This is a genomic window from Oerskovia sp. Root918, from assembly GCF_001428945.1.
In the GTDB taxonomy this organism is placed as follows: domain Bacteria; phylum Actinomycetota; class Actinomycetes; order Actinomycetales; family Cellulomonadaceae; genus Oerskovia; species Oerskovia enterophila.
In genome coordinates this window covers 746,742-977,427 of record NZ_LMJG01000001.1, presented here as the reverse complement: position 1 = coordinate 977,427, position 230,686 = coordinate 746,742, and the positions used below count along the sequence as shown (strand labels likewise).

Here is a 230,686-nt window from a genome sequence, read left to right as displayed (position 1 = left end):
GGTCGCCTCGCCGTGCAGGGCGCGGCGAGCGCGGCGCGAGCCGTCGCCCGAGACCACGGTCTGGCCCGAGCCGTCGTCCGACGGCGCCGAGTACTGCAGCGGGATCTGCTCGCCCGGGCCGTCGAGGCCCTTCGCGATGAGCGTGGGCTCGGCCTGCGGCGCAGGAGCCTCGGCGGCCGCAGGAGCGCCCTCGACGGGCGCGTCCACGACCTCGTCGGCGACCGGCTCGTCCTGCACGGCCTGGGCCTCAGCGGCGGCCTTCGCGGCGGCGGCCGCCGCCACGGCAGCACCTGCGGCCGCAGCCCCGGCCGTCCCGCCGAACGCCTGACCCGCGGCCGACTGCGCGGCCGCAGCGGCAGACAACGGGTTGACCGCGGGTGTGGTGGGCTCGGCGACCTTGACCTCGAGGTTGAACAGGAAGCCGACCGACTCCTCCTTGATGGCCTCGGTCATGGCCTGGAAGAGCTGGAAGCCCTCGCGCTGGTACTCGACGAGCGGGTCGCGCTGCGCCATGGCGCGCAGGCCGATGCCCTCCTTGAGGTAGTCCATCTCGTAGAGGTGCTCACGCCACTTGCGGTCCAGCACCGAGAGCACCACGCGGCGCTCGAGCTGACGCATGTTGGAGCTCCCGAGCGACGCCTCACGGTCCTGGTAGGCCACGCGTGCGTCGGACAGGATCTCCTCGAGGATCAGCTCACGCGTCAGGCGCGTGGCTCCCCCGGCCTGCTCGACGACCTCGTCCACCTCGATCGAGACCGGGTAGACCGCGCGCAGCGCCGTCCACAGGCCCTCGAGGTCCCAGTGCTCCGGGTTCCCCTCGGACGTGGCGCCGTCGACGTACGCCGTGACGACGTCGGTGATGAAGTGCTGGATCTGCTCCTGCATGTCCTCGCCCTCGAGGACGCGGCGACGCTCGTCGTAGATGACGGTGCGCTGACGCGAGAGGACGTCGTCGTACTTGAGGACGTTCTTGCGGATCTCGAAGTTGCGCGCCTCGACCTGGCCCTGCGCGCTCGCGATGCCGCGCGTGACGATCTTGGACTCGAGCGGCACGTCGTCCGGGAAGCCCGCACGGTTCATCATGGACTCGGCGAGGCTCGAGTTGAACAGACGCATCAGGTCGTCCTGCATCGACAGGTAGAACCGGGACTCGCCCGGGTCACCCTGACGGCCGGAACGACCACGCAGCTGGTTGTCGATACGGCGCGACTCGTGACGCTCGGTGCCGAGCACGTACAGCCCGCCGAGCTCCTTGACCTCGTCGTGCTCCGCGGCCACCGCGGCCTTGGCACGCTCGACGGCCTCGGGCCAGGCGGCCTCGTACTCGTCCGGGTTCTCCGTGGCGTCGAGCCCACGGGCCGCGAGGTCAGCGACGGCCATGAACTCGGCGTTGCCGCCGAGCATGATGTCCGTCCCACGACCGGCCATGTTGGTCGCGACCGTGACCGAGCCCTTGCGGCCGGCCTGCGCGACGATCGCGGCCTCACGCTCGTGCTGCTTGGCGTTGAGGACCTCGTGCGGGACGCCCTGCTTCTTGAGCTTGGACGACAGCAGCTCGGACTTCTCGACGCTCGTGGTGCCCACCAGGACCGGCTGCCCCTCGGCGTGGCGCTCGACGATGTCCGCGACGACCGCGTCGAACTTGCCCTCCTCGTTCTTGTAGACGAGGTCCGGCTGGTCCACGCGCTGCATCTTGCGGTTCGTGGGGATGGGGACGACACCCAGCTTGTACGTGCCCTGGAACTCGGCGGCCTCGGTGTCGGCCGTACCGGTCATTCCCGAGATCTTGTCGTACAGGCGGAAGTAGTTCTGGAGCGTGATCGTGGCGAGCGTCTGGTTCTCCGCCTTGATCTGCACGCCCTCCTTGGCCTCGATCGCCTGGTGCATGCCCTCGTTGTAGCGGCGGCCCGCGAGGATACGACCGGTGTGCTCGTCGACGATCATGACCTCGCCGTTGAGGACGACGTAGTCCTTGTCGCGCTTGAAGAGCTCCTTGGCCTTGATCGCGTTGTTGAGGAACCCGATGAGCGGCGTGTTGAGCGACTCGTACAGGTTGTCGATGCCGAGGTAGTCCTCGACCTTCGCGATACCGGGCTCGAGCACACCGATGGTGCGCTTCTTCTCGTCGACCTCGTAGTCGGTCTCCGGGTTCAGGCGGCGGACCACCTTGGAGAACTCGCCGTACCAGCGGTTCGCGTCGCCCGACGCAGGACCCGAGATGATGAGCGGCGTGCGCGCCTCGTCGATGAGGATCGAGTCGACCTCGTCGACGATCGCGTAGTTGTGGCCGCGCTGCACCAGGTCGTCGGTGCTCCACGCCATGTTGTCGCGCAGGTAGTCGAAGCCGAACTCGTTGTTCGTCCCGTACGTGATGTCCGCGGCGTACTGCTCGCGGCGGACCGCCGGGGTCTGCCCCGAGATGATGCAGCCGGTCGTGAGGCCGAGGGCGCGGAACACGCGGCCCATCAGGTCGCTCTGGTACTTGGCGAGGTAGTCGTTGACCGTGACGACGTGGACGCCCTTGCCGGACAGCGCGTTGAGGTACGCCGGGAACGTCCCGACGAGGGTCTTGCCCTCACCGGTCTTCATCTCCGCGATGTTGCCCATGTGCAGGGCGGCGCCACCCATGAGCTGCACGTCGTAGGCGCGCTGACCCAGGGTGCGGCGAGCCGCCTCGCGGACGGCGGCGAAGGCCTCGGGGAGCAGTTCGTCGAGCGTCGCCCCGTTCGCGATCCGCTCCTTGAAGCGGTCCGTCTCCTCGCGCAGCTCCTCGTCACTGAGGTCCTCGAAGCTGGGCTCCAGCTTGTTGACCTGCTCAGCCAGGCCGGACAACTTCTTCAGGATCCGGCCCTCGCCGAAGCGCAGGACCTTCTCGAGGATCGCAGGCACGCAGTACTCCCGTATCGATCGCGCCCCCGGGCCGGACGGTCCGGGGCGAATGCGAGGCGACCACCGTTCGGCAGTCGGCTGGATCACACCACAGACCATCGTAGGCGAGTCCCGAGCGTGGTAGGGCTTCTGTCCGGCGATGGGGGTTTCGCTCTGCGGCGAAACCCCCCATCGCCGGCCGCCCGGGACGCCTACCCCGCGGCGCCCTGGACCGGGACCTGGGCGAGCTCAGCGGCGAGCGCGGGAGCGAGGTCCCCCGCTGGCCCGACGGCGACGCTCGCCATCCCCAGCCAGCCCGCCATGAGGCGCAGCTCGGCCGCGAGCGCCGGGGCGGTCTCCGTGTCCGCGTACTCCTCGCGGTGGGCCGCGAGGACCCGCAGGACGCCCGCACGGCGGTCCGCCTTGAGGTCCACCTTGGCCGTGATGCGGTCCCCCTGGAGGAACGGCAGGACGTAGTAGCCGTGGACCCGCTTGGCCGCGGGCACGTAGATCTCGATGCGGTAGCGAGTGCCGAACAGCTGCTCGAGCCGCGTGCGCTCGAACACGAGCGGGTCGAACGGGCTGAGCAGCGCGCGCCCCTGGGCCCGGCGCGGGAGCACGGCGTCACGGTGGAGATACGTGGTCTCGTCCCAACCCCGCACCTCGACGGGCCGGAGCACGCCGTCCTCGACGAGCTCGTCGAGCGCACGACGTGGGGCCGGCCCCTTGAGCCGGAAGTAGTCGCGGAAGCAGCGCAGCGTCCCGACCCCGTGCGCCCTGGCCCCGATCTCCAGGAGCCGGCGGACCGCGTCCTGGTCGCTCACGGGTGGGGCCGCGACGACCGCGGGGGGAAGGACGCGTTCGGTCAGGTCGTAGCACCGCTCGAACGCCGCGTTGCGGCGCGCGGCCGTGATCTCACCCGTGAAGAAGAGGAACTCGAGGGCCCGCTTGGCGAGCGACCAGTTCCAGCCCCACTCTGTCGTGGTGCGCGCCTCGCCCATGCCCTGCGCCTCGAGCAGCTCGTGGACCTCGCCGGCCGTGATCGGTCCACGCTCCGCGACGATCCCCCGGACGTGCTCGACCACCGCGGAGTGCGACAGCTCGACCCCGCTGATGGCCCCCCACGCCTCGGTCCGGTAGGCACGCTGGCGCCACTCGAGGAGCCGGTAGGTCTCGGGCGGTACGTACGAGGCCACGTGCCCCCAGTACTCCACGAGCCGGCGCGGCGCCCGGCCCGCCGCGCGGTCGAGCAGGGTCACGTCGTAGGGACCGAGCCGTGAGTAGAGCGGGACCAGGTGCGCCCGGGCCAGGACGTTGACCGAGTCGATCTGGAGCAGCCCCAGGCGGTCCACGGTGCGCTGGACGTGCCGCAGCGTGACCTGCCGGGGCGCCGCGCCGTCGTCGGGCCGGGGGGCGTGCAGACCCTGCGCGGCGAGCGCGACGCGGCGAGCCTGGGCGAGCGACATGGTCTCGGTCTTCACCCGACCCATCCTGCCCGTCCCCCCTGACACGCGCCGCGTCACACCGCACGGGCCACGCGGTGCAGGGCGCACGCCGACGGGGTGGCGCCGCCTGGTCGGCGACGCCACCCCGTCGGGTCGGTCCTAGGTCACGTGGACCTCACGGTGCTCACCCCTGGTCGGGGGATCCCTTCATGCCACCCGCGCAGGCCGTGTCGAGCGCGATGACCCCGTAGCTCCAGCCCCTGCGCCGGTAGGCGACCGAGGGGCGGGCGGTCTCGACGTCGACGAAGAGGTAGAAGTCGTGGCCCACCATCTCCATCTCGTAGAGGGCGTCGTCGATCGTCATGGGCTCGGCGGAGTGGAGCTTCTGACGGATCACGACGGGCGAGTCGCCGAGCTGGGTCTCGACCGCTTCGCCGGGCACGCCGGGGTGCGCGACCACCGGCTCCGGCTGCTTGTCCTCCGGGATGAACGGGCGGACGTCGACGGGCGGCTGCGGGTTGTTGTTGCGGTGGTCCTTGCGGCGGTCGCTGACACGCCGCAGCCTCTCCTGGAGCTTGTTCATGGCCAGGTCGAGTGCCCCGAACCGGTCGTCTGCTGCCGCCTCGGCGCGGACGACGGGTCCCTTGGCGCGGACGGTCAGCTCGACCCTCTCGCGCACCTCGGACAGTCGGGGGTTGTTCTCGTGGGTGACCTCGACGTCGATCCGCTGGGCGGTCGGTGCGAGCTGCTCGAACTTCGCGAGCTTTTCTTCCACGTGTCGGCGGAAGCGGTCAGCCACTTCCGTGTGCCTGCCGACGACAACGATCTCCATGTGAGCCTCCGCAAAGGGTCTCGGACGCTCCCGTTACTCCAGAGCGTCCCGTGTGGTCCTGGGTCTGGCTCCCCCGAGGGGGATCCGGAGTACCTATCACCTCCCTGCCCGAAGACCTAGCCTCGGGCCTGTCGCTCTGTGGCCGCACGGGTCCCGTTACCAACCGTTCCCCGTGACGACTGGACCCCAGGTTAACCCCCCTGCGAGGTAAAGGCAGCATCTACGTGAGATGAACTTCGTGGGCCGCGGAACCCTGCCGCGGAGGGGGTGTCGCGGCGACCACGAAGGCCCCCAGGACGTGCGCTCCGAGCCCTTCCAGGGCCCGCTCGCAGGCCGCGAGCGTGGCGCCCGTGGTGAGTACGTCGTCGACCAGGAGGCATGCGGCTCCCGCGAGCGACGGGCCCGGCGAGGCGCCTCGCCGGGGCGCACGGACGGTCGTCAACCGTTCTCCGCGGCCTCGTGACCCCCGCCCCACCTGGTCGTGCCCGCGTTGCGTCAGCAGCCGTACGGGCGTCGCCTCGACGCCTGCCGCACAGAGCCCCTGCGCGAGCGCGCGGGCCAGCGACAGGACGGGTTCTCGTCCCCGTGCGCGCCGTGCTGCGGCGGTCGAGGGCGCGGGCACCACGAGCACGGGGTCCCGGCCGCTCCCGGCACAGGCCCTGGCCTCTCCGCGCCCGACGGCGGCCCGCACGCCGGGCGCCAGGATCACCCCAGCGTGGTGCGCCGCGGCGTCGAGCACCCCCGTGAGGTCGACCCGGCCCTTGTCCTTCCACGCCACGACCACGTCCCTCAGCGGGCCCGCGTACGGCGCACAGGCCCACACGGGCAACGGGGCCCGGCCGTCGAGCCTGTCGAGCCGAGGGGCGTCGCGCTCACGGCGGATCGGGGCGCCGTCGAGCAGCCCGGCGCACGCCGGGCACAGGGCGATGTCCCGCACACCGCAGCCCGGACACTCGATCGGGACGACGAGCCGGGTCAGCGAGGCCGCAGCGCCCGCGAGCGCGGCGACGAGAGGGCGTGTGCCCCCGGCAGCCGTGACGGGCGTGACAGGCGTGACCGACGCGCGCCGGTCGCGTCCCGTGCCCGGCCGGGGCGACGGGTCGTCCGGGGACCGGGAGGGCTGCACGGAGGAGGGCACGGCCGGAGCCTGTCACGTCCCGCCGCACACCGGGCGAGCGCGAGCCCGTCCTGTGGACACGTGGCCCGTCCCCGTGCCTGTGCACGGGCAGGACCACCGCCAGGTCAACCCGGGAACGCCGGCAGGGCGACCCCCTCGATCCGCTTCTCCCACACGGCGCCGGACCGGCTGCGCCCGAACAGCGTGCCGTCCTCGGTCAGGACCTGGACCGTCCGTTCCCCGTCGCCCGCGCTGATCGCCGTCGCTCCCGCGACCGGGGAGAGTCGGGTCGTGTCTCCCCCGACCGCGACGAGGTGGACCGCCGGAGACGTCTCCGCCTCGTCGGTCCCCAGGACCGCGAGCAGCGTCTCGTCGGCCCACACGACCTGCGCGGCCGACCTGATCGGTGCCCCGACACGGAAAGGTTCCGACAGCGCGGTCGGCACGTCCTTCTCGTCGCGCACGATCCCTGCGACGTCGACGCGCGTGGCTCCCAGGGCGTCCGAGCTGACCACCGCGATCCTCGCCCCGTCGTGAGCCACCCGGATCGACTGGACGGAGCGACCAGCGAGCCACGGGACCGCCACGTCGACCGGGGTCCCGGGTTCGGTCAGGTCCGACCGCACGACCTGCAGCGCTCCCGCCTGCGCCCGCGGCCCCGACCAGACGCCACCCAGCCGGTCCACGCTCGGAGCGAGCAGACCGGTGCCGGTCAGGAGGGTCGCGCCCGGAAGGTTCTTGGACGGCAGACGCAGCAGGCTGCCCGCTCCGTCCCTGACGACGAGCAGCCGGGCGTTGGCGCCCTGCGCGAGCGCGGTCGCGTCGATGCCCTCGAGCGGGACGGCAGGCGCCAGCGGCACCAGGTCGTCGGCTCCCGTCTCGAGCGTCATGACCTGCCCCTCGGCCGCGACGATCTCGTTGCCCACGGCGTCGGCCTTGGCCAGCACCGGGCCGCCCGCGGGCGTGCTGAGCAGGTCCTCGCCCCGGTAGAGGTTGACCGTCAGCGGCACCGCGTCGAAGAGCGTCGCCTCGAGCTGCGCCTTGAGCAGCGCACGGTCCTCGGGGGAGGCGAGCGAGATCGCATCCGTCAGGCGGACGTCGACGACGCCACCTTCGTTCGTGACCGCGTCGATGCTCAGGCGTGTCCCCTCGGGGACGACGACGTCCGTCGACCCCCGGAGCCACTCGACGGGGCCGATCAGAGTCTCGTCCACCGCGTTGGTCTGCCAGGTCCGGTTGGGGAACCACCGCTCGTCGGGGACCAGGACCTCACGGTCGGCCGAGGGGAAGTAGAGGCGGGTCGACCTGAAGGCTGCCAGGAAGCTGGCCTGAGACAGCAGCAACCCGTCCTCGGCCGTCTCGATCCTCCACTGCCCGTCCCCCTGACGCACGAGCCCGAACGAGACGACCGTGGTGACCGGCACGTCCTCGGTGTACACGCCGCGCTTGTCGAGCGCCCCGACGACCGACGCGCTGCCCGTGACCGTGACAGCGCCGGTCTGCATCGCCTCCTCGTCGTACGTCAGGTCGAGGTCCCCGTCGAAGACCAGCACCTGCGTCTTCCAGTCCCAGTCGTCCGACGTGAGGAACTCCTGCGCGACGTCGAAGTCGCCGGCCGGCCCGGCTGCCTGCGCGGTCAGGAAGCCCGACACGATGCCCTTCGGGTCGTCTCCGGCCGCGGGACCCCGCGCCCGCAGGCCCGGAGCGTTGAAGCCCTGCACCACGGTGTCCCCCTGGATCACGGGACCGGAGGTGGGGATCGCCGCGCAGCCCGAGAGCGCGACAGCCGCCACGACGAGGCTCGCGGCCCGCGCGATCCAGCGACGTCGTCGTTCCACGGTGCTCGTCACGGTCGCTCCTCGTCGGCGGTGTGCTCGGACGCCGCTCGGAGCGCCCCCTGGCGTCCGGCGACCAGAGGCTCGTCCGGAAGGACGGGCAGCGCCGACGGGCTCGTGGTCCCCTCGGCCGGGTCCTCGACCTGACCGACCGGACCCGTCACCGGGCCGAGCCCACGCATGCGGGTCGGTTCCTCCGGGACGAGCGGCAGCGGGGAGGACGCGAGGTGGATCCCGGCCCGGAGCGGGAGCGTGAGCCGGAACGCAGCGCCCCGACCCGGGCGGCCCCACACCTCGAGCCACCCGCCGTGCAGGTGGGCGTCCTCGAGCGAGATCGCCAGGCCGAGCCCGGTCCCGCCGGTCGTGCGAGCCCGCGCCGGGTCGGCCCGCCAGAAGCGGTCGAACACGTGCATCGCCTCGTCCTCGGTCATCCCCACGCCGTGGTCACGGACGACGATCGCGACCGCGTGACGGTCCTGCGCGACAGTGATCTCGACGGGTCGCTCCTCGGCGTGCTCGATCGCGTTGACCACGAGGTTGCGCACGATCCGCTCGACCCGTCGCGGGTCGACGTCCGCGATCGCGGGCTCGTCCGGGAAGTGCACCGACATCCACACGCCCTTGCGCTCGGCGAGCGGAGCCGCGAGGTCGACCGCCGCGTTGACGACGTCACGCACGTCGCGCCGCTCGGCGTCCAGCTGCGCGGCCCCCGCGTCGAACCGGCTGATCTCGAGGAGGTCCGCCAGAAGGTCCTCGAACCTGTCGAGCTGGGTCTGGAGGAGCTCGGCCGACCGCTTGGACGCGGGGTCGAACTCGTCGCGCGAGGCGTGCAGGACCTCGCCTGCCATGCGGATCGTCGTGAGCGGCGTGCGCAGCTCGTGCGACACGTCCGACACGAAGCGCCGCTGGAGCAGCGACAGCTCCTCCATCCGACCGATCTGGAGCTGGAGGCTCTCGGCCATCTCGTTGAACGAGCGCGCGAGCGTCGCGAGCTCGTCGTGGCCCTTCACCGGCAGACGCTCGTTCAGGTGACCGTCGGCGAGGCGTTCGGCGACGCTCGCGGCGTTGCGGACCGGCTGGACCGCCTGGCGGGTCACGACCCAGGTGATGAGCACCAGGATGCCCACCATGAAGGCCGCACCGAGGGCGAGCGTCCCCTGGAGGAAGGACAGCGTCTCCTGCTCGGGCGCGAGCGAGTAGAGGAAGTAGAGCTCGTAGGTCCCGACCGTGGGGACCTGGACCTTGGAGCCCACGAGCACTCCGGGGTCCACGGGCGAGCTCGGGTCGGACGGGTCCCGCGGGATCGCGACCGACTGGAGCTCGCGACCGTCGCTCTCGAGGACCGCGTCGCGCAGCTCGTCCGAGACCAGGCTCGTCAGCTGGTTGTCGGTGCTGACGTCGTTGAGGCGCGAGGTGGCCCCCTCGGGCCGCATGAGGAAGATCTTGCGGTCGGGGCTGCCGCTCGTGCGCAGGGTGTTGTGGACGTCGAGCAGGAGCGTCTGGAGCTCGGAGTCCTTGGTCTTGGACAGCGACGCCGTGAACAGGCTCTGCGCCTGCTGGAACGAGTTCGCGCTCTCGACGTTGATCTGCTCGAGCCGCTGCTCGAACAGGCCGTCACGCATGGTGCTCGACAGGTAGGCCCCGAGGGCCGCGACCGTGACCGCACCCACGACGAGCGCGGTCCCGACCACGCGCAGCTGCATCGACGACCGGGCGCGCCAGGTGAGCCGACCGACCGTGGCGCGCACACGACGTCGGGTACGGCGGAACCTCAGCCCCACCCGACCTCGCAGCGACGAGCTGCTCACCCGCGTGCCGCGCCCGCCTTGTAGCCGACGCCGCGCACCGTCAGGACGATCTCCGGGTTCTCCGGGTCGTGCTCGACCTTGGACCGCAGCCGCTGCACGTGGACGTTCACCAGGCGTGTGTCCGCAGCGTGGCGATAGCCCCAGACCTTCTCCAGGAGGACCTCGCGCGTGAAGACCTGCCAGGGCTTGCGCGCCAGGGCGACCAGCAGGTCGAACTCGAGCGGCGTGAGCGCGATGGGGCGCGCGTCGCGCGTGACCCGGTGCCCCGTCACGTCGATCTCCACGTCACCGATCGCCAGGTGCTCGGGGGCCGGCTCGTCCGAGCGGCGCAGCCGCGCACGGATGCGAGCCACGAGCTCCTTGGGCTTGAACGGCTTGGAGATGTAGTCGTCTGCTCCGGACTCGAGGCCGAGCACCACGTCGACTGTGTCGCTCTTGGCCGTGAGCATGATGATGGGCACCCCGGACTCCGCGCGGATCAGGCGGCACACCTCGGTGCCGTCCTTGCCCGGGAGCATCAGGTCCAGGAGGACGAGGTCCGGCTGCGTGCTGCGGAACGTCGCCAGGGCGAGGTCCCCGTCCGCGCAGAAGACCGGGTCGAACCCCTCGGAGCGCAGCACGATGCCGATCATCTCGGAGAGGGCGGTGTCGTCGTCGACCACAAGCACGCGTACCTTCATGACCCCATTTTGCCATCGACCCCGGCAGCGCCCGACCGAACCACCGTACGGCGCCCACTGTTCACCCGGGCGGTTCGCTCGCAGCACCTGACAGGCCCCCGTACTAGGGTGGGCCGCGACCACGCAGGGCACTGCCGCAGTGCCGTGCACGGCCGCACCAGGACGAGGCCTCCGGGCCCCACAGAACCGAGCGGGGACAGCAGAGCAGATGACGACGCCCGACGACGCCGGCACGCCAGCACCGGACGACACCCCGCGCTACGGCCAGCGCGCGCCGCAGCCCCCTGAGGGCACGGTCACGCCCGGTGGCGGCGCACCCGTCCAGCCCGGTGCGCCGCAGTACGGACAGCCCGGTCAGTACGGCCAGCCGACGCAGCCCGGTACGCCGTACGGCCAGCAGGGCCAGTACGGACAGCCCGCGCAGCCGGGCCAGCCCGCGCCGAACGCCTGGGGCCAGCCGCAGTACGGGCAGCCGGGCCAGTACGGACAGCAGGGCCAGCAGGGGCAGTACGGTGCCCCCCAGTACGGCGCCCCGGTGCAGCCCGGCTACGGACCGCCGGCCTTCGCCGGAATGCCCTACGCCCCGCCCGCGAACAAGCCCGGCATCATCCCGCTGCGCCCCCTGACGCTGGGCGAGATCTTCGACGGCGCGTTCGGCGCGATCCGTTCCAACCCCAAGGTCATGCTCGGGATGAGCGCGACCGTGATCGCGATCGCGACGATCCTCGGGATGGCGCTCGGAGCCCTCGTGTCCGGGATCTTCGCGCCGCAGCTCGCCCAGCTCGAGACAGAGCTCGGCAGCGACGTACAGGTCCTCACGGACATGCTCCCGCTCCTGGGGGCGTCGCTCGTGACCGGCGTCGTCCTCGCGCTCGCGCTGCCGATCGTCAACGGCATCCTGATCACGTCCGTCGGGCAGTCGGTCATCGGGCGCAAGGCGACCGTGGGTGAGGTCTGGGCCCAGGTGCGCTCCAAGGTGTGGCCCCTCATCGGCTTCTCGTTCCTCAGCAACCTCGTGGTCTACGTGGCGACGTTCCTGTACGTGCTGCTGACGATCCTGGGCTTCACGGTCGGCGTGGGGCTCGGGATCGTCCTCCTGCTCGTCGGGCTCGCCGGACTTGTCGCGTTCCTCGCGTGGTTCATCGTCCGGACGCTCTTGATCCCTCCCGCCCTGGTGCTCGAGGGCCAGGGGTTCCGTTCGGCCGTCGTGCGTGGTTGGACGCTGACCCGTGGCGCCTACTGGCGCACCCTCGGGATCTCGCTGCTGGCCTACATCGCGGTGAGCGTCATCGCCAGCATCGTCGTCTACCCGTTCTCGGCCATCACGACCTTCCTCGTGACGGACACCTTCGGGGTCCTGGCCCTGACCGCGGTGGCACAGATCATCAGCTCGGTCGTCACGTCGGTGTTCCTCGCCGGCGTCGTCTCGCTCCTCTACATCGACGTGCGCATGCGCCGTGAGGGACTCGACGTCGAGCTCACTGCTGCGGCGAACGAGCACGCCGAGCACGGCACGGCGTGACCGGGGCGCTCTCCGCGTCGCTCGCCGCCGGGCAGGCGGCCTGGTCGGCGCGCCTGGAGCTGCCGGTGGCGCTGCGTGGGGACGTCCCCGTGACTCCCGACGCCGACACGGCCCGCCGCTGGCTCCAGGAGGAGCTGCTCGATCCCGTCTACCAGGACCAGCCGTCCCTGCTCATGCGCTTCATCGACTGGCTGGTCGGTCTGTTCGACGGCGTCGAGGTCCTCGACGTGAACCCGGTGGTCGCGTCGCTCGTCGTGGTCGGCGTGGTCCTCGTCGTCGCGGTGATCGCCTACGTGATCGCGGGCCCCGTCCGGCTCTCGCGCCGGGCTCGTACGTCGGCCACGGTGTTCGAGGACGACACGCGCTCGGCCACCGACCTGCGCGCGGCGGCCGACGCCGCGGCGGCGGCCGGCGACTGGGCCACGGCCGTCGTCGAGCGCTACCGGGCCGTCGTCCGCTCGCTCGAGGAACGGGTGATCCTCGACCCGCGCCCCGGGCGCACGGCCCACGAGGCGGCCGACGCGGCGGCCCTGCGTCTTCCGTCCCTCGCGGACCGGCTCGCGGGCGGCGCCCGCCTGTTCGACGACGTCCGGTACGGGAAGGTGTCCGTCGGCGCCGCCGCCGACCAGACGCTGCGCGAGCTCGACGCCGCAGCGCTCGCGACCCGCCTGACGCCCGCCGCCACCGGCCCGACGCCGGATCCCGCCGACGGAGCCGGCGACCTGCCCGTCGGGGCCGGGACGTCCTCGACCACGGGAGCAGACCGATGACGACAGGGCTCGCAGCTCCGCCACCACCGGTCTCTGCCCCGGACACGTCCTCGACCGCGGTCACCACGGCGTACGTCCCCACCCCGGTCATGGGCGACGGCACCACGGCCGGCTCGCGCGCGCGGCGACGGTGGCGTGCCGTGCGGTGGCCGCTCGCGGTGCTGCTCCTCGTCGCGATCGTCGCGGGCCTCGCGGCCCTGTCCCGGCCGGCGGTGTCGAGCACCCCGCTGGCCCCCGACAACCCGGGCCCCTCCGGCGCCCGCGCGCTCGCCCAGGTGCTCGGCGACCAGGGCGTCGACGTCGAGTACGTGACCACCACCGCGGACGCCGTCTCCCGGGCACTCGCCGGGACCACTCTCCTCGTGACCTCGGACCTCGACCTCCTGCCCGAGCAGATCGACGCCCTCCTCGAGACAGAGGCGGACCTGGTGCTCGTCGAGCCCGGGTACGACCTGCTCGAGGGCGCGACCGGCGGGACCGCGACCCTGGCCGACGACTGGTCGTCCCCCGACGCCACCCGGGCCCCCGACTGCACCGACCCCGACGCCGTCGCCGCGGGCAGCATCCGCAGCACGGGCTTCGGTCTCACCGCGACCGGTCCCGGCTCGACCGTCTGCTTCCCGGGCGACGACAGCCCCCCGGACACCGGCGCCTACCTCGTCCACGAGGGCGAGCGCCGCGTCGTCGCCCTCGACGACGCCGCCCTGCTCACCAACTCGGGCATCACCCGGGACGGGAACGCCGCGCTCGCGCTGCGGTCGCTCGGGCACCACGAGACCCTCACGTGGTTCGTGCCGAGCCTCACGGACGACACGATCTCCGAGGACGTCGGTGCGGGCACCGGCGCACTCCCCCCGTGGGTCACGGTCGTGCTCGTGCAGCTCCTCGTGGTCGCGTTCTTCGCGGCGCTCTGGCGCGGGCGCCGCCTGGGACGGCTCGTGACCGAGGACCTGCCCGTCGTGGTCCGCGCCTCGGAGACCACGCGCGGACGCGGGCGGCTCTACCGCCGCTCCCGCTCGCGCGGCCACGCCGCCGCGGGCCTGCGGGCCCACAGCGCCGACCTCATGGCCTCACGCCTGGGGCTCCCCCGCTCGGCCGCCGCCCCGGCGCTGATCGACGCGATCGTCCGCGCCACGCACCGACCGGCCGAGCAGGTCGCGCACCTCCTGTACGGCCCACCACCCGCCGACGACGCAGCGCTGCTCGAGCTCGCGCGTCACCTTGACCAGTTGGAGAGCGAGGTCTTCCACCCGTGACGCACCACCCCGAGGGGACGAACCCCTATCAGCAGCCCGCCGAGCGCTATGCGCCGCCGCAGGCCCAGCCCGCCACGCCGCCCGCATACGGGGCTCCGGTTCCCCCCGTCCAGCCCGCCCACGCGCAGGCGCCCACGGCCCCCGCTCCGCAGCCCGTGACCGACGCTCCCGCCCAGGCTGCGCCGTCGGGCCCCTCGCACGACCTGCGCGCGGCCCTCGCGGCCGTGCGGACCGAGGTCGGCAAGGCCGTCGTGGGTCAGGACGCAGCGGTCACGAGCCTGCTCATCGCGATGCTCTGCAAGGGCCACGTGCTCCTCGAGGGCGTGCCCGGCGTCGCCAAGACGCTGCTCGTGCGCACGCTCGCGGCCTCGCTCGACCTGGACACCAAGCGTGTCCAGTTCACGCCCGACCTCATGCCCGGCGACGTCACGGGATCGCTCGTGTACGACGCACGCACGGCCGAGTTCTCGTTCCGCGAGGGCCCCGTCTTCACGAACCTGCTGCTGGCCGACGAGATCAACCGCACGCCCCCCAAGACCCAGGCCTCGCTGCTCGAGGCCATGGAGGAGCGCCAGGTCTCGGTCGACGGGACGCCGCGGATGCTGCCGGACCCGTTCCTCGTCATCGCGACGCAGAACCCCGTCGAGTACGAGGGCACCTACCCGCTGCCCGAGGCCCAGCTCGACCGCTTCCTGCTCAAGCTCGTCCTGCCGCTGCCCGAGCGCGACCAGGAGATCGAGGTCCTCGCACGGCACGCCGCGGGCTTCAACCCGCGCGACCTCGCCGCGGCGGGCGTCCGCCCCGTCGCGGGCCGCGAGGTCCTCGACCGCGCGCGTGCCGAGGTCGCCCAGGTCCAGGTCTCGCGCGAGGTCCTCGGCTACGCCGTGGACCTGTGCCGCGCGACGCGTCACTCTCCCTCGCTGTCGCTGGGTGTGTCGCCCCGAGGCGCCACGGCGCTGCTCGCGACGTCGCGCGCGTGGGCCTGGCTGTCAGGTCGCGGCTACGTCACGCCCGACGACGTCAAGGCCCTGGCCCACCCGACGCTGCGTCACCGCGTCCAGCTGCGCCCCGAGGCCGAGCTCGAGGGCGTGACCGCGGAGAGCGTGCTCGACACGGTGCTGGCCTCCGTGCCGGTCCCGCGCTGAGCGCCGGCGTCCTGAAGGGATGACATGGCTCTGACGTGGCGCGCCGTCGCGCTCGCCGCCCTCGGGGTGGTGGCGGTCCTCGTCGTGCCCTCGTACGGCACGGTCCTGGTCTGGGCGCTCGTGGTCGCGCTGCTGTGCGCGCTCGACGTGACCCTCGCGGCCTCCCCGCGACGGGTCGCGGTCGAGCGGCGCGTCCCCGGCTCGGTCCGCCTCACGGGCCGCGCGACGTCGCAGCTCGTCGTGACGAACCAGACCGGGAGGCGCCTGCGCGCGGTGGTCCGGGACGCCTGGGCCCCGTCGGCGGGCCCTCAGGTCAACCGGCACACCGTCGACCTGCCCCCGGGCGAGTCGGCGCGCCTGACGACCGTGCTGGTACCCACCCGGCGCGGTGACCGGCTCGCGGACAAGGTCACGGTCCGGGCCGTGGGACCGCTCGGCCTCGCGGCCCGCCAGGTCTCGCTCGACGTGCCTGGTCGCCTGCGCGTCCTGCCCGAGTTCGCCTCGCGACGGCACCTGCCGAGCCGCCTCGCCCGGCTGCGCGAGATGGACGGGCGCGCCGCGGTCCAGGTGCGCGGCGAGGGGACCGAGTTCGACTCGCTGCGCGAGTACGTGATCGGCGACGACGTGCGGTCGATCGACTGGCGGGCCTCGGCACGCCGGGCGGACATGGTCGTGCGGACGTGGCGACCCGAGCGTGACCGCCGTGTCCTGATCGTGCTCGACACCTCGCGCACGTCGGCGGCCCGCATCGGCGACGAGCCGCGCCTCGACGCGAGCATCGAGGCGGCCCTGCTGCTCTCGGCCCTCGCCGGACGGGCGGGCGACCGGGTCGAGCTGTTCGCGTACGACCGCAGCGTGCGCGCCCGGGTCGCGGGTGCGGCCGGCCCCCGCCTCATGCCGACCCTGGCCGACGCGCTCGCGCCCATCGAGCCCGCGCTGCTCGAGACCGACTGGCCGGGACTCGTCGGCTCGGTCCACCAGCGCCTCTCTCAGCGCGCGCTCGTGGTCCTGCTCACGACGCTCGACCCGGCAGCCGTCGAGACCGGCCTGCTGCCCATCGTCGGGCAGCTGACCTCCAAGCACCAGGTCGTCGTGGCCTCGGTCGCCGACCCCGAGGTCGCGGCGCTGCGCGCTGCCCGGGGATCGACGGCCGACATCTACGACGCCGCGGCCGCGGCACGCGTCGAGCTCGAGCGCACCGCGGTGCGGACCGTGCTCTCGCAGAAGGGCGTCGAGGTGGTCGAGGGGCTGCCCGAGGAGCTCGCGCCGCGGCTCGCCGACACCTACCTCGCGCTCAAGGCGGCCGGACGGTTGTGATCCACGGCGCCGTCAGGACCGGCGTGGCCCCGGGGTCGCGCCGGTCCTGACGAGACCTGCGCGTCCTGCCCTCACAGCTCCGTCACACGACCCGTCGCAGCGCTCCCAGGGCGCCGTCTAGGCTGGTACCCGTCCCGCCCCACCACCGAAGGAGCAGCACCGTGCGCCGACCGGCCACCTCGCGCGACCGTGAAGCACGCAACCGCCGGGTCGCGATCATCGTGATCTTCGCGCTGTCCGCGACCTTCGTCATCCCCGCGCTCGGCTTCCTGATCTTCTGACCCCGCGACCCGGCAGGACCGCCGCCGGGCAGGGTCGCACGGCGTCCTGACACGCGTCCGCAGACGTCCCGCGTGTCGGCCCCTCGCGGCAGGATGGCACCATGACCGCCGCCGGCCGCCACGGGCCCACGCTCAGCCTCGACGACCTCAACCGCGCGCTGCTGGCACGCCAGCACCTTCTCGCACCGCGCCCGGCCCCCGCGGCGGGCGCGCCCGCTCGCGCCGGCACGACACCGGCCGCCCCGACCGCGCTCACCGGCGTCGCCTCCGCGTCGGCCCCCGCGGCGCGCAGCATCCCGACCCTCGCCGAGGTCGACCACCTCGTCGGGCTCCAGTCGCAGGTCCCCACGACCCCGTACCCCGGGCTGTGGTCGCGCCTCGAGGGGTTCCGCACCGACGACCTCGCGAACAGGTTCGACGACCGCTCGGTCACGCGCATCGCCGTGATGCGCGGCACCGTCCACCTCGTCACGGCCGACGACGCCCTCGAGCTCCCGGGCGTGCTGCGCCCGCTGCTCGAGTCCGGCGTGCGCGTGGGCAGCGTCCACGCGAAGGCGTTGGTTGGCACGGACCTCGACGACGTCGCGGCGGCCGCGCAGGACCTCCTGGCCGAGGCGCCGCTCACCTCGACCGACCTGGGCCGGCTCCTCGGTGAGCGCTGGCCCGACGTCCATCCTCAGCACCTTGCCTACACGGCCCGCTGCTACCTCCCGCTCGTGCAGGTCACGCCGCGCGGGGTGTGGGGCGCGAGCGGCCCCGGCACGACGACGACGTGGACCACGGCGGACGCCTGGTTCGGCCGCCCGAGCCGATCGCTCCGCGACCCCGACGAACGCTTCGAGGCCCTCGTGCGACTCGTGCGGCGCTACCTCGCGGCGTTCGGCCCGGCGACGGTCATGGACGCCCAGAGGTGGTCCGGCCTGACGGGGCTGCGCGACGTCGTCGGGCACCTGCGCCCCGAGCTCACGACCTTCACCGGACCCGACGGCAAGGAGCTCCTCGACCTGCCGGGAGCACCCCGCCCCGGCGCGGACGCCCCCGCGCCCCTCGCGCTCGTCGCGGAGTTCGACAACCTGGTGCTGGGTCACGCCGACCGCACGCGCGTCGTGGACGACGTGCGGCGCAAGGCGATCACGACCGTCAACGGCCAGGTGCCCGGGACGGTCCTGGTGGACGGCTACGTCGCCGCGACGTGGAAGGTCCGACGGTCCGGCTCGCGGCCGGCCACGTCGCCCGGCGCCGTCGCGCAGCTCGACGTCACCCCGCTCGGCCGCACGTTCACGCCCGCCCAGCGGGCCGCTCTCGAGGAGCGCGGCGACGAGCTGCTCCGGTTCGTGGCCCCCGAGGCGGCCGAGCACGTGGTGGCAGTCGGCGCCGGGTAGGTCTCAGGCCGCGACGGGCGCGACGTCTCCCGCGTGGTCTGCCGTGAGGTCGCCCGTCTCGCCCGCCTGCACGGCGCGCCGACCGAGCACGATCGTGTAGACCCAGAACGCCGCGAGCGCGACCGCGCCGATCACGATCTTGAGCCACCACGCCATGCCCGACCCGGTCACGAACCCCTCGATGAGCCCGGACACCGCCAGGACCACCACGAGCCCGATCGCGATCGTGAACAGTGCCCGCCCCTCCTCCGCGACGGCCCGGCCGCGGGTGCGGGGCCCCGGGTCGATCAGGGCCCAGAAGAGCCTGAGCCCCGCGGCTCCCGCGACGAAGATCGCGGTGAGCTCGAGCAGCCCGTGCGGGGCGATGAGGGTGAGGAACGTGTCGAGCTCGCCGTAGTACGCCATCATGCCGCCCGTCGACCCCACGCCGACCGCGTTGGCGAACATGATGTACGCCGGGAACACCCCGGAGATCCCGAGCGCGATGCACAGCGCGGCGATCCGGGCGTTGTTGGTCCAGACCATCGACGCGAAGCCCGCGCCGGGGTCGTAGTAGCTCGCGAAGGCCTCGTCGACGTACTGCTCGCGCGCCGCGGGAGTCCCCATCGAGGCGAGCGCGTCCGGGTTCGTGGCGACCCACCATCCCGAGACCACGGCGACGCCCACGAACAGGACCATGATCGTCACGGTCCACCACCGGATCCGGTACAGGGCCGCGGGCACCGAGACGGTCGCGAACCGCACGACGTCACGCCACGCGGGCTCGTGGGCCCCGGCGATGCGCGTCCGGGCGCGCCCGAGCAGGTCGGAGAGCCGGGTGATGAGCACCGGGTCCGGGGCAGCCGAACGGATCGTGGACAGGTGCGTCGCGACCGACTGGTAGAGACGGACGAGCTCGTCGGCCTCGGCACCGTCGAGCGAGCGCTTCTTGGTCAGCTCCTCGAGTCGCGACCACTCGGCGCTGTGCACGGCGTTGAAGGCATCCAGGTCCACGCGGGCAACCTTGCCACACCTGGAGCCTGCAGGACCGCCCTTGACCTACAGTGGGCCGGACCGCTTCGTGGCCGTCCGCGCGACGGGGCACGAGGTTCGACGATGCACGACCGAGGAGCACGAGTGCAAGACGGCATCCTGACCGGCGAGGGAGTGGTCCTCGACGCACGACCGGCGTCGTTCGTGACGCGCGCCCTGGGGGCCGTGATCGACCTGACGGCGATCGGGATCGTGCTGTTCGCCCTGCTCTTCGCCGCGGCCGGGTCGGCGCTCGACGCGGTGAGCCCCGAGTTCGCCCCGGCGCTCTGGGCGGTGATCCTGGTCCTCGTGATGGTCGGCATCCCCACGACGGTCGAGACCCTCTCGCGCGGCAGGTCGCTCGGCAAGCTCGCCCTGGGCATCCGCGTAGTGCGCGACGACGGCGGTCCGGTGCGCTTCCGGCACGCGTTCATCCGTGCGCTCGTGGGCGTGGGTGAGCTGTGGCTGACGTTCGGCTCGGTCGCGCTCATCGCGTCGTTGTCGAACGACAAGGGCAAGCGCGTGGGCGACATGCTCGCCGGGACGTACGCGATCCGCGTCCGCGGTGGGAGGCCGACGTACGCCGCGATCGCCATGCCGCCCTACCTCGCGGCCTGGGCCGCGCACACCGATATGCGCAAGCTCCCCGACGGCCTGGCCCTCGCGGTGCGTCAGTTCCTCGGGCGCGCGGCCACGCTCAACCCAGCCTCGCGCGTGCGGATCGGGCAGGACCTCGCGGGCAAGATCGAGCGCTTCGTCGCCCCCGGCCCGCCGCCCGGCACGCCCCCCGAGGACTTCCTGTGCGCGGTGCTCGCCGAGCGGCGGAGCCGGGACTGGGTCACGGCGCAGCGGGGGCAGCAGCTCGCGCACGAGCAGGGCGAGATGCTGCACCGGCTGCCGTACTCGGTGCCCGACCCTCGGAGCTGACCGGCGCGCAGCCGGCCGGCTCGGCCGTCCAGGCCGTTCCGGGACCGGCCACCCGGGTCACCGGGGCCTCGAACCGGCCGAAGACCGTCGCGAGAGCGCCCAGGACGAGCGCAGCCGCACCGAACCACAGGGGTCGGCTGGCCCACCAGTCGGCGCTCCAGGCCACGGGCAGCGGCGACCCCACCCCGAGCAGGACCACGCCGATCACGACGAACATCGCGGTCAGGTGCCACAGGTACAGCGTCATCGAGCGCGCGGCGACCCACGACACGAGGACCGCGCCGCGTCCCTGCGCCCAACGGACGACGGCGTCGCGCACCGCGAGCGCGACGCTCACCTGGAGCACCGCGTGGGTCACGGCGAGGGCCGTGGGCGGGCCGAGGTTGGAGATCGCGTCGCCGGGCATCCCGATGAGGCTCAGCGGGTAGGGGCCCGCGACCACGAGGCCGGCCATCGCCGCGAGGGCCGCCGCCGCGGTGAGCCAGAGGGCTCGGCGCGAGGGCAGCGCGTCGCGACGCACGAGGTCGACGTACGCGATCCCCAGGACGTAGGGCACGGCCCAGCCGAGCAGGACGTTGACGACCGCGACCTGGTCCACGCCCGCCCCGAAGCGCAGCGCGTCCACGAGCAGAGGCGCGGCCACGGCGATCACGACCAGGCGCCACCCCCACGCCCGGTAGGCGCGCAGCAGGGCCGGCGTGACCGCGAGCAGCAGCAGGTAGACCCCGAGGAACCACAGGAGCTGGGGCGCGATGCGTGCGACCTGCCGCACGGCCTCCTGCGGGACCCCGAGCGTCGGCAGCACGAGGACGGCGGCGGCCCACGTACCGACGAACGCCGCGACGGGCCTCCAGATCCGCGGGAGCCTACGACGGACCACGTCCCACCCGGCCGTGACGACACCCTGGCGACGTGCGGTCGGGAGGTGAGCGGCGCCGTCGGGCCTGCCGGCCGTGCCGGTGCGCCAGAGCTGGTACGCCGCGGACGCGCCCGCCGCGAAGAACAGCAGCGGCAGGACCTGCAGGACCCACGTGAGCGTCCACGCGCCGCCGTGCGACAGCGCGTTGCCGATACCCAGGCGTTCGCCGTCCCACGTGGCCTCGGGCATGAGCCAGTGCACGCTCAGGACGGCGAGGGTCGCGAGGGCGCGCACGGCGTCGACGAACACGTCGCGCCGGGCGGCGCCGCCGGGTGACGCGGAGGCCCGACGGCGGAGCGTCGGGTCGCGCGGTCCGCTCGCGGGGATCTTGCCCGAGACCTGGGCGGGGCGGGTACCGACACCGCCGGGACCGCTGCCGGGGCTTTCGATGTGGCCCGCCGTGCGGTCGGGCAGGGTGGCCGGCCGGGCGGGCCGGGCGGACGGGGCGGAGGGGGCGTCGACGACGGCCACGGGATGCTCCTCGAGACGGGGATCAGGTTCCCTGTCAGTCTTGAAGATCCCGGTTCGTCCCAGAAGGGGAGCCGCCCCCGAGGCCGTGGAGGCGATCCGGCGAGCTGGTGCGGGGGCTGTCCCCCTGATCAGCTGTCAGAACGTGGCCGGGCCATACCCCGGTGCGCTTCTGACAACGAATCCGTGCGGCGGCACACGCAGATCAGCTGTCAGAACGTGGCCGGGCCATACCCCGGTGCGCTTCTGACAACGARTCCGTGCGGCGCGAGCGGTCCCGCCGGCACACCGCCACCTCGGGCTCAGTCCCGCAGGTACCTGAGCACCGCGAGGACCCGTCGGTGGTCCCCCGCGTCCTGCGGCAGACCGAGCTTGCCGAAGATCGACGTCACGTTCTTCTCGACCGCGCCGTAGGACAGGAACAGGCTCTCGGCGATCGCCGTGTTGGACCGTCCCTGGGCCATGAGCTCGAGCACCTCGCGCTCACGCGGCGTCAGCCGTCCCAGGCCGTCGTCGAGGCGCGAGGCGCCCATGAGCTGGCTCACGACCTCGGGGTCCAGGACCGTCTGTCCTGCCGCGATCCGGGTCAGCGCGTCGAGGAACTCGCTCACGTCCGCGACCCGGTCCTTGAGGAGGTAGCCCACGCCCTCCGCGCCGCCCGTGAGCAGGTCGCTCACGAAGCGCGTCTCGACGTACTGCGAGAACAGCAGCACCCCGAGCCCGGGCGAGGACTCCCGCAGGGCCAGGGCCGCGCGCAGCCCTTCGTCGGTGAAGGTCGGGGGCATGCGGATGTCGATGATGACGACGTCGGGCAGCTCACCCAGGACCGCGAGCCTCCCGACCTCCGCGACGAGCGCCTCACCGTCGCCGACCGCCGCGACCACCTCGTGGCCGCGCCGCGTGAGCAGCGCGACGAGCCCGTCGCGCAGGATGACGGAGTCCTCGGCGATGACGAGCCGCACGGTGTACCTCTTCTTGGTCGTGGGTCAGCGTGGTGCAGGACCGCCGCGCAGCCCGCAGGGGCGGCGGTCCGGGGTTCCGGGGCCGTGCTCGGCCCCGAGGGACGCGCGGGGGTCAGACCCTGCTCGGCAGGGTCACGGTGACCACCGTAGGCCCACCGACCGGGCTCACGAGCTCCAACGTGCCGTCGACCGAGCGGACCCGCTCCTCGAGGCCGGCGAGACCCGAGCGGTGCCCCTGGGCGTCGGGGGTCGAGACCCGGGCCCCTCCCTGCCCGTCGTCGCGCACCCGCAGGCGCATCGTGCTGCCCTGCTCCTCGACGAGCACGTACACCCCGGACGCGCGGGCGTGCTTCGCGGCGTTGGTCACGAGCTCGGCGACGCAGAAGTAGGCGATGGTCTCGACCGCGGGCGAGGGGGCGACGCGCGGGTCGACGTCGACCGTCACGGGCAGCGGCGAGCGCGCGGCGAGCGTCTCCAGGGCGACCGCGAGCCCGTTGTCGAGCGCGGGCGGGTGGATGCCCCGCGCGAGCTCGCGCAGCTCGACGAGCGCCTCCTTGGTCGAGGCGTGCGCGCTGTCGACCAGGTCGAGCGCCTCGGTCGCGTCGCCGCCCGAGGCGAGCTGCTCCTTGGCCTCGCCGAGCTGCATGGCGACCGCGACGAGCCGGGCCTGGGTCCCGTCGTGCAGGTCGCGCTCGATGCGGCGCAGCTTGGCGTCGGCGTCCTCGACCGTCCGGCCGCGGGACTTCTCGAGGTCGCGGACGCGCAGGCTCGCGCGCGTGGGACCCAGGAGGTTGATCGTGAGCAGGCGGAAGAGCTGGGCGAAGCCCCGGACGAGCTGAGGCCACAGCCACCACAGCACGACGCCCGCCGCCGCGAGCGCCGACTGCCGCATCGGGGTGTCGACGAACCAGTCGGTGCCCATCTGGGCGCCTCGGTGCCACGTGCCGTCGGCCGCCTCCTGGAGCGGGAGGAACTGCGCCCAGTACCAGTGCGTCATGGCGCCCACCGCGGTGAAGAAGAAGGTCACGCTCACGACGAACGACACGATCGAGAGCACGAAGCTCACGAGCATGAACGACAGCGCGCGCCACCCCGGCCCGTCGGACACGGTCGACCAGAGCACGCGCCAGAACCCTCGGCGGCGCTCGTAGGGGGCCGGGGCCAGGACGTCGATCGACAGCATGGAGCGCGCCATGGTGCGGTACATACCGCCCCAGCCGCGGGCCCCGAGGACGAGCGCGCCCGTCACGAACAGCCCGACGACCGTCACGAGGATCCCGACCGTGAAGCTCACGGTGAAGATCGCGTAGGTGAAGGCCACGGGTGCGACGAACAACGAGAGCCAGATGTACCCGAACTCGCGCCACGTGCTCCGCGCGAAGGGGGCCCGCAGGAAGCCGACGTCCTCGCGGTGGTCCGTGTAGCGCGGGTCGACCGGCACCGGGACCCGTCCCGGGCGGGGCGGACGAGCCGTCTGTACGTGGGAGCCTGCGGGCGCGGGGGGCGCGCCGGACAGGGACGGCGCGGCCGAGGACGGCTCGGCGGGCGCCAGCGGGCCCGAAGGCCCGTCGGTGGGCGCGGCGTCGCCGAGCGGCTGGGGGGAGGTCACAGCAGACATGGTGTCAGGACTCCTGCATCTGGTTCGAGCGGTGCCACCAGTCTTCCCGACTCGCGCCCGCGCGCCCAGGGTGCGCTCCGCCGTCGTGCACGGGGGATGTCCCCCGTGCACGACAGCACGTTCAGCGGGTCGTGGGGACCGGGGGCTCCTCGAGGGCCTCGGCGGTCCCCTGCCCGACGGCGGCGCTCGCCCCCTCCTCGGGCGTCGTCCTGGTTGCGCCGCGCGCAGGCGCGGAGACCACCTGGATCGCGATCACGAGGGCAGCCGCGACCAGGGCGATGAGGAGGATCGTGCTCCCGCTCGGGTAGCGCGAGAACACCAGGACGGTCAGCGCCCCCGCGAGGACGAGCCCGACGAGAGGCCAGCGCAGCCTCGCGACCCAGATCTCGAACGGGTGCGGGGCGCGCCCGCCGTCGCCCGCGTGGCCACGGCTGACGGCGCGCACCGCCCAGTTGAAGCCCCCGCGCACCGCGACGGCCGAGCGGCTGGAGCCCGTGAGGTAGGCCGCGAGCGCGACGACCAGACCGAACGCGAAGACGGCGCGCAGCGAGGTGCGCAACGGGACGAGGACCGCGTCGATCAGGGCGGTCGCGGCCGACGGGGACAGCGCGTCGGACGGAACCGCGCTCAGGTACAGGGACCGCCCCACGGTGATCCCGATCGCGAGCAGCGCCATCGCGACGATGTAGGCGACGCCGGCCAGGACCGTCGCGCGTCGACGCCCGCCGCGCGGCGCGGCCCACACCGCGCAGACCGCCACGGCCAGCGAGAGCCAGGGCAGGACGTTCGCGGCCTTGTTCAGGAACGCGACCGCACGCTGGGCCGTCACGACGTCGTCCGAGGTGAACAGCACGAACTGCGGGTTGATCGACGGGAGGTTGTCGACGAACGTGAAGCCGCGAGCCGAGAGCCGCTTGCTGACCTCGTCGATCATGGGTCCGAGCGAGAGCGTGACCTGCCCGTTCGCGTCGGCCGTGACGGAGGTCTCCCCCTCCCCCGTGAGCACCGAGACGAGGTTCTTGTGCGCCTGACGGTTGGCGACGATCCACAGCTCCTCGAACGTCGGGGACGTGACCATGCGGTCGACGGTCGAGCGGACGAACGACTCGCCCTGGCTCGCGAGGAGCGGGGCCAGTCCCATGACCTGCGGCGGGAGTCGCTCGGCGTTCTGCGTGAGGGTCGTCAGCGCCTGGGTCGTGACCGACTCGAGGTCGATCCGCTCGAGGATCGCGTCGCTGACCTTGGTGCTGATCTCGGCCTGGATCGCCGGGTCCGAGCCCAGCGGGGTCACGGTCGCGACGTAGTGGTCGGTGTCGAGGATCTCGCCGCGCACGTAGCGGGCGAGCACCGAGCCCAGCATGAGGACCCCGGCCAGGACCAGGAGGACCGTCACCGCGGTCCAGCGGACCCAGTGGCGGTGAGGGGCGGCGACGGCCGCTCCGGGCGACGGTGGGGGTGCGGTCCGCTCGGCCCGCAGGCGCTGGACCTCGGCGCGCAGGGCCTCGAGCTCGGCTCGTTCGGGGTCGCTGATCGTGGGCTCGCTCGGGACGGTCGCCATCGTCTTCTCCTGTCAGCGCGCGGTGCTGGGTACATCCTTGCGCAGGAGGGAGGGGTGCGCTCGGGGTGGCGGACGCCGCGGTGGGCGCGGCCCCCGTTCGCCGAGGTCGACCGGCACGCCCACCCACGGTGACCGGCACGAGAGGCCGGGCTCCTCCCGGAACCCGGCCTCCGCCGTCAGGCCCCTCGCTCAGGGGCGCGCGCGTCCGCTCAGTAGCGGTAGTGCTCCGGCTTGTACGGACCCTCGACCGGGATGCCGAGGTAGTCCGCCTGGCTCGTCGAGAGCTCGGTCAGGCGCACACCCAGCGCGTCGAGGTGCAGGCGTGCGACCTTCTCGTCGAGGACCTTGGGCAGGCGGTAGACCTGACGCTCGTAGGTCCGCTCGTCCTCCGGGCGCTTGCTGTCCTCGAAGAGCTCGATCTGACCGATGACCTGGTTGGAGAACGAGTTGCTCATGACGAACGACGGGTGGCCCGTCGCGTTGCCCAGGTTGAGCAGGCGTCCCTCGGACAGGACGATGATCGAGCGCGGCTCCTCGTCGCCCGCGGCCGGGAACGTCCACTCGTGGACCTGCGGCTTGATCTCGGTGCGCGTGATGCCCGGGACCTGAGCGAGCCCGGCCATGTCGATCTCGTTGTCGAAGTGGCCGATGTTGCCGACGATCGCCTTGTTCTTCATCGCCGTCATGTGCCCGGCCGTGACGACGTCCTTGTTGCCCGTGGTCGTGATGAAGAAGTCGGCCTCGCTCAGGACGTCCTCGATGCGCGCGACCTGGTAGCCGTCCATCGCGGCCTGCAGCGCGCAGATCGGGTCGACCTCGGACACGATGACGCGCGCACCCTGGCCGCGGAAGGCCTCGGCAGCGCCCTTGCCCACGTCGCCGTAGCCCGCGACGAACGCGACCTTGCCGCCCATGAGGACGTCGGTCGCACGGTTGATGCCGTCGGGCAGCGAGTGGCGGATGCCGTACTTGTTGTCGAACTTCGACTTGGTGACCGAGTCGTTGACGTTGATCGCCGGGAAGAGCAGCTCGCCCGACTCGGCGAGCTGGTAGAGGCGGTGCACGCCCGTGGTCGTCTCCTCGGTCACGCCGAGCAGCTGCTCGGAGATGCCGGTCCAGCGTAGCGGGTCGGCCGCGAGCGCCCGGCGCAGGACCGAGCGCACGACGTTCATCTCGTGCGTGTGGTCCGGCTCGCCCGGCAGGGTGTCCGGGGGGACCGTGCCGAGGCGCTCGTACTGGAGCCCCAGGTGGACGAGCATCGTGGCGTCGCCACCGTCGTCGAGGATGAGGTTGGCGCCCTGCTCCCCGGGCCACAGCAGGATCTGCTCGGTGCAGTCCCAGTACTCCTCGAGGCTCTCGCCCTTCCAGGCGAACACCGGGACGCCCTGCGGGTCCTCGGGCGTGCCGTGCGGGCCGACGACGATCGCCGCGGCGGCCTCGTCCTGCGTCGAGAAGATGTTGCAGCTCGCCCAGCGCACCTGCGCACCGAGCGCGACGAGGGTCTCGATGAGGACGGCCGTCTGGACGGTCATGTGGAGCGAGCCGGCGATGCGGGCGCCGGCCAGGGGCTGGGACGTGCCGAACTCCGCGCGCAGCGCCATGAGCCCGGGCATCTCGTGCTCGGCCAGGCGGATCTGGTGGCGACCCGCCTCGGCGAGGGACAGGTCGCGGACCTTGTAACGGCCCGGGACCTCGTCGAAGGAGGCCTGGGCGGCGGGCGTGGCAGAAGACATGGTGCTCCGAACGACGGTTCTGACGGTGTCGCTCCAGAGTACCGGGGGCGGCTCGTCGGGCGCCGGTGGTGACCACGGCGAGCACCGACGGACATCTTCCCGGAGCAGTCGAGGCGCCCGCGCGGGTCAGGTCCCGTCGGGCGCGTCGTCCCTGCCCGACGACTTCGCGCACCTGCGACGGTCACCGGGGGGCTGAACCCGACACCCAGCCGTAGAAACCCGACACCCAGCCGTAGAACAGTTCGCGCCCGCGCGCGATAACAAATCTGCTTGACCAATTCAAGATCACGAAGCGGTAACGATCCTGTGAATGGTCAAAACCGCGCGCTCGCAACGATTGAACAGTCAAGCATCTCCCCGGAAACCGCCATGCACACCGTTCACTCGGTAGCAATTCGCCCTGGGATCGGGCAGGGTGCAGGAGACAGATCGACCTGTCCCGGCCCGGCGCCATGCCGTCCGGCGACAGGTCACGGCCCGCAGCGTCTCGCGGCGGCCGCCCTCCCGGGCGGCCCCCGGCAGCGGGCCACGATCCGGTGGACCGTGACGCGCCTGACGGCGCTGAGCGCACCGGGAGGTCGCTGCCAGGTCTCCCTGGCGCCCTCCCCGGAGCGTTCCGGAACCGCCATGACACGTGGAAGGTGGCGAGCACCGCCAGCATGACGACCAGCAGCACGAGCACCAGCACCGACAGCAGCACCGGGCAGAGCACCGCGCCGGTCCTGCTCCCGGTCGAGACCGAGCCGTACCCCGGCGCGCACGGCGCCGCCGCCCTTCCCGACGACCGCCCTGTGGCCGTGAGCGTCCAGGGCGTCTACAAGGTCTTCGGCCGCCGCCCGCAGGAGGCCGTGCGCCGCCTCAAGGAGGGCGCAAGCCGTACCGACGTCAAGCCTCTCGGCACGGCTGCGGTCATCGACGCGAGCTTCGACGTCAAGCAGGGCGAGATCTTCGTGGTCATGGGCCTGTCCGGCTCGGGCAAGTCCACCCTCATCCGCATGCTCAACGGCCTGTGGAAGCCCACGGCCGGCCACGTCCTCCTGGGCGACGCCGACCTCGCGACCGTCAGCGCCAAGCAGCTGCGCGCCCTGCGCCGCAGCCGCGTGAGCATGGTGTTCCAGCACTTCGCCCTGCTCCCGCACCGCACGGTCCTGGACAACGCCGCGTACCCGCTCGAGATCCAGGGCATGGGCAAGGCCGAGCGCCGAGAAAAGGCACAGAAGGCCCTCGATCTCGTGGGCCTGGGCGGCTGGCAGGACTCGCTGCCCTCGCAGCTCTCGGGCGGCATGCGCCAGCGTGTGGGCCTGGCCCGCGCCCTTGCCGCGGACACCGACGTGCTGCTCATGGACGAGGCCTTCTCCGCGCTCGACCCGCTGATCCGCCGGGAGATGCAGGAACAGCTCCTCGATCTCCAGCAGACCCTGGGCAAGACCATCATCTTCATCACGCACGACCTCAACGAGGCCATGCACCTGGGCGACCGCATCGCGGTCATGCGCGACGGCCGCACGGTCCAGATCGGCACGGCCGAGGAGATCCTCTCCGACCCCGCGAACGACTACGTCGCGCAGTTCGTCGCCGACGTCGACCGCACCCGCGTCCTGACCGCCTCGTCGGTCATGGTCCGCCCCACGGCGGTCGTCCCGCTCGGCGGTGGCCCGCGCGTGGCGAGCCGCACCATGCGCGAGGCGCAGGTGTCGGCGGCCTACGTCGTCGACCGGCAGCGCGTCCTGCGCGGCGTCGTGCGCGACGACGACGCGGTCGCTCTCCTCAAGTCGGGCGGCGACCACACGAGCATCGAGTCGATCGTGCACGACGGCGTCGCTCCCGTGAGCGTCGACACCCCCCTCGCGGAGCTCTTCGCCCCCGCGGCCGAGTCCCCTCTTCCCGTCGCGGTCACCGACGACAGGAACCGCCTGGTCGGCGTGATCCCCCGCGTGACCCTGCTCGAGGCGATGGTGCCGCCCACGCTCGACGAGAGCGACACCGTCGGGCCCGACGGGAACACAGACGACCGGCCCGCCCCTGGGACCGACGCGGCCGAGGGCGCGACCGCCCCGCACGACGCCCCCACGACGGAAGGAGCGAGCGCATGAGCACCACCGACACGTTCGTCCCCCGCCTGCCGTTCGGCGACTGGGTCGACGTCTTCGTCACCTGGCTCATCGCCGCGTTCAAGCCCTTCTTCGCGGTCGTCAAGGACGTCCTGCTGTCCTGCTACGACGCCCTCGCCGCCGTCCTCCAGGGCCCGCCGTTCGTCGTCGTCGCGCTCGTCCTGGCCGCCCTGGCGTTCTTCGCCAAGGGGTGGAGGCTCGCCGTCACGACCGTCGTCGGGTTCGTCGTCATCGCGGGCGTCGACCAGTGGGACAACGCGATGGCGACGCTCGCCCTCGTGCTCGTCGCCAGCGTGATCGCGCTCGCGATCGGCATCCCGCTGGGCATCTGGGCCGCCCGGAACGACAAGGTCTCACGCGTCGTGCGGCCCGTGCTCGACTTCATGCAGACCATGCCGGGATTCGTCTACCTCATCCCGATGGTCATGATCTTCCTCACGGGCGCCGTCCCCGGCATCGTCGCGACCGTGGTGTTCGCCCTCGCCCCAGGCGTCCGCTTCACCGAGCTGGGCATCCGCCAGGTGGACTCCGAGGTCGTCGAGGCCGGGCACGCGTTCGGCTCGACGCCGGGCCGCATCCTGCGCCAGATCCAGCTCCCGCTCGCCATGCCGACCATCATGGCCGGCGTCAACCAGGTCATCATGCTCTCGCTCTCGATGGTCGTGCTCGCCGGCCTGGTCGGCGCAGGCGGCCTGGGAGGCGACGTCGTCGCAGCCCTCCAGCGCATCAACATCTCGCTCGGGTTCGAGGCAGGGCTGTCCGTGGTGATCCTCGCGGTCTTCCTCGACCGCGTCACCTCGGCGCTCAGCACCCGTTCTCCCGTCGCCAAGGCCCTCGCGGCCAGCGCGGTCTGACCCCCGGTCCGTCCGGGCCCGCACGTCCCCTGCACCACCACCAACCCAGGCGGGCGCGGCCGCGCCAGCGGCCCGCCCCCGAAGGAAGGACAGCATGTCTCCCGCACGTCACCACCAGGCCCGTCGTCGCACCGCGATCGTCGCCTCCTCGCTCGCCCTCGGCCTCGGGCTCGCGGCCTGCGCCTCGGGCGAGACCGACTCCGGCTCCGGCTCGGCCTCCGCCGAGCCCAGCAAGGACATCACCATCGCGATCCACACGGGCTGGGACGAGGGCATCGCGGTCTCGCACCTGTTCAAGGCCATCCTCGAGGACGAGGGGTACACGGTCCGCACCGAGACGGCCGACCCCGGCATCGTCTACACGGGTATGGCGGGAGGCGACTTCGACGTCAACTTCGACATGTGGCTGCCCCTCACGCACGCCGACTACCAGGAGCAGTACGGCGACGACCTCGAGGACCTCGGGTACTGGTACGACGACGCCAAGCTGACCATCGCGGTCAACGAGGACGCACCGATCGACAGCCTCGACGAGCTCGCCGCGAACGCCGACCTGTTCGGCAACCGCATCGTCGGCATCGAGTCCGGCGCGGGTCTGACCCGCATCACCCAGGACGAGGCCATCCCGACCTACGGCCTGGACGACATGGACTTCGTCATCTCCTCGACCCCGGCCATGCTTGCCGAGCTCAAGGCCAAGACCGACGCGGGCGAGAACGTGGCCGTCACGCTGTGGCGGCCGCACTGGGCCTACGACGCGTTCCCCGTCAAGGACCTCGAGGACCCCGAGGGCGCGATGGGTGACGCCGAGAAGATCCACTCGGTCGCCCGCACGGGCTTCACCGCGGACCACCCTGACGTCGCGTCCTGGATCTCGGCGCTCACGCTGAGCGACGAGCAGCTCTTCTCGCTCGAGAACATCATGTTCAACGAGAACGAGGGCTCCGACAACGACGCCTCGGTGCGCGAGTGGCTCGAGGCCAACCCGACGTTCGTCGACGACCTGAAGGCCGCCGCGTTCGCCCTGTCCTCGCCGCGCGTTCACGCCTAGGCGCTGCGACGACCGTGCATCAGCTTCCTGGTGCCACCGCGACGACCGGTGCGGTGCCCTCCGATGTGGCGCTGCCCTTGCGGAAGCCCGTCAGCTCGGCGGTCACCTGGACCGACAGGCTCTTGCCGACGTCGGCGCGGACGGGCACGTAGGTCGCGTTCTTGGCCCCCTTGACCACCTTGCCGTCGCGGAGCCACTGGTACCGGACCGCCGTGGGCCCGGACGGCTCGAAGGCCCCCGCGAGGGTCCAGACGCCCGACGTCACGGCCAGCTCCGCGCCCACGACGGGCATGCCCGAGACGGCCGGGGCCTCGGTGACCTCGAGGCGAGGCACCGGGACCTTGATGTTCACACCCTTGACAGGTGCGCAGCGGGGGACGTCGAGGCGCGTGCGCTCGGGCTCTGTCGCACCGCCGCCCAGGAACACCTTGCCCCACAATGCCGGCCCCGAGTCGGAGAAGTAGTCCACAGCGACGTGGTAACGCCCGGGCAGCAGGCCCGTGACCGAATACGTCCCGTCCGGGGCGACGATGGCCTGGCGCGTCGCGACGTCGGGGTTGTCGTCGTCGTAGACCGTGACCGTCCCGGAGGTGGGACGCCATCCGGTCAGCCTTCCGCTGACAGAAGCACACTCACGCAGCTCGACGTCGACGTTCGGGGTGATCTCGCCCGCGGTCAGCAGCACGGGCGACGCCTTGGCGACCGTCGTCACCCCCTGGACCTTGGTCGTCGAGAAGTATGTCGCGGCGTACCGAGAGATGCCGCTCTGCCGATTGATGCCGATCCGGTAGGTCCCAGGGGTCGACGAGCGCAGGGAGTACGCCCCGTCTGCGCCGAGCCCCCAGTCCGCCGCGACCTGCCCTGGCCAGCCGACGATCTCTCCGTCCGCGGAGTGGAGCGTGAACGAGTAGTACTCCGAGGCCCCGCTGACACCGGTGAGCCGCCCCGAGAACCCTCCTGTCTCGCCGACCGTGACGTCGAGGCCGAGCGTCCCGGTCGAGACCCGCGTCGCGTCCACGACGTCCGGGACCAGGGTGGCTGTCCCGTCGTCCGCGACGCGGACGTAGCCACCGAGATAGCGCGGGTCGCTGTAGCTCGAGACGAACAGGACGAAGTCAGCACCGATCTCGAGCCCGTCGAACGCGAACTTCCCGCGGTTGAGGGTCGGGGAGGAGCCTGCCCACTCACCTGACCCGCTCTTCAGCAGCTGGACGTACAGGCCGTCGATCCCCACCCCGGCGGCGTCGTGGAGCGTCCCGTCGATCCGTGGAGAGGGGCGGAGGCGGACAGTGACGTCGGACGTGCCCCCACGCACCGGGGTCGCTCCCGCGAGGTCGCCCTGCGTGATCCAGGTCCCGTCCTCGAGCGTGAGGTACTGCGAGGTGTTGATGCCCGGCTGGCCTGTGACCGAAAGGGCATAGTCGGTGCGGGTGCTGACCCGCTCGATCACGAACGTGCCGTCTTCGCCGACCCGCGCGTTCAGCGACTCGTCGGGAGCGCTGGCTACGACCTGCGTTCCTGCCGCTGCCCGTCCTTCCGAATCCAGCACGTTGCCCTGGATGGTCGAGGGCGCCTCGAGACGGACGTCGCCGAGGGCAGTCGTCTCGGAGAACACCTGGGCGCGCGAACGATCCCGGGTGAGCCAGACCTCTCCTCCGGCACTCACGACGAAGCCTCCGAGGTACGTGGAGGTCGAGTCGTGGACCGCGACCTCGTAGGCAGTCGTCGGATCGAGACCGGCGAGGCGGAACGTCCCGTCCCCCGACGTCCAGGTCCCCACAGGACTCGTCCCGTCGGCGACGTCGTGCACCTGGACCAGGACGCCTGCGACCGGCTGGCTGTCCGGGGAGACGACCCTGCCGCTCAGGCTCAACGAGGACGCGACCTGCGCAGACTGGGCCGTCGGCGATCCGGCGGGCACCGGGTCCGTGGCAGCGACCGCTCCGGTCGGCAGGAGGACCGCGAGCGCCAGGGCGGCGGCGAGGCTCCTGCCGCCTGCGCGTCGAGCGAGGTGACCCCGGCGAGCTCGTCGCTCGACCGGTCGGGTCCGTGGTGGGAGGGGCATCGATGCTCCGTTCGTTCGGATCCGTCGCGCACCGATGCGGACGGACGCGCACAGTGTGTCCGAGAATGCCAGGAACGCACAATTCGTTTGTCCGAGTCTGGGCGGTTATGTCATGCCGCATGAGCTCGTGGGGGGCCACTATTCTCGTCCGGTGCCTCCACACGCTGCCCGGCTCTCGGTCCCGCGCCGTACCGCCCTTGTCGGTGCGCTGCTCACAGCCGTGCGTGACGGCCGCGCGGCGCTCCTGCTGATGACCTGTGTCCCGCTCGTCCTCCTGCCAGGCGGCCTCGACCGGTTCACGCTCCCGAAGCTCGCGGTCGCGGCGTGCGCAGTCCTGACCGCGGTCCCCGTGGCCAGGCGTGGCACGCTCCCGCGGGCGGTCGTCGTCCTGCTCGGCCTGGGCGCGGTCTGGCTGATGGTAGCCGCCCTCGCCTCCGACGCACCGTTCGCACAGGTGGTCGGGCGGTGGCCTCGTTACGAAGGGCTCGTCGCCCTGCCCGTGTACGTCGGCGTCGTCTGGGCCGGGGCGCGCGTCCTCGGACCAGGTGCCCCCGACAGGGTGATCTTCGCCTGGGCAAGGATGCTCTCGGTCGCGTCGGTCGTCCTCGGTGTGGTGAGCGTCCTCGAGGCGACCGGTCTGCGACCGACGGGGGGCGACGTCTCCCGCCCCGGTGCGCTGCTGGGCAACGCGACCGACCAGGGCATCTGCGGGATGGTCCTGCTCGCGCTCCTCCTGCCGTATGTCGTCTCGACCTTGCCGCCGGTCTCTCCGCACGGCGTCCCGGGCCGGACCGTCCGACCTCTCCCGCTCGCCGGCGCGCTCGCCGCGATCACCGTGGTCGTGGCGTCCGGGTCGCGAGCCGCGCTGCTGGGCACCGTGATCGTCGGTGCGATCCTCACGGTCGCGCCGCGGCTGCGGCCGCGGGGGTCCGTACGTCTCCCCTCGCAACGCTCGACCCCGACCGTCCTGGCGCCGCTCGTTGCATCCGGCCTGGCGCTGTCGGGCGCCCTGCTCCTCCCCGCCTCACGTGCCCGGCTCACGGGCGAGGACCCGCTCGCCGCGGCCACGACCGAGGGGCGCATCGACCTCTGGGCCTCGATGCGGCACCTGGTCGAGGACCGTCCGCTCGTCGGGACCGGACCGAGCGGCCTCGTCGACGCCTATCCGGCCTACCGGTCCGACCTCGCCGTCGGAACATCCGACCCCTCGCTCGCCCTGGACTCACCGCACGCCTGGCCGTTCCAGGCCGCCGTCTCGGGCGGGGTGCCACTGCTCCTGGCCGCGCTCGCGCTCGCGCTGACCGTGCTCGTCGTCGGGGGCCGCGCGGCCCGCCGGGAGAACGCGCGGACCGACGTACGCCCGCCAGGGTCCCAGGACGCTCGGAGCCTGCTCCTCCATGGATCGCTCGCGGCCGTGGTCGGCACGACCGTCGCGCTCAGCACGCACTTCACGACGATCGGCACGATCACGCTCGTGGGCCTCTCCGCGGGAGCGCTGGTCTCCGGCCCGCACAGCGCACAGGGGACGGACGCGCAGAGCTTCACGGTACGTCGGAAGCCGTGGACGACACTGCTCGCTCTGGCCGCGGGCGGGGCCTTCTGCGCGGTGCTGTTCCTCGCGTCGGCCGGCGAGATCCCCCTCGCCCGCGCGACGGCGGCCGCGGCGGCCGGTGACGTCGACGCCGCGGAGTCGGCGTTCGGCCTCGCCCAGGTGCTCCGCCCCTGGGACGGAGACATCGCCCTCATCGCCGCGCAGACCTTCTCGGCCGGGTCGGAGGCCGGGCACGAGCCGTCTGCGCGAGCAACCGTCGTGTGGGCCGAACGCGCCCTGGAGAGCCACCCCTCGTCCTCCGAGGCCCGCGTCTCGCTGGCGCTCGGGCACCTCGCGCTGGCCGACCCGGTGGCGGCCGCGTCCGTGCTCGACCAGGTCCTCGAGCAGGGTGAGGATCCCCGGGCGCGGCTCCTGCGCGGTGTCGCCGCGGCTCGGACAGGAGACCTCGACCTCGCCCGCGCGCACCTCGACGTGGCCGCTCGGAACCCTTCGACCGCCGACCTCGCGCGGCAGAACCTTGCGGTGCTCGAGTCGGTGTCGGGTGCAGGTCACCAGTCGTGATCACGGAGCGTCGTCGTGCCCCGACCAGACGACGACGGCGGTCGCCCCCGGCGTGGGAGCCCGCCCACCGTCGTCGGACGGTGAGGACTACGGCCGGGCGGGAGGGACCTCTGCCACCGGCTCGGCACGGCGCAGGTCCGGCTCGAGATAGATCACGCGCGCGATGGGGACGGCCGTACGGACACGGGCCTCGGCCGCGTCGATGGCGCGGGCGATCGAGGCGGCGTCCGCCGTCGCGGTGACCTCGATCTTCGCGGCGACGAGCAGCTCCTCGGGTCCCAGGTGGAGCGTCTTGAGGTGGATCACAGAGGCCACGCCCTCTCCGACGAGGGCCGTGCGGATCGCGTCGACATTCTCGCGCGTCGCGGACTCACCGAGCAGGAGCGACTTGGTCTCGACGGCCAGGACGACCGCGATGAGGACGAGCAGGACGCCGATGCACGCGGTCCCCGCGGCGTCCCAGCGCCCGTCCCCCGTGACGAGCGTCAGGCCCACTCCCCCGAGGGCCAGCGTCAGGCCGACGAGCGCTCCGAAGTCCTCGAGGAGCACCACGGGGAGCTCGGGAGACTTGGCCGTACGGATGAACGACGGCCACGACTGCTGCCCACGGGCAGGGTTCGACTCGCGGACCGCGGTGCGGAACGAGGTCGATTCCATGACGATCGCGGCGAGCAGCACCGCGATCGGCACCCACTTCCACTCCGTGATCGGATGCGGGTCCTCCCACTTGTGCCACGCCTCGTAGAGCGCGAACAGACCGCCGACCGTGAAGAGCACGATCGAGACGATGAACGCGTAGACGTAACGCTCGCGCCCGTAGCCGAACGGGTGCTCCTCGTCCGCGGCCCGCCTGGCCTTCTTGCCCCCCAGGAGCAGGAGCGCCTGGTTCCCCGAGTCGGCGACCGAGTGGACGCCCTCGGCCAGCATCGACGACGCCCCCGTCAGGAAGAACGCGACGAACTTGGTGACCGCGATACCCAGGTTCGCGAGCAGGGCAGCGACGACCGCCTTGGTGCCGCCGTGAGCCGACATGATGCGATCCCCTTCGCGACGGACGTCCGGGGGCGGAGCCGACCGGAGTGTGCTCGGCCCCGTCGCGACGAAGCGCACCGGGAACCCGAGGGGAAGCGTAGCCCGCGGGACGCACGCGAGCCCGGTGGCCACCCGTGAGGGAGCCACCGGGCCCACGGCGACGGACGCTGGAGCGACGTCTCTACAGGGCGCGCGCGTCGCCCTCGAGCAGCACGGGGATCCCGTCGCGGACCGGGTAGGCGAGCGGGCGCTCGGTGTCCGTCGAATGGAGCTCGGGGCTCCCGTCGGGGCCGGTGCCGTCGACGAGTGTCGCTCCTGTCACGGGGCAGCGCAGGGCCTCCCGGACCCAGGCGTCGAGGGCGACGGATCCACCTGCGGGGGCGCCCGCCGTCGTGTCCTTGCTCATGTGCTCGACCTCAGCTCTCGTTCTCGGTGGCGCGCACGAGCGACAGGACGTCGTCGCGCACCTTCTCCATGATGTCCTCGTCGGCGGCCTCGACGTTGAGCCGCAGGAGCGGCTCGGTGTTGGACGCGCGGAGGTTGAACCACCACTGCGGGTGGGAGTCCCAGTGGGAGACCGTGAGGCCGTCGAGCTCGTCGACGGCGACCGGCCCCGCCCCCTCCTCGGTCACGTACGCCTGGACGACGCGAGCCCGTGCGGCCGGCACGTCGGCCACCTGGGAGTTGATCTCCCCGCTCGAGGTGTACGGCTCGTAGACCTCACCGAGCGCCGAGAGCGGGTGCTCCTGCCCGCCGAGGGCGGCTAGCACGTGCATCGCCGCGAGCATGCCCGTGTCGGCGAAGAAGAAGTCACGGAAGTAGTAGTGGGCGCTGTGCTCGCCGCCGAACACCGCGTCGTTGTCGGCCATCTGCGCCTTGATGAACGAGTGGCCCACGCGCGTCCGCACTACCTTCGCACCCGCCGCGGACATGAAGTCCGGGACCGCGCGCGAGGTGATGAGGTTGTGGATGATCGTCGGGACCCGCCCGGCGGCCTTCTCGCGCTCGACCTCGCGCAGCCCCACCAGAGCCGTGATCGCGGACGGGGACACGGGGTCACCGTGCTCGTCGATCACGAAGCAGCGGTCGGCGTCGCCGTCGAACGCGAGGCCCAGGTCCGCGTCGTGCTCGACGACCGCGGCCTGCAGGTCCACCAGGTTCTTCGGATCGAGCGGGTTGGCCTCGTGGTTCGGGAACGAGCCGTCGAGCTCGAAGTACAGGGGCACGACGTCGAGCGGCAACGCCTCGAGGCCCGCCGCGGTCCCCAGGACCGCGGGAGCGGTGTAGCCCCCCATGCCGTTGCCCGCGTCGACGACGACCTTGAGCGGGCGGATGCCGCGCAGGTCAACGAGCGAGCGCAGGAAGGCCGCGTAGTCGGCGAGCATGTCGCGGTCGGTAATCTCGCCCCGGTCCTCGACCGGGGCGGGCAGCTCACCGTCGAGGTACTCCTGGGCGAGCTCGCGCACCGCGACCAGACCTGAGTCCTGCCCCACGGGACGCGCACCGGCACGGCACAGCTTGATGCCGTTGTAGACGGCAGGGTTGTGCGAGGCCGTGAACATGGCCCCAGGGATGTCCAACGCACCGGACGCATAGTAGAGCCCGTCGGTCGAGCACAGGCCGATCCGGATCACGTCCACGCCCGCGTCGGCGAGACCCTGCGCGAACGCGTCGACGAGCTCTGGCCCGCTGTCACGCATGTCCCGCCCGACGGCGACGCTCGGGCGGGCAGCCGGCTCCCCGGGGGTTGCCTCGGGCAGCACGACGACGCGAGCGAAGGCCGCGCCGATGGCTCGGGCCACCTGGGGGTTGAACTGGTCCGGGACCGTGCCCCGGACGTCGTAGGCCTTGATCAGCTGGGTCAGGTCGATGGGCACCGGATCAGCCTAGCCGGGACGGCAGGACCCTGCGTTCAGTCGCCCTCGGCGCGCAGGACCCGCAGGTGACCCCGGCGCCCGACCTCCGTGACGTCGTCGGGCTCCGCACCTCGACGTGTGCGCCCCGCCTCGCGGACGGCCTCGGCCAGTGCCGACAGGTCGTCGTCGCTGGGCCCGGTCTCCTCGAAGTGCTGCGTCAGCCGCACGACCTCCCACCCACGGGGGGCGGTGAGACGCTCGGCGTGCTCGGCGCAGAGATCGTAGCTGTGGGGCTCGGCCATGTGGGCCAGGGGCCCGAGCACGGCGGTCGAGTCCGCGTAGACGTAGGTGAGGGTCGCCACCGACGCACGGGTGCATGCGGTGCGCGAGCACTGTCTGACGGATCTCACGCGCTGACACTACGCCCTGCGCGGTGGTCGCGATGCCATACACGCCGATCCCCGTCCTCGCGACCGGTCGGCCCGGGCGCGGCACGCAGCCGTCCTCTAGGCTCGGAGACGTGCCTGCCCACCCCTCGTCCTCCCCCTCTCCCACCCCGCACGGGCGCCGTCGACGCCCCGAGCGCACTGCGCCCGACGCACCCGCTCCCCTCGTGGCGTCGCTGCGCATCCCGGCCCGCGGGCCGGACCTCAACGACTCCGGTCCGCACCCGCGTCGCCGCGACCGGCGCGGGCGCGGGATCCGGGGCCCTCTGCTCCCGCCATCGGCACCCGCGAACCGCACGCGCGGCGAGAAGTTCGACGCGCACGTGATCGCCACGATCGCCCTGCTCGAGCGCAGCTGGTCCAAGCAGCTGCACGGCACCGAGTTCGCGGTCGAGGACGTCCCGCCCTCCGACCCCGCACCCTGGGAGGACGCCGGGGTACCGCTCGGGCGGTACTTCCCCGCCGACTCCGGACAGCCCGCCCGGATCGTCGTCTACCGGCGCCCCATCGAGTCCCGGGCTTTCGACGACGACGACACGGCGGACCTGGTGCGAGACGTCGTCGTCGAGCAGGTCGCGCACATGCTCGCACGGACCCCCGAGGAGATCGACCCGCGGTACCAGGGCGGACACTGAGAGTCAGCCGGGCAGGCCCGCGGTGCTGGTGGCGCGGACCGCGACCGTGCCCTGGCTCGACGCAGGCGGCACCGGGACGAGCACCGACAGCAACGCCCCGGGCGCTCCCTCGGCTGCGCCGGCCACGGGGGCACCCGCGCTCGCGACCACCGACCACACGGGCACCGGGCCTTGCTGCGTGGACCCGGCAGACGTCTCGCTCGCGTCGAGCGTGAGGACCGCAGGCTCGTTCCCGCCGCCGAGCTCGAGCGTGTCGAGGCTGATCGTCGTCCCCGCCTCGACCGCGAGAGCGGTCTCGCCGAGCAGGGCGCCCTCGGCCCCGTAGGCGCGCAGCGTCCCGCTGAACGTCCCCGTCGGTGCCCCGTCGTCGCCGCGCTCCGGGGGCGTCGAGGGCACGGCACCGACGCGCACGATGCTGCTGGTGCCAGGGACCAGGGTCACGGTCCCGCGGTCGGTCGTCCGGGCCGTGGTGGGCTCGATCGTCCCTGCCGCCTCGGACGCGTCGTCGCCGACCGATGGCGATGCCGAACCCGGGTCGAGCGCGGTCGCCGCGACCCACGCACGGTCGACCTGCGGCGCGTCGTCGAGCGAGTCGGGGACCGGGTCTCCCGCGCGCGCCTGGAGGGCGCCGGCCACGACCGGCACGGTCGCGTCCACCGTGACGGTGTAGTCCCCTGCGGGCAGCCCACCGAGGGACACGTCGGTGACGGCCCCCGGCGCGAGCTGCTGGTCCTCACCACCGCGCAAGCGCACCCGGCCGTCGGTGCCGTAGACCGTCACGGTCGCGCTGCCCGCCTCGCTCCCCGGGACGAGCAGGCGCAGCTGCGGTGCTCGGGGGTCCTCGACGGACTCGCCCGCGCTCGTGACGCCGAGCGCGAGCGCCGTGGTCGGCTCGGCCCCGGGGACCACGAAGTCGACCCCGACCGGCACCAGGCCGTCGAGGGTGCTGTGCTGCAGGTAGGCAGCGACCGTGCCGCCCGTGGACTCGACGTGCACGGCCAGACGGCGCTGCTCGGGCGCGACCGCCTCGACGAGGGTCACGACCTCCTCGCCGGGCGGGACGAGGTACTGGCCGCCCCCGCTCAGGACGACGGGACCGCCCGGCCCCCAGACGCTCAACCGCACCGTGGCAGGCGTGCGTCCGGGGTTCTGGAGCACGAGCTGTGAGCTGCTGCCGACCTCGGTGCTCCCTCCGACGATCCAATGACTGATGTCCGGCACCGCGCAGCTCGCCGCCGCGAGACCACGCAGGTCCCCTGCTGTCGTCACCGAGCCCACGGACGCCGCGACCCGGGTGTCGACCGGCATCCCGGCACCGACGCGCAGCACCTCGCTGTCCGTCACGTCGGCCAGCGAGACCGTCGTGGCGCCGTCCCCCTGCTCGAGCGGCGAGGCGTCCAGCGCGTCGAGGCCCGTGAGGTTCACGGGCGTGTCCCCCGGGTTCGCCGTGCCCGCCCCCGCCCCGCCGACCACCGCCGCGCGCAGGGCCGTCGCGGTCTCGACGGGAGCCGCGCTGAACTGCGCGTCACCCACCTGCGCCGTGTCCGCGAGACGCACGGGTGCGGGGCACACGAGCACACGCTCGGGAGTCGACGCCTCGATCTGCTCGACGTCGGTCGAGACCGCGCCCGGCGCGGCACCCCAGCCCTGAGGAACGCCGACGGCGGCCACGACCCCCGTGAGCGCGACGGCCACGAGGCCCGTGGAGATGGTCGCGACCCGGCGCAGGGCAGCGCGCGGGTGCGAGCGTCTAATGGTCACAGGTACTACCTCGTTCCGGTCCGACGACGTCCCACCGGCACGGCGAGGAGCACGAAGATCAACAGGGTGACCCCGGCCGCGACGAGCCACGGGAGCCGGTGCGCGGGGTCGTGCTCGATGCTCAGGAACCCGCCCTCAGGGCCGAGAAGGAACGCCTGGCGCCCGTCGACCTCGGCGCGCGGGAGGTTCCGGCCGTCGAGCGTCGCCGACCACCCCGGGTCGGCCGTCTCGGCGAGCACGACGGCGCGCGTCTGCGCACCGGGGTCGACCCGGGTCGCCACGGTCTTGTCCTCGGCAGGGAGGAGGCGTTCGACGGAGACCGGCTCGCTCGCCTCGTCCCCCACGGCGGGGGTCGCGGGGAGGGCGTCGACGACGCGCGCCCAGGCGGGCGCGTCGGTCTCCGCCGGGCCCGGCGCGACGCGCCACAGCACGCCCGACTGCCCCTCGGTCACGCGCTCGAGGCCCGGCACCATGTCGAGCCGGGCGACGAGCTCGGCGCGCTCGCGTGCGGTCGTCGCGTCGGGGGCCGGCTCGGCGGGGATCAGCACCGCACCCACCGCCAGGTCGGCGAGCCCGGTCGCGGCGTCGGCCGAGCTCCCGGAGGCCATGGCGGCGACGAGGTCCGGGACGGGCCCCTGGGTGAACGACGGGTCGTCCATGGCGCGGACGTGGACGACGCTCGACGAGTCGATCATCTGCGGGCCGTCACCACGGAGCAGCGCATACTCGAGCACACCACCGGGCCCCAGCTCGATCGAGAGCACACGCACCTCGCGGTCGGAGTCCTGCATCAGCTGGCCCACCCGGGGCACGACGGGCTCGGTCGTGACGTTCAGGTCGCCGACCGCTCCGTCCTGCGCGGTCGCGGACAGCACCCATGAGGTGAGCGAGGTCGCGGGGACGGCGAGCGCGACGAGCGCCAGCAGCACGACGGCGCCGGCCCTCCATCCCGTACGCGCACGGCTCCGCGGGGCGACGGTCGCGGTCGGACGGACCGCGCGGCGCAAAGACGGAGCACCGAGCAACGCGGCCCCCAGGAGTGCCAGGAGGACCACCGAGACCCCGACCCCGGGCCATCCCGTGATCGCACCGTGCTCGCCGACCGCGACCTCCACCGAGCCTGCCGCAGCAGCCGTCGCGAGGCCTAGCGCGGCGACGAACCAGGCGCTCACGACCGCTGCGCCCCGCCGACGGAACAACGCCACGACCGCGAGGGCCGCGACGAGCACACCCGTGGCGAGCGGGGCCCAGCGGGCGGCCTCCCCCAGGGGGCCGGCGTCCAGGTCGAACCACGCGGAGGCCTCGACGGGCTGCCCGAGCAGCTGCTGCCAGGCGGGCGCAGACACGGCCTGCACCGGAGCCCCCGGGTCCGCGAACAGGAGGCGCCACCCTCCGTCGTCCCAGGTCGTGACGACGCGTCCCCAGAAGGGGGCGAGCAGGACGATCGACGGGAGGAGCACCAGGAGGAGGTACCTGCGGTGCTGTACGGAGGCCACAGCGACGACGGTCAGCGCGAGGGCGGCGACCGGGAGCAGCACGGGCGCACCGCTCACCGCGACGAACAGCGCGAGCGCCGCCGCGGCGGCCGCCCCGATGGACCCCTGGCGCCGGCGCCGGGCCGTACGGACGACGCGGGGGGCCGTCGGCGTCATACCGGCCTCGACCACGGACCTGGTCGCGAGCGCGGGAGCGACCTCGTCGCGGGCATGGACGCCGAGCGCCCTCAGCACGCCGAGGGCGACCCAGGGAAGTGCGGCGTGGGCGACGAGGGCTCCCAGCCTGCCGTCGCCGAGCGCGATCACGAGCGAGGGTGCCGCGACCCAGACCACGGTCGCCCAGGCGCGCAACCACACCGAGCGTGTGACGCCACCTGCGGCGAACCACGCCCCGAGCCCCGCGACGACGAACGACGTCACGACGAGCACGCCGATCACCGGCTGCGCAACGCCCCCGCCGAGGAGCGAGGCCGACAGCAGGAGGGTCGTGAACGGGTCGGCCGGAGCCGCCGCTCCCATCCCCTCCGCGATCCAGCCACCGGTGGCCGCCTGCCAGGTCTCGGCGAGACGACCCTGCGCGGGCAGGAGCGCTCCGCCGACGAACCGGCCCCCGGCGCCGAGCACGGACAGCAACGGACCGAACACGACCGCGGTCACCCCGAGCAGGGCGACCACGACCACTGTGAGCATCGCCCGTCGGCGACGCGCGACGGCCCGCAGCTCGGCGCGCTCGAGATCCGTCGGGGCCTCGACCGTCCTGCTCAGCTCGGTGCGCGCGAGGCGGTGGTCCCGGCGCTCGCCGAGCACGTCCCGCCAGGTCCCCCGCAACGGCGCCAAGGCTCGGCGCGGGAGCACGCTCGTCCGCTGGATCCGCCTGCGCGCGCGGGCGAGCGCCCGGAGGCGGAAGACCGCCCACAACGGCGCAAGGAGCTCGTCGCGAGCCTGTCCCGGGCGCTTGACCGCGAGGCGGTACATGGCCTGGAAGGGGGCCCAGAGGATCATCGCCAGGGCCGCGGGCAGGAGCATCGGAGCGGAGACGCTCACCAGCCGCTGGTGCAGGAGGCTGCGTCGTCGTGCACCGTAGGACGCGTCGACGTCGGGGACGGGAGCCTCCTGCTCCTCGTCCCGCGGGTCCTCCTGCCGGAGCCCCAGGAGCGAGGCCTGCGCGTGGCGCACGACCGCCCGAGGCACGACGACGATCCGGTGCCCGGCGAGGCGTGCACGGCGGCACAGGTCGAGGCCGTCCCCGAACACCCCGTGCTCGGGGTCGGTGCCGCCCAGCTCCACCCAGACCGAGGTCCGCACCAGCGCACCGGCGAGCCCGACCGCCAGGACGTCCTCCCGTGCGTCGTGCTGCCCCTGGTCGATCTCGTGCTCGTCGATGCCGGTCATCCGACGCCCCAGTGGGGAGATCGTGAAGCCGACCTCGAGGAGCAGCCCGTCGTCGTCACCGCCGGCGTCCCATCGACGCTGCTTGGCGCCTGCGACCGCGACCGTGGCGGAGTGCTCGACCGCGCGCAGCTGCTCGGCCAGGGAGCCCGGCTCGGGCGGGGAGTCGTCGTGGAGCAGCCACAGCCAGGTCGGGGGTGCGTCCTCGCCGCGCGAGGCGAGGGCCGTGTCGACCGCCTGCCCGAACGACCGGGCGTGCGGGGCCGCGAGGAAGCGCGCGCCGCCCAGGTGCAGCTCCTGGTACTCGCTCATAGCCCGGGACGTGGCCACGTCGACGACGATCACCGCGTCGGGGGCGATCGACTGCGCCCGGACCGCGTCGAGGGTCTCAGGGAGGTAGCGCGTGTGTCCCTGCGTCACGATCACGGCGGTGACCGTGACCGTCGCGGAGGACGAACCCGCTGCTGCCACCGCGGCAGCGGGCGCCACGCCACGTGCACGCTGCTGCGATGCACCCGGCTGAGAGAGGGGCCCGGTCACGGTGGTGGTGTCTGAAGAAGTCATCCTGCCGTCATCATGACCCGCGTCCGCCGTGGATCGTGGGACCTCGGCCCGGCAGGTCGCGGACTCGGAGCGCCTGGGGCCGCTCCGTGCTGAGGCCCTGGCGCGCCCTGCGTGCGGACCCTGGACCTTCCGTCAGAGCAGAGGCCGGTCAGACCACCCGGCGCTTCAGCTTGCGGCGCTCACGCTCCGAGAGACCGCCCCAGATACCGAACCGCTCGTCGTGCTCGAGCGCGTACTCGAGGCACTCGGACCGCACCTCGCACCCCGTGCAGACCTTCTTCGCCTCGCGGGTCGAGCCGCCCTTCTCCGGGAAGAACGCCTCGGGGTCCGTCTGAGCGCACAGAGCACGCTCCTGCCACCCCATGAGCGTGTCGTCCACCACTTGACCGAAGAGCGGCAGCACAGGGGCTACCGTCTCGATCGCCCGACCTGCATCCGAGGGGAATGCCCCTTGGTCCTCGCCCAGCACGTTCCACATGATGCGCCCCTTCATGCCGTTCTTTGGAAACTGCATTAGGGAAATTACACGCGTGTCATGCGCGTCCGTCAAGCCGAAATGTGCTATCGAGCGGATCCCGTGGGTGAAATCACGGAGGCCGCCGCGCCGACGGCCTCCCCCTAGGCTTGACCTCATGGCCCTCTCTCCAGCACCCGTCGCCCACGTCGCTGACCTGCAACGTCTCATCATCCGAGACCCCGGGCGCCCCCGTGTCACCTGGTACGGCGACGACAGCGAGCGCGTGGAGCTTTCGGGAGCGGTCCTGCACAACTGGATCAACAAAACCGTCAACCTCCTCGTCGAAGAATTCGACGCCGCCCCGGGGACACGAGTCCTGCTCGACCTGCCCCCGCATTGGCGGGCGATTGTCTGGGGCCTCGCCGTATGGAGGACGGGTGCCACGCTCGTCCTCCTGCCAGATGCCCCGGCGAGCGGCGCCGTCGAGCGGGAGGAGGGGGCCGGGCAGCCCGCGCTCCTCGATCTCGCGCACGATGCGGACGTCGTCGTGACGTCCCGGCCGATGGCCTGGGCGGGGACGCGCGCGCCCGTCGTCGCCGTGCCGCTCCCCGCGCTCGCCCGTCGGTTCGACGGCGACCTCCCTGCAGGTGCCATCGACGCGGGCTCGGCCGTCATGACGTACGGCGACCAGATCGGCTGGGTCGAGGAGGTCGACCCGGACGCGATCGCGCTCGAGCCGGGGGGCGTGCGCCACGGCGCGCTGATCGCCTGGGGAGCCGAGCCCGGCGACGACGTCGCCCCGGGGGCGCGTGTTCTCGTCCAGGAGGGCGACGCGCTCCGGCTGCTGCGCCGCACCCTGCAGTTCCTGACCGTCGACGGGTCGGTGGTGCTCGTCGGCGCCGTCATCTCACGCCTGGGCACCGACAACCCGCGACTCGCACGGCTCATCGCTACAGAGCGAGCCGGCACGGTCCTCCCGCTAGAGCCCTGACGGGTTCACCACGTGTAGAAGACACGCGGACCCGTGTGGACGCCAGGGGTCGGATAGCCCGCCGCAGCCCACTGACCCGACGACATGTGGAAGAACCCCGCAGGGCCGTCGTAGTAGATCGCTGGAGACTCCGGGAACTTGACAAATCGGTCGCGGCGCACCGACTCGACCGTCTTCGGGGTCGGAAAGTCCCAGGCCGCCCAGTAGGAGTACTTCTCGGTCCGGTGCTCCCCGAACTGGGTGTCGTAGTAGAAGGGGTCTCGTGGACCGATCTGGGACGGGTCGATGCGGAAGATGTTGGCTGCCCACGGGAGCTTGTACCAGCCGTCCGTCTGCATGTTCTCCACCGCCGGCTGCCCGATGAAGTCCCACTCGCTGAACGTCAGCTTGTGGATCTCCGACGAGAGCGGCACCTGGGCGAAGAGCTCTGAGGACGACGGGAACTTCGCGATCGAGCACGTCAGAAGCTCGCAGAAGTCCGGGTCCTGGTAGGGCTCTCGAAACCCGGTGCTCCTCCATTGCTCGAACGTGATCCGACCAGTCTCGCTACTGGTCGACGGCCCACCGGTCGGAGGCCAGTCGACCCGCCAGTAGATGTGGTCGGTCCACGATGCCGACAGGAGCTCCGCCTCGAGGACGACGGGTTCCTCGAAACCGAGTCGTCGCCACTCGTCGAAGCTCACGTAGTGGTAGTCGCTCCACGAACCGTCAATTCGACCCTCGACGCGGAAGATCGCCGAGCTGAACTCAGACTTCGCCAGGAAGTAGTCGCTCTCGACCGCCGTCGCGACCGGGGTCGTTCCCGCCCCCCCGAGCGCCAGGGCGAGGATGATGGCAAGTCGACCTGAACCACGCAGCATGGCAGCTCCTTCAGCAGGGTGAGCGAACCGAGGCTCGGTCGCGTACCGTACGGCAGTCAAGGGAGATCCGGCAAGCCCGCGGCGGCGCGACGAATCGGTCGACGAGCACGTGAACGGAACATCCGGCGCTCCCCGGCAGGAACGTGAACGATCTGCCGACGCCCCTCGAACACGCTGGACCCGTCGCTTGGAGGAGAGACCCGCATGGAGAACCACGGTCAGGGGGACGCACCCATGGACACGAGGTCGCAGGCCTATTCTGAGCGGCTCCGCGCGCTGCAGGGCGCATGGTGGAAGCGGGCGCTCCACGTCCAGGCCCCCTACCGCTGGAACATGCGCCGCTCTCTCGGTGCTGCGCGGACGCTCGACCTGGGCTGCGGGGTTGGCCGCAATCTCGGCGCACTCGGGGATCGAAGCGTGGGGATCGACCACAACGCGAACTCGGTGGCCTTCTGTCGATCCCGCGGACTCACGGCCTACACCCCCGCAGAGTTCCACACCTGGGCTCGCTCCGAGGGTGCGGAGTTCGAGGGGCTGCTCGTAGCGCACGTCCTTGAGCACCTGTCACCTGAGACTCAGTCACCGCTTCTCGCAGAGTACCTACCGTACCTCCGGCCAGGCTCGGTCGTCATGCTCGTCTGTCCCCAAGAACGCGGGTACGCGAGCGACTCGTCGCACGTCGACTTCGTCGACTCCGACCGCCTCCTGGCGATCTGTGCCGGGCTCGGTCTGGACGTGGCGACATCCAGGTCCTTCCCGTTCCCACGCCGCCTGGGCACACGCTTCGTGTACAACGAGTTCGTCGTGGTCGCCCGCACTCCGGCAAGCACCCGCACAGATGGCTAGCGCGTTGCCCGGCGGGGAACGTCCGATCTCCCGACTACTCGACGTGAGATGATCCCGCCCATGCGCGGAATCATTCTGGCCGGAGGATCCGGTACCCGTCTCCACCCGATCACGCTCGGCGTGAGCAAGCAGCTCGTCCCTGTGTACGACAAGCCGATGATCTACTATCCCCTGTCCACACTCATCCTTGCCGGGATCAAGGACATCCTCGTCATCACGACTCCTCATGACGCCGAGCAGTTCCATCGGCTGCTCGGCGACGGCGGGCAGTTCGGTGTGTCGATCTCGTACGCCGTGCAGGCGGAGCCGAACGGCCTCGCCCAGGCGTTCGTCCTCGGCGCCGACTTCATCGGCGACGACTCCGTCTCTCTGGTCCTCGGTGACAACATCTTCTACGGCCCCGGCCTGGGCAGCCAGCTGACTCGGTTCGAGTCGATCGACGGCGGAGCAGTCTTCGCGTATCGCGTGTCAGACCCCACGGCCTACGGTGTGGTCGAGTTCGACGCGAACGGTATGGCGTTGTCGCTCGAGGAGAAGCCTGCTGTCCCCCGCTCGAACTACGCCGTCCCTGGTCTCTACTTCTACGACAACGACGTCGTCTCGATCGCACGGGACCTCGAACCATCGGCACGTGGCGAGTACGAGATCACGGACGTCAACCGCGAGTACCTGCGCCAAGGACGGCTGCAGGTCGAGGTTCTTCCGCGAGGCACGGCATGGCTGGACACCGGCACCTTCGACTCGCTGCTTGAGGCCTCGGATTTTGTCCGCACCATCGAGAACCGGCAGGGTCTCAAGATCGGCTCGCCGGAGGAGGTCGCCTGGCGTCGAGGCTTCCTGACGGACGACGAGCTGCGCGAACGCGCCGAACGCCTCGTCAAGTCTGGCTACGGGACGTACCTGCTCGGCTTGCTCGGAACGCCCAGCTCTCCGCACCCCAGCTAGACGGACTCGTCTGCGGGCCGGCCCGCAGGACACAGGCCGGCCCGCACGACGTCAGGCTCCCAGCACTTCCGCCGAAGCGCGCTGCCAGCGCTCCGACCAGTCACCGATCGCGGCGACCCCCACCGCTTCGAGTGCTCCATGACTGAGCACCGAGTAGGCAGGTCGCGGAGCAGGGCGCACGAATGCCTCGCTCGTCGTCGGCACTACGCTCACCGAGGCGCCGATCGACTCGACGATCGCCCGCGTGAAGTCGAACCAGGACGTCTCGCCGGCGGAGGTGCCGTGATAGACACCGCCCGGGGCGTCGCTGTCCACCAGCCGCAGGACCAGGTCTGCGACGTCGACCGTCCAGGTGGGCTGTCCGACCTGGTCCGCCACGACGCTCAGCTCGTCTCGCTCACGAGCAAGGCGTGCCATCGTGCGAGGGAAGCACGGCCCACCGGCCCCGTACAACCATGCAGTTCTCACCACCAGGTGGCCGGCGGAGGCCGCCAGGACCGCCCATTCCCCTGCAGCCTTCGTCCGACCGTAGGCCGAGCGTGGCGCGACAGCCTGGTCCTCGCCATAGGGCACCGTCGCGGAGCCTGCGAAGACGTAGTCGGTCGAGATCTGAACGAGCCGAGCACCGGTACGTGCCGAGGCCTTCGCAAGGTTCGCGGCGCCGACCGCATTGATGGCAAAGGCCTCACCCTCGCGAGCTTCGGCGTCGTCGACCGCGGTCCATGCGGCACAGTTCACCACCACGTCGAACCCGGCGACACCTGCCTCCGCCGACGACGGATCCGTGACGTCCAGCTCGGACCGGGTGACTCCGGACACGTCGTGTCCCGACAGTTCGAGCACCCGGACCATGTCCTGGCCGAGCATGCCGGCTGACCCGACCACCAGCCACTTCTTCGATCGGTGCGATGATGCTTCCATCCCAGATGGCTCCGTCCTGGAGGAGTGGGCGGGCCAGTCCTCGTATGATCACTCAGTGCGCGCTCCGTCCGGCCCGCAGAATCACCTGATTCTAGGCCTGACGAGATCCGACGGATTCTTCCCGGGTGCGATCGTGGTCGACCGCTCGCCCCGGCGAACAAGGGCTCGACGAGGATGGACCTGCGAGAGCGTCGACTGATCGACCGGTCCCAGGAACCTCCCGGTGACCGGCGCGCGTGACAAGAAGATTGAGGAGAGCATGGAGTTTCGTGAGCTGAGCGTCCCCGGCGCCTGGGAGATCACCACGGCGCAGTTCGGCGACGCCCGTGGTGCGTTCCTCGAGTGGTTCAAGGCACCCGCGTTCGAGGCGGCCACCGGGCACGCGTTCGACCTCCAGCAGGCCAACTGCTCGGTGTCCGCCGCCGGTGTTCTCCGGGGAGTTCACTTCGCCGACGTCCCACCCGGGCAGGCGAAGTACATCACCTGCGCCAAGGGTGCGGTGCTCGACGTCGTCGTCGACGTCCGGACCGGGTCGCCGACCTTCGGCCAGTGGGACTCGGTCCTGCTCGACGATGTCGACCGTCGCGCTGTCTACATCAGCGAAGGCCTGGGCCACGCCTTCATGTCCCTCGAGGACGACTCGACAGTTCTTTATCTCTGCTCCACGGGCTATGCGCCCGGGCGCGAGCACGGGATCGACCCCCTCGACCCGGACCTGGGGATCGCCTGGCCGACCATCGGCCGGTCGGGAGCCTCACTGACACCGATTCTCTCCGAGAAGGACTCCGAGGCTCCCACGCTCGCCCAGGCGGCCGCGGACGCGCTCCTTCCGACCTGGAGCGCCGTGGATGAGTACGTACGATCTCTCACGGAAGGCGGCGCACGGTGAAGTTCGAGCCGGCGATAGGATGTCCGGCGTGATCGACCAGATGCGCGTCCTCGTGGTAGTGCCCGCATGGAACGAGGAAGCCGCACTCCCCGGAGTTCTCGACGAGCTGACCCGTACCCTGCCCGGTGTCGAGGTCCTCGTCGTGAGCGACGGATCGACGGACAGGACCTCGAGAGTTGCACGAAGCCATTCCGTGATGCTTCTCGACCTTCCCGTCAACCTCGGCGTCGGTGGGGCGATGCGCGCCGGCTACAAGTTCGCCCACCGGAACGGTTACGACGCCGCCGTCCAGCTCGATGCGGACGGACAGCACTCACCTTCCGACGTCCCACGGCTCCTGGCTCTCCTGAACGACGGCGAGGCCGACGTCGCGATCGGGGCCCGTTTCGCCGGCGAGGGCGACTACTCCGTCCGCGGCCCGCGTCGCTGGGCCATGGGCCTGTTGTCGGTGATCCTCTCCCGGGTCGCAGGTACGACCTTGACCGACACCACGTCCGGCTTCAAGGCATCCAACCGACGGGCCATCGCGCTCTTCTCCCGGGACTACCCGGCCGAGTACCTCGGAGACACCGTGGAGTCCATCGTCATCGCCTCTCGTGCCGGACTCCGCGTCCGCCAGACCGGAGTCTCGATGAGACCCCGTGCGGGAGGCGTGCCGTCGCACCATCCTGTGAAGGCCGCCATCTTCCTCGGACGCGCAGCGCTCGCGCTGGTCATCGCCCTGTCGCGCCCGGTTGCCGTCGTCCCGGACGCATCGTGAGCGGCTACGCCTTCGCACTGGCCTCGTGCCTCGTCCTCGTCCTGTCCCTCCTGGTGCTCCTGCGTCGTCGGCGGCTCCGCGAGAAGTACGTCGCCATCTGGCTCCTCCTTGCGGTCGGTGTGTGCGTTTTCGGGGCTTTTCCCGCGCTGGTCACCGCGCTCGCCACCGCTGTCGGTGTCGAGACTCCCAGCAACCTGCTCTTCGCCCTCGCACTCATGGTGCTGCTGATCGTCTGCGTCCAGCTCAGCACCGAGATCACCTCGCTCGAGGAGGAGACCCGGACGCTCGTCGAAGAGGTCGCCATGCTGAGACATGACGTCGACGAGCTGAGGCGACAGCCCGCGAGCCGCATCGGCACCCAGGAGACCGATGATGTCGACTGAGGTCACGGAGAGCTCCAACAGATCCACCTTGCACGTCGCCGTCGGGCTGGGAGTCTTCGGGGCCGCGCACTTCGTCTTCCTGGCACTCGCCGGACGTGACCTCGGCCCTGCCGGCACTGCTCCTGTCTCGGTCGCATGGACCCTGTTGAACGCGATCGGGATCGGCCTCTTCCAGCCCGTCGAGCAGGAGATCGCGCGGAGGCTCTCCGCTGCGCGTGCCGACGGCGCGGCGAGCGGTCAGGTCACCCGCGTCTTGCGATATGTCGGCCTCGCGATCCTCACCGTCGTGGCTCTCGCGCTCGTCGGCTACCAATGGCTGGCAGACGGGCCGCTGGCTTCAGGATCGATGGTCCTGGTCGTCGTCCTTGGCCTTGGCGCCCAGGCGTTCGCCTACTACGCGCGAGGGATCCTGGCCGGTACCGGGCAGTTCCGTCGCTATGGGGCCCAGCTCGCCGTCGACGGTGGCTTGAGGATCATCCTGTCGTTGGCACTTTTCGTGACCGGCGCCTCGTCCCAGGTCGCCTATGCCACGATCCTGGTCATCGCTCCGCTCGTCGCCACGTTGATCACGGTCCGTCCCACCACCCTGATTCGCCCGCTGCGGGCGCGCCCCCTGGCCGAAACGACCGAGAGCCCACTCGGGGGGCTCGTCGCGGCTGCCCTGTCGAGCCAGCTCCTCGCCAACATGGGACCGATCGCGATGGCGGTCCTTGCCGGCGCCAGCCAGCAAGATCTCAGCGGGCGTTTCATCGCGGCAGTGACGATCGCTCGCATTCCACTCTTCCTCTTCACCCCCGTCCAGGTCGTGGTGCTTCCGGCGCTCGCCGCGATCGTCGTTCGTCACGACTGGCCCGCGTACCGGGCGACCATGCGCAAGACACTCCTCATCTCCGCAGCACTGGCGACCGTCGGCACGCTGGGCGTGGCCGTCCTCGGTCCGTGGGCACTCAGTGTGGCCTATGGACCTGCCTTCACCATCGGGACCTCGACGCTGGTTCTCATCGCGGTGTCAGGTGGACTCTTCATGCTCGCACAGGCCTACGCCCAGTCGCTGATCGCCCACCACCGCGAGCGACTCATCGCCATCGGTTGGGGAATCGGACTGGTCATCGCGTGCGCGACGCTCGCCGTCGACATCGAGCTGTCCCTCAGGGTCGCGCTTGCCCTGTGCACCGGAACTGGCGCGGCACTCGTCACGCTCCTCCTCGGCGAACGCAAGATCGTCCGGATGTGGCGTGACGAATCTCCGGTGCCCCCTCAGCGCTAGCCCAGTACACGGGGCCACGTCGGCTCGACGGGGCCCCGTCCGATCGAAAGCCAGGCATGCCTCACCACACGCGTACGCACCCCTTCCGGTCCGCGCTGCGGCTCGTCACGCCCAGTGGCTCGCTGACACCCCGGGCGGCGTTCTGGTGGGCCTTCGCCGCCTACTTCCTCGTGAGCTCCCTATGGGCGATCAGCAACCCGATCATGGCGTCGGCCGACGAGCCCTCGCACGTGGTGAAGGCTGCCGCAACGGTGCGTGGGGCCGAGGACATCTCCCCTGACGGAGCCAGCACCGGTACCGGATGGGTCGAGCTACCCAGCCTCTACGCCCAGCTGGCGCGGTACGCCGACTGCATCATGTTCCAGAGCGGAGCCTCGGCCTCCTGCCAGCCGACGCTCGAGGGAGACCTGAGCGCGCCGCAGGAGATCGACTCGTCAGCCATCAACTACAACCCGGCTTACTATGCGGTGGTCGGACTTCCTGCGCTCCTTCCCGGCGGCGGTGAGCACACTCTCTACCTGATGCGCCTCATGAACGCACTGGTCTGCGCGGCGATCATGGGACTCGCAGCGCGGACCGTCGCCGAGCTGCCGCGCCGACGATGGCTCGGACTCGCCCTCCTGCTCCCCCTCACGCCGACCTTCGTGAATCTGACGGGCGCTGTCAACCCTCAGTCGTTCGAGGTGACGGGTGCCGTGCTGCTCTGGCTGTCGTGCCTGGCGATCGTCCGCCACCCTGCACCCGATCTGCTGAACAGGCGAATCGTCCGGATAGTCCTCGCCACGGCCCTCGTCGCACTGCCCAGGAGCCTGGGGCCGCTCTGGGTGGCGCTGATCGTCGTGATGGTCGTCGTGAGCACAGGATGGCGCCCCGTGGTCGACGCGGTACGACACCGGAAGGCGATCTGGGGAATCGCCGCTTGTGTCGCAATCTGCGCGGCCGCCAGCTTCTGGATCCTCAATGCCAATGCCGTGCCACAAGGTCCAGGTGGCCCCGGCATCACGCAGCGCGAGGCGATCCTGCGCACCCTCGGCGACACGAGCACCTACCTGCACCAGATGCTCGCCGCGCTCGGCTGGTTGGACGTTCCCATCCCCGGGTGGCTGCACATGACCCTGGCCGGCACGATCCTGACCGTCGCGATCCTCGCTTGGGCCGTCGGTCTGAACCGCGACAAGATCGCTATCGCTGCCTCGGCAGTGCTCGTGGTGCTCATCCCCATCGCTGCACAGGTGCCGCTGGTGGAAGACGTCGGTTACTACTGGCAGGGAAGGTACACGTTCCCGATCGCGTTCGGGGTGATCCTGCTCGCCGTCTTCGCGCTCGCCGAGCGCAGTGACGGGCTTCCCCCCTGGTTCGTGCGCCGGACGACCTGGACCATCGGCCTCTTGTTCGCCGTTGCGAACATCTCCGTCTTCGTGGTCAACCTGCACCGCTACGTCAACGGAGCGTGGGGCGGGTGGTTCAAGACCGATGCCGCGTCGTGGACTCCCCCGTTGCCGATCCTCGTCCTGGTCGTCGCTTACGGAGTGGCGTGGTTCGCCCTCGTCGTGGTCGCTCAGCGTGTGGCCGGGGAAGACGCTGTCCGATCGTCGTCGCCGAGCACCAGTGCGACGACCGTCTCGCTCGAGGCGACCGCGCCACGTTGATTCCAGCCTATTGATCGGGCGGTAGATCGATGGCGCTCTGTGGCGTCAACGCGTCCAGCAGCACGTCCAGGGCCCCGGGGCTGCCCACTCGGCCCCCCTCCTCGGTCGTCCGTAGTACTTTCAGTCCATCCGTCCCAGCGAAATGTCGTCCCCGATCGCCGGGACCCGGTCTGTACCGCGTCGCCGCGCACGTCACCGAGGACATGACAGGCACGTCACGCTCGGTCACCCACGCACGCCCCCTCGGGCTCGAGGTGGCGTGCGTTGGGTAGCCCGTGCACGGCGGCGGCGTCCGGCATCACTGACCCGACGCGGAACCCATCAGCTGAGGTCGGCGCCTCGCGGGATCGAGTCGACCGTGGTCGAGGCCACCTCCCAGTAGATCGGCGCCGCACCGCCGAACGCACCGACATAGGCAGTCCAGGTCTTCGCCCACCGGCGTTGCCCGTTCTGAAGAATCCAGATCTCCGGCGAACTGGTCGACTTGAGGGCCACAGCCCTTCCGCCGGTCGACTGCGGGGCGAACGCCGACACGAGGTTCGCCGACCAGGTGGACGTAGCAGTCGATGGGGCGAACTTGCCCGAGTGTGTGACATCGAGCAGCCCCCCGGACGTGAGCACGAAGTTCTGCGACGTCCCCGAAGCCAGGACCAGCCCGCTCACCGCCGAGGTCGTCGGCACGCGTCCCACGCTCTGCCCATCGAGGCTCCCTCGGGGGAGCGTCCTCAGCGCGGAGTCGACCACGAGCGACGGTGTCAGCGCGGCAGCTCGTCCGTCGACATGGAGCATCGCGTTCGAGCTCGAGCGCTGCTGGACGATCACCCGTTCCCTGATGATCGGCGCGCCGTATGGCAGTGCGCCGATACCCTCCTCGCTCAGCACATTGTGCAGCGACGGCAGACCCTGCGCGGTCAGTGAGGCCGCGTCGAACGCCTCACGGCGGGTTCCTCCCGCTACGTAGAAGAGCTTGCCGTTGGTCGTACCGTAGGCCGAGGTCAACTCAGGGCCTTGCGACAGGAGCGACCACTGGGCCGCGGACAGGTTGACGAGGTCGCCGCACGATCCCCCGTAGTCGGCGACCATCTGACACGAGGGTGCCCGGAGCCGGTAGTTCGAGTCCACGAACGCGACGACACCGGAGCCGGGGTCTCGGACGAAACGCTTCAGCGAGGGGCCGGTGGAGAGATAGTTGAGATAGACGTCGGGAGCGTCCTGAATCCGCCCCAGCCGCGAGAGCGAGGTGAGGACCGCGCCGGAGGTCACATGATGCTTGGTGGCCCCCACGACGAGATACACCTCCGGTCGCGCCGGGGACTTGACGAAGGCCCCGGTACCGACGCCGTAGATCGCTCCGTATCTGGCCTGTTCCGCTTTGACCCTTTGCCTGATCTCGGCCTGCCGGACCCAGAGGCTCTGCCCAGGGCACGAGGTCGCCGCCACGTCCCGGTGCCCGATGATCGTCGGCAGGACTTTCCCGTTGACACTCATCGTCCCGCCGGCGTCGATCCCGAGCAACGACATCTTCCACGCCAGGATCCTCACCACGGCTGTGACTGCCTCGTTGCTGACTGTCGCTTCCTGGTAGTTCCCGAGGACTGAAACCCCGAAGGTCTGGGAGTTGTAGCTCGTGGTGTGGGCGCCGATCGTCTCCAGCTCCACCCCTCCGGCACGCCCTTCCCAGACGCGTCCGAACTTGTCGACCAGGAAGTTGTAACCGATGTCGCCCCAACCACGAGTCTGAGAATGGTACGCGTAGATTCCGCGGATGATAGCTGGGACATCCCCGGGGCCGTAGTTGTTCGTACCGGCGGTGTGGTGAACGATCGCGCCGCGAAAGTCCCCCTGCGAGGGACTCCACCTCATCAGCGACTCGTCCGCGCCCCACAGTGCCCGCGAGACGAAGTCGGGCGCGCCGTTGCTGCCCATCGAGGCAGCGAGGGTCGCTTGCACCTCTCCGGACCTTGAAGCGTCTGCCACACTGGCGCGTACCGGTGTCGCACGCGAGGCAGGGTGGACCGCTGCCGCGCGCGCGTCCATGTCTGACACACCGGGATCGATGACCGTCAGCCGGGGGTCAAGGAGGTCGACCATGCCCGTCGGGGTGATCCGGGCTTCCACCCGGTCGACACGTCCGATCGCAAAGGGCGCCGTCCCGGTCCGTCCCGCCTCGGGACCGCCACCGGTGGGGTCGTCGACCTCGAGGTCCTGCCATCCAGACCACTCGGACGCGGTCTGAGTTCGCACCTCGATCCGCGGCACAGCATCACCTGCCCACGTGACACCGACGGTTGCGAAGCCCTCCACGTCGGACGCGGCGACAAGCGTGCGCGGGGCCGTTCCGAAGGTGGTTGTCCCCGAGGTCGCGCCGCTCCTGGCCGACGCCTCACTTCCTGCAGCGAAAGAGACCTCGGCGAAGACAGGGGCGGGTGGCTCCGGCACGGCGGCAGATATCGGTGCTGAGACAGAAAGGGACACGGGCTCAACACCGGTTGCGCCTACCGGAACCAGCGCCCCCGGCAGAAGGAGTCCAGCGGATGTCAACAGGGCGACGATGGCGGTCCGGAAACGCTTGGGCATGATTACCTCCGGTCAGGGGCCACACGATCAGGAGAAACCGTCGCTTGGTCGTCCCTGTCCCGTGTTCTCCTCTGACACGCTACCGGCGCATCGTTGCGTTCGTCGTTCGACGCGCATGCGATGCGCCGGCATCGATACCGGAGTCCTGCTACTGACCGCTCGCGGCGTACTTCTCCTCGATGGCAGCCTTCGCCGGGCGCCACCACTGCTCGTTCTCGCGGTACCAGTCCACAGTGGCACGGAGCCCGGAATCGAACTCGGTGAACTGCGGCACCCAGCCAAGCTCGTCCCGGAGCTTGCTCGAGTCGATGGCGTAACGAAGATCATGCCCCGGCCGGTCGGCTACCAGGTCGAAGTCGTCGCCATCCCGGCCGAAGATCTCGAGCAGGCTGCGGACAACTTCGAGGTTGTTCTTCTCACCGTCCGCTCCGATCAGATAGGTGTCACCGATCTTCCCGGCCTCGATGATCCTCCACACCGCCGAGTTGTGGTCGTGCACATGGATCCAGTCACGGACGTTCTCTCCGCTGCCGTAGAGGCGAGGGCGAATCCCATCGATCAGGTTGGTGATCTGACGAGGGATGAACTTCTCGATGTGCTGATACGGCCCGTAGTTGTTCGAGCAGTTGGAGATCGTTGCCTGGACCCCGAAGGATCGCGCCCATGCGCGGACGAGCAGGTCGCTCGACGCCTTCGTCGACGAGTAGGGGCTCGACGGGTTGTAGGGGGTCTCCGCCGTGAAGCGCTCAGGGTCGTCCAGCTCGAGGTCGCCGTACACCTCGTCGGTCGAGATGTGGTGGTACCGCACGCCGTGCTTGCGGACCGCCTCCAGCAGGGTGAACGTCCCGATCACGTTCGTCTGCACGAACGGCCACGGGTCCTTGAGGGAGTTGTCGTTGTGTGACTCCGCCGCGAAGTGGATGACGACGTCCGCATCGGCCACGAGGGAGTCGACGACCTCTGCGTCGGCGACATCGCCCTGCACGAACTCGATGCGGTCACGAACGGCGGCGAGCGACGAGACGTCCCCCGCGTACGTGAGGGCGTCCAGCACCACGACATCGACGTCCGGACGTTCCTGGACGGTCTGGTGGACGAAGTTGGCGCCGATGAAGCCGGCGCCACCGGTAATGAGAGCCTTCACAGGACCCCTCCGAGTAGATCTGACAACGACCAATCAATGTACTGCATGACGTTCTCGCGCTTCCCCTTCGTCATTTTGCGGACCGGACCCGCAGCCCGATGTCCTCGTCCGTGACCGCGACTCCGGAGGCCAGGGTCCGAAAGACCCGCCGGTCGATCTCCGGCCAGATCGTCGAGCGGAAGCGCAGGTCCCGTGCCTGCTGGCGCGCGTGCGGAGAGGAGGCGAGGACGACCCGCGGTGCTCGCTTGAAGATCCGACGCATCTCCCCGAGCAGCATCGCGATCGACACCGACTGCTGGGACGCGATGATCTTGATCACCGGGCCAGAGTCGTCGACCAGCTGCTCGCGACGCTCTACCATGTCCATGATCATCGCCGCACAGTCGTCGACGAAGACGTAGTCTCGCAAAGTGTCGAGCGAGACGTATACGCCGATCGGTCGAGCTGTGTGGTGAGCCAGGCAGAGCTGGGAGATGAGCCCCTGAGGCTTGCCAAGGTCCTGACCCGGCCCGTAGATGTTCGCGATACGCCCGACCAGGACGTGAACATCTACGTCCGACAGCCGTGCGAGAGCAGCCTCCGCCTGCAGCTTCGCGTGACCGTACGGTGCGAGCGGTGACGGAGAGGTGGCTTCGCTGAAAGGCGGCTCACTGGCACCGGCGTACACCCCCCCGGCCGACGAGGCGTAGAAGAAGGTCGTCCGCGACCGGTCCTCGGCCCCCATCCTCGCGACGACGTCGAGGAAACTGTCAAAGACGGCCAGTTCCGCGTCCAAGACCTCTTGAGGGGTCGCCGTCACACCTGCGCCAGCGCACCACAGGATCCGCAACGGACCGGCGCCCGTCGTGCGCGCCTCGTCGAGAGCGGCCGAAAGATCCTTCGCTGCATCGTCGGGATCGCTCCACCGGACACGTGCCGGTACGACGATCGCACCGCGCGCTGCCGACTCCTGAAGCACTGCCCGACCGAGGAGACCCCTCGCACCGACCACCAATGAGGTAGCCCGCTCTGCGGTGCTCAAGAGCGCTGCACCCGCTTCCCGAGGGGACCGTTCCTCGGGTCGGAGACGATGAGGTACAGCGGCTTGCCCATCGCTTGGTTGACGGCTACACCGATGTACTCGGCAACGACGCCCAGTGAGAAGAGGATCGCCCCGCTCGTCAGGAGGATGACGACGATGAGCGACGTCCAGCCCGAAGGTACGTCCTCGCCTGCGATCTTGTTCACCGTCAAGAAGACGGCCATGATCACGCCGATCACCCCGAGGATCACCCCGAGGACGCTCACCAGCCGAAGTCCCCTCGTGCCGCTCGAGAGGACCATCCGCCAGAAGTGGGAGAGCAGACGACGATACGAGTACCCGGACGCCCTGTCCTCTTCGCGCAGGGTGATCGGCGCCGTCGTGACCTCGCCCGCCACCCACCCGAGGGCGACATCAAGATAGACGCCCGAGCCAGCGTACGCAGCGACCGATCGGCCGATCTCTCCCAGGACGAGCCGGTAGCTCTGGTAGATCGACGTGTCTGCACCGCCCATGACGCCGGCTATGAGGCGCTTCGACGTCCGGGACGCCGCGTTGCGCACGGCGCCGTGCGGTGCGGGGTTGCGCGGCGCACCGTAGACGACCGTGGCGCCGGCATCGAGAGCTGCGTCGAGCAGGTCCGCCATCTCACGGGGATCGTGCTGCCCGTCCTCGTCAAGAGTGACGATCCAGTCGCCTCCTGAGGACGCCATCCCTGCAAGGGTCGCGGCGTGCTGTCCGAAGTTCCGGCTCAACCAGACCGGGCGCACGTACGGATACACGGCGGCAAGGTCGCGGATCGTCTCGTCGGACCGGTCCGGACCGTGGTCATGGACGAGCAGGACCTCGCTCACGACGGCGTCGCGCCCGCCCGTCGTCACGAAACCGCTCGACAGCGAGTCGATCTCCGCGAGGAGGGCGGGGAGCGTCTTGGCGCCTTGATAGACGGGGATGACGACTGACACACGATGGATCGATCCCGAGGATTCTGGCGTTGTCACGCGCCCGACTATAGTCGGTGCAGATCGGGTCCCCGGCACGCTCACGACGGTGCCCTCCCGGACCACAACGTGACGAGAAGCGAGACATTGAGCCCAGACACGACCGTGACCACGGAGGCCCCGGCAGAAGCGCTCGACTCGGCCCCTCCGGCCGGGATGCACGGGCCGCGCGGGCCGTTGTTCCGCATCATCCGCGATCAGCGGGTGGCCTTCCTAGTCGTGGGAGCCTTCAACACCGTCCTGGGTACGGCCTGGTTCATCGTGTTCGAGCTTCTGCTCGGGCCGCGGTTGGGCGCCTACGGGTACATGGCCAGCCTCGTGTGTGCCCACGTGGCCGCGGTTCTGTGCGCCTTCGTGCTCTACCGCCGGTTCGTCTTCCGCGTCAGAGGACAGGTCTGGCTCGACCTCGCCAGGTTCGAGGTCGTGAACCTCAGCTCGCTCGGCATCAATCTCCTGGCCCTGCCACTGTGCGTCGAGGTGCTCGGCCTGCCCCCGATCCTCGCCCAGCTCCTGATCACCTTCGTCACGGCGCTCGTGAGCTACTTCGGCCACAAGGGCTTCTCCTTCCGGCGCGGGAGCTCCGCAGCGTCGGCTCCACCACGACTCCGCCCCGAAGAAGGAAGTACCCCATGAAGCCCCGCGTGTCCGTCGTCGTCCCCGCCTACAACAACGGCGAGTACATCGGAGCGACGATCGAGTCGATCCTGAACCAGACGTTCGCCGACTTCGAGCTCATCGTGGCCGACCATGCGTCGACGGACGACACCGTGGCGGTCGTCGAGCGCTTCGCCCACGACCCTCGCCTGACCCTCGTGAGCACGGAGGCGGGAGGTGGCGCACGACGCAACTGGAACCGTGTGAGCCAGCTCGCCACGGGTGAGGTGATCAAGCTGGTGTGCGGGGACGACCTCATCCATCCCCGGATGCTCGAGCGACAGCTCGCAGCGCTCGACGCCGGCGGCGAGCGTGTCAAGCTGGTGGCCTCCCAGCGCGACCTGGTCGACGCACGCGGCAAGGAGTTCGTCCGGTCGCGCGGTCTGGGGCATCTGGAGGGCCAGGTCGGCGGAGCGGAGGCGCTGCGCGCGACCGTCCGTTCCGGTGGGAACATCTTCGGCGAGCCGGCGTGCGTCATGATGCGGACGGAAGCGCTCGAGAAGGCCGGCTGGTGGCAGGACCTGCGCTACTACATCGACGCCGGCTCGTACGCGCACGTCCTGGTGCAGGGCGACATGGTCGCTCTGCGGGAATCGCTCGCCTCGTTCCGCGTCAGCGCTTCCCAATGGTCGGTCCGGCTCATGCGCCAGCAGGCCGCCGAGGCCGCGGAGTTCCACCGCGTAGCACAGTCGCTCGCTCCAGACACCATCACCAGGGGGGACGTCCGGCTCGGCGACGTCCGCGCCGAGCTCCTTGCCGTCCAGCGACGCCTGGCCTACCTCGCATTGGGCAAGCGGATGAAGCCCCTCGACGACTGACACGCCGAGGTTCGATCAACATGACGACCCACGCGCCCTTCCCTGACATAGCCTGACTCTCATCCAGGCTGTCCAGGTAGGAGGAGGTCGACAGTTGCTCACTCTCACACCACGTCGTGCCGGAATCTCCCTCGTGCTCGCCGGAGCGCTGGCTGTCGGCGGCTGCGCCTCGGACCCCGGGAGCGCGCCGCCCAGAGATGCTTCCGAGACCGAGGGGTCCACCGCAGGCTCTCCGCCCGTCGAACCGTCACCCGGGGCCTCGGCACCGTCGACCGACCTCGAGGTCTCGGGAGAGGACCGGACCAGCTCGGATGGGAGGTCGAAGGTCGTCCCGTCGGTCGCCTTCGCGGGCGTCGTGGACGAGCGCATGGAGATCAATGCACTCGTTCCCGAGATCGTCGAGAACTCAGGCACCTGCGTCGCTGAGCTCACGTCCGGGGACGCGACACGGTCCACCTCCGGTGCTGCTCAAGCTGACGCGACGTCGACCTGGTGCACTCCGCTGAGTCTGCCGATCTCCGACCTTGCCCCGGGCACCTGGGTGGGCACCGTGACCTACTCGTCCTCGTCCTCGTCGGGCCAGTCGGAACGGTTCGAGGTCGTGATCCCGTGATCGCCTCTCCTGCCAAGGGACGAGTTGATCGCGCGATAGGCGCCATCCTGACCGTGTCGCTCGCCGTCGTCCTGATACTCGCGCTGACTGCACCTGCTCCCCCTGCGGCTGCCGCCGACGCCGGCAACTTCCAACCGGGGAACATCATCTCGGACTCCGTCTTCCAAGACAGCGCTGCGATGTCCCAAGCTGAGATCCAGTCCTTCCTCAACACTCGCGGTGCGAACTGCGTGGCCGGTGAGAAGCCCTGCTTGAAGGACTATCGGGAGACGACACGCACTCGGCCGATCGAGGCGGGCTACTGCTGGCCCTACAGCGGGGCGAACAACGAGTCGGCCGCCGCGATCATCACCAAGGTCTCGCAGGCATGTGGAGTCAGCCCCCGTGTGCTGCTGGTCATGCTGGAGAAGGAAAACAGCCTCGTCACCAGGTCACGGCCAACGACGCGCAACTACGACGCGGCAATGGGGTTCGGCTGCCCGGATACGGCTCCCTGCAACACCGAGTACTACGGGTTCAGCAATCAGGTCTATCGTGCCGCTCGACAGTTCCTCGTCTACCGAGCCAATCCGACTCGCTACGGATATCAGGCCGGCAGGACGAACAACATCCTGTTCCATCCCAACGCGGCCTGTGGAACTTCGCCGGTGTACATCCAGAACCAGTCGACGGCTGCGTTGTACATCTACACGCCCTACCAGCCGAACAACGCCGCCCTCGCCAACCTGTACGGGACCGGGGACTCCTGCTCGTCCTACGGGAACCGGAACTTCTGGCGTCTCTTCACGGACTGGTTCGGTTCGACGTCCTCCGGGACTTCCCTGGTCCGGAGCGCGTCGGACGCCACCGTCTACCTCGTCTCCGAGAACACGAAGTACCCGATCACCGACTGGCAGCTCTACCTCACGTTCCTCGAACGCCTGGGGCCGCTCGGGTCGGCCTCCGACGAGTTCCTCGCGAGCCGCACGACCGGCGATCCTCTGTCTCGTATCGTCCGCGACTCGGGCGACGGCGGCATCTACCTGATCGCTGACGGACAGCGCTTCCACTTCCCGAGCTGCGCGGTCGTCGCCGCGTGGGGAGGCGGGGCCTGCACTCGGTACTCCACGCTGTCGAGCGCGCAGGTCAGCTCCTTTCCTCGGGGCACGACGCTCTCGGACCTCGTCCTGTCGAGTCATGGGGCACTGTTCTGGCTGACCGCTGGGGTCAAGCGTGAGGTCATGAACGGTTCACTCGTGTCGAGCACGGGGGCAGCGGGCCCACAGACGACGCTCCCCACGAGTGTCTTGGCCCACCTTCCGTATGGGCAGCCGGTCCTTCCTGCCGATTCCATGGCCGTAGCACGCGAGACCACCGCGCCACGATGGATGACCCAAGGTGGCACGAGGTTCGCCGTCCCGGCAGATGCACAGTCACAGACGGCCCTCCGCGACATCCCGGCAGGCATGCTGGACGGGCAGAGCATCAACGCCATGCCCGTCGGTGCGCCCTTCGGTGGAAAGGCTGCCGACTCGTCAGGTGCCGAGTACCTCCTCACGGTGACGGGCCTACTCCCGCTGTCAGGAGTCGAGGGAGCGGTGCCGGGGACTGCAACGACGTTCTCTGCGGCCTCTCTCGCTCGCTTTCCGCTGCTTCCTGCCGCGACCGCTCCAGTGTTCGCGCGATCTGTGGAGCGCTCCGAGGTCTATCTGCTGGAGAACGGCGTGCGTCGATGGGCGCGGACCTGGGACGATCTCGTGGCAGTCGCGGGAACCGCTGCACCGCGAATCGTCACGGTTCCCCAGTCCACCTTGGATGCCATCCCCTTGGCGGGTCTGGCGATCCCGGCAGGGACACTCATCAAGGCCGACGGTAGGCCCGAGATCTACCTCGTGGACGGATCGGCCAAGATTCACCTCGAGTCGTTCGTGGAAGCGCACGAGATCGGCCTCTCGAGCTGGAGGACGGTCGACACAGCGACTGTGAACGGATACCGCGGAACCACATCGCCCCTTTCGTCCGTGATCACCTGCGGCCCGAACCGGTTCGTCGGGCAGCGAGGAGTGCTCATCCCACGTCGTCCCCTGGAGGCCGACCCTGACGCGCTTCCCGTGACCCCGCTCACCACCCGCACGTGCGAAAGGCTCAAGACGTCCTCTGAGCCTGCCCGGACTGGTCCGGTGTTCGTCAAGGGTTCCGGGTCCACCGTGTACTCCGTCGGGAGTTCCGGCAAGATCGCGGTCCCGACCTGGGATGCCTTGCTCGCACTCAACTCGCCTCACGGGACACCGTTGATCGCGACGATCAACGACGCCGCTTTGTCGCGGATCCCCTGAGACAAGCTGACGTAGCCTCACACGTCGGCTCCGGCGCGCCAGACCACCCGGCAGCCTCCCGTCGGGAGATACGTGAAAAGCCGTCCGAGTCCTATACCCTGTGTGGCGTTCTTCCCGGTTCACACGTTCGGCGATCGTGGCCCAGGGACACCGGACCAGTTGGTCCCCACGAAACACATCAGGAGACCACCTTGTCGCTCGTCCAAGGCGCAGCAGCGGTAGTGAGGGACCGCAGGCGCACGACCACGCTGAGCCTCCTTCTCGTCGTATCGGTCGCCTGGCTCTCGGCAGCAGTCCCCCTGATTTGGACCCAGCGCTACTACTGGTGGGATGACACGGTCAACGGCGCCTTCGGTCAGTGGTACCACACAGGCATGATGCTCAGGTCCGGCACGTTGCCCATGCTTGAGCCGAGCACCTGGTCGAGCGGCAACCTGTTCGCCGAAGGGCAGTGGGGGCAGTACAACCCGCTGATCTGGCTCATCAGCCTCGGGGCGACACTCGTCGAGCACGTCGGACTATATGTAACGATCGTCAAGTTCATCGCTATCGCGTTCGGTGCCGTCGGCACCTACCTGCTCGCACGGCACCTGGGCGCGCGCAACGAACTCGCGATCCTTGCAGGCTTCACGGCTCCCTTCTCCGGATTCACCACCTACTTCGACGCACCATCCTGGGTGACTGGTCTCTTCGCCTGGTCACTCATCCCATGGGTCTGGTACTTGCTGAGACGCGCGAGCCTCGATGGGAAGAACCCGCTCCCGGCATTCGTCAGTGCGTACCTTGTCGTGACGATCGGGTACGTGCACGGTACGATCGCGCTGATCTTCGTCCTCGTGGGCCTCTTGACGTTCGCCTGCGTCGAAAAGAACCGGCGCTCCTTCCTGACTACCCTGGGTGTAGGTATCCTCTCGGGCCTCGTCGCCCTCGCGGTCTACCTCCCGTCGGTCCTGACGGCCTCGGTGACGAACAGGTCTACCACGCGGATCGCCATGGACCAGTTCATGACCTTGGACCTTTCCGGGATAGGAATGTCAGGGATCCCCACGGCCCTCCCCCAGGTCGTCTCATGGTGGTGGGGCGGCTTCACGGCAGCTGTGCCCATGGCCTACATCGTGTGGGCGGTCCCCCTCCTGGCATTCGTGGATCTTTCGCTCGTCAGTCGTGTACTGCGACAGAAGCTCGACGTGGTCGTCGCCCTCGGCCTGTTCTTCGTCTTCCTCATGCTGCCCACCGTGATGGGGCCGCTCAGGTACCCCTCCCGGATGATGCCGTATCTCGCCCTGACCGCGATTCTCCTCATCGCCGTGCTGCTGTCGCTCGCGAGAGCGACCGAGATCACGTATCGACGTCTGTTCGTCGCCTGGGGTCTGGCTGCATTCGGCGCCTTCCTCGCCTGGGCCCAGGCACCGAACATGTACAAGGCACACGTCGCCTCCTTCCTGCTCGTAGCACTCGCGACCGCAGTGCTGTTCACCCTCTGGAAGGCGTCTGGCCGACGGAAGCCGTACATCGGCCAAGGGTCGGCCGCGGTGGTGGCCGTCGTAGCCCTGACCTCCCTGGCAGCCCTGGTGCTACAGCACGCGATCATCCGTGCTCCGGCGTGGCCGGACCAGGGACTTCCTGCGACGATCTCGGGCTTCCAGAAACAGCTTCCGGGGGCGGTCAACGACACATTGGTAGTCGGCGACCCGCAGAAAGTGATCGACGAACCCGGTCTCTGGGACGAGACTCTCCAGGCAAACACTTGGTATGCCAACCCCGCGTCGGTGCTCAATCGCTACCAGCTCGTCGGCTTCAGCGCGTTCAACGCAACGCTTTGCCTGGAATATCTCGGCGGAACGTGTCCTGAGCTGCTTCGAGACCTGTTCAAGGTCCGGGACCAGACCGGAATGTCGCTCGTCGACGAGATCCGAATCGACACCATCCAGATCATCAAGGGCGATGTCCCGAGGCGGTTGTGGGCCGAGGTACCGGATGGTTGGCATATTGTCCAAGACGGCGATCTCACCCAGACCTGGGTACGCGATGTTCCCCTGGGGCCCGCCGGAGGGGTCGTGTGGGCATCGCCGGGCGTCACGGTCTCCGAGAGTGCCCGCACGAACACCTCGGTGACTTTCACGGTCGATGCCCTCCCACAGTCGGGGGATCGAACGGTTGCCTTCAGCAGGCTCTCCTGGCCCGGCTATTCCACCTCCGCCGGACGGATCGGCGAACCCGTCGACTCGTTCCTCCTGGCGGTAGACCTACCTGCAGAATCCGTTGGCGAGGAGGTCACCGTAACCTTCCGTCCCCCTGGGTGGACCGTTCAGCTAGCGTGCATCGCCCTAGCTCTCGGGGGAGCAGCCCTGTGGTCCGGGTGGGCAGCATGGACTCGTCGCCGGCACGGGCCGGAGCACACGAGTCGAGGTCGTAACTCTCGAGTCGGCGTGTGACACTGAGTAGCCGAGCGCCGTTGACCGGTGAGATCATTGGTTCTCATCTCCGATCAGGTACCCGTGGGCTTTGAGCGACGAGTGTGTCCAGGCGCGCAATTCATGGAGGCTTCCAGGCACCGGCGCCCAGGGCCTGGTCCGGAAGTGGCACGTGACCTTCTATTCCGGCATGATGCGGAGTTGCGACCGGGACCGAGCGGCACGATCTGACGGGCGAGGCACGGGCGTTCGTCGAGGCGTTGCTGCCGACGGTCGGCCAGTGCGGAATCTGCACAGGCAGTCGATGGAGTCAGGCACTGCGTGCGGGCAAGGCGCCAATGGCGGGACGTGTCCGAACAGTAGGGGCCGTGGTCGAGCGAGTGCTCCGTTGCTACCAGGCGTGAAGGATGTGGGACCAGCTCCCTGGACGCGCCGGGGACTCTCGCCGAGGGTGATGGGTTACGCCGACACCGAGGACGGAGGCTACGTCGAGGCCCCGACGACGTCGGCCTGCTCAGAATGATCGCGGACCCGAACGCCACCGACAACGCGCTCTTAGTGATCTACCCACACGACGAAACCCTGGACTGCTCCATCTCGGCCGGCGCACCGACGATCTGGGCGGCTACGAGATCGAGCGGTGCGACGCGGCTACCGGGCAGCACGACACGGCCACCGCAGACGACCACGTCACCGTCGTCACCGAGGCCCTGACCTGGGTCCGGATCCGCAGCTCGTGCTCCATAGGTCGAGCGTTGAGAGCGGCGACGGCCATCTACCCACCATGTCGCCTGGTGAGAAGCTTGTTGCGCTTCCCGGCCGAAACTGCTTCCGGCGGGCTTGTGGAGAACGTCGGAGGGGCGATCACACGAGCAGGGAGCCCGGCCCCTGGGCCTGCTCACAATGACGCCGGAAGGAGCATCCTAGCGTTGGCACCACCGGACGGTCAGAGTCCAAGCCCTGCTTCCAGCCGCGACGTCAGTGACTTCGCGTAGGTGTCCGTGAGGTGGTTGTCCCGGTACACAAGGACGTTGCCCTCGACGGAGCGGCAGACGTTAGCACCACAGAGGCCGTCCGTGAGATCGACGATGTGGGCGCCCTGCATCCCTTCTACTGCCGCGATCAGCGGGTCCGCCTGCCGTTCGAGCGCATCACGGCGCATATCACACTCCGACGAGTCGCGACCGTGCTCAGACACGCAGTCAGGAACACTGAACGGCATGTACGGAGTGTCACGAACAGCAACGACAGGGACTCCAGCGTCCACAAGAGGTCGGAGCGTCGCCCGGTATCCCTCAACTGCCGCGTCGAAGCTCTCCCAGTCCCAGTTCAACGCCTCGTCGTACCCATAGCTGGTCATTCCGGTGACCACGACCAGGGTGGGGCGTTCTTCGAGGATCATGTCGCGGTTGCGCTCATTCCGCTCGGCGCAGTCCGCGAACGGAACACCACCACTGTGCATGGGCACCACGTTGAACGGGCACCCGTTACGGACCAGCGCGGTCATGTTCATGCCGTTTCTCTTCGCGATCAGTTCCAACGGAGTGCTCAGGACACCAGCGTGAGAGTCCCCGACCAGCATGATCGATCCAACGCTGTCCGGCTGACCGTAGCGGCAAGCCTCTCCGACTGCATCGCTCAACGTGATGTCGACCTCGATACAGCCGTCGCGGTTCACCAGTGCAACGTCGCCCTTCGCCACGATGGGGTCCGGCGCCAGTGGCGCTGTCTTGAACTCACTCGCTCCATCGAAGACCGCGGCGCCCGGGTGCAGCGCATCGATGGCGACCGGGGCGTCGGACGTCCGTTGGGCGATGTACGCGAGAGGGGCTGCTGCAACGACGACCGACGTCGTCATCAAGACCGTGCCCAGCACGAACGGGCGGGCTCGGACACTTCTGGACGAGCGATCCGCGACCTTGCTCGACTGGCGACGGAAGGGCGCCTCGACGTAGTACGTCGACAACGTTGCCGCCAGGACACTTGCCAGGAGCACGAGCGCGGCGTCGACGAGCGTGAGGTGCGAGGTTTCCGTGAGCGCTAGGGCGAACACGATGAAGGGCCAGTGCCACAGATAGAGGCTGTACGAGATGTCACCGACCCAGACGACGGGGGCCGTTGAGAGCAGACGAGGCACGACTGCCTGGTCGCCCAACGTCGACCCGGCGAGAACGATCGCAACGGTCCCGAGTGTCGGGACCAGCGCCACCCATCCAGGAAAGCCCATCGACGTGTTGAACGTCAGCGCGGAGCCCAGGACGGCGACGAGTCCCAGCACGCCGACAATCGTCCGAAGTGCACGTGACCAGGAGATTCTCGTCACGATCAGCGCCGTCAGACCACCGATCGCAAGCTCCCAGGCACGCGTCGTCGTCACAAAATACGCGGCGTCAGGGCGTGCGGCCGTGTAGTAGACCGACCACGAGAGAGACACCACCACGACGACTCCGAGGAGAAGGAACACGGTTCGGCGTACTGCCAGCCTCATGGCCCGGGCAAAGATCGCCGCACCGACCATTGCCAGCGGAACCACGACGTAGAACTGCTCCTCCACGGCGAGCGACCAGAAGTGCTGGAACGGCGAGACGCCGGCCGTGGCCTGCGCGTACTCGTCGTCGCCAAAGGCCAACGCCCAGTTCTGGAATTGGAGAGCAGAGGTGAGCGCTCCTGTCATCACCTTCTTCCACTGCGAGACGGGCAGCAGGAGCAGGGACCCGATCACGGTCGAGACGATGACGAGCGTCGCCGCGGGGAGCAGGCGCCGGATGCGACGTCCGTAGAAGTCGACGAGAGAGATCCGCCCGACCCGTTCGAGCTCCCGAGTGAGCGAGCCGATGATGAGGAAACCGGAGATCACGAAGAAGACGTCGACACCGATGAACCCCCCGGGCAAGCGACCGGGCCTCAGGTGGTACACGATCACTAGAGCCACGGCAAGCGCGCGGAGCCCTTGAATGTCGAGCCGCGCGGCGGACTTCCTTCCACGGCGCGGGGTCAGACCGTGCCGTGGCGTCCGCAGCACATCGGTCACGGCCCGACCTGTCGGTGGGCCCTACGCCGAACCCCTCCCACGAACTCGACGAGCGACCACACCAGCACGACGCCGACCGATCCGACCAAGGCAGCGCGACCGAAGCCCCATCCCGGCGGAGTAAACGTAACGGTCACTCGCTCGCCTGTCGCTGTGGCAGGCACCTCGAGGGTCAGAAGATAGTCACGCACGGGATCGTCCAGCCGGGCTCCTCCCGTGACGCTATACCCCGGCCACGCAAGCCTCGACATGACCACCGAGCCGCCCCCCTCCGGAATCTCCTGAACCGTGAACGTGACGGCCGTGGGAGTGACCTCGATGTCCGACAGCTGGACCCCCTCGGAGCTCCACACGACGCCGCCCGCTGTGTCCACCGCCAGGTCACGCTCCCAGACGACGGTCGCCAGCCCCTGGTCTCGAACGTGCCACCCCGCGGGCGGGACGGCGTTCGCGAACGGGTCGTTCGCGCCGCCATCATCTCGTCGGACGATCTGCACAGCGTTGATTGAGAGCAGATCGACGAGCGGTACAGACGTCGCCGGGTCCACCCCGAAGAGGGTGTCGAGGGATTCCCAGCACGAGCTTCCGTGCGCGCTGACACAGAGGTCCTCGGCGTAGGTGCGGAACATCACGGGCGTGTAGACGTTCTGCACGGACGCGTCGTTGAGGTACCAGAGGTTGGCGAACAGCACCTCGTCCCACGGGAAGGCGAGCGACTGCGGCTGTCCGACGACGAACACGTCGCCCTCGACCCCGCTCAGCTGTTCCGAATACGCGGACCGTTCACCCGGCAGTCCGTAGTCCGGGAGCGGCGAGGTGGGAATGACGGCATGCTGAAGAAGGGTCAGGACACCCGTCACCACTAGCCCCGAAGCCAGCACCCGCCGCCCCGAGACCGTGCCGTGACGGCGCAACGTGATGCCCAGCGCGACGAGCCCGACGAGCGCGACGAACGTCGCTGCCCCATAGGCCTTCCACGACCCGGGCGCCTCGGCGAACGCGAAGTAGGCGCCGACCACCACCACCACCACCACCGCAACGATGCGGCGAACAGACGGACGCGCCGCAGCGCGAGACAGAAGGACTGCGACCACGCCCAGCAGGCAGACCGAGAGGTACGGCAAGAGTCGCGCAGGAAAGCGCAAAGGTCCCACCGCGCTGGGACCCAGCACGAAGAGCGCAGCGATCGTGCCCACGATCAGCAGCCCTGCGACACCCGTGAGTGCCGCACGAGCACGGCGAGGCTGGACGAAGAGCACTGCAGGGAGCAGCCACGCGATGTACATGATCGGTCCGGGGGTGGGCAATCCCCAAAATCCGGTGATCCACGGTTGTGCGGTCGCGATCCATGAGGTCGACAGGCCCGACAGGTCGGGTGACATGAAGTTATCGTTCAAGATCCCTGCACTGTTACGTGCAGTGACCGGAGCACTCAGGAGGCCGGGGAGGTAGACAGCAAGCGCGACCATCCCGACCAGCAGGCCCACCAGAAGCACCTTGAGCGCTTCTACCCGCCGTCTCGCGATCATCGCTTCGACGATCGTGGCGGCAATGACGACGGCAAGCATGATGGTCCCGTGCACGTAGCCGATTGTGACGACCAAATAGCCGGTCACGAAGGCTAGCAACGGGTTCCCGGACTTCCCGACGACCCGACGTATCGCCCACCATGCCCAAGGCAGCAGCGCCCAGACGAAGAGCCCTGTGACCCAGGAGGCTGCGTCGATGTAGACCGTGAAACCAGACAGCGTGGAGAGGACGCCGGCCAGGAAGCCCAGCACAGCGTTCGCACCGTAGGAGCGGAACAGGAGGTACCAACCGCCTGCCGCGAGGACCAACGCGACTACCTTGACCATCGTCGCGTAGAGGACCATGCTCTCGGCAAAGCTGGCGCCTAGGCCCAGCAGCATGATGAGCGGGTTGAACGTTCCCCACTGCCCCTCGACGATGTAGTTTCCCGCCATCCACCGAGACGGCTCGAAGAACGGGATCTCGCCCGCCCTCAAGTGCTCACCGATCGACACCCAGATGCCGTAGGCACCGGTCTGGGTGTCATCGGAGAAGTAGAATCGGTCGAAGAATAGGTAGGGGATGAGTGCCAGTACCGCGCTCGTGACGACCAACGCGACCGCGATCACGACCCCGTCCCGACGACGCCCCTCCCAGGCGACGAACGCGTCCCATCCTGATTGTCCGGGAACGCTCCGATGCTCCTCACGGTCTGATAGGTCAGGGCTGCTGGTCTTCGACGTCACCGTCGGCTGCTCGATCGTCATAGGAGATGTCATCCTGCCCGGAGGAGAGAGACCATGTCCGAGGTCGGTCCGTCAGCGCGGACCCTCCCGCTCTCCAAAAGGACTCCGCGGTCGCACAGCCCCGCGACCATGTCCAGGTCATGGCTCACGATGACGAGCGTCCTCCCCTCGTCGCGAAGGCTGCGGACCTTCCTGAGGCACTTCTGCTGGAAGGGTTCGTCACCCACCGCAAGGATCTCGTCGATCAGAAAGACCTCTGGGTCCGAGTGCACCGCGACAGCGAAGGCGAGTCGGAGAAACATCCCCGACGAGTAGAACTTCACTTCGGTGTCGATGAACCGTTCAATCTCGCTGAATGCAACGATCTCGTCGAAGAGACTCGAGATGTCTGATTCCGTCATTCCCAGGATCGCACCGTTGAGATAGACGTTCTCGCGACCAGTCAGGTCCGGGTGGAACCCAGCCCCCACCTCGATCAGGCCCGCTACCCGACCACGAGTCCTCACAGAGCCAGTGTCCGCGCGCAGCACACCGGAAATGAGCTTGAGCAGCGTGGACTTGCCTGACCCGTTAAAACCGAGGAGCGCGACCGTCTCCCCTTGTTCTATCGTCACGTCGATACCGTCGAGAGCAAGGAAGTCATCGGCCAGCTTCTGCCGACGGATCGACGACATGAGCAATTCCTTGAGAGAGCGGTTATGACGAAGCGTGAACCGCTTGCTCACGTCACGCACCTCGATGCTGTTGACCATTCAAAGCTCCTGAGCAAAGCGCCCCTCGAGGCGCCGGAAGACGGACTGACCAAGGACCAGAAGAAGTAGAGCCGTCCCCAAGGCGATGTACCCGAAGGTCCACATGTTCGGCGGGAGCTCGACGGGCCCCGTCGTTCCCGGATACCAGAAGCAGTAGTGGAAGAGCTCCACGGCCGCCGTCAGCGGATTAAGCTGGTAGACGACGAACATCCAGTCGAAGGGCAGATTGTCGTAGACCTTGTTCCACGGGTAGAGCACCGGGGAGGCCCACGTCGCCACCATGACGATGAGATCGACAAAATTCTCGGCGTCTCGATAGAGGACGTTGATGGCTCCGAAAAGCAGCCCTAGGCCGAGCGCGAGCAGCGAGACGATCAGGAAGCCCAAGACCCCTGCGGCGAGCTCCGCGACGTTCGGTCGCCAACCGGCGACCAGTGCGCCGACGAGGAGGACGACGAGTTGAGGCAGAAAGTGCACCGCCGAGACCCACAGGGACGAGACTGGGAAGAGTTCACGGGGTAGGTAGATCTTCCGGATCAGCGCAGCGTTGCCAACCACTGAACGAGTCGCGTTGGAGAAACCCTCACCGAAGAAGTTGATCACGACGATGCCCGAGAAGAGATAGACCGCGTAGTCCTCGGTACCCTTGTTCAGTTCGAGAAAGACACCGAGCGCGACGAAGAACACGAGAAACTGCACCGCGGGCTTGACATACGACCACAACATCCCGAGCACCGACCCGCGATATCTGACGCGGACCTCCTTCTTGACGATAAGCCGCAGGAGGTACCGATTGCGAAAGACGTCAAGAAGCCCCTGGCCACGACCGGGCTCGACCAGAGGCGTCTCGACGGTTGTGCTGCCGGTCATCGTCCCGTCGGCGGGTTGGCCCGGAACGTCTTCTCCCACGCCTCGAAGGAGGTGATCTCAGGCAAGGCGTCGCGGTACTGCTGGCGAAGGGTCGACCACTCCGAGAAGAGACGCGCATGCAGCTTGATCCCCTCGGCAAGCATGGTCCGAACCTTCTGAGGGTCCCGCCGATGCCACGAAGCGCCGGTGCCCTCGGCGTTCGACACGATGGCACTGTCATACTGCGAGAGCTTCCACCATCGAGCATCCTGATGCGAGATGCTGCCTTGAGGCTGCTCCTGCAAGGACTCGTCCACCGGAAGCGCGATCTGACGGATCACGGTTCGTGCGGCCCAAGGCAAGAGTGTCACCCTGTTCGGGACCTGTACGCCCTTCCCCTTGTTGCGCGGCTTGCTCGTCACCGGAGCGGGGAACGCATCGGCATCAGGCTTGTACTGCGCGTCCGTGTACTGCGCCATGAGCGCACGGATCTCAGGGAGCTTGGTACCGATGACGCCGTGCAGCGCGTCGGGGCCTGCCAGGACGTCTCTCATTGCATCGAGTCGCCCATGCTCGGAGAAGTACTGCATAGAAATGAGGTGCTTCACGTCCATGTAGCTCGACTCACGCAGCACTCGGCCACCCTTGTCGTAGAGCGAGTACATGAGTGTCGTGATGAGGCGATTCCTCTCGTGGAAGTATGCCTGCCACCCGACCAGGTCATCCTTGTCGGCCCAGGAGACGTGCCATACGGCCGCGCCCGGGAGCGAGACCGTCGGATAGCCGTTGGCGCGAGCCCGCAGCCCGTACTCCGCGTCGTCCCACTTGATGAAGACAGGCAGCGAGAGACCGATCTCACGGATCACGGACGTCGGGATGAGACACATCCACCATCCGTTGTAGTCGACATCCACGCGGCGGTGCAGCCAAGGTGTGGACCGCAGTCCGTTCCCGCGGAAATCGTGGCCGTTCACCATGTCGGCGTGAGGCAGGCCCGGCTGGAAACGCCAAGGTTCGACGATCTCGCCGAATGTGTGCAACGTGGAGCGGTTGTACATGTCAAACATGTGTCCGCCGACCAGCGTCGGCACCCTGCAGAAGTCGGCGAAGGTCACAAGTCGGACAACGCTCTCCGGCTCGAGCACGATGTCGTCATCCAGGAGGATCACGTAGTCGCTCTTACCAGCGGTGACGGTCTCATACATCCCGCGGGAGAACCCACCGGACCCACCGATGTTGCCCTGCTCGACGATGCGCAGCTGGTCGCCCAGGTCAGCCGCGACCTCGTCGAATCCGTCCTCGTTACGAACGAGCTGACTTCCCTGATCGACAACGATCAGTTCGTCGAGGACCTCCCTGACCTCAGGGCTCGCCGCGACGGTCCTGATCGTCTCAAGGCAGTAGTCAGCACGGTTGAACGTGGTGATTCCGATGCTCGTGGACCCGTTCGAACGCCCTTCGTCCGGAACTGACCAGTTAGCTCCAGTGAGAACCACGGCCGTCGCGCCGCCGACGACGTCGAACCAGTACCAGCCGCCGTCCCCGAACTGCCCCAACGACAGGTCCAGGTGCTTCGTCGACGAACCATCGACGTGGATCGACTCGACTCGCTGCTGGACGCCCCGTGCGTTCGATCGATAGACGATGACCGTACCGCTGCCCTCTGTGTGAACGGTGAGCCGAACCGACTTCACGACCGTCCAACGGCGCCAGTAGCTTGCCGGGAACGCGTTGAAGTACGTGGCGAACGAAATTCGCCGCCCCGGTCGCACCGACATGGAGAAGCGCCCGTTGATGTCCTGCGGGCGAACCGACTCGGCTCCGGTCGAGAGCGAGTCCGGACGCCGCTGGCCGCCCCAGATCGACTCCAGGTCGGTGGCGATCTGCTGCGCGCGCAACTCGCCCGCCTCGACGTACAACGGGAGCGAGTCCGAGTCAGACTCGAGCGGAAGGATCACTCGCTGAACGACCCGGTAGCTCTCGCTCTTGTCGGCGCTCAGACCTTCGGGCTGACTGACGGTCTCCGTGCTCATGCGTCCACTCCTCCACTCTCGATGCCGGCGCCGGTCGCGTAGTGACCTGCGAGCTTGTTGTCGACCATGGACAGCGCCGCACCGATCGCCATGTGCATGTCGAGGTACTTGTAGGTGCCGAGTCGTCCTCCGAAGAGGACGTCCTTCTCGTTGGCCGCGAGATCGCGGTAAGCGAGAAGGCGCTCACGGTCCGCGGACGTGTTGATCGGGTAGTAGGGCTCGTCCGACTTCTCGGCGAAGCGAGAGAACTCCCGCATGATGACGGTCTTGTCCGTCGGGTAGTCCCGTTCCGGGTGGAAGTGCCGGAACTCGTGGATACGCGTATAGGGGGTGTCCGCGTCGGCGTAGTTCATGACCGGGGTGCCCTGGAAGTCCCCCACCGGGAGCACCTCCTCCTCGAAGTCGAGCGTCCGCCAGGACAGGTCTCCCTCGGCATAGTCGAAGTATCGGTCGACGGGCCCCGTATACACGACGGGGACGTTCCCCACGACGTTCGCCTTGTTGACCGGCTGGCTCTCGTCGAAGAAGTCCACACCAAGTCGGACCTCGATGTTCTTGTGGTCAGCCATGCGCTCGATCCAGGCGGTGTACCCGTCGACCGGAAGACCCTCGTGCGTGTCGTTGAAGTACCGGTTGTCGTACGTGTAGCGGACAGGGAGCCGCGAAATGATGCTGGCAGGCAGGTCCTTCGGATCCGTCTGCCACTGCTTCGCGGTGTACTCCCGGATGAACGCCTCGTACAGCGGACGACCGATGAGCGAGATGCCCTGCTCGTCCAGGTTGCTGGGGCGCCGCCCCCCCAGCTCTGCGGCCTGCTCCTGGAGGAGGTCACGCGCGGCCTGCGGGCCGAGCGCGGACCGGAAGAACTGGTTCACCGTCCCCAGGTTGATCGGCATGGGGAAGACCTCGCCACGATGAGTCGTGTAGACACGGTGGACGTAGTTGGTGAACGACGTGAAGCGGTTGACGTACTCCCAGACCCGCTCGTTCGAGGTGTGGAAGAGATGGGCGCCGTAGCGATGCACCTCGATGCCGGTCGCTGCCTCAGCCTCACTGTAGGCATTGCCACCGATGTGGTGGCGCCGGTCGATGACAAGGACCTTGCGGCCATACTCCTCAGCGATTCGCTCAGCGACGGTCAGGCCGAAGAAGCCTGACCCCACGACGACAAGATCCGCGTCCACACATACTCCTTGATTGGGATGACAGCCGGGCAATCGTAGCGCGCGCCCCTGACCCGACTCGACGCAAGCTGGCGCCCCTCGCCTTTCACCACAAGACGTTCACGAACCGCTGCACCCGTCTCGTGGTGGCCTACGGTGCGCGGCACCCGGCCACGACGGTCACCTACTGCGGCAGACCGCCCACGACCCCGCTCGGCAGCTTCCCGTCACGGACGTCGGTCCAGAACGCGGGGCTGAGCTCCGGATCGAGCTGGACCGTGGACCCGGCTCCGCCCGGACGGTAGTCGGGGTTGGAGATGGGCGGGGTCCCCGTGATCCCTTCTGGTCCGTTGGCCTCGCGGAACGCGAGTGCCATCTTGCCGAGGTCGACGATGCCGGTCTTCTCGTCGACCACGAGCGAGGCGAGACCGGCGTCGATCAGCGAGACCTGTGTCCCGGGCTTGAACAGGAGACTCTTGTCCGCGGCCTTCTGGCTGACGGCTCCGATGACCTGCCGTTGGCGCTCGGCGCGGCCGATGTCCCCCTGGGGGTCGGAGTAGCGCATCCGCGAGAACGCAAGAGCCGTGTGACCGTCTGCCGGGTGGCACCCGGCAGTCCAGACGAGCTCGCTCCGGGCGTCGTTCACGTCGTAGTCGAGGCACAGCTCGACGCCCCCGACCGCGTCCACGATGCCTTCGACGCCGCCGAAGCCGATCTCGATGTAGTGGTCGACCGTCAGCCCGGTCAGCTGCTCGACCGCCTGGACGAGAAGCGGTGCCCCGCCCCACGAGTACGCCGCGTTGAGCTTCGAGGCGCCCTTGCCGGGGATCTCCGCGTAGGTGTCACGGGGCAGGCTGATGAGCGACGCCGGACCGCTGCCGGGCTTGTGGAGCAGCATGATCGTGTCGGTGCGAGCGCCCTCCGTGCCGTCCTCGCTGATGCCCTCACCACGGGCGTCGGAACCCGCGAGGAGGTAGGTCTCGCCCGGAGTGCCTGCGGCCCCGGACAGGGCCTCGACATGCTGGATCTTCCCGTTCGCCCACACGAGCAGCCCGATCGGCCAGGCCAGGAGGAGCACGAGGGCGAAGACGCCGACGACGGCAGCCAGACGCCCCTTGCGGAGCCGGAAACCGGACCCGCCACGCGTCGACGGGACGTCGAGCCGAGGGCGGGTGGGCGCCGAGCGGGTGATCGGTGGGCGCCCAGCACCCTGACCACCGGACGCCGGGGCAGGACGCGGACGGGAGGATGGTGAGCCCGCAGCCGTGCGGTTCGTGGTTCCGGGGCGGATCGAGCCGGGCTGGCCGGGCTCGCTCACGGGCCGACCACGATCGGGTCCCGGGGTTCCCGCCGCACGGACCGGGGCGCTCACGGGTCGCGACTGGCGACCCGAGGCCGGCGCGACGGACGGAGGGGCCTCGATCTTCGACGCTGCTCGCCGCGGGGGTGAGGCGGCCGAGCCGTCGTCGGCTCTCGGGTCACGGCCACCGACGGGCCGAGCGGGCGTCGCGGAGGGAGGAGTTCCCGGGCGGGACTGCGGTGAGGACGCGCTGCGCGACGACTGCCGTTTGATCCGTGGCTCCGCCGAGAGAGGGACGTCGGGCGAGAGGGGCTCCTGCGGCCGAGGGGACGGCGCCCGAGAACCGTCCGAACCCACGGCGATGGCATCGTTGGCGCTCGGCGGGCGGGCTGCCCGCCCCGACTGAGGCGTGAAGCTGGGGGGGCGAGTGCGCCCGGACTGCGACTCTTCGTGCGACATCGGTGACCTCAGCTGCCGACCGACGTGGCGCCGTCGGGCGAGCGGGGCCGTTCGCCTGCTCGGCTGTCGAGGGACAGGGCGACTCCGCACGTCATGAAGGAGATCGTGCCACCCGAGGAGTCCGGCGCGGTGGAGGCACGGCCGGAGACTGGAAGGGAACGCGAGCAGGTCGTCACGGGAATAGAGCCTATTGCTCGTGTGGCGCGAGCCAGAGCGAGCAGCGAGCACTTCGGGTGGAGGACTTGTGCAGACTCGCCTCGGGTACGCTTCCAGCGTGCCAGCACCAGAATCTCCCTCGCCCACCCCTGAGCACGAAGTGTCCGTCGTCGCGGTCGTCGTCGCCTACAACCGGCGGGACCTCCTCAAGGAGGCGCTCGACGCGCTCGCTCTGCAGACTCACCGGCTGGCGGGGGTCGTCGTCGTCGACAACAGGTCCGACGACGACTCCGAGGTGGTTGCGTCCGAGCACCCGATCGGCGCAGAGGTCCTGTCGCTGAGCCGCAACACCGGCGGCGCCGGGGGGTTCGCGGCCGGTATCGCCCATGCACTCAGCGTGTTCGACCCCGAGTGCGTCTGGCTCATGGACGATGACACGATCCCGACGCCCACGGCCCTCGAGGAGCTCGTCCGAGCGCGCGACGAGTATCCCGAACCGGTCGCACTCCTCGGGAGCAGGGTCGTCTGGCACGACGGTCGCGACCATCCGATGAACACCCCGCGCAGACGCCCTGGAGCGACGGGTGACGAGATCAAGGACTCCGTCGCGGTCGGTGCCGTTCCCGTACGTTCCTCGTCGTTCGTCTCGATGCTCGTCGACACGCGGGCGATCCGTTTCCACGGGCTGCCCGTCGCCGACTACTTCATCTGGAACGACGACTTCGAGTTCTCGTGCCGCCTCCTGCGTCGCGGGATCGGCCTGTACGTGCCAGGCAGCGTCGTCGAGCACCGGACGAAGGTCTTCGGGGCGACCGACGTCGACCCGGGTGAGCGGTTCTACTTCGAAGTCCGGAACAAGCTCTGGATGCTGACCCGGTCTCCTTCGCTCTCCCCGGAGGAGAGGATCCTGTACACCGGCTCCTCGCTCCGGCGCTGGGGGCGTACGTTCGCCGGCTCGTCCAACCGAGAGGTCCTCCGCAAGGCCGGCTTCAAGGGACTGCGCGACGGGATCTTCCGAGCACCTCGGCCGACCGTGCGTGTGCTCGACGGAGCTGGGGTGCCGACGGACGAGGTCCGCGACATCGAGTCCGGCGCCGGCCGTGCCTGAGGCCGAACCGTCGGCGGCCGCCGACACCGGGTTCTCCGTCCTGCTGCCCGTCTACCACCGCGACTTCCCAGCGTTCCTCCGCCGGGCCTTCAGGTCGGTGACCACGGAACAGACTCTGATGCCCGACGAGGTCGTGATCGTCCGGGACGGACCCGTCGGCCCGGAGCTCGGGCAGACGCTCGACGAGCTCGTCGCCACGAGTCCCGTCCCGGTAGTGGTCGTCGAGCTCGCCGAGAACGTCGGGCTGGCTCGAGCCCTCGAGCAGGGGCTCGAGCGCTGCTCCTACGAGATAGTCGCCCGGATGGACGCCGACGACATCAGCCGGCCCGAGCGCTTCGCAGTCCAGATCCCCCTGGTGATGGGGGGACTCGACATCGTCGGCTCAGCGATCGAGGAGTTCGCGGACGAAGGCGTGGCGTCCCGCGGTGTCGTGCGCACCCCTCCGCTCACCTCCGAGGACATCGTCCGCAGCGCGCGCTTCCACTCACCTTTCAACCACCCGAGCGTGGTGTACAGACGGACGGCCGTCGCGTCCGCCGGCGGCTATCTCGACCTTCCTCTGCTGGAGGACTACTGGTTGTTCGCGCGCATGATCATGCGCAGCCCCCGAGTTCTGAACGTGCCCGAACCACTCGTCCTGTACCGGGTCGGTGCTGGGGCCTACGCCCGTCGTGGAGGTCGACAGCTCTTTCTCTCCGAGCTTCGACTCCAGTGGCGCCTGCGTCGCAGCGGATTCTCCACCGTGCCCCAGTTCGTACGAAACGTGGCAGTCCGCGGAGGCTACCGGTTGGTACCCGAGGTTCTGCGACGTCAGATCTACCGAGCCTTCCTGCTGGACAGGTCCCGCTAGGCGAACTCGGAGTGCTGCCTCCACTAGGAGAGAAGGGGGAGAAGCCGCACCTCGAGGACGGGGAGGAGCGAGTCCACGTAGCTCTTCGTCAGATGGTTGCTGTCTCGATACACGACTCGGTTGCCTTGAACGAACGCGCAGACGCCCTCCGGGCAGAGGACATCGGTAAGATCGATGAACTCGACCCCCGCTACCGGCTCGATGAGGTCCGTAGGACTCGTCTCGTCGAGGAATCTCGTGGACAGCGCGTTGCACTCGTCAGCGGCCATACCGTACCGCTCCAGACACTCGGGTACCGAGACGTCGAACCAAGGGTTGTCCCGAAGCGCGATTACTGAGATGCCCTCCCCCACGAGCTGGTTCCAGAGCTCGAGGTAGCTATCCGGGACGTACTCGTTGCCTGGACGTTCGGGGAGCATCCAGGCAGGGCGCGTCGCGGTCGTGAACACGAAGTCGGGAGAGATCTGACGGATCTGCTCGTACACCTCGCTGTTCCACTCTCGGCAGCTTTCGTTGAAGTACTCGGTCCCGCTGCTCCCGAAGGACAACGCGCACCCCACCTTCAGATAGGTCACCACGTGGATGCCGTGCTGGCGTCCCAGTGTGTCCAGGGCGTCCGCCCAGTGCTCGGAGTGCGAACCACCGGCCAGTATCAGCGTCGTCGCCGCGCCAGCCTCTCCGTAGTCGCACCGGATACTCCGAGGGTCCTCGGCGCCTGAAACGCAGCCGTCGCGTGTGGCACCGACGAGGTCCTCCCCGGCCAAGAGCGGGATCGGCACAGGGCGCACCCCCTGGAGGACGCGGAACTCCTCCGGCGCGGCGATCGCCATGGCGCCGGGGTAGACGTCGAGATCGTTCTTCTCAGCCGTCAATGCAGCGGTCCTCCGTGCCGACTCGAGGTAGCCAAGCCACAACGTCGGACCTGCGACGACTCCGACGACGAGGGCCGCGATCACGATCGCGCCGGTTGCAACCCTCCACACCCGCCCGTGCCGAACACCGGACGAGACGACCGATCTCCCAGCGACGACGGCCGAGCCGTCCCTCAGCGGATCCTCGACCCATCGCTTGGTCGCCCACGCCAGTCCGGCCGACACCAAGAGCACACCGGTCCCTGCCAACCAGCCGACGGGCCGGTCGCGGATCGCGATCACGAAGACGAGGACGGGCCAGTGCCACAGGTAGAACGCGTACGCGTACTCGCCGGCGCGTGCGAAGGGTGTCCAGGCGAGCAGCCGCGACACCCCGACCTGCACCGGTCCCGTCCCGGCAAGGATCAGCAGCGCGGCCCCCGCGAGCGGCACCAGGGTCAGAGGTCCGGGGAAGACCGCACCACCGTCGAGCAGCACCCCGGCGGCGAGGATCAGCACCAGACCCAGCCAGCCGGCGACGACCCTGGCCGTCCGTGACCAGGAGACCTTCACCACGACGAGCGCGAGGACGGTCCCCGCCAGGTACTCCCAGGCGCGGGCAAAGGTGTCGTAGTACGCGAAAGGCTGGTCGACGCCGACAAGGACGATCGCGTAGAGGAAGGATGCGGCCGCGACCACGACGACCGCGACGCGCACGAGCCGCAGCCGCACTCGCGGGTCCCAGCGTCGGCCGATCCACCAGAGGCTGAGCAGGAGCACCGGCACCAGCACGAAGAGCTGGCCCTGGACGGAGAGCGACCAGATGTGCTGCAGGGGGCTCTGCCCCACGTCGGCCGCGCCGTAGGCCTGGCCCGACAGGGCGAGTCGCCAGTTCTCGACGTAGAACAAGGACGCCAGCGTCTCGGAGGATATGTCGGTCCACCGGGTGCGCGGCAGGATCAGGAGTGTCGCCGCGAGCACGCCGAGGAGCGTGACGAGCAGGGCGGGCAGCAGCCTCCGTCCGAGCCTGGGCAGGTAGGTGCGCAGACTCACCGGCGTACCGCGGGCGAAGCTCCGGAGCAGTCCCCCACCGACGAAGAACCCCGACAGCATGAGGAAGACGTCGACACCGCCCGACACCCGATGGACCCACACGTGGTAGATCGCGACGAGCAGGATCGCCACGGCGCGGAGCCCGTCGAGGTCGCGTCGTCTCGGGGTAGGTGCGGCGGCAACCGCACGGGAGGCCGGGTCTGCGGCCGTCGCCACCTCAGGTCGCGCGGCGATGCTCTCCGTCGGGAGGGTCACGGTCGGGTTCCTTCATCGGTCGGCCTGTTCACCGAGGTGCCCCCACCGAGCACGCACCTGTGCGCGCTCCCCGGCACGGCTCGTCGCCCTGCCCTCCCGGTCCGGGCATACTACGTGCTCGGTCTGTGCGGGCAAAAAGCCGCGCGGCCGCCTACGCCCCGAACCCCGTCCGGCGCTCCCCGGCGACCGAGGCACGCAGCGCGGCGCCCTTGGCGTGCGCCTGCTCGCTCAGCCCCTCCTGGAAGGCGACCATCTTCTCGCGCAGGCGCGCTGCGTCGTCGTCGACGCCCGAGGCCAGGATGCGCGCGGCGAGCAGGCCCGCGTTGCGCGCGCCCCCGATCGAGACGGTCGCGACGGGCACACCCGCGGGCATCTGGACGATCGACAGGAGCGAGTCCATGCCGTCGAGGTAGCGCAGGGGCACGGGGACCCCGATGACCGGCAGAGGGGTCACGGCCGCGAGCATGCCCGGCAGGTGCGCCGCTCCCCCGGCGCCCGCGATGACGACCCGCAGTCCGCGCTCGGCAGCGCTGCGCCCGTAGTCGATCATCTCGGTGGGCATGCGGTGGGCAGAGACGACGTCGACCTCGATGGCCACGCCGAACTCGCGCAGCGCGTTCGCGGCCTCCTGCATGACGGGCCAGTCGGAGTCGGACCCCATCACGATCCCCACGACGGGGGTGCCGGTCGGCGTGTGCGTGCTGGTCGCAGCGTTCTCCGTCATGTCTCAGGCCTTCGTCTCGTCGGTGGTGGGGTTCTCGGGAAGGGTCTCGCCGCGCAGCAGCGCGGCGGCGCCCAGCGCCCGACGGCGGACCTCGACCAGGTCATGGCCGCTCACGTTCACGTGGGCGAGCTTGCGGCCCGGGCGCACGTCCTTGCCGTACAGGTTGACGCGCGCGTCGGGGAACGCCCCCAGGACCGCGGGCAGGGCGTCGGTCAGCCGGGGCAGGCTCGACCCCAGCACGTTGGCCATGACGGTCCACGGGGCCGTGGGCGAGGTGTCGCCCAGCGGCAGGTCGAGGACGGCGCGCAGGTGCTGCTCGAACTGGCTCGTGACCGAGCCGTCGATGGTCCAGTGTCCCGAGTTGTGCGGGCGCATCGCGAGCTCGTTGACCAGGACACGGCGGGCGGGGCGACCGTCGCCCGAGGAGTCGAGGACCTCGAACATCTCGACCGCGAGCACGCCCGTCACGTCGAGCCCCTCGGCGATCGCGACCGCGACGGTCCGGGCCTCCTCGGCCTCGGCCTCCGTGAGGTCGGGCGCGGGCGCGACGACCTCGGAGCACACGCCGTCGCGCTGGATCGACTCGACCACGGGCCAGGTGCGCACCTCGCCGCTCGGACGGCGGGCCACGAGGACCGCGAGCTCACGCGTGAAGGGGACCTTCTCCTCGACGAGGAGCTGCGGTCCGCCCGCGGCGGCCGCCGCGAGCCAGTCCGCGGCCTGGTCGGCCGACGACACGACGCGCACGCCCTTGCCGTCGTAGCCGCCGCGCGAGGTCTTGACCACGGCCTGCCCCCCGACCTCGGCGAGGAACTCGACGAGCCTCGCGTGGCCCGCCTCGGGGTCGACCGGCAGGGGCGCCCAGCGCGGGCACGGGGCCCCGAGCTCGGTGAGCCGCCGACGCATGACGATCTTGTCCTGCGCCTGGACCAGCGCGTGCGGCGCGGGGCGCACCGGGGTGCCGTGCGCGATGAGGTCGGCGAGCAGGTCGTTGGGCACGTGCTCGTGCTCGAACGTGAGGACGTCCGCGGGCGCCCGGCCGTCGGTCGGGGCGATGAGCTCTCGCACCGCGGCCTCGTCCCCGGCCGCGCCCACCGGGGCGTCGGTCACGACCTGGGCCGCCGACGACCCGGGGGCCTCGACGAGCACCCGCAGGTGCACCCCGAGCTCACCGGCCGCAGGGGCCATCATGCGGGCGAGCTGCCCGCCTCCGACAACGGCGATCACTGGTGCTGACACGTGTACCGAGGGTAGTCGCTCGGCACGGCTCCGGCCGACCCGTCCCAGCAATCGGTTGCTCCTGGCAATTGTTCCCAGGTCGACGGCGTACCCTGCCGACCATGTCCAGCCAGGTCGACGAGCTCGTGCTCGAACCCGCCGGGGCGTCCACCGTCCGTGAATCCGCCGTTCGCGGGCCGGTCGACGGCCGCCCTCGTGGGGCGCTGCGCCGTGCGCGCGTCGCCGCGCGGCTCCTCGAGCTCGGACGCTTCAGCTTCGTCGGGACGATCGCGTTCTTCGTCGACCTCGGCGTCTTCAACCTCCTGCGGTTCGGCCCCTGGGAGGCGCTCAGCTCGAGCCCCCTCGAGGCCAAGGCGTTCGCCGTCGTCGTGTCGACCCTGGTCTCGTGGCTCGGCAGCCGCTACTGGACGTTCTCCGACCGGCGCACCACGCAGCGCACGCGCGAGCTGGTCGGCTTCCTGCTCGTCAACGCCGTCGGCATGGCCATCTCGATCGGGTGCCTCGCCTTCTCGACGAGCGTCCTGGGCCTGACCTCGCCGCTCGCGGAGAACATCTCCGCGAACGTGGTCGGCCTGGCCCTGGCCAACGTCTTCCGCTACGTGAGCTACCGCAGGTTCGTCTTCACGGGAGCCTGACCGGGCCCGGCATCCCGCCGATCACCGGAGCGCCCGCACCTAGCGGGGCTCGACCTCGGGTCCACGACCACGCCGACGCCGCCGCCCGCCCCGCGCGGAGATGAGCGTCCCCGTCGGCAGGACGACCCGCGGGTCGAGCGTCCGCGGGACCCCCGCGAGGAAGAGCGCGAAGATCGGCGGACGGCGCTGCGCGAGCTCGAGCCTTCCTCCGTCGGCTGCGGCCAGGTCGCGCGCGAGCGCGAGACCCAGGCCCGTCCCCGCTCCTGAGGTCGCACCGCGCTCGAAGACCCGTGGCGCCATCTCGTCCGAGACGCCCTCGCCCTCGTCGCCGACCTCGACGGCGACCGCGCCGCTCGTCCCGCTGGGGCGGGCGCGGACGGTCGTGGTGCCTGCACCGTGCTTGAGCGAGTTCTCGATGAGCGTCGCGAGGACCTGGGCGAGCGCGCCAGGTGTCGCGAGGACCTGGTACCCCTCGGGCACGTCGATCACGAGCTCACGCCCGGCCTGGGCGAACGTCGGCACCCACTCCTCCTCCTGCTGCCGGACGACCTCGATGAGCCGCACGGCCTCGGTGGTCCCGCCCTGGGCCCGCCGCGACTGGGTCAGCAGGTCGTCGACCACCGTGACGAGCCGCTCGACCTGCTCGAGCGAGATCCGGGCCTCCTCCTGGACGGCAGGGTCGTCCGAGGCCATCGAGATCTCCTCGAGCCGCATGCTCAGCGCCGTCAACGGCGTGCGGAGCTGGTGCGAGGCGTCGGAGGCGAACTGCCGCTCGGCCGCGAGGCGGCCGGCCAGGCGGTCCGAGCTGCGTGCGAGCTCGGCTGCGACGAGGTCGATCTCCTCGACCCCGGAGGGTTCGAGCCGCGGGCGCACCTGCCCCGACCCGAGCTGCTCGGCCGACGCCGCGAGGTAGACGAGCGGCGCGGAGAGCCGGTTCGCCTGCCACACGGCCATGGCGATCCCGGCCGCGAACGCCACGACCGAGGCCGCCACGACGAGCAGGACGATCTGGGCGGCCTTCCAGTAACTCTCGGCGAACGACGTGCTGAGCGCGACCGTCGCGTTCTGGTCCGTCCGGTCCGCCGCCTCGTTGGCTCGCCCCGTGACGACCTCGCCCGCGGTCATCTGCTCGCCGTCCGGGAGGTTCACGAACACGTACGCGGGCAGCTCCCCCGGTCGCCCCACGGACGCGTTGTCGAGGACCGACTGCGGGATGGGCTCGTTCTGCGCGAGCCTGTTGTCGATGTTCCGCGCCAGGGTGTCGACGCGGCCCTGGAGCTGGTCCATCTCGTTGGCCAGGACGAACTGCGCCCCGAGGAACGCGAGCGGAAAACCGAGCAGGAGCACGGCGACGGCGACGGCCGCGACCGTCGCCTGCAGAACGCGTCGACGCACGCTTCCCCGACCTTTCGCTCAGCCCCGTCGGGGGATCAGCCCTCGCCGGTCTCGAAGCGGAAGCCGAGGCCTCGCACCGTGGAGACGTAGCGCGGCGAGTTGGCGTCGTCCCCGAGCTTGCGGCGCAGCCAGGACACGTGCATGTCCAGGGTCTTGGTGGAGCCCACGGGCTCCGAGCCCCACACGTCTCGCATGAGGGTGTCACGCACCACGACGGACCCCGCGCTCGCGATGAGGACGCGCAGGAGCTCGAACTCCTTGGTCGTCAGGTGCAGCTCGCGGTCGCCCTGGAAGGCGCGGTGCGCAGCGACGTCGATACGGACGTCCTGGGCGACCAGCTCTTCCTCGTCGGTCGGGTCGCCGTGCGTACGACGCAGCAGCGCCCGGACGCGGGCGAGCAGCTCGGCGAGGCGGAAGGGCTTGGTCACGTAGTCGTCGGCGCCGGCATCGAGGCCGACCACCAGGTCGACCTCGTCGGCACGCGCGGTGAGGACCAGGACCGGTGTCGTCAGACCCTTGTTGCGGATCTCACGTGCGACGTCCAGGCCGTCCATGTCCGGGAGGCCCAGATCGAGGACCACGATGTCGACACCGCTCGCGGCGTCGATCGCTCCTTGACCAGTTCCATGCACGACCACGTTGTAACCCTCACGCGTCAGCGCACGCGCCAAAGGTTCGGCAATCGCCGGGTCGTCCTCCGCTAGCAGTACGTGGGTCATTCGATCATGCTAGGGCATTCGCAGAACTTTGGCGTTATCCATCAGGCCCCGTGGGACGCTCGTGACGCACCTGATGGACACGCTGCAGCCGGGGTTCCGCTCTGCCCGGGTCTGTCCCGGTCCGCGCCGTCCGGCAGGACCCGCGCCCGCCGGTTCCCCACGGCAGGACCTCGTGCGCCGCCCCTCGTCCTGGCCGCCCGCCGACCGCGGGTCCCCCCACGGTCGCGCGTCGCGTCCGTCCCCGGGAGGACGTGTCGTCCCGGTCCCGCCACCTACCCTGGCAGTCATGGGTTGGTACGAGAACATGGGCAAGTGGTGGGAGCGGCACCGGTTCGCGGTCGACCTCACGAGCACGGCCGTCATCGCGCTCGTCTTCATCCCGTTCGCGCTCGCGTACGGGACGAGCGTCACGGGCGGGTCGACGCTCTCGACGCTGTTCACGATCGGCATGCTGGCCCCGCTCCCCTGGCGACGGGTCCGCCCCGTCGCCTCGGCCGTCACGGTCTACGCGGTCGCGCTCGTCCACCTGCTCGTCGGGATCGTCTTCCTGCCGTCCGACTTCCTCCTGCTGATCTCGCTGTTCTCGGTGACGGTCTACGGCCCTCGCTGGGCCCACCGCACCGCGATGATCTCCTCGGCGGCCGGCTCGCTCGTGCTCGGGCTGAGGCTCGCCGTCAACGCGAGCAGCACGGCCGAGGCCGCGGGGGTGCTCGTCTTCACGGCGATGTTCACCACGATGATGTTCCTCGCGGTCTGGGCCTTCGGTCTGGTGCGCCGCTCGCGGCGCGAGACCATCAACGCCCTGGTCGACCGTGCCGAACGCCTCGAGGTCGAGCGCGACCAGCAGGCGCAGATCGCGACGGCCGCCGAGCGCTCGCGCATCGCGCGCGAGATGCACGACATCGTGGCCCACTCGCTGTCGGTCATCATCGCCCAGGCCGACGGCGGCCGGTACGCAGGAGCCGCCGACCCCGCCGCGGCCACGCGTGCGCTGGCCACGGTCTCGGACACCGGTCGTGCGGCCCTCGCCGACATGCGCCGACTGCTGGGCGTCCTGCGCACCGACGACCGCGACGCGGTCGCGGGCTCGGGCCACCCCGCGCAGCTCACGCACGCCCCCGGGCTCAACAACCGTCCCCGGCAGGTCCTGGACGAGGCCCGGGCGACGGGCGCGGCGGCAGGCACGGCGACGAGCCAGACGACGGGCCCGCGCACGAGCAGCCCGACGACCGGCGCCGTGCCGACCGCCACCGGGTCCGTGCGGCGCGTCGAGCTCACGCCCCAGCCCGACTCGGCCGACCTCGAGTCGCTCGTCTCGCAGGTCCGCGACAGCGGCATGCGCATCTCGCTCGTCCGCATGGGCACCCCGCGCCCGCTGCCCCCGGGCGCCGGTCTGACGGTCTACCGCGTGTGCCAGGAGGCGCTCACCAACATCCTCAAGCACGCGGGCCCCGACCCGACCGTCACGGTCGTCGTGACGTGGGGGGTCGACACGCTCCAGCTCGCGGTCGACGACGACGGCCGCGGGGCGTCCGCCGACGGCACGCACTCCCCCGGCTACGGCCTGCTCGGGATGCGCGAGCGCGCGGTGATCTTCGGCGGCGCGGTGACCACGGGTCCGCGACCCGGTGGCGGCTTCCGCGTCCGGTTCACCATGCCCATCCCCCGGCTCGACGGCGTCGCTCCCCCCGTCCCGGCGCCGCCCGCTCCGCCGTCGGGCAGGATGGGGCAGCAGACGTCCGGCACCCCCGCCCCCGCACCCGACGATCCCCAGGAACCATGACCTCCACCTTCTTCACTCCCGACCTCCCCGCGCAGGCCCCCATCCGGGTCGCGCTCGTCGACGACCAGCAGCTCGTGCGTGCCGGGTTCCGGATGGTCATCGACTCCCAGCCCGACCTCCAGGTCACGGTCGAGGCTGGCGACGGGCTCCAGGCCCTGCGGCTCCTCGCGGACCACCCGGTCGACGTCGTGCTCATGGACGTGCGCATGCCGCACCTCGACGGCCTCTCGGCCACGGCCCAGCTCACCGCCGCGGCGGCCGAGGGCCAGCACGTGCCCCGGGTCATCGTGCTCACGACGTTCGACCTCGACGAGTACGTCCTGGAGGCCATCCGGTCCGGGGCCAGCGGGTTCCTGCTCAAGGACGCCCCGCCCGAGGAGATGCTCGCCGCGATCCGCACCGTGCACTCGGGCGACGCGGTGATCGCCCCGTCCTCGACCCGCCGGCTCCTCGAGCACCTGGTCGTGGCCCTGCCCGCCGAGCAGCTCGTCGACACGGGGGCGCAGGAACAGATCTCCTCGCTCACCGAGCGTGAGCGCGAGGTCCTCGTGCTCATGGCCCGAGGCCGGTCCAACACCGAGATCGCGAGCGACCTGTACGTCGCCGAGGCCACGGTCAAGACCCACGTCGGGCGCATCCTCGCCAAGCTCGGGGCGCGCGACCGCGTCCAGGCCGTGGTGACCGCGTACGAGACGGGACTCGTGCGCCCGGGCGCGTGACGCCGTCGGGCACCTGCAGGTAGGGGTCTCCCCCGGTCCGCGTACGACCACGGGATGACGTCCCGCGTCCCGAGGACCCGCCCCTCGCCGGACGCACGACCCCCGCCCCGGCTCCTAGTGTCGTCATCAGGTGGGAACGAGGGCCTCGAGCCCTCTCCCGCACCCCCTCGGTCCCGGCCACGGGCGCCTCGCGCGCCCCGCCCGGGACCGACGCAGACCGACGACGAACTCTCCTGGAGCAGACGTGGACACCACCGTGTACCAGCCCATCCCCGGCAACGCCCCGGCGCAAGGCACGCCCGCCGTGCGCGCCCGGTCCCTGACCAAGCTGTACGGCAAGGGCGAGGCGACCGTGCGCGCCCTCGACGGCGTCGACGTGGACTTCGAGAAGGGCGCGTTCACCGCGATCATGGGCCCCTCGGGCTCCGGCAAGTCCACGCTCATGCACCTGCTCGCCGGGCTCGACACCGCCTCGAGCGGCCAGGGCTTCATCGGGGACACCGAGATCACGGCCCTGGGCGACAACGAGCTGACCAGGCTGCGCCGCGACCGCGTCGGCTTCGTCTTCCAGTCGTTCAACCTGCTGCCCATGTTCACGGCAGAGCAGAACATCACGCTGCCGATCGAGCTCGCGGGACGCAAGGTCGACGCCGAGACCAAGGAGTGGCTCGCGACGCTCGTCCAGACCCTGGGCCTCGGCGCGCGCCTCACGCACCGCCCCAGCGAGCTCTCGGGCGGCCAGCAGCAGCGCGTGGCCATCGCCCGCGCGCTCATCGCCAAGCCCGAGGTCGTGTTCGCGGACGAGCCCACGGGCAACCTGGACTCGCGCTCGGGCGCCGAGGTCCTGAGCTTCCTGCGCCGCTCGGTGCGCGAGCTCGGCCGGACCATCATCATGGTCACGCACGACCCCACGGCTGCCGCCTACGCGGACCGTGTCATCCTCATCGCCGACGGGCGCATCGCGGGAGACATCGACAACCCGACGCCCGAGTCGGTCCTCGCCGGGCTCGACGCGCTGCGCACGCTCGAGAGCGACCCCGCGGACGCTCTCGCCGGCACCACCGGTCCGACGGCGGTGCGCGCCTGATGGTCCGGCTCACGCTGGCGCAGATGCGCCGCAGCATCGGGCGGCTGAGCGCCGCCGGCATCGCGATCCTCATCGGGACCGCCTTCCTCACCGCGACCCTGCTCGCGGGAACCGTCATCAACCGCATCACGACCGACTCGATCGCCGCGCAGTTCGCCGACTCCGACCTCGTGGTCGCGAACGGTGCCGGCATCGACGAGGCCGGGCTCGAGGAGATCCGTGGGACCGAGGGCGTCGAGGCCGCCGACCCGCAGGTCATGCGCGCCTTCGAGCTCGTCTCGGGGAGCAAGCGCACCTACCAGGTGGTCGTCCCGACCGCCTCGGACCCGCGCTTCGAGGCCCAGGAGGTCGTCGAGGGCGCGATGCCCGCACGCTCGGGCGAGATCGCGCTGCCGTCCGACGTCGCCGAGCGGTTCGGGCTCGCGCTCGGCGACACCGTGACGGTCGTGCGCTCGGTGTGGACGCCGAGCGCCGAGGGCGCAGCGCCCGAGGCGGGTGCACCCACCGAGGAGGGGGCGCTGCCGCAGGACGCCGCGTCGGCTGACGGGGGCGGCGACGCCGCCCCCGCCGACGAGCCCGCCCCCGACGAGGAGGCGCCCGCCGGCACCTTCGTGGACACCAACGAGAAGCTGACCCTCGTCGGGACCCTCGACGACCCCATGGGCGCCTACGCCCAGGTGGGCGGCGCGGGTGTCCTGTCGAACGAGGACCTGACCGCCTGGGAGGCCGAGAGCTTCGTCCCGGGCGACGCGGCGACCTCGTACAACGCGGTCCTGGTCGCCCTGGCGCCCGGTACCGACCTCGAGGCCGTCCGGTCGACCGTCACGGGCTCGCTCGGGGGAGACACCAAGGTCTGGACGAGTGCCGAGTACGCCAAGGACCAGGCCGCCCAGATGACGGGCGGCGAGGACGTCTTCACCTACGTGATCCTCACGTTCGCGGCGATCGCGCTGCTCGTGGCGGCCCTCGTCATCGCGAACACCTTCCAGGTGCTCGTGGCCCAGCGCACCCGGACGCTCGCGCTCCTGCGCTGCGTCGGCGCCGACCGCAAGCAGCTGGCGCGCTCGGTCCTGCTCGAGGCCGTCATCCTGGGCCTGGTCGCCTCGGTCGCCGGCATCCTGTTCGGCATCGGGCTCGTCCAGCTCGCGCTGACCGTCGCGGGCAGCATGGACCTCGGCATCCCGCTGCCCTCGGTCGTCCAGGTGACGGCCGTCGCGGTCCTGGTCCCCCTGCTCGTCGGGACCGTCGTGACGCTCGTCGCGTCGTTCTCGCCGGCGCGTGCCGCGACCCGGGTCGCCCCGCTCGCCGCGCTGCGTCCCTCCGACGCACCGACCCTCTCGTCGGGCGCAGGACGCGTCCGCCTCGCGATCTCGTCGATCCTCGTCGTCGGCGGTGCAGGCCTCCTCGTCCTGGGGGTCCTCCTGGGACAGCAGGGCAGCGCGGAGGCCGGTCTGCTCGCCGCGACCGCCGGTGGCGCGGCCTCGTTCGTGGGCGTCCTCGTGGGAGCGATCTTCTGGCTCCCCAAGGTCGTGAGCGTCGTGGGCAAGGTCCTCACGGGCTCGGGCAGCACGGCGAAGCTCGCGGCCGCGAACACGCTGCGCAACCCGCGCCGCACGGCCGCGACGAGCACCGCGCTCCTCATCGGCGTGACGCTCGTGGCCATGATGTCGACCGGGGCCGTGAGCGCCCGGATGAGCATGAACAACGAGCTCGACGGCCGCTACCCCGTGGACGTCTCGCTCGCGACCGACGGCTACGACGAGTACGGCGGCAACCAGCCCGTCGAGCTCCCGCAGTCGACGATCGCCACGGCCGAGAAGGTCGACGGCGTCGAGTCCGTCGTCCCGCTGACCGCGACGTCCGTCACGGTCCCCCTCGACGGGAACGACATCACGTTCCTCGCACGCGGCGTCGACCCCGGTGCGGCGACCGCGCTCTCGCGCGACAAGAAGGCCGTCGAGGGCCTGGCCCCCGGCACGGTCGTCGTCCCGGCAGGGGTCGCCGAGAGCTGGGACATCTCGACGGGCGACCAGCTCGTCCTGACCGCCGCACCGCTCCCCGAGGACGCGAACCCCGAGGGCACGCCCGCGACCCTCGAGGCCCTCGTGACCCCGATGGGTGGACGTGCGCTGCTCGTCACGCCGCAGACGCTCGAGGGCGTCGCGACGGGCGCGCCGGTCACGACCGCGTGGGTCGGTCTGGCCGACGTCAACGACGCCGCGTCCGTGGTGCCCGCGCTCCAGGACGCGCTCGCCGACAGCGACCTCCCGATCGACGTCACGGGCGCAGCGGTCGAGCGAGCGATGTACCAGAAGGTCGTCGACACGATCCTCGGCGTCATCGTCGGTCTCCTCGCGGTCGCGGTCGTCATCGCCCTCATCGGCGTCGCGAACACGCTCTCGCTCTCGGTCATCGAGCGCCGCCGTGAGTCCGCGACCCTGCGGGCCATCGGCCTGAGCCGATCCCAGCTGCGCTGGATGCTCGCGATCGAGGGCATGCTCATCGCGGGGGTCGGTGCCGTGCTCGGCATCCTGCTGGGCATCCTGTACGGCTGGGCCGGCGCGTCCGCGGCCCTGGCCGTGATGGGCGACGTGACGCTCGCCGTGCCGTGGCGCGACGTCGCCCTGGTCCTGGTCGTGGCCCTCGTCGCCGGACTCCTGGCGTCGGTGATCCCCGGCCGCTCGGCCGCCCGCACCTCCCCGGTGGAGGCGCTCGCGGTCGACTGACCCGCGGCAAGGCTCGACGCCCGACGGTGCGCCTGTGGACGACCCCCTCGTCCACAGGCGCGCCGTCGTCGTCTGCGGGGGCGTCCGCCCGAGCGCCAGGATCGGCTCGTGCGCATGACCCTCCATCCCGGCCTCGACGTCCTGCTCGAGCCCGGCGCCCGCCTGGGCGACCTCCGGGCCGACCTCGCGCGCCTCGCGCGCCGGCCCGAGCTGCTCGTCTCGCCGCTCGCGGTCGACGGGGTGCTCGTGCACGACGACCACCTCGTCGGCACCCGCCCGTTGCTCCCGGGGGCGACGCTGCGCGCACTTCCACCGGGGTCGGGTCCGGCCGCGAGCGCGGGGGCGCAGGACCCGGAGGCCGAGGCGCTGCGTACGCCCTGGCACGTCGCGGTCCTGTCGGGCCCGGGGAGCGGCGGGCTGCACGCCCTGCACGAGGGCTCGAGGCTCGTGCTGGCCACCTCGGACCTCGGTGGTGCGACGGTCGTCGTGACGCTCGCGGCCCGGCGCGGCGCGGCGTTCCCGTGGACCCGGCGGACCGGGCGGCGCCCGCGGGCCCGGGCCGCGGTCCAGATCTCGGTCCGGGGCGCTCGCGCAACGTGGGAGTCCCCCGGCGTGCGTCCACGCCGGGTGCGGGGCCCTCGGTTCCGGCCCTGGCCCCCGGGCAGGGTCCTGCTCGTGGGCGACGCGGTCCACGACCTGCGCCCGCGTCCCCGTCTCGAGGAGTGGGCCGTCACGAGCGCGCTGCCCCTCCCCGCCCCGGCGCCGGCCGTCGGTCCAGGCCTCAGCGGTCAGTCGATCGCCATGGCGCTCACCCCCGCGGTCGGCTCGCTCGCGCTCGCGGCCACGCTGCGTCAGCCCGTGCTCGCGCTCCTGGCCCTGCTCGGTCCGCTCATGCTCGTGGTCCCGCTCCTCGTCGCTGCCCGACGACGTCGCTCACCCGGGCAGGACGGGTCCGGCCCTGCCGCCGGCCAGGCCGTGCGACCGGGGCCGGGCGTCAGCACGGGCCCCCGGCGCTCCGCCGGTGCGGGTGCGGACGACGGGCGACCGGTCGCGCCGCGAACTAGTACGGACCCTGTCGGCATGCCCTCCCTCGCCGGCGCGCAACGGGGCACGGGTGCGGGCAGAGATGTGAGCCCGGACCGCGTCCCCGGGCCGGCGACCGAGCCCGCCGACGGCGGGCCGCCGGTCCCGAGCCCGGCAGACCTCATGACCGCCGTGATCGCGGTCCACCGCGCCGCTCCCGACCCGTCGCGCGCGCAGGGTGCCGCTCCGGCGACGAGTCTCGGTCCAGCCCCCGGGACCGGCACGCCTCCCGGGCTACCCAGCGCCCCGGGGGCACGGCTCCCCGACGGGTGCGTGGCCGTCGTCGGGCAGCGGGCCGACCGGCTCGCCGCGGCCCGCACGCTCCTCCTGGCCCAGGTCGCCTCGGGCGCGACGGTCGAGGCCGTGCACGCCGACGAGGACGCGCACGAGTGGGCGTGGTTGCGCTGGCTCCCCCGGGCCTCCCGGCGCCGGGACACCTCTCCGGGAGCCCCCACGACCGACCGCGCGCTGCTCGTCGACGACTCCCCTGCCCGGCACGACGGCCGCCGGGACGGCGCCCAGGCCCTCGACCGGTGGTGGGCCACCCGGAGCCCGCACGACCGGCTGATCCTGCTCACCCCGGACAAGATCACCGTGCCTGCCTGGTGCCGGACCGTGCTCGACGCCACGCACGGCAGGTGGCACCTCGCGGACGGCAGCGACGGGCCCGCCCCCTGGTTCGGTGTGACCGCCGGCTGGGCGGAGCGGTACGCCCGGCACCTCGCCGCGACGGCCCGGCTCGGGCGCTGGCCCGTCGGCGCGGGCACCCCGACGACCGGGGGACCGTCCGACCCCGCCGCCTCCGGGCTTCCCGTCACGGTGTCCCTCGCGGCGCTCCTCGGGCTCACGGCCGACGAGGCAACCGCCCCCGCAGCCGACGTACCCCGCTCGCTCGCGACCCACGTCGCGCTCCGGTGGGAGGCGTCCGCCCAGAACGCGTCGACCACCCCAGGTCTCCCGGTCCCGCTCGGGCTCGATGCGTCCGGCCGACCGGTCCTGGTCGACGTCGTCCGGGACGGCCCGCACGCACTCGTCGCCGGGACCACGGGCGCAGGCAAGTCCGAGCTGCTCCAGTCGCTCGTCCTGGGCCTGGCCCTCACCACGTCCCCGCGCGACCTCGCGATCGCGCTCGTCGACTACAAGGGCGGCGCGAGCTTCGGCGGGTGCGTCGGGCTCCCGCACGTCGTGGGGCAGGTCACCGACCTCGAGCCCGGCCTCGCGGGCAGGGCGCTCGCAGGGCTGCGCGCCGAGCTTCGCCGCCGCGAGCACGTCGTCGCGGGCGCGGGAGCCACGTGCCTCGAGGACCTGCCGCCCGGCGCCCTGCCCCGCCTGCTCGTGGTCGTCGACGAGTTCCGGGCGCTCGCGGACGACCTGCCGGACTTCCTTCCCGGGCTCCTGCGCCTCGCATCCCAGGGGCGCTCGCTCGGGGTGCACCTCGTCCTGGCCACCCAGCGGCCCGCCGGCGCGGTCACCGCGGACATGCGCGCCAACATCTCGCTGCGGGTCGCGCTGCGGCAGGTCGACGCGGGCGACTCGCACGACGTGATCGACGCACCGCACGCCGCACGGATACCGGTCGACCGCCCCGGGCGGGCCGTCCTGCGCCGCGGCGACGGTCCGCCCCTCGCGTTCCAGTGCGCCCATGCGGCCTCCCCAGCCCCACGGGGGACGGACACCGTGCGCCCCGCACCACGGTGGGGCGCGGCCCCCCTCCCCGTGCGTGCGCCGGAGCCGGACGCCCCCGACCTGGTGACGGTCCTCGTCGCGGCAGCCCGCGAGGCCGCGGCGACCGCGGCGCACACCCCTCACCCCGCACCCTGGCTCCCGGGCCTGCCAGGGCGCGTGACGCCGTCGGACCTTCCCGGCGCGCGCAACTCCCCCGGCGACGCCTCCGAACGCCTGCCCCTGGCCCTCTCCGACCTGCCCGCCGAGCAGCGCCGAGGTGTCGTGACGTGGGACGTCGGCGAGGGGCACCTCGCCGTCGTCGGCCGACCGCGCTCAGGGCGTACCACGGCGCTGCGGGCGCTCGCGGTCGCCGCCCTCGACCGGGGGTGGGACGTGCACGTCGTCGCCGAGGACCCCGCACTCACGGGGCCGGCGCTGCGGGAGCACGCGGGCTGCGGGACCGTCGTCGACCAGCACGACCCACGCCGCGTCGCCCGGCTCGTCGACCTCCTGCTCGCCCGGGCCGGGCGCCGCCCCACGCTCGTGGTGCTGGACGGGATCGAGGACCTGCGTGCCTCGCTCGGGCGCCTGGCCGGGGGCGCGGGGGCCGACCTCCTCGGCCGCCTCCTCGGCGACGGGGCGGCACGCGGCGTGCACGTCGCCCTCTCGGGGCAGACGCCGGGACTGGGCGGGCTCGCCCACCGTGTCGGGCCGCGGCTCGTGCTGACCTCGAGCGCGGTGCACGACGACGTCGCGCACGGCGTCCCCTCACGCCTCGCAGGACGCGGCGGACGAGCAGGGCGGGGCGTGTGGCTCGGGGCGGACGAGCCCGTCGAGTGCCAGGTCGTGATCGACGCCTCGCCGCTCGAGCGCGACGCGTCCTCGGACGCGCCGTCCCTCGACGACGGCCGGTCGCTTCCCCTCCGGCTCGCGCCCCTTCCCCGCCTCGTGCTCCCGGCGGACCTCCCGGTGCCGGGCGAGGACTCGCTGCGGGCCGTACCCGTCGGGATCGGCGGTGACGCCGCGGTACCGGTGTGCCTCGACGTGACCGCGGGTGGGCTCGTCGTCGGCCCGGGGGGCAGCGGGCGGAGCAGCGCTTTGCTCCTCGTGCTCGGGTACGCGCTGCCGACGGGCCGGGTGCGGGCCGTGCTCTCGCGCGACCCGCGTCTCGCGGAGCTCGTGACCACCGCTGCGGGCGCGGGCGACCTCGTGGTCACGAGCACCTTCTCCCCGTTCGAGGCAGCCACGGCGCTGAACCTGCTCGCCGCCACACCCCCGGCCCCGGGGGACGTCGTGGTCGTCGACGACCTCGACGTCCTCCAGCAGGCGTGCCCGCTCGAGGTCGAGACCCTCACGGGACTCGTCCGGACGGGAGTCGTGCTCCTGGCCTCCGCGTCGACGGTCGCCGCCGCGACGGCGCACCGGGGTCCGCTCGCCGAGGTGCGCGCAGCGCGCTGCGGGGTCGTGCTGCGCCCCGGCGAACGCGGCAGCGGCGACGTGTTCGGGATGTCGCTCGAGCGGGTGCTCGACCCTGGCGCGGGGCCCGCGGGTCGGGCCGTGCTCGTCCGCTCGGGCGAGCTCGTGCCCGTGCAGGTCGCGTTCGCCGGGTGAGGTGCGGCCGGGGCGGGGTGCGGCGAGCCGGCCGGCCGACGACTCCGCTCGCCCGGTCAGCTCTCCGTGCGGACTGTGTCGCGCGTCGTCGCGACGACGACCGGACGCAGCATGAGGCACACGAGCACCACCACCGCGAGCACCATGACCGCGATCCCCGGAGCCGTGACCTCCACCTGGAGCCAGCTGAACGCGACGACGACCTGCAGCAGCTGCCAGGTGGCCACCGGGGACCGGGACCAGCGCTGTCCGCGCAGGAGTCCTCGCGCGCTCGCACCGAGCACCGCGGCCACCCCCAGGGCGAACACGACCAGGAAGATCGAGACGCCCACGGCCGACGACCTGCCCGAGACGAGCTCGACCAGGACGAGCAGCGCGCCGACGACGAGCGCGACCGCCTCGAGCCCGATCCCGGCGATCACGACCCACAGCGCGAGCGGTCGCGGACCACTCACAGGCGGGGTCGACGGGCCCGAACCGTCCTCAGGAGGTTCGGGCGTGGATTGATTCGGAGTCCTCACAGCTGCCACGACAACCCAGACTACGCGTGACCTGCACCTTCACCGAAGTGTGACCAAGACCTCACCGTTCACGTCGCAGAAACTTTCCGGCAACCCCTTGTGCTGGGCTTCTCAAGATGTGAACCTAGTTCAAGCATCAATTACCCCCCACCTGAGCCTGAAGCCCTTTTGTGGACGTGCGTCCGACACCATTCCACCTGGGGCCTTGCTCGTCATGCCAAGGAGACCTCACATGGACTGGCGCCACCGCGCAGCCTGCCTGGACGAAGACCCGGAGCTGTTCTTCCCGATCGGGAACACCGGACCTGCCCTCCTCCAGATCGAAGAGGCGAAGGCCGTGTGCCGCCGCTGCGACGTCGTCGACACCTGCCTCAAGTGGGCACTCGAGTCCGGTCAGGACGCGGGAGTCTGGGGCGGCCTGTCCGAGGACGAGCGTCGTGCGCTCAAGCGCCGCACCGCTCGCGCTCGTCGCGCCGGCTGAGCTTCACATACTTTTCTCATAAAGGGCCGTCACCTGCTGGTGACGGCCCTTTATGTTTGCCTCGGGAAGAGAATTGTCGACGTTCTGGATCCTCTCCGTCGAGGCGCTCGTCACCCCTGGCGCGATCCACCGCCGTCACGCAGGACGAGCTGCAGCACGACCTGCGTCCCGCCTCCCGGACGATCGGACCACTCGATGGTCCCGCCCAGCTCGTTGGACACGAGCGTCGCGACGATCTGGGAGCCCAGGCCGCTCTTCTTGGGCTTCTCCGAGGGCTCGGTCCCGGGCACGGGCATGCCCACCCCGTCGTCGGCGACGATGATCCGCAACGCCGACCCCTCGCGCTGCGCGTCGATCTCGACCGTCCCGTTCGTCCGGTTCGAGAACCCGTGCTCGACTGCGTTGGTCACGAGCTCGGTCAGGACGAGCGCGAGCGGCGTGGCGTCCTCCGCCGGCACCAGTCCGAAGCTCCCCGTCTGGACCGTGCGGACCTTGGTGTCGGCCGAGGCCACGTCGGCAGCCAGGCGCAGCGCGCGCCCGCCCATGTCGTCGAACTCGACCTCCTCGTCGAGGGTCTGCGAGAGGCTCTCGTGGACCAGCGCGATGGTCGCGACGCGACGCATGGCCTCCTCGAGGGCCGCGCGCGCCTCGGGTACGTCCATCCGGCGCGCCTGGAGACGCAGCAGGGCAGCGACCGTCTGCAGGTTGTTCTTGACGCGGTGGTGGATCTCGCGGATCGTCGCGTCCTTGGTGATGAGCTCGCGCTCACGGCGGCGCAGCTCGGAGACGTCACGGCACAGCAGCACCGCACCGATCCGCTGCCCCGACTCGGTGAGCGGCAGGGCCCGCAGCGAGAGCGCGACCCCGCGGGCCTCGATGTCCGTGCGCCACGGGGCGCGGCCCATGACCACGAGCGGCAGGGACTCGTCGACGGGTGTCTGGTGCTCGATGAGGTCCGTCGTGACCTCGATGAGCGAGCGGCCCACGAGCGGCCCGATCACCCCGAGGCGGTGGAAGCAGCTCAGCGCGTTGGGGCTCGCGTAGAGGACCTCACCCTCGGAGTTGAGGCGGATCAGGCCGTCGCCCACGCGGGGCGCGCCCCGACGCGGGCCGGTCGCGGCGTTGGGCGCCGGGAACTCGCCCCGGGAGATCATCGCGATGAGGTCGTCGGCGGCCTCGACGTAGTTGAGCTCGAGCCGGCTGGGCGTGCGCCCGCTCCCGAGGTTGGTCTGGCGCGCGACGACGGCGATCGCGTGCCCGTTGTGGACGACGGGGATGGCCTCCTCGCGCACCGCGTACGCCCCGAACCAGCGCGGCTCGCGCGAGCGCTGCGACCGCGCCTCGGACAGCGCCCGCTCGAGCTGGGGGCGCTGCCCCTCGGGGGCGGTCGAGCCGACGATGTCGTCGTAGTGGACCGTGGCCCCCGTGCTGGGCCGGCACTGCGCAACGGCGACGAAGCTGCCGTCGTCGGTGGGCAGCCACAGGACGAGGTCCGCGAAGGCCAGGTCGGAGACCACCTGCCAGTCGCCGACGAGCAGGTGCAGCCATTCGTTGTCGGCAGGCGACAGCTCGGCGTGGCGGGAGATCAAGTCACTCATGGCAGACACGAGCCCAGCGTACGCATCCGTGGGCGTCTTCACGGGACCGGGGCCCCTCCTTCGGTAGAGTCGGACTCCCTGGCGCACCCTGCGCGCCGGTCAGCACGTCCCGAGGAGAACCTGTGCACCTGAGCGTCGATCTGCACTACCCCGCCGGTCTCGACGAGGTCACCCGGATGCTCGCGAGCGAGGCATTCGTCCGCTGGCGCGCGCAGCGCACGGGCGGCCCGCAGGCCCTCGTGGAGCTCGCCGACGTGACAGGCTCGATCGACGAGGGCTTCTCGGTGGTCGTGCGGCGCACGCTGCCCACGGACCAGATCCCGGGTCACCTGCGCGCGTTCGTGGGCAACGCGCTCGAGGTCCGCCAGGCCGAGGTGTGGGAGCCCGCGGACGGCGACGTCCGGCGCGGCACGGTCTCGCTCGAGATCACGGGAGCACCCGTGCGCATGACCGGCACGGTCACGCTCGAGGCCCTGCCCGACGGCGGCACTCGGCACGCGTACGACGGCGAGCTCAAGGCCACGGTCCCCCTGTTCGCGGCAGCCGTCGAGGAGGCCGCAGCCGGTGCTGTCCGCGCGACCCTCACGTCGGAGGAGCAGGCCGGCGTGGAGTGGCTCACGGCCCCCTGAGGCCTGCACGATCGTCCGCCCGGTCGACGACGCGAGCAGAGTTGAACGACCGTCCATATTACTTTCCAGGCGGTCGGGAACCAATAACGATTGGGGAACGGTCGGCGCGACCGTAACGCTCTGACCTGCATGGACACGCGCATGGGAGCGTTTCCACGACGGAATGTCACGTCGCGAGGTTGACATCCCCAGAACTGGCGGGCCACCATCATGGCACTTCGTGGGAGCGCTACCACCCCTGACCATGGGAGCGCTGCCACGCCGATCATCGACAAGGGAGTCATCGTGCTGAGCAGCACCCGTCCGACCCGCACCCGCACGGCAACCGCCGCCGTCGCAGGGCTCGCGGCCCTCACCCTCACCCTGACCGCCTGCTCCTCGGGCTCCGGCTCGTCGGACGACGGCAGCGGTTCCTCCGACGGCGACAAGATCACCCTCACCGTCGCCACGTTCAACGACTTCGGCTACACCGACGAGCTCCTCGCGGCGTACACCGCCGAGCACCCCAACGTCGAGGTCAAGCAGACCAAGGCCGCGAAGTCCGAGGACGCACGCACCAACCTCACGACCAAGCTCGCCGCCGGTGGCGACGGCCTGGCCGACATCGAGGCGATCGAGGTCGACTGGCTCCCCGAGCTCATGCAGTACCCCGACCTCTTCACGGACCTGACCGACGCCTCGCTCGACGGCCGCTGGGTCGACTGGAAGGTCCAGCAGGCCACGACGCCCGACGGCAAGGTCATCGGCTACGGCACCGACATCGGCCCGAGCGCGATCTGCTACCGCCAGGACCTGTTCGAGGCCGCAGGCCTCCCGACCGACCCGGCAGCCGTCGCCGAGCTCCTCGGCGGGGCCGACGCGACCTGGGACGACTACTTCGCCGCGGGCGCCACCTTCACGGCCGCGAGCGACGCCGCCTGGTACGACAGCGCGATGTCGATCTCCCAGGGCATGGTCAACCAGATCGACAACGCCTACGAGGAGTCCGACGGCACGGCCAAGGACCTCGCGACCAACACCGCGATCCAGGACATCTACAACACGGTCGTCGAGCAGTCGGCCACCAACGGCCTGTCCGCCGGGCTCGAGCAGTGGAGCGCCGACTGGGACGCCGCGTTCCAGAACAACGGCTTCGCCACGATGATCTGCCCCGCATGGATGACCGGCCCGGTCGAGGAGCGCTCGGGTGGCGTGACCGGCTGGAACGTCGCTGACGTCTTCCCCGGCGGCGGCCTCAACTGGGGCGGCTCGTTCCTCACGGTCCCCGCGTCGGGCAAGAACGCCGACGCCGCCAAGGAGCTCGCCGCCTGGCTGACCGACCCCGCGCAGCAGACCACGGCGTTCACCAACGCCGGCACCTTCCCCTCGCAGATCGAGGCGCAGGAGTCCGACGCCGTGCAGTCCTTCACCAACGAGTTCTTCAACGACGCACCGGTCGGCACCATCTTCGTCAACCGTGCGCTCGCGATCGACGGGGCCCCGTTCAAGGGCGCGAACTACTTCGCGATCCACCAGACGGTCCAGGACGCCATCAAGCGCGTCGACGTCGAGAAGACCGCCGACGCCCAGGCGTCGTGGGACAAGGCAGTCCAGGCCTACAAGGACCTGGGCCTGAGCTGATCCGGTGCGCGGGGTGACCTCTCCGGGAGGTCACCCCGCGCTCCCACGCCCCAGCCCGCCGTCGGGCACCGCGTCCCAGCTCGACCCAGCACAGGAAAGTCAGATGACCGTCCTTTCTCCCACCCAGCCCTCCCAGGGCCTCGGCGAACCGCCGCGCCGCTCCTCGCGCCGCGTCGGCTTCTCCCAGCGGCTCGGCCGCTGGGACGTCAAGCTCTCCCCCTACCTCTACATCTCCCCGTTCTTCATCCTCTTCGCCATCACGGGGCTCTTCCCGCTGATCTACACGGCGTTCGTGTCGGTCCACGAGTGGAACCTGCTGGGCGGACAGGGAGACTTCGTCGGCCTGCAGAACTTCACCGACGTGCTCGCGCAGCCCACCTTCTGGAAGTCGCTGCGCAACACCTTCTCGATCTTCCTGCTGTCCTCGGTCCCGCAGGTGATCTGCGCGATCATCATCGCGGCCCTGCTCGACCAGAACCTGCGCGCCGCCACGTTCTGGCGCATGGGCGTCCTGCTGCCCTACGTCGTGGCCCCCATCGCGGTCAGCCTCATCTTCGGGCGCCTCTTCGCCGACCAGTACGGCCTCATCAACGGTCTGCTCGGCACGTTCGGGATCGACCCCATCCGCTGGCACGCCGACACGCTCGCGAGCCACGTCGCGATCGCCTCGATGGTCAACTTCCGCTGGACCGGCTACAACGCGCTGATCTTCCTCGCCGCGATGCAGGCCGTCCCGCGCGAGCTCTACGAGGCCGCGATCATCGACGGCGCCGGACGCTTCCGCCAGTTCTTCTCCGTGACCGTCCCTCAGATCCGCGCCACGATCATCTTCGTCATCATCACCTCGACCATCGGCGGCCTGCAGATCTTCGACGAGGTCCGTGCGTTCGACGCCCAGGGGCTCGGCGGCGCCGACCGGCAGTGGATGACGACCGTGCTCTACCTCTACGACGTCGCGTGGGGCAACCAGAAGAACTTCGGCCGTGCGGCCGCGATCGCCTGGATCCTGTTCATCGTCATCCTGCTCATCGGCCTGGTGAACTTCGCGATCACGCGGAGCATCTCGACGTCGGGCCCCAGCAAGAAGGTCCCCCGCGGCGTCCAGCGTGCCCGACGCAAGGCCGCTGCCGCGGCCGTCCGCGCGCAGAACGCCTCCGGCCGACCCAGCGGTGCCCCCGCCCGCAGCACCAGCGCGCCCACGGGCGCTCCGAACGAACGGAAGAAGCGATGAGCTCGATCCCCGTCGTCGCGCAGACCGCCGGAGCCGGCGCCGCTCGCGCCGCGGCCCGCCGCCCGAACCGTCGCCCCGTCCGCAAGGGCACGGGCGGCCACACCCGCCGCCCGGGCTGGGTCACCTACACGGTCCTCGGGCTCGTGCTGCTGGTCTCGGTCTTCCCGCTGTACTTCACGCTCATCCTGGGCTCCTCGACCCCTGAGGAGATCTCCAAGAGCGCGCTGCCGCAGCTCCTGCCGGACATGAGCCTGTTCACCCAGTTCGCCGAGGTGGTCGGCTCGAGCGCGATCAACTTCTGGAAGGCGTTCACCAACTCGGTCATCATCGCGGTCATCACCTCGCTGTCCGTGGTGCTGTTCTCGACGCTCGCGGGCTACTCGTTCGCCAAGCTCCGCTTCCGCGGCCGGGGGCCCCTGCTGGTCTTCGTCATCGCGACCATGGCCGTGCCGACCCAGCTCGGCGTGATCCCCATGTTCATCCTCATGTCGGACCTGGGGTGGATCGGGAAGCTGCAGGCCGTGATCGTGCCGGCGCTCGTCACGGCGTTCGGCGTGTTCTGGATGACCCAGTACCTGTCCGAGTCGCTGCCGTACGAGCTCATCGAGGCCGCACGCGTCGACGGTGCGTCGATGTTCCGGACGTTCTGGTCGATCGCGCTGCCCGCGGCACGGCCCGCCGCCGCGATGCTCGGGCTGTTCACGTTCGTCCAGCAGTGGACGAACTTCTTCTGGCCGTCCATCGTGTTGAACCAGGAGAACCCGACGTTGCCGCTCGTGGTGCGCTCTCTCCAGGCGAACTACTTCGTGGACTACTCGCTCGTCATGGCAGGAGTGTTCCTCGTGACCCTGCCGTTGATCGTGCTGTTCATCTTCACGGGTCGCCAGCTGGTCGCCGGCATCATGCAAGGAGCTGTCAAGGGATGACCGAGATCATCACGCCCCGCACCCTGGGCACCACGGGGCGCGTCCCGTTCCCCGAGGGATTCCTCTGGGGCGCCGCCACGGCCGCGTTCCAGATCGAGGGGGCCGCGCACACCGACGGCCGCGAGGACTCCGTCTGGGACACGTTCTGCCGGATCCCGGGCGCCGTCCTGGGTGGCGACGACGGCGAGGTCGCGTGCGACCACTACCACCGCTACCGCGAGGACGTCGCGCTCCTGGCCGACCTGAACCTGGACACGTACCGGTTCTCGTCCTCCTGGGCGCGCGTGCAGCCCGGCGGCGGAGCGGTCAACCAGAAGGGGCTCGACTTCTACTCGCGCCTCGTCGACGAGCTGCTCGCCAAGGACCTCCTGCCCTGGATCACGCTGTACCACTGGGACCTCCCGCAGGCGATCGAGGACCAGGGCGGGTGGACCAACCGCGACACGGCCTACCGGTTCGCCGACTACGCCGTGACGATGCACGAGGCGCTCGGCGACCGGGTCGGGGTCTGGACGACCCTCAACGAGCCCTGGTGCTCGGCCTTCCTCGGGTACACCGGCGGCATCCACGCCCCCGGGCGCCAGAGCCGGCCCGACGGGCTCGCCGCGGCGCACCACCTGCTGCTCGGCCACGGCCTCGCGGTCCAGGCGCTGCGCGAGCGGGCCCCCGAGGCGAACCTCGGGATCACGCTCAACTTCACGGTCGCCGACCCGGTCGACCCCGACGACGCGGGCGACGTCGACGCGGCCCGCCGCATCGACGGCCAGTTCAACCGCATCTTCCTCGACCCGGTCATCAAGGGCGAGTACCCGGCCGACGTCCTCGCGGACGTCGCGCAGTACGGCTTCGCCGACCACGTCCAGGACGGCGACCTGGCGATCATCTCGTCGCCCATCGACGCGCTCGGTGTGAACTACTACCACGGCGAGCTCGTCTCCTCGCGTCCCGCGAGCACCGAGCTCGTGGGCGACGCCCCGGTCGAGCGCAGGACGTCGAGCCCCTACCCGGCCGCCGACGGCGTGTTCAACCACCCGCGCGGTCTGCCCGTCACGGACCAGAACTGGGAGATCCAGCCCGAGGGCCTGACGCGCCTGCTCAACCGCCTCCAGGCGGACTACACGGGTCCCGCGGGAGTGCCGCTCTACATCACCGAGAACGGCTGCGCCTACGACGACGTCGTGGAGGCCGACGGGTCGGTCGACGACCAGAACCGCCTCGAGTTCTTCGACGCCCACCTGCGGGCCGTCAAGGACGCGATCGTCGACGGCGCCGACGTGCGCGGCTACTTCGCGTGGTCGCTCCTGGACAACTTCGAGTGGTCGTGGGGCTACTCGAAGCGGTTCGGGGTCGTCCGGGTCGACTACGAGACCCAGGAGCGCACCGTCAAGGCCAGCGGTCGGTGGTTCGCCCAGGTGGCGGCCGACAACGCCGTCCCCGCGCGCTCCTAGCGCGTCGACGCCGATCGTGGCAGTTCTCTCATCGTGGCCTGGCAGGATACTGAGACCATGAGCACCTTGAGTTCCGCGCCGACCCTGGACGAGGTCGCCCAGACCGCCGGCGTGTCCCGCTCGACGGCGTCCCGCGCGATCAACGGCGGCCTGCGCGTCTCTCCCGAGGCGCAGGCCGCCGTCGACGCCGCGGTCCTCCAGCTCGGGTACACCCCGAACCGTGCGGCCCGCTCGCTCGTGACGCGACGGACCGACTCGATCGCGCTCGTCGTACCCGAGCCGGACGAGCGCATCCTCACGGACCCGTTCCTCTCGGGCACGCTCCGTGGGGTCAGTGCGGCCCTCGCCCCGACGGACCTGCAGCTCGTGCTGCTCATCGCCCGGCCCGACGAGCACGCGGGCCGGATCGTGCGCTACCTGCGCAGCGGTCACGTCGACGGCGCGATCATCACCTCGCACCACCGCGAGGACGACCTCGAGGGGGCGGTGCTCGCCTCGCCGCTGCCCGCGGTGTTCGTCGGGCGCCCCTTCACCGCGATGGACGACCTGGTCTACGTCGACGTCGACAACGTCGAGGGTGGTCGCATCGCGACCCGGCGCCTGCTCGACGGCGGCTACCGCCGCATCGCGACGATCGCCGGACCGCAGGACATGACGGCCGCGGTGGACCGCCTCGCGGGGTGGCGCGCGGCCCTGGGCTCGGCGGGCCTGCCCGACGACGCGATCGCCTACGGGGACTTCGCCGCGGCAGGCGGGGCGGCGGCCATGGAGGAGCTCCTCGACCGCCACCCGGACATCGACGCGGTCTTCGCCGCGTCGGACCTCATGGCCGAGGGCGCGCTGCGCGTCCTGCGCGCCCGGGGCAGGTCCGTGCCGGGCGACGTCGCGGTGGTCGGCTTCGACAACCTGGGCGTCGCCGCGACCACGAGCCCCGCCCTGACGACGGTCCAGAACCCCGTGGTGGAGATGGTCAAGGCTGCGACCGGCATGCTCCTCGACCTCATCGCCGACCGCCCCGTGAAGGAGTCGGCACGCGTCTTCTCCCCCGAGCTCATCCGCGGGGCGTCGGACTGACGGTAGGCAGTGGCGGTATCCGGCACGCGTCCGTACCAGACCTCTCCCCTCGTCGGTGGTGAGCGTCCGCGCACGTCCCGCCACCCCCGAGCCTTTCCCCGCGAGATCGGCCAACGGGGGTCTTCTCAGCGATTCGACCCCCGTTGGCCGCATCTCGGCCTCAGAGCGTCCCGACCTCCGCGGCGACGCGAGCGGTCGGGCGCCACTCTTCCGCAGGGGTCGGCGAGCGTCACCGACCTCATGAACCGCAGCGTCAGTCGACGTCCCACTGGTCGGCGCGCTCGTCCCCCCGGCCCACGTCCACGCCACGGGCCGCGACCTCGGCGACCACGGCCGCGACGACCACCTCGACGAGCAACGCACCCGCGACGGCGAAGAACGCGACGTCCGTGGCGCCGTCGGGCTCGAGGACCGTCACCACGAGCGCGACCACGACGACGAGGGCCGCCCCCGGGACCACGACCCTGAGCGCCGCCCGGTGCCCGGCGATCCACCCCGCGTCGCTGCGCTGCGTCGCGGGCGTCCTGATCCCGATCAGACCGTTGCGCGTCATCCGGTCGGTCGCGCCGAGGAACGCGAGCCACGCGACGAGGAGCGCGACCACGACGAGTATCCAGACTCCGAGCACGGGGGCCCCTTCCTAGCGGGGATCGGTGCGGACGTCGTGGTCCGCGGGGACGAACAGCTCCTCGATCGACGCGCCAAGGAGGGCTGACAACCGGAACGCGAGCGGGAGGCTCGGGTCGAACCGCCCGCGCTCGATCGAGATGACGGTCTGGCGGGAGACCCCGAGCCGCTCGGCGAGCTCGGCCTGCGTGAGCCCGAGAGCCGCGCGGCGGGTGCGCACGTGGTTCTCCATCAGGCGGCGACCAGGCGTGCCCAGTGCACGCGGGAGCGCAGCGCGAAGTCGAACAGCACGACGACCAGCCCGGCGACGGGGAGCCAACGAGCGAGGTCGCCTCCCGCGAGCGCCGCGAGGAGGGCGACGAGGAGCAGAACGCTCACGGCGTCGGGGAACGCCTGCACACCGGCGAGTCGGAAGACCTCGCGCTCGACCGATCCCGCGGCCAGCTCGGGCCCCAACGACTCGGGCACGCGCGCGAACAGCGTCCGGACGGACAGGTGGACTCCCACGACTAGAGCGACGATCAGCCCGACGAGGGCCCCCCGAGCGCCACCGACCAGCACCGCACCTTCCGACCAGGCCGTCGCGCCGCCGAGCGCCGCGCCCAGGACCACGGTCACGGCAGCGGTCAGGGCGACGGTCCGGAGGGCTCGGTGCAGCATGCGTTCAGAGTAAAGGACACTTCACATCCAGACAAGGGTCAGATGAGCGGCGCGCCACACACTCCGATCCGCACCTCTTGTGAAAGTTCTCACAAGAAGCGTCGGTGAGTCGCGGGTCACAGGCGCGTACGGTCGAGGGACGTCGCGTCGACGCCGACCCGTGCGCGCCCGGGAGGGCTTCCCGACACCCATCCACGGACGGAAGGACCTGTCATGACCTCCCTCGCGAGCTCTCCCCCGGGTCCAGCCGGCCGACCGACCTCGTCACCGACCGCAGGACGTGGGAGCGGCTCGCGCCCGAGCCGCACGCTCGCGCCGCTCGCGGTCGCGGGCATGACCTCGCTCTCGACCGTCGACTGGCCGGGGCGCCTCGTCGCGACCGTGTTCCTGCAGGGCTGCCCCTGGCGCTGCACCTACTGCCACTCGAGGGACCTCGCCCCTACCACCCCCGCAGACACCGAGGGACCCATCGCATGGACCGACGTCGTCACGTTCCTCGAGCGGCAGCGTGACCGTCTCGACGGGGTCGTCTTCTCGGGCGGCGAGCCCACGCTCCAGGCCGCGCTCCCCGCAGCGATCGCCGACGTGCGGGAGCTGGGGCTCGCCGTCGGGCTGCACACCGCAGGCCCCTGGCCCGTGCGGCTCGAGCACGTCCTGCCGCTCGTCGACTGGGTGGGCCTCGACATCAAGCACCTGCCCGAGGACTACGCGCTCGTCACGGGTGCGCGGCCCTCGGGCGAGGCCGCCTACAAGTCGCTCGCGGTGCTCCAGCGCTCGGGAGTCGACCACGAGGTCCGCACGACCGTCGACCCGACCGTCCACTCGCGCGCGGACGTCCTCGAGCTCTGCGGACGGCTCGCAGCACTGGGGGTGCGTGGGCACGTGCTCCAGGAGGCGCACCCCCTCGGGACGGACGCCCGGTACGCCGCGGCGCTGGCCGGCCGTCGGCTCTCCGACGTGCTCCACGACGACGACCTGCCGCAGCTCGAGCGCCGCACCTAGCGGGGTGCCGAGCCCGAGGCTTCTCCGGTGACCAGCGGTGGTCGCCGGACGGGCCTCGGGCTCGGCGTCCCGGGCAGACTGCCTCAGCGCGTCACGTGCCCGAAGCGGTGCATCGTCCGGCTGATCGCCTGCTCGCGCAGGACCGTGAGCAGCTCGCGCCGACCGCTCGCCAGCACCGGGTGGTCGAGCACCGTCACGTCGCCCACGCGGCCGGCCGCAGCCTCGCGCAGCCCGGGCGCCGCGCCCACGACGCGCACCCTGCCCGTGACCTCGCCCCGCGCGACCGCCGCGGCGAAGTCCTCGTCGCTCACGGCCGACGGTCCGTCGGCACGGCTCACGACGACCGGCACCCCGGCCGTGCGCGCCGCGGACAGCACGCGCTCGACCTCGACGGGCGCAGCCCCCGTCCCGACCCGGACCGTGAGCACGTCGATCGGCCGGTACCGGAACAGGTTGGACTCGACGTGCAGCCCCGAGGGGTCGTGCTCGACCGCGAACTCGTGCGCCCACCAGCGGGCGTCGTCGGCCCGTGCCCACGCGAGCCAGGCCTCGGGCGAGGTCTCGCGCGCGGGGACGGGTCCGCCGTCGGGCAGGCCGCCCGCCGGGCCTTCACCCGGGACGACCGCGTCGCTCCACATGCCCAGCTCGGCCACGTAGTTGGGCCCACCGGCCTTGGCGCCGGGGCCCACGGCCGAGCGCTTCCAGCCGCCGAACGACTGGCGCTGAACGATGGCCCCCGTGATGACCCGGTTGACGTACGCGTTGCCGACCTGGACGCGGTCGAGCCAGGTGTCGACCTCGGCGTCGTCGAGGCTGTGGATTCCGCCCGTGAGACCGAACGAGACCGCGTTCTGCAGCTCGATCGCCTCGTCGAGCGTCGCGGCCGTCATGACGCCCAGCACGGGGCCGAACACCTCGGTGAGGTGGAAGAACGAGCCGGGCGCGACGCCCGAGCGCAGGCCCGGGGTCCACAGACGCCCGTCCTCGTCGAGCCGGCGCGGCGCGACGAGCCACTGCTCCCCGGGCTCGAGCGTCGTGAGGGCGCGCAGGAGCTTGCCCTCGGCGACCTCGGTGAGCGGTCCCATGGTCGTCGAGACGTCGGTCGCCGGTCCCACCGCGAGCGAGCGGACCGCGTCCACGAGCTGCACCGAGAACCGGCGGCCGGTCTCGGTGCGCTGGTCGCCGACCGAGCCCACGAGGATCACGAGCGAGGCAGCCGAGCACTTCTGCCCCGCGTGGCCGAACGCCGAGCGCACGACGTCCGCCGCCGCGAGGTCGAGGTCCGCCGAAGGGGTCACGACGATCGCGTTCTTGCCCGACGTCTCGGCGAGCACGTCCAGGCCGGGGCGCCACGACGCGAACATCTGCGCGGTCTCGATCGCACCCGTGAGGATCACGCGGGCCACGCCCTCGTGCGTCACGAGATGGCGCCCCAGGTCGCCGTCGGGCACGCGCGAGAGCTGTACGACGTCGCGCACGGCCTCGGGCGTGAGGCTGCTGCCCGCGGGCGCGTCCGCGACCGCGTCGGCGAGCCCCGCGTGGATCGCATCGACCGCGACCTCGAGGCAGCGCGGCGTCGCGGGGGCCGGCTTGGCGACCACGGCCGAGCCGGCCGCGAGCGCCGCGACGATCCCGCCCACGGGGATCGCGACGGGGAAGTTCCAGGGCGGGGTCACGAGAGTCACGCCGTCGGGCGTGAAGGTCGCGCCGGGCACCTGGTCGAGCGCCTCGGCCGACCGCGCGTAGTAGCTCGCGAAGTCGACGGCCTCGCTGACCTCGGGGTCGGCCTCGGCGACGGTCTTGCCGGGCTCGTGCACCATGGCGGTCACGAGAGCGGTGCGGGCGTCCTCGAGCCGCACGGCCACGGCCCGCAGCGCGCGGGCGCGGTCCGCGGGGGCGACCTGCGCCCAGGCCGCGGCGGCCTTCTCGGCGCGCGCGACGACGTCGTCCACCTCGTCCGTGCTGGTCACCTCGGGAGACTGCGCGGGCACGTACCCGGAGTCCGGTCCGACGACCCGTGCGGCCCAGGCGCGGTTCGCCGCGACGGCCGGGTCGGTGTCGGAGGCGTTGCGGAACCCGGACCCGACGGTGCGGTCGGGCGTCGCGGCGTCGCGTGGCCCGACGGCGTCGCGCACCCGACGACGCGGCGTCACGTCCGCGTCGGCGTACTGCGTGCCGAGAAGGACCGAGGCGCGGTACGCGGCCTCCTGGCGGTCCATCGCGGAGCCGGCGGAGTTGTCAGAACCAGCACGGTCCCGAGCCCGGTCCAGCTCTGACACCGGGTCGGTGGCAGGCGCGAACATGGCGTGCAGGAAGTTCTGCTCGGCCGCGTTCTCCTCGAGACGGCGCACGAGGTAGGAGATCGCGACGTCGAAGTCCTCGCGCGCGACGACCGGCGTGTAGAGGACGACGCGGCCGCCGTCCCGGGAGACCTCGTCCCGCACGGCCCGCGCCTCGCCGGGCGCCATGCCCTGGAGCATCTCGATGTCGAGCGCGTGGCTGACCCCGCGTGCACGCGCGGCGAGGATCGCGAGCGCGACGTGGAACAGGTTGTGGCTCGCGACGCCGATCCGCACGGCGTCGGTGCGCGGGGCGCGCAGCGCATGGTCGACGAGGCGCACGTAGTTGGCGTCGACGTCGGGCTTGGTCGGGTAGGGCGCCTGCTCCCAGCCGTGGAGCTCGGCCTCGACCTTCTCCATCGCGAGGTTCGCGCCCTTGACGAGGCGCACCTTGACGGGGGCGCCGCCCGCCGCGACGCGCTCGGTCGCGAACGCGGTGAGGCCGTCGAGCGCGCCGAGCGCGTCGGGCAGGTACGCCTGGAGCACGATCCCGGCCTCCAGGGCGCGGAACTCCTCGCGCCCCAGGATCGCCTGGAAGACCTCGGTCGTCAGCGCCAGGTCGCGGTACTCCTCCATGTCGAGGTTGAGGAAGACCCCGTGGTCGCGCGCTGCGCGGAACAGCGGCAGGAGCCGCTCGACGACGCGGTCGCGCGACCCCTCGAGGTCCCACGTGACGAGCTGGGACGCGACCGAGGACACCTTGACCGACACGTAGTCGACGTCAGGGCGCTCGACGAGCGCGATGGTCCGGGCGAGACGGGCCTGCGCCTCGTCCTCGCCGAGCACGGCCTCTCCGAGGAGGTTGACGTTGAGCGCGTACCCCTCGGCGCGCGTGCGCGCGAGGTGCTTGCCGAGACCCGGGCCGGCGTCGGCCACGAGGTGGCCCACGAGCTGGCGCAGGCGGATCCGCGCGGCGGGCACGACGACCGTCGGCAGCACGGGCGCCATGCGCGCGCCGAGCCGCAGCAGCGTGGTGTCGACCGGGCCGAGGAAGCCCTTGGCGCCTCCCGCGAGCTCACCCAGCAGGCCCAGCTCGCGCGCGGCGACCTGGACGTCCTGCGGGCGCGCCACGTTGTCGACGAAGCGCACGGCGAGCTCGAGGCCCGCGGGGTCGGACACCAGTGCGCCGAGCCGCTCGGCGGTCCTGCGCTCGCGCGCCCCCTCGGAGGCCGCTTCCGCCGCGGCGATCCAGCTGCGGGCGAGGCGCGCGGCGTCGTCGGTCAGGTCGGCGATCGGGGCGTCGGTCGATGTGCTGGTCGGGCCGTCGGCCCTGTCGGCCGGGTGCAGGGGCGCAGCGGTGCCGGCTCGTGACCGGTCCTCCGCGTGTGGTGTAGCCGCGAGGGCGTCGTCGCTCATCTCCCTAGCCTGCCCCCGATGCTGACGCTTCGTCTTGTACGATCCGGGCTGTCATGGCACCACTTCCGGACAAGCCCACCGCACCGCGCACCTGGCCCGAGGGCGAGGCGCTGCTCGCTGCCCTCAGCCCCGCGATGGTCGACCTCATGGACGAGCTGGCGTCGACCATGTTCTGCGCCAAGGACGTCACGGGCCGCTACGTGCTGGTCAACCGGGTCTTCGTGGCCCGCACCACCGAACGCTCGCGCCGCACGGTCCTGGGGCGGCGCGCCACGGACCTGTTCGTGCCGCAGCTCGCCGAGCGCTACGACCAGCAGGACGCCGAGGTGCTGCGCACGGGTCGCCCGCTGCGCAACGAGCTCGAGCTCATCCGCCGCCTGGGCGGTACGCCCGGCTGGTTCCTCACGTCCAAGCTCCCGGTGCACGACGGCGCAGGTCGCCTCGTCGGGCTGGTCTCGGTCTCGCAGGACCTGCGCGAGGACGACGCCGACGACGCCTCGATGGACTCGATGGCGCGGCTCGTCGCGGGGATCGAGGCACGCCTCGGCCAGTCGCTCACGGTCGCCGACCTCGCGGCCCTCGCGGGGTGCACGCCCGCGGTGCTCGACCGGCGCGTGCGCCGGGTGTTCTCGCTCAGCCCGCGCCAGCTCGTGCTCCGCGCCCGGGTCGACCGCGCGGCCGAGATGCTCGCGGCGACGGACTCCCCCATCGCCGAGATCGCGGTCGTCACGGGCTTCTACGACCAGCCCGCGTTCACCCGGACCTTCGCGCGCCTGACGGGCGAGACGCCGTCGTCGTTCCGGCGCCGGGCGCGGCGGTGAGCGAGTCGGCGTGACGTGTCGCGCCGAGCCGCCTAGCCTCGGGGCGACGAGGATCGAAGGGATCCCCCCGACGACGAGGAGACCTGTGCCCGTGCGCCACGACGACCGTCCCCGACGCACTGCCGGCGCGCTCGTGCTCGGTGCCGCGGTGCTCCCCCTGCTGGCGGCGTGCGGTGTGGGCGACGACGTGGTCGCCTGCGCGCTCGTCATGCACGCGTCGACGCTCGAGGTGCGGCTCGCCGACTCGTGGCCCGACCGCGAGGCCTTCGACGTCGCGGTCGAGTGCCCGCCGGGTACCGGGGGCTGCGACCTCGTCCGCGCGGGCACGGTGCAGCTGGTGCCGGCCCCGGACGCTCCGCCGATCGCCGACCTCTCCGGTGGTGCAGATCCGTCCGTCGCCGCGCCGTCCGACGGCTCGGCCGACGCACCGGCAGCGCCGTCCCCGCCCACGGTCACCGGGCCGGTCTGGACCGGCACCACCTTCTCCCCGCCGTCGGAGGTCGTCGTCACGGTCGAGCGCACCTCGACGGGCGACGTCGCGCTCGACCGCGTCGTCGAGCTCGACTGGCGGGCAGAGAGCCCCGACGACGACTGCCCCGGCCCCCGGACGGTGACGGTCGTCCTGGACGAGGAGTGAGCAGCGCGCGTCCGGTCGCCACGGAAGGACGCCCGCGGGGGCCCGCCCCGGGCCGTACGCGCTCCCGGTCGCGCACCCGCGCCGGCCGTGCCAAGACTGGGACCCATGACCTCGATCCCCACCGCCGCCCTGCCCGGCGGCGACATCCCCCTGCTCGGCCTCGGCACCTGGCAGTCCGAGGGCGACGACTGCTACCGCGCGGTCCGCCACGCGCTCGACGTCGGGTACCGGCACATCGACACCGCGACCATGTACGGCAACGAGGAGCAGGTCGGCCGTGCCCTCGCCGCGTCGGGCGTCCCGCGCGAGGACGTGTTCCTCACGACCAAGCTGCGCCCCGCCGACGTCGGGCGCGAGCACGAGACCCTCGCGCAGTCGCTGCGCCTGCTCGGCACGGACTACCTGGACCTGTGGCTCATCCACTGGCCGCCGTCGGGCGACGCCTCGCCCTGGGTGTGGGCCGAGCTGCTCGCGGCGCGGAACGTGGGCCTCGTGCGATCGGTCGGGGTGTCCAACTACTCGGTGGACCAGCTCGACATCCTGTCCGAGCAGACCGGTGAGACGCCCGCGGTCAACCAGATTCCGTGGGGCCCTGACGACTACGACGCGCAGGTCGTCGAGCAGCACGCCAAGCGCGGCGTGGTCCTCGAGGGGTACAGCCCGTTCAAGCGCACGAACCTCGACTCCCCCGCCCTGCAGGCCGTCGCCCGGGCGCACGGCGTGAGCACCGCGCAGGTCGTCGTGCGCTGGCACCTCGATCACGGGTTCGTCGTGATCCCCAAGTCGGTGACCCCGGCACGGATCGAGACGAACTTCGACGTCACGGGCTTCTCCCTGACCCCCGACGAGCTCGCGAGCATCGACGCGCTCGGGTGAGGACACGACCGCCGGGACGGGCGCGGACGTGAATCACGCCCCGACCTGGCGGTACGTTGGTCGGACACGGTCCCTCACCACGGGACCGCGAGGAATCCCTCATCACCCGGAGGAAGAGTGACGACGACGTCCACGCCGCCCACGAGCGGTGCCACCCAGCCAGCACCCACCCCTGAGAAGGCCTCGGCCCTCGCGACGGCCCACAGCCAGCTCGCGAACGCGGTGGAGATCCTCGGCTACGACCCGGGCCTGCACGAGATGCTCGCGACCCCGCGCCGCGAGGTCAACGTCTCGGTCCCGCTCCGACGCGACAGCGGGGACATCGTGCTGTTCCGCGGCTACCGCGTCCAGCACAACGTCTCGCGCGGCCCCGGCAAGGGCGGTCTGCGCTACCACCCCAGCGTCGACATCGACGAGGTGCGCGCGCTCGCGATGTGGATGACCTGGAAGTGCGCCGTCGTCGACCTGCCGTACGGCGGGGCCAAGGGCGGCGTGTCGATCGACCCGCGTGAGTACTCGCAGGCCGAGCTCGAGCGCGTGACCCGTCGCTACACGAGCGAGATCATGCCCGTGATCGGCCCCGAGCGGGACATCATGGCACCGGACATGGGCACCAACGAGCAGACCATGGCGTGGGTCATGGACACCTACTCGGTCAACCGGGGCTACACGATCCCGGGCGTCGTGACGGGCAAGCCCATCCCCGTGGGCGGTTCGCTCGGGCGCACCACGGCCACGTCGCAGGGCGTGGTCCACACGACCAGGGCCGCGCTCGCCGAGGCGGGCCTCGAGCTCTCCGACGCGTCGGTCGCGGTCCAGGGCTTCGGCAAGGTCGGCTCGCACGCCGCCGCGATCCTCGCGGGCCACGGCGCCCGGGTCGTCGCGGTGAGCGACCAGTACGGCGGCATCCACGACGAGGACGGACTGGACGTCGCCGCGCTGTTCCGGCACGTCGCCGAGACCGGGACCGTGGTCGGCTTCGAGGACGCCGAGCCGATCGACAACCACGCGCTGCTCGCGCTGCCGGTCGACGTGCTCATCCCGGCCGCGGTCGAGGGCGTGCTCGACGACGTGACCGCGCACACCGTCAAGGCGCGCTGGGTCGTCGAGGGCGCGAACGGCCCGACCACGGCCGCGGGCGACCGGATCCTCGCCAAGAACGGCGTGACCGTGGTGCCGGACATCCTCGCGAACGCCGGCGGCGTCGTCGTGTCCTACTTCGAGTGGGTCCAGGCGAACCAGGCGTACTGGTGGACCGAGCAGGAGATCGGCGAGAAGCTCGAGCACCGCATGCACGTGGCCTACCAGGGGGTCTCGTCGTTGGCGCGCCGCGAGGAGCTGAGCCTGCGCGACGCCGCGCTCGTCATCGGCATCCAACGGACCGCCGAGGCGCACCAGATCCGCGGGCTCTACCCGTAGGGTCCTTGCTCGACGCTCGGCAGGGGCGGTCCTCGCACGGCGATGGCCGCCCCTCGCGCGTCGGGGGCGGGGCGGGTGCCGGGCCGTGGGAGGTGCCAGGCCCGACGGCGGCGCGTCAGCCGCGCCGTGCGCGCAGCGTGGTCACGACCGGGGCCAGGAGCGCGACGCCCGCCGCGAGGCCGGCCGCGACCGCGACCGTGGTGTCGACCAGCGGGCCGTTCGCCCGGCCGTAGGCGATCCACCCCAGTCCCCAGGACATCGCCAGCCCGATGCCGATCGCGACCACCGGTCGCCTCGCCGCGAAGAGCGCGTAGGCGACGGCCAGGACCGCGCCGGCGGCGACGACGAGCACACCCCAGACGGTCGCCCCGAGGACCAGGTCCCCCACGCCCGCGTCGGTGAGGGCGGCGGCGACGTTCGCGAGCGTGGCCACGCTGGCCCAGCCCAGGTAGAGGCCGACCGTGCCGTCGAGGACGAGTGCCTGGGCTCCGCTCGTGGGCGGGGTCCGGACCAGCCGCACGAGGATCACGGCGAGCACCGCGACGAGGACCCCGATCACCACGACGCTCAGGGGCAGGACGCCCGTCTGGACCACACCGATCCAGGCCGCGTTGAGCAGCATCGAGGCCAGGACCCACCAGGACACGGCGCGCAGCCGGGCGTCGGCGGCGTGGCGTGGGAGCGCCTGGTAGACCGCGAAGACCGCGAGCCCCAGGTAGATCAGCGACCAGATCGAGAACGCCGGGCCGTCGGGGGCGACCGGGGTGGCATCGGCCGCGAGGGCCCCTCCCGAGGCGTTCTGCACGGCCTGCCCACCGAACGCGCCGGAGCCGAACGCGGCGCCCACGATCGCGATCACGGCCCCGACGAGGACGGTGACCTGGCGGACCCGGTCGGCGGTCGTGGGGACCGCGACCGGCTGGGACGTGGTGGTGTGTCGGTCGGTGCTCATACCTCCAGGATGCCAACGCTCAGCATGCTGAGCATCTTGGAGGGGCGGTCCTGCGCGCGCGAGACCACCGGCTGCCGACCACGAGCGGCCGGTCGCCCCTGGATCCGCTGGTGCCGCGCGCCTCCGAGGCGCTAGGCTCCGGCGCCAGCGGACCGCATCGGAGCGGTCCCCGTCGTCGGAGAACGCCATGTCCACCACCCTGCGAGCAGCGCTCTCAGTCCTCATGCTCGTCGGCTTCTACGTCCTCGCGCTCGCGATGGTCGTCGGGCTCGGGGCCGCCACCGTGTGGGCGTTCTCGGAGCACGCCGGGCCCGGGGCGGCCAAGCTCGGGTTCCTCACCGTGGTCGTCGCGGTCGGCCTCGTGGTCGCCCTGTGGAAGGTCGCCCGCGCCAAGCCGTCCCCCGAGCCGGGCGTCGTCCTCTCCCCCTCGGACGCTCCCGAGCTGTGGTCGACGGTCCGCGAGCTCGCCGACGCCGCACAGACCCGCGTGCCCGACGAGATCCGCCTGGTCGCCGACGTCAACGCGGCCGTCTCAGAGGAGACCCGCCTCCTCGGTCTGGTCGGCGGCAAGCGCCACCTGTACATCGGCATCCCGCTGCTCCAGGCCATGAACGTCGCGCAGATGCGCTCCATCCTCGGGCACGAGCTCGGCCACTACTCCCAGCAGCACACCCGTCTCGGCGCCATCACCTACCGCGGGCGCTCCGCGATCATGGCGACCGTCCAGCAGCTCTCGGGCAACCTCGTGGGTTGGTTCCTCAAGCAGTACGCCAAGCTCTACGTCCTGGTCTCGGCCGCCGTGAGCCGCCGGCAGGAGCTCGAGGCCGACCAGATCTCGGTGCGTGTCGCCGGACGCTCGACCGCGCAGTCGGCGCTTCGCGAGGTGCCGCTCGTCGACACAGCCTGGACGTTCTACGAGCGCCAGTACATCGGCCTCGGCTGGGAGAACGGGTACGCGCCCACGTCGGCGGACGTGTTCGGCGGCTTCGCCCGCATCCTCGAGGCACGGGACGCCGAGCTCGCGTCGATGCGCGAGGAGACCCCCGACGAGGAGCACTCGCGCTGGGACACCCACCCGGCGATCGGTCTGCGCATCGCGGCCATGGAGAAGATGCCCGAGGGCACGGTCACGGTCGACGACCGGCCGGCCAGCGCGCTCGTGCCCGGCTTCGAGGAGCGCAGCGCGCAGGTGGCCGGACGGGCGCTCGACATCGGCACCCGGACCGCCGTCGACTGGCAGACGCTCACCGAGCGCTCCATGCCCCAGACCGAGCAGCGGCACGCCGACCTCGTGTACCGCGGCGCGGCGCGGGTCGCGGGCCAGGCGTCGGCCGACCTCACGACGGTGCTCGAGCTCGTGCGCACCGGGCGCCTGGTCGCGCTCGTCCGGGAGTTCGTCCCCGAGGTCGCGGAGCCCGACGCCGCCGAGGCGTTCATGCCGTCGATCGAGACCCTGCTCGGGACGGCCGCCGTCCGCAGCGGCGTGGGGACCTGGCGCCTGTCCTGGTCCGGACCTGCCCGGCTCGTCGGACCGGACGGCGAACCGCTCCCGCTCGAGGAGATCGGCCGCCTGGCCCTCGACCCGGCGACGGTCGACGAGGCCGTCTCGCGGCTCTCGGCGCTCGGGATCGACACCGCGCGAGCCGTCCAGGTCAGCACGATGGCCACGGCCCACGGCGCCGAGATCCTCGGCGGCCTGGCGAACGTCAAGGTCGACGGGGCCCAGCACGACGTGCTCGTCCTCGACACCGGGCTCGTCCTGCGCCCGTGCCCCAAGAAGACGGAGGGCGGCAAGAACCGGCTGATCGCCCTGCTGCAGTCCGGTGAGGTCGCGGACGTCGCCGCATCCAACAGGTACCTCGCCTTCGAGGACATCCGCGAGGCCACGATCGTCAAGGCCGGCCCGGTCCGCGCAGACCTCACCCTCCACGACGGCACGGTCGTGCGCGTGCACGAGACCTGGTCCGGCGAGCGCCTCACCAAGGAAAGCGACCAGGCGTTCCTCGCGGGCATCTACCCCTACGTCAAGGACGAGGTCCCGGCGGGCTGACGCCCCGCGCGCCCGCAGAGACGCCGAGTGCGGAGCAGCTGTCGCGGATCCGCGACGACTGCTCCGCACTCAGCGGTCGGGACGGCGGCTCAGGACAGCGGCTGCCGGCCCGCCCACTCGATCAGCGTGGTCCGAGGCCCCGTGAAGAACGGCGTCTCCTCGCGCACGTGGCGGCGCGCCTCGGTGGCCCGCAGCTCGCGCATGAGGTCGACGATGCGGTGCAGCTCGGCGGCCTCGAAGGCCAGGAGCCACTCGTAGTCGCCCAGCGCGAACGAGGCGACCGTGTTGGCGCGCACGTCCGGGTAGTCGCGCGCCGCGAGGCCGTGGTCGCGCAGCATGGTGCGGCGCTCGGCGTCGGGCAGGAGGTACCAGTCGTACGACCGCACGAACGGGTACACGCACAGGTACGCCCCCGGCTCCTCGTTCATGAGGAACGCCGGGACGTGGCCCCGGTTGAACTCGGCCGGGCGGTGCAGCGCCGCGTTGGACCAGACGGGCTCGAGGTGGCGGCCGAGCTCGCTGGCCCGCAGGCGCTGGTAGGCACCCTGGACCGACTCGATGCTGGGGCCGTGCCACCAGACCATGAGGTCGGCGTCCGAGCGCAGGCCACCCACGTCGTACCAGCCGCGGACCACGAGGTCGCCGTCGACGGCCGCCGGGTCGTCGCCGCCGCCCACCGCGGCGAGCGCGGCCTCGACCATCTCGGTGCGCTCGGCGGGGTCGGCCGGCAGGGACTCGGCCAGCGCGAAGACCGACCACATGGTGTAGCGGATCGCGTCGTTGATCTGCTCGTGGTCCACGGGGACGCGGTGCGCGTCGTTCATCGTCGTGCCTCTCTCGGTGCGGGGGCCTCGGGGACGTCGGCGTCCCGAGGGCGGGTCGTGGCGACCGGGGGCCGCCGTGTCGTCGGGGTCAGCGGTGCACGTCGGTGCTGCACAGCGCCGGGATGCCGCTGGGCTCGCCGTCGCGGCGCAGGCAGCAGTCCGGTGCGCACACCGAGCGGAACGGGCCGAGCTCGCCCACGACGGCCTCGGCGAACTTCTCGTCGCGCGCGATGGCCGCACGCTCGAGGACCAGGTCCACCAGGCCCGCCACGAACGGGGCGCGGGTCCCCACGGTCCCGGCACGCACGGCCGTGATGCCCAGGCGCGACGCGGTCTCCATGGCCTCGGTGTCGAGGTCGTACGCGACCTCCATGTGGTCCGACACGAAGCCGATGGGCGAGAGCACGACGTTCGTGACGTCGTCGGCCGCGAGCGACTCGAGGTGGTCGTTGACGTCGGGCTCGAGCCACGGCTGCGCGGGCGGGCCCGAGCGCGAGCAGAACGTGAGGTTCCACTCGACCTCGTGGCCGAGACGCGCCGAGACCTCCTCGGCGACGACGCGGGCCAGGTCGAGGTGCTGGCGCGAGTAGGTCGCGTGCGAGATGCGCGACGCGGCCTCCATGGTCAGCGGGATGGAGTGCGTGACGAACACGAGGCGGGCCTCGGTCACGTCGCCGCCCTTGGCCGCGAGCGCCTCGTAGGCCTCGAGCACGGCGTCGACGTTGGCCTGCGCGAACCCGGGGTGGTTGAAGTACGAGCGCACCTTGTCGAACTGGATGCCGGTCGAGCCGTCGGGGCCGAGCTCACCGCGCGCGTCGAGCGTGAGCGCGAGGTCCTCGCGGTACTGACGGCACCCGGAGTAGGACGAGAAGGCCGAGGTCACGAGGGCCACGACGCGCTCGGCGCCCGCACCGGCGAGCTGCTCGACGGCGTCGCGCGTGTACGGCTCCCAGTTGCGGTTGCCCCACACCACGGGCAGGTCGATCCCGCGCGAGGCGAGCTCCTCCTCGAGCGCGGCCTTGAGGGCCAGGTTCTGCTCGTTGATGGGGCTCTTGCCGCCGAACCCGTAGTAGTGCTCGCCGACCTCCTCGAGGCGCGAGTCGGGGATCCCCTTGCCGACAGTGACGTTGCGCAGGAACGGCACGACGTCCTCGGGCTTGTTGGGCCCTCCGAACGAGTACAGGAGGAGGGCGTCGTAGGGGCGGACTTCTGCGGCAGCGGCAGGAGCGGTGCTGGTCCGTGCACCGGGTCCGGCGGCCGTCGTCTGAGGCGAGAACGAGGGCATGCCTGCCATCATGTCAGGCGTTCCTGGGGGTTCTCGGCCGGAGCCGGACGACCCCGACGTGACATTGACGGGACAGTTCGTCAGAACCGCCGGGAGTGAGGCCCGGCCCGGCCCGTGGCGCGGGAGCGGTGGGACGAGCTGACGCGGGGGCCGCGGCACGGGCCGTTGCGCGAGCCCACGAGATGCGGCGGACGGGGGTCGGGACCACGCGGTGGTCGCCCCGGAACTCCTCGGTCTGCGGGGCGTACCCGCGCTCGAGGTAGGTCCCGATCCCTCACGAGCGCGTGTCCGCGCGGTCAGCGCGAGCGCGCCGCCGTCGGCACCCCGTGCCGCACCCGGCGCCCACGGCTACCCCTTGACCGCTCCCCCGAGCCCCGCCCCCTGCAGGAACGTGCGCTGGAACACGAGGAACAGCAGCACGGGGATGATGGTCGAGATCGCGAGCGCCGCGAGGAACACGCCCTTGTCGGTCGTGGCCGCGATCGCGGGCAGGCGCACCGACAGCGGCTGGATCAGCGGGTCCTTGAGGACCAGGAGCGGCCAGAGGAAGTCCTTCCAGCTCGCGATGATCGCGAACACCGAGACCACGCCAAGGATCGGCTTGGACATGGGCAGCACGATCGACCAGAACAACCGGTAGGGACCCGCGCCGTCGACCCGCGCGGCCTCGAAGACCTCGCGCGGCAGGTTGTCGAAGAACCGCTGCACCAGCAGCACGTTGAACGCGCTCGCGCCCGCGGGCAGCCACACGGCCCAGAAGCTGTTGATGAGCGAGGTGCCCAGGAGCGGCGGGTTCAGGATCGTCAGGTACAGCGGGACGAGCAGCACCACGGCCGGGATGAACATGGTCGACAGCACCGCGGCCTGGATCGCCTTGCCGTAGCGCGGGCGCAGGACCGACAGCGCGTACCCGGCCGTCGTCGCGACGACCATCTGCACGGCCCACGAGCCCAGCGCGAGCCAGATCGTGTTGAAGAAGTACTTGCTGACCTGGACCTCGTTCCACGCCTTGTCGAGGTTGTCCCACGCGATGCCGTTCGGGAAGATCGCCATGGGCGTGCGCAGGATGTCCTGCGTGGGAGTGACCGCGAACTTGGCGAGCAGCAGCATGGGCCCGAGCCCCGCGACGACGAGCAGCACGAGCAGCAGGACGTGCGTACCGCCCATCCCGAACCGCACCGAGGGGCGCCGCCAGTCGGCGGTCGACACGGCGCCGCGGTCGGCCACGGCATCCAGTGCCCGACGGCGGCTCTTGCGCTCGCGTGCCGCGTCGCCCTCGCGTCGGGTCAGCAGGGCCTTCTCGGCGAGCACGGCCATCGAGCCGCCCGCCTGGGCCGAGACCTCCTCGGGCGGGGGGTAGGTCCCGGGGCGGGCTGCGCCGTCGGGCAGGTCGCCGGGCGTGGCCCCCCGCCCCGCGGGGGACGTACCGCCCGAGGCGGCAGGACGGTCTGTGCGCGAGGTCGTCATGAGGTGCTCCAGGACCGGGTCAGGCGGAAGTACAGGGCGGAGAAGGCCGCGAGGGCGAGCGCGAGCATGAGCGACAGGGCCGTCGCTGCGCCGTAGTTGCCGCCCAGGCTGTTCGCGAACGCGTAGTTGTAGATGAGCAGCAGGATCGTGATGGTCGAGTTCGCGGGGCCGCCCCCCGTGAACAGGTACGGCTCGAGGAACACCTGCGCGGTCCCGATGATCTGCAGGATCAGCGTGATGAACAGGACCCCGCGCAGCTGGGGCATGGTCACGTGCCACACCTTGCGCCACACGCCCGCGCCGTCGACCTCGGCCGCGTCGTAGAGCTCGGGCGGGACGCTCGTGAGGGCGGCGAGGTAGATGATGATCGTGCCGCCCGCGCCGGCCCACGTGGCAGCGAGGACGAGCGAGGGCATGGCGGTCGACGCGTCCTGGAGCCACGGGTACGGCCCCAGGCCCACCCAGCCGAGGATCGTGTTGAACACCCCGTGGGGGCCGGCGTCGTAGAAGAACTTCCACAGCAGCACGGCCACGACGGGCGGTACCACGACCGGCAGGTAGGCAAGGGCCGAGTACAGACCCTTGTACCGCCGGACCTCGCTCATCAGCACGGCGGCCACGAGCGGGATCGGATAGCCGAACAGGAGTGCGAGGAACGCGAAGTACGCCGTGTTCTTGACCGCGGTCCACAGCAACGGGTCGGCCAGGACGTACCGGAAGTTGTCGAGCCCCACGAACTGGGTGTCGACGAGGTTCGTCTCCTGCACGCTCATGACGAGCGCGCGCACGATGGGGAACCACGAGAAGACCCCGAAGATCACGATCACGGGCAGCATGAAGATCAGGTTGCTCAGCCCGCCGCCACGCACCCAGGTCGCGGGCGACCGTCGTCGGGCGGGCTTGTCGGCGGGCGCTTCATGGCGTCTGCGCGGTGGTGCACTGGTCGCGGTCACGAGGGGTCCTTCGGGTCAGGGAGAGGAGAAGAGGGTTCCCGGTCGGTCGGAGGGGGCGCCCGCGACCGACCGGGAGGATGGGAGCCGGGCCGCCCGCTCTCACGAGCTCCGGGTGAGCCCCGGCGAGAACAGCGGTGAGGACCGGGAGGTGAGGCGGGGGACGGAGCCGGGCCGTGGCGGGTCTGGCGGGAGGCCGAGGAACGAGGCCGGATGGAAGGCCCGGCCCCGTCCCCCGCGTCACCTCCCCCAGGGACTCACCCCTGGTCGAGCAGCGCCTGTGCCTGCTTGTTCGCGTCCGCCAGCAGCTTGTCGATGTCGGCGTTCTGGTCGGTCAGCACGGCCTGGACGACGGGGTCCATGAGCGCGTAGATCTCCTGCGTCTTCTGCGACGGCTCACCGACGAGGGGCAGGTCGAACATGGTGTCGGTGTACCCGGTCATCTGGTTCAGCGGGACGTTGATGTAGTCCTTGATCCATTCCTGGTTCTCGAGGTACTGCTCCTTGCTGAACATGGGGAGCACGGGCGTGCCGACGGGCTGGTCGCTCGCGACGAGCGTCTGGGCGTCCTTGACGGCGGCGTCCTGGTCGACGAGCTTGTTGAGGTAGAAGAAGTCGATCCACTTGACGGCGGCGGCCTTCTTGTCGTCGGTGGCCTTGGCGGGCATCGCGGCGAGGGTGCCGCCCGTGAGGACGCCGGCGTCGTCGCCGTCGAGCGGGAGCGCGGTCAGCCCGTAGGTCGCGGGGTCGAGCCCGTTGGACTGGACCATCGAGGTGTAGACGTCGGAGCCCGAGGTGTACATGCCGACCTGGCCCGCAGCGAAGGCCTCGTTCATGGTGCCCCAGTCGAGCAGGAAGTTGCTGCCCATGGAGTTGTCCTCCCAGCGCAGGGCCTGCAGGAACTCGAGCGCTTCCTTGGTGCCGTCGTTGTCGAGCGACTCGGTGGCCTTGCCGTCGTCGCCGACCTCCTGGACGCGTCCGCCGCGCGAGTAGGTGTTGACGGTGAGCTGCCAGCCGCCTGTGTTGTTCTGGGTCATCTGGGCGTAGCCGGCGACGCCGGGGTTGGCGTCGGCGATCTTCTTGGCGTACTCGCGGACCTGGTCCCAGGTGGTGGGCGGCGAGTCGGGGTCGAGGCCCGCGGACTCGAACAGGGCCCGGTTGTAGTGGAGGCCGACGCCGTAGACGTTCTTGGCGGGGATCGCGTAGACGTGGCCGTCGGGGCCGGTCCCGGCCTCGATGATCGCCGGGTTGAACTTGTCGGCGTAGGGCAGGGTGCGGAACTGGGTGTCGAGGTCCGCGATCTGCTTGTTCTCGACGAGGGTCTTGGCGTCGGTGAACGGGATCTCGAACACGTCGGGCAGCGTGCCGCCGGCGAGCTGGGCGGCGAACGTGGTCGCCTTCCACTCGTACTCCTCGGGCACGACGTCGATGTCGGGGTTGGCGTCCTCGAACTGCTTGACCTGCTCGTTGAAGGCGTCGATCGCCTCGGGCTCGGAGCCGGGCAGGAGGGAGACGACCTTGAGGGTGGTCTTCCCGTCGGCGGACTCGCCGTCGCCGTCGCCCGAGCCGGAGCTCGAGCAGGCGGCGAGGGCGGTGGCGGTGAGGGCCCCCACGAGGGTGAGGGCGATCGCGCGGCGTGTGGACTTCATTGTCTCTGCTCCTTGTGCGGGCGGGTGCGCTGGGCGGTGCTGCTCAGCACGGTGCGGTGGTGGGTGCGGGTGGGTGGGCTGGTCAGGTCGGGGTGGCGCCGGTCGCGCGGCCCGGCGGGGTGCGCCGGAGCCACGCGGCCGTGTCGGTGGGGAGCTCGACACCTGCGGCGCCGTGCTCCAGGTCGGCGCTCGCGAGGAGCACCTCGTACCCAGCGGGCAGGGGGACGGCGGGGCCGAGGTTGACGACGCACAGCACGTCGCCGCGCGTGAACGCGAGGAGGTCGCCGGTCACGTCGCCCGGGCCGCTGCCGACGAAGACGTCGTCGGCCCAGGCGAAGCCGCCGCGGAACGCGGGGTCGTCGTGGCGCAGCGAGAGGACGCGGCGGTAGAGGCTGAGCATCGACGCGTCGTCGCCCGCCTGCGCCTCGACCGACAGGTCGCCCCACCCGGCCGGCTGGGGCAGCCAGGGGTGAGCGCCGCCGTCGGGCCCGAACCCGTGGCTGCTCCCGCCGCGCGCCCACGGCAGGGGGACGCGGCAGCCGTCGCGGCCGGGGTCCACTCCCCCGGACCGGAAGTGCATGGGGTCGTTGATGACGTCGAGCGGGAGGTCCTCGACCTCGGGCAGGCCGAGCTCGTCGCCCTGGTAGACGTACAGCGAGCCGGGCAGCGCGGCGGAGAGCAGGGCGGCCGCCCGTGCCCGACGGCGTCCCGCGGCCAGGTCGGTCGGCGTCCCGAAGCGCTTGGCGCCGAACGAGAACGCGCTGTCCTCGCGGCCGTAGCGCGTCACGGGGCGAGTCACGTCGTGGTTGGACAGGACCCACGTGGCGGGGGCGCCCACGGGGGCGTGCGCGTCGAGCGTCGTCTGGACGGACTCGCGCAGCGACTTGGCGTCCCAGGGGCGGGCCATGAAGTCGAAGTTGAACGCGGTGTGCATCTCGTCGGGGCGCAGGTACTGCGCGAACCGGGCGCGGTCGGCGAGCCAGACCTCGCCCACCAGGACGCGCGGCTCGTCGTAGGACTCGGCGACGGTACGCCAGCCGCGGTAGATGTCGTGGATCTCGTCGCGGTCGACGTGGGGGTGCTCGCCCGGGCCGGGGTGGGCCGGGACCTCGGGGAGCGTCGCGTCCTTGACGAGCAGGGCCGCGGAGTCGATGCGGATGCCCGCGGCGCCACGGTCGAACCAGAACCGCAGGATGTCCTCGTGCTCGCGCCGGACGTCGGGGTGGTTCCAGTTGAGGTCCGGCTGCTCGGGCGTGAACAGGTGCAGGTACCACTCGCCGGGCGTGCCGTCGGGGTTCGTGGTGCGGGTCCAGGTGGTGCCCTGGAAGTCGGAGACCCAGTGCGTGGGCATCTCGTCGCCGCCCGGGCCCTTGCCGGGGTGGAACCAGAAACGCTCGCGCTCGGGCGAGCCGGGGCCCGCGTCGAGCGCGGCCTGGAACCAGCGGTGCGCGGCCGAGACGTGGTTGGGCACCACGTCGACGATCGTGCGGATGCCCAGCTCGCGGGCCTCGGCGATGAGCTGCTCGGCCTCGCTGAGGGTGCCGAACTGCGGGTCGATCTCGCGGTAGTCCGCGACGTCGTAGCCGCCGTCGGCGAGCGGGGACAGGTACCAGGGGGTGAACCAGATCGCGTCGACGCCCAGGTCGCGCAGGTACGGCAGACGCTGCCGCACGCCGGCCAGGTCGCCTGTGCCGTCGCCGTCGCCGTCCGCGAAGCTGCGTACGTACACCTGGTAGATGACCGCGTCCCGCCACCAGGTGGGGTCGGCCGTCGTTCGGGTCGAGTCGTCCTCGCGCACCGTGTCCTCGTCTTCCGTCCGTCCCGTTCAGCGATGAACGGGTGCTCTGCGTCGAGCGCGGCGTCCCGGGTGGGCGGGCCGCTGGACTCCTGATCCGTGGATCCGGCGTCTTGGGCATCAACGTAATCACTCGACAGCAATCGCGCAAGAACTCGACAGTAGCGTTATCGAAACGCGACCTTTGGCGGTGGGTAGGACGACTCCCGGGCAGCGCGTCGCTGAGTGCGGAGTTCTTGCGCGACTCGCCGGGTGCGTCGCGCAAGAACTCCGCACTCAGCGAGCAGCTCCGGGCACGACGAAGGGCGCCGCCCCGGGTTCCCCCAGGGCGGCGCCCTCAGTGCCGCTCGACCAGCCGGTGCCGCCCGCCTAGCGCGTGCCGCCCGCCTAGCGCGTGCCGCCCGCCTAGCGGGTACCGCTCGTGTTCAGCGGCGCGGTCGAGGCACGCACCACGAGCTCGGGCTCGAACAGCAGCTCGTCGCGGGACACGTCGGCCCCCGCGATCATGCTCGCGAGCAGGTCCACGGCCGCACGCCCCATGGGCTCGATGGGCTGGCGGACGGTCGTGAGCGCGGGGTCGGTCGAGTTCATGAGCGCCGAGTCGTCGTACCCGACGACCGACACGTCGGTCGGGACCTCACGCCCGGCCCGGCGCACCGCCCGGATCGCGCCGAGCGCGAGCGGGTCGCTCGCGCACACGATCGCGGTCGCACCGGCCTCGAGGAGCCGCACCGAGGCGGCCTGACCGCTCTCGAGCGAGTACTGGCTGTGCTGGACGAGCGCAGGGTCGATCGTGACGCCGTGGCGCGCCGCCAGGGCGTGCGCCGCCGCGAGCTTGCGCTCGGACGGGATGTGGTCGGCGGGGCCGAGCAGGAACCCGATCCGTCGGTGCCCCAGGGACAGGACGTGACCGAGCGCCTGGTTCATGGCGACCACGTCGTCGCACGAGACCCGTGGGAAGTCGAGCGACTCGATCGAGGCGTTCATGAGGACCACGGGCAGGTTGCGCTCGGCCAGGCGCCGGTAGGGCTCGTGGTCGGCCTCGCGCTGGGCGTAGAAGCCGCCCGCGAAGAGCACGCCCGAGACCTGCTGGCCGAGCAGCAGGTCGATGTACTCCGACTCGGTGATGCCGCCCGCGGTGCGCGTGCAGAGCACGGGCGTGAACCCCTGCTGAGCCAGTGCGCCGCCGATGACCTCGGCGAACGCGGGGAAGATGGGGTTGGCGAGCTCGGGGAGGACCAAGCCGACGAGTCGGCCTCGTTCACCGCGCAGCTTGGTGGGGCGCTCGTACCCGAGCACGTCGAGGGCCGTGAGGACGGAGTCGCGCGTCGCCTGGGAGACCCCAGGCTTGCCGTTGAGCACGCGGCTGACCGTGGCCTCGCTGACGCCGACCTTCTTGGCCACCTCGGCAAGTCGTCTGGACATGCTGCTGACTATACGCAGCGCGCAAGCCGCTTGCGTTCACTTGCGCAACCGTGAGCAGCCGCGTCGGCGCCCCTCGGCGCTGTCAGCGCCCCCGCGTCACGGTGTGCCCCGCGTCGACCAGCACGTCCACGGCGGCCTCGACCGAGTCCTCGGGGACCAGCACGAGGTCCGCGTGGAACGTCGAGGCGACGAACACCGCGATGCTCGCGTCGGCGAGCGGCCCGACGATCGCCGCGAGCATGCCCGGCATGCCCAGCCCGTGCGGGTCGCCGTAGAACCCCGCCCAGCGGTCGCCATCGCCACCGAAGGGCGAGGCCTCGCGCAGGACCGTCAGGCCCTCGGGCGCACGCACGAGCGCGACCCACTCGTCGTCGTCCGGGAACGCGGAGTGGGGCTCGTGCGCGAGCGTGAAGAACGAGTCGAGGAGGCGCAGCTTCTGGGCGGGCATGCCCGCGAGCCTAGGGCGCGCCACCGACACGCGGATCACCGCCCCGGCCGTCGTGCAGTGCACAACAACCCGTGTGCGCGGCACACCACGAGCGGCGCGCCGTGGTTAGGCTCGACAGGTGAGCGCCCCCACCCTCTCGCCCGGGCTCCTGCCCGCGCCCGTGAGCCTTCAGCCCGCCACCGGCACCTTCCCGCTGACCGACGGCACGCCCGTCCGTACGGACCCGGCCCTCGCCGCGGCCGCGCGCTGGTGGCGTCGGACCACGGAGGCGGCGTTCGGCGTCGACCTCCCGTTCGTCGTCGGTGACGGCGCCGCCGACAGCCCCGCCGCGGCACCCGGCGGCGCTCCCGGAGGGGCGCGCCAGGCGAACGTCGCGCCCGACGACGCAGCCCGCCCGGGCGTGACCCTCGCCCTCGACGCGTCACGCCCCGCGGGCGGCTACCGCCTCGAGATCACCCCGCAGGCCGTGCTGCTCACGGCCGCGGACGCGGCCGGTGCCCACGCGGGTGCCCAGACCCTGCGCCAGCTCGCAGGCCCGCAGGCCTACCGCACGGCACCGGTCGCCGCGGCCCCCGGGACCCCGGCGAGCACCGTCCACCTGCCCGCCCTCACCATCGAGGACCACCCGCGCTTCGGCTGGCGAGGCGTCCTGCTCGACGTCGCCCGGCACTTCCTGCCCACGCGCGAGGTGCTGCGGTTCATCGACCTCGCGGCGGCGCACAAGCTCAACGTGGTCCAGCTCCACCTCACGGACGACCAGGGCTGGCGCATGCAGGTCCACCGCTACCCGCTCCTGACCGAGGTCGGCGGCTGGCGCACCGAGTCGAACGTCGGGACGTGGCGCACGGGGGTCTTCGACGGCCGCCCGCACGGCGGCTTCTACACCCAGGACGACCTGCGCGAGATCGTCGCCCACGCGCGCGAGCGGGGCGTCGTCGTCGTGCCGGAGATCGACGCCCCGGGGCACGTCGAGGCGGCCGTCGCGGCCTATCCGTTCCTCGGGACCCGCAAGACCCCGCACACGGTGCGCACCACGTGGGGCGTGAGCACCGAGGTGCTCGACCCGTCCGACGAGGCGCTCGAGTTCTTCACGAACGTGCTGGACGAGGTCCTGGACATCTTCGACTCCCCCTGGATCGCGATCGGCGGCGACGAGGTCCCCACGACGCTGTGGCGCGAGAACCCGGCGATCGTGGCCCTCGCCGAGCAGCGCGGCCTCGCGGACGTCGCCGACCTCGCGGGCTGGTTCCTGGCCCGCCTGAGCGAGCACGTCACGGCCCAGGGGCGTCGGGCGGTCGTGTGGGACGAGGGCTTCGGCGAGCAGCTCCCGCGCGACGTGGTCGTGACCGCGTGGCGCGGCTTCACGGTGGGAGCGGACGCGCTCGAGGCGGGCAACGACGTCGTCATGGCCCCGGAGCAGGTCGTCTACCTGGACCACCGTGCGGGTGACGGCGAGGACGAGCCCGTCCCCGTCGGGTTCCTGCGCACGGTCGAGGACGTCCTCGCGTTCGACCCGTTCCCGCCCGAGGTCCTCGCGCAGTACCCGGGCCTCGACGCGGCGCCCGGTCGCCTGCTGGGCGCCCAGGCCGAGGTCTGGTCCGAGCACCTCGACTCGCCGCGCCGCGTCGACTACGCGGCGTTCCCCCGCCTCGCGGCGTTCGCGGAGGTCGTCTGGAGCCCGACGGCGGAGCGCACCCCGGGCGGTCCGGCCTCGGCCGAGTTCCTCGCTCGGCTCGAGCAGGACCACCTGCCGCGCCTCGACGCGGCGGGCGTCGAGTACCGCCCGCTCGACGGGCCGAAGCCCTGGCAGCAGCGTCCCGGCGTGCGCGGGTTCCTGCGCCACCTCGACCAGGAGATGGCCGCGGGCGGCTATGCCGGCGTGGGCGGCTGGGTCGAGGGACGCGACGCGAGCTCGGAGGGGCAGGCATGAGCACCACGGACCGTCAGGACGCCCGCGACCTGGCAGCAGGGGGCGGCACGACGGGCGTGACGCTCGTCGTCCGCGGCGCACGGCTCACCACCCCGGAGGGGCTGTCGGGGCCTGTCGACCTGCTGGTCGCAGGAGACGTGATCGACCACGTCGTGCCGGCGGGCAGCGTGCCCGTCCCCGCCGGGGCGCACGTGATCGAGGCCGCGGGCCGCATCGCGTTCCCCGGCTTCGTCGACTCCCACGTGCACGGCGAGGCCGCGGTCCTGGACCCGGACGTGCAGCTCGCGATGCTGCGCCAGGGCGTCACGAGCATCGTCGTGGGCCAGGACGGCGTGTCCTACGCCCCCTCCGCGAGGCAGCCCGTCGCGGACGGGACCCACGACGCGCACACCTGGGCGACCGGCTACTTCAGCGCGATCAACGGCGAGCATCCCATGTTCCGGGGCGGCTCGGTCGCCGACCTGCTCGCGACGTACGAGGGCACCACTCCCCTCAACGTCGCCTACCTCGTCCCGCACGGCACGCTGCGCTACGACGTCCTGGGCGGCGCGGCCCGACCCGCGAGCCCCGACGAGACGGGCCGCATGGTCGCCCTGCTGCGCGAGGCCCTCGACGACGGCGCGTGCGGCATGTCCACAGGCCTCGAGTACGCGCCGGCCTCGAACGCGACCGACGACGAGCTGGTCGCGCTGACCCGCGTCCTCGCCGAGCACGACCTGCCCCACGTGAGCCACATGCGCGGCTACGAGGACAAGGCCGGGACCGCGATGGCCGAGCTCGTCCGGGTCGCCCGGGCGTCGGGCGTCGCGACCCACGTCTCGCACTACCACGGGCCCGCGGACGAGCTCATCGGCTACGTCGAGGACGCCCACGCGGCCGGGCTCGACGTCACGTTCGACTCCTACCCGTACCTGCGCGGCTGCTCGATCCTCTCGATGGTCTCGCTGCCCACGTGGTTGCCCGTCGCGGACCCGGACGCCACGGTCGCGATGCTCCAGGACCCCGACGTCGTCGCGCGCCTCCGCGCCGAGCACTTCCCCGGCCTCGCGGACCTCTGGGAGCGCGTGACCATGGCCGCCGTGCCCGGCGAGCTGCAGTGGAGCGAGGGCATGGCGCTGCTCGACGTCGCCGACCGCCTGGGCCTCGACCCCGTCGAGACGACGCTGCGGATCCTGGTCTCGACCCACCTGCGCGCGGGCTGCGTGTTCGCCCAGCCCCCCACCAACTCCCCCGGGTCCGTCCGGGCGCTGCTGCGCCACCCGGCGCAGATGGGCGGATCGGACGCGATCTACCAGGGCGGGCGCCCGCACCCGCGCGGCTGGGGGGCGTTCGCGCGCTTCCTCGCCGAGCACGTGCGCACGCTCGGCGACTGGACGTGGCACGACGCCGAACGGCACCTGTCGACGGCCGCCGCCGAGCGCTTCGGGTTCGGCGACCGCGGGGTCCTGCGGCCGGGCGCACGCGCCGACGTCGTGCTGCTCGACCCCGAGACCGTGCAGGACGTCGCGACGTACGAGGACCCGCGGCGTCCCGCGACCGGGATCGACGACGTGCTCGTCGCGGGCGTGCCCGTGCTCGCGGGCGGGCAGCCCACCGGCGCCACCCCCGGGCGGGCGCTGCGCCCGACCGTCCCGGCGGGGCGCGCATGACGGCGACCGCGCGGGAGGCAGCGAGCGCCCAGGAGCGGGGTCGGCCGGAGCCCTCGGGCCGGCAGGCGCTCCCGGACGCGTCGGCACCCGCCGCCGACGCCGCCCGGAACTCGTCCCAGTCGCTCCGCCGCGCCCTGACGATCCTCGACGCCCTGCGTCACGACGCGGCCCGCGGCCTGAGCCTCGTCGAGCTCGCGGACGTCCTGGGCACGCACAAGAGCACGGTCTCTCGCCTGCTGGCGCCGCTCGTCGAGGTCCACCTGGTCCGGCGCACCCCGGGTGGACGGTTCGTGCTGGGCGCCGGCACGCTCCGGCTCGGCCAGGCCTACCTCGAGGGGCTCGACCTGCGCACGGTCGCCGAGCCCCACCTCGCGGACCTCATGCGGGCCTCGGGGGCAACGTGCCACCTCGTGGTCCGCGACGGTCTCGACGTCGTCTACATCGACAAGAAGGAGAACACCGCGGTCGTGCGCATGGCCTCGCGCATCGGACGCCGCATGCCGCTGTACTGCACGGGTGTCGGCAAGGCGATCCTCGCCGCGAGCGACGTCGACCTGCTGGAGGCCGTGCTCGAGCACCCCCTGCCCGCCGTGACCGCGCGGACCCTGACGGACCCCGACGCCCTGCGCGCCGAGCTCCGCACGGTCGCACAGCGCGGCTACGCGATCGACGACCGCGAGAACGAGGCCGAGGTGCGCTGCGTCGCGGCCGCCGTCGTCGACCACACGGAGACCGCGATCGGCGCGCTCTCCGTCTCCGCCCTCGCCTCGCACATGCCGCCCGCGCGGGTGCGCGAGCTGGGCCCGCTCGTCGTGCAGGCCGCCCGCGCGGTCTCCGCCGGGATGGGCTCCGTGCGCTGCGGCTACGAACCCACCGGGAGGAACGCATGACCGACCCCACCCAGGCTGCCCGCCCCACCCAGCCGTCCACCCGCCCGACCGTCCCCGCGGACCCGAGCGCCGTCGTCGGGCCCGCGACCAAGGGGCTGCGGCTCGACGCCGAGCGGACCGTCGCGGACGTCCTCGCGGACTCCCCCCGCATCACCGACGACGCCTTCTCCTGGCCGCTGCTGACGCTCGACGACGCGGCCCTCGACCACAACGTCGCGCTCATGGCGCGGCTGTGCGCCGAGCACGGCGTCGAGCACGCACCGCACGTCAAGACCGCGATGTCCCGCGGGCTCTACGCCCGTCAGGCCCGCGCCGGGGCCTGGGGCGCGACCGTCGCGAACCCGGCGCAGCTCCGCGTGGTGCGCACGTGGGGCGTCGAGCGGGTGTTCCTCGCGAACGAGCTCATGGATCCGCGCGAGATCGCGTGGCTGCGCCGCGAGCTCGAGGCCTCGGTCGCCCCCGGCGGCACCCCGTTCGAGGTGTGGGTCTACGTCGACTCGATCGAAGGCGTCGGGCTGCTCTCGCGCGGCTTCGCGGGCGCCTCGCCCCAGGTCGTCGCAGGCCTCGGCGTGCTCGTCGAGGTCGGCGTCCCCGGCGGCCGGACGGGCGTGCGCAGCACGGCCGACGCGCTGGGTCTCGCGCGGGCCGTGCGTGCCGCGGGACTGCGCGTGCCCGGGGTCGCCGGGTACGAGGGGTCGGCCGCGGGCGGCACCACGCCCGAGGACCTGGACAAGGTCACGGCCTACTGCCGGGGCCTGCGCGACGTCGCGGCGGCGTTCGTCCGCGAGGGCCTGGTGCCCGGCGACGAGCCCGTGGTCGTGACCGCGGGCGGCAGCTCGTTCCTCGACGTCGTGCTCGCCGAGCTCCCCGGGCCGCTCACGGTCGCGGGCGCGGGTGACGGGGTGGACGGTGGCGGCAGCACCGACGGCGGCGGGACCACCCGCGACGTCCGCGTGGTGGTGCGCTCGGGCGCCTACCTCACGCACGACCACGGGTTCTGCGCCCGCATGGACCCGTGGGACCGCATCCCGGGCGGCGAGCCCATGCACGCGGCCGCGGTCGTGTGGGGCCAGGTGCTCTCGGTCCCCGAACCCGGCCTGGTGCTGTGCGGTGTGGGGCGACGCGACGTGTCGTACGACATCGACCTGCCCACGGCCCTGTGGCTGCGCACGCTCGACGAGAACGGCGACCTGCGCCCCGCGCACGACCTCGCGGGGGCCCGCGTCACGGGCCTCAACGACCAGCACCTGTACCTCACGGTCGATCCCACGCCCGCGGGCAGCGCCCCGGCCACGACGCAGATCCGGCCCGGCGACGTCGTCGGGTTCGGGATCTCGCACCCGTGCACGCTGTTCTCCACGTGGCGCGTGGCGGCCGTGGTGGGCGACGACGACCAGGTGATCGACCTCGTCGGCACCGAGTTCTGACGCTGCCCGTCCCGGACCACCCCGCATCACCCGCGACATCCCGAGAGAAACCCGAGAGAAAGAGGCACGATGAGCACCGCCAAGTCCCCGATCAGCACCCCGCACGCACCGGCACCGGCCCACACGTTCCACCAGGGCGTGCGCAAGGGCCCGTTCGTCCAGGTCTCGGGTCAGGGGTCGGTCGACCCCGCGACGAGCGAGTACCTGTTCCCCGGCGACGTCGCCGCGCAGACCACGCGGACGCTGGAGAACGTCAAGGCCATCGTCGAGGGCGCGGGCGCCACGTTCGACGACGTCGTGATGCTGCGCGTGTACCTCACCAAGCGCGAGGACTTCCCGATCATGAACGACGCGTACGGCGCGTTCGTCGAGGCCAACTGCCCGGGCGGCGTGCTGCCCGCCCGCACCACGGTCTTCACGGGGCTGCCCCGCGAGGAGATGCTGGTCGAGATCGACGCGTTCGCGATCACGGACTGACCTTTTCGCCGCCGAGTGCATGGTTCGGCTGCGACTCGCCGGGCGTGTCGCAGCCGAACCATGCACTCGGCGGAACGCGCGCCGTGGGTGGCCGCGCCTAGCCTGGCGGGATGATCGAGACGCTCGCCATCGAGGGCTACCGCTCGCTGCGGCACCTCGTCCTGCCGCTCGGCCGGCTCACGGTCGTGACGGGTGCCAACGGCGCGGGCAAGTCGAGCCTGTACCGCTCGCTGCGCCTGCTCGCCGAGTGCGCGCTGGGCGGCGCGGTCGGGGCGCTGGCCCGCGAGGGCGGGCTGCCCTCGACGCTGTGGGCCGGGCCGGAGGTGATCGGCCGCTCGGTGCGCGCGGGCGTGCACCCCGTGCAGGGCACGGTCCGCAACGGACCGGTCGCGCTGCGCCTGGGCTTCGCGAGCGGCCCGGACCTCCTGCCCGACGGCGCCACACCGGCGGGTGCGCCCCTGACGGGCGCGTACGGGTACGCGATCGACCTGGGGCTGCCGCAGGACGGCGGCGAATCGTTCGGCCTGGACCCGGAGATCAAGACCGAGGTCGTGTGGTCGGGCCCTGTGCTGCGACCCGCGACGCTGGTCGCCGACCGCCACGGCCCGTCGGTCCGGCTGCGCGACGAGGACGGGTCGTGGCAGGTGTCGGGTCGGCGCCTGCGGTCGTTCGACAGCATGCTCTCGGAGGTCGTGGACCCCGTGGGCGCACCCGAGCTCGTGCTCGTGCGCGAGCGCCTGCGGTCCTGGCGCTTCTACGACCAGTTCCGTACCGACGCCCTGGCTCCGGCCCGCGGCGCGCACGTCGGCACCCGGACCCCCGTCCTGGCGCACGACGGCGCCGACCTCGCCGCAGCGCTCGAGACGATCCGCGAGCTGGGGCTGGCCGACGATCTCGACGCCGCGGTCGAGGACGCGTTCCCGGGGTCGACCGTGCGGGTCCGTGCGGCGGACGACGGCCGGTTCTCGCTCGAGCTGCGCCAGCACGGCCTGCTGCGTCCCCTGGGCAGCGCCGAGCTGTCCGACGGCACGCTGCGCTACCTGCTGTGGGTCGCCGCGCTGCTCACGCCCCGCCCCCCTGAGCTGCTCGTGCTCAACGAGCCCGAGACCAGCCTGCACCCCGACCTGCTGCCCGCGCTGGGGTCGTTGATCGCGGGGGCCGCGCAGCGCACGCAGGTCGTGGTGGTGACGCACTCGGGGGCGCTCGTGCGGGCCATGGAGGAGGCAGCGGACGGCTCGCGCGCGTCGGGGACGTCGGCGCTGTCGGCACCGGGAGGCCGCGCGCCCCGGACCGGTCGCGCCGGGGCGCGCGGACTGCCCGGGCTCGCGCACGTCGAGCTCGTCAAGGAGCTCGGGGAGACGACCGTCGCGGGCCGCGAGGGTCCGCTCGACGAGCCGCTGTGGCACTGGCCGAAGCGCTGAGTGCATGATCCTGCGGCGACTCACCGGGAGTGTCGCGGCAGGATCATGCACTCGGCAGGTCCCGGGATCAGCGGCGCACGGACCCCAGGTACAGGCTCGTGACCGACGCCGCGAGCTCGGCCAACCTGCTCCCCGTGCGCCCCACGAGCTCGTCAAGGTCGATCGGCCCCGGAGCGATCGAGAACGCGGCCGTGACCCCTGCGGCCCGGGCGCGCTGGGCGGGCAGCAGGACCTGCCCCGCGAGCACCACCACCGGAGGCCTCCCGGGGGCCGCCGCAGCGAGCGTGCCGATCGCGTCCGCGACCTTGCCGTTGACCGACTGCGAGTCGAACGAACCCTCGCCCGTGAGCACCAGGTCCGCGTCCGCGACGGCCGCGGGCAGCCCGATGCTCTGCGCGACCAGGGTCGCGCCGTGCTCGAGCTCGGCGCCCAGGACCGCGACGAGCGCCGCGGGCACCCCGCCCGCGGCCCCAGCCCCCGAGAGCTCGTGCGTGCGCACCCCGGTCTCGCGCTCGAGCAGGTCGGCCCAGCGCACGAGGGCCGCGTCGAGGAACGCGACGTCCGACCCGCTCGCGCCCTTCTGCGGGCCGAACACCGCCGCCGCGCCGCGCTCGCCCACGAGCGGGTTCGTCACGTCGACCGCCACGCGCCAGCGCACCTGTCGGGCGCGCGGGTGCAGCCCGTCGAGGTCGAGGCCCACGACGCGCGCGAGCCCCTCGCCGCCGTCGGGCACGACCCTGCCCGCGAGCTCCCCGTCCGTCGAGGACGGGACCGTCGCCGGCTCGTGCGCGACCAGCCGCGCCCCGAGGCCTGTGAGGAGACCCGCCCCGCCGTCGGTCGACGCCGACCCGCCGAGGCACACGAGGACCTCCTCGACCCCCGCGTCCAGGACTGCGGCGGCGACCTCGCCCGTGCCGCGCGTGTGCGCGTGCAGAGGCTGGAGGGCGACATCGCTCACGTCGGGCAGGCCGCTCGCGGCGGCGAGCTCGACCACACCGACCCGGCCGTCGGCCGAGACCCCGTAGCGGGCCGTGTGCGGCCGGCCGATCGCGTCGACCGTGACGAGCTCACGTGCCGGCACGCCCCAGACCGCGAGGAGAGCGTCGAGCGTGCCCTCCCCGCCGTCGGCCATGGGCAGGAGCGTGAGGAGGGCGTCGGGCGCGGCGGCCAGGACCCCGTCCGCGATGTGCCGCGCGACCGCGTCCGCGGTCGCCGACCCCTTGAACGAGTCGGGCGCGATCACGACCCGCAACGGTCGCGCCCCGCCGGGTGGGTCGAGGGTCCGGGAGGCGTCGGTGTTCGTCGTCGAAGGCACGTCCCGATCGTAGCCACGCTCCCTCAGGTGCGCTGGGCGGCCTGGGCCGCGACCGCGGCATCGATCCGCGCCTGCGTGCGCGCCTCGCGCCGGCGACGTGCGCGCACCGCCGCGAGCACGAGCCCGACGAGCACGAGCAGCGACCCCAGCTGGACCCACGGCAGCGCCCACGCGCCGTAGGTCGCCGAGGCGGTCGTGAGCGTGACCTCGACGACGTCGTCGCCCACGACGAGCGGGGTCGTCGCCAGGTCCCCCGAGACCTTGCCGAGCGGCCAGACGCCGTCGATCACGACGGTCCCGCCCGCGTCCTGCCCGGGCAGGACCTCGCGCTGCGCGGGGGCCACGACCTCGCGCACGTTCCAGCCGAACAGGCCCGCGACCGCAGCCTGCGTGTCGGCGCCCAGGCGCACGTTGCCCTCGTTCGCGACCGAGTACTCGACGCGCACCGAGCCGGGCGCGAACGGGTTCCAGCTCGGTTCGTACGTCGCGCGGACGTCGGTGAGGGCGAGCGCCGGGGCGAGGTCGCCCGCGACGCGCAGGTGCAGGCGCGCGCCCACACGGGTGTCGAACGTGACGCTCGATCCGTCCCCCTCGGCGCGGGCCAGCGCGGCGACGACCCCGGCCGGGTGGTCGCCCGGGGTCGCGTCGGCGGGCACCGCGACCGTGAACGGGATGGTCGCCGACGACTCGGCCGCGATCTCGACGCGCTGGCTCGGTCCCGCCGTCTCGCCCTCGCCGAGCGTGATCCACGAGCCGCCGTCGGTCGGCGCGGTGCCGGCCGAGAGCAGGTCGAACTGCCCGTCCGCGGTCACGACGCCGTCGCTCGCGTACACGTCGAACGTCGCGGGGTGGTCGCTGAAGTTGGTCACGGTGACGTGCTCGACGGCCTGGCCGCCCGGGTCGACCGTCACGCGGTAGGACACGCGTCCGTCGGGCCCCTCGGCGGTCGCGGGCTCGACGGCCCAGGTCGTGCGCGCGGCGGGCTGCTCGCCGGAGGCCGGGGCGGCTGCGCTGTCAGCGGCCGCAGCGCCGTCCACGGTCGAGCGCACCGTGCCCGACGGCGCCGCACCCGTCTCGGCGACGGTTCCGGTCACGACGGAGGTTCCGGGGAGGACCAGCGCACCGGCAGGCGCCGCGAGCGCGCCCGTCAGCAGGGCGCCCACGAGGGCTGCGGCGCCGGCCGTCCTGGCCACGCGCGCCGGGGCGGGCAGGCGGACCGGGCCCGCCGGGCGGGCCGGGGCGCGGCGCGGACGAGCCGTGAGGCGGGGGGTGACGTTCATCGAGGAGCTCCGAGCGGGAAGAGTCGTGGCCCCGCGCCCAGCGCGACCCGCGAGCGGGACGGGCGTGGCGCCGTCGGGCAGGAGGACGGGCGCGGCCCGCGGTCACCCGACGACGCACGGTGCGTGACGTCGTCGAGAGACCGACGAGCGGAACCCGAAGAGGCCGCCGGGCTCCCGGCGCGCCGCAGCGCACCCGGGACCCGACGGCTCCGTCAGGTGACGACGGTCAGTCGACCGGGAACAGCGAGACCGTCAGGGTGCCCGCGTAGTCGCCCTCGCGGGTGTCCACGGGGACCTCGAGCGCCAGGTCGGCCGAGACCGTCGTGGTGCCCAGGCGGCTGTCCGAGGTCGCGGTCGCGAGCGTGGCCGGGGCCGCGAGGCCCGTGCCGCCGCCCAGGAGCGAGGCCACGGGCGAGCCCGCGATCACGCCGTCCTTGGCCGAGACCAGGCCGGGGGTCCAGCCGAGGTTCTGGGCGCGCAGCGTGCGCGGGCCCGAGGACAGGTCGCCCGACTGGCCCGAGACGGTCCAGCCGCCCGTGCCGACCGTGGCGGTCGCCCGCGAGTCCGTCACCGAGACCTCGGGGAGCGTGCCCGCGAAGCGCAGGCGGTCGCCCACGTTCTCGCCGCCCGTGAGCGCCACGCCCGCACCGAAGTCCGCGACGGACAGCGTGAGCTTGCCGCCGACCTCACCGGCCTCGGGGACGGTCGCGAGGAGCGGGATGCCGTCGGTGTCGTTCGCGGCCCACAGGGCGTTGGAGACGCGGCCGACGTCGGCGTTGTCGAGGTAGGCGCCACGCACCGGGTCGGTGCCCGTCGCGGCCGCCGCGAGCAGCTCCGAGCCCGGGCCCTTGGCGAACACGGGCACGAGGTGGTTGGTGTGGCCGCCGCTGTTCCAGCTGACCTGGGGCGCCTCGCCCTGCGCGCCCTGGACCGGGGTCCAGGCGGGGTTCGCCGCGGGGCCTGAGAGGTAGCCGCACTCGTGGTCCGCCGTGATGACCACGAGGGTCTCGTCCCAGCTCGAGTTCTCCTCGACCCAGTCCACGACCGTCTCGATGGTCCGGTTGAAGTCGACCTGCTCCTCGACCGCTCCTGCGGTGTTGTTGTCGTGCGAGGCCCAGTCGATCGCGCCGCCCTCGATCATCACGAAGAAGCCCTCGTCCGAGGCGTTGGACAGCACGTTGAGCGCGGCGTCCGTCATCTGCGGGAGCGAGGGCACGTTGTCGTTCTGCGGGGCGGTGAACGGCACGTCGCCCGACTTCAGCGCCGTGCGGTCGGCCTGGAGCGTGCCCGCGACCTGCGCGGTGCCCAGGACGTGCGTGGGCGTGTCGCCCTCGGCGAGAGCGAGGAAGTCGTCCTTGGACTCGACCAGGTCGAACGCCGACTGGCCGTCGACCAGCTTGTTCCACTCGGTCTCGCCGATGTAGCTGTAGCTGGGGTTGGCGCGCTTGTCGCCGTTGTCGTCGTACCAGGGGTTGCCCGCGCCGAAGATCACGTTCGCGCCCGAGTCCATCATGTCGGCGGCGATGTCGTGGTAGTTGTTGCGGTGCTCGTTGTGCGCCAGGTAGGACGCGGGCGTCGCGTGGGTCCACGGCACCGAGGTGACGACTCCCGTGGCCTTGCCCAGCTCGAGCGCGCGCTCGGCGACCGTCTTGAGGTCCTCGTGGTTCTCGTCCTGGCCGATCACGTTGTTGAGCGTCTTGACGCCCGTCGCGAGCGTGGTGGCGGCGGCCGCGGAGTCGGTCGAGTTCTTGAGCGGCGCGGAGAAGCTGCTCCAGTTCTGGACCGGGTCGTACGTGTTGCCGAACTGGTACGTGGACATCGCGAGGGCGACCGGGAACTCCTGGTACACCTGCGTGCCGGCCTGGCCGGGGACCGGGGTCGAGACGCCGCCGGGCTTCACGGTGGTCTGGTAGGCCGTGCGGCCGTGCTCGAACTGGCTGCCGAGGTCGACCTGGTTGAACCCCATCCCGTCACCGATGAGGTGGATGATGTTCTTCGGTCCGGGCGCCCCGGGGTCTGCGGACGGCGCGGCGAGCGCCGGCGTGGTCGAGGAGATCGCGATACCAGCAGCGAGGACGCCGGTTCCGGCGATCCGCAGCCACTTCATCGGTACACGTGAAGTCATGGTCTCTTCCCTGTCGAGGTCTGGTCCGGTCCGGAGTCGAGTTCCGGCCGGCACCTGAGAGCCAAGCGGGTCGAGGTGGCGCGACGGTGAACGGCGAGAGGCCGTGCGGGGACAGATGGGGTAAATGTCCGGCCGGGCCGTGAGACGCCTGCGGACGACCCGGCCCGGTCAGGCCGTCACTGCGCGGCGGGCAGGTCCGCGAACCGCACGAGCTGACCCACGGCGCGCTCGGCGCGCTCGTCGAGCCACGGCATGGGGAAGAGCTCGATCGTCCAGTCCTCCTTGGACGCGAACACGCCCGTGGGCACGATCAGGTCGCCCATGAAGGAGAAGAGGGGGCGCAGCGCCTGGTCGATCACGAGGGTGTGACGGGCCGTGCCGCCCGTGGCCGCGAGCAGCACGGGCTTGTCGACCATCGCGAGCGAGTCGACGAGGTCGAAGAAGGACTTGAAGATCCCGGAGTAGGAGCCGCGGAACACGGGCGAGGCGACGACCAGAAGGTCGGCCTGCTCGACGGTCTTGAGCGCGAGCTCGAGCTCCTCGCTGCGCATGCCCACGACGGTCGCGGTCGCGACGTCCTGCGCGTGCTCGCGGATCTCGACTGTCCGGGCGTCGACCGCGACGCCCGCGGCCGTGAGGCGCGCGACGGTCTTGTCGAGCAGCAGGTCGGTCAGCGCGCGCGTGGTCGAGGGGAAGCTCACCCCGCCCGTGACGGCGACGACGCTCAGCGTCCGGGCCTCGGTCGGCTCCGCGGCGCTCCCGTCCTGGGAGCCCGCGCTCACGCCTCGCTCCCCTCGCGTGCGGGCAGGTGCTCCTGCGCGCCCCGGAGCTTGTCGAGCAGTCCCTTGAGGGTCGCGAGCTCGTCGGCGTCGAGGGCCCCGCCCACGTAGGCGCTGATCGTGCGGACGTGCCTGCGCCCGATCTCCTTCTGGAGCCGCGCGCCCTCCGGGGTGAGCCGGACGATCGTGCCGCGTGCGTCGTCGGGCGCGGGGACGCGTTCCACGAGGCCGCGCTGCTCGAGGCGCTCGGCCATGCGGCTCAGCGAGGGCTGGCTGATGAGGACGAACTCGTTGAGGTCACGCAGCCGGGTCCCGCCCTGGGGGCACGTGGAGAGCGTGAAGAGCACGTCGTACTCGCGCATGGTGAGCTCCTCCCAGATGTCGTCAGCCTGGAAGCGGCGCATGAGGGCGACCTGGGTGCGGAAGAGCGACTCCCAGGTCTCGGCGGCCTCGCGCGTGGTGGCTCGGTCGTGGACGGCGGGGAGGGCGGTGGTGGGGCTTGGCATGCGTCTCTCGATCCTGCGGGGTGCACCGGCCCGACGGCGCCGCTCGCCTCGTCGGCGCACGTCACCCGGGTAGATGCGTTCGTATGAACTCGAGCGGTACAACCGGCGGGGCGAGAGGTGTATTCCGGACCGTCAGGACGGCACGGGCGGTCGCCGTGCCCGGAGGACCTACCTGCCGAGCCGGCGCTCGCGCTGCGAGTACGACCGCAGGGCACGCAGGTAGTCGACCCGGCGGAAGCTGGGCCAGTACGCCTCGCAGAAGTAGAACTCGGCGTGCGCGCTCTGCCACAGCAGGAACCCGCCGAGCCGCTGCTCGCCCGAGGTGCGGATCACGAGCTCCGGGTCCGGCTGCCCCTTGGTGTAGAGGTGCTCCTCGATGTGCTCGACGTCGAGGTTCTCCGCCAGGTCCTCGAGGGACGCGCCGCGGTCGGCCTGCTCGCGCAGGTAGGACCGGACGGCGTCCGCGATCTCGTGGCGTCCGCCGTAGCCGATCGCGACGTTGACCTGGAGGCCGTCGACCCCCGCGGTGCGCTCCTCGGCGTCGCGCAGCGCCGCCGCGAGACGCTCGGGGAGCAGGTCGAGGCGACCCATGACGCGCAGGCGCCAGCGGCCGGTCTCGGCGAGGTCACGCACGGCGTCCTCGATGATGTCGAGCAGCGCACTGAGCTCCTCGTGCGAGCGCGAGAGATTGTCCGTGGACAGCATCCAGAGCGTGACGACCTCGATGCCGAGGTCCTCGCTCCAGGTGAGGAACTCGGCGATCTTGTCGGCTCCGCGCCGATGGCCCGTCGCAGCGGTCTCGCCGAACGACTTGGCCCAGCGCCGGTTGCCGTCGAGGATCACGCCCACGTGCCGGGGCATCGCCTCGCGCGGCAGCGAGGTCGCCAGTCGTCGCTCGTACAGCCCGTAGAGCAGGTGGGGCATGCGCACGTGAGGTCCTTAGCGGTATGAAGGGAGTGGAGCGACGGGGGCCGGCGCGGCCGGGGCGCTCCCGCGACGAGCACGAGGGGCACGAGCCGCGCGGCCGCAGGTCACGATCGAGCAGGTCGCCCGCCAAACGGTACCGGAGGCAACGGTCGAAATGTCCAGTCGCCCGCGCTGCGGTGCGCCTTTGCGCAGGATCTTCACAGTCCGCGGCCGCTACCTACGGTGACGTAACTTACGATGGCGTAGGTTGTTTCCTGAGCCGTTCACGTCGACTCACGTGCAGTCCCCCCGGGTCAGGGACACCCCGCTCCCTGGCCCGACGCAGAACGAGTAGGAGTCTCTCCGTGGCACGACCCTCCGAGCGCCCGTCCGCAGGCGACGCCGTCGAGAACACGCTGGCGTCGACAGGCGAAGCCCTGTCGAGCATCGGCGAGAAGGCCGCCGACGCACTTGACTCGGTCAAGCCCCGCCTGCGCGGCTGGATCCATGCCGGCACGTTCCCCGTGGCCCTCGTCGCGAGCATCGTCCTGGTGATCCTCGCTCCCCCGGTCGCGGGCAAGGTCGCGTGCGCGATCTTCGGCCTGAGCGCCTGCCTGCTGTTCGGCACGAGCGCCGTCTACCACCGTGGGACCTGGTCTCCCCGGGTCGCGGGGATCCTGCGCCGGGCCGACCACTCGAACATCTTCCTCATCATCGCGGGCACGTACACGCCGCTCGCGGTGCTGCTCCTGCCGAAGCAGACCGCGACGATCCTGCTGATCGTCGTGTGGTCCGGGGCGCTGCTCGGGCTCGCGGCGCGCATCATCTGGCTCGGCGCACCGCGGTGGGTCTACGTCCCGATCTACGTCGCGCTCGGCTGGGTCGCGGTCGGCTACATGCCGCAGTTCTGGACCACGCCAGGTGGCCCCGCGATCGTGTGGCTCGTCGCGATCGGCGGGCTCGCCTACACGCTGGGCGCCGTGGTCTACGGCCTCAAGCGCCCCAACCCGAGCCCCCGGTGGTTCGGGTTCCACGAGATCTTCCACGTCCTGACGGTCGTGGGCTTCGGGTGCCACTACGCGGCGATCATGATCGCCGCGCTCAACGCCTAGCCGCGGTTCTCCGGGAGGCCGGATGCGTGGCGGCCGCCGCCGATCAGGTCGATCGACGGCCGCGCCGCGCTCACCGCGTCGGGTCCGGCTCGTACGGCTGCGTGGCAGGGCCGGGAACCGGCACGACGGCGTAACGCCTGTTCGCGAGAGACGGGTTCGTCCGGCGCACCCCGGCCAGGGCCTCGGGGTCGATGTCGGCCGTACGCAGGCCCGCTCGCTCGTCGAGCTCGAGCCCCACCTGGCCGTCGGGCCCCACGAGCAGCGACCGTCCGGTCACGCCCTTGCCGGCCTGCCCGACCGCGAGCACGACCGAGGTGTTCTCGATCGCCCGGGCGCGGGCCAGGGTGCGCCAGTGATCGGCCTTGAGATCGCCCGCGGCCCATGCGGCCGGGACCACCAGGACGTCGGCGCCCGCGTCGACCAGCCGACGGGCCGCCTCGGGGAATCGCAGGTCGTAGCAGGTCATGACGCCGAACGTCAGGCCGCCGACCGTGAGGACCGTCGGCGGCGCGTCGGCGGGTCCTGGCTCCAGGCGGTCCGACTCGCGGTGCCCGAACGCGTCGTACAGGTGCACCTTGCGGTAGATGCCCGACAGCCGACCGTGCGCGTCGATCGCGACGACCGCGTTGACGGCTCGGGTGGGGCGGTCAGGTGCCGCTGCGACCGGGGTGCTCACCGGTGCGCCGCCCGAGCCCTCCTCCGAGGCTGCGCCGTCGGAGGACGTCGAGCCGCGCGAGGTGGGCCCACCGCCCTGCTCGTCCGAGCCACCCTGCGGGGCCCCGGAGCCCGGGATCGTCGTGCCCGCGATCACCGCGACCCCGGTCTCGCTCGCCCAGCGCTGGAGCGTCGTGACGAACGGGCCGTCGAGCGGCTCGGCGTGCTCGATCCCCACACCCCGAGGGTCGAACCCCGAGGCGTACTCGGGGAGCACGAGCAGATCGGCGTGCAACCGTTCTGCCTCGGCGAACGCCGAGCGCACCACGAGCAGGTTCGCCGCATGGTCGTTCGAGACCTCGATCTGGGCGATCGTGACCCGGACCGGACCGTGCGGCGTCTGCGTCATGTCAGTCGCCGCCGCCGCCGGAGTCGCCGCCGCTCGATCCCGAGTCGCTGCTGCTCCCGGAGTCGCTCGATCCCGCGTCGTCGCGGCTGGAGCCGGCGTCCGACAGGCCGTCCCGACGGTCCGGGTCAGCGGCCGTGCCGGCCGTTCCCGTCGCTGCGGACCCGCCCGACGACGCAGCCCCGGCGCCGCGCTCGTCGTAGCGGACCTTGCGCAGCTGCTTGGTCAGCGAGAGGAACAGGACCACGCACGCGAGGGCCACCGCGAAGATCGTGAGGAAGCCCGGGAGGCCGGGCGACACGTCGGTCGGCTCGAGCCCCGGACGGAGCTCGTCGGTCGTCGGCGCGGGAGACGGCGTCGTCTCGGCAGTCACCCCCGCCGCCCAACCGGGGCCTCCGGCCAGGTGGGACGACAGATCGACCGCGAGCTGCGGCGTCGGGCTCATACGAGACCTTCCTCGGTGCGGATGCCGGCGAACAGGTCGTCCTCCGGAAGCGTGGTGGGGACGCGCGACTCGGCGAGCTCGAACTCCTCGAAGGGCCACACGTCGGCCTCGAGGTCGCGCGGGATCGCGAAGAAGAAGCCCTCGGGGTCGATCTGCGTCGCGTGCGCGATGAGCGCCGCGTCGCGCTGCGGGAAGTACGGGGCGACCTCGACGCGCGTCGTGACCTCACGCTCGGGGATCTCGCGGGCGGCCCGCGACTCGACCCAGTCGCTGAAGGGCGACTCGAGCCCTGCGTCCACCACGGCCTCGTGGATCGTGCGGATGCGGTTCATCGAGAAGTCGTGGTTGTAGTACAGCTTGGCGGGCTCCCACGCGGGCGCCCCTCCCTCGACCTGGTAGCGCTCCGGGTCGCCTGCTGCGTGGAACGCCTCGAACGCGACCTTGTGGCACATGATGTGGTCCGGGTGCGGGTAGCCGCCGCTCGGGTCGTACGTCGTGATGACGTGCGGGCGGAACTCGCGGACCAGCTCGACAAGCGGCGCCGCAGCCTCCTCGAGCGGCACGAGCGCGAAGCAGCCCTCGGGCAGCGGGGGCAACGGGTCGCCCTCGGGCAGCCCCGAGTCGACGAAGCCCAGCCAGCGGTGGCTCACGCCGAGCGCCTTGGCCGCTGCGGCCATCTCCGCGCGCCGCAGCTCGGCCATGCCCTCCGCGGTCGCGGGAAGCTCGCCGAAGCTCGGGTTGAGCACGTCGCCGCGCTCGCCGCCCGTGCAGCTCACGACGAGGACCTCGACGCCCTCGGCGGCGTAGCGGGCCGACGTCGCAGCCCCCTTGCTCGACTCGTCGTCGGGGTGCGCGTGGACGGCCATGAGGCGCAGCGGTGCGCGGTCGACCGTCCCGGGCGCCGATCCTGCGGTCTGGCGCGCCGTCGATTCGGTCACAGGTCCTCCTGGGGGTACTTCGCGGTGAAGAAGTTCAGAGACAATGATGACTCACGAGCAGGTAGTCCACCCAACCCTTGGACGTCGATCGACCATGACGAACAGCACGCCCCCGCTGGGAACTTCCCCGAACCCCGGGCCAGACGCCCTCGACGAGGACGAGAACCCGATCGGCCTCGTGCCTCGCGGCGAGGGCCAGCGGCCCCCGGCAGGACGCTACGGGCCCGAGCCCACGCCCCTGCGACGCCGCCTGGCGATCGCGGGCATCGTCGCCGCCGCGCTCGTCGGGATCGCCGTCACGGTCTGGATCGGTCTGGGGCAGGCCGCCACGCCCGTGCGCTACGACGACTTCGGCTTCAAGGTCGTCAGCTCCGAGCAGATCGACGTGACGTTCCAGGTCTCCATGAAGCCCGGCACGCAGGCCGAGTGCACGATCGACGCGCTCGCCGACAGCTACGCCCAGGTCGGGACCGTCAAGGTGGTCGTCGGCCCGAGCGACAAGCTCGAAGGCCGGTACACCGTGAGCGTGGCCACGTCCGAGCTCGCCACGACCGGGATCGTCGAGAGCTGCGTCGCGCTGCCCTGACGCCAGGTGCGCTGTGGGCCCTACGCCGGGGTGAGACCGGGGGTGGTCGACGGGGCCCGGCGTCCGGCGTAGAGACTGCGACCGCGTGCCGGGCACGGCGCCAGGAGCCGGCTGCACGAGCTCCTGGCGGCCGCTCCGTGAGCAGTGCAAGGATGGGACCGCGGGCGGTGCCGCCCGCAACGGTTCGGAGGCGTCCCACGACGGGTCGCGGGGCAGACCACGGAGGTCTGCGGGGGCAGGGAACGGTGTGATGCAGCGGACATTTGGTATCCTGAGGGATTCACGCTGCCCCAGAAGCTTCAGGACCAGCGAAACCCGCCACGCGGCACCGGCCACCGGTCGGTGCCACCACCACGGGCAGGCAGCGGAGTCGCTCTCACCCGCACCCACTGCCTCCCCCTGTGCGGCCACGTCTACAGACGACGGCCGCCGGAACGCAAGGAAAGGAAGGAGCGAACCGTGACCGAGACCAGCGTCACCTGGCTGACCCAGGAGGCACACGACAGGCTTCAGGCCGAGTTGGCTCACCTGTCCGGTGCTGGCCGCACCGACATCGCCGAGCGCATCGCCGCCGCCCGCGACGAGGGCGACCTCAAGGAGAACGGCGGATACCACGCCGCCCGCGAGGAGCAGGCCAAGAACGAGGCGCGCATCCGCGAGCTCACCGCGAAGCTGCGCAACGTGCAGATCGGCACGCCCCCGGACGACGGCAAGGTCGAGCCCGGCATGGTCGTGACCGCGAACGTGGCCGGCGAGGAGATGTCCTTCCTGCTCGGCTCGCGCGAGATCGCCGGCGGCACGGACATCCGGGTCTACTCCCCCACGTCCCCGATGGGCGCCGCGATCAACGGCACCTCGATCGGCGACAAGGTCTCCTATACGGCTCCCAACGGGAACGAGATCGCGGTCGAGATCCTCGCCGCCAAGCCGTTCGAGGCCTGACCTCGCTGCACACCGGCGTCGCCGCTCCGGCCGGAGCAGGCTCGACGCACCCCTGACGGCCCGGGAACCGCAACGGTTCCCGGGCCGTCGTGCGTCCGGGGCGTGGTGGCGACAGGTGGCGTGCATCCGGGGCATGGGGCGCGACACGCGGCGTGCGTCCGGGGCGCCGCGCGCGGCTTGCGGCTTGCGGCTCGCGGCGTGCGGCGTGCGGCGTGCGCCGCAGGGCCCCCGCCGAGTCGAGTCGCGGGTACGTGGTCGGCGCCCGGCGCGCCAGGCGGCGATGTCGAGCAGTCGAACGGCCGAGCAGGCGGCGGGCCACGGCCCGAGCCTCGGTACTCGACACCGACACTCGGGGTGCCCCAGCGAGATGCGGCTAGCGGGGGTCATCTCGGCAGTTCGACCCCCGTTGGCCGCATCTCGATCCCAGGGTCGGGCCCTGGCCACCCCTCGCGGCCTAGCCCGTCATCCACAGGACCCACGACCGACCCCACGAGGACGCCCGGATCTGCGAGCCTCTCCCCGTGCCGTCTGCCCTCGTCCGGCTCCCGCCCACCCCCTTCCTCGTGGCCGACGCCTACGCGGTCGGGTGCACGCGCGACCAGCTTCGCCACCCTGCGCTGCACGCGCCGGTGCGCGGGGTACGTATGGCGGCCAGTTCCGCCGACGATCTCGAAGCACTCTGCCGAGCCGTCGCGCTGACCTTCCGGGACGGGGACACGTTCTCGCACCTCACGGCGGCCGCTCTCCTGGGACTGCCTCTGCCCGCGCACCATCGACCGCTCGAGAGGTTGCACGTCTCCAGCCGCGCTGGGCTACGACCGCGCGAGGCGGCGCTGATCGTCGGGCACTCCGGGGCGATCGCCCGGCATTCCTTCCGACAGCGACAGCTTCCGGTGACCGTCCCGGCACGTACATGGCTCGACCTCGGGAGCATGACGGGGACCGGCACAGGTGCCCACCTGACAGTCGAGGACCTCGTCGTCCTGACCGACGCGGTCCTCGGTCTGCGCCACCCGGCCACCACGCGCCTCCAGCTGGAGCGCGCACTGTCCTGGTTCGTGAGGGGGCGAGGGCGGCAGACCCTGCGGACTGCGCTCGCCGCTGCCCGGTCGTTCGTCGACTCCCCGATGGAGACGCGGGTCCGGCTCCAGCTGGTCGCATCAGGCTTCCCGTGCCCGGTGGTCGGGGCAGACCTGCTCGCCGAGGACCAGTGGGTCGCGCGTCCCGACATGTGCTGGCCGCAGGCGCGCATCGCGATCGAGTACGACGGCGCACACCACTACTCGTCCCAGCATCAGATGCGCAGCGACGTCGCCCGGCGGGAGAACATGGAGCGGCTCGGATGGCGGGTGATCGTCCTCTACTCGCAGGACGTGCTCACGGCGTGGGAAGCGACCTGCGGGCGGCTGATCACCGCGTTCGAGGACCAGGGTGTGGACCTCCGCCGGCTCTCCGACGCTCCCGACACCCCGGTGCGCGCCCGTGTCGTCGTCGCTCGACGCTGACCGGCCCCAGCTCCGGCTCCGGCTCCGGCTCCGGGCCTGGCTCCGGGCCTGGCTCCGGGCCCGGCCCTGCCCGGGCCCCACGCCCACACCCACACCCACACCCACGGTCGCCGGAGAGCGCAGGCGCCGGCGCACGGCCGCCACCCTCGAGATGCGGCCAACGGGGGCCGTCTCAGCGATTCAACCCCCCTTGGCCGCATCTCGGCGTCAGGTCAGCCCAGCCCCCAGCGAGCGCAAGGGTGCCAGCCCGACTCAGCGAGTCAGGACCCCTCAGCCCGCAGCAGGGCCGCGACACCACGGCGCCAGTTCACCTCAGCCCGTCCAGCCCTGCGCCCGCGAGCAGCGCAGCCCATCTCAGCCCGTCCAGCCCTGCGCCCACGAGCAGCGCGGCTCACCTCAGCCCGCCAGGACCCGGTACCCCGCACCCCTCAGCTGCGCGACGAGCGCCTCGCAGTGCTCCTGCCCCTTGGTCTCGACCTGCATGCGCACCCACGCCTCACCGATCGCGAGGTGCACGTCGGTGCGGTCGTGGTCGATGTGCATGATCGAGCCACCGACCCCCGCGATGACGTCGAGCATCTGCGCGAGCGCCCCCGGCCGGTCGTCGAGCAGGACCTGCATCTGCATGTACCGGCCCGCGGCCGCGAGCCCGTGCCGCAGCACGCGCAGCAGCACCAGCGGGTCGATGTTCCCGCCGGACAGGATCACCACGACCGGGCCTTCCCACCCGGTCGGGTCGGCCAGCAGCGCGGCCACCCCGGCGGCTCCCGCGGGCTCGACGACGAGCTTGGCCCGCTCGGTGATCATCAGCAGCGCCCGGGACAGCTCGTCCTCGGTCACCGTGCGGACCTCGGAGCCGAGCTCGGACACGATCGAGAACGGCACGGGGCCCGGGGTGCCCACCGCGATGCCGTCGGCCATGGTCGAGCGGGCGAGCGACGTCGTCGGGACCCCGGCCGCGAGCGACCCCGGGTACGCCGCCGCACGCGCTGCCTGGACCCCCACGACCTTGACGTGGGGCGCGGCCTCGGCCATGGCCGCCGCGACGCCCGCGACGAGCCCGCCGCCGCCGAGCGGCATGACGACCGTGCGGACGTCGGGCACCTGCTCGAGGATCTCGAGCGCGAGCGTGCCCTGGCCCGCGACCACGTCCGGGTGGTCGAACGGGTGGATGAACACGGCGCCCGTGCGCTCGGCCTCGGCCTTGGCCGCCGCGAGCGTCTCGTCGACGTCGACGCCGACCAGGCGCACCTCGGCCCCGTACTCGCGCGTCGCGGCGACCTTCGGCAGCGCGGCGTCGACGGGCATGTAGACGACCGCCTGGATGCCGAGCAGCCCCGCCGCGAACGCGACGCCCTGGGCGTGGTTGCCGGCGCTCGCCGCGACGACGCCGCGCGCCTTCTCCTCGGCCGTGAGCCGGGCCATGCGGATGTACGCCCCGCGGATCTTGAACGATCCGGCGCGCTGGAGGTTCTCGCACTTGAGCAGCACGGGCACGCCCACGACCTGGCTGATCGCGCGGCTCGTCTGGACGGGGGTCCGGTAGGCGACGCCGTCGAGCATGCGGGCCGCGTCGCGGATGCTGTCGAGCGTCACGGCGGGTCGGGCGAGGGTCACGCGTCCTCGCCCGTGCTCGTCCCAGGGCCCGACGGCGCCGCGCGCCCGGGGCGGGCACGCCGTCGACCCGCGGGGGTCGAGGAGGCCGGGACCATCTCGTCGTCCGCGAGGTCCGCCTCGGCGCGACGGATCATGACCGGGAGCAAGGGCTCGCCCCGGATGACGAGGGTGTCGTCGGTCCCCAGGTCGGGGAACTTGTCGTGCCCGTTGAAGTACAGGACCACGGTGTTGATCAGGGCAGCGAGCGGCACCGCGAACAGCGCGCCGACGATGCCTGCGGCGAACCCGCCGGCCGCGACCACGAGGAGCACCGCGACGGGGTGCAGCGAGACCGCGTGCCCCATGAGGAACGGCTGGAGAGCGTGGCTCTCGATCTGCTGGACCGCGAGCACGATGCCCAGCATGATGAGCGCCGCGACCCACCCGTTCGCGACCAGCACGACCAGCACGGCGACCGCGCCCGTCACCACCGCGCCCACGATCGGGATGAACGAGCCGACGAACACGAGGATGCCGAGCGGCAGGGCCAGGGACGGCACGAAGAACGCCGCGCCGACACCGATACCGACCGCGTCGACGAGCGCCACGAGGATCTGGGTGCGGGCGTAGGCGGACAGCGTGACGATGCCACGGCGTCCGGCCTGGTGGATCGTGTCGCGCGAGCGCGCCGGGAACAGCCCCACGCACCAGGACCAGATGGTCCGTCCGTCGAGCAGGAAGAAGAACGTGCAGAACAGCGCGATCACGGCCCCCGCGGCCACGTGACCGACCGTCGTGGCCGCACCCAGCGCGCCCGACACGATGCTGTCCTGGCTCGAGGCGATGAACCCCTCGAGCTCCTTGAGGTACCCGTTGATCTGCTCGACGCCGAGCCCGAACGGACCCGACTCCAACCAGCTCATGAACTCGTTGAAGCCGTCGATCGCCTTGTCCTTGAGCTCGGCGATACCGCTCACGATCGTGCTGCCGGCGACCGTGACGAGCCCTGCGACGACCACGAGCATCCCGAGGAGCGCCGAGATCGAGGCCAGCCCGCGCGAGAAGCGCAGGTGTCGCTGGAGGAAGCCGCGGACGGGCGTGAGCAGGACCGTGAGGAGCAGCGCGATCGCGACCGGGACGACGATCACCTTGAAGAGCCCCGTGACGTAGAGGCTCGCGGTGACGAGCGCGCCGATCAGGAGGAGTCTCCAGGACCAGGCCGCGGCGGTCTGGATCGACGGCGGGACGGCGTCCGCGCCGAACGGCTTGCCGCCGCGCGTGCCCTTGCCGGCGGAGGCCGTCGAGGACGCGACGGCCCCTGCCGTGGCGGGCGACGCCGTCGGGCGGGGGGTGCCGGCCTGCGCCTGGGCGGCGCGACGCTTGCGGGGTGCCGCGCTCACGCGAGCGCCCGCGCGAGGTCCGCGATCAGGTCGGCCGCGTCCTCGATGCCGACCGACAGGCGCACGAGGTCGTCGGGGACCTCGAGGTCCGACCCCGCGACCGACGCGTGCGTCATGCGACCGGGGTGCTCGATCAGGGACTCGACCCCGCCGAGAGACTCCGCGAGCGTGAACACCTGGGTGCCGGCGCAGACCGCGAGCGCCTTCTCCTCGCTCCCTGCCCGGAAGGACACCATGCCGCCGAAGCCGCGCATCTGCCGTGTCGCGAGCTCGTGGCCGGGGTGCGAGGCCAGCCCCGGGTAGATGACCTGGGTCACCGCGGGGTGCGACTCGAGGAACTCGGCCACCGCCGCGGCGTTGGCCGCGTGCCGGTCCATGCGGACCGCGAGCGTCTTGAGACCGCGCAGCGTGAGCCACGCGTCGAACGGCCCAGCGACCGCGCCCGAGGAGTTCTGGTGGAAGCCGACCGCGTCGGCCAGGCTGCGGGTTCCCGCGGGCGAGACGAGGTCGCCGGGGAGCTCGGCCCCGTCGGCCACGACGAGCGCTCCTCCGACGACGTCGCTGTGCCCGCCGATGTACTTGGTCGTGGAGTGCACGACGACGTCCGCGCCCAGGCCGATGGGCTGCTGCAGGTAGGGCGTCGCGAACGTGTTGTCGACCACGAGGGTCGCGCCGTGCTCGTGCGCGATCTCGGCGAGGGCGGCGATGTCGCTGACCCCGAGCAGCGGGTTCGTGGGCGTCTCGACCCACAGGACCTTGGTACGGCCGGGCTGGACCGCGGCCCGCACGGCGTCGAGGTCGGTAAGGTCGACCGCGGTGTGCTCGATCCCCCACGGGCCGAAGACCCGGGCGACCAGGCGGTACGTGCCGCCGTACGCGTCGTCGGGCACCAGGACGTGGTCGCCCGGGCGCAGCGTCGCCCGCAGGAGCGTGTCCTCCGCGGCGAGGCCCGAGGCGAACGCGAAGCCGCGCGCCTGCGGAGCCCCGGCAGGCGTCTCGACGGCGCCGAGCGCCTCCTCGAGCGCGGTGCGGGTCGGGTTCGCGGACCGGGAGTACTCGTACCCCCCGCGCAGACCGCCGACGCCGTCCTGCTTGTAGGTGGAGACCTGGTAGATCGGGGGCACGACGGCCCCCGTCGTCGCGTCCGGGTCCTGTCCCGCATGGATGGCGCGGGTCGCGAAGCCGGTGCTCGACCAGTCGGGGTGGGAGGGAGTGCTCGCGCTGCTCATCCTGTGAGCCTACGTGCCCCGAGGGCGCGCGTTCCTGCGGAACACGACGGTTCTCGGAGAGCGGACGTGTGCATTTCACCCACGCCCTCGTGGCGGGAGGGTTCCGGGGAACAGCCGACGGCGACGAGGTGTTGCCCAGGTGTCGGCAACAGGTGGAGGTAAAGATGTTCGAGTCGTTGTTCGGGTCCTCGATGAAGACCCAGATGGTCGCGCCCGAGAAGGCGCTCGCCGGGCGGGACCAGCCCGTGCTCCCCGCGGCCCGCCCGCACACGGTCCTCGGGACCTCGATCACGGGTCCCTGGCCCGAGGGCACACGCGTGCTGTACCTCGCGATGGGCTGTTTCTGGGGGGCCGAGGAGATCTTCTGGCAGGTGCCGGGCGTGATCTCGACGGCCGTCGGCTACATGGGTGGCACCACGCCGAACCCCACGTACGAGGAGGTCTGCACCGCACGCACGGGGCACACCGAGACCGCGCTCGTCGCGTACGACCCGTCGGTCGTGAGCGAGGAGGAGCTGCTCAAGATCTTCTGGGAGCGCCACGACCCCACGCAGGGCTACCGGCAGGGCAACGACGTCGGCACCCAGTACCGCTCGGCGGTCTACTGGACGACGCCCGAGCAGGAGGCCGCGGTCCGCGAGACCGAGGCCCGCTACCAGAAGGTGCTGACCGCACGCGGGCTCGACCCCATCACCACGGAGGTCGCGCCGGCCGAGGGCCGCACGTTCTACTACGCCGAGGACTACCACCAGCAGTACCTCGACAAGAACCCCAACGGGTACCGCTGCCACGCGACGACGGGGATCCCGTTCCCCGACGCGGCCTGACGCTGGGCTGAGCAGCCTCGCCGAGAAGTGCGGAGGTGCCCCTGATCCGACCGGATCAGGGGCACCTCCGCACTTCTCGGCGGGTTGACCCTGCGGGTCCGGGGCGAGCCGCCCCTCAGCCGCTCAGCAGGTCAGGCCCNATCCAGGGCTGGACCCCGTGGCCCTCGCTGGCCTGGCGTCCAAGCGCCTGTACCCGCTCACTGATCCGACCGGATCAGGGGCACCTCCGCACTTCTCGGCGGGTTGACCCTGCGGGTCCGGGGCGAGCCGCCCCTCAGCCGCTCAGCAGGTCAGGCCCGAACCCGCCGCGACGCCCAGGATCGCGGTGATCTTCTGGTAGCGGTCGACCCTGCTCTGGACCGAGGCAGGGTTGCCCCCGTTGCACTCGAGCGCCCCGTTGAGCGAGTTGATCGTCTGGCCGAAGCCCGCACCGCCGACCATCGCCTCGTGCGACGTCATGACGCCCGGGCCGTTCTGCGTGTTCCAGTACCAGAGCGCGGTCTGCCACGCGATCGACGGGTCCTGCTCGACGAGCCACGGATTGTTCAGCAGGTCGATCCCGAGCGCGTCCCCGGCCGCCTTGTAGTTGAAGTTCCAGCTGAACATGATCGGCCCCCGACCGTAGTAGGCCTCCTGGCCCGCCGGGCACCCGAACGACTGCGAGTAGTCGCACTTGATCCAGTAGTTCGCGGTGTTGATCTCCTTGACGTACCGCAGGCCGACCGACTCGAAGTCGGCGTGGGTCAGGAACGCCGCCGCCTCCTGGGTCTTCATGGTGTCGGTCCCGGTGTTCGCGAACCTCGGGTACGCGGCCAGGGCGTCGACGAGCCCCTGGTAGGTGTAGAACGCGTCGCGCTTCGGGAAGATCGCGTCGAACTCGGCCTCGCTGACCACGAAGTCGGACTCGAGGCCCGTGCACGCCCCGGCGTCGGTCCACGCGCTCGTCGCGCCCGGGCTCTCGCGCTGCGTCCACCACTTCGCGACGAAGTTGCGGCCGTGGTGCGAGGCGGTCGCGCCACCCTGATAGGCCGTGGTCTCGCTCCAGGCGCCGGCGCACGTGCTCGCGGGTGCCGTCGTCTCGGTGACGACCGCGAGCGGCGCTGCGGCCGGTGCGGTGGTCGCAGCTCCTGGTGCGGCCGCTGCCGTCGCGACGACCGCGCTCACGAGTCCTGCGGCCACGATCGCGACGCCTCGGCGCACGCCCGAGACAGTTCTTGTGCCGAACATCCAAGCCCCCATTTTTTGCTCATCGTCGAACACTTCAGAGCGGCATCTCGCCGCGGTGACAACGTAGCGACGCGGACAAATGTCAGCAACTCGAACAAACCGACCAATCGACAGGTTTCGGCGCGTCCACGCGAGGGGTCAGGTCGCCCTCGTCGCCCTGCACGTCACCGTCAGCCCCGCCGCACGTCAGCCTCGCCACGAACCCCCGGCGCGAGCACCAGCCGGCGCACCACCTCGTTGCGGCACAGCACCCCGAGCCCCGCAGCCCCCGGCCCCCGCAGCGCCAGGACGACCGCCACGACGACGCACACACCGACCGTCGCGCCGGCGACGACGTCGTGCGGGAAGTGGACACCCTGCACCAGGCGCGCCGCGCCCGTGACGACCGCGAGGAGCACGGGCGCGGCGACCATGGCCCGGTGCGGCGGGAGGCGACGCGCACGGCGGAACCGGAGCGCCGTCGTCGTGCCGAACAGGGCGTCCGCGGCTCCCCCGCGGGCCCGACCCGTCGCGAGCGCCGTGAGGACCACCGAGGTCGCGAGCGCGAACGCGATGGTCGTGTGGTTGCTCGGGAACGACCAGTCCCCCGCCTCGGGGCAGTGCGCGATCTCGATGAGGTCCCAGCAGCCGCGGGGCTGCTGGACGATGGTCTTGGCGACCTCGGACGTCGCGTACGCGAGCACGGCCCCCGCGCCGCCGACGACCGCGGTCGCGACGGCCACGAGCCCCGCCCCGCGCGCCTGCCAGGCCGCGAGCAGCCACAGCAGGGCCAGGACGATCACGCCGACCTCGGCCACCAGCTCGACCCCGGGCAGGTCCGCGGTCCGGGCCGTGACCACGAGGTAGAGGTCGGTGCTGGGTCCGCGCAGGAGCAGCAGGGCCGGCACGACGACGGCGGCCGCGAGCAGCCAGAGCAGGGCCAGGAAGAGAGGCGATCTGGGGGACTTCACCCCGGAATGGTACGGAGGTGAACAGGGGATGAACATCCGCCCACGGTCGGACCCGGCGACCTCCCGGCAACCCTCGCGCGGCCCACACCCCGCCTTCACGAGCCCAGCCGTGGCATCGTGGGGCGCGTGACCGCAGCCCGCAGCGCCGCCCCTCCCGAGACGGTCCTGCGCGTCGCCTGGCGGCTCCTCGCCGCGGCGCTCGTGTGCGGGTCGGCGGTCCTCCTGTTCGCGGTGCACGTGCGGCCGCTCGGGTACGTCCCGCTCATCGCGGGCGTGGTGCTGGGACTCCTGGTGGACCGGCGGCTCGGGCGCGACCTGCTGCTGATCGCGCTCGGCATGGGCATCATCAGCACCATCCCGCTCGCGGCGGACCTGACCGACGCCGGGATCGCGCGCTTCGCCGTGGTGCTCTCGCTCGCGGTGCTGGTCCCGTGGGCCGTCTCGCGCTACGTCTACCGCGACGACGCGATCCGGTTCCCCGTGCGCACGGGCAGGCGCTGGAACCGGACGCAGATCGTGTACCTGCTCGTCGTCCTGGTCGCGGGCTACCTGATCCTGCCCGCGTACTTCATCGGGTCGGGCTCCTACCAGAACTGGCCGCCGATCGAGACGCCGCAGGAGATCGCGCGGCTCTTCGTCGGCGTCAACGCCGTGGGGATCTGGGACGAGCTGTTCTTCGTGTGCGTCGTGTTCGCGCTGCTGCGCCGCCACTTCGCGCTGTGGCCCGCGAACCTCCTGCAGGCGACGGTCTTCGTGTCGTTCCTGTGGGAGCTGGGCTACCGCAGCTGGGGTCCGCTCCTGACGATCCCGTTCGCGCTGGTCCAGGGCTGGATCTTCGCGCGCACCAAGTCGCTGACCTACGTGGTGTGCGTGCACCTGCTGTTCGACGCGATCGTGTTCGCGGTGCTGGTGCACGCGCACCACCCGGAGCTGTTCGACGTGTTCGTCACGGGCGGGCGCTGAGCCGCCCACCCGGGCAGCGCCGGGTCAGCGCCCCTTCTTGCGGCCCTTCATCGACTGCGACTTGCCGAGCCGCTTGGCGACCGACCTGCCGGACTTCTTGCCGCCGCTCGGGGCCTGCTTGGCGCCGCTGCGCGCGGCGGCGCTCGTGGCCCTCGCCCCCTTGCCGCCTGCACCGTTCTTGCTGCCCGACGACGAACGCCCGTCCTTCTTCTTGCTCACCTCGGGCGTGGGGGGCGTCGGGCCGGCCACGCCTCGCGAGCTGTTCGCGGTGCGGCCGCGCACGATGCCGATGAACTCCTCGACGAGGTCCGTCTTGTCCTCGGTGACCCAGCCCAGCGCGACCGGCGCCTCGGGGCCGTCGCCGAGCGGCCGGTACGTCAGGTCCTTGCGGTGGTGCAGCCGCGCGAGGGACTGCGGCACGACGAGCAGCCCGATCCCCGCGGCGACCAGCTCGATCGCGTCGGCCGTGGTGGCGGGCCGCTCGCGCGCGGGCTTGCCGGGCAGCGCGGGCCGGTCGTCGTCCGCGGCAGCGCCGTCGGAGCCCTCGGCCCAGCCCAGCACGTCGTCGAGCGGGTGCAGGAGCACCTCGTCGGCGAGGTCGGCCACGGTGAGCGCTTCGTCACTCTCGAGCGCCGCGAAGACGTGGTCGCGCGGCACGACGACGACGGGCACCTCGGTGTACATCGCGATGTGGCTCAGGTCCTCGCTGCGCACGGGGCGACGCAGGATCGCGACGTCCGCTCCGCCGTCGAGCAGGAGGGCCTCGACCTGCGCGGACGGCACCGCGAGCGCCTCGAGGCGCACGCCGGGGACGCGGTCGATCCACGTCCGCACCCACTTGGACGGGGTGACGCCGGGGACGTAGGCCACGCGGAAGCCGGGGGCCTGCGCGTCGGATACGTCCTCGGCCGGTTGCTCGGCCTCGTGCTCGGCGCTGCGCGCAGTCTCTTCCACCCGACAACACTAGCCGCCCCGGGACGAGGAACCGTGGCCGGGACCGATACCCTGGGACCATGAGCACCCCGCACTCCTCCCAGACCATGAAGCCCGCTACCGCGGCGAAGAAGCTCGGGGTGTACCTTCCCGCCACTCCCCAGGAGTTCCAGGAGGGGACCATCACGCGCGGCCAGCTCGAGGAGCTGGAGACCAACCCGCCCGAGTGGCTCGTCGAGCTCCGCCGCAACGGACCCCACCCGCGACCCGTCGTCGCCGGTCGCCTGAACGTCTCGATCGCGGGCCTGGCCCGCGGCGGCGTCGAGGAAGCACTGACCACCGAGCAGATCAACGAGCTCCGTGAGGACCCGCCGGCGTGGCTCGAGCGCGAGCGCACCGTCCAGGCCGAGGTCCGCGCCGAGGAGGAGCGCATCAAGGAGCGCGACCTCAAGAAGGCCAAGAAGGTCGCGCGCGCGAACCGCGAGGCCGAGCACAAGGCCGCGGCGGGCGAGTGACGCCTCGCGTCGTCTGAGCGGCCCGGAGGCAGCGGCTAGGAGGTGCCCCCGGCGCGGTCGGTGTGACCGAGCGCGAGGCCGGGGGCCACGCGGTCGCGCACGATCCGCTTGAGCACCGGGACCTCGGGGAAGCCCTTCTTCTCCTTGCGGTCCCACACCAGCTCGTCACCCACGTGGATCTGGAAGATCCCGCCCGTGCCGGGCACCAGCGCCACCTCGGTGAGCCGGGTCCCGAACGTCGTCAGCAGCTCCTGCGCGAGCCACGCCGCGCGCAGCATCCAGTTGCACTGCGTGCAGTAGGTGATGGCCACGCGGGCTGGGGTCTCGGTGCTCTGTTCGTCCACGCGCCCAGCGTGCCAGACGGCGGGGCCCGCCGGGGCGCCGTGGCCGTCAGTTGGCATCCATGGGCATCTGTGCCCATCCGTGCCCCTCCGTGGCGCCGAGCACGACGTTGCGCTCGCTCGAGCACGACCTCGCGGTCGCCAAGCCCGTCATAACGACCGCAACCTCGTGCTCGGCGCGATCATCCCTGGCAGGTCCTCGATCCCGAGTCCATCGCCGACGGTTCCACCTCCCCCCACACGACGAGCATGCGGTTGGCGTCCCGCGGGCCCCGAATCACGACGTCAACCGCATGCTCGGCACCGATGCGACAGTGCCACGGCCGGCCCCCTGTGCAGAACACCGGAGTGGGCCGCTGTCGTGCCGGGAAGCCCCGACTCCCTGCTCGACCAGCTACCGCACCACGAGCACGACCGCGAGCACGGCCATGACGAGCGCGATCCCGCCGTCGAGCACGCGCCACGCGACGGGTCGCGCGAAGACCGGGGCGAGCACGCGCGCCCCGAAGCCCAGCGTCGTGAACCACACGATGCTCGCGATCCCCGCCCCGGCCCCGAAGACCCAGCGCCCGCTCTCCCCGTACGCGGCCGCGAGCGAGCCGAGCAGCAGGACCGTGTCGAGGTAGACGTGCGGGTTGAGCCACGTCAGGGCGAGCGCGGTCCCGACGGCGGCACCCACCGACATCCGCAGCCCACCTCCGGCCGCCTCGAGGGTCGCGGGACGCAGCGCGCGCCGGGCGGCCTGCACCGCCAGGACGAGCAGGAACGCGGCCCCGCCCCAGCGCACGACCGCGAGCAGCACGGGTGCGTTCGAGACGAGCACGCCCAGGCCCGCGACGCCCGCCGCGACGAGCACCAGGTCCGACAGCGCGCACACCAGGACCACGGGCAGGACGTGCTCGCGCCGCAGCCCCTGCCGGAGCACGAACGCGTTCTGCGACCCGATCGCGACGATCAGGGACAGTCCGGTGCCGAGGCCGGCGAGCAGGGGCGCGAGGGTGGTCACGCCCTCCACGGTAGGCACGGCCTGAGGTTCAGTACAGCGAATGTTCCTGCAGAACCTTAAGATCTGCTCATGGTGGACCTGCAGCCCGACCAGCTCCGGACGCTCGACGCGATCGCGACCACGGGCACGTTCGAGGCCGCCGCGCAGCACCTCGGCGTGACCCCGTCCGCGATCAGCCAGCGCATGCGTGCGCTCGAGGCCGCCGTGGGCCAGGTGCTGGTGCGCCGGGGCCGGCCCGCGACGCTCACGGCGCCCGGCGAGGTGCTCGTGCGCCACGCGCGCCGGCTCGCGCTCCAGCACTCCGAGGTCCTGGCCGAGCTGGACCTGACCTCGGGCAGCACCCCGGAGATCACGCTCGTCATCACGGGCGACGCCCTGACGACCTGGGCCCTGCCCGTGCTCGCCGAGGCCTCGTCCTGGGCCCGGCTGGAGATCCTGCGCGAGGACCAGGACCACTCGATCGACCTCCTGCGGGACGGCACGGCCGTCGCCACGATCACGTCGGTCGCCGCTGCCGTGCCCGGCTGCCGCTCGACGCCGTTGGGCCGGATGCGCTACCGCCCCTTCGCGAGCCCCGCGTTCGTCGAGCGCTGGCTCCCCGGGGGTCCCACGACTGCCTCGCTCGCTGCGGCGCCCGTCCTCGTGTTCGACCGCAAGGACGACCTCCAGGACCGCTACCTGCGTGGTCGTGCGGGCGGCCCGCGCCACCACGTCCCGGCCTCGCACGAGTTCCTGCGGGCGGTCGAGCTCGGCATGGGCTGGGGCATGCTGCCCGACCTCCAGAGCCAGGAGGCGGAGGCTGCAGGCCGGCTCGTGGGGTTCGACGACGCAGCGAGCCTGACCGTGCCGCAGTACTGGCAGCAGTGGCGCCTGCACTCCCCGACGCTCGACCGGGTCGCGGCGGCGGTCCGCGAGGCCGCCGCCGCCTACCTGCGCTGACGCCGGGCGGTTCGGGGCAGGGCAGACTTGTCCTGTGCCCTCCCCCACCTCCGACCACCCCGTCACGCCCAGCACGCCCGCGCGCCCCCAGCCCGCGCGCGACCAGGCCGCCCTCGACGGGCTCCTCGCGGGGCTCGAGCGCTTCGCGCCCGACCACGACCCCGGTCACCCGCGCGGCGGCACGGCAGACCCCACGCTCGTGGCGGTCGACGCGACCGACCGGCTGCTGCTCGACGAGGCCGCGAGCGCCCTGGCCGCGACCGGCCCCGGGGAGGTCGTCGTGATCGACGACCGGTTCGGGGCCCTGACCCTGGGTGCCGTGGTGGCGCACGGGCTCTCGGGCGTCCGGGTCCACCAGGACGCCCTCACGAGCGAGATCGCCCTGGACCGCAACGCCCAGGAAGCGGCGCGCGGCGCGTTCCCCGGCCTGGACGCCACGTTCACCCATCTCCCGCTCGGTGAGGACCTGCTGCGGGGGGCGCGCGTCGTCGTGCTCCAGCTCCCGCGCTCGCTCGCCGCGCTGCGCGACGTCGCGGAGCACGTGGCGCGGTACGCCGCCCCGGACGTGGTCCTGCTCGCGGGGGGCCGCCTCAAGCACATGACCCCGGCCATGAACGACGTGCTGGCGGAGTCCTTCACGGACGTGCGGGCGAGCCTCGCGCGGCAGAAGTCGCGCGTCCTGGTGGCCCGCGGGCCCCGGCCCTCCGTCGACCTCACGTATCCCGTGACCGCGCACCTGGGCGAGCTCGACCTGGACGTGGTCGCGTACGGCGCGGCGTTCGCTGGCGCGAGCCTCGACATCGGCACGCGCTACCTGCTGGGCTTCCTCGACCAGGTCTCGCCCGGTGCGACCGATGCCGTGGACCTGGGCTGCGGCACGGGCATCCTCGCGGTCTCGTTCGCGCGCTCGCGCCCGGACGCCCTGGTCGTGGCGACCGACCAGTCGGACGCCGCGGTGCGCTCGGCCCGCGCCACGGCAGAGGCCGACGGCGTGGGCGAGCGGGTGCGCGTGGTGCGCGACGACGTGGGTTCCTCGCTCGCGGACCGCAGCGCCGACGTCGTGCTGTGCAACCCGCCCTTCCACCAGGGCGCGGCCCTGAGCACGGGCGTCGCGCACCGCATGTTCGCGGCCGCGGGGCGCGTGCTGCGCCCGGGTGGCGAGCTGTGGACCGTCTACAACTCGCACCTGCGCTACCGCCCCGCGCTCGAGCGCGCGGTCGGCCCCACGACGCAGGCGGGCCGGGGCCCCAAGTTCACGGTGACGCGCAGCGTCGCCCGGTGAGAACCTGAGGGCGCCGGCCCGTCAGTCGCGTGAGGTCGAGGTCACTGGACCCCGACGACGTCCACCACGAAGACCAGCGTGTCCGTGCCGCCGATGCCCGCCTGGGGGACGCCGCGCATGCCGTAGCCGTGCTCCGGCGGGATCGAGAGCAGGACGCGCGAGCCGACGTTCTGGCCCACGAGGCCCTTGTCCCAGCCGCCGATGACCGCGCCGGTCCCGATGGGGAACGAGATGGTCTGGCCGCGGTCGTACGAGGTGTCGAAGATGTCGCCGTCCCAGACCTGCCCCAGGTAGTTCACGACGATGGTGCGGCCCGCCGTGACGACGGGGCCGCTGCCCTCCTCGAGGACCTGGACCTGGAGGCCGGCGGGTGCGCCGCCCTCGGGGAACGTCAGGACGGGCTTGTCGCCGAACGTGCCGGACGCGGTGGGGAGCTGCGTGCTCATGGTGCTACCTCTCGGTGGGAGTCAGGGTTTCGGGGACAAGCCTAAGCGCCCGGCAGCGGCCTGCCCCGGTCAGCACCGGCCCGCGCCGGTGCACCCCTGCCCGACTCGGCCCGCCCGACGCCGGAGCGCACCGCACGCTCCCGGGTGCGCTCCGGCGTCGGGCGCCGCTCCACCTGACAACCGCCGCCCCGAGGCGCACGCTGGCTGCATGACCGCTCCGCGTGCCGATCGCGAGACCACCCAGGACGCCGCCCCGCTCGCCTCGGCGGACTCGGCCCAGCCCGTGGACGCGGGCGACGGGCTCGACTCGCCCGTGACGCACGCGGGCGGCGCCCAGGTGCCGAGCGGGCGACGTTCGGCGTACCCCGGGATCGCGGAGTACGCGTTCCTGTCCGACTGCGAGTGCAACGCGCTCGTGGCCCCGAGCGGCGCGATCGAGTGGATGTGCGTGCCGCGCCCCGACGCGCCCAGCATCTTCGCGGCGGTGCTCGACCGGGGGGCGGGCTCGTTCCGCGTGGGGCCGTACGGCGCGCGCGTGCCTGCGGCCCGGCGCTACGTGCCGGGCACGCTCGTGCTCGAGACGACGTGGCAGACGCCCACGGGCTGGCTCGTCGTGCGCGACGCGATGCTCATGGGGCCGTGGCACAACGTCGACGAACGCTCACGGACGCACCGGCGCACGCCCACGGACTGCGACGCCGAGCACATGCTGCTGCGCACCATCGTGTGCGTCAACGGGACCGTGGACGTCGAGGTCGTGTGCGAGCCGCTCCCGGACTACGGGCGCGAGCCCGCGCGGTGGGAGTACGAGGGGCCCACGTACAGCACGCTCGTGACCCGCTCGGCGCACGCCTCGACCCCCGACCTGCGCCTGAGCGGCAGCCTGCGGCTCGGCGTCGAGGACCGTCGCGCGCAGGGCCGCACGCGCATGAGCGCGGGCGAGACCGCGTACGTCACGCTGTCGTGGTCCGACCGTCCCACCCCCACGACCTGGCCCGAGGCCGCCGACGCCCTGGGCCGCACCGAGCAGTACTGGCGCGACTGGATCACGCAGGGTGTCTTCCCCGACCACCCGTGGCGCTCGTACCTCCAGCGCAGCGCGCTCACGCTCAAGGGGCTCACGTACGCCCCGACCGGGGCGCTGCTCGCCGCCGCGACCACGTCCCTGCCCGAGGCGCCCCAGGGCGAGCGGAACTGGGACTACCGCTACGCGTGGGTCCGCGACTCGACGTTCGCGCTGTGGGGCCTGTACACCCTGGGCCTCGACCGCGAGGCCGACGACTTCTTCGCGTTCGTGCACGACGTCTGCCGGGACGGGCGCGAGCTGCAGATCATGTACGGCGTGGGGGGCGAGACCGAGCTCACCGAGAGCACGCTCGACCACCTCGCGGGGTACGACGACGCCCGACCGGTGCGCGTCGGGAACGCCGCGTATGACCAGCAGCAGCACGACATGTGGGGCGCCGTGCTCGACTCGGTGTACCTGCACGCCAAGTCGCGCGAGCAGCTGCCCGAGTCCCTGTGGCCCGTCCTCAAGGCCCAGGTCGAGGAGGCCGCCGCGCACTGGCGCGAGCCCGACCGCGGGCTGTGGGAGATCCGCGGCGAGCCCCAGCACTTCACGTCGTCGAAGGTCATGTGCTGGGTCGCTCTCGACCGCGGGGCGCGCCTGGCCCGGATGTACGACGAGCCCGACTACGCCGACCAGTGGCAGGCCGTGGCCGACGAGATCCGCGCCGACGTGCTCGAGCACGGGGTCGACGCGCGCGGGGTGCTCGTCCAGCGCTACGGCTCCGACGCCCTGGACGCGTCGCTGCTGCTCGTCCCGCTCCTGCGGTTCCTGCCGTCCGACGACCCGCGCGTGGTCGCGACGGTCGACGCGATCGCGAGCGAGCTCACGGTCAACGGGCTCGTGCTGAGGTACCGCACCGACGAGACCGACGACGGGCTCTCGGGCGAGGAGGGGACGTTCACGATCTGCTCGTTCTGGCTCGTGTCGGCGCTCGTCGAGATCGGGGAGCTCGACCGGGCGCGGGCGCTGTGCGAGCGGCTGCTGTCGTTCGCGAGCGAGCTCGACCTGTACGCCGAGGAGATCGACCCGCACTCGGGTCGTCACCTGGGGAACTTCCCGCAGGCGTTCACGCACCTCGCGCTCATCAACGCGGTCGTGCACGTGGTGCGGGCCGAGGAGCGGCGCGACGACGCAGGGCACTTCGAGGCGGCCCGCCGACGGTGACACGCTTCCCGCCGCGTGGGTGACGTCGGGGCTCGCGCCGTCTTGCGCACCGTTGGCTAATGGTATTAGCCTATTCGCTATGAGCACTCACCAGACCGTGGAGTTCCTCCCCCGCCCCGAGGGGCGCATCGCGTACACCGTGACCGGCACGGGCCCGCTCGTGGTCGCCGTCCCCGGCATGGGCGACCTGCGCTCGACCTACCGCGACCTCGTGCCCCCGCTCGTGGCCGCGGGCTACCGCGTCGCCGTGACCGACCTGCGCGGCCACGGCGACAGCGACACGACCTTCCGCACGCACGGCGACGTCGTGACGGGCCAGGACCTCCTGGCGCTCGTCGAGCACCTGGGCGGGCCTGCGGTCCTGGTCGGGAGCTCGATGGGCGCCGGCGCCGCGACGTGGGCTGCCGCCGAGCGACCCGACGCCGTCGCGGGCCTCGTCCTCCTCGGCCCGTTCCTGCGGGACCCGGCCGTGAGCGCCGCCCGCGCCCGCGCGAGCCGGCTGCTCTACCGCGTCGCCCTGGCCCGTCCCTGGGGCGCCGCCGCGTGGGCAGGCTTCTACTCGTCGCTGACCAAGGGGCGCAAGGCCCCGTGGCATTCCGAGCACGTGGCCGCGCTCCGCACCTCGATGCGCGAGCCCGGTCGTCTGCGCAGCTTCCGCGATCTCGCGCTCGCCCTCACGCACGCACCGGTCGAGGCGCGGCTCCCCGAGGTCCACGCCCCGGCCATCGCGTTCATGGGGTCGCTCGACCCCGACTTCTCGGACCAGGCCGCCGAGCTCACCTGGATCCAGGAGTCGATCGGCGCACAGGGCCACCTGGTGCCCGACGTCGGGCACTATCCGCAGCACCAGTCCCCCGACGTGGTCGCGCCCGCGACCCTCGCGTTCCTCGACGGCCTGCGCTCGTCCGCCGGTGCGCACGACTGGGCCGCCCGTGGCTAGGGCGGGCCTGAGCCGCGAGGCGGTCACGGCCCTCGCGCTGCGGGTCGTGGACGACGGCGGCCCGCAAGGGTTCGCCGACCTCACCCTCGCGAAGGTCGCCGCGGCGGCCGGGGTCGCGACCCCGAGCCTCTACAAGCACGTCGGCTCTCTCGCGGACCTGCGGCGGTCGGTCGCCGTGGTCGCGGTCGACGACCTCACGCGCGCTGCGGCGGCAGCGACGATCGGCCGCTCGGGCCCGGACGCGCTCTCCGCGCTCGCGCACGCGATCCGCGGCTTCGCGCGCGAGCACCCGGGCAGGTACGCCGCGACGCAGGTCTCGCCCGACCTCGGCGCGCAGGCCGACGACCCGCTGTCGCTCGCGGGCGCCGAGTCCGTCGCGGTCGTCGCAGCAGTCCTGCGGGGGTTCGGCCTGCCGGAGGCCTCGACGGTCGACGCGATCCGCGCCGTGCGGTCGGCGGTCCACGGGTTCGTCTCGCTCGAGCTCCTGGGCGGGTTCGGCATGCCCGACGACGTCGACCACAGCTTCGAGGTCCTCGTCGGCCTGCTCGTGGTCGGGATCGCGGACCTCGCCCGCCCTGCTGCGTCCTGACGCGACCGCGGTCGGGGCCGGCGAGAACCAGAGGTCCCGCCGGCCCCGACCGCCGGAGGCTCAGTGCGCCAGGAAACCCAGCAGGTCGTGGCGCGTGAGCACCCCGACCGGGTCGCCGTCGTCGATCACGAGCAGCGCGTCGGCGTCGTGCAGCGCCGAGCGGATCGCCGCGACGCCCTCGCCCGCCCCGATGAGCGGGAACCGCGCCTCCATGTGCTTGTCCACCCGGTCGGCGAGCGACGCCTTGCCCGAGAACACCGCATCGAGCAGGGCCCGCTCGCTCACGGCCCCCGCCACCTCGCCGATCTTGACGGGCGGCTCGGCCCCGACGACGGGCATCTGCGAGACGCCGTACTCACGCAGGATCTCGATCGCGTCGCGCACGGTCTCGCCCGGGTGGGTGTGGACCAGGTCCGGCAGCTGCCCGCTCTTGGAGCGCAGCATGTCGCCCGCGGTCACGCCCTCCTCGGCGTCGAGGAACCCGTAGGACCGCATCCAGGAGTCGTTGAAGATCTTGGACAGGTAGCCGCGCCCGCCGTCGGGCAGGATCACGACGACCACGGCGCGTGCCGCCGCCTCGGGGTCCTCGTCCTCGAGCCGCTGCGCCAGCCGCAGCGCCGCGACCACGGCCATGCCGCACGAGCCGCCCACGAGCAGGCCCTCCTCGCGCGCGAGCCGGCGCGTCATCTCGAACGAGTCGGCGTCGCTCACGGCGATGATCTCGTCGGGCACGGTCGGGTCGTACGCGGCGGGCCAGAAGTCCTCGCCCACGCCCTCGACCAGGTAGGGACGACCGTCGCCGCCCGAGTAGACGGACCCGGCGGGGTCGGCCCCGACGACGTGCACCCGGCCACCGGCCTCGGCCTCCCGCGGGGCCGACACGTCCTTGAGGTACCGACCGGTCCCCGTGATGGTCCCGCCCGTCCCGACGCCCGCCACGAGGTGCGTGACGCGGCCGTCGGTGTCGGCCCAGATCTCCGGGCCCGTGCTCTCGTAGTGGGACGCGGGGCCGTTGGGGTTGGCGTACTGGTTGGGCTTCCAGGCCCCGGGGATCTCGGCGACGAGCCTGTCCGAGACCGAGTAGTAGGAGTCGGGGTGGTCGGGAGCCACGGCCGTGGGGGTCACGACGACGCGCGCCCCGTAGGCGGCCAGCACGTCACGCTTGTCCTGGCTCACCTTGTCGGGGCAGACGAACACGCAGTCGTACCCCTTGCGCTGCGCCACGAGCGCGAGCCCGACCCCGGTGTTCCCCGAGGTCGGCTCGACGATCGTGCCGCCGGGAGCGAGCTCGCCGGAGGCCTCGGCCGCCTCGATCATCTTGAGCGCGATGCGGTCCTTCACTGAGCCGCCGGGATTGAGGTACTCGACCTTGGCGAGGATCGTCGCGGAGAGGCCGTCGGTCACCGATCCGAGCCGGACCAGGGGTGTCCCGCCGACGAGGTCGGAGATGTGGTGTGCGAACTTCATGCACCGATCATGCGCTGCCGAGGGCCATCCCGCCCAGCACGGCACACAGGGCGACCGCGACCCCGAGGACCACGACGAGCAGAGGACGGTCCGCAGCGTCACGTGCGAAGTACCGCCCGACGGCGCCGCTCAGCCCTCCCGCCACCGCCAGGTACAGCACCGAGGCCAGGGCGACGCCGCTCGTCGCGGTGCCCGGGTTCCCGGTCGCGGCGCTCAGCAGCGAGCCGAGCACCATGAAGCTCCAGATCCCGACCCCGACGAAACCGAGCACGAAGAAGAGCGTGGTCGCCTTGCGGTCGTCCCACTCGCGCGAGATGCGGTGCCCGAGCCAGGCGACGACCGCACCGGCCGTGAGCATCACGAGCAGGATGACGACCGCGGCGACCGTGATCCACGCGACGGCGTTGGGGAGGCTGCGACCCACGAGGAGCCCGTAGGGCACCTGGAGGGCGAGCAGCGTGAAGGCTGCCAGCACGAGGCCGGCGGCAAAGACCGGCACCCGCGTCGGAACGGGTTCCGAAGCGGGTGCCGGGGACTTCTTCCGGGCGTCGGCCAAGGTCAGTCGTTGCCCTGCAGGATCGCGAACAGGCGCAGGAACTCGAGGTACAGCCAGATGAGCGTGACCATGAGGCCGAACGCTGCCGACCAGGCGAACTTGGCGGGGACGCCGGCCTCGACGCCGCGCTTGATCGAGTCGAAGTCGACGATGAGCGAGGCGGCCGCGAGGCCGACCGCGACGAGACCGACGATGATGCCGAGGCCGCCCGAGCGCATGCCCCAGCCGTCGAGGACGCCCGTCATCGTCAGCAGGAGGTTGACGAGCGAGAAGGCCAGGTAGCCGACCATCGCGATGATGAGCCAGCGCGTGAACTTGGGCGTGACGCGCACCTTGCCGGACTTGAAGAGGAAGAGGGCTGCGGCGAACGTCGTGACGGTCGCGAGGACCGCCTGGACCACGACGCCGTTCCACTGCGTGTTGTAGAACGCGCTGATCCCACCGAGGAACGCGCCCTGCGCGATCGTGTACGCCACGATGAGCGCGGGGCTCGGGCTCTTCTTGAACGCGTTGACCAGACCCAGGACCAGGCCGACGATCGCGCCGCCGATCCACAGGAACGGCATGGTGTCGACGAGCTGCCAGCTCGCGGCGCCCACGACGACGAGCAGAGCGAGCAGCCCACCGGTCTTGATGATGACGTCGTCGTACGTCAGGCGCTTGGTGTCCGCGGTCGTCGCGGTCGGCGCGTTGTACATGGCGTCGAGCGTCGCGGCGTCGGCGGTCTGGGCGCCGTAGCTGCCGTACTGGGCCTGCTGCGGGGGCGTGCCGTACGCGGGGTTCTGCTGGACGGTGCCCGCAGCCCCCTGGTTGGTGCGCGCGCGCTTGGGCTCGCCGAAGATGGCGCTGTTGTTGAAGACGGGGTTGCTCATGCTTCCTCCTGGTCGCGGCGTCCAGTGCCCTCTGGCGAGGCGGGTGTCGCTGGCCGTGTTTCCATCCTATGCAACGAGCGGGTTCGCGCCGGTGTTCCCGGGGGCTTCGTCCGACTTTTCCACCCGCTCGGGGCGCAGGATCGCTCCCCTGGTCGACGACGTCATCCTTGCGGCGTACGCGACCCGGTCGTGAAGATCGACCGTGCGGGGGCATCCCTGCCGACCTCCCGGTCCCTAGGCTGGAGGACGTACGAGCCACCACACGCAACCCACCCGAGGGGCGAGCATGATCGAAGCACGAGGCCTGACCAAGCGGTACGGGCCCAAGACAGCCGTCGACGGGATCTCCTTCACCGTCCAGCCCGGCCAGGTCACGGGCTTCCTGGGCCCGAACGGCGCCGGCAAGTCGACCACGATGCGCATGATCATGGGGCTCGACCGCCCGACGGCCGGTTCCGTGACCGTCAACGGTCAGCCCTACGCCGCGCACCGTTCGCCCCTGACCGAGGTCGGGGCCCTCCTCGACGCGAAGGCCGTGCACACGGGCCGCAGCGCCTACAACCACCTCCTCGCGATGGCGGCCACGCACAACATCCCGAAGACCCGCGTGCAGGAGGTCATCGAGATGACCGGCCTGCAGTCGGTCGCGAAGAAGCGCGTCGGCGGCTTCTCGCTCGGCATGGGCCAGCGCCTGGGCATCGCGTCCGCGCTGCTGGGCGACCCCAAGACGCTCATCCTCGACGAGCCGGTCAACGGCCTCGACCCCGAGGGCGTCCTGTGGGTCCGCAACCTGGCCCGCTACCTCGCGTCCGAGGGACGGACGGTCTTCCTGTCCAGCCACCTCATGAGCGAGGTCGCGCTGACCGCGGACCACATCATCGTGATCGGCAAGGGGCGCATCATCGCGAACGCGCCCGTCAAGGACATCGTCGACGGCGGCGCCCAGCACACGGTCCGCGTCCGCACCCCGCAGGCCACGCAGCTCGCCGAGCTGCTGACCCGCGACGGCGCGACGGTCACGTCAGACGAGCCCAGCCTGCTCCAGATCACGGGCGTCGAGGCGCCCGGCATCGGCGAGCTCGCCGCGGCGTCCGGCATCGTCCTGCACGAGCTCACGCCCGTGACCTCGACCCTCGAGGAGGCGTACATGCTCCTCACGGCCGACTCGGTCGAGTACCAGACCGAGTCCGCGACCCAGCACGTGGGCCACGGCGTCGACTCTCCGGCCGACGCCCCGATCTCCGAAGGAGCCAAGCGATGACCGCCGCCACCGTCTCCGCAGCACGCCCGACGGCGCAGCGCGCCTCGTCCGCCCGCCTCACCTTCGGCGGTGTCCTCAAGTCCGAGTGGATCAAGCTCTGGACCCTGCGCTCGACCGTGTGGACGCTCGCGATCACGGTCGTGGTCATGGTCGGGATCGCACTGATGTTCGCCGCGATCATCAACATCCCCGACGTCGAGACGAGCGGGGCCGACGGCGCGTCGATGTCCGACTTCTTCCCCTCGGCGACGATCGTGACGATCGGCTACTCGGTCGGACAGCTCGCCATCGCGGTGCTCGGAGTGCTCGCGATCACCGGCGAGTACTCCACGGGCATGATCCGCTCGACGTTCTCCGCCGTCCCGCGCCGCCTGCCGGCGTTCTTCGCCAAGCTGGCCGTGCTCTTCGTGACGAGCTTCGTCGTCACGCTCCTCGGCGTCGGCCTCTCGGCTCTCGTCACGGCCCCGCTGCTGTCGAACCAGGGCATGGCCCTGGACCTCGGGTCGAGCGACAACGTGCGCATCCTCGTCGGCGCGGCGCTCTACGTGGCGACCATCTCGGCCCTCTCGCTCGGCATCGGCGCGCTGCTCCGGAGCACGGCCGGGGCGATCTTCACGGTCGTCGGCCTGCTCATGGTGGTCCCGCAGATCCTGTCGATCGTCGCGATGGCCACGGGCAACAAGGTCGTGGAGAACATCTACAAGTTCCTCCCCGGGGTGGCCGGGGAGCGACTGCTCGCCACGGGCGGGTCGATCGACCCCATGACCGGAGCCTCCGCCTCGGGCGCGCTCGAACCGTGGGTCGGCTACGGCGTCCTCGTCGGCTGGACCGTCCTGGTCCTGGTCGTCGCCGCGGTGCTGCTCAAGCGTCGGGACGCCTGACCATCTCCCGCGCCGCGCACAGCCCGGCGCCGGACCACGAGACCCGTGGTCCGGCGTCGGGCGCCGTGCGTCCCGGGGCACCCGGCGTCCCCGGTGCCGGCAAGGCACCCAAGCCCTCCACCCGGCCGCGGTCGGGCAGCATCGCGGTCTTCACCGAGCTCGACGCGCGCAAGCTCGGGCCGGTCCGCCGGTACTTCGTGCGTCACCCGGTCGTCATGGACTGGTTCGTCGCGGCCTGGTTCACCGTCCCCGGCCTGCTGACGACCCTGCTGCCGCCCGAGCACGCACGCTACGGCGTCGCGGCCGCGACGCTCGCGGGCGGCGCGGTGCTGCTGTGGCGCCGCCGCAACCCGCTCCTGACCGCCGCGGTCATCGGGGTCCTCGCGGTCCTCACGATCGCCCTCAGCGGCGACTCTGCGGGCTTCGAGCTCGCGGTCGCGTTCGCGATCTACGCGGTCGCGACGACGTACCGCCCCGCCGTGGCGTGGAGCGTGCTGGGCGCGCTGGTCCTGACCGTGTGTGCCGCGGAGATGATCTGGTACGACTTCGCGGTGAGCGAGTCCGGGGCCATCGTGCGAGCCGAGGTGGGCAGCGGCGAGGTCACGGGAGCCCGGGTCGCGGCCGTCGCGATCACACTCACGTTCGCGCTGCTGGGCATCGCGATCGGGTCGAGCGTGCGCGGGCGACGTCAGCACGTCGCGGACCTCGTGGGACGCGCCAACGCGATCGCACGCGACCGCGACCAGCAGGCCCAGCTCGCGGCCGCGGCCGAGCGCGCGAGGATCTCGCGCGAGATGCACGACGTCGTCGCGCACAGCCTGACCGTCATGGTCGCGCTCGCCGACGGTGCCAAGGCCCTGGGCGCCAAGGACCCCGAGCTCGCGGGCCAGGCGCTCGACGAGCTGACAGAGACGGGCCGGGCCGCGCTCGCCGACATGCGCCGGGTCCTGGGCGTCCTGCGCGACCCCGACGGCTCGGTCGCCCCGCTCACCCCGACCGCCGACGTCCCGACCATGGAGGACATCGCCGAACGGTTCCGGCACGCGGGCCTGCCCGTGCGGCTCGTGCGGGTCGGCGTCCAGCCGGACCCCGACCCGGGCCTGCGCCAGGCCGCGCACCGGATCGTGCAGGAGTCGCTGACCAACGTCCTGCGCTACGCGCCCCTGACGCCCATGGTCGTGGTGGAGATCGCCCGGCGTGACGCGGGCGCACCCGACGGTGGAGACTGGCTCGAGATCACGGTCACCAACAAGGCGGGCCGCGCACCGGGCGGGACGGCCCGGGACGGCGCGGACGCCCGCCCGCTGCCCGCGGGCATCGCGGGCGACCAACCCATCGGCACAGGAAGAGGGATCATCGGGATGCGCGAACGTGCGGCCGTCTACGGGGGGACGGTCACGGCCGGTCCCACGGGCTCGGGCTGGGAGGTCGTGGCGCGGCTGCGCCTCGACCGCACGGGGAGCGACCAGGCGTCCCGGCCCGACGGCGGCACGGGGATCGCGCTGTGAGCCTCCCGCCCGCGGAGCGTCCGGGTGGTGCCGAGGGCACCGTGCCGCACGACGCCGCACACCCGGTCCGGGTCCTGCTCGTCGACGACCAGTCGCTGCTGCGCATGGGCTTCCGCATGATCCTGGCCGCCGAGGACGACATCGAGGTGGTCGGCGAGGCGAGCGACGGCGAGACCGCGTTCGCCCAGGCCACGGCCCTGCGCCCCGACGTGATCCTCATGGACGTACGCATGCCCGGTGTCAACGGGATCGACGCGACCGAGCGGATCGTCGCCGAGCTCCCCGCGAGCCGGGTCATCATCCTCACGACGTTCGACCTCGACGAGTACGCGTTCGCGGCGCTGCGCGTGGGTGCGAGCGGGTTCCTCCTCAAGGACGCCCGGCCCGCCGAGCTGGTCGGCGCGATCCGCAACGTCGCGAGCGGCGACGCCGCCGTCTCGCCGCGGGTCACGCGCCGGATGCTCGAGATGTTCGCGGGCTACCTGCCCGAGGACGCGCACGCCCAGGGGGCTGCCGGCCCGGGGCACGGTGTCGACGACCCGCGCCTGCGGGAGCTGACCGCACGCGAGCTCGAGGTCTTCGCCGCGCTGGGCGAGGGACTGTCGAACGCCGAGATCGCGGCGCGCTTCGTGGTCTCCGAGGCCACGGTCAAGACCCACGTCGGGCGGGTGCTGGGCAAGCTCGGTCTGCGCGACCGCGTCCAGGCCGTGGTCCTGGCGTACGAGACGGGCGTGGCGCGCCCGAGCTGAGCGACGCCGTCGGGCCGGGTGGTGGGCCGGTGGGATCGGGAGGATCGTCGGAAGGGGCCCGACGCCCGTCGGCTCCGTCCCTGCACGTCGCGGAAGAGGATCGCCATGCCAGCCCACCACGACCCGTTCGACGCCGGGTTCTCCGGCGACCACGACCGCGACTACGAGATCCGGACCGTCCTCGGCGGCGCCTCGAGCGGGGCCGCCGACGTGGGCGAGGTGCTCGCTGCCGTCGCGCACGTGCGCGACAAGGACCACCGGGGGTGGTTCGACGCGTGGCACGATCTCGGCGACCGGGTCGCCGGGATCGCCACGGACGCGGCGGCCGCGGGGCACGACGCGAGCGCCGCCGCCGCGTTCCTGCGGGCGTCGGCGTACTACGCGGTCGCGGTCGACGCGGTGGCCGCGCTCGAGGACGACAGCCTGCTCCTGCCCACGTTCCGCAAGCATCGCGACGCGTGGGACCGGTGGGTCGGGACGAGCGGGCTCGTCGTCGAGCGCGTCGACGTCCCGTACGAGGGCACGACGCTGCCCGGGTACTTCTTCAGCGCGTCCGACGCCGCGTCCACCGCAGCGATCGCCGCCGACCCGGGGCGGGTCCCCCCGCGCTCGCTGCTCGTCGCGGTCAACGGGTCCGACGGCTCGCTGACCTCGATGTGGACGGCGTGCGTGGCGGGCGCGCTGCGCCGCGGGTACCACGCCTTCGTGTTCGACGGACCAGGTCAGCAGTCGATGCTGTTCGAGCACCAGGTGCCGTTCCGCCACGACTTCGAGGCGGTCCTGACCCCCGTGCTCGACGCGCTCGTGGACCGCCACGACGTCGATGCCGCACGGATCGCGGTCTACGGGTCGAGCCAGGGGGGCTACTGGGTGCCGCGCGCGCTGGCGTTCGAGCACCGTCCTGCTGCGGCCGTCGTCGATCCCGGGGTCGTCCAGGTCGCGGCCTCCTGGACCCGGACGATGCCGAAGACGCTCCTCAAGCTCCTCGATGAGGGCAAGGACCACGCGTTCGACCGGGACATGGACATGGGCCTGCGCCTGTCGAAGGCCACTGCGGCCACCTGGCGGTTCCGCTCCCGCCCCTACGGGGTCGAGGGGTACGCCGCCACGCTCCGCGAGGTCCAGAAGTACGACCTGCGGGACGTCGCCGCACGCATCACCACTCCCCTGCTCGTCACGGCCCCCGAGGGCGAGCAGTTCTGGCCGGGCCAGTCCGACGAGCTCGTGCGGCTCGCGCCCGACGTCGCGACGCTCGTGCGGTTCACCGCGGCCGAGGGCGCGAACCTGCACTGTCAGCCCCTCGCACGGGCCCTGACCGAGCAGCGGGTCTTCGACTGGCTCGACGAGGCGCTCGCGCCCGTGCTCGTGGCCACCGACGACTGAGGACAGACCGAGGCCCGCCCGTCCTTCCGGACGGGCGGGCCTGGGAGTGCTGGGCCCGCGCGCGGCGGGCCCGCGGGCAGTTGCCCCGGGGGGGGTCAGACCGCGGGCTCGGCCTCCGGCTTCGCCGTGCTCCTGTCGACGAGCTCCGCGGCCTCGGCCTCACGCTTCGCGGCGCGCCGGGCCGCGCGCTTCTCGCCCGCACGCTCGGCGATCGTGTAGAGCACGGGCACCACGACGAGCGTGAGCAGCGTCGACGTCAGGAGCCCACCGATCACGACGAGCGCGAGCGGCTGCGAGATGAACGAGCCGCCGCCCGTGATGCCGATCGCCATGGGCGTGAGCGCGAAGATCGTCGCCGCGGCCGTCATGACGATGGGGCGCAGTCGCTGGCGCGAGCCCTCGAGCACGGCCTCGTCCAGCCCGCGGCCCTGCTCGCGGTACTGGTTGATGAGGTCGATGAGGACGATCGCGTTCGAGACCACGATCCCCACCAGCATGAGCATGCCGATGAGCGCGGGCACCCCGAGCGGTGTGCCCGTGGCGAGCAGCAGGAGCAGCGCACCCGTCGCGGCGAAGGGGATCGACACGAGCAGGATGAACGGCTGCAGGAGGCTGCGGAAGGTCGCGACCATGACGAGGTAGACGATCGCGATCGCGACCAGCAGCGCGAGGCCCAGGTCGGCGAACGCGTCGGCCTGCTGGGTCGCGACGCCGCCGAGCTCGACGGTCGCCCCGCCCGGCAGGTCGAGGTCCTCGATCGCGGCCGTGAGGGCCGTGGTCAGCGTGCCGAGGTCCTGGCCGGCGGGCGTGACCGCGATGGTCGCGCTGCGCTCGCCGTTGACCCGCGAGATCGAGGTGGGCACCTCGACCTCGTCGATGCTCGCGATCTGGGTGAGCGGGACGGCGCCCGCGGCCGTGGGCACCACGAGCGCCTCGAGCTCGTCGACCGTGCCAGGAGCCTGCCCGACGGCGACGCGCACCTGCACGGGCCCGTCACCGAGGTTCACGGTGCCCACGGGCGAGGGCGACATGAGGCTCGCGACGGTCCCGGCGACCTGCGTCTCGGTGAGCCCGACGGCGGCCGCGGCGTCCCGGTCGACGGTCACCTGGATCGTGGACTGGGCGCTCGCGAGGTTGTTGGTGACCTCGGAGGCCCCCTCGGTGTCCTCGGCGACCTGCTGGACCTGGTCCGCCGCGGCGGCCAGCGTCTCGGTGTCGGGGGCGCGCACCACGAGGTCGACGGTCGAGCTGCCGAACGCGGCGTCCGCACCGGCGACCGTGATGCCCTCGGAGTCCTCGCCGCCCAGGTCCGCGACCGCGTCGCGGACCTCCTGCTGCGCCTCGACGCCGTCGGCGTCGGCCGCGAGGGTCAGGGAGAACGTGGCCTGCGGCGACCCGCCGCCGCCGAAGAACGCGGCCTCGGGGCCGCCCGCGGTGCCGACCGTCGTCTGGACGGTGTCCACCGAGTCGAGGTCCATGAGCGCCTGCTCGACCTCGCGGGCCGCAGCGTCCTGGGTCTCGAGCGACGTGCCCGGGGCGAAGGACTCGGTGACCGTGAGGGTGTCCTGGCCGGAGTCGCCCAGGAAGTTCGTCTCGAGGCGCGGCACGAGCGCGACCGTGCCCGCGAGGACCGCGACCGCGACGGTCAGCGTGATGGCGGGGTGGCGCAGTGCGGCGTTGAGCGTCGGCAGGTACCCGCGCTGCCACAGCCCGCGGCGCTCCTTGAGCTCGGCCGCCTCGCGCGCCTGCTCGGCGACGACCCGGGCCTGCTCGGGGTCGGCCGGGACCGCGGGGGCCTTGATGAACCAGTAGGCCAGGACGGGGACGATCGTCAGGGCGACGAGCAGCGACGCGGTCATGGCGATCGCGACCGTCATGGCGAACGGACGGAACAGCTCGCCGACCATGCCGCCGACCAGCGCGATGGGCAGGAAGACCGCGACGGTGCAGACGGTCGAGGCCGTGATCGCGCCACCGACCTCCTTGACCGCGGTGAGGATCGCGGTGGTCTTCTTCTCGCCGTAGGACAGGTGCCTCTTGATGTTCTCGATCACGACGATCGAGTCGTCGACCACGCGCCCGATCGCGACCGTCATGGCCCCGAGGGTCAGGATGTTCAGGGTGTACCCGGTCGCGTTCATGACGATGAACGTGACGAACAGGGACAGCGGGATCGAGACGGCCGAGACCAGGGTCGAGCGCAGGGACGTGAGGAACAGCAGGATCACGACGACCGCGAACACCAGGCCGAGCAGGCCCTCGGTCGCGAGGCCCTCGATGGACTCCTCGATGAACGGGGCCTGGTCGAACACGACCTCGACGCGCACGTCGCTCGCCTCGAGGGCACCGTCCATGTCGTCGATCGCGGTCTGGATCGCGTGCGAGACCTCGACCGTGTTGCCGGCCGGGGTCTTGGTGATCGCCACGGCGAGCGCAGGCTCGCCGTCGAGGCGCGAGTAGGAGGTCGCGGGCTGGGGGCCCACCGTCACGGTCGCGACGTCGCCCAGGGTCACGGGAGCGCTCGGGCCGGCAGGCGCCGTCGGGCCTGCTGCCGAGGGAGAGACGACCAGGGGCAGGTTGATCAGGTCGTCGGCGCTCGTGATGGCCGAGCCGACCTGGACGGACAGGGTGCGGTCGCCCGCGGCGACCGTCCCGGCCGGGACGACCACGCCGTTGTCCTGGAGGATCGTGGTGACCTGGGCCGGGCTCAGGCCCGCTGCGGCGAGGGCCGCGACGTCGAGGTCGATCGTGACCTGCTGGTCGGCGACGCCGCTGACCGCGACGCTGCGCACGTCCGCGACCTCCTCGAGGGCGGGGACCACGACACCGTTGACCGTCTCCGCGAGCGCGGCCTCGTCGGCCCCGCCCGAGACGGCGAGCTGGATCACGGGGAGGTCGTCGACCGAGCCGGTCACGACGGTCGGGTCCACCTCGGCGGGCAGCTGGCTGCTCACGCGCGTGACCGCCGTCTGGAGCTGCTGGGCCGCGAGGTCCATGTCGGTGCCGTACGTGAACTGCACGGTCGTCACGGACATGCCGGTCGAGGAGCTGGACGTGACGTCCTCGACGCCGTCGACACCCCGCGCAGCGGTCTCGAGGGGAGTCGTGACCTGCTGCTCGACGATCGCGGGGGCGGACCCGGGGTACACGGCGACGACGGCGGCGGTGGGGATCTGCAGGCTCGGGATGAGCTCCTGCTTGAGCGATCCCATGCTGACGACGCCGAACACGGCTATCGCGATCGTGGCGAGCGCGACGACGGCGCGGTTCGCCAGCGACGTTCGGGCGAGACGGAACACGGGGCCTCCAGGGCACGGTGGATTGTCACGACGTCGTCGTCGCGGGGTCGTTAGCCTAACGCTAAGCAATTCCGAGAAGTTCCCGCGTCCCAGCAGCCGGGAAACCGCAGGTCACGAGGCCTCGCAGGGCCAGGACGCGCGTGGTGCCTCCGCTAGAGTCTGCCGCGTGACCCCGTCCCCCGACCCCCACCGCGCCCGGCTCGAGCACGAGCTCGTCGAGGCGCAGAGCACCCTGCAGGAGCTCGTGCTCGCACGGCGTCTCGAGCCGCTCATGCGCACGCACCTGACCGCCCAGCAGATGCGCGCGCTGGGGATCCTGCTCATCGACGGCGAGCGCAGCACGACCCACCTCGGCGAGGTCCTGGGCGTGAGCCCGGCGACGATCTCCGGGATCGTCGACCGGCTCGAGGCCGCGGGCATGGCGTCCCGGCGCCCCGACCCCGAGGACGGACGCGTCCGCCTCGTCGCCGCGACCGAGCGCGGGGCCGAGGCCGTGCGCAGCATCGTCGCCAACGACGGGCCCGCCGGGCCCGAGACCCTCGCACGGCTCACGATCGCCGAGCTCGAGGGCCTCCAGGCCGGGCTCGCCGGGCTGCTGCGCGTCGTGCGCGAGGACGGCGCGCACGAGCACGAGGCCCCCGGCTCCTCCGGCCCGGGCGAGGCGTAGGCGAGGGGCGAGCGGCGCCGTCGGGCATCGCGGACGGGAGCTCCCGCCCGGCCCGACGGCGCCGCTCGCCACCCGCTCAGATCTCGCCGAGCGCTTCCTCGGGCGTCCCCTCGACGGCCCGGGCCCGGCGGTTCCAGCGCGACCACAGGACCGACTCCCCCAGCTCGCCCGCCATCTGGTGAGCCGTCGCGAGGAACGCGACGACCCCGACGAGGAGCACGCCCGCGCCGACCCAGTACGGGACCGTGAGGCCGACCGGGTGGAGCAGGCCCGCGATCACGGGCGCCGGCGCGGCGAAGCCCCACCGGACCAGGTTGAAGGCGCCCGTGGTCACACGGCGGTCGGGGCTCCCGAGCGCGAGCGAGAGGTCGGTCAGGTTCGCGTTGGCGATGCCCATGAACACGCCCGCGACCACCAGGACGACGACCGACCAGGCCGTGCCGAGGTCGAGCGCGAGGGCCACGGTGGCCAGGAGCACGCCACCGACCGCGATCCCCATGGTCTGGACCGCGCCGACCGCGTGCGCGAGCCGATGGCCGACGACCAGGATGCCGAACGCGAGCCCGATGCCCCACGCCGTGAAGACGAGGCCGAGCGGGATGACGTCGAGCCCCAGGAACACGGGCGTGTAGCCCAGGATGATGAAGAACACGAAGTTGTAGGCCGCGGTCACGATGCACAGCGCCCGGAAGCCGGGCTTGCGGAAGAGCGCGAAGACCTGCCCCACGTGGAGAGGCGCGGGCTTCTCGGCCGGGTCCTTGAGGCGCGTGATCGACAGCGCGAGCGCGACGATCATGAACAGGCCGCACGCGAGGAACGGGATGCGCCAGCTGAACTGGCCCAGCAGCCCGCCGATGAGCGGGCCCACCGCGAAGCCCAGGCCCACGCACGTCTCGAACAGGCCCACGACCCACTCGCGGTCGTTGGCCAAGGAGACGAGCAGGACCATCGCGGTCGCGAAGAACATCGCGTTGCCCAGGCCCCACAGCCCGCGCAGCGCGGCGAGCTGGCCGATGCTCTGCGAGAGGGCCGCGAGGATCGCCGCGACCGCGACCAGGCTCACGCCCGCGCCGAGGACCTTCTTGTAGCCGAACCTGCCCGTCGCCAGGACGGCCGGGATCATGCCGATCGCCATGACGGCGATGTACGCGGTGAAGAGCAGCTCGATCTGCCAGGTGGTCGCGCCGATCTCCTGGCCGATGATCGGCAGGATCGGGTCGACCACGGCGATACCGGCGATCGCGAAGAAGGCCGTGAGGGCGGTCGCGTAGATCGCGGTCTTGTTGGGCTCGTTCCTGGTGGTTCTGGACACACGTCCCCCGGGGTCTGGTGGGTGCTGGTGCGCGGGCCGCTGGGGCTCCGCCGGGATTTACCTGCATCATGCAGATAACTACCTGTAGAATACACCCATGACAGTTGCTCGGGGTAACAGTTCTGCGGATCGCCTCGCCGACGGCAGCACCGGGGCGCCCGATCCGGCCGCGCGCGAGGTGCTCTCGACCATCGAGCTCGAGCTCGCCCAGCTCCTGCGGCGCGCCGAACGGACCACAGCCGCGGGACGGGCCAAGTCGGCACGGGCCGGCGGGCCGCCGAGCGGCACCCTGGACAGGTCGGCCTACCTCCTGCTCCACGACCTTCTCGTCGACGGAGCCCAGAACGTCAACACCCTCGCCGACCACCTGGGCCTCGACGCCTCGACCGTGACCCGGCAGGTCGTCGCGATGGAGAAGGCCGGCCTCGCCCGCCGCACGCGCGACCCCGCGGACGGGCGCGCCGTCCTGGTCGAGGCCACGCCGCAGGGCATCGACGAGCTGGCCCGGCACCGCGAGATGCGCACCGAGCTCTACGCCGCGGTCCTGGCCGACTGGTCACGCCTCGACCGGGCACTCCTGGGCGAGCTGCTCGAACGGCTCAACGACGACCTGGACGCCTACAAGCGCGGCGGACGCAGGGGTGGGGACTGAGGACCTCCTGCCTGCATGGCGTGGCACAACGCCCCGTACCCCGCGGACCACGGCGCCACGCCGCCACCACTGGTTCCAAAGAACTTGTTGCAAAGAAACTCTTGCAAAGAGATCTTTGCATCGCTACGGTGGTGTCATGCCCACGAACCACGAACCCGAGCAGGCACCCGAGCCCCGCACTCAGCGGCCCGTCGGCCCTGACGCGCTCAAGGCGCTGTCGCACCCGTTGCGGATCCAGATCCTCGATCTCCTGGGTCACCACAGCGCACTGACGGCGAGCGGTCTGGCCGAGCTGCTCGGCGAGTCGAGCGGCGCCACGAGCTACCACCTGCGCCAGCTCGAGCGTCACGGGTTCGTCCAGGAGGTCCCGGGCCGTGGCACCGCCCGCGAGCGCTGGTGGGAGCGAGCGCCCGGCGGGTTCACCATCGAGCTGCCCGACGACGAGGCCGCGGCCGGCGACGGCAACCACGGCGCCGTCGTCGCGACGCTGGCGGTCAACCGCGAGTTCGAGGCCATGCGTCAGCGCAAGATCATGGACTTCCTCGACAACGCCCGCACCCTCGACCGCGCGTGGCTCGACTCGGGCGCGACGCTCGCCACGATCAACATGTGGCTCACCAAGGAGCAGCTCGCCGAGGTGCAGGCCGAGTGGCAGCGCTTCAGCGACACGGTCCTCGACCGGTTCGCCGGTCAGCAGGACACCCCCGGGGCCCGCCCCGTCCAGGTCCACTTCAACGCGTTCCCCCTGATCAACGGCAAGGAGAACCCCTCATGAGCGCCTACGCACCGACCCACGCCGACCTCCGTTCACCGTCCCTGCGCGCGCTGCGCCCGAGCGACCGGTTCCTCGTCGTGACGGGCGCCCGGCTCACGACCTGGGGCGAGCGCCGCGCAGCCTCGCACGCGCTGCGGCTCGCCCGCCGCACCGGGCTCGACGCCGCCGCGGACGACCGGGCACAGCTCGCCGCTCGTCTGCACGAGGGCCGCTCGATGGTCTGACCGGGTCCCGCGGTGCGTCGTCGCACCGCGGATCCCGTCTGCCGTCGGCAGATCCGCCCCCGGCAGATACCCCGACCTCGCTCTCCTCCCCCGCGAGATGGTCGAGGCATGACGAACCAGCCACCGCTCCTGCGGACCGAGGCGGCCCCGCCGCCCAGCTCCCCCTTCGACGACCAGCTCGCGTCGCGCCTGCTGCACCAGCGCATCGTGGTCCTCGGCACGGCCGTCGACGACGCCGTCGCGAACCGCGTGTGCGCGCAGATCCTCCTGCTCTCGGCCGAGGACCCGCGCGCCGACATCGCGCTCTACATCAACTCGCCCGGCGGCTCGGTGAGCGCGGGGCTCGCGATCTACGACACCATCCAGCTCGTCCCCAACGACGTCAGCACGCTCGCCATGGGCTTCGCCGCGAGCATGGGCCAGTTCCTGCTGTGCACGGGCACCGCGGGCAAGCGCTACTCGCTCCCCCACGCGCGCATCATGATGCACCAGCCGTCCGCCGGGATCGGGGGGACGGCCGTGGACATCGCGATCCAGGCCGAGAACCTCGAGTACACCAAGGGACTCATGCACCGGCTCACGGCCGAGCACACGGGCCAGACCACCGAGACCGTCACGGCCGACAGCGACCGCGACCGCTGGTTCACGGCCGAGCAGGCCCTCGCCTACGGCATGGTCGACCACGTCGTCACGTCGGTCGACGACGTCCGCCCCACCGCCCACTCCCGGAAGGTCGGCCTCTGATGTCCACCTACACGATCCCGACGGTCGTCGAGCGCACCCCGCTCGGCGAGCGCGCGTTCGACGTCTTCAGCCGCCTCCTCTCGGAGCGCATCATCTTCCTCGGAACAGAGATCGACGACGGCGTCGCCAACGTCGTCATGGCCCAGCTCCTGCACCTCGAGTCGGACGCCCCCGACCAGGAGATCGGGCTCTACATCAACTCCCCCGGCGGGTCGATCACGGCGCTCATGGCCATCTACGACACCCTGCAGTTCATCCGCTCGGACGTCTCGACGATCTGCATGGGTCAGGCCGCGTCGGCCGCCGCGGTGCTGCTCGCCGCGGGGACGCCCGGCAAGCGGTTCGTGCTCGAGCACTCGCGGGTCCTGCTGCACCAGCCCTCGGGCGGCGCCGAGGGCACCATCTCCGACCTGACGCTCCAGGCCCAGGAGATCCTGCGCCTGCGCGCGGAGACCGAGCTCGTCCTGGCGCGGCACACGGGCCAGACCGTCGAGCGGCTGCGGGCCGACACCGACCGTGACCGCATCTTCACGGCCCACCAGGCCGTGGAGTACGGGCTCGCCGACGCCGTGGTGACCTCGCGCAAGCTGCCGGTCGCGGCCTAGGTGCGTGGCGCCGTCGGGCACGGTGGTCCCCCTGCCCGACGGCGTCGCTCACCTCCCGCGCCCGGGTCGCCCGCGCGGTGAGCCGGGCGGGCGGAGGGAAGGCTACTTCTTGCGGCCGAACCAACCGCGGCGCTCGGGCCGCTCGGGCGGCGGCGCCAGCGCGGGCTCCGGCGCCGGGGGGGCCGTGAGCGTCGCGGACAGGTTCGTCAGGCGACCGTGACCGTCGAACGCGACCGTCACCTCGCCGTCGGACGCCCCGACGACGGCCGTCTGCTCGTCGAGCCACCGGATGTCGAGGCCGCGCAGGACCGCGTACGCGCGCACTGCGCGGCGGTGGTCGGCGACCGTCGTGCTGCCGATCCCCTCCGGGATCACGCGCAGGACCCGCGGGACCGAGGCCGGTGGGAGCTCGAACCGCGGGTGGGTCAGCAGGAACCATGCGCACGTCCCGCCGCCCGTGGGGGCCGCGAAGTGCGTGAAGTGGCCCGTGACGGCCTTGGCCGCGAGCGCGAGCCGGTACGGGACCGCGTCGGTCAGGAGGATCTCGGCCGTGCTCAGCTCGAAGATCCCTCCCGAGACCCCGCGCTGGTGGACGTGCTCGGCCGCGGCCACGACGCCCTCGGGGAAGTTGTTGACGTTGTGCCAGCCCCACAACCAGCTCTGCGTCCCCGGGGCCGCGGTGCCCAGGAAGTGCGCCCCGCACACCAGCGGGATCTCGCTGTGGAACGTGAGCGTGCCCGCCTGGAGGTCGGCGTCCCACGCCGACTCGCCACCCAGCTCGGCGAAGTGCGCCTGGTGCTCGGTCGAGAGGATCACGGCTCGGTCGACGAGGTCCTGGAGGGTCGGGGCCGGGTTCGTCTGCGACATCCGTTCAGCACACCACCGACCGGACGCGGGCGCGCGGCGAAACGGACAGATCGCCGCGCGGGAGGGGGCGATTCACCCTCGGCGGAATCGGTGGCTCGCCGGAGCGCGCGGCCCGCGGGCGAGGGGACGAGGCGGACCCGGCCGGGGACGGCGCGGTGGACGGGGTGAGCCGGGGCGATCAGGCCGCGAGCAGGAGGACCGTCGTCGTGGACACGCTCTGGCGTGACGACGCCGTCCTGGCGGGAGCCGGACCCAGCGCGTGGAGGTCGCGCGCGGCACGCGGCCGCGAGGTGAGGCTGCGGCGCTCGACACCCGCGCGGCGGTTCGCCTCGGCGTCGAACTCGTCCTGGCTGCGCGCCAGCAGGTCGACCACGCGCAGGCCGAGCGCGCGGCAGATCGCGGCGAGCACCTCCGAGGACGCCTCCTTGCGGCCGCGCTCGACCTCCGAGAGGTACGCGGTCGAGACCTGCGCCGCGAGGGCGACGTCGAGCAGCGTGCGCGCCTGCTCGGTGCGCTCGGCCCGCAGGATCCCGCCCACGACGTGGCGCAGCAACGGTTCGGCGGTCCGGCGCTCGAAGAGCACCACCTGGCCTGCGGCTGCCATCGCGTGCTCCTTCGTCGCGGGACGTGCGGCGCTGTTGCGCCGCTTCCCTCAACCTAGCGCCGCCCCTCGGCCCGGACGCCCGCAGGAGAGGCTCGTCTGCTGCTGGCGTAACGTGGGAACGACTCCGAGGAGACCTTCGCGAGAGGCGGCCCACCGATGTTCCGCACGCTCTTCCCCATCCTCACCACGACCGACCTCGACCGGGCGCTCGTCTTCTACCGCGACCTCCTGCGCGGCACCGTGACGTACCAGTTCCCCGCCGACGGCCCACCCGTCTACGTCTCGGTCGCCGTGGGCGACGCGTCGCTGGGGATCGGGGTCGACCGTGAGAGCGCCGACGTCGGGCACGCTCACCTGTGGGTCACGGTCGACGACTGCGACCAGGCCGTGTCGCACCTGGCCGCGGCCGGCGTCGTCGTGGTCTCGCCGCCCGAGGACCAGCCGTGGGGCGAACGCGTCGCCCGGGTGCTGGACCCTGACGGCAACCAGGTGTCGCTCGGCCAGGAGGCCGCCGAGGACCCGGAGCCGGACGGGCCGACGGGGTTGTCGTAGGCCCTCGCCCGTGGGGCCGTGGGGCCGTGGCACCGTCATCGCTCGACCCGCCACCGGCGGTCGGGCGGCACGGTCCACCATCCGCGCGCAGGCGGCTCGACGACGAAGGCGCCGCTTGCCAGGATCCTGGCATCGAGGGACGCGAGCAAGAGCCGGAGCTCGCGGGCAGGGCCTCGTGGCATGGCATGGGCGGCGCGCTCGAGGTCGATGCGTCCTTGGTAGACGTCGGGGCTGCATGCGCAACAGACCGACGGCCACCTCCTCTGGCGCGCGACCGTCTCCAGGAGGGTGAGGTCGGCGTACAACGCCTTGGGCCAGAAACGGCGAGGGTCCAGCCGTGCGATGGCTGAGTGGACCGAGCCGGACAAGCGGCCGTCCTTCTTCAGGCGAGCGGATCGCCGAGGCATGGTTCGATGCGCTCGAACCTGCGATGGGGGCCTACGCGGCACAGCCCTTCGGGGGGATGTTCATGGGGAGGATCCTGCCATACGAACTCCGAAGTGCCCCCACTGGGACTCGAACCCAGACTGCGCCGATTTTAAGTCGGATGCCTCTGCCGATTGGGCTATGGGGGCCCGGGTGAGGATATCCCGGCGACGGCCAGGGGCGCCGCACGGCCCCTCCGGCGCGCCCCTGCGCTACGACCCCGCGAGCGCCCAGCGGATCGCCTTCGTGACCGTCCGGCCACCGGCGCGGACGAGCACCGACTCGCCCCGCATCGGCCACCGCACCGGGATCATGCGTCGTGACCACGGGGGCAACGACGCGACCGAGGCCGCTCCCAGCGCCGCATACGGGCCCCGGGCGAGGAACGGGAGAGGCGGCTCGGACAGCAGGAAGCGAGCGACGTCGTCGGACTCGGTGGTCCTGGCGAGCTGTGGGCGGAACTCCTCGAAGGCCCGCGCCAGCTCGGCGCGCGAGCGCGGCGGGTCCACGGCCCCGAGCCGGTCCGCGATCGTCGCGGCCTGGGCCAGGTACTCGTCGCAGCCCGCGGCGTCGAGGGGACGCTCTCCGTAGCGCTGGTGCGCGGCGAGGAAGCTGTCGGCCTCGGCCACGTGGACCCAACGCAGCAGCCAGGGGTCGTCGGCCGCGTACGGGCGCCCGTCAGAAGCTATGCCGCGCACGCGGACGTGCACCGAGCGGACCACGTCGATCGCCTGCTGCGCGTGCTCGACCGTCCCGAAGGTCGTGACCGCGAGGAAGGTGCTCGTGCGGGCCAGGCGCCCCCACGGGTCGCCCCGGTACCCCGAGTGCGCCGCGACAGCGGCCATCGCGAGCGGGTGCAACGACTGGAGCAGCAGGGCCCGCAGCCCGCCCACGAACATCGACGCGTCGCCGTGGACGCGCGCGATCGCGGAGTCCGGTCCGAACCAGCGCGGGCCCGGGGTGTCGTGGATCCGGGACCGTTCGGCCGGGCCGTCCGGCCCCGCGACACGCTCGAACAGGGCACGGCCCGCCCGGGACCGCAGGTCGTCGACCACGCGAGTGCTCACCCGTCCATTGTGCGCGCCGCCGCGCACGGCAGGGGATCCCGCGGCCACAGGTACACGGGTGGGGCACGCGCCCCGGCCGAGGCCGCCCCGGGAATCAGCCGGTCCAGCCCGGGAACGCCGAGAGGGCGGCCCCTTCCGGGACCGCCCTCTGGACGTACTGACGTACGGGTGGCTCAGGCCTTGGTCGCGGCCTTCTTGGTCGCCTTCTTGGCGGGACCGTGGTCCGCCTCGGTGGGAGCAGCCGCGGAGGACTTCGCCTCGCCGCCGCCCGACTCGGCCTCGGCGGCCGACGACACGGCCTCCTGCTTGACGGGCTCGCCCGCAGCCTTGGGCGGCACGGACGCCTGGCGGAACTCCGCGCGCGGGTCGTGCAGCGAACCGAGCGAGACGAGCTCGCGGCCCATGAGGAACTGGCCCATCCAGCCGATCGCGATGCGGATCTTGCGGTTGCCCGTGGGCATCGCCATCACGTGGTAGCTGCGGTGCATGGCCCAGGCCAGGAAGCCCTTGAGCTTGAAGATGCCGAACAGCTCCGCGACACCCTTGTACAGGCCGAGCGAGGCGACCGTACCGACGCTCTTGTGCTTGTACTCGACGGGCTCGTCGCTGTGCAGCACCGCGACCAGGTTGTCAGCGAGGCGCGTGGCCTCACGGATCGCGTGCTGAGCGTTCGGCGGGCAGAACTTGCCGGGGTTCAGCAGGTCCGGGACGGCGGCGCAGTCGCCCGCGGCCCAGGCGTCGGGGATGACGTTGCCGTCCTCGTCCGCGACCTGGAGCGTCGGGAGCACGATCACGCGGCCGAGCTTGTCGACCGGCAGGTCCGAGCTCTCCTTGAGGACCGGGTTCGCCTTGACGCCCGCGGTCCACACGATCGTGTCGGTGTCGAACTCGACGCCCGTCGAGGTGACGACGTGACCGTCGACGCACGACGACAGGAACGTGTTGAGGTGGAACTCGATGCCACGCTTCTTGAGCTCTTCGAGCGCGTAGAGGCCCATGGGCTCGGAGACCTCGGGCAGGATGCGTCCCGAGCCCTCGATCATCACGAAGCGCAGGTCCTCGGGGTTGATCGTCGGGTAGTTGCGGGTCGCGTAGCGCGCCATGTCCTCGATCTCGGCGATCGCCTCCATGCCGGCGAAGCCGCCGCCGATGAAGGCGAACGTGAGCATGCGCTTGCGCATGTCCTGGTCCCAGGTGGACGACGCGACGTCCATCCGGTTGATGACGTGGTTGCGGACCGCGATGGCCTCTTCGACGTTCTTGAAGCCGATCGCGTTCTCCGCGAGGCCCGGGATGGGCAGCGTGCGCGAGACCGAGCCGAGGCCGACGATCAGGTGGTCGTAGGAGACCGAGTAGTCGTCGCCCTCCTCCGGGTGGATCGTGATGTTGCGCCCGGCGTGGTCGATCTCGACGACCTTGCCCTGGAGCACGTCGACGCCCTTGAGCGCACGGCGGTGGGGCGCGACGACGTCGCGCGCGTCGATCGACCCGGCGGCGGCCTCCGGCAGGAAGGGCGCGTACGTCATGTACGGGCGCGGGTCGACGACGACGATGGCCGCCTCGCGCTTGCCGAGCTTCTTGCGGAGGCGGCGGGCCGAGTACAGACCGACAGAGCCGCCACCCAGGACGATGATGCGAGGGACCTTGCGGGGACGCGGCGACGCAGCGCTGTCCGCGTTCTGGGCAGGGGTGACCGAGGTCAGGTCATTCTGAGGCATGAAACCAGAGTATTACCGTCTTCAACTTCTTGGTGAACTTCTGTCCGATCCGTGGGCGTGACAACCTTCACAAGCGGCCGGGTTGCGCGTCGTTTGGGGGCGGTACGGCCGTTTTGGCGAGGGTTGCGAGGTGGTGAAGATCGAGGTTCGCCAGGCGACCGACGGGGGTCACCCGACGAACCTCAGGTCGAGGACCGTGGGATCAGCCGCCCGACGACGCAGCTCCCGTCGAGGCCTCGAGCACCGGGCGGGCGGTGGCCGGGGAGGGCGCGCCCTGACCCCGTCCCGACGGCGTCGTGGTCCCCTCGACCGACTGGTCGGCCGGGGTCTCGCCGCCGGCCGGAGCCTCCGGCGAGGCCGGGGCGTCGGGGGCCGACGGGTCGGGCGCAGCGTCAGGCGACGCGCCAGGGGTGGTCGCCTGTCCGCTGCCGCCCGTCGACGGCACCAGGAGCGGCTGCGCCTGCAGGAAGGGCGACGGCATGGACCGCGGCTGCTCGCCCTCGAGCGGCACCGGCCGCTCGGAGCCGTCCCACTCGACCGCGTCATCCGGCAGCCCGCGCAACGGGTACACGTTCCAGCGCTCGCGACCGTCGGTCGAGAACGACGGCTGGAAGTACCACCCCTGCTCGAAGTCGGGAAGGGTCCAGGCCTGCGTGGTGCCCTCGCCCGTGATGGTCCGCACGGGGCGCCCCTGGTCGTCGAAGATCTGCACGTCGTGGAGGGCCTGTCCGCTCGCGTCGTAGACGAACAGGTTGCTGACCTGCGAGCCGTCGACGAACACGCCGCCGTTCCCGCTCCCTGTGCGGACCTGGCTCATCCCCTCGCGCTGAGCCGCCTCGTAGCCGATCTCGTAGCCGTAGGAGTACGACCCGTCATCGTCAGAACCGCCCCGGCCGGTGAGCACGTTGCTCGCGCCGAAGGCCGCGCCCAGGAGGAGGGGCACAGCCACCACGACCGCGACGACGTTCACGACCTTGCGCAGGGTGTGCACCGCGCGCCAGCGCAGCCACCGGCCCCTCCCCCACTGCACGCTCACGACGATCGCCGCCAGCAGGAGCAGGCGCCAGAAGGGCACACGCGGCACCAGGCCGAAGCCGGTCGAGAAGCCGAACCAGGCATGGAGCACGAGAACGACGACCCACGCCCGCAGCACCCACCACACGGGCCGGAGCACCACAGCGAACTCCCTGAACGCGGCCCACTGCGAGGTGGACGTCACCGGAGCCCACAGGGACTTCCAGCCGGACTCGAAGATCCCTCCGAGCACGAGCAGGCGTCCGCGCACCCCGATCCGCGGGCGGGGCCCCGGTGCTGCGGGATCCAGGCCGGCCGCCGACCGGAGCTCGGCCGCGTACTCGGCGGCCGGACCGAAGCGTGCGGTGACGTCGAGGAACGAGGTCGCTCCGCCGTCGGGCACCTCGCTCCCCGCAGGGACGGGCCGCAGCGCACCCGGCATGTCGGCGAGCGCCTCCGCGAGGTCCGCCTCGAGGCCGTCGGTGAGGTCGTCGACCTGCTCGGGCGACAGGTCCACGAGGTGCGCGCGGACGTCTGCGGCGTAGCGGTGGACCTGGTCGAGGATCACGGCCTCAGGGCTCATGGTCGTGGACATCACGCGGCTCCTTCCGAGGTCCCGAGGAGGCCGGTCAGCGTGCCGGAGAACTCCTGCCACTCCTTGCGCTGGGTGTCGAGCATGGCCCGCCCCTGCGCGTTGATGCCGTAGTACTTGCGGTGCGGGCCCTCGTCGGACGGGACCACGTAGCTCGTGAGCATCCCGCCCGAGTACAGGCGGCGCAGCGTGCCGTAGACCGAGGCGTCGCCCACCTCGACGAGCCCCGCGGCCCGCAGGCGACGCACGACGTCGTACCCGTACCCGTCCTCGTCCGCGACGACGGCGAGGACCGCCGCGTCGAGGACGCCCTTCAACAGCTGTGTGGTGTCCACCCTGACTCCCTGCTCGACCGACTCCTGTGCGGCAGACACTACTACGCGAACCGCACTACCTGGCAGAGTGAACTACCGCGTGTCGCGCTCCTCATTGCACGCGCTCGCCAAGAAGTAGATGCCCCTGGATCACGCGATCCAGGGGCATCTGCTCACTTCTCGGCGGGAGACTCCGCGAACCTCACGCGATCGACAGCGCGATCCCGTCCAGGATGTCGTGCTCGCTCGTCACGACCGACGTGAGCTCGCCGCCCGCGGCCGCGACGTCGTCACGGACCCGGCGCACGACCTCTGCCCACACCAGCGCCCCCGCCCCGATCACGTCGATGCGACCCGGGTGCATGAAGCCCAGCGCCTCGCGCTCGGCGCGCGTGCGACCCAGCAGGTCCTCGCACGCGGTCAGCGTCTGCTCGACCGTCAGCACCGCGCCGTCGATCCGGTCGCGGTCGTAGCGCTCGAGGCCCAGCGCGTGCGCGGTCACGGTCGTCACCGAGCCCGCGAGCCCCACGAGCGTCGCGGCCTTGCCCAGCGGGACGGTCTGCGTCGCGACGTCGAGCGCGGCGCGCACGTCGGCCCGCGCCGCCGCGATCTCCTCGGCCGTCGGCGGGTCCGAGCGCAGGTGGCGCTCGGTCAGGCGCACGCACCCGACGTCCATGGACCACGCGGCCTCGGGCGCGTCGGTGCCGAGCACGATCTCGGTCGACCCTCCTCCGAGGTCCACGACCACGAACGGCCCCTCGTGGTGCGCCGCGACCACGCCGGTCGCCCCGCGGAACGACAGCTCGGCCTCCTCGTTCCCGGACACGACCTCGGGCTCGACGCCCAGGCGCGCGAGCACGCCCTCGACGAACTCGCCGCGGTTCTCCGCGTCGCGCGTGGCCGACGTCGCCACGAAGCGCGTGCGCGTCGCCCCGAGCTCATCGATCACGGCCGCGTACTCGGCCGCCTGGTCGAGCGTGCGGGCCAGCGCCTCGGGAGCCAGGCGTCCCGTGCGGTCGACGCCCTGACCGAGCCGCACGACCTCCATGCGGCGGTCGAGCTCGGTCAGGACGCCCGTCGTGGAGTCGACGTCGGCGACGAGGAGGCGGATCGAGTTGGTGCCGCAGTCGATCGCGGCGACACGAGAAGAAGTCATGGCATCAAGGGTGCCATCCCTCGCGCTACCGACGGGCGCTCGGCCCGCCCGTGGACCGGCTCAGGAGGTCAGCAGGTGCAGCGGTCCGCGCGCCACGAGCCGGAGATCATGACGAGCGCCTCGTCGCCGAGCGGGTTCACCCCGGGGCCGGCAGCGAGCGCGTGGCCCACGAGCACGTGCAGGCACTTGACGCGCACGGGCATGCCACCTGCGGAGATGCCCGCGATCTCCTCGACGTGGCCGAGCGACTCGCGCGCCGCGAGGTAGTGCTCGTGCGCGCGGGCGTAGGCCGCCGCGAGCTCCTCGTCGGCCGTGAGGCGCTCCGACATCTCCTTCATCACACTGTTCGCCTCGAGCGTCGAGGCTCCTGCGACCGCTCCCGGGCTCGTCAGGTAGTACGTCGTGGGGAAGGGCGTGCCGTCGGGCAGTCGCGGGGCGGTGTGCACCACGAGCGGGCGGCCGCACACGCAGCGCGCCGCGATGCCGACGACGCCGCGCGCCGGGCGCCCGAGCTGCTCCTGCAGGACCTCGAGGTCCTCCGGGGTCACCTCGGGGCGGGACCGGTCGGCCTGGGGGACGACGGGCACGGCGTCGGTGCCGTCGGTAGCGGCCGTGGACTTGCCCGAGGGGTTCCCCGGGACCGGGACGTCGCCCAGGTCGGAGGCTGCGGGGTACGAGTCGTTCACGAGAGGTTCCGTTCTGCGGCGTGCGGTGCTGGTCCGGCGCCGGGTACCGGCGCCCTCCCATTGTCCCCGCTCCCCCGGGTGGTTCTGCAATCCGTCGGGTCAGCCCGTGGGCGTCGCGGGATCGGTCGGGGTGTCGGTCGCGGGCGGCGGGGGCTGCACGCTGCCCGCGGGGTCGACCGTCGCAGGCTCCGGTTGCTCTCCCGCGAGCTGGACCGAGCGCCACAGCGAGGTGTACCAGGGCGCCCCGGCGTGCCCCGCGACGTCGACCGGTCCGTCGGTCACGACCTGCCCCGTCTCCGGGTCCAGGTCGTCGACGACCGTGTCCGGGTCGATGACCCGCCACGCCCGCTCGCCCGGCATGACGTAGCTGAGCCGGTCGCGCGCCTGCGCGATCACGTAGGCCTGGTCGTCCCACCGGCCGAGCTCGACCTCGAGCTCGTCGCGCGTCGCCTGCGCCTCGGCCACGTCGGCCCGCAGCGCGCGCAGCTCGCCCGTCTGGTTGACGTAGGCGCGCACGGTGGGCAGCAGGAGGATCACGGCCAGGAGCACGACGACGGACATCACCAGGGCGCGGACCGTCACGACCTCGGGGAGCAGCAGGCCGTACCTGCTCCGGCGACGGTCGGCGAGCGCGGGGGCGCGGCCCCCGGCTGCACCGCGAGCACGAGGGGTCCGGGTGGTGGAGGCCTTCGCCGCCCCGGACCGGCCGGCCGCCCCGCCCGGGGCCGGGGGCTTCTTCGTGGAGCTCTTCGCCGAGCCCTTGGCCGCTGCGGACGCCGAGCCGGCCGGCTTCGTGCCCGGGGACTTCGCGGACTTCCCCGGCGACGCGGCCTTCGTCGGCTTCGCGGTGCCCGCTGCCCCCGGCTTGCCCGACGCCGGGCCGGACGTCCCCGCGTCGGCGCGCGAAGTCGTCGGGCTGGAGCCTGTGCTGCGGGCGCGGCCCGACGACGAACGTCCGTCCCCGCGTGATCCCCCCGCGCCACGGCCGCCCGGGCGCGCCGAGGCGCCAGGGGTGGACGGGCGGCGGTTCGAGGGCATGGTGCCGATTGTGCCGTCCCGCGGTCCCCGCCCGCCGCAGGGTCCGCGGCGTGCCGGGCAACGTGGTCGGATCCACACCAAGCGTTCACAACCCGCGCCGCCCCGACACGTCGCGGCAGGCTCTCGTGGGGGCATGCAGGGCCCCGGACGCACGGACGCCCGGCGGTTCCGAGGAACCACCGGGCGTCCGGTTGCCGACCGCGATCAGACCGCGGCTAGCAGGTGAGCGTCAGCTCACGCCTTCCAGCGCGGGAACGCCGAGGCGCCGGCGTAGCGTGCCGCGTCGTCCAGGGCCTCCTCGATGCGCAGGAGCTGGTTGTACTTGTTGATGCGCTCGCCACGGGCGGGGGCACCGGTCTTGATCTGGCCGGCGTTGGTCGCGACGGACAGGTCGGCGATCGTCGTGTCCTCGGTCTCGCCCGAACGGTGCGAGACCATCGCGGTGAAGCCGTTGCGCTGAGCGAGCTCGACGGCGTCGAGGGTCTCCGAGAGCGTGCCGATCTGGTTGAGCTTGACGAGCAGCGAGTTCGCCGACTTGAGCTCGATGCCCTTGGCGAGGCGCTCCGGGTTGGTGACGAACAGGTCGTCGCCGACGATCTGGACCTTGTCGCCGACCTCGGACACGAGCTGCGACCAGGCGCTCCACTCGTCCTCGGACAGCGGGTCCTCGATCGAGACCAGCGGGTAGTCCGCCACGAGCTGCTTGTAGTACGCGATGATCTCGTCCGAGCTCGTCGCCTTGCCCTCGAACTGGTACGCGCCGTCCTTGAAGAACTCGGTCGCGGCGACGTCGAGCGCGAGGCCCACGTCGACGCCCGGCTTGAAGCCGGCCTGCTCGATCGCGACGAGGATCAGGTCCAGCGCGTCGCGGTTGCTCGGCAGGTTGGGGGCGAAGCCGCCCTCGTCGCCGAGGCCCGTCGCGAGGCCCTTGCTCTTGAGCACGGACTTCAGGGAGTGGTAGACCTCTGCACCGGTGCGCAGCGCCTCACGGAAGGACGTGGCGCCGATCGGGGCGACCATGAACTCCTGGATGTCGACGTTGGAGTCGGCGTGCGACCCACCGTTGAGGATGTTCATCATGGGGACGGGCAGGACGTGGGCGTTGGGGCCACCGACGTAGCGGTAGAGGTCCAGGCCCGAGCTCTTGGCTGCGGCCTTCGCGACGGCCAGCGAGACGCCGAGGATGGCGTTCGCGCCGAGCTTGCCCTTGTTCGGGGTGCCGTCGAGGTCGATCAGCGCCTGGTCGATGAGGCGCTGGTCCTCTGCCTCGTAGCCGATCAGCTCGGGGGCGATCTCGTCGATGACCGCGTTGACCGCGTTCTCGACGCCCTTGCCCAGGTAGCGGGACTTGTCGCCGTCACGGCGCTCGACGGCCTCGAAGGCGCCGGTCGAGGCACCCGAGGGGACGCCTGCGCGCGCAAAGGTACCGTCGTCGAGAACGACCTCGACCTCGACGGTGGGGTTTCCGCGCGAGTCGAGAATCTCGCGTGCTCCAACGGCTTCGATGCTTGCCACGGTTGCTCCTTCAGGCTGCTTCCAGGTCCGGAGCGCAGGGCAGGCGACGATGGCGGTCGGGCGCGTCCGGGGTTGTCGCAACCCAGCCTAGTGGTCGGGAACACATAGTGCTCCCGCCGTCGGCACGTGGACACGATCGCCCGCATGTCGACCGTCCACGCCCGCCGGAGCGCCGGCGTGCGTCACCCACGGGGCGCGCTCGCGCTCGTCTCGGTCGCGACGATCGCCCGCTCGACCTCGCGCAGGGCGCCCCGCAGCGCCGTCTCGGCGTCCACGCCGTCGGCCTGCGCGCGGCGCACCACGTCGAGCAGCTCGCGCCCGTACGCCCGCTCGGTCGCGTCGACAGGTGCGGTGCGGTTCTCGTCCTGGTCGCCCGCGGCTGCGCCGCCCACCGTGCCCGACGACGCCGATCCCCTCCCAGGCCGCGCCTCGCCCGGGGCGAGGGTCGGGACCGACGGGGGCTCCGTCGTCGGGCCGGAACCCGAGGTCACCGCCCCGACCCCGGCGCGCTCCGCGCGGGACAGGACCTTCTGCGCGCGGGCCAGCGCACCCTGCGCGAGCGGGATCCCCTCCAGGACCGACTCGCGCTGCTTCTCCTGCTGCTTGATCTGGTCCCACTGGGCGTACAGGGCCGCGTGGCCGTCGCCCGTCGCGACCGCGGTGTCCGCGAACACGTGCGGGTGCCGCCTGACGAGCTTGGCGACCAGGTCGGCCGCGACGTCGTCGACCGTGAACGGGTCGACCGGGTCCTCGCTCGCGATGCGCGCGTGGAACAGGACCTGGAGCAGCAGGTCGCCCAGCTCCTCGCGCATGCCCGCGCGGTCGCCCGTCTCGATGGCCTCGGCGAGCTCGTGCGCCTCCTCGAGGAGGTAGCGGACCAGGGTCTCGTGGGTCTGCTCGCGGTCCCACGGACACCCGCCGGGCGAGTACAGGCGGTCCATGACGGCGACGGACTCGCGCAGGGGGTCGACGGGGCTGGAGGGCTCGCTCGTGGTCATGCGCCCATCGTAGGGACGACGGACCGGAGGGCCCCGGACGGGGACCCTCCGGACTGCCTGCTGCGGCTACCTCCAGGTGTCGTTCAAGGTCACGGCCCCGTTCGCCCCGACCGTCGCGGTGCGGTTGGCACCGCTCTCCCAGACCACGTTGCCCGCGCCGTCCTTCTTGACGTACTTGTACTCGAAGGTCGTCCCGGCGGGCAGGTCGAGCGTGAGCTTCCAGACGGGGTAGCTCGCGGCCGAGAGCGGCTTGGCCGAGGCGGGTGCCCACGAGCCGAGGGCCGTGATGCTGCCCACGACGTAGACGCTCTGCCCCAGGACCGTGGTGGCGTTGACCGAGAAGCTCGCGTCGCCCTCGGTCTCACCGGGCCCGCCGCCCCCGGTCCCTGCGCACGGGTCGCCCGCGGTCACGACGCCGCCCGAGACCTGGACGTGCCGGCCCGTGAGGCTGAAGTCCTTGCCGCCGTTGTTGTCCCACGTGCCCGAGCCGTTGGTGAACGCGGCCGTGACGGTGGCCCCGTTCGCGGGGATCTCGCGCGAGACCCAGCCCGTGCAGGCTGCGGTCATGTCGACGCCGGGAGCCGTGGTCCAGGCGCCCGCACCGATCTTGTAGTGGACCTTGTACGCGCTCCACCCCTTCGAGGTCGAGTAGTAGACGGTGGTGGCGGAGGTGGTCGGGCAGTCGACCGTGCACGGCGTGCCGCCGGTCTTCCCGACGTGCAGCGCGAGAGCCCCGTACGCGGGCACCGTCGCGGTGAACGTCCCCGAGGAGCTCACGGTGTACGTCGTGGAGCAGTCCTTGCTCGCCACGACGTCGCAGTAGGTGTTCGCGGGCAGCGACGACTGGTAGGTGCGCGTCACGGCCGAACCGGTGTTGTTGATCGCCACGTACCCCTTGTCACCGCGGCCGTAGGCGATGTTGTTGTTGCCGTCGTCCCACCAGTTCGTCACGGACGTGCCCTCGACCGTGTTGTGGAAGCCGACCATGCCGGCGATCTCGGTCCAGCGCTGCGTGCAGGTCCAGGCACTGTTGGAGCAGCTCGCGTCGGGGACCGAGCTGTGGGTGGCACCGGGCGCGCCCGCGTCCTTGTCGGTCCACGTGTAGCCCGTGTAGACCGAGGGTGAGCCGTAGGGCCACGAGAGCATGAACGCGTTGGCGAGCTTGTACTTGGCGCCCCACTTGTAGTTCATGGTCTCGCCGTTGCGCTCGGTGTCGTGGTTGTCGACGAAGACCCCCGCACGATCGGAAGCGAGCTTGTTGTCGGCGATGTAGCGCAGGTCCTTGATGCTCCCGTCGAACCTGCTCTTGAGGTCTCGTGCGTAGTTGAACTCGTGCGAGTCCCCGCTGCCCAGGTACTCGGAGGGCTGGATGGGCTCGCCCGCGGCCCCGATGACCTCGTGGACCCAGTAGACGTTCGGGTTGGTGAGCTTGGCCTTGATGGCCTCGAGGTCTGCGGCCGGGATGTGCTTGGCCGCGTCGATACGGAAGCCCGCGACGCCCAGGCCGATCAGGTCGTTCATGTAGCCCGCGATCTTGCCGCGCACGTAGTCGGAGCTGGTGCGCAGGTCCTGGAGCGAGACGAGGCGACAGTTCTGGACGTTGTACCGGTCGCCGTAGTTGGTGATGTTGGCGCGGCAGTCGTTGAAGTCGTTCGCGCCGTACGGGACCCCGGGGAAGTTGTCGACCGAGTAGCTGGTCCCTCCCGTGCCCGTGCCGGACCCGGTGTCGGCGCCCGCCGTGTGGTTGACGACCGCGTCCACCACGATGCCCACGCCTGCGGTCCTGCAGGTGTTGACCATGTTCTGGAACTCGGCGCGGTTGCCGAGCTTGGACTCGATCTTGTAGCTCACGGGCTGGTAGGAGGTCCACCACGCGGTGCCCTGGATGTGCTCCTGGGGCGGGGAGACCTGGACGTATCCGAAGCCAGCCGGTCCGATCGTGCTGGTGCACTCGGCGGCGACCGCGTCCCACGTCCACTGGAACATGTTGAGGACGACGTTCCCTCGACCGTTCTCCGACGCGACCACGGGCGAGGGCGTCGGGGCCTTGGCCGAGGCGGGTACCGCCCCGGCGACGAGGCCCGAGGTGAGCACGGCGAGCGCCGTGAGCCCGGCGAGGAGTCTGTGCCGTGAGTTCCTGCGGACCGGTCTGGTTGTTCGGCTGAGCATCATTGCTGCGTTCTCCGTTCGGTGCTGCGCACAGCCCCGCGTCGGTGCGTGGCTGCCCGTCCGCGCCCCGGCGTCGGTGCCGGGGCGTTACCGCTCCCCCTGTCCCCCTGGACCGGCCTGACCGCCGGCCGAACCCGCGCCTGTCACCATTGCAGAGAATTGCGGGTTCTTGCTGAAAGATTACACAGACCCCAGGGACGTGTCTCCCTTTCCGGACATGCAAGAAGGTTGCGGGTTGTCGGGCAGCGCAGTTCAAGCGCCACGGGATCCCGCTGCGTCGCCGTGCCCGACGGCAGCACGCCCCTCAGGGCAGCGTCGGCACCGCCGCGAGCAGCTCACGCGTGTACGCAGCGGCCGGCCGGGTCAGCACCTCGCGCGTGGGGCCGGCCTCGACGACCTCTCCCCCGCGCAGCACCACGGTCTCCTCGCACAGCTGCCCGACGATCGCCATGTCGTGGCTGACCAGGACGAGCGTGAGCCCCAGCTCGCTCTGGAGCCGGCGCAGCAGGTCCATGACCTGCTCGCGGACCGACACGTCGAGCGCGCTCACGGGCTCGTCGCCCACCAGGACCGACGGCGAGGGCGCGAGGGCCCGGGCGATCGCGATGCGCTGGCGCTGGCCGCCCGAGAACTGGGCCGGGTACTTGGTCCGGGCGTCGGGGTCGAGGCCCACCCACCCCAGCACCTCGTCGACGCGCGCCGACACGTCGCCACCGATCCGGAGCGAGCGCAGCGGCTCGGCGACGATCCGAGCGACCGTCATGCGCGGGTCGAGCGACGTGCGCGGGTCCTGGAGGACGACCTGGACCTCGCGCCGGTACCGCCGCATGAGCGCACGGTCCCGGCGGTCCAGGGGCGCGCCACGGTAGGAGATCGTGCCGCTCGTGGGGCTGTCGAGCCCCAGCAGCAGCCGAAGGAGGGTCGACTTCCCGGCGCCCGACTCGCCCACGATCCCCACGCTGCGCCCCGCACGGACCGCGAGGTCGACGCCTGCGAGCGCCGTCGTCGGGGGTGTGCGGCGCGACCCGCCGAACTCTCGCCGCACGCGGTCGAGCGCGACGAGAGGCGCGGCGTCGCCTGCCGGCCGGTCCCCGGGGACCGGCCGGTCGCCGGGGACCGGCCGGTCGCCGCTCGTGGGCTGGTCGCTCATCGGTCCTCCAGGGTGGGCAGGTGGGTCACGGCGCGCGCCGCGGTGAGCAGCGAGCGCGTGTAGGGGTCCTCGGGCGCCTCGAGGGCGCGCGCGACGCTCGTGGCCTCGACGACCTTCCCGTGCCGCATGACCACGAGGTCGCGCGTGACGCGGGCGACCACGGGCAGGTCGTGCGACACGAAGACCAGGGCCGTCCCGGTGCGCTCGATCAGGTCGTCGAGCAGGGCGAGGATCTCGGCCTGGACGGTCACGTCGAGGGCCGTGGTGGGCTCGTCGGCGATCAGGACGTCGGGCTCGCACGCGAGGGCCATGGCGAGGCACGCGCGCTGGCGCTGCCCGCCCGAGAGCTGCCAGGGGTAGGAACCGAGGATGCGCTCGGTGTCGTCGAGGCGCACCAGGCGGCACAGCTCGGCGGCGAGCTCGGCGGCTCGCGCACGCGAGACCTTGCGGTGCAGACGCAGCGGCCCGGCGATCTGCCGCCCGATCGTCATGAGCGGGTCGAGCGCCGTGAGGGGCTCCTGGAAGACCATCGCGATGCGGGCCCCGCGCACGCGGCGCAGGGCCTTCTCGCCCAGGGGCAGCAGGTCGGTCCCGTCGAGCAGGACCTGCCCGGTCGCGGTCATGCCGTCGGGCAGCAGGCCGAGGATCGCGGCCGCGGTGAGGGACTTGCCCGAGCCGGACTCGCCGATCACGCCCAGGCGCTCGCCGGGCGCGACGCGCCAGCTCACGCGGTCGAGCAGCACCCGGCCCGACGACGTCGCCACCGTCAGGTCCCGCACCTCGAGCCCGGTGGAGCGAGTCGTGGGGCCGGCGGTGCTCGGCGTAGGAGCGATCGTGCGCGTCATCGGTCGCCTCGCAGGCTCGGGTCGGTCCGTTCACGGATGCCGTCGCCCAGGAGGTTCAGGCCGAGCACGGTCCACGCGATGAGCAGCCCGGGCAGGATCGCCCCGAGCGGCTGGACCGCGACGGACTTCTGGGCGGCGCTGAGCAGCCGCCCCCAGGACAGGGCCGACGGCGAGCCGAGCCCCAGGTAGGACAGCGACGCCTCGGCGAGGATCGCCCCGCCCGCGAGCAGCATGAGCTGGACCAGCAGGGTGGGTGCCACGTTGGGCAGGACGTGGCGCAGGATGGTCCCCCACCAGCCCGTGCCCGACGCCGTCGCGGCCGTCACGTAGTCCTCGCGCAGCACCCGCGCGGCGTTGACCCGCGTGACGCGCGCGATCACCGCGGCCCCCGAGATGCCGATCGCGACGATCGCCGAGGTCAGGGACGCACCCCGGACCGTCACGATGAGCATGGCCAGCAGCAGGGTGGGGAAGGCGATCATCAGGTCGATCACGTTGAGCAGCGCGACGTCGGCCCACCGCGTGGTCGCCGCCGCGACCACGCCGATCGTGATGCCCAGCACGCCCGCGATGACGACCGAGGCGATCGCCACGGTCATCGCGACCGTCGCCCCGCCCATGAGCTGGCTCAGCAGGTCGCGCCCCAGCCGGTCGGTGCCCGCCCAGAACTGCGCGCTCGGCCCCTCGAGGCGCCCGCCCGTGCCGGCCGCGCCCGCGCCCACGTCGTAGGGCGTCCAGAAGATCGCGACGACACCGACGAGCGCGACCAGCCCGACCATGACCAGGCCTGCGACGAACGACGGGCTGACGCTCCGCCGTCGGGCGCGCGGGGCGTCCCCCGCACCGCCCGAGACGTGCGGCGCGAGCGACTCCTCGACCTCGATGCGGCCGGCAGCGGCCCCGGGGATCTCCCCGCCCAGGTTGATGCTCATCGTGCGCCTCCGAGGGCCGAGCCGGCGCGCAGCCGGGGGTCGATGCCGCGCTGGGCGAGGTCGACCAGGAAGTTCGTGACGAGGACCAGGGCCGTCAGCCCCAGGACGAGCGCCTGCACGACCGGCAGGTCACGGCCCTCGACCGACGAGACCAGCAGCGTGCCGAGGCCCGGGAGCGCGAAGACGTTCTCCACGACCACGGCCCCCAGCAACGACGTCGCGAGCTCGATCCCGAGGATCGCGACGACCGGGACCGCGCCGTTGCGCAGCCCGTGCCGTGCGAGGGCGTGCCACCGGCCGTAGCCGAGCGAGCGAGCCGTGCGGACGTAGTCCTGGTCCAGCACGTCGAGCGTCGCCGAGCGCACGTACCGGACCATGACCGACGACATGGCGATGGCCACGGTCGCCACGGGCAGGACCAGCGACCTGACGGCCGCCGCGGGGTCCTCCCAGCCCTGGCGGGGGAACCCGCCGGGCGGCAGGACCCCTGCCTCGAGCGCGAAGATCCACACCAGGATCACGCCGACCCAGAAGACCGGCACCGCGACGCCCAGCTGCGACACGGCCGAGACCGTGACCCCCACGACGCCGCGACGACGGACGGCCGCGACGACCCCGAGCGGCACCGACACGAGCACCGAGACCACGAAGGCCGCGAGGCTCAGGGGCAGCGTGATCGGCAGCTTGCTCGCGATCAGCTCGCCCACCGGGAGGCGCGAGACGAACGACGTGCCCGCGCTCCCCGAGAACAGTCCCGCGACCCACTGCCCGTACTGCGTCCACAGGGGCTGGTCGGTGCCGAGGTCGGCACGGAGCTGCTCGAGCTGGTCGCTCGTCGTGCCCACGCCGAGCGACGTGCCCGCGCTGTCCCCCGGCAGGAACCGGAGGACGGCGAAGACCACGACGCTCGCGAGGACCAGCGACAGCAGCAGCGTGCCGACGCGCGTCAGGAGGTAGCGGGACATGGGTGCTCGGTCAGCCTTCCCGCACGATGTCGGCGACGTAGAAGCTCTCCGTCACCTGGTTCACCGGGAAGCCCGTGATCTCGGCGCGAGCGACCCGGATCTGCGGGTCGAGGTACAGCCAGGCGCTCGCCGCCTCCTGCCCGATCGTCTCGTTGACCTGGGTCAGCAGGGCCGTCTGCTCCTCGGTCGTGGCCGCCTGGTCGGCGTCCGCGACCCACTGCTGGACGTCCTTGTTGTCGTAGCCCCAGTAGAAGTCCGGGTTCGCGTACCAGACGACGTCGCGCGGGTTCACGTGGCCCATGAGCGTGGTCTGGAAGTCGTGGTCCGTGTAGATCTTCTGGTACCAGGTCGCGTCGTCGATCGGGTTGAGCGTGAGCGTGACGCCCACCGCCTGGAGGTCCGACTGGAGGAGCTGGGCGATGGTCTCGGACGGGTCGCCCGCGACGTAGTCGACCGCGATCGTCAGGTCGCTCACGCCGGCCTGCGCGAGGAGCTCCTTCGCGGCCTGCGGGTCGTACGCGTGCACGTCGGCCTGGTCGACGAACCACGGGTCGGTCGGGGGGACCATCGAGCCGATGACCTGGCCGTAGCCGTCCCACACCGCGTCGAGCACCTTCTCGCGGTCGATCGCCTTGTACAGCGCCTGGCGGACGCGGACGTCGTCGAACGGCGCGACGCGGTCGTTGAAGGCCCAGATCTGCTTGGTCGTCGACGTGCCCTCGGTGATCGTGAACGCGTCGTTCCCCTCGAACTGCACCAGCTGGTCCGGGGAGTCCTCCGCGATGACCAGGTCGAGGTCACCGGTCAGGAGCGCGTTGTTGAGCGCGGTCGTGTCCTTGAAGAAGCGGAACGTGACGCCCGAGTTCTTCGCGGGCTCGCCCCAGTAGTCGTCGTTGCGCTCGATCGTCAGGTGGTCGCCCTGCGTCCACTCGACGAACCGGTACGGGCCCGTGCCGTTCTCGCTCGTGAGCTCGGTGTCGCCGTCCTGCACGACCGTCACGGACGCGAGGTAGAACGGCAGCGACTGGCTGCGGCGCGACAGGTCGAGCTGGACCGTGGCGTCGTCGGGCGCGGTGATCGACGAGATGACCGACAGGTCGTTCTTGCGCGCGCTCTTGGACTCGGGCGCGATGGTCTGCGAGATGCTCCAGACGACGTCCTGCGCCGTGAGGTCCGACCCGTCGTGGAAGTGCACGTCGGGCTGCAGGTGGAACGTGTAGACCAGGCCGTCCTCGGACACGTCCCAGTCCTTCGCGAGGGTCGGGACCACCTGGCCGTCGACGTCGACCGAGGTCAGACCCTCGAAGACGTTGCGCGTCATGGTCTGCGAGACGCCCGAGCTGCCGCCGACGTTGCGGACCAGTCCGGTGGGCTCGTTGGTCGAGCCGATGACGATCTCGGCATCCGTGCCCGCCGCGGCGCTGCTGCTCGCACCGCCGGACCCGCCCGAGCCGCACGCGGCGAGCAGGAGGGTCGTCGCCAGGACCGCGGCGGCTGCCTTGAGGGTTCTCATGGGGGTTCTTCCGTTCCAGGAGGTGCAGCGAGGCTGCACGGGGACCACCCCGGACGCGACCGGTAGGCCGACGGACGGTGTGGCGAGGGGGATCGTGGAGCGTCGGCAGTCCGACGGCGTGGACGAAGCCACGAGGCCGGGGGCCGAGGGGGCCGTCGGACGTCGCCGCAGCGTGCCGCGCGAGGGCGCGGCGGGCAGGGGGAGGCGACTGCCGGAAGGCGGGGAAGGATCAGACCTGTGCGAGAGGGGCCGTCACGTCGGGGTGGTCCCGCGACGGACGCCGCCTGTCAGCGGCTGCTCAGAGACAGCGACAACAGCGGGCGGCGCTCGTCGAGCCGTGCCGTCCGGTGCTGGGGGTGCGCGTGGGAGCGCTCAGGTCGAGAAACATGATGCGACAACTATCTCACCGACCGGGCGGTATGGATACGCGCGACGGGTGTGGTGGTGGTCACGTCGACCGCCACCACACCGACCGTCACCGCTTCGCCGTCCCCACCGACGCGGCCGCACTCACGTCGCCCGTGATGACCGCGTCGATGAGCTGGCGCGCCCAGGCGAGCACCTCCATGCCCCGCAGCGGACGGCCTCCGATGCGCGCCGTTGTCGGGAAGGGCACGAGGAACGCGCGGATCGCGGGCTTGAGCATGGTGCCCGGGTAGAGGCGCTTGAGGCGCAGCTCCGCGGACTCCGGGAGGTCGACGGGCGCGAAGCGCACGAACTTGCCCTGCGCCGTGACGTCCGCGAGCCCCGCGCGACGCGCGTGGTTGCGGAAGTCGGCGACCGCGAACAGCGCCTCGACGACCTCCGGGAGCGCGCCGTAGCGGTCGACCAGCTCGGCCCGCACCTCGGCGAGCGCCGGCTCGTCCTGGGCCGCCGCGATCTTGCGGTACGCCTCGAGGCGCAGGCGCTCGTGCGCGATGTAGTCGTGCGGGATGTGCGCGTCCACGGGCAGCTCGATCGAGACCTCGGGGGCTTCCTCCTCGACCTCGCCCTTGAACGACGCCACGGCCTCGCCGACCATGCGCACGTACAGGTCGAACCCGACGCCCGCGATGTGCCCCGACTGCTCGCCGCCCAGCAGGTTGCCCGCGCCGCGGATCTCGAGGTCCTTCATGGCGATCTGCATGCCCGCGCCGAGGTCCGTGTTGGCGGCCATGGTCGCGAGGCGGTCGTGCGCGGTGTCGGTCAGCGGGCGCTCGGGCGGGTACAGGAAGTACGCGTACGCGCGCTCGCGCCCACGACCCACGCGGCCACGGAGCTGGTGGAGCTGGGAAAGGCCCAGCATGTCGGCGCGCTCCAGGATGAGCGTGTTGGCGTTGGAGATGTCGAGGCCGGTCTCGATGATCGTGGTGCAGACCAGGACGTCGAGCTCCTTCTCCCAGAACGCCGTGATCGTCTGGTCGAGCTGGGACTCGCTCATCTTGCCGTGCGCGACGCCGATGCGGGCCTCGGGGACCAGCTCGCGCAGGCGCTGGGCCGTGCGGTCGATCGTCTCGACCTTGTTGTGCACGTAGAACACCTGGCCCTCGCGCAGCAGCTCGCGACGGATCGACGCCGAGATCTGCTTCTCCTCGTACGCGCCCACGTACGTGAGCACGGGGTGCCGCTCCTCGGGCGGGGTCGCGAGGGTCGACATCTCGCGGATGCCCGTGACGGCCATCTCGAGCGTGCGCGGGATGGGGGTCGCGCTCATCGCGAGCACGTCGACGTTGGTCCGGAGCTGCTTGAGCGTCTCCTTGTGCTCGACGCCGAACCGCTGCTCCTCGTCGATGATGACCAGGCCCAGGTCCTTGAACTTGATGGACCCCGAGATGATCCGGTGCGTGCCGATCACGACGTCGACCGAGCCGTCCTTGAGCCCCTCGACCGTCTCCTTGGACTCGGCCTCGGTCTGGAAGCGCGAGAGCGCCTTGACCGTCACGGGGAACGCCGAGTAGCGCTCGGCGAACGTCTGGAAGTGCTGCTGGACCAGGAGCGTCGTGGGAACGAGGACCGCGACCTGCTTGCCGTCCTGCACGGCCTTGAACGCCGCCCGGACCGCGATCTCGGTCTTGCCGTACCCGACGTCGCCGCACACGAGCCGGTCCATCGGGACCGGCTTCTCCATGTCGGCCTTGACCTCGTCGATCGTGACGAGCTGGTCGGGCGTCTCGACATACGCGAACGCGTCCTCGAGCTCGCGCTGCCACGGGGTGTCGGGCCCGAACGCGTGCCCCTGGGTGGCCATGCGCGCGCTGTAGAGGCGGATGAGCTCGCCCGCGATCTCCTTGACGTGCTTGCGCGCCTGGCTCTTGGTCTTGGCCCAGTCCGAGCCGCCCATCTTGTTCAGGCTGGGCGACTCGCCGCCCGTGTACTTGGTGACCTGGTCGAGCTGGTCGGACGGCACGAACAGGCGGTCGCCCGGCTGGCCGCGCTTGCTGCTCGCGTACTCGATGACGAGGTACTCGCGCGTCGCGGCGTTGCCGCCCGTGCCGAGCGTGCGCTGCACGAGCTCGACGAACTTCCCCACGCCGTGCTGCTCGTGCACCACGTAGTCTCCCGCGCGCAGCGCGAGGGGGTCGACGACGTTGCGCCGCCGCGAGGGCATCTTGCGCATGTCGCGCGTGCTCGACCCCTGGCGTCCCGTGAGGTCCGACTCGCTGAACACCGCGAGCTTGAGCTCTGGCGCGACGAACCCCGGCCCCACGGGGGCGGGCGTCACGAGCACGACGCCGCCCTCGGGCTCGGTGTCGATCGACGCGACGAGGCGCGCGGCCGTGTCGACCGCGGAGAGCTGCTCGGTCATGCGACGTGCGGGGCCGTGGCCCTCGGTCGTCAGGACCAGGCGCCAGCCCGCGTGCTGGAGCGAGCGCAGGTCGTCGAGCGCGCGCTCGACGTCCCCGCGGTAGGACTCGACGTTGCGCGCGGGCACGGTGAAGGTGGTCACGCCGTCCGTGCCCATGCCCGACGTCGGGCCCTCGCCTCCGGGGAGCTCGTCGCCCGGGTGGGCCTCGCCGTCGGGGGTGGCGCCCTCGTCGAGACCGAACGGGCTGAGCGTCCACCACCCGAGGCCGCGACGCTCGGCGACGTCGTGGACGTCCGCGAACGTCTCGAACGACGCGGCCGAGAGGTTGATCGGGGTCGAGCCGCCTGCGGCCGCACCGGTCCAGGCGGCGGCGAGGAACTCCTCGGTCGTCGCGACGAGGTCGTGCGCGCGGCGGCGCACGCGCTCGGGGTCGTTGATGATCAGCAGGGCGTCGTCAGGGACGAGGTCCAGGACGGGCAGCATGCGGTCCACGAGGACCGGGGCGAGGGACTCCATGCCCTCCACGGCGATGCCGGCGGCGAGCTTGTCGAGCATGTCGGTCGCGCCGGGGAGCGTCTCGATCAGCTCCGCCGCGCGGGCGCGCACCGCGTCCGTCAGGAGGATCTCGCGGCACGGCGGCGCCCACACGCCGTGGTCCGCGATCTCGAGGCTGCGCTGGTCCGCGACCGCGAACCAGCGGATCTCGGTGACCTCGTCGCCCCAGAACTCGACGCGCAGCGGGTGGTCCTCGGTCGGCGGGAAGACGTCGAGGATGCCGCCGCGCACCGCGAACTCGCCGCGCCGCTCGACCATGTCCACGCGCTGGTAGGCGGCCGCGCTCAGGCGCTCGGCGACGTCCGTGAGGTCGGCCGTCTCGCCCGTGCTGAGCTCGACCGGCTCCAGGTCCCCCAGGCCCTCGACGACCGGCTGCAGCAGCGCACGGACCGGCATGACGAGGACGCGCACCGGGCCCGACTGGCTGATCTCGCTGGTCGGGTGCGCGAGGCGGCGGAACACCGCGAGGCGCTTGGCGACCGTGTCGCTGCGCGGCGACAGCCGCTCGTGCGGCAGCGTCTCCCACGCGGGCAGGACCGCGACCAGGTCACCCAGCTCGTCGGGCAGGTAGGCGCGCACGCTCGCGGCGAGCTCGTCGGCCTCACGACCCGTCGCGGTCACCACGACGAGGGGCCGGGAGCCCTGGGCGGGGGCGCCCTTCTCTGCCCCGGCGGCTTCCCCGGTCGCGGTCGCCCCCGCCATCGCGGCGAGCAACGGCGGGCGCACGCCCACCGGTCCGACGACGTCGACCGCGCCCCGCAGGCGCACGTGCTCGACGACCGCGCGCGCGGTCGGGTCGGCCAGGAGGGCGGGCAGGATTCCGGTGAGGTTCATGAGTTCCTTCGAGCAGGGTCACCGACGGCGGTCGTCCACAGGCAGGGCACGGGTCGACGCGCCCCGCAGCGAGAGGCGGGGCACGCCGGGACAGCACGAGCGGCCCGGACCGAGGTCGAGGCGGCGGTCCGGGCTGAGGGTGCGAGAACCAGGTTACGCCGAGGGGCCGACACCTTGCCGTGTCCGGTCGCGGCGGACCATCCACCGATGACACGTGTCGTTTCACCCCGCGTCGACGTTGACGCCGACGTCGGGCCGACCACTAGCCTCGATACTGACGGCGGAACGGTCTCGCCGAGCGACCGAGAGCACCGACGGGGAGGGGGCCGGGCGATGAAGCCGCCACCCCCCACGCACCTCGTCGAGATCACCCCGTCACGCGCTGCCCCGCGGAACTTGACGTGCACGGGGGCCAGAGCATGACCGCCTCCGTACCGGGATCCCTCCTCTCCGGCCCCCGCGCACTGCTGGTCAGGTGGGCCGTCGCTCTCGCGGTCGGTTTCGTGGCGCTCTACTGGTGGGCGGTCCGGACCTCGGCGGGGCAGCGCCAGGACATCCTGGTCTTCGCGGACGCCCAGGCACTCAACCAGGCCCTCGCTCCGGTCGCAGGGGCTCTGCGTCCGGGCCTGCCGACAGCGATCGGGCTGTTGGTTCTCGTGCTCGGGGCGATCTCCGCCTACCGTCGCCACTGGCGGCCGCTCGCCGCGGCGGCGGTCATCGTCCTCGTGTCGGTCGTCCTGTCGGAGACACTCAAGGAAGACGTGCTCGAGCGTCCCTACCTCGGCGACCTCGGCTACACGGTCAACAGCTTCCCTTCCGGTCATGTCACCGCGGCCACGGCCCTCGTGGTGGCGACGCTCCTGCTCTGGCCGCCAGCGCTTCCTCGCGGCGCCCTCTGGGTCGCGGGTGGCGTCGTGCTGGCCGCATGCGTCGCATCGGTCGTCGGCCACGCGCACAGACCGAGCGACGCCCTCGCATCGGTCCTGCTCGTCGGCTCCGTGACGTGCCTGACCTGCGCGCTCCTGCGCGTACCGAGAACGGCACCGGCGTGACCGGTGCACAATCGGACCGTGTGCGCCGTCCTCTGGGAGGGCGCCGACCGAAAGAGGTAGGACATGACACGCTTCATCGTGGTCGGGGCAGGGATCATCGGGCTCGCGACAGCGGCCCGGCTCGCGGCCCGCGGGGACGAGGTGACGGTCCTCGAGAAAGAGGCGGACGTCGCCGAGCACCAGACCGGCCGCAACTCCGGAGTGATCCACTCGGGTCTGTACTACCCGCCCGGCAGCCTCAAGGCGACGCTCGGTACCGCGGGGGCGCGGTCCATGACGGAGTTCGCCGAGGAGCACGGGATCGCGGTCGAGACGTGCGGCAAGCTGGTCGTCGCCGTCGAGGAGGACGAGGTCGCGCGGCTCGCTCTGCTGGCTGAGCGTGGACGGGCGAACGGCGTGCCCGTGCGTGAGATCTCCGCGGCCGAGGCACGCGAGTACGAGCCCCACGTGGTCTGTCGTGCGGCGCTGCACGTCGAGAGCACCGGCATCGTCGACTATCGCGGCGTGTGCCGAGCGCTGGCGGACCAGGTGCGCGCCGGCGGCGGCGAGATCCTGTTCGGACGGGCCTTCCGCGGCGCCCGGACCGAGGGCGACCGCGTTCGGGCATGGGTGGATGTCCTCGACGGAGGGCAGCGCGAGGAGATCGTCGCCGATGCCCTGGTCGTCTGCGGCGGCCTGCACGCGGACCGGCTCGCTCGGGCATGCGGTCTCGAGCCCGAGGCGCGCATCGTCCCGTTCCGCGGTGAGTACTTCGAGCTGGCACCCCAGGCGGCCGAGCTCGTGAACGGACTCATCTACCCTGTGCCGGATCCCCGCTTCCCGTTCCTCGGTGTGCACCTGACCAAGATGGTGGGGGGCGGAGTCCACGCCGGGCCGAACGCGGTTCTCGCCCTGGCACGCGAGGGCTACAGGTGGCGTGACGTGTCGCCCGCGGACGTCGCAGACGCCCTGACCTGGCCCGGCCTGTGGCGTCTCGGGGCACGCAACTGGGTTCCAGGTGCCCGTGAGGTGGCACGTTCGATGTCGCGCTCGCTCTTCGCATCGTCGCTCGCCCGCCTCGTCCCCGAGATCGGTCGCGACGACCTCACGCCCTCGCCCGCCGGCGTCCGTGCCCAAGCACTTCGACGCGACGGTGCGCTCGTCGACGACTTCCTGATCCAGACGGCCCCCCGGCAGGTCCACGTCCTCAACGCCCCGTCCCCTGCGGCCACGGCCTCGCTCGAGATCGCCAAGCACATCGAGCGTGAGCTCGATGCCGGTGTCGCGGCATGAGCGCCCAGGCTCGCTTGCCGCTCGGTGGGGCCACCCGAGATCTCTGGCGCAGGCAGAGGGATCGTCTGATCGAGGTGGTGCGGTGGCGGATCGGCTACTACGCCGAGGACATGCTCCCGCCGTTCCCGGCCGGGGGGATCGCCGGACCGTTGGCCACACTTCGACCGCACGTCGCGGCCGACGGCGTCGGGCGCATCGACCTCGAGTCGTCGCCCGGGATCCTGCTCTGGAACCCGCTGCTCGAGCCGAAGACCACTACCGCTGAGTACTTGCGCTGGCTCGTGGAACGCAACCGAATGCTCCTTCGGTGCAGAGGCCCGTACTCGATCGCGATCGCAACGACCGACGGCGATCAGTACGTAGGAGAGGTGACGGTCTTCCCTTTGCGGGACGTGCCGAGCACGGTCGAACTGGCCATCGCACTCCGTTCCTCGTTCCGTGGGAAGAACTACGCCCGGGAGTCGGTCGAGCTTGCCCTGGGATGGCTGCGCGAGACGCAGCAGATCCACCGTGTCATCACGCGGCACAACGTGCTCAACCGACCAGCCTGCTTCATGAGTTCTTCGCTGGGCCTCGAAAAGGAGGGCGTCATGCGCGCCGCTTACCACGCAGCCCCGGATGACGACGGCCGGTGGCGAGACGCCTGCCACCACGGGCTCGTCCTCGACGGGCCGTAGCCGTAGCCCCCCGGGTGGCGGCACACTGCCGGAGTGGTGCGGCCGGGTGGTCAGCCGCGGTCAAGGAGCAGGAGCCAGTCGCCGTCCCCCGCGGCGTTGGCGCCGGGGGGCGTCATGTCCGCCGTCAGGGCGACCTCCACGAGTGCACCCGACGTCGGGTCGAACCACCGCGCACGGGTCACCTCCGGGACGAGCGAGAGGTCCAGGGAGAGCCTGCGCGCGGTGGGGACGTAGACGACGGCGAGGTCCCCCGCCGCGCTACGGGCCGACGTCGCCCGGTCGGACTCGAGAACGTCGGCGAACCCGCCGTCCTGCGTCCCTCGGGTGGTCGCCTCGCCGCCGCCCTCGACCAGGAGCGCGTCGTCAGCGTCGGGGACGAGGTCCCACCACCGGATCGACGAGAACTGCGCGTGGATCAGCTGGAGCTGCTCGACGGCGGGAGTGTCCGTCACCGACTGCCAGTCGTCGCTGAACTGCCACACCGAGCGGTGCCCGTACGCGGCGCCGGTCCCACCCGACGTGTAGGTCCAGAGCATCTGACGCCGGAGTGTCTCATCCGTCGTCGGCGGGCCACCCTCGTTGTTCTCGGACTCGAAGTTCGCCTCGATGAGCATGACCGGTGCGATACCTCGCTCGTAGGCGGTCAGGACCGGACCGTAGGAAGGTCGGTAGGTGTAGGCGGCCTCGAGCTGGTAGACACCACGCCAGGCAGGGTTGTCGTAGGACGTCGAGTCGGTGTTGTAGTACTGGACCGTCACCAGGTGCTCGTCGCCACCTGCCCGCAGCCCGTCGACGAAGGCGAGCATCTCGGCGTCATACCGTTCCCAGTCCTCCGGGCGGTAGTCGACACCCATGAGCCACACGATCCCCGGGGTGGCCGCGTAGCGCTCGCCGATCGCCCGGCCCATCGCACTCGCCTGGTCCGCGCCCCACGCGCGCCCCTTCTGCTCGGCCGCGACGCCGACCCCCGAGGCTGCGAGGAAGACCGTGATCCCGTTATCTCGTGCCACGGCGAGACGACGGTCCAGCTCTGCCCAGTACTCCTCGGCGAACGTGACACCGTCGTCCTCGAACGGGCGCTGCCCGTCCACCGTGGCCATGGACTCACCGTCGAGACCGATCCAGGGCACCGGAGTCATGAGCACCGCGTTGAAGCCCTGGGCGTGCCGACGGGCCATGTGCGCGGCGAACTCGTCGCCGTCAAGACTCTGCATCGCTGCCCAGATGGTCTCCGCGTGCACCAGGAGGGGATCTCCGCGCTGGTCGACCAGGTGCTGCCCGTCGGCTCCCGCGACGATCGGCAGGCCATCGCGGGACCAGGTGCCGGTCGGTGCCGACGGCGGGGCGCTCTCGGCGCGTGACGGTGCCGAGGACTCCTGTCCGGTGGTGCTCGGTCCCGAGGTGAGGCTCGGCTCGCGCTCCTGGGCCCCGCCGGTGCATGCTCCGAGCAGCAGGGCGAGGAGGAGCACACCGACCGCTCTCGTCCGTATCGTCATCGTCTCACCGCCTCGCGGCCACGCGGCCACGCTCGACCGTCCGGGCGATCCGCAGGGCAACGCGTCCCGAGGCGTTCGCCCCGTACACGATCTTGCCCACGGGCAGTCGGCCAGGGTAGAGCGCGGAGGCTTGTGGATAGGTCTGCGGGTTGGCGCTGGAGTCGAACTGAAGACCGCTCTGCTCCATGTGCCTTATCTCGGAGAGCCGCCCCAGGTTGCCGACGCCGAACCTCGAGAACCGCTCGTCGTAGGCGTCGCGCATCCCGAACCACCGGTCACCCGCGCGGAGATCGATGGTCGCGAACAGGGTGACGTTCCCCGCGCGCAGCTCGCCGACGAAGAGCTCGTCGGCGTCCCGCAGACTGTCCGTCACCTCGACGAGCCACCGTGCGCCGTCCGGACGCGTCGCCACTCCTTCTCCTCCGCGCGCGACGTCGCCCTTCCATCCCCGCTGCTCGAGCGCGATGAAGTCGACGATCGCTTGCGGGTCGTCCGAACGGTCGGACCAGGTGACGGGGCCGAGCTCCCGGGCCAGGCCGGACAACGACCGGTTGAGCGACTTGCGACGACTGCCCGACAGGTGCCCGAGCATCGTGGCATCGATCGCCACCGGCTGGCCCGACGCCGGCCGGTCGGTCGTCCCTGAGTCCGCGGAACCGTGCGCGGGCAGGACCGCCCCCCGTTCGCCCCGGTGCCGGACCAGCACGTTCGAGCCCCCGACGGCACCGACGAGGCCGTCCCACGCCGGACCGTCGAGCCGCTGCTGCTCGACGATGACGACGACGGGCGCCCCGTACGCCCCCCGGCCGACCTCAGCGAGGATCCCTCGCGACGCCTCGAGATGCCGCCCTCGCCGCAGCAGCGGCGTCTGGAGATCCACCACCGTGGAGCCGAGCGGAGGCCCTGTGCTGCGCACCACCACCCCTGTCCTCGAGCGCCTCTGGACGTACGGGAGGACGCCGCACAATCCGTCGTCGTCCCTGACGAGGACGACCCAGGGGTCGACGTCGGGACGCAGCCGACGGTGCGTGGTACGCAGGAAGTCGACGTCGAAGTAGGGGTTCGGTTCGACGGCGTCGGACGACAGCCCTCGCCACGCGTCCGCGTCCTGCGCACCGACGTCCGACAGCCGGACGGACTCCGACCTCACGATCCGCTCCCCACCCCGGAGCGGCGGTACTGCTCGACATAGTCTCCGGCGACCCGCTTCCAGCTGTAGCCTGCCGCACGGACCCTGCCCGCGTCTCCCAGGCGGTGCGCCAGGACGGGATCGTCCACTACCGCGGTGATCGCGGCGGAGAGGCGCACCGTGTCCTCCGGGTCGACCAGCAGGCCGTCGACCCCTGTCGTCACGAACTCCGGCGGCCCACCGTGCGTCGTCGCGATGACAGGGAGCCCTGCACGCCACCCCTCGAGGATCGCGATGCCGAACGCCTCCGCACGGCTGGCGACCACGAGCAGCTCCGCGCGGGACATGCACTCGACGACCTGGGGCCGGTCGAGCGCACCGGTGAACAGCGTCCGGTCGTCGATGCCCAGGTCGCCCACCAGCCTCTCCAGCCCGCGACGAGCCGGGCCGTCCCCTGCGATGACGAGTCCCACATCGTCGGGGAGCGACGCCGCGGCGAAGGCCTCCACCAGAAGATCCATGCCCTTGTTGTCGACGAGCCGACCGATACCCAGGACGTAGCGCCCCGGAAGCCCCGCAGGCGCAGCCCCCGCAGGCTCGTGCAGGTCGATGCCGTTGGGGATCACGACCACGTCAGCCGGATCGACGCCGTACGACGTGAGGTCGTCGGCGGCGTACCTGGAGCAAGCGGTCACCGCCGCGGCGTGGCGCAGGGACCGCCGGAGCGCAGCAGGAAGCAGCCTGGACGACTGGAAGACCCCGTCGGCATCACCGAACGTCTCGCCGTGCGTGGTGACGACGAACGGAACCCGGTACATGCTCGCCACGACCGACGCCCAGACACCGTTGGGGCCGAAGCAGTGCACGTGGAGCACGCGTGGCTCGTCGGCACGCATCGCCCGACGCCATGCGACGAGAGCTGACGGCGCCCGTCGCGCGAACGAGAGGACAGCACGTGGGGGGCGGGCGGGCAGCGGGCACGGCAGGTAGCGCACGACGATCCCGTCGACCTCGGAGGGAGCCCCCACGTCGCTCTGGTCGACGGCCCAGATCGCGACGGAGACCCCTTGCGCTCGCAGCTCCCGCGCAACGTTGAGCACGTGCTCCTCGACGCCTCCGAAGCGAGGGAGGAACGAGCTCGTCACCAGCACGACGTCGGTCATCGGTCAGGTCTCCACCTCGTCGTCCCGCGTCTCGGTCGGTAGCCAGCCGCCAAGCCACCCCAGGCCAGGAGCATACGTCGTCGGTCTGCGGGTGTGACCTCAGCGGGCAAGATTCACCCGTGCCGCCCGACCCCGATGAGAGAGAATCGTGGCCATGGCGTTGCACCGTCGGGCGCCCTGTGTCAAGAACCCGAGGAGCACCGTGCCGACACGGCTGACCATAGCCACTCTCGCTTCTGCTGCCCCGATGGGGGCGCAGGTCTACGAGGAGGAGATCGCGCGGCGGGCGCCGCACGTGGCCCCGGAGCTCGACGTCCGCCGGACCGTCGTCAGGAGCCTCCGGTCCGATCTGCCCGGGACTGATCGGCTGCCTGCGTGGGTCCTCGGTGCCGCCCCCTCCTCGGTGCGACGCGCTGCCGGACGGCTCGTCTATCCACGGAGCGGGCTCGTCCATCGGATGGGTCTCTCGCTCCCGCCCGCCCCCGGGCCGGAGGTCGTCACCATCCACGACACCGTCGCCTGGCGTTTCCCGGACGAAGGCACCCCCGAGCCGCACGCGGCCGTCGAGGCCCGACGCGCCGCCGCCGTCGTGTCCGTCTCTCGGTTCTCCGCCGACGACGTGGCCGAGCGCCTCGGGCTCGAGCACGTCGACGTCGTCCACAACGGCGTCGACGACGCGTTCTTCCACGCCGAGCCCCTGTCGAAGGACGACCTGGCGCGCCTCGGAGTCGACCGACCCTACGTGCTGCACGCGGGAGGCTCCTCGCAGCGCAAGAACCTCGACGGTCTCGCTGCGGCCTGGCGCCTCGTGGAACGCGCGGTCCCCGGCGCCCTGCTCGTGCTCTCCGGCCCGCCGTCGACGCGACGCGACGCGCTGTTCGGCCCCTCGCGGACGGCGACGCGCGTCGGAAGGGTGCCCTCACACCTCGTTCCGGGCCTGGTCGCCGGCGCACGCGCCGTCGTGGTGCCGTCGCTGTACGAGGGATTCGGGCTGCCTGCGATCGAGGCCATGGCCTGCGGGGTCCCGGTCGTCGCCGCCGACCGTTCTTCGTTGCCGGAGGTCTGCGGGGACGCCGCACTGCTCGTCGAGCCCGACGCCGACGGCATCGCCGAAGCACTGATCGCGGTGCTCCGGGGTGAGGCACCGGTCTCGGACATGATCGAGCGTGGTCGCGCCCGAGCGCGCCGCTTCACGTGGGAGGCGAGCGCGACCAAGCACGCCGAGATCTGGCGGCGCGTGCTGGCCGCCGCCTGACTCGGGAGCGCAATTCACCCCGTCCGCGGTGCTACGAACCCCGTCACTTGGCTATCGTTCCCTGTGTGTCCTCCTCCACTCCTGCGGTGCGTGTCGCCGGCCTCGGCAAGACCTATCGCATCGGTCTCTCGGGCGACCGTCCGACGACCGCCGTCGAAGCAGCGCTGCGCTGGGCACGCAATCCGGTCCGCCGCGGGTCGCACGAGCTGTTCGACGCGCTCGACGATCTGACGTTCGACATCCCGTGGGGCGAGGCGACCGGCATCATCGGACGCAACGGCGCCGGGAAGTCGACACTGCTCAAGGTCCTGACCAGGATCACTGCCCCGACACGCGGCCGGATCGAGCTCAACGGACGCATCGGGTCGCTCCTCGAGGTCGGGACGGGCTTCCACCCGGAGCTGACCGGCCGCGAGAACATCTACCTCAACGGCGCTCTGCTCGGGATGACGCGTGGAGAGATCCGGCGACACTTCGACGAGATCGTCGACTTCTCGGGAGTCGCGCAGTTCCTCGACACGCCCGTCAAGCGGTACTCCTCCGGGATGTACGTCCGCCTCGCCTTCTCCGTCGCGGCACACCTCGAGACAGAGATCCTGGCGATCGACGAGGTCCTGGCCGTGGGAGACGCCGAGTTCCAGGCGAAGTCGCTCGCGAAGATGCGCGACGTCGCGAAGGACGGACGAACCGTCCTGTTCGTGAGCCACCAGGTGCAGACGGTCACCGCACTGTGCACGTCGGCGATCTATCTCGACAAAGGACGCCTGGCGTACGAGGGCGACGTCGCGGGCGCGCTCGACCTGTACCGGCGCAGCTTCGAGAAGTTCGCCCTCGAGCAACGGGACGCCGGCACCCGGCCTGGATCGGGTGAGCTCCGGGCGATCGACGTGGAGATCGGCGAAGACCAGCTCGAGCCCGACGGGGAGAAGACGATCCTCGTCCGGGTCGGCGCCAACCCGAAGCTCATCGGGAGCTACTTCGTGTCCTGCCACATCAACGACGTCAACGGCAGCGTCCTCGTGCAGTGCGACTCACGCGTCGTCGGAGGGTGGTACGACGCCGCGACGGAGCACACCATCCGGCTGACCGTCCGGACGCCATGGCTCAAGCCCGGCCGCTACACCGTGGACGTCTTCGTCTGCAAGACCGGCGTCCTCGATGCCTGGGAGGGCGCAGCCGGCTTCGAGGTGCTCCCGCACAACCCGTACCCCGAGCTGGCCGGTGACGAGGCGCTGACCAAGGGGCTCGTCCTCGCCGACTTCGACTACAAGGAGGACTGACCGTGGTTCAGACCGTCATCACGCCGCCCGGCCGGTTCTCCGCGCCGAACCTGCGGGAGATGTGGAACGCCCGGGAGGTCCTCTATCGGTTCGGTATGCGAGACATCGTCCTGCGCTACCGCCAGACTGCCGTCGGCGTCGTGTGGGTCCTGCTGCAACCGCTCGTCTCCGCAGGCATCTTCTCCATCGTCTTCGGCCAGGTCGCGGGGCTGTCGAGCGACGGAAAGCCCTACTTCATCTTCAGCTTCGTCGGGATGCTCGCCTGGAACCTGTTCTCCCAGGTGCTGAACCGTTCGGCCGGCTCCATGGTCGGGAGCCAGGCGCTGATCTCCAAGGTGTACTTCCCGCGCATCCTCGTCCCCCTGTCGGGGATCCTCTCCGTCTTCGTCGACTTCGTCATCGCGCTCGGGCTCTGCATCGTGCTGCTGTTCGTCTACGGCATCAATCCTGGCTGGCCTGTGCTGCTCCTTCCCCTCTGGGCAGTCCTGATCGCCCTCCTGGGCGCGGGACTAGGGCTGGCGGCATCAGCGATCATGGTCAGATACCGTGACGTGGCCTACGTGCTGCCCTGGCTCGTCCAGACCCTCATGTTCGCGTCGCCCGTCGCGTACTCGGTGAGCGACGTCCCGTCGAACCTCACCACGCTGTTCAACCTCAACCCGCTCGCATGGTTCCTCGACCTGTTCCGCTGGTCGCTGCTGGGAACCCCCGCACCCGAGCCGTGGAAGTTCGTCGGCGCCGTCGTCGTCTCGCTCGTGGTGCTCACGTGGGGCATGTTCGTGTTCCAGAAGTTCGAGCGCGAGTTCGCGGACGTGATCTGAGTGCGCCTCCACGCGTACGTGCTGGCTGCCGACCCGGCGTTCCTCGCCCAGAGCGTGCAGTCCTACTACGACGTGGTGGACCGGATCGTCGTGTCGTACGACGTGGACGGTCTGTCGTGGACGGGTACCCCGATCCCCGTCGAGCAGTGCCTGGAGATCCTGCGAGCCATCGACACCGAGGACAAGTGCGTGTTCGTCCCGGGGGCGTTCGCCCGCCTCGGCCACGAACCCCTCGACAACGACACGTACCAGCGCCAGACCGCGCTGGACCTCGCGTCCGACGGCGCGGACTGGGTGCTCCAGCTCGACACCGACGAGGTGCTCCCGTCGTCAGCCCCGCTGGTGTCGGCCATCCGGTCGGCCGAGGCGTCGGGCCACGGTGGCGTCGACTACCCTGCGCGGTGGCTCTACGCCCGCGTCGGCCCTGGTACCTACCTCGAGGCCAGCACCCGATCAGGCCGCCCGGCCGCGAGCTTCCCCGGACCGCTCGCTGTCCGGTCCGGGACCACGCTCCGACACTGCCGGCAGGCAGACGTACCGCTCTTCCGCGTCGACCTGCGGCCGTGGAACACCGACCCTTTTCACCCGCGGACGGCCACGGTCCACGAGGTCGTGGGCCATGAGGACGCGGTGATCCACTACAGCTGGGTCCGCTCCGACGAGACCATGCGTCGCAAGTTCGGCTGGTCGGGACACACGGCCGTGTACTCGCGGCCCGCCGTCTACGACGCCTGGGTCCGTCGTGCACGACACCCTCGACTCACCGCCCTCACGAGCCCTCTCCGCTCCCGAGACTGGTACCGCGTCACGCACGCTCCTGACCACCTGGAGGGCGAATGGTGAACCCTTCTGTGTCGGTCGTCATCATCACCTACGCTCGCCCGCACTTCGTGGGTGAATGCCTGCGCCACCTTGCCGCCCTGCGGACGGCGCCCCACGAGGTGCTCGTGGTCGACGCCTCCCCGGACCCTCGCACCCGCACCCTCGTGAGCGAGGACTTCCCGGACGTGCGATACCTACGCAATGACCTCGGGCCGGGCACGATGCCCGAGTCACGGCAGATCGGGCTGCTGCAGGCGACCGGAGACGTCGTCGCGTTCATCGACGACGACGCGTACGTCGACCCCGACTGGCTCGACGAGCTCGTCCGGCCCTATGCAGACCCGAGCGTCGGCGGTGTCGGTGGGCGTGCCTCGAACGGGATCGACGGCGAGGAGTCGCGAGGGCTCGACCTGATCGGGCGCTTCCTCCCGGACGGGCGGCTCACCGGGTACTTCGGAGCCGATCCGGGACGTTCGATCGACGTCGATCACCTCCTGGGCGCGAACATGTCGTTCCGTCGGTCCACGCTCCTCGCCCTGGGCGGCATTCGTGGCAACTACCCCGGTACCTGCCTGTGCGAGGAGTCGGACATCTCGCTGCGCGTCCGACGATCGGGCCACCGCCTGGTGTTCGCGCCGACAGCCGTGGTGCGGCACGTCGCGGCCCCGTACCAGACCGGTGGACAGCGGTTCGACCGGAGATACCTCTACTACGCCCGGCGCAACCACGTGGTGCTCCTTGCGCGCGTGTTCGGTTTCCGCGCCCCGGTGCTGCGACGATACGTCCTGACCGCTCTCCGAGAGCAGCGTGACTACCTGCGGACGACCTACCGGTTGGTCCGCGGGCGGCCCGACCACGAGGGGGTCGTCCCCTCGAGACGGCGCCGGCTGACCGCCCCGGTCGTGCTCACCCGCTCGCTCGTGGAGGTCGTCGGTCTGGGCGCCGGGTTCCCCGCCGCGCTCGTCGCCCGACGGCGGGACCGCGCCGAGGGGGTGTCGACGCCGTGAGTCGAGGGGGTGCGGTTCTCGGACACACGCATCTCCTCACTCCGGGGGACCACTACTCTCCACGGACCGGCAGTGCCGTGCCCACCGTGGTGCACGGCCTGTGCGGTGCGACACCCACCTCCGCACCCCGCCCACGCGTCCTCGTCGCCCGGGGCACCTACTCCGAACGCTACGACAGTGCCGAGAGCGTCGAGTACCCGCTGCGCCCCGGGCGACGGACAGACCGGTACCTCGACCTCGCGCTCGCGCGTACTCTGGCCGTGCGCCCGGCGGCGCGCGCCACCCTGCGACCGGCGCTCGCGGCGCAGTCGGACTGGGATCCCACAGTGTTCTTCGCCCACAACCTGCCGCAAGCCGTCCCCTTGATCGACGCCGACCGGCACGCGCCCGTCCTCTACGCTCACAACCAGCTGCTGCGCACGTACGACCGGCGCGAGGCCCGTCGCACGCTCGGCCCCGCCGCCGCGATCGTCGCGGTGAGCGACTACCTGGCCGAGGCGTTGTCCTCGCACCTGCCTCCTGAGCTTCGTGACCGGGTCGTCGTGGTGCGTAACGGGGTCGACGCGGAGACGTTCGCGCCCCGGACGCGGACCGACGACGGTGTGCTGCGGGTCGTCTTCGTCGGGCGGACGATCCCCGAGAAGGGCCCCGACGTCCTCGTCGACGCGGTGGTGCGGCTCGGACGCCCCGACGTCCACCTCCTCGTCGTCGGGAGTGCGGGCTTCGACCCCGAGGCCCCTCTCACCGACTTCGAGACCAGCCTGAGACGCGCGGCCAACCCGGGCGGGGCACGAGTCGTCTTCCGTCGCTTCGTTGATCGTCCCGGGGTCGTCGACGTCCTGCGTGAAGCAGACGTCGCGGTCGTCCCGTCGCGATGGCCCGACCCCTGCCCGCTCACCGTGCTCGAAGGCATGGCCGCGGGCGCGGCCGTCGTCGGCTCCGCGACAGGCGGGATCCCCGAGACCGTCCGCGGAGCGGGAGTCCTGGTCACGCCGGGAAGCGTCGACGCCCTGGCACAGGTGATCGAGGGACTCGCCGACTCGCCCGAGGAGGTCGCTCGTTGGAGCGACGCAGGCATCGCCCGCGCACGCTCCAGGACGTGGTCGGCGGTTCGCGACGAGCTCGACGACCGTCTCGCGCCATTCGTCGGACAGGGACCGGTCGACAGGAGAACAAGATGAACAGCAAGATCATCGACGTCTCGGCCCTGTCGTCGGACGACCTCGAGCGATGGCGCGCGCTCGCGGAGGACGTCGTGGAACCCAACGTCTTCTACGAACCCGAGTTCCTCCTTCCGACGCACCAGCACTTCGGCGAGGGGCGAGGCATCCGGGTCGTGGTGGCCCTGTCACCGGACGGATCGTGGCTGGCCGTGCTGCCGTTCGAGTCGGTCCCGGGAGATACGCAGTGGCCGTTCGCCCACGCGAGCAACGCGGGTCCGAGCCTCTACGAGTACACCTCGCTCGGCACGCCTCTCCTGCGCGGTGACCCGGCGGAGTCTGCACGTGCGCTCCTGGAAGCCTTGGTCGCGAACAGATCGGCTCTCGGCCGCGTCTTCACGTTCCACCTCGTCACGACGACCAGGCCGGGGGGCCGTGCCCTCCTCGACGAGATCACGCGCCGGCGTTGCGCCGTCCACGTGTGGGGCTCCTCGGAACGCGCCGCGGTGGTCGCGGCGGACCGCCGTCCGACCAGCTGGCAGGACCTCGTCTCGACCAAGCGTGCCCAGGTACTCCGGCGACGCCTGCGCCAGCTCCGGGACGCCCTGGGCGGTGACGAGCAGCACCCGGTCGCACTCGTCCGCTCGTCGCAGGACGTCGACACCTACCTCGCCTTCGAGCTGGGATCCTGGAAGGGCGGCGACGACGGGCCAGCGTTCGCACGACGCGACGGAGGTGCGGAATGGTGGCGAACCGTGTTCGAGGGCTTCAGCGCACGTGGCGACGGACATCTCCTCGAGCTCACCGTCGATGGCGGGCAGACTGCCTACATGGGAACGTTCCTCAGCTCGGGTCGGAGCGTCTTCTGCATGTACGACGCATACGCCCCGGCTTTTAGCTCGTTCTCGCCCGGCTCCCTCGGACGTCTGCTGGTCAACGAGCACTTCTCGGTCTCGGGGGCCTACGACCTCCTCGACACCTGCATGGATCCCTCCCGCTATCCCGACCAGACACGGCACTTTCCCGACCGGGTCAGCACCGTGTCACTGACGGTCGCACTCGGCCCATGGCCCGTCCACGAAGCGCTCAGGCTGCGGACCACGGCTGGGCGTGCGGTGCATCGCCTCCGTGACCGGCTGCGCCAGGACTGAGCTCGCGGCCGGAGAACGTCAGGACGTGAGCGACTCGACCAACCGTGCCAGCGAGCCGATGGTCAGGAACGCATCCCCGGTCACGAAGTCGTCGTCGATCGTGATCTCGAACCGATCCTCGAGGGAGGCGATGAGGTCCAGGACCGCGAGCGAGTCCAGCTCGGGCATCGCGCCGAAGAGCTCGGTCTCGGCGTCCAGGCTCGCTGCCCGGTCGGCGATGCCCAACGTCGAGACGATCACTTCGACGACACCGTCCAGAGTCGAACCCGCACCCGAATCACTCATGACGTCTCCTTTGCTGGTGCATCTCCGACGAGGACCTCGACGGCCTCGGGGTGGCTGAGGAAAGCTGTGGGACTCGCTGTCAGGCCGTAGGCCCCGGCCTGGAAGACAACCACGAGGTCGCCTTCCGTCGCAAGCGGGAGCTCGACCCGGTCCCCTAGCAGGTCGAGCGGGGTGCATGACTTGCCCACGACGTTCGTCGGCACCCTGGGTACTTCGCCCATCCTGTTGCCGACCGCCAGGGGGTAGTTCCTCCGGATCACCTGACCGAAGTTGCCTGACGCGGCGAGCTGATGATGCAGTCCACCGTCGACGACCAGGAAGGTCTGACCGCGCGACTCCTTCCGATCGATCACGCGGGTCACGTAGACCCCCGCCTCGCCCACCAGATAGCGACCGAGCTCGATGACCGGCTGCGCCTCGGGCAGGGCCAGCCCCAGTCGATCGACGGCGGCGGCAAGCCCCGCACCGACCGCCTCGAGATCGAGCGGCGAGTCCTTCTCGAAGTAGGGGATCCCGAAGCCGCCGCCCAGGTTGACGTAGCGGACGGGGTCGACGCAGCCGGCCGCGAGCTCGATGACGAGATCGACGGTCCGTCGCTGGGCGTCGGCGAGAACCTCGGCGCTCAGGTTCTGAGACCCGGCGAAGACGTGGAACCCGAGCAGGTCGACGTCGGCGTCCCCGAGCCACCGCAACAGGTCGGGCACCGCCTCTGCGTCGACACCGAACTGCTGCGCACCACCACCCATGCGCATGCCGGACCCCTTGACCACGAAGTCCGGGTTGACCCGCACAGCGACGCGAGGACGGATCCCCAGGGCGCTCCCGGTCTCGGCGACCCGCACCGCTTCACCTCGCGACTCGAGCTCGATCGTCGCGCCCGCGGCCACGGCCTGCGCGAGCTCCTGGCGAGACTTGCCCGGTCCCGCAAAGCTGACGCGTGAAGCGGGGACGGTCGTGTCGAGCGCCGTGCGCAGCTCGCGCCCTGATGCGACGTCAAAACGGTCCACCACCTGCGCCAAGGCCTGGACGACCGGGACGAACGGGTTGGCCTTCACCGCATAGCTGAGCTGTGCCGAGGGGGGAATCGCGTCGCGGACCCGCGAGACACGCTCGAGGAGACGCTCCCGGTCGTACGCGAAGTACGGCGTGGACCCCACGCGCTGGGTCAGTCTCGCAAGGGGGACTCCCCCGACGACCAGCTCCCCGTCCTGAGTCCTGTAGGAGCCGATCACCCGTTCATGGCCATTCATGATGCATGCACCTCTCGCAGCGTCGCCCGGTCGAACTTTCCGTTCGGGCCTCGTGGCACCTCCTCGACCACGACGACCTGCGACGGCACCATGTAGCGCGGAACCTCCTTGCGCACGGCAGCGAGGAGCCGCTCGACGTCGACGACGGATCCCTCGGGAGCCGTCACCACGAGCAGGATCGACTGGCCGAGGTCGTCGTCGGGGATACCCAGCGCAACGGCATCGCCGACCAACCGTGTCGCGTAAGCCACCTCCTCGATCTCGGTGGGACTCACTCGGTAGCCGGAAGTCTTGATCATCTCGTCCGCGCGGCCCACGAAGTAGAGGAAGCCGTCGTCGTCGGTGCGCACCAGGTCACCCGACCAGACGGCGATCTCGGGCGCACCCCACCCCGTGCGGCTGCCCGGGACCGGCCTGAACCTCTCCGCGGTGCGCACCGGATCGTTCCAATAGCCCAGCGCGACCAGGGCACCACGATGCACGAGCTCACCGACCTCCCCAGGGCCGGCGAGGGAGCCGTCCGGCGCCACCACCAGGATCTCTGCGTTGGGGATGGCCCTGCCGATCGAGTCCGGGCGCCTGTCGACCTCATCGGGATCGAGATAGGTCGAGCGGAATGCCTCGGTCAACCCGTACATGAGGAACGGCGCCGCCGACGGGAAGGCCGAGCGCAGCCGGTCCAGGACGGTTCGCGGCAGGCGCCCGCCTGTGTTCGCAAAGTAGCGAAGTGTCCGACCCGCCTGTGCCCACTCCTGATCGGCGATCTGCCGCCACAGCGGAGGCACGCAGGTCAGTCCCGTGACACCGTGCTGTGCACACAGCTTCACGACGTCCCGCGGGAGGAGGTAGTTCGTCAGGACGACGTGCGCTCCCGCCGCCAGGCCCGTTGTGAGCTGGCTGAGCCCCGCGTCGAAGCTGAAGGGCAGCACGGCCAGGAGGACGTCGTCCGGCCCGTTGTGCAGGTAGGCATTCACACTGTCGGCCCCGGCCAGGAGGTTGCGATGAGTGAGGGCGACCCCCTTGGGCCCACCCGTGCTCCCCGAGGTGTAGAGGATCGCTCCGAGGTCGAGGTCGATCGACTGGACCGGTGCCGCGCTCTGCTCGCCCGGACCATCGGGGGCGGTCAGGACGTCCCACGGGACGGCGTCCGCCCCCGATCCCTCCTCGTGGGTCGCGGCACCCACGAGCACGACATGACGCAGCGACGAGACCTCCGCGCGTGTCGCTTTCAGAGCCCTCCACCGGTCCGCGGAGGTCACGAGGATCGTCGCACCGCTGTCCCGGAGGATGTGCTCGACCTGGCGGGCCTTGAGGACAGGGTTGATCGGCACGAAGGCAAGGCTGGCGGCCGAGGCGCCGAGAATCGTCGTGACGAGCTCGTGGCGCTTCTCCAGGAACACTGCCACGCGCGCACCTCGCTCAGCTCCGAGGCGGGCGAGCCCGCGTGCCACGCTCAGCGCTGTGCGGCGGAGCTCGCCGTAGGTCGATGTCGACTCGCGGTACGTGATCGCGGGCGCGTCCGGGTCCCGCTCCGCCGCGAGCTCGACAAGGTCGAAGAGTGTCGTGAGCACGCGGTGCGCTCCCCTCCTGGGCTGCTCAACCATTCGACTCGGGAGAGCCGACGGTACGCTCGATGAACATCAGCTCGCTGTAGAGGTAGTCGATCGCTTCGGCGGGGAACCCCTCGCTGCGGTACATCCGATCCAGCCTGATACCAGCGGGCTTGGAGAACCTCGGGTGGAAACCCGCAACTCGTTCCTCGACCAGTGTGAAGAGTCGCCCGTAGCGGAACAGGAACCAGCTGAAGACCCGCGGACCCACGATCCTGAAGATGTCCCGGTCGCTCACGTGCAGGATCGCGACGACCCCGCGCTGTCTCAGCGCGACCATGACTCGGCCGAGCGCCAGGTCCGGGTAGGCCCGGTACGCGACGTAGCACGGCTTGCCGTCGGCGACGACGACCAGATGCTCGAGCCTGTCGATCTCTCGATGATCGAGATACTGTTGGAGCACAGCCCCCGTGAGCAGGCTCTCGATCTCCGTGGGCCGGTTGACGAAACGGATCCTGCGTCGCAGTGACCCCCACGGCACGTTCGGGACACGCTGCCCGACCTGACTCAGCGACTCGAACCCGACGCGTTCGTTGATCCGGACCACCTTGGGGCTCGGCGAGACGTCGGTGAACACGTCGTGGTCCTGCGCCAGGAGCGCACGGAGCAGCCTGAGGCTGGCGATCCGGTGGTCCTCGTGGACGACCCACGTCGCCAGGTTGCAGACGCTGAGGTCTCGTCCATCCACTGATCGGGTGGAGTAGTAGGCGAGATAGGCGCCGACGACCTGCCCCGCACTTCGAAGCAGGTACCCGTGGTTCGGAGCAGCACGGGTCCAGGACGGAGCAATGGTTCTCTGCCAGTCCTCGGCGGTGAGGCCCTCATGAGTGTTCTCTTGGAGGAACCGAGCAACCTCAGTGACGTTCTCCGCTCCGATCCGTTCAACGTCAGCGCGAGCCTGGCCGCTCATCGGGCATCACGTTCTGCAGGTGCCGGCCGTCCACCGCGAACGCCTTGGAGGACCAACGCTGAGAAGTCGTCAGTACCCAGGTCATGTGCACCGTAGCGTGCGAAGTTCGGCGTGAGGCTTCCGCAGTCGATGACGTCCCATTCATCTCCCAGAGCGTCGACGGCCGCTGCCATCACCACAGCCCCCGCACCGCTCTCGGAGTGGAACATGCTAATGATCCCGAAAGTCCTTCCGACCTCGATCCCCCAGATGCCGGCCACCAGTTCATCATCGCGATATGCGGCAAGGTTTCGCACGTATCCTGCAGTTTCGACGCGCCCCCACGCTTCGACGACCGGGGCGACGATCCATGTGCGGGGACGGTCTGCGCACCCAGCGATCACGGGTGACAGTGGCGCATCCATGTCCACGACATACTCACCTCGACGCTGGTAGGTCCGCACCCTCTTTGGCACGTGAGCTGTGTCGATATCGATGATCGCTCGCGGCGATACGTAGCGGAAGATGGCCTCGGGCTGGGCATCGCCGCCACGTCCCATGAGAACGAAGCCGCGAACATACTGTGCGACGACGTCTGAGGGAGTGATGGGTGCCAGCGGCGTGAGCTCCTCAGTCACATGAGCGATAGTCATGCGTCGATCTCTCGTCGACTCCACTGCCCACGCCGCGAGCCGCGGAGCCCCGAGCAGTTTGGTGACAACACCGACCGTCGCACGGCCGACGTGCCCACCCAGTCCTCGTCCAACGTCGCGAATTCGCTGATGCTGCTCCCACGTCAGGACCCTCACAGCTCGGCCTCGCTCGTGGGGGACGGGCGGAACGCACCCACGTAGCGTCCCTTGGTGAGTCGGATCACGTTCCTCTTCACGTCAAAAGGAAAGAAGCGCCAGTTCGGGACGGTCCATCGGCGGACCACGACACCCACCGCGAGTGCACGCTGGATGACGGAGGCCGGCGCAGCGGCGGCCTCGACGATCATCCGATGATTGAGGTACCACTGGGGAAAGGCGACCGGTCTGCGCCAATCGGGCGCGTACGTCCGGACCTGGTCGAGTACGTCGCCCCCCTGAACCTTGTTGGTCTGTGCGTCGTGGCGTCGTGAGACGAAGAGCTGCTCAGGGACCTGGATCCACGGTGCACGCATCGCCATCTTGACGCCCAGAGCCACATCGCCGCCGTAGTAGCCGGGCAGGCCACCCATCTCTCGAAGGACGTTCGTTCGCATCAACCCGCCGAATCCGATCACCTGGTACACGTGCCGTGCGAGGAAGAGATCGACCCGAGAGGCCGGCGAGCGGTGCACGAAGTCGAGCCCTAGGTCATCCATCTCCCCGACCGGGACGTCGTCGACGTCCACGAGGAGGACACGAGAGAAAGCGATTGTCGCATCTCGGTGCTCGTCGAGTGCGTCCCGACACCTGCGC

At 71.5% G+C, this 230,686-nt stretch carries 190 protein-coding genes and 1 tRNA gene (2 of these 191 only partly in view); 86 read left to right on the top strand and 105 right to left on the bottom strand.

Annotation, left to right across the window (positions count from 1 at the left end; all coding sequences use genetic code 11):
* The 7 genes from secA to mtrA all read right to left on the bottom strand — a co-directional run.
* Nucleotides 1–2,889, bottom strand: partial view of a preprotein translocase subunit SecA gene (secA, locus tag ASE27_RS04135; RefSeq protein ID WP_056646093.1) — the 5' portion only. 111 nt of this gene lie to the left of the window's left edge; 2,889 of the gene's 3,000 nt are visible here — the first part of the coding sequence; it begins with the start codon at nucleotides 2,887–2,889; the stop codon falls past the left edge of the window.
* Between the two features lie 191 nt (nucleotides 2,890–3,080).
* On the bottom strand, nucleotides 3,081–4,358 hold the full coding sequence (locus tag ASE27_RS04130) for a winged helix-turn-helix domain-containing protein (protein ID WP_056646090.1): 1,278 nt from the start codon (nucleotides 4,356–4,358) through the stop codon (nucleotides 3,081–3,083).
* Nucleotides 4,359–4,497: 139 nt separating this feature from the next.
* Entirely contained in the window at nucleotides 4,498–5,145 is a 648-nt protein-coding gene (gene hpf / locus ASE27_RS04125) for a ribosome hibernation-promoting factor, HPF/YfiA family (RefSeq protein WP_056646087.1), read from the bottom strand.
* A gap of 220 nt (nucleotides 5,146–5,365) precedes the next feature.
* Complete coding sequence (locus tag ASE27_RS04120; protein ID WP_235535343.1) at nucleotides 5,366–6,283, bottom strand: ComF family protein; 918 nt, start codon at nucleotides 6,281–6,283, stop codon at nucleotides 5,366–5,368.
* Between the two features lie 104 nt (nucleotides 6,284–6,387).
* Nucleotides 6,388–8,112: an LpqB family beta-propeller domain-containing protein gene (locus ASE27_RS04115; RefSeq protein WP_056646085.1), complete on the bottom strand. Its 1,725-nt coding sequence runs from the start codon at nucleotides 8,110–8,112 to the stop codon at nucleotides 6,388–6,390.
* The gene (mtrB, locus tag ASE27_RS04110; protein ID WP_082608549.1) at nucleotides 8,109–9,800 is read right to left on the bottom strand and encodes an MtrAB system histidine kinase MtrB; all 1,692 of its coding nucleotides are present in this window, start codon (nucleotides 9,798–9,800) and stop codon (nucleotides 8,109–8,111) included. The genes ASE27_RS04115 and mtrB overlap by 4 nt, the downstream gene beginning before the upstream one ends.
* 101 nt (nucleotides 9,801–9,901) lie before the next feature.
* Entirely contained in the window at nucleotides 9,902–10,585 is a 684-nt protein-coding gene (mtrA, locus tag ASE27_RS04105) for an MtrAB system response regulator MtrA (protein ID WP_056646082.1), read from the bottom strand.
* A 208-nt stretch (nucleotides 10,586–10,793) separates the two neighbouring features.
* Here mtrA and ASE27_RS04100 point away from each other — a divergent pair, with 208 nt between their 5' ends.
* The 6 genes from ASE27_RS04100 to ASE27_RS04075 all read left to right on the top strand — a co-directional run bounded on the left by ASE27_RS04100 (nucleotide 10,794) and on the right by ASE27_RS04075 (nucleotide 18,258).
* Nucleotides 10,794–12,107 (top strand): hypothetical protein, encoded by a 1,314-nt coding sequence (locus ASE27_RS04100; RefSeq protein ID WP_056646079.1) that lies wholly within the window; start codon nucleotides 10,794–10,796, stop codon nucleotides 12,105–12,107.
* Nucleotides 12,104–12,877 (top strand): DUF4129 domain-containing protein, encoded by a 774-nt coding sequence (locus ASE27_RS04095; protein WP_235535342.1) that lies wholly within the window; start codon nucleotides 12,104–12,106, stop codon nucleotides 12,875–12,877. The genes ASE27_RS04100 and ASE27_RS04095 overlap by 4 nt, the downstream gene beginning before the upstream one ends.
* Nucleotides 12,874–14,133, top strand: a complete 1,260-nt coding sequence (locus ASE27_RS04090) for a DUF4350 domain-containing protein (protein WP_082608478.1) — start codon at nucleotides 12,874–12,876, stop codon at nucleotides 14,131–14,133. Before ASE27_RS04095 ends, ASE27_RS04090 begins: the two co-directional genes overlap by 4 nt.
* Before the next feature lie 155 nt (nucleotides 14,134–14,288).
* A complete protein-coding gene (locus ASE27_RS04085; RefSeq protein ID WP_056646764.1) occupies nucleotides 14,289–15,278 on the top strand; it encodes a MoxR family ATPase in 990 nt (329 codons plus the stop codon).
* Between the two features lie 24 nt (nucleotides 15,279–15,302).
* Nucleotides 15,303–16,595, top strand: coding sequence for a DUF58 domain-containing protein (locus tag ASE27_RS04080; RefSeq protein ID WP_056646077.1), 1,293 nt, complete (start codon nucleotides 15,303–15,305; stop codon nucleotides 16,593–16,595).
* Between the two features lie 382 nt (nucleotides 16,596–16,977).
* On the top strand, nucleotides 16,978–18,258 hold the full coding sequence (locus ASE27_RS04075) for a winged helix DNA-binding domain-containing protein (RefSeq protein ID WP_056646073.1): 1,281 nt from the start codon (nucleotides 16,978–16,980) through the stop codon (nucleotides 18,256–18,258).
* Nucleotides 18,259–18,261: 3 nt separating this feature from the next.
* Here the strand turns inward: ASE27_RS04075 and ASE27_RS04070 are convergent, their stop codons facing one another.
* On the bottom strand, nucleotides 18,262–19,251 hold the full coding sequence (locus tag ASE27_RS04070; protein ID WP_056646070.1) for a stage II sporulation protein M: 990 nt from the start codon (nucleotides 19,249–19,251) through the stop codon (nucleotides 18,262–18,264).
* 123 nt (nucleotides 19,252–19,374) lie between these two features.
* Between ASE27_RS04070 and ASE27_RS04065 the strand changes: the two genes are divergently transcribed.
* A complete protein-coding gene (locus tag ASE27_RS04065) occupies nucleotides 19,375–20,196 on the top strand; it encodes an RDD family protein (RefSeq protein ID WP_056646067.1) in 822 nt (273 codons plus the stop codon).
* Here ASE27_RS04065 and ASE27_RS04060 read toward each other — a convergent pair.
* The 5 genes from ASE27_RS04060 to ahcY all read right to left on the bottom strand — a co-directional run bounded on the left by ASE27_RS04060 (nucleotide 20,108) and on the right by ahcY (nucleotide 27,454).
* Nucleotides 20,108–21,586: an acyltransferase gene (locus ASE27_RS04060; RefSeq protein ID WP_056646064.1), complete on the bottom strand. Its 1,479-nt coding sequence runs from the start codon at nucleotides 21,584–21,586 to the stop codon at nucleotides 20,108–20,110. The genes ASE27_RS04065 and ASE27_RS04060 overlap by 89 nt on opposite strands.
* Before the next feature lie 299 nt (nucleotides 21,587–21,885).
* Nucleotides 21,886–22,545, bottom strand: coding sequence for a response regulator transcription factor (locus tag ASE27_RS04055; RefSeq protein WP_056646060.1), 660 nt, complete (start codon nucleotides 22,543–22,545; stop codon nucleotides 21,886–21,888).
* Between the two features lie 112 nt (nucleotides 22,546–22,657).
* Nucleotides 22,658–24,154, bottom strand: a complete 1,497-nt coding sequence (locus tag ASE27_RS04050; protein WP_235534443.1) for a sensor histidine kinase — start codon at nucleotides 24,152–24,154, stop codon at nucleotides 22,658–22,660.
* 130 nt (nucleotides 24,155–24,284) lie between these two features.
* Nucleotides 24,285–25,721, bottom strand: coding sequence for a hypothetical protein (locus tag ASE27_RS04045; protein WP_082608476.1), 1,437 nt, complete (start codon nucleotides 25,719–25,721; stop codon nucleotides 24,285–24,287).
* Between the two features lie 209 nt (nucleotides 25,722–25,930).
* The gene (gene ahcY, locus ASE27_RS04040) at nucleotides 25,931–27,454 is read right to left on the bottom strand and encodes an adenosylhomocysteinase (protein WP_056646057.1); all 1,524 of its coding nucleotides are present in this window, start codon (nucleotides 27,452–27,454) and stop codon (nucleotides 25,931–25,933) included.
* A gap of 659 nt (nucleotides 27,455–28,113) precedes the next feature.
* On the opposite strand from ahcY, the gene ASE27_RS04035 reads away from it, so the two are divergent.
* From ASE27_RS04035 to ASE27_RS04025, 3 genes are all read left to right on the top strand, one after another.
* Nucleotides 28,114–29,547, top strand: a complete 1,434-nt coding sequence (locus ASE27_RS04035; protein ID WP_082608546.1) for a glycine betaine/L-proline ABC transporter ATP-binding protein — start codon at nucleotides 28,114–28,116, stop codon at nucleotides 29,545–29,547.
* Nucleotides 29,544–30,419 carry a proline/glycine betaine ABC transporter permease gene (locus ASE27_RS04030; RefSeq protein ID WP_056646054.1) on the top strand — a complete coding sequence of 292 codons (876 nt, stop codon included), beginning with the start codon at nucleotides 29,544–29,546 and terminating at the stop codon, nucleotides 30,417–30,419. The genes ASE27_RS04035 and ASE27_RS04030 overlap by 4 nt, the downstream gene beginning before the upstream one ends.
* Nucleotides 30,420–30,513: 94 nt before the next feature.
* Nucleotides 30,514–31,470, top strand: a complete 957-nt coding sequence (locus ASE27_RS04025; RefSeq protein ID WP_056646052.1) for a glycine betaine ABC transporter substrate-binding protein — start codon at nucleotides 30,514–30,516, stop codon at nucleotides 31,468–31,470.
* Nucleotides 31,471–31,489: 19 nt separating this feature from the next.
* On the opposite strand, the gene ASE27_RS04020 is transcribed toward ASE27_RS04025, so the two are convergent.
* Nucleotides 31,490–33,535 (bottom strand): carboxypeptidase-like regulatory domain-containing protein, encoded by a 2,046-nt coding sequence (locus ASE27_RS04020; RefSeq protein ID WP_056646049.1) that lies wholly within the window; start codon nucleotides 33,533–33,535, stop codon nucleotides 31,490–31,492.
* Between the two features lie 151 nt (nucleotides 33,536–33,686).
* Here ASE27_RS04020 and ASE27_RS04015 point away from each other — a divergent pair, with 151 nt between their 5' ends.
* The gene (locus ASE27_RS04015; RefSeq protein WP_162259215.1) at nucleotides 33,687–35,648 is read left to right on the top strand and encodes an O-antigen ligase family protein; all 1,962 of its coding nucleotides are present in this window, start codon (nucleotides 33,687–33,689) and stop codon (nucleotides 35,646–35,648) included.
* 87 nt (nucleotides 35,649–35,735) lie between these two features.
* On the opposite strand, the gene ASE27_RS04010 is transcribed toward ASE27_RS04015, so the two are convergent.
* From ASE27_RS04010 to ASE27_RS03995, 4 genes are all read right to left on the bottom strand, one after another.
* Nucleotides 35,736–36,680, bottom strand: a complete 945-nt coding sequence (locus ASE27_RS04010; RefSeq protein WP_056646044.1) for a cation diffusion facilitator family transporter — start codon at nucleotides 36,678–36,680, stop codon at nucleotides 35,736–35,738.
* A gap of 181 nt (nucleotides 36,681–36,861) precedes the next feature.
* Nucleotides 36,862–37,086, bottom strand: coding sequence for a Trm112 family protein (locus ASE27_RS04005; RefSeq protein ID WP_056646040.1), 225 nt, complete (start codon nucleotides 37,084–37,086; stop codon nucleotides 36,862–36,864).
* Between the two features lie 10 nt (nucleotides 37,087–37,096).
* Nucleotides 37,097–38,557 (bottom strand): phosphomannomutase/phosphoglucomutase, encoded by a 1,461-nt coding sequence (locus tag ASE27_RS04000; protein ID WP_056646037.1) that lies wholly within the window; start codon nucleotides 38,555–38,557, stop codon nucleotides 37,097–37,099.
* Between the two features lie 35 nt (nucleotides 38,558–38,592).
* Nucleotides 38,593–38,946 (bottom strand): DUF3499 domain-containing protein, encoded by a 354-nt coding sequence (locus ASE27_RS03995; protein WP_056646034.1) that lies wholly within the window; start codon nucleotides 38,944–38,946, stop codon nucleotides 38,593–38,595.
* 110 nt (nucleotides 38,947–39,056) lie between these two features.
* Between ASE27_RS03995 and ASE27_RS19670 the strand changes: the two genes are divergently transcribed.
* Complete coding sequence (locus ASE27_RS19670) at nucleotides 39,057–39,617, top strand: metallopeptidase family protein (RefSeq protein WP_235535341.1); 561 nt, start codon at nucleotides 39,057–39,059, stop codon at nucleotides 39,615–39,617.
* 3 nt (nucleotides 39,618–39,620) lie between these two features.
* Here the strand turns inward: ASE27_RS19670 and ASE27_RS03985 are convergent, their stop codons facing one another.
* From ASE27_RS03985 to ASE27_RS03975, 3 genes are all read right to left on the bottom strand, one after another.
* A complete protein-coding gene (locus ASE27_RS03985; RefSeq protein ID WP_056646031.1) occupies nucleotides 39,621–41,378 on the bottom strand; it encodes a DUF5719 family protein in 1,758 nt (585 codons plus the stop codon).
* A gap of 5 nt (nucleotides 41,379–41,383) precedes the next feature.
* Nucleotides 41,384–44,734: a glycosyltransferase gene (locus ASE27_RS03980; RefSeq protein ID WP_162259214.1), complete on the bottom strand. Its 3,351-nt coding sequence runs from the start codon at nucleotides 44,732–44,734 to the stop codon at nucleotides 41,384–41,386.
* Between the two features lie 241 nt (nucleotides 44,735–44,975).
* Entirely contained in the window at nucleotides 44,976–45,305 is a 330-nt protein-coding gene (locus ASE27_RS03975) for a WhiB family transcriptional regulator (RefSeq protein WP_056646753.1), read from the bottom strand.
* A 154-nt stretch (nucleotides 45,306–45,459) separates the two neighbouring features.
* Here ASE27_RS03975 and ASE27_RS03970 point away from each other — a divergent pair, with 154 nt between their 5' ends.
* Nucleotides 45,460–46,275: a TIGR03089 family protein gene (locus ASE27_RS03970; RefSeq protein WP_056646025.1), complete on the top strand. Its 816-nt coding sequence runs from the start codon at nucleotides 45,460–45,462 to the stop codon at nucleotides 46,273–46,275.
* Between the two features lie 5 nt (nucleotides 46,276–46,280).
* Here ASE27_RS03970 and ASE27_RS03965 read toward each other — a convergent pair whose 3' ends face one another.
* Nucleotides 46,281–47,135, bottom strand: coding sequence for a hypothetical protein (locus ASE27_RS03965; RefSeq protein ID WP_056646023.1), 855 nt, complete (start codon nucleotides 47,133–47,135; stop codon nucleotides 46,281–46,283).
* Nucleotides 47,136–47,339: 204 nt separating this feature from the next.
* On the opposite strand from ASE27_RS03965, the gene ASE27_RS03960 reads away from it, so the two are divergent.
* Together ASE27_RS03960 and rfbA are read left to right on the top strand one after the other, a co-directional pair.
* Nucleotides 47,340–47,981: a bifunctional 2-polyprenyl-6-hydroxyphenol methylase/3-demethylubiquinol 3-O-methyltransferase UbiG gene (locus ASE27_RS03960; protein ID WP_056646020.1), complete on the top strand. Its 642-nt coding sequence runs from the start codon at nucleotides 47,340–47,342 to the stop codon at nucleotides 47,979–47,981.
* 60 nt (nucleotides 47,982–48,041) lie between these two features.
* Entirely contained in the window at nucleotides 48,042–48,926 is an 885-nt protein-coding gene (gene rfbA / locus ASE27_RS03955) for a glucose-1-phosphate thymidylyltransferase RfbA (RefSeq protein ID WP_056646751.1), read from the top strand.
* Nucleotides 48,927–48,977: 51 nt separating this feature from the next.
* On the opposite strand, the gene rfbD is transcribed toward rfbA, so the two are convergent.
* On the bottom strand, nucleotides 48,978–49,847 hold the full coding sequence (rfbD, locus tag ASE27_RS03950; RefSeq protein ID WP_056646017.1) for a dTDP-4-dehydrorhamnose reductase: 870 nt from the start codon (nucleotides 49,845–49,847) through the stop codon (nucleotides 48,978–48,980).
* Between the two features lie 259 nt (nucleotides 49,848–50,106).
* Here rfbD and ASE27_RS03945 point away from each other — a divergent pair, with 259 nt between their 5' ends.
* The 5 genes from ASE27_RS03945 to ASE27_RS03925 are packed head-to-tail and all read left to right on the top strand — an operon-like array spanning nucleotide 50,107 to nucleotide 54,795.
* Nucleotides 50,107–50,736, top strand: a complete 630-nt coding sequence (locus ASE27_RS03945) for a dTDP-4-dehydrorhamnose 3,5-epimerase family protein (RefSeq protein ID WP_056646748.1) — start codon at nucleotides 50,107–50,109, stop codon at nucleotides 50,734–50,736.
* A 19-nt stretch (nucleotides 50,737–50,755) separates the two neighbouring features.
* Entirely contained in the window at nucleotides 50,756–51,496 is a 741-nt protein-coding gene (locus ASE27_RS03940) for a glycosyltransferase family 2 protein (RefSeq protein ID WP_056646014.1), read from the top strand.
* A complete protein-coding gene (locus ASE27_RS03935) occupies nucleotides 51,493–51,879 on the top strand; it encodes a DUF2304 domain-containing protein (RefSeq protein WP_056646010.1) in 387 nt (128 codons plus the stop codon). Before ASE27_RS03940 ends, ASE27_RS03935 begins: the two co-directional genes overlap by 4 nt.
* Nucleotides 51,869–53,146 (top strand): lipopolysaccharide biosynthesis protein, encoded by a 1,278-nt coding sequence (locus tag ASE27_RS03930; RefSeq protein ID WP_162259213.1) that lies wholly within the window; start codon nucleotides 51,869–51,871, stop codon nucleotides 53,144–53,146. The genes ASE27_RS03935 and ASE27_RS03930 overlap by 11 nt, the downstream gene beginning before the upstream one ends.
* A 56-nt stretch (nucleotides 53,147–53,202) precedes the next feature.
* Nucleotides 53,203–54,795 carry a DUF2142 domain-containing protein gene (locus ASE27_RS03925; protein WP_056646004.1) on the top strand — a complete coding sequence of 531 codons (1,593 nt, stop codon included), beginning with the start codon at nucleotides 53,203–53,205 and terminating at the stop codon, nucleotides 54,793–54,795.
* A 321-nt stretch (nucleotides 54,796–55,116) separates the two neighbouring features.
* Here ASE27_RS03925 and ASE27_RS03920 read toward each other — a convergent pair whose 3' ends face one another.
* From ASE27_RS03920 to ASE27_RS03905, 4 genes are all read right to left on the bottom strand, one after another.
* Nucleotides 55,117–57,372 (bottom strand): N-acetylmuramoyl-L-alanine amidase, encoded by a 2,256-nt coding sequence (locus ASE27_RS03920; RefSeq protein WP_082608474.1) that lies wholly within the window; start codon nucleotides 57,370–57,372, stop codon nucleotides 55,117–55,119.
* A 148-nt stretch (nucleotides 57,373–57,520) separates the two neighbouring features.
* On the bottom strand, nucleotides 57,521–58,516 hold the full coding sequence (gene rfbB, locus ASE27_RS03915) for a dTDP-glucose 4,6-dehydratase (protein ID WP_056645998.1): 996 nt from the start codon (nucleotides 58,514–58,516) through the stop codon (nucleotides 57,521–57,523).
* Between the two features lie 70 nt (nucleotides 58,517–58,586).
* Nucleotides 58,587–59,507: an NAD-dependent epimerase/dehydratase family protein gene (locus ASE27_RS03910; protein ID WP_255354693.1), complete on the bottom strand. Its 921-nt coding sequence runs from the start codon at nucleotides 59,505–59,507 to the stop codon at nucleotides 58,587–58,589.
* Nucleotides 59,508–59,533: 26 nt separating this feature from the next.
* Complete coding sequence (locus ASE27_RS03905) at nucleotides 59,534–60,538, bottom strand: glycosyltransferase (RefSeq protein ID WP_235535339.1); 1,005 nt, start codon at nucleotides 60,536–60,538, stop codon at nucleotides 59,534–59,536.
* 87 nt (nucleotides 60,539–60,625) lie between these two features.
* Between ASE27_RS03905 and ASE27_RS03900 the strand changes: the two genes are divergently transcribed.
* From ASE27_RS03900 to ASE27_RS03880, 5 genes are all read left to right on the top strand, one after another.
* A complete protein-coding gene (locus tag ASE27_RS03900; protein WP_235535338.1) occupies nucleotides 60,626–61,171 on the top strand; it encodes a GtrA family protein in 546 nt (181 codons plus the stop codon).
* Complete coding sequence (locus ASE27_RS03895; protein ID WP_056645988.1) at nucleotides 61,168–62,010, top strand: glycosyltransferase family A protein; 843 nt, start codon at nucleotides 61,168–61,170, stop codon at nucleotides 62,008–62,010. Before ASE27_RS03900 ends, ASE27_RS03895 begins: the two co-directional genes overlap by 4 nt.
* Nucleotides 62,011–62,377: 367 nt before the next feature.
* Nucleotides 62,378–62,623 carry a hypothetical protein gene (locus ASE27_RS20120; RefSeq protein WP_157257364.1) on the top strand — a complete coding sequence of 82 codons (246 nt, stop codon included), beginning with the start codon at nucleotides 62,378–62,380 and terminating at the stop codon, nucleotides 62,621–62,623.
* Complete coding sequence (locus tag ASE27_RS20115) at nucleotides 62,620–64,938, top strand: hypothetical protein (protein ID WP_157257363.1); 2,319 nt, start codon at nucleotides 62,620–62,622, stop codon at nucleotides 64,936–64,938. Before ASE27_RS20120 ends, ASE27_RS20115 begins: the two co-directional genes overlap by 4 nt.
* A 191-nt stretch (nucleotides 64,939–65,129) precedes the next feature.
* Entirely contained in the window at nucleotides 65,130–67,373 is a 2,244-nt protein-coding gene (locus ASE27_RS03880; protein WP_157257362.1) for a hypothetical protein, read from the top strand.
* Between the two features lie 925 nt (nucleotides 67,374–68,298).
* Here ASE27_RS03880 and ASE27_RS03875 read toward each other — a convergent pair.
* The 7 genes from ASE27_RS03875 to ASE27_RS19660 form a co-directional block, all read right to left on the bottom strand.
* Nucleotides 68,299–70,383 carry an acyltransferase family protein gene (locus tag ASE27_RS03875; protein ID WP_082608472.1) on the bottom strand — a complete coding sequence of 695 codons (2,085 nt, stop codon included), beginning with the start codon at nucleotides 70,381–70,383 and terminating at the stop codon, nucleotides 68,299–68,301.
* Nucleotides 70,380–72,659: a hypothetical protein gene (locus ASE27_RS03870; protein WP_056645970.1), complete on the bottom strand. Its 2,280-nt coding sequence runs from the start codon at nucleotides 72,657–72,659 to the stop codon at nucleotides 70,380–70,382. The genes ASE27_RS03875 and ASE27_RS03870 overlap by 4 nt, the downstream gene beginning before the upstream one ends.
* 8 nt (nucleotides 72,660–72,667) lie before the next feature.
* On the bottom strand, nucleotides 72,668–73,390 hold the full coding sequence (locus ASE27_RS03865; RefSeq protein WP_056645966.1) for an ABC transporter ATP-binding protein: 723 nt from the start codon (nucleotides 73,388–73,390) through the stop codon (nucleotides 72,668–72,670).
* Nucleotides 73,391–74,260, bottom strand: a complete 870-nt coding sequence (locus ASE27_RS03860) for an ABC transporter permease (protein WP_056645963.1) — start codon at nucleotides 74,258–74,260, stop codon at nucleotides 73,391–73,393. It lies immediately after the preceding gene.
* On the bottom strand, nucleotides 74,257–76,272 hold the full coding sequence (locus ASE27_RS03855; RefSeq protein ID WP_056645961.1) for a glycosyltransferase: 2,016 nt from the start codon (nucleotides 76,270–76,272) through the stop codon (nucleotides 74,257–74,259). Before ASE27_RS03855 ends, ASE27_RS03860 begins: the two co-directional genes overlap by 4 nt.
* Nucleotides 76,269–77,456, bottom strand: coding sequence for a UDP-galactopyranose mutase (gene glf, locus ASE27_RS03850; protein ID WP_056645958.1), 1,188 nt, complete (start codon nucleotides 77,454–77,456; stop codon nucleotides 76,269–76,271). The genes ASE27_RS03855 and glf overlap by 4 nt, the downstream gene beginning before the upstream one ends.
* A gap of 163 nt (nucleotides 77,457–77,619) precedes the next feature.
* Nucleotides 77,620–78,753 carry an LCP family protein gene (locus ASE27_RS19660; protein ID WP_235535337.1) on the bottom strand — a complete coding sequence of 378 codons (1,134 nt, stop codon included), beginning with the start codon at nucleotides 78,751–78,753 and terminating at the stop codon, nucleotides 77,620–77,622.
* A gap of 715 nt (nucleotides 78,754–79,468) precedes the next feature.
* Here ASE27_RS19660 and ASE27_RS03840 point away from each other — a divergent pair.
* Nucleotides 79,469–80,458, top strand: a complete 990-nt coding sequence (locus ASE27_RS03840; protein WP_235535336.1) for a glycosyltransferase — start codon at nucleotides 79,469–79,471, stop codon at nucleotides 80,456–80,458.
* Nucleotides 80,388–81,308 carry a glycosyltransferase gene (locus ASE27_RS03835; RefSeq protein ID WP_369818981.1) on the top strand — a complete coding sequence of 307 codons (921 nt, stop codon included), beginning with the start codon at nucleotides 80,388–80,390 and terminating at the stop codon, nucleotides 81,306–81,308. Before ASE27_RS03840 ends, ASE27_RS03835 begins: the two co-directional genes overlap by 71 nt.
* A 23-nt stretch (nucleotides 81,309–81,331) precedes the next feature.
* Here the strand turns inward: ASE27_RS03835 and ASE27_RS03830 are convergent, their stop codons facing one another.
* The 3 genes from ASE27_RS03830 to ASE27_RS03820 all read right to left on the bottom strand — a co-directional run bounded on the left by ASE27_RS03830 (nucleotide 81,332) and on the right by ASE27_RS03820 (nucleotide 85,430).
* Complete coding sequence (locus tag ASE27_RS03830) at nucleotides 81,332–83,467, bottom strand: acyltransferase family protein (protein ID WP_082608470.1); 2,136 nt, start codon at nucleotides 83,465–83,467, stop codon at nucleotides 81,332–81,334.
* Between the two features lie 151 nt (nucleotides 83,468–83,618).
* A complete protein-coding gene (purE, locus tag ASE27_RS03825) occupies nucleotides 83,619–84,191 on the bottom strand; it encodes a 5-(carboxyamino)imidazole ribonucleotide mutase (RefSeq protein WP_056645948.1) in 573 nt (190 codons plus the stop codon).
* A 3-nt stretch (nucleotides 84,192–84,194) separates the two neighbouring features.
* Entirely contained in the window at nucleotides 84,195–85,430 is a 1,236-nt protein-coding gene (locus ASE27_RS03820; protein ID WP_056645946.1) for a 5-(carboxyamino)imidazole ribonucleotide synthase, read from the bottom strand.
* Between the two features lie 101 nt (nucleotides 85,431–85,531).
* On the opposite strand from ASE27_RS03820, the gene ASE27_RS03815 reads away from it, so the two are divergent.
* Nucleotides 85,532–86,065, top strand: a complete 534-nt coding sequence (locus ASE27_RS03815; RefSeq protein ID WP_082608469.1) for a GtrA family protein — start codon at nucleotides 85,532–85,534, stop codon at nucleotides 86,063–86,065.
* 39 nt (nucleotides 86,066–86,104) lie between these two features.
* Here the strand turns inward: ASE27_RS03815 and ASE27_RS03810 are convergent, their stop codons facing one another.
* Nucleotides 86,105–87,460 carry an ATP-binding protein gene (locus ASE27_RS03810; RefSeq protein WP_056645943.1) on the bottom strand — a complete coding sequence of 452 codons (1,356 nt, stop codon included), beginning with the start codon at nucleotides 87,458–87,460 and terminating at the stop codon, nucleotides 86,105–86,107.
* 35 nt (nucleotides 87,461–87,495) lie between these two features.
* Nucleotides 87,496–88,179 carry a response regulator transcription factor gene (locus ASE27_RS03805; RefSeq protein ID WP_056645940.1) on the bottom strand — a complete coding sequence of 228 codons (684 nt, stop codon included), beginning with the start codon at nucleotides 88,177–88,179 and terminating at the stop codon, nucleotides 87,496–87,498.
* A 286-nt stretch (nucleotides 88,180–88,465) separates the two neighbouring features.
* Here ASE27_RS03805 and ASE27_RS03800 point away from each other — a divergent pair, with 286 nt between their 5' ends.
* The 5 genes from ASE27_RS03800 (at nucleotide 88,466) to ASE27_RS03780 (ending at nucleotide 98,853) form a co-directional block, all read left to right on the top strand.
* Nucleotides 88,466–89,962 (top strand): sensor histidine kinase, encoded by a 1,497-nt coding sequence (locus ASE27_RS03800; protein WP_082608468.1) that lies wholly within the window; start codon nucleotides 88,466–88,468, stop codon nucleotides 89,960–89,962.
* On the top strand, nucleotides 89,959–90,681 hold the full coding sequence (locus ASE27_RS03795) for a response regulator transcription factor (protein ID WP_056645937.1): 723 nt from the start codon (nucleotides 89,959–89,961) through the stop codon (nucleotides 90,679–90,681). Before ASE27_RS03800 ends, ASE27_RS03795 begins: the two co-directional genes overlap by 4 nt.
* A gap of 244 nt (nucleotides 90,682–90,925) precedes the next feature.
* The gene (locus tag ASE27_RS03790) at nucleotides 90,926–91,768 is read left to right on the top strand and encodes an ABC transporter ATP-binding protein (protein ID WP_056645935.1); all 843 of its coding nucleotides are present in this window, start codon (nucleotides 90,926–90,928) and stop codon (nucleotides 91,766–91,768) included.
* A gap of 23 nt (nucleotides 91,769–91,791) precedes the next feature.
* The gene (locus tag ASE27_RS03785; protein WP_235535335.1) at nucleotides 91,792–94,494 is read left to right on the top strand and encodes an ABC transporter permease; all 2,703 of its coding nucleotides are present in this window, start codon (nucleotides 91,792–91,794) and stop codon (nucleotides 94,492–94,494) included.
* 114 nt (nucleotides 94,495–94,608) lie between these two features.
* Nucleotides 94,609–98,853 (top strand): FtsK/SpoIIIE domain-containing protein, encoded by a 4,245-nt coding sequence (locus ASE27_RS03780; RefSeq protein WP_157257361.1) that lies wholly within the window; start codon nucleotides 94,609–94,611, stop codon nucleotides 98,851–98,853.
* A gap of 56 nt (nucleotides 98,854–98,909) precedes the next feature.
* Here the strand turns inward: ASE27_RS03780 and ASE27_RS03775 are convergent, their stop codons facing one another.
* A complete protein-coding gene (locus tag ASE27_RS03775; RefSeq protein ID WP_157257360.1) occupies nucleotides 98,910–99,308 on the bottom strand; it encodes a hypothetical protein in 399 nt (132 codons plus the stop codon).
* Nucleotides 99,309–99,606: 298 nt separating this feature from the next.
* Between ASE27_RS03775 and ASE27_RS03770 the strand changes: the two genes are divergently transcribed.
* On the top strand, nucleotides 99,607–99,855 hold the full coding sequence (locus tag ASE27_RS03770; RefSeq protein WP_056645926.1) for a WhiB family transcriptional regulator: 249 nt from the start codon (nucleotides 99,607–99,609) through the stop codon (nucleotides 99,853–99,855).
* A 110-nt stretch (nucleotides 99,856–99,965) separates the two neighbouring features.
* Here the strand turns inward: ASE27_RS03770 and ASE27_RS03765 are convergent, their stop codons facing one another.
* Nucleotides 99,966–101,453 (bottom strand): sensor histidine kinase, encoded by a 1,488-nt coding sequence (locus ASE27_RS03765; protein ID WP_056646729.1) that lies wholly within the window; start codon nucleotides 101,451–101,453, stop codon nucleotides 99,966–99,968.
* 122 nt (nucleotides 101,454–101,575) lie between these two features.
* Between ASE27_RS03765 and ASE27_RS03760 the strand changes: the two genes are divergently transcribed.
* The 6 genes from ASE27_RS03760 to ASE27_RS03735 all read left to right on the top strand — a co-directional run bounded on the left by ASE27_RS03760 (nucleotide 101,576) and on the right by ASE27_RS03735 (nucleotide 108,381).
* Complete coding sequence (locus ASE27_RS03760) at nucleotides 101,576–102,082, top strand: DUF2505 domain-containing protein (protein ID WP_056645924.1); 507 nt, start codon at nucleotides 101,576–101,578, stop codon at nucleotides 102,080–102,082.
* Nucleotides 102,083–102,367: 285 nt separating this feature from the next.
* Entirely contained in the window at nucleotides 102,368–103,702 is a 1,335-nt protein-coding gene (locus tag ASE27_RS03755; RefSeq protein ID WP_056645921.1) for an extracellular solute-binding protein, read from the top strand.
* Between the two features lie 103 nt (nucleotides 103,703–103,805).
* Nucleotides 103,806–104,933 carry a carbohydrate ABC transporter permease gene (locus tag ASE27_RS03750; RefSeq protein WP_056645917.1) on the top strand — a complete coding sequence of 376 codons (1,128 nt, stop codon included), beginning with the start codon at nucleotides 103,806–103,808 and terminating at the stop codon, nucleotides 104,931–104,933.
* Complete coding sequence (locus ASE27_RS03745; RefSeq protein WP_056645914.1) at nucleotides 104,930–105,859, top strand: carbohydrate ABC transporter permease; 930 nt, start codon at nucleotides 104,930–104,932, stop codon at nucleotides 105,857–105,859. Before ASE27_RS03750 ends, ASE27_RS03745 begins: the two co-directional genes overlap by 4 nt.
* Nucleotides 105,856–107,307 carry a GH1 family beta-glucosidase gene (locus ASE27_RS03740; RefSeq protein WP_056645911.1) on the top strand — a complete coding sequence of 484 codons (1,452 nt, stop codon included), beginning with the start codon at nucleotides 105,856–105,858 and terminating at the stop codon, nucleotides 107,305–107,307. The genes ASE27_RS03745 and ASE27_RS03740 overlap by 4 nt, the downstream gene beginning before the upstream one ends.
* Before the next feature lie 57 nt (nucleotides 107,308–107,364).
* Nucleotides 107,365–108,381, top strand: a complete 1,017-nt coding sequence (locus ASE27_RS03735; protein WP_056645908.1) for a LacI family DNA-binding transcriptional regulator — start codon at nucleotides 107,365–107,367, stop codon at nucleotides 108,379–108,381.
* Nucleotides 108,382–108,634: 253 nt separating this feature from the next.
* Here the strand turns inward: ASE27_RS03735 and ASE27_RS03730 are convergent, their stop codons facing one another.
* Genes ASE27_RS03730 through ASE27_RS03720 form a run of 3 tightly spaced genes read right to left on the bottom strand, consistent with a single transcriptional unit; the run spans nucleotide 108,635 to nucleotide 109,668 of the window.
* Complete coding sequence (locus tag ASE27_RS03730; RefSeq protein ID WP_068624490.1) at nucleotides 108,635–109,009, bottom strand: SdpI family protein; 375 nt, start codon at nucleotides 109,007–109,009, stop codon at nucleotides 108,635–108,637.
* Between the two features lie 12 nt (nucleotides 109,010–109,021).
* Nucleotides 109,022–109,240 (bottom strand): helix-turn-helix transcriptional regulator, encoded by a 219-nt coding sequence (locus tag ASE27_RS03725; RefSeq protein ID WP_056645901.1) that lies wholly within the window; start codon nucleotides 109,238–109,240, stop codon nucleotides 109,022–109,024.
* Nucleotides 109,240–109,668, bottom strand: coding sequence for a hypothetical protein (locus ASE27_RS03720; RefSeq protein ID WP_056645899.1), 429 nt, complete (start codon nucleotides 109,666–109,668; stop codon nucleotides 109,240–109,242). The genes ASE27_RS03725 and ASE27_RS03720 overlap by 1 nt, the downstream gene beginning before the upstream one ends.
* 213 nt (nucleotides 109,669–109,881) lie before the next feature.
* On the opposite strand from ASE27_RS03720, the gene ASE27_RS03715 reads away from it, so the two are divergent.
* Nucleotides 109,882–110,670, top strand: a complete 789-nt coding sequence (locus ASE27_RS03715; protein ID WP_082608466.1) for an anaerobic ribonucleoside-triphosphate reductase activating protein — start codon at nucleotides 109,882–109,884, stop codon at nucleotides 110,668–110,670.
* Nucleotides 110,671–110,753: 83 nt separating this feature from the next.
* Here ASE27_RS03715 and ASE27_RS03710 read toward each other — a convergent pair whose 3' ends face one another.
* Nucleotides 110,754–114,365: a proline dehydrogenase family protein gene (locus ASE27_RS03710; RefSeq protein ID WP_082608465.1), complete on the bottom strand. Its 3,612-nt coding sequence runs from the start codon at nucleotides 114,363–114,365 to the stop codon at nucleotides 110,754–110,756.
* Nucleotides 114,366–114,418: 53 nt separating this feature from the next.
* Between ASE27_RS03710 and ASE27_RS03705 the strand changes: the two genes are divergently transcribed.
* The 4 genes from ASE27_RS03705 (at nucleotide 114,419) to ASE27_RS03690 (ending at nucleotide 118,118) form a co-directional block, all read left to right on the top strand.
* A complete protein-coding gene (locus tag ASE27_RS03705) occupies nucleotides 114,419–115,186 on the top strand; it encodes an AraC family transcriptional regulator (RefSeq protein WP_056645896.1) in 768 nt (255 codons plus the stop codon).
* 91 nt (nucleotides 115,187–115,277) lie between these two features.
* The gene (locus ASE27_RS03700) at nucleotides 115,278–115,823 is read left to right on the top strand and encodes a hypothetical protein (RefSeq protein WP_157257359.1); all 546 of its coding nucleotides are present in this window, start codon (nucleotides 115,278–115,280) and stop codon (nucleotides 115,821–115,823) included.
* Between the two features lie 105 nt (nucleotides 115,824–115,928).
* Nucleotides 115,929–116,699: an aldo/keto reductase gene (locus tag ASE27_RS03695; RefSeq protein WP_056645890.1), complete on the top strand. Its 771-nt coding sequence runs from the start codon at nucleotides 115,929–115,931 to the stop codon at nucleotides 116,697–116,699.
* Between the two features lie 117 nt (nucleotides 116,700–116,816).
* The gene (locus ASE27_RS03690) at nucleotides 116,817–118,118 is read left to right on the top strand and encodes a Glu/Leu/Phe/Val dehydrogenase (protein ID WP_056645886.1); all 1,302 of its coding nucleotides are present in this window, start codon (nucleotides 116,817–116,819) and stop codon (nucleotides 118,116–118,118) included.
* 115 nt (nucleotides 118,119–118,233) lie between these two features.
* On the opposite strand, the gene ASE27_RS03685 is transcribed toward ASE27_RS03690, so the two are convergent.
* Complete coding sequence (locus ASE27_RS03685) at nucleotides 118,234–119,070, bottom strand: tryptophan-rich sensory protein (RefSeq protein ID WP_056645883.1); 837 nt, start codon at nucleotides 119,068–119,070, stop codon at nucleotides 118,234–118,236.
* A gap of 187 nt (nucleotides 119,071–119,257) precedes the next feature.
* Between ASE27_RS03685 and ASE27_RS03680 the strand changes: the two genes are divergently transcribed.
* Nucleotides 119,258–121,120, top strand: coding sequence for a M48 family metalloprotease (locus tag ASE27_RS03680; RefSeq protein WP_082608464.1), 1,863 nt, complete (start codon nucleotides 119,258–119,260; stop codon nucleotides 121,118–121,120).
* Nucleotides 121,121–121,209: 89 nt separating this feature from the next.
* Here ASE27_RS03680 and hemQ read toward each other — a convergent pair whose 3' ends face one another.
* From hemQ to ASE27_RS03640, 8 genes are all read right to left on the bottom strand, one after another.
* The gene (hemQ, locus tag ASE27_RS03675; protein ID WP_056645880.1) at nucleotides 121,210–121,944 is read right to left on the bottom strand and encodes a hydrogen peroxide-dependent heme synthase; all 735 of its coding nucleotides are present in this window, start codon (nucleotides 121,942–121,944) and stop codon (nucleotides 121,210–121,212) included.
* A gap of 88 nt (nucleotides 121,945–122,032) precedes the next feature.
* Complete coding sequence (locus ASE27_RS03670; RefSeq protein WP_235534453.1) at nucleotides 122,033–123,229, bottom strand: ferrochelatase; 1,197 nt, start codon at nucleotides 123,227–123,229, stop codon at nucleotides 122,033–122,035.
* Between the two features lie 348 nt (nucleotides 123,230–123,577).
* Entirely contained in the window at nucleotides 123,578–124,546 is a 969-nt protein-coding gene (locus tag ASE27_RS03665; RefSeq protein ID WP_056646717.1) for a carbohydrate ABC transporter permease, read from the bottom strand.
* Nucleotides 124,547–124,692: 146 nt separating this feature from the next.
* Nucleotides 124,693–125,565 (bottom strand): carbohydrate ABC transporter permease, encoded by an 873-nt coding sequence (locus tag ASE27_RS03660; RefSeq protein ID WP_056645878.1) that lies wholly within the window; start codon nucleotides 125,563–125,565, stop codon nucleotides 124,693–124,695.
* Nucleotides 125,566–125,903: 338 nt separating this feature from the next.
* Complete coding sequence (locus tag ASE27_RS03655; RefSeq protein WP_056645877.1) at nucleotides 125,904–127,295, bottom strand: ABC transporter substrate-binding protein; 1,392 nt, start codon at nucleotides 127,293–127,295, stop codon at nucleotides 125,904–125,906.
* Between the two features lie 82 nt (nucleotides 127,296–127,377).
* Nucleotides 127,378–129,093: a glycoside hydrolase family 13 protein gene (locus ASE27_RS03650; protein ID WP_056645874.1), complete on the bottom strand. Its 1,716-nt coding sequence runs from the start codon at nucleotides 129,091–129,093 to the stop codon at nucleotides 127,378–127,380.
* A 402-nt stretch (nucleotides 129,094–129,495) separates the two neighbouring features.
* Entirely contained in the window at nucleotides 129,496–130,515 is a 1,020-nt protein-coding gene (locus ASE27_RS03645; RefSeq protein WP_056645871.1) for a LacI family DNA-binding transcriptional regulator, read from the bottom strand.
* 82 nt (nucleotides 130,516–130,597) lie between these two features.
* Entirely contained in the window at nucleotides 130,598–130,963 is a 366-nt protein-coding gene (locus ASE27_RS03640; RefSeq protein WP_056646714.1) for an ACT domain-containing protein, read from the bottom strand.
* Nucleotides 130,964–131,081: 118 nt separating this feature from the next.
* Here ASE27_RS03640 and ASE27_RS03635 point away from each other — a divergent pair, with 118 nt between their 5' ends.
* The 6 genes from ASE27_RS03635 (at nucleotide 131,082) to ASE27_RS03610 (ending at nucleotide 138,757) form a co-directional block, all read left to right on the top strand.
* Nucleotides 131,082–132,893 (top strand): beta-N-acetylhexosaminidase, encoded by a 1,812-nt coding sequence (locus tag ASE27_RS03635; protein WP_082608462.1) that lies wholly within the window; start codon nucleotides 131,082–131,084, stop codon nucleotides 132,891–132,893.
* Nucleotides 132,890–134,542, top strand: coding sequence for an amidohydrolase family protein (locus ASE27_RS03630; protein ID WP_082608461.1), 1,653 nt, complete (start codon nucleotides 132,890–132,892; stop codon nucleotides 134,540–134,542). Before ASE27_RS03635 ends, ASE27_RS03630 begins: the two co-directional genes overlap by 4 nt.
* Entirely contained in the window at nucleotides 134,539–135,432 is an 894-nt protein-coding gene (locus ASE27_RS03625; RefSeq protein ID WP_082608460.1) for an IclR family transcriptional regulator, read from the top strand. Before ASE27_RS03630 ends, ASE27_RS03625 begins: the two co-directional genes overlap by 4 nt.
* Complete coding sequence (locus ASE27_RS03620; RefSeq protein ID WP_082608459.1) at nucleotides 135,429–136,859, top strand: alanine racemase; 1,431 nt, start codon at nucleotides 135,429–135,431, stop codon at nucleotides 136,857–136,859. The genes ASE27_RS03625 and ASE27_RS03620 overlap by 4 nt, the downstream gene beginning before the upstream one ends.
* A gap of 69 nt (nucleotides 136,860–136,928) precedes the next feature.
* Nucleotides 136,929–137,336 carry a RidA family protein gene (locus ASE27_RS03615; RefSeq protein WP_056645870.1) on the top strand — a complete coding sequence of 136 codons (408 nt, stop codon included), beginning with the start codon at nucleotides 136,929–136,931 and terminating at the stop codon, nucleotides 137,334–137,336.
* Nucleotides 137,337–137,446: 110 nt separating this feature from the next.
* Complete coding sequence (locus ASE27_RS03610; RefSeq protein ID WP_056645867.1) at nucleotides 137,447–138,757, top strand: AAA family ATPase; 1,311 nt, start codon at nucleotides 137,447–137,449, stop codon at nucleotides 138,755–138,757.
* Nucleotides 138,758–138,824: 67 nt separating this feature from the next.
* Here ASE27_RS03610 and ASE27_RS03605 read toward each other — a convergent pair whose 3' ends face one another.
* From ASE27_RS03605 to ASE27_RS03580, 6 genes are all read right to left on the bottom strand, one after another.
* Nucleotides 138,825–140,072, bottom strand: coding sequence for a glycerate kinase (locus tag ASE27_RS03605; protein WP_082608458.1), 1,248 nt, complete (start codon nucleotides 140,070–140,072; stop codon nucleotides 138,825–138,827).
* Between the two features lie 23 nt (nucleotides 140,073–140,095).
* A complete protein-coding gene (locus ASE27_RS03600) occupies nucleotides 140,096–141,352 on the bottom strand; it encodes a hypothetical protein (RefSeq protein WP_056645864.1) in 1,257 nt (418 codons plus the stop codon).
* Between the two features lie 226 nt (nucleotides 141,353–141,578).
* Nucleotides 141,579–143,477 (bottom strand): alkaline phosphatase, encoded by a 1,899-nt coding sequence (locus tag ASE27_RS03595; protein ID WP_056645860.1) that lies wholly within the window; start codon nucleotides 143,475–143,477, stop codon nucleotides 141,579–141,581.
* A 176-nt stretch (nucleotides 143,478–143,653) separates the two neighbouring features.
* Nucleotides 143,654–144,259 carry a CE1759 family FMN reductase gene (locus ASE27_RS03590; RefSeq protein WP_056645857.1) on the bottom strand — a complete coding sequence of 202 codons (606 nt, stop codon included), beginning with the start codon at nucleotides 144,257–144,259 and terminating at the stop codon, nucleotides 143,654–143,656.
* Nucleotides 144,256–144,762, bottom strand: coding sequence for a MarR family winged helix-turn-helix transcriptional regulator (locus ASE27_RS03585; RefSeq protein WP_056645854.1), 507 nt, complete (start codon nucleotides 144,760–144,762; stop codon nucleotides 144,256–144,258). Before ASE27_RS03585 ends, ASE27_RS03590 begins: the two co-directional genes overlap by 4 nt.
* A 168-nt stretch (nucleotides 144,763–144,930) precedes the next feature.
* A complete protein-coding gene (locus ASE27_RS03580) occupies nucleotides 144,931–145,692 on the bottom strand; it encodes an isoprenyl transferase (protein ID WP_056645851.1) in 762 nt (253 codons plus the stop codon).
* Between the two features lie 413 nt (nucleotides 145,693–146,105).
* Between ASE27_RS03580 and ASE27_RS03575 the strand changes: the two genes are divergently transcribed.
* Nucleotides 146,106–146,780: a hemolysin III family protein gene (locus ASE27_RS03575; RefSeq protein WP_235534472.1), complete on the top strand. Its 675-nt coding sequence runs from the start codon at nucleotides 146,106–146,108 to the stop codon at nucleotides 146,778–146,780.
* Nucleotides 146,781–146,850: 70 nt separating this feature from the next.
* Here the strand turns inward: ASE27_RS03575 and ASE27_RS03570 are convergent, their stop codons facing one another.
* The 3 genes from ASE27_RS03570 to mca are packed head-to-tail and all read right to left on the bottom strand — an operon-like array spanning nucleotide 146,851 to nucleotide 149,151.
* Nucleotides 146,851–147,843, bottom strand: a complete 993-nt coding sequence (locus tag ASE27_RS03570) for a carbon-nitrogen hydrolase family protein (protein WP_056645848.1) — start codon at nucleotides 147,841–147,843, stop codon at nucleotides 146,851–146,853.
* Between the two features lies 1 nt (nucleotide 147,844).
* Nucleotides 147,845–148,285 carry a hypothetical protein gene (locus ASE27_RS03565; protein WP_056645844.1) on the bottom strand — a complete coding sequence of 147 codons (441 nt, stop codon included), beginning with the start codon at nucleotides 148,283–148,285 and terminating at the stop codon, nucleotides 147,845–147,847.
* Complete coding sequence (gene mca / locus ASE27_RS03560; protein WP_056646692.1) at nucleotides 148,282–149,151, bottom strand: mycothiol conjugate amidase Mca; 870 nt, start codon at nucleotides 149,149–149,151, stop codon at nucleotides 148,282–148,284. The genes ASE27_RS03565 and mca overlap by 4 nt, the downstream gene beginning before the upstream one ends.
* A 166-nt stretch (nucleotides 149,152–149,317) precedes the next feature.
* On the opposite strand from mca, the gene ASE27_RS03555 reads away from it, so the two are divergent.
* The 3 genes from ASE27_RS03555 to ASE27_RS03545 all read left to right on the top strand — a co-directional run bounded on the left by ASE27_RS03555 (nucleotide 149,318) and on the right by ASE27_RS03545 (nucleotide 152,256).
* Nucleotides 149,318–149,809 carry a DUF4307 domain-containing protein gene (locus tag ASE27_RS03555; protein ID WP_082608456.1) on the top strand — a complete coding sequence of 164 codons (492 nt, stop codon included), beginning with the start codon at nucleotides 149,318–149,320 and terminating at the stop codon, nucleotides 149,807–149,809.
* Between the two features lie 459 nt (nucleotides 149,810–150,268).
* Nucleotides 150,269–150,751, top strand: coding sequence for a transcription elongation factor GreA (gene greA, locus ASE27_RS03550; RefSeq protein ID WP_056645841.1), 483 nt, complete (start codon nucleotides 150,269–150,271; stop codon nucleotides 150,749–150,751).
* Nucleotides 150,752–151,272: 521 nt separating this feature from the next.
* On the top strand, nucleotides 151,273–152,256 hold the full coding sequence (locus ASE27_RS03545) for an endonuclease domain-containing protein (RefSeq protein WP_056645838.1): 984 nt from the start codon (nucleotides 151,273–151,275) through the stop codon (nucleotides 152,254–152,256).
* Nucleotides 152,257–152,652: 396 nt separating this feature from the next.
* Here the strand turns inward: ASE27_RS03545 and ilvA are convergent, their stop codons facing one another.
* The 3 genes from ilvA to ASE27_RS03530 are packed head-to-tail and all read right to left on the bottom strand — an operon-like array spanning nucleotide 152,653 to nucleotide 156,481.
* Nucleotides 152,653–153,819 (bottom strand): threonine ammonia-lyase, encoded by a 1,167-nt coding sequence (gene ilvA / locus ASE27_RS03540; protein WP_139107687.1) that lies wholly within the window; start codon nucleotides 153,817–153,819, stop codon nucleotides 152,653–152,655.
* 50 nt (nucleotides 153,820–153,869) lie between these two features.
* Nucleotides 153,870–155,252: an AI-2E family transporter gene (locus ASE27_RS03535; RefSeq protein ID WP_369800620.1), complete on the bottom strand. Its 1,383-nt coding sequence runs from the start codon at nucleotides 155,250–155,252 to the stop codon at nucleotides 153,870–153,872.
* Entirely contained in the window at nucleotides 155,249–156,481 is a 1,233-nt protein-coding gene (locus ASE27_RS03530) for a cystathionine gamma-synthase (protein ID WP_056645832.1), read from the bottom strand. Before ASE27_RS03530 ends, ASE27_RS03535 begins: the two co-directional genes overlap by 4 nt.
* A 164-nt stretch (nucleotides 156,482–156,645) precedes the next feature.
* Between ASE27_RS03530 and msrA the strand changes: the two genes are divergently transcribed.
* Nucleotides 156,646–157,308 (top strand): peptide-methionine (S)-S-oxide reductase MsrA, encoded by a 663-nt coding sequence (msrA, locus tag ASE27_RS03525; protein WP_056645828.1) that lies wholly within the window; start codon nucleotides 156,646–156,648, stop codon nucleotides 157,306–157,308.
* 282 nt (nucleotides 157,309–157,590) lie between these two features.
* Here the strand turns inward: msrA and ASE27_RS03520 are convergent, their stop codons facing one another.
* Both ASE27_RS03520 and ASE27_RS03515 read right to left on the bottom strand, forming a co-directional pair.
* On the bottom strand, nucleotides 157,591–158,535 hold the full coding sequence (locus tag ASE27_RS03520) for a glycoside hydrolase family 19 protein (RefSeq protein WP_056645825.1): 945 nt from the start codon (nucleotides 158,533–158,535) through the stop codon (nucleotides 157,591–157,593).
* Between the two features lie 170 nt (nucleotides 158,536–158,705).
* Nucleotides 158,706–159,485 carry a phosphatase PAP2 family protein gene (locus ASE27_RS03515; protein WP_056645822.1) on the bottom strand — a complete coding sequence of 260 codons (780 nt, stop codon included), beginning with the start codon at nucleotides 159,483–159,485 and terminating at the stop codon, nucleotides 158,706–158,708.
* A gap of 126 nt (nucleotides 159,486–159,611) precedes the next feature.
* On the opposite strand from ASE27_RS03515, the gene ASE27_RS03510 reads away from it, so the two are divergent.
* Complete coding sequence (locus tag ASE27_RS03510; protein WP_056646688.1) at nucleotides 159,612–160,448, top strand: CPBP family intramembrane glutamic endopeptidase; 837 nt, start codon at nucleotides 159,612–159,614, stop codon at nucleotides 160,446–160,448.
* 24 nt (nucleotides 160,449–160,472) lie between these two features.
* Here ASE27_RS03510 and ASE27_RS03505 read toward each other — a convergent pair whose 3' ends face one another.
* Complete coding sequence (locus ASE27_RS03505; RefSeq protein ID WP_082608455.1) at nucleotides 160,473–161,402, bottom strand: LysR family substrate-binding domain-containing protein; 930 nt, start codon at nucleotides 161,400–161,402, stop codon at nucleotides 160,473–160,475.
* 59 nt (nucleotides 161,403–161,461) lie between these two features.
* Between ASE27_RS03505 and ASE27_RS03500 the strand changes: the two genes are divergently transcribed.
* The gene (locus ASE27_RS03500; protein WP_056645819.1) at nucleotides 161,462–161,896 is read left to right on the top strand and encodes a DUF5997 family protein; all 435 of its coding nucleotides are present in this window, start codon (nucleotides 161,462–161,464) and stop codon (nucleotides 161,894–161,896) included.
* 35 nt (nucleotides 161,897–161,931) lie between these two features.
* Here ASE27_RS03500 and ASE27_RS03495 read toward each other — a convergent pair whose 3' ends face one another.
* Nucleotides 161,932–162,240, bottom strand: a complete 309-nt coding sequence (locus ASE27_RS03495) for a SelT/SelW/SelH family protein (protein WP_235534457.1) — start codon at nucleotides 162,238–162,240, stop codon at nucleotides 161,932–161,934.
* Between the two features lie 391 nt (nucleotides 162,241–162,631).
* Nucleotides 162,632–163,243 (bottom strand): LysE/ArgO family amino acid transporter, encoded by a 612-nt coding sequence (locus ASE27_RS03490; protein ID WP_082608541.1) that lies wholly within the window; start codon nucleotides 163,241–163,243, stop codon nucleotides 162,632–162,634.
* 69 nt (nucleotides 163,244–163,312) lie between these two features.
* Here ASE27_RS03490 and ASE27_RS03485 point away from each other — a divergent pair, with 69 nt between their 5' ends.
* Nucleotides 163,313–164,182 (top strand): LysR family transcriptional regulator ArgP, encoded by an 870-nt coding sequence (locus ASE27_RS03485; RefSeq protein ID WP_056645816.1) that lies wholly within the window; start codon nucleotides 163,313–163,315, stop codon nucleotides 164,180–164,182.
* 34 nt (nucleotides 164,183–164,216) lie between these two features.
* Nucleotides 164,217–165,464: a class I SAM-dependent methyltransferase gene (locus ASE27_RS03480; protein ID WP_082608453.1), complete on the top strand. Its 1,248-nt coding sequence runs from the start codon at nucleotides 164,217–164,219 to the stop codon at nucleotides 165,462–165,464.
* A gap of 41 nt (nucleotides 165,465–165,505) precedes the next feature.
* Here ASE27_RS03480 and ASE27_RS03475 read toward each other — a convergent pair whose 3' ends face one another.
* The gene (locus tag ASE27_RS03475) at nucleotides 165,506–165,910 is read right to left on the bottom strand and encodes an FKBP-type peptidyl-prolyl cis-trans isomerase (protein WP_056645814.1); all 405 of its coding nucleotides are present in this window, start codon (nucleotides 165,908–165,910) and stop codon (nucleotides 165,506–165,508) included.
* A 208-nt stretch (nucleotides 165,911–166,118) separates the two neighbouring features.
* Between ASE27_RS03475 and ASE27_RS03470 the strand changes: the two genes are divergently transcribed.
* The 3 genes from ASE27_RS03470 (at nucleotide 166,119) to ASE27_RS03460 (ending at nucleotide 169,672) form a co-directional block, all read left to right on the top strand.
* Nucleotides 166,119–168,143, top strand: a complete 2,025-nt coding sequence (locus ASE27_RS03470) for a glycoside hydrolase family 15 protein (protein ID WP_082608452.1) — start codon at nucleotides 166,119–166,121, stop codon at nucleotides 168,141–168,143.
* Between the two features lie 79 nt (nucleotides 168,144–168,222).
* Nucleotides 168,223–169,083 (top strand): alpha/beta fold hydrolase, encoded by an 861-nt coding sequence (locus tag ASE27_RS03465; RefSeq protein WP_056645810.1) that lies wholly within the window; start codon nucleotides 168,223–168,225, stop codon nucleotides 169,081–169,083.
* The gene (locus ASE27_RS03460; protein ID WP_082608451.1) at nucleotides 169,076–169,672 is read left to right on the top strand and encodes a TetR-like C-terminal domain-containing protein; all 597 of its coding nucleotides are present in this window, start codon (nucleotides 169,076–169,078) and stop codon (nucleotides 169,670–169,672) included. The genes ASE27_RS03465 and ASE27_RS03460 overlap by 8 nt, the downstream gene beginning before the upstream one ends.
* A gap of 60 nt (nucleotides 169,673–169,732) precedes the next feature.
* Here the strand turns inward: ASE27_RS03460 and ASE27_RS03455 are convergent, their stop codons facing one another.
* The 3 genes from ASE27_RS03455 to ASE27_RS03445 are packed head-to-tail and all read right to left on the bottom strand — an operon-like array spanning nucleotide 169,733 to nucleotide 172,567.
* Nucleotides 169,733–171,139, bottom strand: coding sequence for a cystathionine beta-synthase (locus ASE27_RS03455; RefSeq protein ID WP_056645807.1), 1,407 nt, complete (start codon nucleotides 171,137–171,139; stop codon nucleotides 169,733–169,735).
* A gap of 7 nt (nucleotides 171,140–171,146) precedes the next feature.
* Nucleotides 171,147–171,638 carry a hypothetical protein gene (locus ASE27_RS03450; RefSeq protein WP_157257357.1) on the bottom strand — a complete coding sequence of 164 codons (492 nt, stop codon included), beginning with the start codon at nucleotides 171,636–171,638 and terminating at the stop codon, nucleotides 171,147–171,149.
* A 59-nt stretch (nucleotides 171,639–171,697) separates the two neighbouring features.
* A complete protein-coding gene (locus tag ASE27_RS03445) occupies nucleotides 171,698–172,567 on the bottom strand; it encodes a Bax inhibitor-1/YccA family protein (RefSeq protein WP_056645800.1) in 870 nt (289 codons plus the stop codon).
* A 286-nt stretch (nucleotides 172,568–172,853) separates the two neighbouring features.
* Here ASE27_RS03445 and ASE27_RS03440 point away from each other — a divergent pair, with 286 nt between their 5' ends.
* The 5 genes from ASE27_RS03440 to ASE27_RS03420 all read left to right on the top strand — a co-directional run bounded on the left by ASE27_RS03440 (nucleotide 172,854) and on the right by ASE27_RS03420 (nucleotide 178,349).
* A complete protein-coding gene (locus tag ASE27_RS03440) occupies nucleotides 172,854–173,828 on the top strand; it encodes an ABC transporter ATP-binding protein (protein ID WP_056645797.1) in 975 nt (324 codons plus the stop codon).
* Nucleotides 173,825–174,709: an ABC transporter permease subunit gene (locus tag ASE27_RS03435; RefSeq protein ID WP_056645794.1), complete on the top strand. Its 885-nt coding sequence runs from the start codon at nucleotides 173,825–173,827 to the stop codon at nucleotides 174,707–174,709. Before ASE27_RS03440 ends, ASE27_RS03435 begins: the two co-directional genes overlap by 4 nt.
* A gap of 65 nt (nucleotides 174,710–174,774) precedes the next feature.
* Nucleotides 174,775–176,217, top strand: a complete 1,443-nt coding sequence (locus ASE27_RS03430; protein ID WP_056645792.1) for a sensor histidine kinase — start codon at nucleotides 174,775–174,777, stop codon at nucleotides 176,215–176,217.
* Between the two features lie 104 nt (nucleotides 176,218–176,321).
* Nucleotides 176,322–176,966, top strand: coding sequence for a response regulator transcription factor (locus tag ASE27_RS03425; RefSeq protein ID WP_197486996.1), 645 nt, complete (start codon nucleotides 176,322–176,324; stop codon nucleotides 176,964–176,966).
* 105 nt (nucleotides 176,967–177,071) lie between these two features.
* Nucleotides 177,072–178,349, top strand: coding sequence for a S9 family peptidase (locus ASE27_RS03420; protein ID WP_056645788.1), 1,278 nt, complete (start codon nucleotides 177,072–177,074; stop codon nucleotides 178,347–178,349).
* 95 nt (nucleotides 178,350–178,444) lie between these two features.
* On the opposite strand, the gene ASE27_RS03415 is transcribed toward ASE27_RS03420, so the two are convergent.
* A complete protein-coding gene (locus ASE27_RS03415; RefSeq protein ID WP_056645785.1) occupies nucleotides 178,445–181,648 on the bottom strand; it encodes an efflux RND transporter permease subunit in 3,204 nt (1,067 codons plus the stop codon).
* 166 nt (nucleotides 181,649–181,814) lie between these two features.
* On the opposite strand from ASE27_RS03415, the gene ASE27_RS20110 reads away from it, so the two are divergent.
* Entirely contained in the window at nucleotides 181,815–182,315 is a 501-nt protein-coding gene (locus tag ASE27_RS20110; protein WP_056645783.1) for a MarR family winged helix-turn-helix transcriptional regulator, read from the top strand.
* A gap of 76 nt (nucleotides 182,316–182,391) precedes the next feature.
* On the opposite strand, the gene ASE27_RS03405 is transcribed toward ASE27_RS20110, so the two are convergent.
* Entirely contained in the window at nucleotides 182,392–183,627 is a 1,236-nt protein-coding gene (locus ASE27_RS03405; RefSeq protein WP_056645780.1) for an MFS transporter, read from the bottom strand.
* A gap of 97 nt (nucleotides 183,628–183,724) precedes the next feature.
* On the opposite strand from ASE27_RS03405, the gene ASE27_RS03400 reads away from it, so the two are divergent.
* The 5 genes from ASE27_RS03400 to ASE27_RS03380 all read left to right on the top strand — a co-directional run bounded on the left by ASE27_RS03400 (nucleotide 183,725) and on the right by ASE27_RS03380 (nucleotide 186,627).
* On the top strand, nucleotides 183,725–184,279 hold the full coding sequence (locus ASE27_RS03400) for a MarR family winged helix-turn-helix transcriptional regulator (protein ID WP_082608449.1): 555 nt from the start codon (nucleotides 183,725–183,727) through the stop codon (nucleotides 184,277–184,279).
* Nucleotides 184,280–184,415: 136 nt separating this feature from the next.
* The gene (locus ASE27_RS03395) at nucleotides 184,416–185,054 is read left to right on the top strand and encodes a transcriptional regulator (protein WP_056645772.1); all 639 of its coding nucleotides are present in this window, start codon (nucleotides 184,416–184,418) and stop codon (nucleotides 185,052–185,054) included.
* Nucleotides 185,051–185,278 (top strand): hypothetical protein, encoded by a 228-nt coding sequence (locus ASE27_RS03390; protein ID WP_056645769.1) that lies wholly within the window; start codon nucleotides 185,051–185,053, stop codon nucleotides 185,276–185,278. Before ASE27_RS03395 ends, ASE27_RS03390 begins: the two co-directional genes overlap by 4 nt.
* Nucleotides 185,279–185,386: 108 nt before the next feature.
* On the top strand, nucleotides 185,387–186,022 hold the full coding sequence (locus ASE27_RS03385; protein ID WP_056645766.1) for a ClpP family protease: 636 nt from the start codon (nucleotides 185,387–185,389) through the stop codon (nucleotides 186,020–186,022).
* Entirely contained in the window at nucleotides 186,022–186,627 is a 606-nt protein-coding gene (locus tag ASE27_RS03380; RefSeq protein ID WP_056645763.1) for an ATP-dependent Clp protease proteolytic subunit, read from the top strand. The genes ASE27_RS03385 and ASE27_RS03380 overlap by 1 nt, the downstream gene beginning before the upstream one ends.
* A gap of 102 nt (nucleotides 186,628–186,729) precedes the next feature.
* Here the strand turns inward: ASE27_RS03380 and ASE27_RS03375 are convergent, their stop codons facing one another.
* Complete coding sequence (locus tag ASE27_RS03375; RefSeq protein WP_056645762.1) at nucleotides 186,730–187,494, bottom strand: DUF6882 domain-containing protein; 765 nt, start codon at nucleotides 187,492–187,494, stop codon at nucleotides 186,730–186,732.
* Nucleotides 187,495–187,672: 178 nt separating this feature from the next.
* A complete protein-coding gene (locus ASE27_RS21115; protein ID WP_082608448.1) occupies nucleotides 187,673–188,098 on the bottom strand; it encodes a helix-turn-helix domain-containing protein in 426 nt (141 codons plus the stop codon).
* Nucleotides 188,099–188,254: 156 nt separating this feature from the next.
* On the opposite strand from ASE27_RS21115, the gene ASE27_RS03365 reads away from it, so the two are divergent.
* Nucleotides 188,255–188,650, top strand: a complete 396-nt coding sequence (locus ASE27_RS03365; protein ID WP_056645757.1) for a glyoxalase/bleomycin resistance/extradiol dioxygenase family protein — start codon at nucleotides 188,255–188,257, stop codon at nucleotides 188,648–188,650.
* Between the two features lie 501 nt (nucleotides 188,651–189,151).
* Here the strand turns inward: ASE27_RS03365 and ASE27_RS03355 are convergent.
* From ASE27_RS03355 to mfd, 17 genes are all read right to left on the bottom strand, one after another.
* A tRNA-Leu gene (locus ASE27_RS03355) sits at nucleotides 189,152–189,225 on the bottom strand.
* Nucleotides 189,226–189,288: 63 nt separating this feature from the next.
* A complete protein-coding gene (locus ASE27_RS03350; RefSeq protein WP_056645752.1) occupies nucleotides 189,289–190,143 on the bottom strand; it encodes an oxygenase MpaB family protein in 855 nt (284 codons plus the stop codon).
* 173 nt (nucleotides 190,144–190,316) lie between these two features.
* Nucleotides 190,317–191,861: an NAD(P)/FAD-dependent oxidoreductase gene (locus ASE27_RS03345; RefSeq protein ID WP_082608447.1), complete on the bottom strand. Its 1,545-nt coding sequence runs from the start codon at nucleotides 191,859–191,861 to the stop codon at nucleotides 190,317–190,319.
* Between the two features lie 202 nt (nucleotides 191,862–192,063).
* Nucleotides 192,064–193,470, bottom strand: coding sequence for a hypothetical protein (locus ASE27_RS03340; protein ID WP_056645749.1), 1,407 nt, complete (start codon nucleotides 193,468–193,470; stop codon nucleotides 192,064–192,066).
* On the bottom strand, nucleotides 193,470–193,802 hold the full coding sequence (locus ASE27_RS03335; RefSeq protein WP_056645746.1) for a PadR family transcriptional regulator: 333 nt from the start codon (nucleotides 193,800–193,802) through the stop codon (nucleotides 193,470–193,472). The genes ASE27_RS03340 and ASE27_RS03335 overlap by 1 nt, the downstream gene beginning before the upstream one ends.
* Nucleotides 193,803–193,983: 181 nt before the next feature.
* Nucleotides 193,984–194,937: a Ppx/GppA phosphatase family protein gene (locus ASE27_RS03330; RefSeq protein WP_056645743.1), complete on the bottom strand. Its 954-nt coding sequence runs from the start codon at nucleotides 194,935–194,937 to the stop codon at nucleotides 193,984–193,986.
* A 68-nt stretch (nucleotides 194,938–195,005) separates the two neighbouring features.
* Nucleotides 195,006–195,524 (bottom strand): DUF501 domain-containing protein, encoded by a 519-nt coding sequence (locus tag ASE27_RS03325; RefSeq protein WP_056646653.1) that lies wholly within the window; start codon nucleotides 195,522–195,524, stop codon nucleotides 195,006–195,008.
* 198 nt (nucleotides 195,525–195,722) lie between these two features.
* Nucleotides 195,723–196,661, bottom strand: a complete 939-nt coding sequence (locus tag ASE27_RS20105; protein WP_157277240.1) for a septum formation initiator family protein — start codon at nucleotides 196,659–196,661, stop codon at nucleotides 195,723–195,725.
* Between the two features lie 234 nt (nucleotides 196,662–196,895).
* On the bottom strand, nucleotides 196,896–198,176 hold the full coding sequence (gene eno / locus ASE27_RS03315; protein ID WP_056645740.1) for a phosphopyruvate hydratase: 1,281 nt from the start codon (nucleotides 198,174–198,176) through the stop codon (nucleotides 196,896–196,898).
* Between the two features lie 182 nt (nucleotides 198,177–198,358).
* Complete coding sequence (locus ASE27_RS03310; RefSeq protein WP_056645736.1) at nucleotides 198,359–199,174, bottom strand: MazG family protein; 816 nt, start codon at nucleotides 199,172–199,174, stop codon at nucleotides 198,359–198,361.
* A gap of 66 nt (nucleotides 199,175–199,240) precedes the next feature.
* The gene (locus tag ASE27_RS03305) at nucleotides 199,241–201,346 is read right to left on the bottom strand and encodes a carbohydrate-binding module family 20 domain-containing protein (RefSeq protein WP_235535334.1); all 2,106 of its coding nucleotides are present in this window, start codon (nucleotides 201,344–201,346) and stop codon (nucleotides 199,241–199,243) included.
* Between the two features lie 301 nt (nucleotides 201,347–201,647).
* Complete coding sequence (locus ASE27_RS03300; RefSeq protein WP_082608446.1) at nucleotides 201,648–202,493, bottom strand: ABC transporter ATP-binding protein; 846 nt, start codon at nucleotides 202,491–202,493, stop codon at nucleotides 201,648–201,650.
* Nucleotides 202,490–203,338 (bottom strand): ABC transporter ATP-binding protein, encoded by an 849-nt coding sequence (locus tag ASE27_RS03295; protein ID WP_056645732.1) that lies wholly within the window; start codon nucleotides 203,336–203,338, stop codon nucleotides 202,490–202,492. The genes ASE27_RS03300 and ASE27_RS03295 overlap by 4 nt, the downstream gene beginning before the upstream one ends.
* The gene (locus ASE27_RS03290) at nucleotides 203,335–204,270 is read right to left on the bottom strand and encodes an ABC transporter permease (RefSeq protein ID WP_082608445.1); all 936 of its coding nucleotides are present in this window, start codon (nucleotides 204,268–204,270) and stop codon (nucleotides 203,335–203,337) included. Before ASE27_RS03290 ends, ASE27_RS03295 begins: the two co-directional genes overlap by 4 nt.
* The gene (locus tag ASE27_RS03285) at nucleotides 204,267–205,235 is read right to left on the bottom strand and encodes an ABC transporter permease (RefSeq protein ID WP_056645730.1); all 969 of its coding nucleotides are present in this window, start codon (nucleotides 205,233–205,235) and stop codon (nucleotides 204,267–204,269) included. Before ASE27_RS03285 ends, ASE27_RS03290 begins: the two co-directional genes overlap by 4 nt.
* Before the next feature lie 10 nt (nucleotides 205,236–205,245).
* Nucleotides 205,246–206,748, bottom strand: a complete 1,503-nt coding sequence (locus ASE27_RS03280) for an ABC transporter substrate-binding protein (RefSeq protein WP_056645725.1) — start codon at nucleotides 206,746–206,748, stop codon at nucleotides 205,246–205,248.
* 475 nt (nucleotides 206,749–207,223) lie between these two features.
* Nucleotides 207,224–210,922, bottom strand: coding sequence for a transcription-repair coupling factor (gene mfd, locus ASE27_RS03275; RefSeq protein WP_056645722.1), 3,699 nt, complete (start codon nucleotides 210,920–210,922; stop codon nucleotides 207,224–207,226).
* A 419-nt stretch (nucleotides 210,923–211,341) separates the two neighbouring features.
* Here mfd and ASE27_RS03270 point away from each other — a divergent pair, with 419 nt between their 5' ends.
* The 3 genes from ASE27_RS03270 to ASE27_RS03260 all read left to right on the top strand — a co-directional run bounded on the left by ASE27_RS03270 (nucleotide 211,342) and on the right by ASE27_RS03260 (nucleotide 213,923).
* Complete coding sequence (locus tag ASE27_RS03270; RefSeq protein ID WP_056645719.1) at nucleotides 211,342–211,974, top strand: phosphatase PAP2 family protein; 633 nt, start codon at nucleotides 211,342–211,344, stop codon at nucleotides 211,972–211,974.
* Between the two features lie 63 nt (nucleotides 211,975–212,037).
* Nucleotides 212,038–213,246: an L-2-hydroxyglutarate oxidase gene (lhgO, locus tag ASE27_RS03265; protein ID WP_056645716.1), complete on the top strand. Its 1,209-nt coding sequence runs from the start codon at nucleotides 212,038–212,040 to the stop codon at nucleotides 213,244–213,246.
* Nucleotides 213,243–213,923 (top strand): GNAT family N-acetyltransferase, encoded by a 681-nt coding sequence (locus ASE27_RS03260; protein WP_056645712.1) that lies wholly within the window; start codon nucleotides 213,243–213,245, stop codon nucleotides 213,921–213,923. The genes lhgO and ASE27_RS03260 overlap by 4 nt, the downstream gene beginning before the upstream one ends.
* Nucleotides 213,924–213,973: 50 nt before the next feature.
* Here ASE27_RS03260 and ASE27_RS03255 read toward each other — a convergent pair whose 3' ends face one another.
* The 3 genes from ASE27_RS03255 to ASE27_RS03245 are packed head-to-tail and all read right to left on the bottom strand — an operon-like array spanning nucleotide 213,974 to nucleotide 217,711.
* On the bottom strand, nucleotides 213,974–215,419 hold the full coding sequence (locus tag ASE27_RS03255) for a DUF4038 domain-containing protein (RefSeq protein WP_157257355.1): 1,446 nt from the start codon (nucleotides 215,417–215,419) through the stop codon (nucleotides 213,974–213,976).
* A gap of 4 nt (nucleotides 215,420–215,423) precedes the next feature.
* Complete coding sequence (locus ASE27_RS03250; RefSeq protein ID WP_056645706.1) at nucleotides 215,424–216,569, bottom strand: GNAT family N-acetyltransferase; 1,146 nt, start codon at nucleotides 216,567–216,569, stop codon at nucleotides 215,424–215,426.
* On the bottom strand, nucleotides 216,566–217,711 hold the full coding sequence (locus ASE27_RS03245) for a glycosyltransferase family 4 protein (protein ID WP_056645703.1): 1,146 nt from the start codon (nucleotides 217,709–217,711) through the stop codon (nucleotides 216,566–216,568). The genes ASE27_RS03250 and ASE27_RS03245 overlap by 4 nt, the downstream gene beginning before the upstream one ends.
* A gap of 457 nt (nucleotides 217,712–218,168) precedes the next feature.
* Here ASE27_RS03245 and ASE27_RS03240 point away from each other — a divergent pair, with 457 nt between their 5' ends.
* The 7 genes from ASE27_RS03240 to ASE27_RS03210 all read left to right on the top strand — a co-directional run bounded on the left by ASE27_RS03240 (nucleotide 218,169) and on the right by ASE27_RS03210 (nucleotide 225,207).
* Nucleotides 218,169–218,966: a glycosyltransferase family 4 protein gene (locus tag ASE27_RS03240; RefSeq protein WP_369818980.1), complete on the top strand. Its 798-nt coding sequence runs from the start codon at nucleotides 218,169–218,171 to the stop codon at nucleotides 218,964–218,966.
* A gap of 65 nt (nucleotides 218,967–219,031) precedes the next feature.
* The gene (locus tag ASE27_RS03235) at nucleotides 219,032–220,246 is read left to right on the top strand and encodes a polysaccharide ABC transporter ATP-binding protein (protein ID WP_082608444.1); all 1,215 of its coding nucleotides are present in this window, start codon (nucleotides 219,032–219,034) and stop codon (nucleotides 220,244–220,246) included.
* Between the two features lie 2 nt (nucleotides 220,247–220,248).
* Complete coding sequence (locus ASE27_RS03230) at nucleotides 220,249–221,067, top strand: ABC transporter permease (protein WP_056645694.1); 819 nt, start codon at nucleotides 220,249–220,251, stop codon at nucleotides 221,065–221,067.
* Nucleotides 221,068–221,910, top strand: a complete 843-nt coding sequence (locus ASE27_RS03225; protein ID WP_056645690.1) for a hypothetical protein — start codon at nucleotides 221,068–221,070, stop codon at nucleotides 221,908–221,910.
* The gene (locus tag ASE27_RS03220) at nucleotides 221,904–222,896 is read left to right on the top strand and encodes a glycosyltransferase family 2 protein (RefSeq protein WP_082608443.1); all 993 of its coding nucleotides are present in this window, start codon (nucleotides 221,904–221,906) and stop codon (nucleotides 222,894–222,896) included. The genes ASE27_RS03225 and ASE27_RS03220 overlap by 7 nt, the downstream gene beginning before the upstream one ends.
* Before the next feature lie 77 nt (nucleotides 222,897–222,973).
* A complete protein-coding gene (locus tag ASE27_RS03215) occupies nucleotides 222,974–224,077 on the top strand; it encodes a glycosyltransferase family 4 protein (RefSeq protein WP_056645686.1) in 1,104 nt (367 codons plus the stop codon).
* Nucleotides 224,074–225,207 (top strand): GNAT family N-acetyltransferase, encoded by a 1,134-nt coding sequence (locus ASE27_RS03210; RefSeq protein WP_056645683.1) that lies wholly within the window; start codon nucleotides 224,074–224,076, stop codon nucleotides 225,205–225,207. Before ASE27_RS03215 ends, ASE27_RS03210 begins: the two co-directional genes overlap by 4 nt.
* 18 nt (nucleotides 225,208–225,225) lie before the next feature.
* Here the strand turns inward: ASE27_RS03210 and ASE27_RS03205 are convergent, their stop codons facing one another.
* From ASE27_RS03205 to ASE27_RS03185, 6 genes are all read right to left on the bottom strand, one after another.
* Nucleotides 225,226–225,492, bottom strand: a complete 267-nt coding sequence (locus ASE27_RS03205; RefSeq protein WP_056645680.1) for an acyl carrier protein — start codon at nucleotides 225,490–225,492, stop codon at nucleotides 225,226–225,228.
* On the bottom strand, nucleotides 225,489–226,742 hold the full coding sequence (locus tag ASE27_RS03200) for a pyridoxal-dependent decarboxylase, exosortase A system-associated (protein WP_056645677.1): 1,254 nt from the start codon (nucleotides 226,740–226,742) through the stop codon (nucleotides 225,489–225,491). The genes ASE27_RS03205 and ASE27_RS03200 overlap by 4 nt, the downstream gene beginning before the upstream one ends.
* On the bottom strand, nucleotides 226,739–228,313 hold the full coding sequence (locus ASE27_RS03195; RefSeq protein WP_056645674.1) for an acyl-CoA ligase (AMP-forming), exosortase A system-associated: 1,575 nt from the start codon (nucleotides 228,311–228,313) through the stop codon (nucleotides 226,739–226,741). Before ASE27_RS03195 ends, ASE27_RS03200 begins: the two co-directional genes overlap by 4 nt.
* Before the next feature lie 25 nt (nucleotides 228,314–228,338).
* A complete protein-coding gene (locus ASE27_RS03190) occupies nucleotides 228,339–229,262 on the bottom strand; it encodes a hypothetical protein (RefSeq protein ID WP_056645672.1) in 924 nt (307 codons plus the stop codon).
* On the bottom strand, nucleotides 229,259–229,879 hold the full coding sequence (locus ASE27_RS19650) for a hypothetical protein (protein ID WP_162259211.1): 621 nt from the start codon (nucleotides 229,877–229,879) through the stop codon (nucleotides 229,259–229,261). Before ASE27_RS19650 ends, ASE27_RS03190 begins: the two co-directional genes overlap by 4 nt.
* A gap of 167 nt (nucleotides 229,880–230,046) precedes the next feature.
* Nucleotides 230,047–230,686 carry the 3' portion of a glycosyltransferase family 2 protein gene (locus ASE27_RS03185; protein WP_056645670.1) on the bottom strand. It continues 341 nt past the right edge of the window, so only the last 640 of its 981 coding nucleotides appear in the window; its start codon lies beyond the right edge, outside the window; the stop codon is at nucleotides 230,047–230,049.

What these genes read in the sequence shown, in the direction of transcription:
- ASE27_RS04130 (WP_056646090.1), bottom strand. Translation starts at nt 4,358, where the DNA reads ATGGGTCGGGTGAAGACCGAGACCATGTCGCTCGCCCAGGCTCGCCGC.
- hpf (WP_056646087.1), bottom strand. Translation starts at nt 5,145, where the DNA reads ATGGAGATCGTTGTCGTCGGCAGGCACACGGAAGTGGCTGACCGCTTC.
- mtrB (WP_082608549.1), bottom strand. Translation starts at nt 9,800, where the DNA reads ATGCAGCTGCGCGTGGTCGGGACCGCGCTCGTCGTGGGTGCGGTCACG.
- mtrA (WP_056646082.1), bottom strand. Translation starts at nt 10,585, where the DNA reads ATGAAGGTACGCGTGCTTGTGGTCGACGACGACACCGCCCTCTCCGAG.
- ASE27_RS04100 (WP_056646079.1), top strand. Translation starts at nt 10,794, where the DNA reads ATGACGACGCCCGACGACGCCGGCACGCCAGCACCGGACGACACCCCG.
- ASE27_RS04090 (WP_082608478.1), top strand. Translation starts at nt 12,874, where the DNA reads ATGACGACAGGGCTCGCAGCTCCGCCACCACCGGTCTCTGCCCCGGAC.
- ASE27_RS04080 (WP_056646077.1), top strand. Translation starts at nt 15,303, where the DNA reads ATGGCTCTGACGTGGCGCGCCGTCGCGCTCGCCGCCCTCGGGGTGGTG.
- ASE27_RS04075 (WP_056646073.1), top strand. Translation starts at nt 16,978, where the DNA reads ATGACCGCCGCCGGCCGCCACGGGCCCACGCTCAGCCTCGACGACCTC.
- ASE27_RS04045 (WP_082608476.1), bottom strand. Translation starts at nt 25,721, where the DNA reads ATGGCGACCGTCCCGAGCGAGCCCACGATCAGCGACCCCGAACGAGCC.
- ahcY (WP_056646057.1), bottom strand. Translation starts at nt 27,454, where the DNA reads ATGTCTTCTGCCACGCCCGCCGCCCAGGCCTCCTTCGACGAGGTCCCG.
- ASE27_RS04035 (WP_082608546.1), top strand. Translation starts at nt 28,114, where the DNA reads ATGACGACCAGCAGCACGAGCACCAGCACCGACAGCAGCACCGGGCAG.
- ASE27_RS04030 (WP_056646054.1), top strand. Translation starts at nt 29,544, where the DNA reads ATGAGCACCACCGACACGTTCGTCCCCCGCCTGCCGTTCGGCGACTGG.
- ASE27_RS04025 (WP_056646052.1), top strand. Translation starts at nt 30,514, where the DNA reads ATGTCTCCCGCACGTCACCACCAGGCCCGTCGTCGCACCGCGATCGTC.
- ASE27_RS04020 (WP_056646049.1), bottom strand. Translation starts at nt 33,535, where the DNA reads ATGCCCCTCCCACCACGGACCCGACCGGTCGAGCGACGAGCTCGCCGG.
- ASE27_RS04010 (WP_056646044.1), bottom strand. Translation starts at nt 36,680, where the DNA reads ATGTCGGCTCACGGCGGCACCAAGGCGGTCGTCGCTGCCCTGCTCGCG.
- ASE27_RS04005 (WP_056646040.1), bottom strand. Translation starts at nt 37,086, where the DNA reads ATGAGCAAGGACACGACGGCGGGCGCCCCCGCAGGTGGATCCGTCGCC.
- ASE27_RS03975 (WP_056646753.1), bottom strand. Translation starts at nt 45,305, where the DNA reads ATGTGGAACGTGCTGGGCGAGGACCAAGGGGCATTCCCCTCGGATGCA.
- ASE27_RS03970 (WP_056646025.1), top strand. Translation starts at nt 45,460, where the DNA reads ATGGCCCTCTCTCCAGCACCCGTCGCCCACGTCGCTGACCTGCAACGT.
- ASE27_RS03965 (WP_056646023.1), bottom strand. Translation starts at nt 47,135, where the DNA reads ATGCTGCGTGGTTCAGGTCGACTTGCCATCATCCTCGCCCTGGCGCTC.
- ASE27_RS03960 (WP_056646020.1), top strand. Translation starts at nt 47,340, where the DNA reads ATGGAGAACCACGGTCAGGGGGACGCACCCATGGACACGAGGTCGCAG.
- rfbA (WP_056646751.1), top strand. Translation starts at nt 48,042, where the DNA reads ATGCGCGGAATCATTCTGGCCGGAGGATCCGGTACCCGTCTCCACCCG.
- rfbD (WP_056646017.1), bottom strand. Translation starts at nt 49,847, where the DNA reads ATGGAAGCATCATCGCACCGATCGAAGAAGTGGCTGGTGGTCGGGTCA.
- ASE27_RS03945 (WP_056646748.1), top strand. Translation starts at nt 50,107, where the DNA reads ATGGAGTTTCGTGAGCTGAGCGTCCCCGGCGCCTGGGAGATCACCACG.
- ASE27_RS03940 (WP_056646014.1), top strand. Translation starts at nt 50,756, where the DNA reads ATGTCCGGCGTGATCGACCAGATGCGCGTCCTCGTGGTAGTGCCCGCA.
- ASE27_RS03930 (WP_162259213.1), top strand. Translation starts at nt 51,869, where the DNA reads ATGTCGACTGAGGTCACGGAGAGCTCCAACAGATCCACCTTGCACGTC.
- ASE27_RS03925 (WP_056646004.1), top strand. Translation starts at nt 53,203, where the DNA reads ATGCCTCACCACACGCGTACGCACCCCTTCCGGTCCGCGCTGCGGCTC.
- ASE27_RS03920 (WP_082608474.1), bottom strand. Translation starts at nt 57,372, where the DNA reads ATGCCCAAGCGTTTCCGGACCGCCATCGTCGCCCTGTTGACATCCGCT.
- ASE27_RS03895 (WP_056645988.1), top strand. Translation starts at nt 61,168, where the DNA reads ATGAAGCCCCGCGTGTCCGTCGTCGTCCCCGCCTACAACAACGGCGAG.
- ASE27_RS20120 (WP_157257364.1), top strand. Translation starts at nt 62,378, where the DNA reads ATGGAGATCAATGCACTCGTTCCCGAGATCGTCGAGAACTCAGGCACC.
- ASE27_RS03870 (WP_056645970.1), bottom strand. Translation starts at nt 72,659, where the DNA reads ATGACGATCGAGCAGCCGACGGTGACGTCGAAGACCAGCAGCCCTGAC.
- ASE27_RS03865 (WP_056645966.1), bottom strand. Translation starts at nt 73,390, where the DNA reads ATGGTCAACAGCATCGAGGTGCGTGACGTGAGCAAGCGGTTCACGCTT.
- ASE27_RS03860 (WP_056645963.1), bottom strand. Translation starts at nt 74,260, where the DNA reads ATGACCGGCAGCACAACCGTCGAGACGCCTCTGGTCGAGCCCGGTCGT.
- ASE27_RS03855 (WP_056645961.1), bottom strand. Translation starts at nt 76,272, where the DNA reads ATGAGCACGGAGACCGTCAGTCAGCCCGAAGGTCTGAGCGCCGACAAG.
- purE (WP_056645948.1), bottom strand. Translation starts at nt 84,191, where the DNA reads ATGACGGAGAACGCTGCGACCAGCACGCACACGCCGACCGGCACCCCC.
- ASE27_RS03815 (WP_082608469.1), top strand. Translation starts at nt 85,532, where the DNA reads ATGTCCAGCCAGGTCGACGAGCTCGTGCTCGAACCCGCCGGGGCGTCC.
- ASE27_RS03805 (WP_056645940.1), bottom strand. Translation starts at nt 88,179, where the DNA reads ATGACCCACGTACTGCTAGCGGAGGACGACCCGGCGATTGCCGAACCT.
- ASE27_RS03800 (WP_082608468.1), top strand. Translation starts at nt 88,466, where the DNA reads ATGGGTTGGTACGAGAACATGGGCAAGTGGTGGGAGCGGCACCGGTTC.
- ASE27_RS03795 (WP_056645937.1), top strand. Translation starts at nt 89,959, where the DNA reads ATGACCTCCACCTTCTTCACTCCCGACCTCCCCGCGCAGGCCCCCATC.
- ASE27_RS03785 (WP_235535335.1), top strand. Translation starts at nt 91,792, where the DNA reads ATGCGCCGCAGCATCGGGCGGCTGAGCGCCGCCGGCATCGCGATCCTC.
- ASE27_RS03780 (WP_157257361.1), top strand. Translation starts at nt 94,609, where the DNA reads ATGACCCTCCATCCCGGCCTCGACGTCCTGCTCGAGCCCGGCGCCCGC.
- ASE27_RS03770 (WP_056645926.1), top strand. Translation starts at nt 99,607, where the DNA reads ATGGACTGGCGCCACCGCGCAGCCTGCCTGGACGAAGACCCGGAGCTG.
- ASE27_RS03765 (WP_056646729.1), bottom strand. Translation starts at nt 101,453, where the DNA reads ATGAGTGACTTGATCTCCCGCCACGCCGAGCTGTCGCCTGCCGACAAC.
- ASE27_RS03750 (WP_056645917.1), top strand. Translation starts at nt 103,806, where the DNA reads ATGACCGTCCTTTCTCCCACCCAGCCCTCCCAGGGCCTCGGCGAACCG.
- ASE27_RS03745 (WP_056645914.1), top strand. Translation starts at nt 104,930, where the DNA reads ATGAGCTCGATCCCCGTCGTCGCGCAGACCGCCGGAGCCGGCGCCGCT.
- ASE27_RS03740 (WP_056645911.1), top strand. Translation starts at nt 105,856, where the DNA reads ATGACCGAGATCATCACGCCCCGCACCCTGGGCACCACGGGGCGCGTC.
- ASE27_RS03735 (WP_056645908.1), top strand. Translation starts at nt 107,365, where the DNA reads ATGAGCACCTTGAGTTCCGCGCCGACCCTGGACGAGGTCGCCCAGACC.
- ASE27_RS03725 (WP_056645901.1), bottom strand. Translation starts at nt 109,240, where the DNA reads ATGGAGAACCACGTGCGCACCCGCCGCGCGGCTCTCGGGCTCACGCAG.
- ASE27_RS03720 (WP_056645899.1), bottom strand. Translation starts at nt 109,668, where the DNA reads ATGCTGCACCGAGCCCTCCGGACCGTCGCCCTGACCGCTGCCGTGACC.
- ASE27_RS03715 (WP_082608466.1), top strand. Translation starts at nt 109,882, where the DNA reads ATGACCTCCCTCGCGAGCTCTCCCCCGGGTCCAGCCGGCCGACCGACC.
- ASE27_RS03710 (WP_082608465.1), bottom strand. Translation starts at nt 114,365, where the DNA reads ATGAGCGACGACGCCCTCGCGGCTACACCACACGCGGAGGACCGGTCA.
- ASE27_RS03705 (WP_056645896.1), top strand. Translation starts at nt 114,419, where the DNA reads ATGGCACCACTTCCGGACAAGCCCACCGCACCGCGCACCTGGCCCGAG.
- ASE27_RS03695 (WP_056645890.1), top strand. Translation starts at nt 115,929, where the DNA reads ATGACCTCGATCCCCACCGCCGCCCTGCCCGGCGGCGACATCCCCCTG.
- ASE27_RS03685 (WP_056645883.1), bottom strand. Translation starts at nt 119,070, where the DNA reads ATGAGCACCGACCGACACACCACCACGTCCCAGCCGGTCGCGGTCCCC.
- ASE27_RS03680 (WP_082608464.1), top strand. Translation starts at nt 119,258, where the DNA reads ATGTCCACCACCCTGCGAGCAGCGCTCTCAGTCCTCATGCTCGTCGGC.
- hemQ (WP_056645880.1), bottom strand. Translation starts at nt 121,944, where the DNA reads ATGAACGACGCGCACCGCGTCCCCGTGGACCACGAGCAGATCAACGAC.
- ASE27_RS03670 (WP_235534453.1), bottom strand. Translation starts at nt 123,229, where the DNA reads ATGCCCTCGTTCTCGCCTCAGACGACGGCCGCCGGACCCGGTGCACGG.
- ASE27_RS03665 (WP_056646717.1), bottom strand. Translation starts at nt 124,546, where the DNA reads ATGGCCGTGCTCGCCGAGAAGGCCCTGCTGACCCGACGCGAGGGCGAC.
- ASE27_RS03655 (WP_056645877.1), bottom strand. Translation starts at nt 127,295, where the DNA reads ATGAAGTCCACACGCCGCGCGATCGCCCTCACCCTCGTGGGGGCCCTC.
- ASE27_RS03645 (WP_056645871.1), bottom strand. Translation starts at nt 130,515, where the DNA reads ATGTCCAGACGACTTGCCGAGGTGGCCAAGAAGGTCGGCGTCAGCGAG.
- ASE27_RS03640 (WP_056646714.1), bottom strand. Translation starts at nt 130,963, where the DNA reads ATGCCCGCCCAGAAGCTGCGCCTCCTCGACTCGTTCTTCACGCTCGCG.
- ASE27_RS03630 (WP_082608461.1), top strand. Translation starts at nt 132,890, where the DNA reads ATGAGCACCACGGACCGTCAGGACGCCCGCGACCTGGCAGCAGGGGGC.
- ASE27_RS03625 (WP_082608460.1), top strand. Translation starts at nt 134,539, where the DNA reads ATGACGGCGACCGCGCGGGAGGCAGCGAGCGCCCAGGAGCGGGGTCGG.
- ASE27_RS03620 (WP_082608459.1), top strand. Translation starts at nt 135,429, where the DNA reads ATGACCGACCCCACCCAGGCTGCCCGCCCCACCCAGCCGTCCACCCGC.
- ASE27_RS03615 (WP_056645870.1), top strand. Translation starts at nt 136,929, where the DNA reads ATGAGCACCGCCAAGTCCCCGATCAGCACCCCGCACGCACCGGCACCG.
- ASE27_RS03610 (WP_056645867.1), top strand. Translation starts at nt 137,447, where the DNA reads ATGATCGAGACGCTCGCCATCGAGGGCTACCGCTCGCTGCGGCACCTC.
- ASE27_RS03600 (WP_056645864.1), bottom strand. Translation starts at nt 141,352, where the DNA reads ATGAACGTCACCCCCCGCCTCACGGCTCGTCCGCGCCGCGCCCCGGCC.
- ASE27_RS03595 (WP_056645860.1), bottom strand. Translation starts at nt 143,477, where the DNA reads ATGACTTCACGTGTACCGATGAAGTGGCTGCGGATCGCCGGAACCGGC.
- ASE27_RS03585 (WP_056645854.1), bottom strand. Translation starts at nt 144,762, where the DNA reads ATGCCAAGCCCCACCACCGCCCTCCCCGCCGTCCACGACCGAGCCACC.
- ASE27_RS03570 (WP_056645848.1), bottom strand. Translation starts at nt 147,843, where the DNA reads ATGACGCAGACGCCGCACGGTCCGGTCCGGGTCACGATCGCCCAGATC.
- ASE27_RS03565 (WP_056645844.1), bottom strand. Translation starts at nt 148,285, where the DNA reads ATGAGCCCGACGCCGCAGCTCGCGGTCGATCTGTCGTCCCACCTGGCC.
- mca (WP_056646692.1), bottom strand. Translation starts at nt 149,151, where the DNA reads ATGGCCGTCCACGCGCACCCCGACGACGAGTCGAGCAAGGGGGCTGCG.
- ASE27_RS03555 (WP_082608456.1), top strand. Translation starts at nt 149,318, where the DNA reads ATGACGAACAGCACGCCCCCGCTGGGAACTTCCCCGAACCCCGGGCCA.
- ilvA (WP_139107687.1), bottom strand. Translation starts at nt 153,819, where the DNA reads ATGCTCGACGGCGTCGCCTACCGGACCCCCGTCCAGACGAGCCGCGCG.
- ASE27_RS03530 (WP_056645832.1), bottom strand. Translation starts at nt 156,481, where the DNA reads ATGAGCAGCGCGAGCACTCCCTCCCACCCCGACTGGTCGAGCACCGGC.
- msrA (WP_056645828.1), top strand. Translation starts at nt 156,646, where the DNA reads ATGTTCGAGTCGTTGTTCGGGTCCTCGATGAAGACCCAGATGGTCGCG.
- ASE27_RS03520 (WP_056645825.1), bottom strand. Translation starts at nt 158,535, where the DNA reads ATGTTCGGCACAAGAACTGTCTCGGGCGTGCGCCGAGGCGTCGCGATC.
- ASE27_RS03500 (WP_056645819.1), top strand. Translation starts at nt 161,462, where the DNA reads ATGAGCACCCCGCACTCCTCCCAGACCATGAAGCCCGCTACCGCGGCG.
- ASE27_RS03485 (WP_056645816.1), top strand. Translation starts at nt 163,313, where the DNA reads ATGGTGGACCTGCAGCCCGACCAGCTCCGGACGCTCGACGCGATCGCG.
- ASE27_RS03475 (WP_056645814.1), bottom strand. Translation starts at nt 165,910, where the DNA reads ATGAGCACGCAGCTCCCCACCGCGTCCGGCACGTTCGGCGACAAGCCC.
- ASE27_RS03470 (WP_082608452.1), top strand. Translation starts at nt 166,119, where the DNA reads ATGACCGCTCCGCGTGCCGATCGCGAGACCACCCAGGACGCCGCCCCG.
- ASE27_RS03465 (WP_056645810.1), top strand. Translation starts at nt 168,223, where the DNA reads ATGAGCACTCACCAGACCGTGGAGTTCCTCCCCCGCCCCGAGGGGCGC.
- ASE27_RS03455 (WP_056645807.1), bottom strand. Translation starts at nt 171,139, where the DNA reads ATGAAGTTCGCACACCACATCTCCGACCTCGTCGGCGGGACACCCCTG.
- ASE27_RS03445 (WP_056645800.1), bottom strand. Translation starts at nt 172,567, where the DNA reads ATGAGCAACCCCGTCTTCAACAACAGCGCCATCTTCGGCGAGCCCAAG.
- ASE27_RS03440 (WP_056645797.1), top strand. Translation starts at nt 172,854, where the DNA reads ATGATCGAAGCACGAGGCCTGACCAAGCGGTACGGGCCCAAGACAGCC.
- ASE27_RS03435 (WP_056645794.1), top strand. Translation starts at nt 173,825, where the DNA reads ATGACCGCCGCCACCGTCTCCGCAGCACGCCCGACGGCGCAGCGCGCC.
- ASE27_RS03425 (WP_197486996.1), top strand. Translation starts at nt 176,322, where the DNA reads ATGGGCTTCCGCATGATCCTGGCCGCCGAGGACGACATCGAGGTGGTC.
- ASE27_RS03420 (WP_056645788.1), top strand. Translation starts at nt 177,072, where the DNA reads ATGCCAGCCCACCACGACCCGTTCGACGCCGGGTTCTCCGGCGACCAC.
- ASE27_RS03400 (WP_082608449.1), top strand. Translation starts at nt 183,725, where the DNA reads ATGACAGTTGCTCGGGGTAACAGTTCTGCGGATCGCCTCGCCGACGGC.
- ASE27_RS03395 (WP_056645772.1), top strand. Translation starts at nt 184,416, where the DNA reads ATGCCCACGAACCACGAACCCGAGCAGGCACCCGAGCCCCGCACTCAG.
- ASE27_RS03390 (WP_056645769.1), top strand. Translation starts at nt 185,051, where the DNA reads ATGAGCGCCTACGCACCGACCCACGCCGACCTCCGTTCACCGTCCCTG.
- ASE27_RS03385 (WP_056645766.1), top strand. Translation starts at nt 185,387, where the DNA reads ATGACGAACCAGCCACCGCTCCTGCGGACCGAGGCGGCCCCGCCGCCC.
- ASE27_RS03380 (WP_056645763.1), top strand. Translation starts at nt 186,022, where the DNA reads ATGTCCACCTACACGATCCCGACGGTCGTCGAGCGCACCCCGCTCGGC.
- ASE27_RS03375 (WP_056645762.1), bottom strand. Translation starts at nt 187,494, where the DNA reads ATGTCGCAGACGAACCCGGCCCCGACCCTCCAGGACCTCGTCGACCGA.
- ASE27_RS21115 (WP_082608448.1), bottom strand. Translation starts at nt 188,098, where the DNA reads ATGGCAGCCGCAGGCCAGGTGGTGCTCTTCGAGCGCCGGACCGCCGAA.
- ASE27_RS03365 (WP_056645757.1), top strand. Translation starts at nt 188,255, where the DNA reads ATGTTCCGCACGCTCTTCCCCATCCTCACCACGACCGACCTCGACCGG.
- ASE27_RS03345 (WP_082608447.1), bottom strand. Translation starts at nt 191,861, where the DNA reads ATGCCTCAGAATGACCTGACCTCGGTCACCCCTGCCCAGAACGCGGAC.
- ASE27_RS03340 (WP_056645749.1), bottom strand. Translation starts at nt 193,470, where the DNA reads ATGTCCACGACCATGAGCCCTGAGGCCGTGATCCTCGACCAGGTCCAC.
- ASE27_RS03330 (WP_056645743.1), bottom strand. Translation starts at nt 194,937, where the DNA reads ATGACTTCTTCTCGTGTCGCCGCGATCGACTGCGGCACCAACTCGATC.
- ASE27_RS20105 (WP_157277240.1), bottom strand. Translation starts at nt 196,661, where the DNA reads ATGCCCTCGAACCGCCGCCCGTCCACCCCTGGCGCCTCGGCGCGCCCG.
- ASE27_RS03310 (WP_056645736.1), bottom strand. Translation starts at nt 199,174, where the DNA reads ATGACCACGAGCGAGCCCTCCAGCCCCGTCGACCCCCTGCGCGAGTCC.
- ASE27_RS03305 (WP_235535334.1), bottom strand. Translation starts at nt 201,346, where the DNA reads ATGATGCTCAGCCGAACAACCAGACCGGTCCGCAGGAACTCACGGCAC.
- ASE27_RS03300 (WP_082608446.1), bottom strand. Translation starts at nt 202,493, where the DNA reads ATGAGCGACCAGCCCACGAGCGGCGACCGGCCGGTCCCCGGCGACCGG.
- ASE27_RS03295 (WP_056645732.1), bottom strand. Translation starts at nt 203,338, where the DNA reads ATGACGCGCACGATCGCTCCTACGCCGAGCACCGCCGGCCCCACGACT.
- ASE27_RS03290 (WP_082608445.1), bottom strand. Translation starts at nt 204,270, where the DNA reads ATGAGCATCAACCTGGGCGGGGAGATCCCCGGGGCCGCTGCCGGCCGC.
- ASE27_RS03285 (WP_056645730.1), bottom strand. Translation starts at nt 205,235, where the DNA reads ATGTCCCGCTACCTCCTGACGCGCGTCGGCACGCTGCTGCTGTCGCTG.
- ASE27_RS03280 (WP_056645725.1), bottom strand. Translation starts at nt 206,748, where the DNA reads ATGAGAACCCTCAAGGCAGCCGCCGCGGTCCTGGCGACGACCCTCCTG.
- mfd (WP_056645722.1), bottom strand. Translation starts at nt 210,922, where the DNA reads ATGAACCTCACCGGAATCCTGCCCGCCCTCCTGGCCGACCCGACCGCG.
- ASE27_RS03270 (WP_056645719.1), top strand. Translation starts at nt 211,342, where the DNA reads ATGACCGCCTCCGTACCGGGATCCCTCCTCTCCGGCCCCCGCGCACTG.
- lhgO (WP_056645716.1), top strand. Translation starts at nt 212,038, where the DNA reads ATGACACGCTTCATCGTGGTCGGGGCAGGGATCATCGGGCTCGCGACA.
- ASE27_RS03260 (WP_056645712.1), top strand. Translation starts at nt 213,243, where the DNA reads ATGAGCGCCCAGGCTCGCTTGCCGCTCGGTGGGGCCACCCGAGATCTC.
- ASE27_RS03255 (WP_157257355.1), bottom strand. Translation starts at nt 215,419, where the DNA reads ATGACGATACGGACGAGAGCGGTCGGTGTGCTCCTCCTCGCCCTGCTG.
- ASE27_RS03245 (WP_056645703.1), bottom strand. Translation starts at nt 217,711, where the DNA reads ATGACCGACGTCGTGCTGGTGACGAGCTCGTTCCTCCCTCGCTTCGGA.
- ASE27_RS03240 (WP_369818980.1), top strand. Translation starts at nt 218,169, where the DNA reads ATGGGTCTCTCGCTCCCGCCCGCCCCCGGGCCGGAGGTCGTCACCATC.
- ASE27_RS03220 (WP_082608443.1), top strand. Translation starts at nt 221,904, where the DNA reads ATGGTGAACCCTTCTGTGTCGGTCGTCATCATCACCTACGCTCGCCCG.
- ASE27_RS03210 (WP_056645683.1), top strand. Translation starts at nt 224,074, where the DNA reads ATGAACAGCAAGATCATCGACGTCTCGGCCCTGTCGTCGGACGACCTC.
- ASE27_RS03205 (WP_056645680.1), bottom strand. Translation starts at nt 225,492, where the DNA reads ATGAGTGATTCGGGTGCGGGTTCGACTCTGGACGGTGTCGTCGAAGTG.
- ASE27_RS03200 (WP_056645677.1), bottom strand. Translation starts at nt 226,742, where the DNA reads ATGAATGGCCATGAACGGGTGATCGGCTCCTACAGGACTCAGGACGGG.
- ASE27_RS03190 (WP_056645672.1), bottom strand. Translation starts at nt 229,262, where the DNA reads ATGAGCGGCCAGGCTCGCGCTGACGTTGAACGGATCGGAGCGGAGAAC.